We start from the raw sequence: 229,019 nt of genomic DNA, 5'->3' as shown, positions 1-229,019 counted from the left end.
CGGCGCGGGCCTCCCGCAGCGCCTCGCGGACCCGGCCGGCCTCCAGCGGCCGGACCACGTCGCCGTGCGCCCCGATCCGCTCCGGCACCTCGATCACCCGGTCGTAGAGCGCCTCGGGCAGCACGATCCGGCGGTCGAAGATCCGCGGGCGGTTCTGGTAGGCGATCCGCAGCGCGTCGCGGAAGCCCTCGGTGATGAGCAGCACGGTCGGTTCGCCCTTGCGCTCCAGGAGGGCGTTGGTGGCGACCGTGGTGCCCATCTTGACGACGGAGACCCGCTCGGCGGGCACCGGTTCGTCCGGGCCCAGGCCGAGCATCATCCGGATGCCGGCCACCGCGGCGTCCCGGTAGCGCTCGGGGTGGTGCGAGAGCAGTTTCCCGGTGACCAGCCGCCCGTCCGGGCGTCTGCCGACGACGTCCGTGAAGGTGCCACCGCGGTCGATCCAGAACTCCCAGCGTCCGGTCGTCATCCCGTCATTGTCGCAGCGCCCGGCGCGCACGCGGCGGCTTTCGGCCCGGGGAGGGCGGCGAGCGCGGCCCGCGTGGTCCGGTCGGCCGCGGCGTCCAGGAGGCGCCCGGTGCCCGCGAGGGAGTGCCGGTACTCCCGGGCCGCGAGGGCGAGGAGACCGGGCAGCAGGTCCGTGCAGCGGGCGACGACCCAGCGGGTGCCCTTGGTGGCCATCCACAGGGCGGAGCCGGTACGGGTCGGCGGCCGGCCGTCGAGGGTGAGCGCGGGCGGCGGGCCCACCGGCAGGCCGGCGGCGGCGAGCTGCGCGTGGAAGCCGCGGGCCAGCAGCCGGTGGCCGCGTTCGCTGGGGTGCAGCCGGTCCACGCTCCAGGAGGCGCGGTCGGTGACCCAGGGGTGCTCGGCCAGATGCAGGTGCACGCCCCCGTGGCGGGCGGCGAGCGCGTGGGTGACGGCGTTGACCGCGCGCATCCGCCGGGCCAGCGGCCTGGCCAGCGGCGCGGGCAACCCCAGCATCCGGCCCGGATCGGGCAGACAGGCCGTCAGGACCACGGTCCCGTCGCCGCTCAGCGCGCCGTACGCCCGGTCCAGAGCGGCCGCGACCCGCTCGATGGCGAAGGCGGCCCGCAGGGTGTCGTTGGCACCGACGACCAGCGACGCGAACCGCGGCCGGTGCGCCCGCGCGGCGGGCAGCTGCCGCTCGGCCACGTCCGCCGCCAGCGCCCCGCTGACCGCCAGGTTCACCAGCTCCACGCTCTCCGGCCGCTCCCCCAGCGCCGCGGCGAGCAGCACCGCCCAGCCGCGCCAGCCCCCGCCCGGCAGGGGATCGCCCAGCCCCTCGGTGAGCGAATCGCCGAGCGCGACGAAGCGGACGGGTTCCCCGCCCAGAGCCGCTCCCGGCTGTGCCGCGGGCGGCCTTCCGGTGGGCGGCTGGGTCGGTATCGGCCCCGTGGTGGACCGCACCGTCACCACCCGCCCCGGGGGCCCGCCGGATGCGGCGCGGCCGGTACGGCGGTGACGGGCCGGGGCAGTGGCACGTCGGCGTCGTGCGCCGCCAGGAAGGCGTCCACGGCCGGCTGCCAGCCGTAGCCCTCGGCCTGCCGGCGGGCCGCGGCGCGCCGGGCCGCCTCGGGCCGGGCCAGTACCCGCTGGACGGCGTCGGCGAAGGACGGCCCGTCGTCGAGGGCGGTGTCGCCCCCGGCGCCGACGAGCCCGGCCAGCGCCGAGGCCGCGCTGGCGACCACCGGGGTGCCGCAGGCCAGCGCCTCCAGGGCGGCCAGCCCGAACGTCTCGGCGGGCCCGGGCGCCAGCGCGACATCGGCACTGGCCTGCAGGGCGGCCAGCCGGTCGCGGTCGGCGAGGTGGCCCAGGAACGCCGCGGGCAGCCGTTCGGCCCGCGCGCGGGCGGCCAGCCGGGCCCGCAGCGGCCCGTCACCGACCACCACCAGCGCCGCGTCGATCCCGCGCCGGCGCAGCTCGGCGAGCGCGTCCAGGGCCCGCCCGGGCCGCTTCTCCTGGGAGAGCCGGGAGCACATCAGCAGCAGGACCCCGGCCCGGCCCGCGCACCGGAGGCGCAGCTCGGCGCTGCCGCAGTCCGGGTGCCAGGCGGCCAGATCGACCCCGAGCGGGGCGCGTACGACATTGCGCGCACCGGCCCGGGTGAACTCCGCGGCCGCCCACTCGGTGGTGCACACCACCCGGCTGTAGGCGTACGCGGTACGGCGGTTGAGCCGGTCCGCGGCGGCCCGGGCGAGCGGCCGCGGCACACCCCAGGTGTGCAGCACCCCGTCCACGCTCTCGTGCGAGACCATCACCGCGGGGACCCGGGCCCGGCGGGCCCACTCGCCCGTCCAGCGCAGCGTCGTACGGTCCGAGACCTCCAGCCGGTCGGGAGCCAGTTCCGCCAGCAGCCGCTGCACCCTCGGGCGGTCGGTCAGCATCCGGTAGCCGCCGCTGCCGGGCAGCGCGGTCCCGGGCAGGGTGAACACCCGCCCCTGCGCGGTGAGTTCCTCGTGCGTCCGGTCGTCGCCGGGCGGCCCGGGCACGATGAGCACCGGTTCGTGCCCGGCGGCCCGGTAGCCGGCACCGAGCGCGGCGAGCGCGGTGCGCAGGCCGCCGGAGGCCGGGGTGACGAAGTTGGCGATCCGTACGATCCGCAGGCCCGTCGTGCGGGCCGGCCGCCGGTTCACACCGCCACCGCCGTCCGGTCGGCGAGCACGTCCTCGTAGTGGCCCAGCAACTGGTCGCCGACCGCTTCCCAGGTGCGGTCCGCGACGGCCCGGCGGGCCGCGGCGCCGTACCGCACGCGCAGTTCGGCACCGCCCGCCAGCAAGCGCACCGCGTCCCGGAACGCGCCGCCGTCACCGGGGGTGACCAGGAGCCCGGTACGGCCGTGGTCGACCAGATCGACCGGGCCGCCGGCCCGCGGCGCGACGACGGGCACGCCCGAGGCCATCGCCTCCTGCACGGTCTGGCAGAAGGTCTCGTAGGGCCCGGTGTGCACGAAGACGTCCAGGGAGGCGTACAGCCGGGCGAGTTCGTCACCGGTGCGGCGGCCGAGGAAGCGGACCTCCGGGAGGGCGGAACGCAGTCCGGCGGCGCTGGGGCCCTCGCCGATGACGACGGTGCGGACGCCCGGCAGCCGGGAGGTCTCGGCCAGCAGCCGGACGTCCTTCTCCGGTGCGAGCCGCCCCACGTACCCCACCAGCAGCTCCCGTCCGGCGGTGAGCGAACTGCGCAGCACCGCGTCGCGCCGCCCGGGGTGGAAGCGGGTGGAGTCCACGCCGCGCGGCCAGAGGTGCACCCGGGGCACGCCGTGCTCGGTCAGGTCGAGCAGCGCGGCGCTGGAGGGCGCGAGGGTGCGGTCGGCGGCCCCGTGCACGGCACGCAGCCGCCGCCAGGCGGTGGCGGTGCCGCCACCGAGGTAGGTGCGGGCGTAGCGGCCCAGGTCCGTCTGGTAGACGGCGATCGCGGGCACCCGCAGGCGGGCCGCGGCGGCCATGCCGCGGGCGCCGAGGACGAAGGGGCTGGCGAGGTGCACCAGATCGGGCCGGTGACCGGCCAGCGCCGCGGACAGCCTTCGTCCGGGGAGCGCGATCCGCACCTGCGGGTAACCGGGCAGCGGCATCGACGGCACCCGTACGACGGGGCAGGGGCTGTCGTGCGTACCGGTTCCGGGCGCGGCGCCACCGAGCGGCGCGATGACCAGCGGATCGTGCCCGCGGCGGACGAGGTGGCGGGCGGTTTCCAGGGCGCAGTGAGAGACGCCGTTGACATCGGGCGGGAAGGATTCGGTGACGATGACGACACGCATACGGCTGTTCTCGGCGCACCGTGCGTGGAGCGAGCCACGTGGATCTTTCCAGCCGGCGAACATTCCGCTGCGCTTTGCGGTGCCTCCCACGTACCCGTCTCTCCCACGTACCCGTCTGTCCCGCCGCGGGGCTTGCTCGCCGTTGCGCTTTGCGGCGCCCCGCACATACCTGTCTGCGGCGCCGCGGTTGTTGTTCGCCGTTGCGCCTGCGGCGGGCTGGGTGATGGTCGGGTGCGGTGCCGGTCCTCCAGACTTCGTCCTCCGGCCCGTCCCCTCCTGTTGGGGGGAAAGTTAGGGCCGGTGGGGGTGCACGTCATGCCCACGCGCCCGCAGGCAACAGACCAGGCCCGCCCCCAACCAGCTCAGCAACTCCCACTCACGGGAGGGGCTGGACCGGAGGACGAAGTCTGGAGGGCCGGCACCGCACCCGACAACACCACGCCCGCCGCCAGGCGCAACGGCGAACAACACCCGCGGCGGGAAAGCCAGGTACGTGGGAGGCGCCGCAAAGCGCGCAACGGCGAGACGACCCGCGGCGGGACGGCCAACTACGTGCGGGGCGCCGCAAAGCGCAACGGCGAGCAAGCCCCGCGGCGCCGCAGACGGGTACGTGGGAGGTCAAACCGCCGACGCATCGGGACCGAATCTGCTGCGCACCGCCGTCTGGACCTCGGCCTCCTCGGCGGGGTCGGCGGCGAGTCGGCGGAGTTGTTCGACGACCCGGTCGTCGCCGGTGGCGGCATGCCGGGCGGCCAGTTCGCGGGTGGTCTCCTCGCAGTCCCAGAGGCACTCGACGGCGAAACCCGCCGCGAAGCCGGGGTCGGTCGCGGCGAGCGCGGCGGCGGCCCGGCCGCGCAGGTGGGAGGAGGACGTCTCGCGGTAGATGTGCCGCAGTACGGGCGCGGCGCAGGCGACGCCGAGGCGGCCGGTGCCGTCGACCAGCTCCCACAGGCCGGCGGCGTCCGGGCCCTCCTCGCGGACGGTGCGGCGCAGCGCGGCCAGCACCAGTTCGGCGTCGCGCTGCGTGCCACGGCGGGCGAGCACGGCGGCGGCCGACGCACCCAGCCGGTCCGTACGCGGCGCCCAGCCGCGGGCCCGCTCGACGGCAGCCACGCTCCGCATGCGTTCGAAGGCGGCGAGTCCGGCGGTGATCAGCGACTCGGAGGAGAACGGGCAGGTGACCGCGGCCTCGATCAGGTCGAGGACGTCCGGGTCGCCGCGCTCGGCGAGGTGGTGCAGCACCACGGCGCGCGCCGCGTCCGGGCCGCTGCGCGCCGCCCGGAGCAGCTCGGGGCGGTCGTCCGGGCCGACGACGGCGGCCAGGCAGCGGGCGGCGGCGAGGTACCGGTGCTCCGCGTCCTCCAGTTCCAACCCCTGCTCGGCCCACCGGAGGACCTCCGTGACGCCCCAGCCGGGGCGCGGTCCGCGCGGTCGCAGCTGACGCTGCCAGCGGTCGAAGGAGCCCTGTTCACCGGCGGCGGCCAGCCGCGGGCCGTACCGGGGGTCCTCGGCCCACAGCCGCCAGGGCCGGGGCTCGAAGGCGTCCCGGACCGCGGTGGCCAGGTCGGCCCGGCCCTGCTCGGTCTCCGGGAAGCGGGCGAGGACGGCGGGGGCGAGCGACATCAGCCCGGCGTCGTCGTCACGCAGCGCGAGCTCGTCCAGGGCCCAGCGCCAGTTGCTGCCGACCGCGGCGTAGCTGCGCAGCAGCAGCCGCGCGGCGTCCCTGCCGTACGCGGCGAGGTGGCCGAGGACGGCGAGGGCCAGGCCGGTGCGCTCCTCGCCGGTGTCGGTGCGGTCGTCGGGGTGGAAGAGGTGCCGTTCGATCTCCTCGAGCCCACCGTCGAGCTGCATGTAGAGGCGCGCGTAGTACAGCGAGCGGTTCTCCACCTGCCAGTCGCGCCGGGGGTCGCGCAGCACGCTGTCGTTGAGCGCGGCGAGCGCCTCGGCCCGCGGCGCCGCGAGGGCGTGCAGGGTCCCGTCGCCGCGGCCTCGCTGCAGGAGGCCGAGCAGGGTGCCACTGGGCGCTATGTCTGGATCGAACATGAGGTCAGCATCCGGTGCGGGGGACGGGCTGGCAACGGGATTTCCGCTGACCGGCATTCTTGCCGGTGACCACGGGCCGTATGCCTCGTTCCCACCATGGATCGGCAGCAACGCCTGCAGTACGGCGGCCGAAGCCTAGCCTGGAACCTGTGATTCCGCCGATTCCCCCGGCTTGCCAAGGGAGGCCGGAGGCATATGTCAGGTGCACCACCGTATCGGGTAGTGCCAAATCCCTTACGCACGGTCGCCGCCTGTGCAACAGTCGTTACCGGCCCTTCAGCCCGGCGCCGCCTGATCACGGAGTACGTCATGCCGTCCCCTCTCTTCGCGGACCACCCAGCCGACCGGCCCCCCGAGCGCGACACGGTCGAGGCCCTGATCACGCAGGCGCGCCGCTTGCGCGGCGGCCTCGACGCGGTGCGCCGGGAGTCCACGGTGGACACCGGCCTCACCCCCGACCCGCAGCTGCGCTGGCAGCGGGCGCTGTGCGATCTCGCCGTACACCACCTCGACGATCTCGGGGGCCATCTCGACCAGCTCAGAGAGGGCCTGCCCACAGAGAGTGACGACGCCCCGGAGCCGGCGGCCGAGGTACCGGAGGTCCCGGCCGAGCTCGGGCCCCCCGCGCGCGGTGCGCTGCTGCGCCGGGTGGGCAGCGCCGAGTGGAATCTGCTCACGGACGAGGCCAGCTGGTCCGACGAGCTGTTCGCGATCTTCGGCCGGTCCCCCGCCGAGGGCCCGCTGACCCTCGACGAACTGCCGTCCCTGGTGCACGCCGAGGACCAGGAGGGGCTGGCCACGATGGTCACCGACTGCCTGGTGGACGGCCGGCCGATCGACGGCGAGTTCCGCATCGTGCGCCCGGACGCGAGCCTGCGCACGGTGCACATGGTGGGCGAGCCGGTGCTGGAAGCCGACGGCAGTACGGCCTGCATGTGGGCCGTACTGCGGGACGTCAGCGAGCTGCGCCGGAGCCAGCAGGCGGTGCGCGAGACCCGTGAATCGCTGCACCGCGAGCGGCAGATCGCAGAGACCGAGCACCGGCTCGCGGTCGAGCTGCAGGAGGCCGTGCTGCCGCCGTGGCGGGGCTCCCTGCGGTTCCCGCAGGACGGCAGGGTCACCCTCGACCTCGCGGGGCGCTATCTGCCGTCCGGCACCCACACGCTGATCGGCGGGGACTGGTACGACGCGATGCAACTCCCGGACGGCCGGACGCTGTTGAGCGTCGGCGACCTCACCGGGCACGGCGTCGCGGCCACGTCGGGGATGGCGATGGTGCTCGGCGCGCTGCGCGGTATGGCGGTCGCCGGCCACCGGCCGGAGCAGTTGATGGGGCTGCTCAACCAACTGCTGGACACCGCCGCCCAGCCGGCGCTCGGCAGTGCGATGTGCGGCACGTTCGATCCGGCGACCCGGACGCTGGAATGGGCCCAGGCCGGGCACCCCGCACCGCTGCTCTTCCGCGGCGGCACGGGGCGCGCGCTGGACCCGCCCGAGGGCGTTCTGCTGGGGGCGACGTCGGGGGCGGCGTACACCCAGCGCACCGAGCAACTGGAGCCCGGTGACCTGCTCGTGCTGCACACCGACGGACTGGCGCCCTGCCGGGCGTACGGCACCGGCGCGGGCCTGGAGAGTGCCGAGCGGCTCCTGGCACTGGCACCGCGGTTCGCCGCGGCCCGCAGTGCGCAGGAAAGCGTCCGCATCGTCGTCGAGGAGTTCGGCAGTGCCGAGCGCGAGGACGACGCGTGCGTGCTGATCGCCAGGGTCGGCGACTGACACACACCGCGGTAGCCGAGGGCGGACCGGCGTCAGGTGAGCCGGCCGCCCCGCACGCATGAGGCGGGCAGCCGTCGGGGGACGGACCCGTGACGCATGAGGTCGTCGGACCCATGAGCCAGGGGGCCGTCCGACCCGACCCGCAAGGGGCCCTGGGTCGACGGAGCGGGGTCAGCGGCGGTCGGGGGAGGTCAGACCGAGAGGTTCGGCCCCAGGCCCGTGCCGATGCCCGGGCCCAGCCGTGATTCCTTGGACTTGGGCCTGGGCTTCGGCAGGACATGCTGGATCTCCTCGCGCAGGTCCTGGATCTTGGCGTAGTTCGCGTACTGGCCCGTGAGCCGGAACATTTCGCGGAGCCGGTCCCAGGTGCGGTGGGAGGAGTTCTCACCGATGGACACCAGGGCCAACCTGGCGTAACGGTCGGCCTGTTCGGGGTCGTCGCCGATGAAGCAGGCCGAGGCCATGGAGATGTAGTCGAAGATCTGCGACCGCTGGCGGCCGCCCTCCCGCAGGGCCAGTGCCTGCTTGGCGTGGTGCTGGGCGATCTTGGCGGCCGCGGGGTCGTGATCGGCGAGGGTGCGGAACGCCAGGGCCTGCATGCCGTGCAGGTCCGCCTCGTCGAACATCTGCATCCAGCACGGGGGCGGAACGTCGCCCTTGTCCGAGACGAACAACTCCTCGGCCTCGCCCAGGGTGCGGCGCATCGCCTGGCCCTGGCCCTTGGACGCCTGCGCCCAGGCCTCGATGGTGTGCAGCATGGCGCGGGTGCGGGGCAGGGTCTCCTCGCCGGAACCGGACTTGGCGAGTTTCATCAGGTCCAGCGCGTCGTCCGGGCGTCCCAGGTGGACCATCTGACGGGCGGCGCGGGAGAGGGCCTCACCGGCGCGCGGGCGGTCGCCGCCCTCGCGGGCCGCATGGGCGGCGATGATGAAGTACTTCTGCGCGGTGGGCTCCAGGCCGACGTCGTGCGACATCCAGCCGGCCAGCACGGCGAGGTTGGCGGCCACGCCCCACAACCGGCGCTGGAGGTGGTCGGGATGGCGGTAGGCGAGCATGCCGCCCACCTCGTTGAGCTGGCCCACCACCGCCTTGCGCTGCAGCCCGCCGCCGCGGGCCGCGTCCCAGGCGCGGAAGACCTCCACCGAGTGCTCCAGCGCGTCGATTTCCTGCGACCCCACAGGGGCCGCCTCATAGCGGTCGAGGCCGATCTGGTCGAAGTCGTCGAAGGAGTCGGAAGCGAACGGGTCGTCGTGGCGGGAGGCGCCGGTGGGGGCCGGGTCGGTGTGCAGCCAGTCGTGCATGGCGCCGGTGAGTGCGGAGCCCGCGGCGAGCGCCGCGCCCGCACCCACCAAGCCGCGTCGGTTGAGCATGAGGTCCATTCCCGTGAATTCCGTGAGGACCGCAGCGGTCCGTTCGGGAGCCCACGGCAGACCGTCCATGGCCTGCCGCTTCCCCGAGCGACCGGTTCTGGCGAACCCGAGGTCCTCGATGGTTACGACACGGCCGAGGCGCTCGGTGAACAGCGAAGCCAGGACCTTGGGCACGGGATCCCGGGGGGTCTCCCCCATGTCGATCCAGCGCCGCACTCGCGAGGTATCGGTCGCCAGCTGCGGATGGCCCATGGCCGCCGCCTGCCGGTTGACGAGCCTCGCCAGCTCTCCCTTGGACCAGCCGGCCAGGCCGAAAAGGTCCGCGAGACGGGTGTTCGGCTGCCTGTCCACGTCAAGCCCCCAGGTTCCTCGACTGAGTTGACAGTAACGGCCGGTGACATGCACCGGGTCCATTCGCCAGGGTTCGCCACCCTGCGCCAGATGGTCTGCCACCCGCAGCCGAGTGTTCTGTAGACGTGCCGCCCCCGGCCCGGTGGCGGGACCGCATTCCCCAGGGTGCGCGCCCTTCACAGGGACCCTGGATCGGCCTCCTGCACGGGGCCCGTTCACGGGTTCCCTCCACCGGGCCGGGGAGCGCACGCAACTCGTCGGCGCACGAAGGGATCTGTCTCACCCATGTATGCAGCATCGTCCGCCGTGACCGCCCCCGCCCGGCCGCACCGCCCGCACCCGACGGGGAGCGGGCCGTACCTCGCCCCCGCTCCTTCCGCGGGGGCGGTCCCCGGTATGTCCGGCGGCCGGACCCGGCGGGCACAGGGGACGGGCACCCAACCGCTCAGCGGGAGACTCGACTTGTCCGGGCCCCAGGGCGCACAGCTGCGCGCCGCGGTCGCCTCGGTGCACCGCATCTGTCCGGAGTTCAATCCGGTGCAGGTGCTGCGCCGGAGCGGGAAATCCGTCCTCCTCGTCGGCACGACCGGCCGTATGACCGCGGTCGCCAAGTGTTTACTGGACCAGTCCCCCGCGTGGGCGGAAAGGTTCCGGCAGGAAATAAGCGCATACCGCGCATTCGTCCGGCATCGTCCGCCGGTACGGGTGCCGCGGCTGGTGGCGGCGGATCCCGACAACTGCACGCTGATCATCGAGCGGATGCCCGGCCGGGTCGCGGCCATGACGCGCCACCCCGCCGAGGCGCCGCCCCGGGCCGACATCCGCGCCGCGATCGGCGCGGTCTGCCAGCTCAACCACTGGCGTCCGCCGGCCGGGCTGTTCGACGCCCCGCTGGACTACGCCGGCCGGATCGGCCGCTACCACGACCTGGGGCTGCTCACCGACCGCGACCTGGGTGACCTGCAGAAGCTGATGCACGGTCTGTCGCACGTCCAGGGCCAGTTCAACCACGGCGACGCGCTGCTGAACAACGTCCTGCTGTCGCCCGCCGGCCCGGTGCTGCTGGACTGGGACAACGCCGGCTGGTACCTCCCGGGCTACGACCTGGCGACCCTGTGGTCGGTGCTCGGCGACGCCCCGGTGGCGCGCCGTCAGATCAGCCAGCTCGCCCAGAACGCCGGCCCCGCCTCGCGGGACTCCTTCCTGGTGAATCTGATGCTGATCCTCACCCGGGAGATCCGGCGCTACGAAACCGCGGTCCAGCGGACCATGCGCGAACCCACGCCGGCGGTGACTCCGGGCCCGGGACAACCCGGCGTCCCTTCGGCGGGCGAGGAGCAGCGGCTGCTCCTGCGCCGGCTGCACGACGACTGCCAGATGGCCCGTCGTGCGGTACGGGCGGCGGTCGGCACCCGCTGACCGCCCGGGGGGAGTGCCTCGTCTGCGGGCACTTCCCCGAGGGGGATTGTGAGCGGCGCACCCGGTTTGCGGGAGGCGCCGCTCACCCATGTGCGCCGCGCGGTCATTGGTCCATTCCACTGACGCCCCGCAGGCCGGGCGGCGGTCCGGGAAGGCTCCTCTGGAGATGCTCTGACATGCGAAATCCCGAACCGACGCGGTAGGTGACGGGCCGTCGGCCCAGCTATGGCTCTGCGGCCCCACGGGGCTCTACTCTCGGGTCCATCCCGTACGGCCGTTGGTGCACTGCACCATCCGTCACACCGCCCGGCTCGGGCCGGCTCGAGGAGGCTGCTTTGCGAGGATCCGCCCCGGAAGACAAGAGAACCCATCGCCCCGCCCTGCGCAGGTCCACCACCGCGGTGGCGGCGGCGGTGCTGCTGCTGCCGCTCTCCGGAGCACCGTCCGCGAGCGCCGGGCAGCCCCGGACGGACGCCCTGCAGCGGGCCTTCAGCAAGGCCGCGGCCCGCTTCCATGTGCCGCGCAGCGTGCTGCTCGGCGTCTCGTACCTGGAGTCGCGGTGGGACGGCCACGGCGGCGCGCCGAGTGTCTCCGGGGGCTACGGCCCGATGCATCTGACCGACGCCCGGACCGCGCTGGCGCGGGCGCCGGAGTTCAGCGCGGGCGCGGAGGACGCCCGGGGCGACGCCTCGCGTGCCCGCAAGCGGGTCCCGGAGGGCGCGGCGCAGCAGGCCGCGCTGCCCGCCGAACTCCCGGCACGGCTGCGTACGTTGCCGGCCGCGGCCCGGCTGACCGGGCTGCCGGCCGAGCGGTTGCGTACCGACCCGGCGGCGAACGTGCTGGGCGGGGCGGCGCTGCTCGCCGCGGAGCAGCGCGGGCTCGGGCTGTCCGCCGGGGGCGGTCCGGCCCGCTGGTACGCGGCGGTGGCGCGTTACGGCGGTCAGGACGATGCGCGCGCCGGCAAGGCCTTCGCGGACGAGGTGTTCTCGGTGATCCGCCGGGGCGAGGCGCGGACGACCGACGCCGGGCAGCGGGTCAGGCTGTCCGCGGCCCCCGGGCTGGTCCCCGACGCCGGGCAGCAGAAACGTCTCGGCGGCGCTGCCACCAGGGCCTCGGCGCCCGGTGGCGACCACGGGCCGGAGTGCCCGGGGGACGTGGCCTGCGAGTCGGTCCCGGCGCCGTACGAGGAGTTCGGCGACCACGACTACGGCAACCACGACAAGGCGGACCGGCCGCGGGACCAGGAGGTCGACACCATCGTCATCCATGACACCGAGGGGTCGTGGGACGTCACGCTGAAGCTGATCAAGGACCCCACGTACGTGTCCTGGAACTACACCGTGCGTTCCTCGGACGGGCTGATCGCCCAGCACGTACCGGGCAAGGACGTCGCCTGGCACGCCGGCAACTGGTACGTGAACTCGCACTCCATCGGCGTCGAGCACGAGGGCTTCCTGGCCTCTCCGGACGCCTGGTACACGGAGGCGATGTACCGGTCCTCGGCCCGGCTGGTGAAGTACCTGAGCCGCAAGTACGACGTGCCGCTGGACCGGCAGCACATCCTGGGCCACGACAACGTGCCCGGTACGACGACGTCCACGATCCCGGGGATGCACACCGACCCCGGGCCGTACTGGGACTGGGCGCACTACTTCGAGCTGCTGGGCAAGCCGTTCCACGCCACGGCGGGCAAGCACGGCGGACTGGTCACCATCCTCCCGGACTACGACCGCAACCGGCCGCGCTACTCCGGCTGCGCGAAGCCGGGGGACGCCTGCGCGCCGCACGGTTCCGCCGCGGTGCGGCTGCACACCGCGCCGAGCGAGAGCGCTCCGCTGGTCAAGGACGTCGGGCTGCATCAGGACGGCAGCGACTCGACGGACGGGGTGAACGACACCGGCGCCCGGGCCACGACGGGGCAGCGGTTCGCGCTGGCGGGCCGGGACGGTGACTGGACCGCGATCTGGTACCTCGGGCAGGTCGCGTGGTTCCGCAATCCGCACGGTGCGCCGACGGCGGTGAACGCCAAGGGGCTGGTCGCCACGCCGAAGTCCGGCCGCGAGGAGATCCCGGTGTACGGCCGGGCGTACCCGGAGAAGGCCGCCTATCCGGCGGGGGTTCCGTACCAGTCGGTCTCCCCGCTGCCGTACACGATCGCGGCGGGGCAGCGGTACGCGGTCGGCGGCCGGGTCACCGGCGAGTACTTCTACGCGCCGACGTTCGACGTCTCGAAGCACACGATCGTCCAGGGCGAGGACGTCTACTACGAGATCCAGCTGGGGCACCGGGTGGGCTATGTGCGGGCGGCCGACGTGGACGTGCGGCGGTCGCATTCCTAGCCGGGTGACCGGGTGGCACGCCGCGCCCGGCGGACGGGCTTCCGTCCGCCGGGCGCGGTCCGTTCGTGCGCGGGGTGTCAGCCCTGCTGGAAGAGTTCCGCCGGCAGCGGCTTGAGCAGCGCGTAGAGGTCGTCGGTGATCGGCCGGTCCCAGCTGGCGATGGTGACCAGGACGCCGTCGCTGCGGTCGAACTGGGCGCAGGAGATGCGGCTCTCGGAGCACTTGATGCGCTTGACGATCAGCAGGTTGTCGTCGTGCATCACGGGGGTGTCCTCGCTCTCGACGACCGTGACCGGTTCGTCGTTGCCGAGCGCGGCGAGCAGCTGGGCGACCTCGAAGGGCACCTGGTCGTCCTCCAGCTCGCGGGCCGGGGAGCCCTCCGGGAGGTTGCCGATGATCATCGCGGGGCCGCGGCCGCCGAAGAGGTCGTAGCGGAGGAAGACGCCCTGGCAGCTCCCGTCGGGTGCGGGCAGCAGCCCGGCGCCCAGATTGCCCGGCCAGTCCCCCGGGTCCATGGCGAGAACGTCGAAGTCGGGACCGGCGGGCGTGGCTGCGCTGCGGCGGCGGAGGAAGGACATGCCGCCATCGTACGTGGCCCGGCCGGGCCCGCCGCGCCGGACGTCGGGGTGCTGGGCGGCTCGCGGACGGGCCGGGCGGGCGGGGTGCGGGGCGGGCGGGTTCAGGCCCGTCCGGCCAGTTCACCGAGGCGGCGCAGTGCCTCGTCGGCCGCCTCGTGGGGCACGAAGAGGTGATCGTGGTGGAAGCCGGCGACGACGTTGCAGCTGAGGCCGGCGTCGGCGAGCGCGGTGGCGACGGCGGCGGTGAGCCCGACCGCGTCCAGTGCGGAGTGCACCCGCAGGGTGATCCAGCCGGCGACGTAGTCGTACGGCAGGCCGGTGCGGTCGGCTTCCTCCTGGCGCAGGACGAGGGTCAGTCCCTCGGGTTCGGCGACGGTGACGACCGGGGCGAGTCCGGCGGGGATCGCGCCGCGCACGGTCGTGAAGACGTACCGGCCCTCGTTCAGCTCGGGGCGCATCCCGCTCAGCAGGGTCACAAGGTCGCGTTCACCGGTCATGCCGCCACCTTACGAGGGGTCGCGCCGTCCTTCCTTGTGCCGCTCGTGGTGGCGGGCGACCCGGGCGCGGTTGCCGCAGGAGGGGCTGCACCATTCCTGGCGGGCGTGGTCCTTGACGAAGTAGCGGACGCAGCGCGGGGCGGGGCAGGCGCGCAGCCGGTCGCGGTCGGGGCCGGCGAGGAAGGTGAGGGCGGCGCGGGCCAGTGCGGCCGCGATCCGGTCGGCGGCGGGCGGGGTGCCGTGCGGGTGCAGCCGCAGTGCGGGCGGGGCGCCGGGCTCCCAGCTGAGCTGCGGGGAGGTGGGGACGAGGGCGGCGGCGGTGTTGAGCCGGTGCAGCGCGGTGTCCTCGGGGAGGAGCCGGTGGGCGTCGGCGGAGCTGGGCGGTCCGGGGCGGACGGCGCGGGCGAAGAGCGCGCGGACCGCGGCGCGCAGTTCGCGTACGGCGGTGTGCAGTGCCGGGTCGGCGGTGACGGGTTCGGCGGCGCAGTCGAGCAGGGCGGCCCGCTCGGCGATCCAGGTGGTGAGTCCGTCCGGGTCGGCCAGGTCGTCGGTGACACCGCCGTGGCCGTCGTGGCGGATGGTGACGGCGAGATCCAGTGCGAGCCGTGTTGCGGTCATGAGGCTAATGGTAACCTCACCGGCAACCATTAGGTCCGGAGGGGGAACCCCTGGGGAAAAGCTGCCCGCTGTCCGTCAACTGCGGTGCGGAGTCCAGGTGTTGAGCACCCGGTCGGCCCGCCTGCCGGACCGGCGAGCACTGGACGAAGGAGCTGCTGTGGCAGTGACGAAGGAACCCACCTTGTCGGCCGAGACCGTCCGGGAGGCGATCGAGGCGGGCCAGGAGCGGTTGCGGGCGCTGCTGCCCGGTCTGACGGAGGCCGCGGTGCGCGCACCGAGCGCGCTGCCCGGCTGGTCCCGCGCCCATGTCCTCGCGCACATCGAGGGCATCGCCCGGGCCACGGCCCGGCAGGCCCGGTACGCGCTGCGCGGTGAGCTGGTGGAGCTGTACGACGGCGGGCGCCCCGAGCGGGCGGCCGGGATCGAGGCCGGTGCGGTGCGGGACGCCGCGGCCCTCCGGGACGCGGTGGGCGCCGCGCTGGACGAGTCCGCGGCGGCCTGGGCGGCGGTCGGCCCGGCCGACTGGTCGCGCCCGGTGCGCTACCGGGACGGCGATCTGCGCACGGTGCAGTGGGCCTGGTGGCGGGAGCTGGAGATCCACACCGCGGACGCCCGGCTCGGCCTCGGCCCGCAGGACTGGTCGCACGGGCTCTGCCACCACCTGCTGAGCCATCTGGCGCCGCGCGCCCCGAAGGACGTGCACCTGGTGCTGGCGGCAACGGACGAGGCGTTCCGGCGGGAGTACGGTGCCACCGGCGCGCCGGAGGTGACCGTACGCGGCCACCTCACCGACCTGGCGGCCTGGCTGGCCGGGCGCGACCCGCACCGGGCGCTGGAGTGCCGCCGGTCGGATCGCCCCGCCGCGCTGCCGGAGCTGCTCGACTGGCCGTAGGGGAACGGGCCTCCGCCCCTCCGGCGTGCCGGCCGCGCCGCACCCTCCCCCGTCTTCGTCCTCGTCCTCGTCCTCCTGGAGGGACTCCGCATGCTCGCCTCGCCCCGCACGCTCAACTTCTGGAAGGCCGGGCTGAGTTCGGTGCCGCCCGAGGTGTGGCGGCGGGACGACTGGGAGGTGCTGATCCTCGCCGACAACGCGCTGACCTCGGTTCCGGGCGCGCTGGGCGGGCTGCGGGCGCTGCACACCCTCGACCTCGGCCACAACGCGCTGGCCGGGGTCCCCGAGGAGATCGGCGAGCTGACCGGGCTGACCCGCTACCTCTATCTGCACGACAACCGCCTCACCGCCCTGCCGGACGCCCTCGGCGGGCTGGACCGGCTGGGCTACCTCAACGTCGGCGAGAACCCGCTCGGCCGGCTGCCGGACACGCTGGGCGGGATGGCCGCGCTGGTCGAACTCCGGGCCCGGAAGGCCGGATTGACCGAGCTCCCGGCGTCGCTGGGGCGGCTCGGGCGGCTGCGTGAGCTGTGGCTGGGCGGCAATGCGCTCACCGGGCTGCCGGCGGGCGTCGACGCGCTGCAGGAGCTGCGGGTGCTGGAACTGCGCGACAACGCCCTGCCCGGTGTGCCGGGGGCGCTGCGCGCGCTCCCCCGGCTGGCCCGGGTCGATCTGCGCGGCAACCGGATCGCGGAGCTGCCGCGGTGGATCACCCGGCTCCCGTCGCTGGAGAAGCTGGATCTGCGCTGGAACGCCGTGGACGACGGTGCGGAGCCGGTCCGGGCGCTGCGCGCGAACGGGTGCGTGGTGCTCACCTGACGGCGGCCGCCCCGCCCCCGGGGCTACGTGAGGTCGAACTCCCCGTCGCGGGCGTCGAGGACGAAGGCGCGCCACTCGGCGGGGCTGAAGATCAGCGCCGGGATCTCCGGGCTGCGGCGGTTGCGCATCGCGATGTAGCCCTCGACGAAGGCGATCTGGACGTCGCCCACGCCCTGGCTGCTGGACTGCCACTCGGCCTGGGTCAGGTCGAGGTCGGGCCTGGGCCCGCCCGCGAGCCGCTGCTCGGTGATGCTGTCGGCCACGTCGCCGCTCCTCCCGGTCCGGTCGTCCGCGGTCAGCCTAACCACTGTGCCCGGGGACGGACAGAGGACGTGGCGGGGCGGGTCGGTGGTGCCGTCAGGTGGCGGGCGGTTCGGCGCCGACCAGCCACATGGAGAAGAACTGCGAGCCGCCGCCGTAGGCGTGCCCGAGGGCCCGGCGGGCGCCGTCGATCTGGTGCTCGCCCGCCCGGCCGCGCACCTGCAGGGCCGCCTCCGCGAAGCGGATCATGCCGGAGGCGCCGATCGGATTGGTGGACAGGACGCCGCCGGAGGGGTTCACCGGGAGATCGCCGTCGAGCTCGGTGACGCCGGACTCGGTGAGCTTCCAGCCCTCGCCCTCGTCGGCGAAGCCGAGGTTCTCCAGCCACATGGGTTCGTACCAGCTGAAGGGGACGTACATCTCCACCGCGTCGACCTGCCGGCGCGGGTCGGTGATGCCGGCCTGGTGGTAGACGTCGGCGGCGCAGTCCTTGCCGGCCTGCGGGGAGACGAAGTCCTTGCCGGCGAAGAGGGTGGGCTCGCTGCGCATCGCCCCGCCGTGCATCCAGGCCGGCGGGTGCGGGGCGCGCGCGGCACCGGCCCGGTCGGTGAGGATCATCGCGCAGGCGCCGTCGGAGGACGGGCAGGTCTCGGAGTAGCGGATCGGGTCCCAGAGCATGGGCGAGGCCTGGACCTTCTCCAGGGTGATGTCGTGCTCGTGGAGGTGGGCGTAGGGGTTCTTGAGGGCGTTGCGGCGGTCCTTGTAGGCGACGAGCGAGCCGACGGTGTCCGGGGCGCCGGTGCGGCGCATGTACGCGCGGACGTGCGGGGCGAAGAAGCCGCCGGCGCCGGCGAGGAGCGGCTGCTGGAAGGGGACCGGGAGCGACAGGCCCCACATCGCGTTGGATTCCGACTGCTTCTCGAAGGCCAGCGTCAGCACGGTGCCGTGGACGCGGGCCGCGACCAGGTTGGCGGCGACCAGCGCGGTGGAGCCGCCGACCGAACCCGCCGTGTGCACGCGCAGCATGGGCTTGCCCACCGCGCCGAGCGCGTCGGCGAGGTACAGCTCGGGCATCATCACGCCCTCGAAGAAGTCCGGCGCCTTGCCGATGACCACGGCGTCGATGTCGGCCCAGGTCAACTCGGCGTCCGTGAGCGCCTGTTGGGCCGCCTCCCGGACGAGTCCGGCGATCGACACGTCCCGCCGCGCCGCCACGTGCTTGGTCTGGCCGACTCCGACGACGGCCACGGGTTCCTTGCTCATCGCGGATCCCCTTCGAGTACGGCGACCAGGTTCTGTTGCAGACACGGGCCGGAGGTGGCGTGGGCGAGCGCCCGGTCCGACGCACCGCGGTGGATCGCGGCGGCGGCCTCACCGAGGCGGATGAGCCCCGCGGCCATGATCGGGTTGGCGGCGAGGGCGCCGCCGGACGGGTTCACCCGTACCTCGTCACCGAGCCGCAGGGCCTTGCGCAGCACGACCTCCTGCGAGGTGAAGGGCGCGTGCAACTCGGCGGAGTCCACGGGGCGTTCGAAGGCGCCGGCCTTCTCGGCGGCCAGGCGCGTGGAGGGCGAGTCGGTCAGGTCGCGGACGCCCAGGCCGTGCGCCTCGATGCGGTGGTCGATGCCGCGGATCCAGGCGGGCCGCGCGCACAGCTGACGGGCCCGCTCCCCCGCCGCGAGGATCACCGCGGCGGCCCCGTCGCCGATGGGCGGGCAGTCGCCGGTACGCAGCGGATGTACGAGGTAGTCGCCCTGCGGCACCGAACCCCTCAGCTGGGCACGGGGGTTGGCCTCGGCGTCCGCACGGCTGCGGGCCCCGATCGCGGCGAGGGCGGGCTCGTCCGTCTCGCCCGCGTCGATGAGCGCCTGCGCCTGGAGCGCGGCGAGCGCGACGGAGTCCGGCCACAGGGGCGCGACGTAGTACGGGTCGAGCTGGCGGGTCAGGACGTCGCGTACGGAGCCGGGCGAGGACTTGCCGTACGCGTAGACGAGGGCGGTGTCGGCGTCGCCGGTGAGCAGCTTCGTCCAGGCCTCGTACAGGGCCCAGGCGCCGTCCATCTCGACGTGCGACTCGGAGATCGGCGGCCAGGCGCCCACCCCGTCGAGGGCCATGGTGAAGGAGAAGGCGCGACCGGCGAGGTAGTCGGAGGAGCCGGAGCAGGTGAAGCCGATGTCGCTGGTCCGCAGGCCGGTCCGGTCGAGGACCTCGTGCAGCACCGGGAGGAGCATCTCCACCTCGGAGAGCTCGTCGCTGGTGCGCCGGTGGTCGGTCTGGGCGAAGGCGACGACCGCGATCTCACGGGTCACAGCAGCTCCTTGTAGGTGTCGTACTCCGCGTCGGGTTCACCGGTCGGCCGGTAGTGGTCGGGGTAGCGGCCCCCTTCGGTCCACACCGGCTCGACGCGCAGGCCCATCCGCACCTGGTCGTAGGGGATGCCGCCGATCCGGCCGTGCAACGCGAGGCCGGCGCCGTCGAGGGCGATGTGGGCGTAGACGTAGGGGACCTCGATGTCGAGATTCGCCGTGTGCGCAGCCTTGATGTTGACGATGCAGTAGGTGGTGACGGTGCCGCGCGGGCCCACCTCGACCTGTTCGGAGGTGGCGACGCCGCAGGTGGGGCAGGCGCCCCTGGGCGGGACGTAGACCTTGCGGCAGGAGGGGCAGCGTTCGCCCACGGTCCGCCGGCCGGAGAGGGCGTCGATGTAGCCGGACTGGGCGCGGCCGGGCGAGTAGACGTAGTCGAGGCGGGCGGGGGCGATGATGCCGGTGACCGGGTCCTCGAAGGTACCGGTGTGTCCCGTGGGTGCGGCCGGGTCGCCGTCGTACGGCTCGAAGCAGGCGAGGTCGGTGATGGCGCCGGTGCGTTCCTCCGCCCAGCGGACGCGGACCCGCATGCCGGTGTGCACCGCCTCGGGGCCGGGGGCGTCGAGGGCGTGCAGCAGGGCGGTGTCGGCGCCGTCGAGGCGGACCAGGACCCAGGCGAACGGGGTGCCGAGGGGCTGGCCGCGGCGGGGCTCGGGGTTCCAGGCCCAGGTGGTGACGGTGCCGGTGGGGGCTACTTCGACCAGGCCGCCGAGGCCGCCGGGGTCGCCGAGCTCCTCGGCGGTGACCGGGTCGTACTCGACCGGCGGGACCAGGGTGCGGCCGTCGCCGGTCCGCACGCCGAGGACGACGCGTTCGCGCAGGCCGGTGAGGAAGGCGCTCTGGACGGGGCCGAGGGAGCGGGTGAAGGGGAATTCGACGACGAGCGGGGCTTTGAGGACTGCGGGCATCGGTGGCTCCTCGGGTCAGGCGCGCTTGTACACGGGCGGCCGCTTCTCCGCGAAGGCGCGGGCGCCCTCCTTGGCGTCGGCGGTGTCGAAGACCGGCCAGCCGCGGGTGAGTTCGGCGGCGAGGCCGTCGGTCTCGGTCAGCTCCGCGGTCTCGTACACCGACGCCTTCACGGCCTCGACGGCGAGCGGGCCGCAGGCGTTGATCCGCTCGGCGATCTCCAGGGCCTCGGCGAGCGCGGTGCCGTCGGGGACGACATGGCCGATCAGGCCGATGCCGGCGGCCTCGCGGGCGGTGTAGGGGCGGCCGGTGAGCAGCATCTCCAGGGCGTGGGTGCGCGGGATCTGGCGCTGCAGGCGGACCGTCGAGCCGCCGATGGGGAACAGGCCGCGCCTGACCTCGAAGAGCCCGAAGGTGGCGGACTCCCCGGCGACCCGGATGTCGGTGCCCTGGAGGATCTCCGTGCCGCCCGCCACGCACGCCCCCTCGACGGCGGCGATCACCGGCTTGCGTGGGCGGTGGTGCCGCAGCATCGCCTTCCAGTGCAGGTCGGGGTCGGCGGTGAGCCGGTCGCGGTACTGCTGTCCCGTCATGCCCTTCCCGGCCAGGGCCTTGAGGTCCATCCCGGCGCAGAACGCTCCGCCGGCGCCGGTGAGCACGATCGAGCGGATCGCGTCGTCCTCGTCGGCCGCCAGCCAGCCGTCGTAGAGGCCGACGAGCATGGGGAGCGAGAGTGCGTTCTTGGCGTCGGGCCTGTTGAGCGTGAGCACCAGTGTGGCGCCTTCGCGCTGCACGGTGAGGTGTTCCGTCCCACCCATTGCGGTCTCCCGTCTGCAGGAACGAGAACAGGTTGCAGTAGCCGCACGGTGAGTTCAAGGCTTTTCTGACAGGTAGTCAGATTACTTGCGCCGGGCCCCTTCCCTGCTCCCGCCCGCGGCGCTCTAATGACCGCCGGGGTCCGGACCCGCGGGCCTCCCCTGCGCCGACGCCGCCCGGTCTGGAGGAGACGTGGAGTACAACCTTGCCGACCTCTTCGAGTCGATCGTGGACACCGTTCCCGACCGCGAGGCCCTGGTGTACCTCGACCACCCGGGGACCGGCGCGGAGCGGCGGCTGACCTACGCGGAGCTGGACCGCGCCGCCAACCGGCTGGCCCACCACCTCGCCGGCCGGGGCATCGGCCCCGGGGACCACGTCGGACTGCACCTCTACAACGGCGTCCCCTACCTCCAGGCGGTGTACGCCTGCCTGAAGATCCGCGCCGTGCCGGTGAACGTCAACTACCGCTATGTCGAAGAGGAGTTGGTGTACCTCTACCGGGACGCGGACCTGGTGGGACTGGTCTTCGACGCGGAGTTCACCGAGCGGGTGGCCGCCGCCCTGCCGCGGTCGCCGCGCCTGCGGCACCTGGTCCGGGTCGGCACCCCGCCGGAGGGCGCCCCCGAACCGGCCCTCGCGCCGGTCGCGCTCGCGGACGCCGAGGCGTCCGGCTCACCGGCGCGCGGCTTCGGGCCGCGCTCCGCCGACGACCAGGTCGTCATCTACACCGGCGGCACCACCGGTATGCCCAAGGGCGTGATGTGGCGGCACGAGGACCTCTTCTTCTCCGGCATGGGCGGCGGGGCGCCGACCGGTGATCCGGTCACCCGGCCGCAGGAGCTGGCCGAACGGGTCGCGGCCGGCGGCGAGGGGATCGTCTTCTTCCCCACTCCCCCGCTGATGCACGGTACCTCGACCCTGACCGCGTTCATCGCCTTCCACTTCGGCCAGAAGGTCGTCCTGCACCGCAAGTACGTGCCCGAGGAGGTGCTGCGGACCGTCGAACGGGAGCGGGTCACCAGCGTCTCGCTGGTGGGCGACGCGATGCTGCGCCCGCTCGTCGACGCGCTCGCCGGGCCGCTCAAGGGCACCGACTGCTCCTCGCTGTTCAGCGTCAGCAGCTCCGGCGCGATCCTCTCCGAGACCGTACGCGCCCAGTTCACCGCGCTGGTGCCGAACGTGGTGCTGCTCAACAACTTCGGCTCCTCGGAGTCCGGCTTCAACGGCACCGCCACCGACGACTCGGGCCCCGCCAAGGGGTTCCGGCTGCGGGTCAACTCCCGTACGGCCGTGGTGGATCCGGCGACCCGCGAGCCGGTGCCGGCCGGCGAGGTGGGCCGGCTCGCGCAGTGCGGTCACGTACCGCTGGGCTACTACAACGACCCGGCGAAGACCGCGGAGACCTTCTTCGAGGCGCGGGGCGACCGGTGGGTGCTGCTGGGCGACATGGCCACCGTCGACGAGGAGGGCATCGTCACCGTCCTCGGCCGGGGCTCGCAGTGCATCAACTCCGGGGGCGAGAAGGTCTATCCGGAGGAGGTCGAGCAGGCCCTGAAGGCCCATCCGGACGTCTACGACGCGCTGGTGGCGGGCGTCCCGGACGACCGGTGGGGCAACCGGGTCGCGGCGGTGGTGCAACTCCGCGACGGCAGCGCCCCGTTGGACCTGGCCGCCCTCCAGGACCACTGCCGGACCCGGCTGGCCGGCTACAAGGTCCCGCGCGCGGTGGTCTTCACCGACCACATCCAGCGCTCCCCGAGCGGCAAGGCCGACTACCGCTGGGCGAAGGCGGTGGCGGCCGGCGAACGGGCGGTGTGAGGGCCGCGGGGCGTCCGCCCGGGCCGTCCTCCCGCCGGTGTGCGGGCCGCCGTTCAGCCGGCCGCCCCGCACACCGACGCCAGCGAGCGGGCCAGCGCCACGGTGTGCAGCGGGTCCAGGTGGCGTGCGTGGCGCACCCGGGCGCCGGCCACGGTCAGCAGCGGGCGGCAGGACGGTGCGGAGCGGGCCGGCGCGGAGGCGGCGATGGCGCGCACCAGTTCCGCGTTGATGCGGTTGATCTCCTTGCGGACCTCGTCGAGGTCGGGGCGCTCGGCCGGGGCCTGGGCGGGATCGGCGTCCCAGCGGTGGTGCAGTCCGCGCTGCACGATCTTGTTGGCCTCGATCTGGTCCCGGAAGATCCGCACCGTCGCGGCCGGGTCGGCGCCGAGCTGCCGGGCCTGCTCCGCCACCGCGTCCAGCACCTGCTGCTCGCGGGCCGGATCGTCGATCGGGCTGCCGGTGCCCCACTTCGCCGCGGCCACCAGGTCCCCGGTGGCCAGCCGCTCCGCGGACAGCGCGGCGAGCGGGCGGAGCCGGTCGTACGGGGAGTGCGCCCGGACGGCGGCCGGGGCCGCGGGGGCGGGGGCCGCGGGGGCGGGGGCGGCGGGTGCCGCGACGGCGCCGCCGGCCCCGGTGAACAGCAGGGTCGCGGCGGCGCCGGCGATCAGCGCACGGCGCATCGAACGGGTCGGCTGCACGGTCGGCCTTTCTCGAACCTCGGGCCGGCCGGCGGGAGTTCGCACGGCGGGCCGTACGCGGGGAGGCGTACGGCCGCGAGCCTAAGGGACGGGCGCGCCCGCCGTCCCGGGTCCGCGCGGCCGGCTACCGCGGGGCCGGCAGGAACGAGGTGACCGCGGCGAGGAATTCGCCCGGGCGCTCCTCGTGGACGAGATGGCCGGCGCCCTCGACGGTCACCAGGCTGGCGTCGGGGATCACGTCGGCCATCTCGGCGAGCTGTTCCTGCGGGATGTGGCTGGTGGGGCCGCCGGCGATGACGAGGGTGGGGGCGGTGATCCGCGGCAGGCACTCCCACCACTGCGGGTCGGGGGCGTTGCGTTCGGCCACCACCGCGGTCTTGGCCCGCCAGTCGAACGCCTGCGGGCCGGCCGGCTGCTCCGGTGCCTCCTGCGGTGGGGCGGCGGGGAGCGGTGGGGCGGCCTCCTCCAGGACCAGCCGGTCCACCAGCTCGGGCCGGTCGGCGGCCACCAGCAGGGCGGTCAGGGCGCCGGCCGAGTGACCGATGAGGGTCACCCGCTTCAGCCCGAGCGCCTGGAGGAAGCCGATCGCGTCGTCCCGCCAGCGGGCGAAGCCGTACTCCCCCGGCCAGTCGCTGCTCCCGTGGCCGCGCTGGTCGAGGGCGAAGACCCGGTGGGTGCCGGCGAGCCGGCCGACCACGCCGCGCCAGTCCTCGCCGTCCTCGCCGAGGCAGTGCAGCAGCACGACCGGGGGCGCGTCCTCCTCTCCCCACACCCGGTATGCCAGCCGAACGTCACCTACCTGCACTTTCCGGACGTCACTCATGCGCTGGACGCTACCCGGGGGCCGGCTGCGCCACGCCCCTTGACGTGTTCGCCGCGCGCTGATTACTTGGATCAGCATGCAGCTACCGAATGATCGGTAGGGAGATGAGGCGGTGACACTCCATGCCGGAAGCGGCCACGGGCGGGGCGACGGACAGCACGGCGTTCGACGACGCGGAACGGCTCTCGCCGGACGCCCTGCGGGACCTCCAGCTGACCCGGCTGCGCGCCTCGTTGCGCCACGCCTATGAGCACGTGCCCTACTACCGCGCGGCGTTCGACCGCGCCGGGGTGCGCCCCGAGGACTGCCGGACCCTCGGTGACCTGGCCCGCTTCCCGTTCACGGTCAAGGACGATCTGCGCGCGCAGTACCCCTTCGGGATGTTCGCGGTCCCCAAGGAGGAGGTGCGGCGCCTCCACGCCTCCAGCGGCACCACCGGCCGCCCGACCGTGGTCGGCTACACCGAACGCGACCTCGCCCACTGGGCGGACGTGGTCGCCCGCTCGATCCGCGCGGCCGGCGGCCGGCCCGGCCACACGATCCACATCGCCTACGGCTACGGGCTGTTCACCGGCGGGCTGGGCGCGCACTACGGCGCGGAGCGGCTGGGCTGCACGGTCGTCCCGGCGTCCGGCGGGATGACCGGCCGGCAGGTGCAGATCATCCAGGACTTCCGGCCCGAGATCATCATGGTCACGCCGTCGTACATGCTCACCCTGCTGGACGAGTTCGAGCGGCAGGGCATCGATCCGCGGTCGACCTCGCTGAAGGTCGGCATCTTCGGTGCCGAGCCCTGGACCGAGCAGATGCGCCGGGAGATCGAGGAGCGGTTCGCGATCGACGCCGTGGACATCTACGGGCTGTCGGAGGTGATGGGCCCGGGGGTCGCCCAGGAGTGCGTGGAGACCAAGGACGGGCTGCACATCTGGGAGGACCACTTCTATCCGGAGGTGGTCGACCCGCTCACCGGCGAGGTGCTGCCGGACGGTGAGCACGGCGAGCTGGTCTTCACCTCGCTCACCAAGGAGGCGATGCCGGTCGTCCGCTACCGCACCCGCGATCTGACCCGGCTGCTGCCGGGCACCGCCCGGCCGGCCTTCCGCCGGATGGAGAAGATCACCGGGCGCTGCGACGACATGATCATTCTGCGTGGGGTCAATCTCTTCCCGGCGCAGATCGAGGAGATCGTGCTGCGCACGCCCGGTGTCGCCCCGCACTTCCAGCTGAGGCTCACCCGCGAGGGCCGGATGGACCATCTGACCGTACGCGCCGAGGCCCGCCCCGGTGCCACCCCCGAGGCGCGCACGGCGGCCGTGGGGCTGATCGCACGCGGGGTCAAGGAGGGGATCGGGGTCTCGGTCGCCGTGGAGATCGTCGATCCGGAGACGCTGGAACGCTCGGTCGGCAAGATCAAGCGGATCGTGGACGCCCGGCCGCGGGACCCCGCCTGACCGCTCAGGTCATCTCCGGGTCCCCCTTGATCAGGGCGAACGGCGCGCCGGCCGGGTCCGTCACCATCGCGAGCCGGCCGATGCCGGGGGCGCTGACCGGCGGGATGAGGACCGTGGCGCCGTGGTCGAGGGCGGCGGCGAAGGTCGCGTCGCAGTCGGTCACGCCGAAGTACGGGTGCCACTCCGAGGCCGAGCCGGCCGCCAGGTTCTCCTCCGCCAGCTGCATCACGCCGCCCTGGCCGGTGTCCTCGCCCTCGCCGCCGCCCGGCGAGGAGACGATCGAGTAGAACCGGTCGCCGCCCATCGGCAGGTCCTGGAAGCTCCAGGAGAACACCGAGCGGTAGAAGCCCTTCGCCGCGGCCACGTCGGTGGTGTAGAGCTCCGTCCAGCACAGCGTGTTCGGCTCCATGACCAGCTCCAGGCCCGGGACGTCACCGGGCTGCCAGACCGCGAAATCGGCGCCGGTCGGATCGGTGTACGCGGCCAGCCGGCCGGCCGTGAAGACGTCCATCGGCGGGACCCGCACCGCGCCGCCGGCCTGCTCCACCGCCTTGGTCGTGGCGTCCGCGTCGCCGGTGTGGAAGTACGCCGTCCACGCCGGGCTCGCGCCCTCCTCGGTGAGCGGGCCGACGGCGCCGACGGTCTTCCCGTCGAGCTGGAAGAAGCCGTAGCCGCCGGACTCCGGGCCGGCGGACTGCACGCGCCAGCCGAAGACGGCGGAGTAGAAGGCGACGGCGGCGTCGACATCGGGCGTCCCCAGGTCGAGCCAGTTGGGGGTGCCGGGGACGTAACGGGTGGTCAGCATGGTGTCCTCCGTCGTGCGGAACGAGACGTGCCGTGCGGAACGAGACGTGCAGGGCCGTCGGCCGGCTGTTCTCCGGCCACGTTTTCAGGATGGCAGGGGGCACTGACAGTCGCCCTCCGCGCGCCGCCCGGCGCGTCCCGCCCCCGCTCGCCGCGTCCCGCCCCGCCCGGCTCAGGACGCCGCGAACCGTTCCCGGAGCTCCCGTTTGAGGACCTTGCCACTGGCGTTGCGCGGCAAGGCGTCCACGAACACCACCCGTTTGGGGGCCTTGAACGGCGCGAGCCGGGCCCGGGCCGCCTCGATCAGCTCCTGTTCGCCGACCATGTCCCCGCCCGGACACCGTACGACCACGGCGGTCACCGCCTCGATCCAGCGCTCGTCGGGCAGCCCGATGACCGCGACCTCGGCCACCTGGGGGTGGGCGTAGAGCGCGTCCTCCACCTGGCGCGAGGCGACCAGTACGCCACCGGAGTTGATGACGTCCTTGACCCGGTCCACGACGGTGAAATAGCCCTCCGCGTCCCGGACGGCCAGGTCCCCGGAGTGGAACCAGCCGTCGCGGAACGCCTCGGTGGTCTCCTCGGGCTTGTCCCAGTAGCCGGTGCACAGCTGCGGGGAGCGGTAGACGACCTCGCCGGGGGTGCCGTCGGGCACCTCGCGGCCCGACTCGTCGACCACCCGCGCCTCGACGAACAGCACCGGGCGCCCGCAGGAGTCCAACCGGCCCTCGTGCTCGTCCGGTCCCAGCACGGTGGCCAGCGGGCCGATCTCGCTCTGCCCGAAGCAGTTGTAGAAGGCCAGCCCGGGCAGCCGGGCGCGGAGCCGTTCGAGGACCGGCACCGGCATGATCGAGGCGCCGTAGTACGCCTTGCGCAGGGCGCTCAGGTCACGGTGGGCGAACCCGGGGTGCTGCGACAGGCCGATCCACACCGTGGGCGGTGCGAACAGGCTGTCCGCCCGGCCCGCCGCGACCAGGTCGAGGATCCGCTCGGGGTCGGGCGCGTCGAGGATCGTGTTCTCCGCGCCGACCGCCAGGTAGGGCAGCAGGAAGACGTGCAGCTGCGCGGAGTGGTAGAGCGGCAGGGAGTGGACCGGGCGGTCGCTCTCCTTCAGGTCCAGGGCGGTGATCGCGCTGACGTACTCGTGCACCAGGGCGCGGTGGGTCATCATCGCGCCCTTGGGCAGTGCGGTGGTGCCGGAGGTGTAGAGGAGCTGGACCAGGTCGTCTGCGTCCGGCGCCGCGGGTTCCGGGTCCGCGGGCGCGGTGCGCAGCCGGGCCAGCAGCGCGTCGTCGGTGTCGCGCAGCGGCAGGACCCGCGCGGAGTCCGGCAGCCGCCCGGCGAGCTGCGGATCGGCGAGGACGAGGGAGCTGCCGGACTGCTCGACGAGGTAGCGCAGTTCGTCGCCGGTGAGGTGGTGGTTCATGGGGACGTGGACGAGTCCGGCGCGGGCGCAGCCGAGGAAGCCGATGAGGTAGGCGTCGGAGTTGTGGCCGTAGGACCCGACCCGGTCGCCGGGGCGCAGTCCCGTCCCGCGGAGCACCGCGGCCGCGGCCGACACGGCCTCGTCGAGTTCCCGGTAGGTCCAGGTCCGGTCGCCGTACCGGACCGCGGTGCGGTGCGGCACCCGCCGGGCGCTCCGCCGCAGGATCCCGTCCACCGTGCTGCTGCGCACATCAGTCATGGCGGGATCCTGCGGGCGGCCCGGTGCGAGGTCAAGTACCGCTACACGGCGCGCTCCCGGCCCTCCCAGTAGGGGTCCCGGAGCCTGCGCTTGTAGAGCTTGCCGTTGGGGTCGCGGGGCATGACGGCGATGAAGTCGACCGACTTGGGCCGTTTGTAGCCGGCGAGTTGGCGCTCGCAGTGCGCCAGGATGTCGGCGGCGAGAGCGGGCCCGGGCTCATGGCCCTCGGCGGGTTCGACGACGGCCTTGACCTCCTCGCCCCAGTCGTCGTGCGGGATGCCGAAGGCCGCGGCGTCGGCGACGGCGGGGTGGCCGAGCAGGGCGGATTCGATCTCGGCCGGGTAGATGTTCACCCCGCCCGAGATGATCATGTCGATCTTGCGGTCACGGAGGAAGAGGTAGCCGTCCTCGTCGAGGTAGCCGAGGTCGCCGACGGTGAAGAAGTCCCCGATCCGGTTCTTCCGGGTCTTGCCCTCGTCCTTGTGGTAGCGAAAGCCGCCGGTGGTCATCTTCATGTAGACGGTGCCGAGTTCGCCGGGCGGCAGGCGGTTGCCGTCGTCGTCGAAGACGGCCAGTTCGCTGATCGGCCAGGCCCGGCCGACCGTTCCGGGTTTCTTCAGCCAGTCCTCGGCGGTCGCGAAGGCGCCGCCGCCCTCGCTCGCCGCGTAGTACTCCTCGACACAGCCGCCCCACCAGTCGATCATGGCGCGTTTGACGTGGTCGGGGCAGGGCGCGGCGCCGTGGATGGCGTGCCGCAGCGCGCTCACGTCGTAGGCCGCCCGGGTCGCCGCGGGGAGCGCGAGCAGCCGGTGGAACTGGGTGGGCACCATGTGGGTGTGGGTGCAGCGGTGCCGGTCGATCAGGGCCAGCATGCCCTCGGGGGTCCATTTGTCCATCAGGACGACGCGGTGGCCGAGGTGCAGCGAGGCGCCGGCGAACTGCAGGACGGCCGTGTGGTAGAGCGGCGAGCAGACCAGGTGGACGTTGCCGTCGAACGGCTTGATGCCGAAGATGCCGAGGAATCCGCCGAGATGGGCCTGCTCGGGCGGGGTGCCGGGCAGCGGGCGGCGGATGCCGCGCGGCCGGCCGGTGGTGCCGGAGGTGTAGTTCATCACCCAGCCCAGCGTCCGGCCGTCGGGCGCGGACTCCGGCTGTCCGTCGAGCAGTTCGCGGTACGGCCGGAACCCGTCCGCCGTGCCGACCAGATAGCGCCGGGCGGCCGGCAGTTCCGCCTCGTCCGCCGCCTGCCGGGCCGCGTCGGCGAACCGCTCGTGCGCGATCAGCACCTTCGCCCCGGAGTCGGCGACGATCCAGGCGATCTCCGGACCGACCAGGTGGTGGTTGACCGGGACGAGGTAGAAGCCGGCCTGGGACGCGGCGAGGTAGGCGGTGAAGAACTCCACGCCGTTGGGGAGGACCACGGCGAAGGCGTCGCCGCGCTCCAGGCCGGCCGCGCGCAGCCCGTGGACCAGCCGGTTGCTCGCGGCGTGCAGCCGGCCCGCGGTCCACTCCTCGCCGTCCGGAGCGATCAGCACCGTGCGGTCCGGGTCGGCGGCGGCCTGGGCCCAGAAACCTTTGGGCGGTGGGGAGTTGGTCATTCCGCTGTCCTCCTCGGGTTCATGCGCGTCCGGCGATGCGGTTGATGCGGTCGATGGCCCGCTCGAAGCCGCGGGTGAGGTCGTCGAAGACGGCCTGGACGCTGCGTTCGCTGTTCATCCGGCCGACGATCTGGCCGACCGGGGTGCCCAGCAGCGGCTCGACCTCGTGCCGCTGGATGCGGGAGTTCGCCTCGGCGACCAGCAGTCCCTGCAGCGGCATCGGCAGCGCGCCGGGTCCGGCCGGGTCGTCCCAGGCGTCGGTCCACTCGGTGCGCAGCTGACGGGCGGGTTTGCCGGTCAGGGCGCGGGAGCGGACGGTGTCGCCCGGGCCGGCGGCGAGCAGTTTGGCGGTCAGCCGCCGGGAGTGGAGTTCGGCCTCCCGGGTGGTCAGCCAGATCGAACCGAGCCAGACGCCCTGGGCGCCCAGGGCGAGTCCGGCGGCGATCTGCTCGCCGCTGCCGATGCCGCCGGCCGCGAGCACCGGCAGCGGGTCGACGGCGGCCACCACCTCGGGGGTGAGGACCATGGTGGCGATCTCGCCGGTGTGTCCGCCGGCCTCGTAGCCCTGGGCGACGACGATGTCGATCCCGGCGGCCTGGTGGTGCCGGGCGTGCCGGGGGCTGCCGGCCAGCGCGGCGACCGGGATGCCGTGGTCGTGGGCGCGTTGGACGACGTCCGGGGGCGGTGAGCCGAGGGCGTTGGCGAGCAGCTTGATGGGGTAGTCGAAGGCCACGTCGAGCTGGGTGCGGGCGACCTCTTCCATCCAGCCGGTGATCCGCCAGCCGGACGCCTCGCCCTCGGCGAGCGGCGGTACGCCGTGTTTGTCGAGGAGTCCGTCGACGAACCGGCGGTGCCCGTCCGGGATCATCGCCTCGACGTCGGCCTCGCTGACGCCCGCCACCTTCTTGGCGGGCATCACCACGTCGAGCCCGTACGGCAGCCCGTCGGTGTGCTCCTGCATCCAGTCGAGGTCGCGGGCGAGGGCGTCCGGCGCGGTGTAGCGGACCGCGCCGAGCACCCCGAACCCGCCGGCCCGGGTGATCGCCGCGGCGACCGCGGGGAAGGGGGTGAACCCGAAGACGGCGTGCTCCGCGCCCAGCCTGTTGCTCAGCTCCGTCTGCATGCGCGCAGGATGCCGCAGGGCGCCGTGCGAGGGAAGAGATTTTCTGATGCTGCGTCAGAAAACTGCCAGGGGACCGGGCCGGCCCGGGATCCCCGCGCCTTCTCGGGCCGTCACACCCTGCTTGAGCACCGTTCCTCCAGCACCGCCATCGCCGCGTTGTGGCCGGGGATGCCGCTCACGCCGCCGCCGCGCACCGCGCCCGCGCCGCACAGGAGGACGGCGTCGTGGCCGGTGGCCACCCCCCAGCGCGCCGCCGCGCCGGCCGGAACCTCCGGGTCCGCGTACGGGAACGCCAGCTCGCGGTGGAAGATGTTGCCGCCCGGCAGGCCGAGTTCACGGTCCAGGTCGAGCGGGGACTTGGCCTCGACGCAGGGGCGGCCGTCGGCGTCCAGGGCGAGGCAGTCGGCGAGGGGTTCGGCGAGGTGGGTCTCCAGTTCGGCGAGGGTGGCCGCCAGGAGGCGGTCGCGGGTGGCGGCCTTCTCGGCGGAGTCGTCGGCGAACAGCCGCGCGGGGTGTGCAGGCCGAAGAGGGTGAGCGTCTGGTAGCCGCGGCGGACCAGGTCGGCGCCGAGGATGGACGGGTCGGTCAGCGAGTGGCAGTAGATCTCGGAGGGCGGGGCGGCGGGCAGGCTGCCGGCGGCGGCCTGCTGATAGGCCCGTTCCAGCTGGTCGTAACCCTCGGCGACGTGGAAGGTGCCGGAGAAGGCCTCGCGCGGGTCCACTCCGGTGTCGCGGAGGCGGGGCAGCCGGGTGAGCAGCATGTTCACCTTGAGCTGGGCGCCCTCGGCGGGCGGCGGCGGGGCCTCGCCGAGGAGGCGGGCGAGTTCCCTGGGCGAGGCGCCCACCAGGACCCGGCGGGCGCCGATCGTGCCCCGCTCGCAGGTGACCTCGGCGGTGCGGCCGTCGGTGGCGAGGGCGGTCACCGGGCAGCCGGTGACGATCTCCGCGCCGGCCCGGCGGGCGGCGTCGGCCAGGGCGTCGGTGAGGGCACCCATGCCGCCGAGGGGGACGTCCCAGTCGCCGGTGCCGCCGCCGATGACGTGGTAGAGGAAGCAGCGGTTCTGGCGCAGGGACGGGTCGTGGGCGGTGGCGAAGGTGCCGATGAGGGCGTCGGTGAGGACCACCCCGCGCACCAGGTCGTCGCTGAAGGTCTCCTCGACCAGCTCGCCCAGGGGCCGCTCGAAGACGGCGTGCCAGGTGGCGTCGTCGTCGACCCGGGCGCGCAGCGCGGCGCGGGTGGGCAGCGGTTCGGTGAGGGTGGGGAAGACCCGCTCGGCGAGCCGGCGGGTGGTGCCGTAGAAGCGCTCCCAGGCAGCGAACTCCCGGTCGGATCCGGTGAGTTCGGCGAAGGAGCGGCGGGTGCGGGCCTCGCCGCCGCCGACCAGGAGGCCGGTGGGGCGGCCGTGGCGCACCACGGGGGTGTAGGAGGAGACGGTGCGCTTGCGGACCGCGAAGCGCAGCCCGAGGTCCCGCACGATCTTCGGCGGCAGCAGGCTGACGAGGTAGGAGTAGCGGGACAGCCGGGCGTCGACACCGGTGAAGGCCCGGGTCGACACGGCGGCACCACCGGTGTGGTCCAGCCGCTCCAGCACCAGCACGCTGAGTCCGGCGCGTGCGAGATAGGCGGCGGCCACCAGTCCGTTGTGCCCGCCACCGACGATGACCGCGTCGTACGAAGTCCGTTCCGGCATGCCCTTGGTAGCACGCGGTGATCGCGGAGGCCAGGTGCACGCGGCTGAAACCTCCACTCCTGGCGGTGCGGCTTCTTGACCGGGTCCGGGGCTGCTCCTAGCGTCCGGCCGTGCTCCACCTCGGCACCGCCCCGGCTGTCCCCCGTCAGGCCGTCCCGCACACCCGTGAGGTGACCCGTGTCCCGTCCTTCGGTACCCCGCATCGGCCGCACCGTCGCCGGACTCACCGCCGTCGCCGCCTGCTCGGCCGGGCTGCTGGCCGCCCCGGCGCCCGCCTCCGCCACCGCCGACCCGGGCCGCGCGTCCGGCGCGGCGCCCGCCGCCGGCCCGTACCCGAACCTGGCCCCCACGCCCCCGATGGGCTGGAACAACTGGTCGTACTACACCTGCCACGTCGACGAGAAAGTGGTGCTCGACAACGCCCGGGCACTGGTCCGTTCGGGGCTGGCGCACCAGGGCTACCGGACCGTCACGGTCGACGACTGCTGGATGGCCAGGCAGCGCGGCCCCAAGGGCGAGCTGCTCCCGGACCCGGTGAAGTTCCCGCACGGCATGGCCTACATCGGGCAGCAACTGCACGCCCTGGGGCTGAAGTTCGGCATCTACGAGGACGTCGGCACGCTCACCTGTGAGAAGTACCCGGGCAGTCTCGGCCACTTCGCCCAGGACGCGAAGCTGTTCGCGAGCTGGCAGGTGGACTACGTCAAGGCGGACGGCTGCAACGTGCCCACCACACCGGGACACAGCAAGGAGGAGACCTACCGGGACCTGTACGGCCAGATGAGCCGCGCGCTGCGGGCCAGCGGCCGGCCGATCACCTTCTCCCTCTCCGCGCCGGCCTACTTCCAGTTCGACGGCGACAGTCTCTGGCACCGGGTCATCGGCTGGTCGTCCGAGCTGGGGAACCTCTGGCGGGGCGGCAGGGACGTGGCGCTGCAGCAGAGCACCCCGGCCGCCAAGTGGTCCTCCATCGTCTACAACTTCCACTACAACGCGAACCTCGCCGATCTGCAGCGCCCCGGGCGGTGGAACGACCCGGACTTCCTGCTGGCCGGGGACTCCGGGCTCAGCCGGGACGAGATGCAGAGCCAGATGTCGCTGTGGGCGATGATGGCGGCGCCGCTGATCTCCAGCACGGACATCGGCAAGCTCTCCCCCGAGGCCCGCGCGGTACTGGGTAATGCGCACGTCATCGCGGTCGACCAGGATGCGCTGGGGATCCAGGGGCGCATCGTCGCGCAGGACGACCACTCGGCCGTCCTGGCCAGGCCGCTGAGGAACGGCGACCGGGCGGTGGCCCTGTTCAACTCCGGTGACGCGCCACGCACGCTGTCGGTCACCGCCGGCGCGGCCGGGCTGCCGGAGGCGTCCTCGTACCGGCTGCACGATCTGGTCACCGGTCACCGCAAGCACAGCGACGGGGACATCGTGGCGAGCGACGTGCCGGCGCACGGCACGGTGCTCTACCGGGTGACACCGGCGGACTGAGCGGCCCCCGGGGCGGTGCGACGGGTCAGCGGCGCGGAGCCGGCCATGACCCGTCGGACAGGCCCTGGCGGCGGTGCGTCGCGCGCTCGCGGCGGAGGGCGGCGATCCGGCGGTGCAGGGCGGCCGCCTCGTCCGGGCGGCCGAGTTGTTCCAGGCACTGGGCGAGGTCGCTCTGGCTGGCCAGGGTGCCGGGGTGGGCGGCGCCCAGGGCCCGGGTGCGGGCGTCGGCGACCCGGCGGTAGCGGTCCAGCGCGTCGTCCCAGCGGCCCAGCCAGCCCAGGGCCACGGCGGTCTCCCGGAGGCTGACCAGCGTGTCGGGGTGGTCCGGGCCGAGCACCCGCTCGCGGGCCGCGGCCACCTCCTTCGCCTCGGCGAGCGCCTCCGGCCAGCGGCCCAGCCGCCCGAGGTTGACGCCGAGGCCGTGCCGGGCGCGCAGGGTGTCCGGGTCGTCGTCGCCCTGGGTGCGGGTGCGGGCGGCGACCAGGTCGTGGTAGAGCGTCAGCGCCTCGGCGCTGCGGCCGAGCCGGCCGAGGCCGATGCCGACCTCGGAGCGGGCGTCGAGGGTGTCGGGGTGGTCGGGGCCGAGCTCGGCCGTACGGGCCGTCGCGACCTCCTGGTGGGTGCGCAGCGCCTCGGCCCACTTGCCCAGCCGGCCGAGGACGTGGCCGAGTTCGTAGCGGGTGGTGAGGGTGTCGGGGTGGTGGGCACCGAGGACCCGGGCGCGGGCGGCGGCCACGTCCCGGGTCATGGCCCGGCAGTCCTCCAGCCGGCCCAGCCGCCCGAGGTTGCGTGCGAGGTGGTGCCGGCAGTCGAGGGTGTCGGGGTGGTCGGGCCCCAGGGTGCGTTCCTGGGCGGCGAGCACCTCGGCGTAGATCTGGTGGGCCTCGAAGTACCGGCCGTCGTCGCCGAGGGTCCGGCCGGACGCCAGCCGGGCGGCGAGGGCGGTGCGGCGGTCGTCCGGTGGTGCGGGGCTGGCGATCCCGGCGGCCACGGCGGCGTCGCCGGTCCGGGGGTCGCCGCCGGTCCAGGCGTCGGTGAGGACCGTGAGGGCGCGGTCCGGTACGGAGCGGGGCGCGCGGCGGGCGGAGCCGGCCGGTGCGCCGGGGGTGATGCCCTCCGTCCAGGCCGGCGGGGCGGGGACGGAGGCGCCGGGGTCCTGGCGGGCGTCGGCGAGGCGTTTGGCCAGGTCGTCGGCGTCGCGGGGCCGCTCGTCGGGGTCCTTGGCGAGCAGCTGGAGCACGATCCGCTGGTAGGCCTCGGGCAGGTCGGGCGGAGGGAGCGCGGCGGGGCGGGGGCGGTGTCACGGTGTCCGACGAGCACCGCCCAGGCGTCACCGAGGTCGAACGGCGGGACACCGGTGGCGAGTTCGTACAGCACACAGCCGAGGGAGTACAGATCGCTGCGGTGGTCGACGGGGTGCGCGCCGATCTGCTCGGGCGACATGTAGTGCGGGCTGCCCATCGCGACGCCGGTGCCGGTGAGCCGGGCGGTGAAGCCGATGTCGTGGCCCAGCCGGGCGATGCCGAAGTCGCAGATCTTGACCGTGCCGTCGGCGGTGCGGACGATGTTCGCCGGTTTCAGGTCGCGGTGCACCACGGCTTGGCCGTGGGTGTAGGCGAGCGCGGCGGTGACCTGTTCGGCGATGTCGATGACGTCCGGGACGGGCAGCGGCTGGCGCCGGTTGTCATCGAGCAGCTGGCTGAGGTTGCGGCCGGTCAGCAGCTCCATGACGAGGAAGAGGGTGCCCTGGTCCTCGCCGAAGTCGTGGACGACGGTGATGCCGCGGTGCTGGAGCGCGGCCGCGACCCGGGCCTCGCGGCGGAAGCGCTCGCGCAGGACGTCCAGGAACGAGGGGTCGTGCCGGGGCCCCAGCGGTTTGAGGCACTTGACGGCGATCTGCCGGCCCAGCGACTCGTCGCGGGCCCGCCAGACCTCGCCCATGCCGCCGCGCCCGATGGTGCCGAGCAGCCGGTACCGCCCCTGGATCAGCCGGTTCTCCGCCATCGTCTGCCGTCGCCCCCGTCCCCGCGCTCGCGATCAGCCGCGCCGCTCCCCCTGCCCGTCCATTATTGCGGCGGCGCGGCGGAGCTTGTAGGCCGACGGGCGGGTGTCGGGCCCGAGTCGTTCGACGGCACGCAGGATGTGCCGGGGCGGCAGCTGCCAGCGGACGGTGGGCGGAATGGCGCGAAGCAGGCGGCCGGTGGCGCGCAGACGGCGGGTGACGGCGGCGGGCGGCGGCGCCGGGCGCCCGTAGAGCCGGTGGGCGTACGCCGGGAGGGCGCCGTAGGCGAGCCGGGCGATCCACGGCCAGAGCACCGCGCGGGCCGGGACGAACACGGCGGGCGTCGGCGGACGGCGGAGGAACGCATCGACCTCCCGGGCCTCCGGGGTCAGCGCGAGGTGGGGCCGTACCCGTGCGAAGTACGCGGCGAACGCGGCGCGGTCGCCGGGGACCCGCGCCGGATCCAGCCCGACGAGCCGGCCGCTCTCGCGCTGTTCGCGCAGGTAGGCGTCGGCCTGGTCGTCGGTGAGCGGACAGCCGGAGCGGCGCAGCACCTGGAGGTAGGAGTCGACCTCGGCGCAGTGCACCCACAGCAGCAGCTCCGGCTCGTCGATGCGGTACCGCTCGCCGGTGGCCGGGTCGGTGGCGGTCAGCCTCCGGTGCAGTCCGCGGACCGCGGCACCGGCCCGTTCGGCGGCGTCGGTGGTGCCGTACGTCGTCGTGCCGACGAAGTTCGCGGTGCGCATCAGCCGGCCCCAGGCGTCGCGCCGGAAGTCCGAGTTCTGCAGGACTCCGCGCACCGCCCGCGGGTACAGCGCCTGAAGGTAGAGCGCGCGGATCCCGGCGATCCACATCAGCGGGTCGCCGTGCACCTGCCAGGTCACCGACGAGGGGCCGAACAGTCCGGGGTCACCTGCGGGAGGGGTGTCCACGGCGTCAGGCTAACGCCGCACCCGTGGCATCCCCAGGCCGATCCAGGAGATGATCTCGCGCTGGATCTCGTTGTTGCCGCCGCCGAAGGTGAAGATCACCGCGGAGCGGTAGCCGCGTTCCAGTTCGCCGTGGAGGACGGCGCCCGCCGAGCCCTCCTTGAGGGCGCCCGCGGCCGCGACGACCTCCATGAGCCAGGCGTAGGCGTCCCGCCGCGCCTCGGAGCCGTACACCTTGACCGCGGAGGCGTCCTGCGGGGTGAGCGTGCCCTCCTGAAGGGCGTTCACCATGCGCCAGTTGAGGAGCTTCATCGCGTCCAGCTTGGTGTGCGTCTGCGCGAGGCGGCGGCGGACCCAGGGCAGGTCCACGACCCGGCGGCCGTCGGCGAGCTTGCTCTCCGTCGCCCAGCGCTGCACGTCGTGCAGGGCGCGGATGGCCATGGTGCCGTGGGCGGCGAGCGTGACGCGTTCGTGGTTGAGCTGGTTGGTGATCAGCCGCCAGCCCTTGTTCTCCTCGCCGACGCGGCGCGAGACGGGGACCCGGATGTTCTCGTAGTAGCTCGCCGTGGTGTCGTGCGAGGCGAGGGTGTTGATCAGGGTGCAGGAGTAGCCGGGGTCGGTGGTCGGCACCAGGAGCATGGTGATGCCCTTGTGCGGTGGCGCGTCGGGATCGGTACGGACGGCCAGCCACACCCAGTCGGCGGTGTCGCCGTTGGTGGTCCAGATCTTCTGGCCGTTGACGACGTAGTGGTCGCCGTCCCGCACGGCCCGCGTCTTCAGCGCGGCCAGGTCCGTACCCGCCTCCGGCTCGCTGTAGCCGATGGCGAAGTCGAGCTCGCCGGAGAGGATGCGCGGCAGGAAGTACGCCTTCTGTTCCTCCGTGCCGAACTGCATGAGCGTCGGGCCGACGGTGTTCAGCGCCATCAGCGGCAGCGGGACCCCGGCCTGGGCGGCCTCGTCGAAGAAGAGGAACTGTTCCATCGGGGTCATCCCCCGCCCGCCGTACTCCTTCGGCCAGCCCACGCCGAGCCAGCCGTCCGCGCCGAGCCGGCGGACGGTCTCGCGGTAGAACCGCTTCTGCGCGGCAGGATCGGCGTACCGGGCGTAGGCGTGGTCCGGCACCAGTTCGGCGAAGTAGGTGCGCAGCTCGGCGCGCAACTGCTGCTGCTCGGGGGTGTATTCGAGGTGCACGGCCCCTCCAGATCGTCCGGTCGTCCGGGTCGTCCGGCCGGCGGCCACGCGTTTCTGACGGGTCGTCGGTTCACGGATCGGGGGGCAGAGTAGAACTTGTTCCAGTAATACGGAAGAGCGCGACCCGCCGGACCGCGGCGCCCCGGGGATGCCCTCGCGCGCCGCCGGGGCCCCGGCCCGCCCCGCCGGGCGGGCGCACGAAGGCCCGGTGCGGCACCTTCGGGTACCGGACCGGGCCTGGGTGCCGGGCGCCATCAGCCCACGGCGTGCTTGGCCGCGTTGTTGTGGGGCATCATCCGGCCGCGCTGCACTTCCTTGCAGTACTTGACGTTGCCGGTGTTGGTCACGTACTTCGCCGCGATCCAGGTCCCGCGCCCCTCGCCGGTCAGGTACCAGACGCTGTTGCCGCCGACGGACTGGGTGCGCACCTTGCACACCAGGGTGACCTGGGTGCGGTGCCGGAGGAAGCCCTTCACCGAGGCGTCGGTGCTGGGGTACTGACGCTCACTCAGCCCCATCTTGGTGGTGACGACGCCGTACGGTTTGGCGGTCGGGGCGGGTGCCGCCTGAGCCGGGGCCATGGCGGACAGTGTCGCTCCGAGGGCGACAGCCGTGGTCAGTGCGCCCGCGCCGGCCGCGAGCTTTCTGCCGCGGACCGCGAGAAATTCGGTCGTGGACATGGGGGTCTCCTGTTCTTGACGCGCGATGCCACCCATTGGTGCGAAGTGGACATTACGCGCAAACCACCCCAGAAATGTGGTGAAACGACGAACAGGCCGCCGATCGTGTGACGGTCAGCCTTCGGTGCCCGCGCGGTGGATACCGAAGGAGGCTCCCTGCGGATCCCGGACCACCGCGATCCGCGGGCCCTCGGGGACGTCCGTGGGAGGCACCAGCAGCATGCCGCCGGACTCCGCGGCCCGGGCCGCGGTGTCGTCCACGTCGGCGACGGCGAAGTACGGCAGCCAGTGCGCCCGCACGTCGTCCGGGTAGAACTCGTCCAGCGCGCTCAGCCCGCCGAAGTCGGCGCCGTCGATCCCCCACTGCGGATAGTCCTCGTGGGTACCCACGGTCCAGCCGAAGACCCGGGTGTAGAAGTGCTTGGCGGCCTCCTCGTCGCGGGTGGCGAGCTCCACCCAGCCCAGCGAACCGGGCGCGTTGAGCAGCGCCGCGCCGGGGAAGTCCCGGGCCTGCCACACCGAGAACACCGCCCCCTCCGGGTCCGCCAGCACCGCGAAACGGCCTTGCTGGAAGACGTCCATCGGCGCCATCACCTGCCGCCCGCCGGCCTCGGTGACCGCCGCGGCCAGCGCATCGGCGTCCCGGGTCGCGAACGAGACGGTCCAGGCGGTCGGCTGGCCGGGGGCGTAGAGGGGGGTCACCGCGGCGACCGGTGCGGTGCCCAGGTGGAAGACGGTGTAACCGCCGGCCTCCGGGCGCGGGTCGGTCTCCGCGCGCCAGCCGAAGACCTCTCGGTAGTACACCGCGGCGGCGTCGACGTCCGAGGTGCCCAGCTCCACCCAGCAGGGCGCGCCGGGGGTGGGCTCGGTGATCTTCACGGTGGGTTCCGTCTCCGTGCGGTGCCGTCGCTGTCCGTACGCTGCCGATCGTCCGACGGGCGCGCGGGGGCCGCAACCGGAGCTCCGCGCACCGGGCATCGGGCCGCTACCCGTTCCCAGCCGTCCTCCGCAGGTGGCGCAGCGTGCCCTCCGGGGCGTCCGGGGCGAGGGCGTTGGCCAGGCCGCGGGCGGCCCCCTCGGCGGCGTCGGCGGAACGGGGCAGCAGCACGGCCTCGTAGGCGCGCAGCGCCGCGTCCCGGTCGGCGTGTTCGACGAGGGCCAGGGCGAGTTCGCTGCCGTCGAGCATGGCGAGGTTGGCGCCCATGCCGGAGAACGGCGTCATCAGGTGGGCCGCGTCGCCGAGCAGCGTCACGCCGGGGGTGTGCGTCCAGGTGTGCGGCACCGGCAGGGCGAACAGCGGCCGGTTGACGAATCCGCCGTCGTTGTCCGTCAGCAGCGCCAGCAGCCGGTCGTCCCAGCCGGCGAACCGGCCGAGCAGCGCGGCGCGTACCGCCTCGGTGTCCGTCATCGTCACCCCGGCCTCCAGGGCCCAGTCCTCCGAGCCGCGGAAGGCGGCGTAGCCGCGGAGGTGGGCGTGGCTGTTGCGCTGGACGATCAGCGCCCGGTCGGCGGCGGACGCCATCATGCTGCCGTCGCCGACCAGCCGGGCGAGCGCGGGGTGGCGGGCGTCGGCGTCGTCGAGCGAGAACTCGACGAAGGTGACGCCGGAGTAGTGCGGGGTGGCGTCGGAGAGCAGCGGGCGAACCCTCGACCAGGCGCCGTCGGCGCCGATGACCAGGTCGAACTCCTCGGTGTGACCGTCGTCGAACTCCGCCTTGTGCCGGCCGCCGCCCAGCGGGTGCAGGGCGCGCAGGTAGTGACCCCAGCGGACGGTGCCGGGCGTGAGGGAGTCCAGCAGCAGCCGGCGCAACTGCCCCCGGTCGATCTCGGGGCGCTCGGTCGTGTCCGCGGCCGGGGCGTGCCGGAAGAGCAGGGTCGCGTCGTGGCCGTAGAGCCGCATCTCCTGCCCTTCGGGGCGGGCCAGGGCGGCGAACTCCTCGGACAGGCCGGCCGCGCGCAGCGCCGCCTGGCCGGTGGCCGGGTGCAGGTCCAGGGTGCCGCCCTGCGGGCGGGCCCCGGCGGAGGCGTCCCGGTCGAGGACGGTGACCGGCAGGCCGTGCCGCTGGAGCACCCGGGCACAGGTCAGCCCGCCGGGGCCGGCTCCGATGATCGCGATGCGGGGAGAGGTGGTGGGAGGCATGCAACCCAGAAAAGCACATCCGATTCGAAAGTACAACGACTGCACTTTTCGTGTTGCTGCACCTTCGGTACGGGTCTCCCGGACGCGGCCTCACGCGGCCCCGGGTGCGGCTGTGTGGTCGCCGTAACGACGGATGATCGCCACGTGTGACACGTGGTTAACGGGCCCTTCGTAGGGTCGGTGCCCAGCTTCCGACCACGAAGGGGACCGTCCGTGACCGCAGCGGAAACACCGGCAGAGCGCCTCACGCAGGTGCGCACGGCGTGCCAGTACTGCGGTGTCGGCTGCGGGATCGTGCTGGAGGTCGCGACGGACGGGGACGGCCGGCGGACCGTGCGCCGGGCGAGCGGGGACAAGGCCCATCCGGCGAACCACGGCCGGCTCTGCACCAAGGGCGCGACCAGCGCCGAACTGCTCACCGCGCCCGGCCGGCTGACCGGCGCCGTGGTCCGCGGCAACCGGGGCGACGAACCGGTGCCCACCACCATGGACACCGCGATCAAGCAGACCGCCGCCCGGCTGCGCGAGATCGTCGACGCGCACGGCCCGGACGCCCTCGCCCTCTACGTCTCGGGGCAGATGACGCTGGAGGCCCAGTACCTGGCGAACAAGCTCGCCAAGGGGTTCGTCCGCACCACCCACATCGAGTCCAACTCCCGGCTGTGCATGGCCAGTGCGGGCAGCGGCTACAAGCTGTCGCTGGGCGCGGACGGCCCGCCCGGCTCCTACGAGGACCTCGACCGCGCCGACGTCTTCCTCGTCATCGGCTCCAACATGGCCGACTGCCATCCGGTCCTCTTCCTGCGGCTGCTGGAACGGGTCAAGGCCGGCGCCAAGCTGATCGTGGTCGATCCCCGGCGCACCGCCACCGCGGCCAAGGCGGACCTCTTCCTGCAGATCGCGCCGGGCACGGACCTGGCGCTGCTGAACGGGCTGCTGCACCTGCTGGTGGAGAACGGCGACCTCGACGAGGAGTTCATCGACGGGCACACCGAGGGCTGGGAGGCGATGCCCGCCTTCCTCCAGGACTACCCGCCCGCGAAGGTCGCCGAGATCACCGGGATCCCGGAGGCGGAGCTGCGCCGGGCCGCCGAGTGGATCGGCGCGGCGGGCGAGTGGACCAGCTGCTGGACGATGGGGCTGAACCAGAGCACCCACGGCACCTGGAACACCAACGCGCTGATCAACCTGCACCTGGCCACCGGCGCGATCTGCCGCCCGGGCAGCGGCCCGTTCTCGCTGACCGGCCAGCCCAACGCGATGGGCGGCCGGGAGATGGGCTACATGGGCCCGGGGCTGCCCGGCCAGCGGTCGGCGCTGGTCGCCGAGGACCGCGCGTTCACCGAGGAGCTGTGGGGGCTGGCACCGGGCACGGTGCGGGCGGACGACGGCGGCCAGGGCACCGTCGAGATGTTCCGGCGGATGGCGGACGGGGACATCAAGGCCTGCTGGATCATCTGCACCAACCCGGTCGCCTCGGTCGCCAACCGCCGCACCGTCATCGAGGGCCTGGAGGCCGCGGAGTTCGTCGTGGCGCAGGACGCCTTCGCGGAGACCGAGACCACCGCGTACGCCGATGTGGTGCTGCCGGCCGCCATGTGGTCCGAGTCCGAGGGCGTGATGGTCAATTCGGAGCGCAATCTGACGCTGGTGGGCCGGGCCGCCGACCCGCCCGGCGAGGCCTGGCCGGACTGGCGGATCATCGCGCGGATCGCCTGCGAGATGGGCTATGCGGACGCCTTCTCCTACGACAGCGCGGAGGAGATATTCGAGGAGCTCAAGCGGGCGGGCAACCCGCGGACCGGGTACGACCTGAGCGGGGTGAGCTATCCGCGGCTGCGCGAGACGCCCGTGCAGTGGCCGAGCGCGGCCGCCGACGGGCCGGACCGCAATCCGGTGCGCTATCTGAACGACGGGGCCGGCCGGGAGCCGGTCGTACGGCCGGACGGCAGCCGCCCCCGGCTGGTCTTCCCCACGGCCAGCGGGCGGGCCGTGTTCTTCGCCCGTCCGCATCTGCCGGCCGCCGAGCTGCCCGACGACGACTTCCCGTACCTGCTCAACACCGGCCGGCTGCCGCACCAGTGGCACACCCTGACCAAGACCGGCAAGGTCGCCAAGCTGGCCAAGCTGAACCCGGGGCCGTTCGTGGAACTCCATCCGCAGGACGCCGAGCGGCTCGGCGTCGAGGAGGGCGATGCGCTGGAGGTCGCCTCGCGGCGCGGACGGGCGGTGCTGCCGGCCGTGGTGACCGACCGGGTGCGGCCGGGGAACTGCTTCGCCCCGTTCCACTGGAACGACCTGTTCGGCGAGTACCTCAGCGTCAACGCCGTGACCCATGACGCGGTCGACCCGGTCTCCTTCCAGCCCGAGTTCAAGGCGTGTGCGGTCGCGCTGACCAGGGTGCCGGGAGGTGCCGGCCGCCCGGAGAGCGCGGCGCTCCCGGGCGCGGCGGAGCGGCCGGACGCGGAGACGGGCGGCCCGGCGGACCGGACGGGGGACGGTCCGGCGGGCGGCCCGGGAGGCGGCGGGGCGTCGGGTGCGGTGGCGGTCCTGACCGACCTCTTCCGGCTGACCGACCCCGCCCCGCCGGCCCTGGCCGAGCACGAGCGCCGCTATCTGTCCGGCTTCCTCACCGGGCTGGCGTCCCGCCCGTCCGGCGGTACGCCGGTGCTGCCCGCCCAGGCGCCGTTCGGCGCGGACACCGCGCTGTGGGTGAACGGCGTGCTGGCCGGGATGTTCTCGCGGGCGGAGGACGAACGGGCCGGGGCGGCGGCGCAGGGCGACCCGGCCGATGAGGCTGATGGTCCGTCAGACTCCGTTGCCCGTACGGTGATCGTGCTGTGGGCCTCGCAGACCGGCAACGCGGAGGAGGTCGCCGTGGACGCCGCCCGCCGGCTCCAGGGCAGCGGACGGGAGGCGACGCTGGTGAGCATGGCCGACAGCACCCCGGCCACCCTGCCGCGCACCGCGGACCTGCTCATCGTGACCAGCACCTTCGGCGACGGCGAGGCCCCCGACAACGGCTCCGGCTTCTGGGACACGCTCAACGCGCCGGACACCCCGCGGCTGGAGGGCCTGCGCTACTCGGTGCTGGCGCTGGGCGACTCGTCGTACGACGACTTCTGCGGCCACGGGCGGCGGCTGGACGCCCGGCTGGCGGAGCTGGGCGCGGTCCGGCTGGCGCCGCGCACGGACTGCGAGCCGGACTACGCGCAGCCGGCCGGGCAGTGGCTCGACCAGGTGCTGCGGGCGCTGGAGGAGGGCGGAACGGCGGAACCGGCGGCCGACGGGCACACCGGGACGCCACCGGCCCCCGCCGCCCCCTCCGCCCCCGCCAAGGACCCGACCGTCACCGCGCGGCTCGTCGGCAACGATCTGCTCAGCCGGGACGGCGCCACCAAGGAGGTGCGCCGGTTCACCTTCGACACCCGGGACGCCGACGGGGTGCCGCTGGCCTACGAGGCCGGTGACGCGCTCGGGGTGCAGCCGCTGAACTGCCCGGAGCTGGTCACCGAGTGGCTGGATCTGACCGGTCTGGACCCGGCGGCTCCGGTCGACCTCGACGGGGCGGGCACGGTGCCGTTCGGCGAGGCGCTGCACCGCCGTCTCGACATCACCCGGATCACCCCGGCGCTGCTCCGGCTGGCCGCCGAACAGACCGGGGACCGGACGCTCCGGAAGCTGCTGCGGCCCGGCAACAAGGGCGAGCTGGACCGGTGGGCCTGGAGCCGGCAGGCCGTCGACGTGGTGGCCGAGCACCGGGTGCGGGCGGACGCGCAGGAGTGGGCCGCGCTCCTCCCCCGCCTGCGGCCGCGGCTGTACTCCATATCGTCGAGCCCGCTGACCGATCCCGCGCTGCTCCGGCTGACGGTCTCCGTGGTGCGCTACGAGAACCGGCAGGGCCGCCCGCGCAAGGGCGTGGCCTCCGCGTTCCTGGCGGATGCCGAACCCGGCAGCCCGGTGGAGATCTTCGTGCGGCGCAGCGCGCACTTCCGGCCACCGGCCGACCCGGCCACGCCGATGGTGATGGTCGGGCCCGGCACCGGCGTCGCGCCCTTCCTCGGCTTCCTCGACGAGCGGCGGGCCCGCGGTCACCGCGCCCCCAACTGGCTGTTCTTCGGCGAGCAGCGCCGCGCCACGGACTTCTACTACGAGGAGGAGCTCGGCCGGCTGCACCATGAGGGGCTGCTCACCCGGCTGGACACCGCCTTCTCCCGCGATCAGCGCGCCAAGGTCTACGTCCAGGACCGGATGCGCGAACACGGCGCCCAGCTGTGGTCCTGGCTGCAGGACGGTGCGCACTTCTACGTGTGCGGCGACGCCTCGCGGATGGCCAAGGACGTCGACCGCGCGCTCCGCGAGATCGCGGTGGCCCACGGCGGTCTGACCGAGGAGGCCGCCACCGGGTACGTCAAACAGCTCGCGGCCGAGAAGCGGTACGTGCGGGACGTGTACTGACGGCCGGGCCGCTCCACCCGGAAGGCCGGGCCCCGCACGGCTCCGCACCCCTCTCCCCCTTCGCTCCCCTTCCCCCCCGCTCCCCCGCTCCCCCGCTCCCCCCGCGGACGAGGTTTCTTTCCCCCTGCGGACGAGGTTTCCGCCCCGAACGGGCCGAGTACCCGCATGGGACGCAGGATGGAGAGGAAGGAGAGCACTATGACCGTTTTGAGCACTGAGCCCGAGCCGAAGGGTCCGGGGCCCGTACCGAGCGAACCGGATCCGCTGCCGCGCGACCCGGTGCCGGCCGAGCCGGCACCCGAGCCGGAGGAGCCGGGCACCGCACCCGCCGAGCCGCCCGGGGCCGAGCCGGGAGAACACCCCGCACCCGAGCCGCCCGACTGAGGCGACCGCCCAGGTCACGCCCCGGTTGCCGGCCCCGTTTCGCCACAGCAAGGTGTGTTGAATGGTGCAGATCGGATACACAATGATGACCGAACAGGCGGGCCCGCGGGCCCTGGTCGGTCATGTCGTCGGCGCCGAACGCGCCGGCTTCGACTTCTCGGTGACCTCCGACCACTACTTCCCGTGGCTGGACTCGCAGGGCCACGCCCCGTACGCCTGGAGCGTGCTGGGCGCCGCGGCGCAGGCCACCAGCCGCATCCCGCTGATGACCTACGTGACCTGCCCGACGACCCGCTACCACCCCGCGGTCGTCGCCCAGAAGGCCGCGACCATGCAGCTGCTCTCCGGCGGCCGGTTCCGGCTGGGGCTGGGCTCCGGCGAGAACCTCAACGAGCACGTGGTGGGCGCCGGCTGGCCGGCCTCACCCGTACGGCTGGACAAGCTGGCCGAGGCGATCGAGATCATCCGCAGGCTCTTCGGCGGCGGTGAGGTCACCCACCACGGCACCCACTTCGACGTGGTGCACGCCCGGCTGTGGGACCTGCCCGACGAGCCGCCGCCGATCGGGGTGGCCGTCTCGGGCGAACGCTCCTGTGAGATCGCCGGCCGGCTGGGCGACCTGGTCATCGCCACCGAGCCCAAGGCCGAGCTGCTGACGTCCTTCGACCGGCACGGCGGCACCGGCAAACCCCGGGTCGGCCAGCTGCCGGTCTGCTACGACCCCGACCGCGACGCGGCCGTCGCCCGGGCGCACGACCAGTTCCGCTGGATGCTGGGCGGCTGGCAGGTCAACTCCGAACTGCCGGGGCCGAAGGGCTTCGCCGGGGCCACCCGGTACGTCACGCCCGAGGACGTCGCGGAGGCCATTCCGTGCGGCGACGACGTGGGCCGGTTCGTCGAGGCGGTGCGCCCGTACGTGGACGCGGGCTTCACCGAGGTCGCGCTGGTGCAGATCGGCGGCGGCCACCAGGAGCCGTTCCTGGACTGGGCGGAGACCAAGCTGCTGCCCGCGCTGCGGAACCTGTGACCCCACCGTCCGTTGCACGCCACCATCGTGAGGAGCTGAGCATGTCCGACGCGCACGCCCCGGCAGCGCCCGGAACGGGGCAGTCGGCGGCACCCGGGCCGCTGGACGCCGCGGAGCTGCGCGCGCTGGACGCGCACTGGCGGGCCGCCAACTACCTGTCCGTCGGGCAGATCTACCTGATGGCGAACCCGCTGCTGGAAGCGCCGCTGCGCCCCGAGCACATCAAGCCCCGGCTGCTGGGCCACTGGGGCACCTCCCCCGGACTGAACCTGGTGCACACCCATCTGAACCGGGTCATCAAGGCCCGTGATCTGGACGCACTGTGCGTCTGGGGGCCGGGCCACGGCGGCCCCGCCGTGGTGGCCAACTCCTGGCTGGACGGCACCTATGCGGAGACCTATCCCGACGTCACCCGGGACGGCGAGGGCATGTCCCGGCTGTTCCGGCAGTTCTCGTTCCCCGGCGGGATCCCCAGCCATGTCGCCCCGGAGACGCCGGGGTCGATCCACGAGGGCGGTGAGCTGGGCTACTGCCTCACCCATGCCTACGGCGCGGCCTTCGACAACCCCGGCCTGCTGGTCGCCTGCGTCGTCGGCGACGGCGAGGCGGAGACCGGCCCGCTCGCCGCGTCCTGGCACGCCACCAAGTTCCTCGACCCGGTGCACGACGGCGCCGTCCTGCCGGTCCTGCACCTCAACGGCTACAAGATCGCCAACCCCACGGTGCTGGCCCGGCTCCCCGAGGAGGAGCTGGACGCGCTGCTGCGCGGCTACGGACACGAGCCGGTGCACGTCACCGGTGACGACCCGACGGCGGTGCACCAGGCGCTGGCCGCCGCCCTGGACCGCTGCCTGGACCGGATCTCCGACATCCAGCGCCGGGCCCGCCACGACGGCATCACCGACCGCCCGCGCTGGCCGATGATCGTGCTGCGCACGCCCAAGGGCTGGACCGGCCCGCACGAGGTCGACGGGAAGCCGGTCGAGAACACCTGGCGCTCCCACCAGGTCCCGCTGGCCGGCGTGCGCGACAACCCCGGGCACCTGCGGCAGCTGGAGGACTGGCTGCGCTCGTACCGGCCCCAGGAGCTCTTCGACCCGCAGGGCCGGCCCACCGCGGAGGTGCTGGCCTGCGTCCCCGAGGGGCCGCGCCGGCTGGGCGCCACCCCGCACGCCAACGGCGGCCTGCTGCTGCGGGACCTGCCGGTGCCGCCGCTGGAGCGGTACGCCGTCGAGGTCGACAAGCGCGGCACCGTGCTGCACGAGCCGACCCGGATCCTGGGCGGACTGCTGTCCGGCATCATGGCGGCCACCGCCGAGCGCCGGGACTTCCGGGTGGTGGGCCCGGACGAGACCGCCTCCAACCGGCTGGAGGCGCTCTACGACACCACCGGCAAGGCCTGGCAAGCCGAGACGCTGGACACCGACGAGCACCTCGCCCGCGACGGCCGGGTCATGGAGGTGCTCTCCGAGCACCTGTGCCAGGGCTGGCTGGAGGGCTATCTGCTCACCGGGCGGCACGGCCTGTTCTCCAGCTACGAGGCGTTCGCGCACATCGTCGACTCGATGGTCAACCAGCACATCAAGTGGCTGCGGACGTCCCGCCGGCTGCCCTGGCGGCGCCCGATCGCCTCGCTGAACTACCTGCTCACCTCGCACGTCTGGCGCCAGGACCACAACGGCTTCTCGCACCAGGACCCCGGCTTCGTCGACCACATCCTCAACAAGAGCCCCGAGGTGGTCCGGGTCTACCTGCCGCCGGACGCCAACACCCTGCTGTCGGTGGCCGACCACGCGCTGCGCAGCCGGGACTACGTCAACGTGATCGTGGCCGGGAAGCAGCCCAGTTTCGACTGGCTCTCCCTCGACGAGGCCAACGCGCACTGCGCCCGCGGCGCCGGCGCCTGGGAGTGGGCGGGCACCGAGGACGGCAGCCGCGAGCCGGACGTGGTGCTGGCCTGCGCGGGCGACGTCCCCACCCAGGAGACGCTGGCCGCCGCCGACCTGCTGCGCCGTCATCTGCCCGAGCTGGCCGTGCGGGTGGTCAACGTCGTCGACATGGCCCGGCTGCTGCCGGCGGGGGAACATCCGCACGGCATGGCGGACGCCGAGTACGACGCGCTGTTCACCCGCGACAAGCCGGTGATCTTCGCGTACCACGGCTACCCGTGGCTGATCCACCGCCTCGGCTACCGCCGGGCCGGCCACCCCCACCTGCACGTCCGCGGCTACAAGGAGGAGGGCACCACCACCACGCCGTTCGACATGGTCGTCCGCAACGACCTCGACCGCTACCGGCTGGTGATGGACGTCATCGACCGGGTGCCCGGCCTCGGCGTCCGCGCGGTCGCGCTGCGCCAGGCGATGGCGGACGTCCGCACCCGCCACCACGCCTGGATCCGGGAGTACGGCACCGATCTGCCCGAGGTCGCCGACTGGACCTGGTCGGGCTGACCGGCCGCCCGCTCGCGCCGCGGGCCCCGACGGAGTAACGCGCGGCGCGGTGACGGGGCGGCCGGGTCGCCGCATGTGAGCCTGAGGCCCGGGTACCCGGTCGGCAGGGAGGTGGGTGGCGGATGGTGCGAGCGCTGACGGCCGGGGCTGAACTCCTCGGCTGGTGGGCGGCGTTGACCCTGCTGTGGATCATGCTGATCGGTCCCGTCGACACCCTGGAGTGGGCGGTCGGTGCGGGCGCCGGACTGGTCGCCGCGGCGGCGGCCCGCGGGGCCCGGCGTGCGGCCGGCGACCGGTGAACGGGTGGACCGCCGCGGGCACCGCGCTGCTGCTGTGCGGCTTCGCGCCGGCCGCCTGCGGCGTGGCCACCGGGCGGGCCCGCCGGCGGGTGCCCGCGCAGAACGTGGCGACCACGCTCCTCAGCCTGGTCTTCCTGCTGCTGGCGCAGGGCTTCGCCCGTCCGGCCTACGTCGACGCCGCGCTGATGCTCTCGGTGCTGGGCCCGGCCGGGACGCTGCTCTTCGTGCGGCTGCTCGCCGACCAGTTGGCGGACCATCCGCCCGGGGAGCGCCGGCTGCGGGTACTGACGGCGGTGAACTATGTCGCGGTGGCCGCCGTGGTGCTGCCGCTCTGCGCCGCCACCGGGCCCGGCCGGGCGATGGTGAAGCTCCTGATCATCGGGGTGCTGCTGGCGCTGGGGTCCTGGGTGGCGACCCGGGCCGTGCACGCCGCGGCGGCCATGGGGCACGGGCGCGGCGCCCCCGCGGAGGGGATGTCCGGTGACCGGTGAACTGCCGGTGCTGCTGGGCCTGCTCCTGGTGGCCGCCGCCGGGACCGGGGCCGTCCTGGTGCGCGATCCCGTCCGCCAGTCGTTCCTGCTGTCCCTGCTCGGGCTGTCGCTGGCCGCCCTCTTCCTGCTGCTGCAGGCGCCCGACGTGGCGCTCTCCCAGCTCGCGGTCGGCTCGGCGCTGACGCCGCTGATGGTGCTGCTGTCCGTGCGCAAGGTGCGCCGCAAGGCCCGCAGCGAGCGCCGGGAGGAGCGGGAATGACCATGCGGCTGCGGTTGTGGGTGCTGGCCCTGGGCGGGCTGGGCGCGGCGGTGCTGTACGTCCTGGCCTGCCTCGACCTGCCGTCGTTCGGCGGCCAGTGGCACCCCTACGGTGACCGGGCGGTGCGGGCCGCGCTCGCCCGGCACACCGCCAACACCATCTCCTCGGTCAACTTCGACCAGCGGGCCCTGGACACCCTCGGCGAGGAGTCCATCCTCTTCGGTGCGGTCCTGGGCACCGTCGTCCTGCTGCGGCAGACCCGGGACGAGGACCGGCAGCAGCCGGAACCGGCCCGGGTCGCGCCGCCGGTGCGCCGCTACGCGCTGTTCGCCCTGCCGGTCACCCTGCTGATCGGGCTGTACATCGTCGCGCACGGCCAGCTCAGTCCCGGCGGCGGTTTCCAGGGCGGGGTGGTGGTGGCGACCTCGCTGCACCTGCTCTACATCGCGGTGGACTACCGGGCGCTGGAACGGATCCGGCCGCTCGGGCTGTACGAGGTGGCGGACGCCGCGGGCGAGGCGGCGTACGTCCTGGTGGGCGCGGCGGCGCTGCTGGCGGGCTGGGCGTTCCTGGGCAACTTCCTGCCCTACGGCACCTTCAACACCCTCTCCTCGGGCGGCACCGTCCCGCTGCTCAACGCCGCCATCGGCGTGGAGGTCGCCGCCGGGGTGGTGGTGCTGCTGGCGCGGTTCCTGGACCAGGCGGTGGAGATCGCGAGTACCGACGAGGAGGCGGAGGACCGGGCATGAGCGCAGCGCCGTACGTGGTCGCGGGCTGGCTGTTCCTGATGGGGTGTTACGGGCTGGCGACCAGCCGCAACCTCATCCACGCGGTGGGCTGCCTGGCGGTCTGCCAGTCGTCGACCTACGTCCTGCTGCTGGCCGTCGGCTACCGCTCCGGCGGCACCGCGCCGGTGTTCTCCGACATCGCCCCGGGCTCGCGCCCGGTCGTCGATCCGGTCGTCCAGGCGCTCACCCTGACCGACATCGTGATCGGCGCGACCGTGACCGCGCTGCTGCTCTCCCTGGTCATCCAGGTCGCCAAGCGCCACGGCACGGTGGACCCGGACGAGCTGTCGGAGCTGCGGGGGTGAGCGTCGCACAGACCCTGCCGCTGATCGTGATCACCCCGATGTTCGGCGCGGCACTGCTGGTGGGGGCGGGCCGGCGGCTGCCCCGGTTCGCCGCGGAGACGCTGGGCTGCCTGTTCGCCGCCGGTACCGCGGTGCTCGCCCTGCTCGCGCTGGCGGCCACCGGGTCGTCGGCCGGGCAGCCCGCCGAGTGGGTGGGCGGCTGGCGGCCGCACAACGGAGTGAGCGTGGGCATCGTGCTGGTCGGCGACCGCACCGGCCTGGGGCTCGCCACCCTGGTCTCCCTGCTGGTGCTGGCGGCGCTCGCGTACGCCTGGCGGTACTTCGCCGAGCCGCCGCGGCGGCACGCCGGTTCGTTCCCCGCGCTGGTGCTGCTCTTCCAGGCGGGCATGTGCGGGTTCACGCTCACCGGCGACCTCTTCAACGCCTTCGTGTTCTTCGAGCTGATGGGCGTGGTCGCGTACGCGCTGACCGGCTACCGGGTGGAGGAGGCGCGGGCCGTCCAGGGCGCCCTGGTCTTCGGCGTCGTCAACTCCCTGGGCGGCTACACCACGTTGCTGGGCATCGGCCTGCTCTACGCGCACACGGGCGAGCTGGGCTTCGCGCAGATCGGCAACGCGCTCGCCGGGTCGCCCGGCACCCCGGACGCGCTGCTGATCGCCGCCTTCACCCTGGTCGTGACCGGGCTGCTGGTCAAGGCGGCGGCGGTGCCGTTCCACTTCTGGCTGGCCGACGCCCATGCGGTGGCCCCGACACCGGTGTGCATGCTGATGTCGGGCGTGATGGTCGAGCTGGGGCTGTACGGCGCGGCCCGGGTGTACTGGACGGTGTTCGCCGGTCCGGGCGGGGTGCCGGCGGCGGACGCCCACCGGGCGCTGCTGGCCCTGGGGGTGCTGACCGCCGTCCTGGGCACGCTGATGTGCTGGCAGCAGCGCCACCTGAAGCGGCTGCTGGCGTACTCCACGGTGGCGCATGCCGGGCTGTTCCTGGTCGGTCTCGCGGTGCTCAGCCCGGCGGGGGTCGGCGGGGTCGCGGTGTACGTCCTGGGGCACGCCGGGGTGAAGGCGGCGCTGTTCGCGTGCGTGGGCATCCTGCTGGACCGGTTCGCCAGCGTCGACGAGCACCAGCTGCACGGCCGGGGGCGCGAACTGCCGTGGGTGGGCGCGCTGTTCGGGGCCGGCGGCCTGGCGCTGGCCGGGCTGCCGCCGTTCGGCACCGCGCTGGGCAAGGCGGTCACCGAGGAGGCCGTGGGCGGCTGGGCGACCGCGCTGTTCGTGCTGGTGTCGGCGATCACCGGTGGCGCGGTGCTGCGGGCCGGGGCCCGGGTGTTCCTCGGTCTGGGCACCCGGCCGGCCGACGCCGGTGAGCACCCGGCCGACGAGACGACCGGTGAGGAGGAGCCGGAGACCCGGGGCGGTCTGCTCTCCCGGATCCCGGACACCATGCTCACCGTGCCGGCGGTGCTGCTCGCCGCGGCCCTTGCGGTGGGGCTGGTGCCCGGTCTGCGGACCGGGATCGGCCAGGCCGCGGACGCCTTCACCGACCACGCCGGCTACCTCGCGGCGGTGCTGCACGGCCGGGCGGCGGAGCCGGTGCCCACTCCTCCACCGCACTGGACCGCCTCCGGGGTGCTGTGGGGCCTGGTGGCCACCGCACTGGCCGCGGGGCTCGCGCTGTGGACCGTACGGCGGCCGGTGCGCGACGACGTGGCCCGATGGACCGTTCCGCTGCGGCGGGTGCACTCCGGTCACGTCGGCGACTACATCGCCTGGTTCCTCGCGGGCGTCACCCTGCTGGGAGCCCTGATCGCCTGACCGCTGCCGCCGGCCGCCGGGGGCTCCCGGCCGCCTCAGCCGTCCGCCGCCGCGCGCACGTCGTCCACCACGGACTTGTCCAGCGCGGCCCGTACCAGCGCCGAGGCGAACGCCGCCAGTTCGTCCTTCCCCACCAGCCGCGCCAGCTCGCGGCCGTCCCCCGGGAGGCCCAGCCGCTCGGCGCCCTGGACGGCCTTGCCGTCCACCCAGGGGGCGAGTTCGGGCCAGATGCCCTGCACCTCGCGCAGGAAGATGTCGCAGCCCGCGGGCCCGAGGCCGGGCACCTTGCGCAGCGCGGCGCGCAGCTCGCCCGCGTCGCCGTCCGCCGCGTCCCGCATCCGCCGCAGATCCCCGCCGTACTCGTCCAGCAGCACCTGGGCGGCGTCACCGAGCTGGGTGGCGGTCCGCTCGTCGTAGCGCCGGTAGCCGCCCTCCCCCAGCGCGTCGACCCGCTGCTGCCAGGTGGCGTCCGCCATCCGCCGCGGCGTGCGCAGACCCGCCTCGAACAGCGCACGCGCGGACGCCACCGCCACGGAGGCGCGGATCCGGGCGCTGAGCAGGTGGGCCAGCACCAGTACCTGGTAGAGCGGCTGCGGGGTGTTGCGCAGCCGGATGCCGCTCTCCTCGGCGTAGGTCGTGCCGTGCCGCTCCAGCAGCGTACGGGCAAGGGCCCGGTCGGATGGTCCGCCCATGGCCGGCTCCTCGGTCGTCGGGGTCGGGGGTCTCCGCCGCTTCCAGGCTGCCCCCTCCGCCGGGCCGGAACCAACCGGTGGGCCCGGGTGCGCGCCGGGCCGCGGGCGGCTACGCTTCGCGTCGGCCGGCCGACCGACCACCGGAGGCACGTGGTGTCGAACGGGACTCAGGACGAGACGCAGGACCAGAGGCACAACGGGTCGCAGGACGGGGCGGACGCCAGGACCGCGGTCACCGTGTTCGTGGCGCTCGGCGCGAACCTGGTGATCGCCGTGGCCAAGGTGGTCGGCGGGCTGATCGCCGGCTCGCCCGCGCTGCTCTCCGAGGCGGCGCACTCGGTCGCCGACAGCCTCAACGAGCTCTTCCTGCTCGCCTCCCTCAAGCGCAGCACCCGCGCGCCGGACTCCCGGCACCCGTTCGGCTACGGCAAGGAACGGTACTTCTGGTCCCTGCTCGCCGCGGTCGGCATCTTCGTCATGGGCGGCTGCTTCTCGTTCTTCCAGGGCGTCGAGGCGCTGCGCTCGGGCGGTGCGGAGAGCCGTACGGGCTACACGGTCGGGCTGGTCGTCCTGCTGGTCGCGCTGCTCGCCGAGGGCTCGTCGCTGCTGCGCGCGCTGGCGCAGGTCCGCGGCCAGGCGCGGCAGAGCGGCCGGACCATGCTGGGCGCCATCCGCGCGGGCGACGACCCGGCGTTGCGGACGGTGCTGGCCGAGGACGCCACCGCCTGCTTCGGCGTGGTAGTCGCGATGGCCGGGGTGGGGCTGCACCTGCTCACCGGCGAGGTGGCGTGGGAGGGCTGGGCGTCGCTGGTCATCGGGGCGCTGCTGATGTACGTCGCCTACCAGCTCGCCAAGGAGTCCCGCGGCCGGATCATCGGTGAGGCCGCCGACCCGGCGCTGCGCCAGGCGATCGCGCGGTTCCTGGACCGGCAGCCGGAGATCGACGCGGTGACGACGCTGCTGACCATGCGGCTGGGCACCCGGTCGACGCTGATCGCGGCCCGGATCGACCTCGTCGGCGGGCTGGACAGCGAGGAGGTCGAGGAGGTGCTGGTCCGGGTGAAGACGGAGATCCGGCGCCGCTGGCCGGTCGCCGACCAGATCTTCCTGGACGTCACGGAGGCCTCGGCCGGGGACCGGGAACGGGCCCGCCGGGAGCGCGAGTTGCTCGACGAGGCGGTGGTCGCCGACCGCGAACGGCACGGGGCGCGACGAGACGCCGAAGGAGGGCCCGCCGTGCCGCACGCGCCGGACGGCGGGCCGCCGGCGGACTGACCGGGCCGACGGCCCCTCAGCGCAGGGCGTCGAGCCGCTTGCGGGCGGTGCGCAGCGACCGCCCGCGGGCCGGCACCGCCGACCACGGCCGGGCCCGCGCCTGCTCCACGACCCCCGCCATGTCCTTCAACGACCAGCTGCGCGCGGTCAGTTCGGGGTCGTCGAGCTGCTCGTGGCGGATCGGCACGGCGGCCGGGGCGCCGGACCTGGCCCGTAGCGACCAGGGGGCGACGGCCGTCTGTGCGTAGGCGTTGCGCTGGACGTCCAGGTAGAGCCGGTCGCCGCGGGCCTTCTTGCGCACGGCCGTGGTGAGCCGGTCCGGATGGCGTCCGGCCAGCACCTCCGCCACGTCCTGGGCGAAGCCGCGCACGGTGTCGAAGTCGGCGCGGCCGTCCAGCGGGACGATGACGTGCAGTCCGCGCGAACCGGTGGTCATCAGCAGGGTCGGCAGCCCGAGTTCGTCCAGCAGCCCGACGAGTTGCCGCGCGGCCTCCCGTACGGGCTCGAAGCCGGAGCCCGGCGGGTCGAGGTCGAACACCAGCCGGTCCGGGTGGTGGGGCCGGCCGGTCCGGGACAGCCAGCGGTGCAGCGTGAGGCAGGCCTGGTCGGCGAGGTAGAGGAGGGTGGCCTTGTCGTCGCAGACGGGGTGGGTGACGGTGCCGCCCTCCTTGGCGACCTCCTCGCGGCGGATCCAGTCGGGGTAGTGGTCCGGGGTCTCCTTCTGCATGAAGTGCAGCCCCTCCAGCCCTTCCGGGAGCCGTTCCAGCATCAGCGGGCGGTCCCGGAGGTGCGGGACCATGGCCGCGGCCACCTGGCGGTAGTAGTCGACGACATCGGCCTTGGTCAGCCCGTCGTCCGGGAACAGCACCTTGTCGGGGCGGTGCACCTCCACGGTCCGGCCGCCCGCCCGCAGCGTGTGCGTACCGCCCTTGCGGGCCTTCCCGGCGGCGCCGCCCCGGCCGGTCCTGGTCGCGCCGGTATCCGTGTCCCTGTCGGTGGCCTCCATGCGGGCGGGGGTACCCGCTGCGGGCCGCCGTACGCTCCGGCGTCCGGGTGGTGACCGCCCGCCACGTCGCATGCCGGGCACGAAAACGGCAACAAGGGTGGTGTGCCCCAGGGGCCTCAATGGGGCACCGATCGCCCGTGGGGCCGAAGCGAAGGAGGTCTCGTGCCGGATCTCGTACCGGACGCACCATGCCGCCAGTGGGGGCGCGCAGCGCGCGACCCCGTACCACCGACGCCGGGCCCGGGGCCCGGACCACCCGGACCCACGCCAGGTCCGCGCCCCGGCCCGGTCCCCGCCCCCGGACCGGATCCGGTGCCACCACCGGTACCGGCACCCGAGCCGGATCCGATCCCGCCGCATCCGGCACCGCCCACGCCGGGACCGGAGCCGGGCCCCGCGCCCGATCCGCTGCCCGCGCCGGGCACCGCGGAGGCGGCCACGGCGCCGCGCCCCGGGGGCGGCCGGCGCTGATCCCCCCTCAATGCGGGCTCCTCACCCTTGACATGCGGCCGGCCGGTCCCTGTGGAAACGTGGAAACAGCGCATGACCACATGACCACCGTCGGGATCGCGCCGGCGGCCGGCCAGGTTTCTCATGTGAGGAGTGAGCCATGGCCACGCAGAAACCCACCATTGTCGGGGATGGACGGCCTTCGCGGGCGTCCTGATGATTTTCGGTGGCGCGATGACCCTCCTGGAGGGCATCTCCGCCATCGCGAAGGACACCGTCATTCTGACGACACGGAACTACGTGTTCTCGTTCAGCCTCGCGGGCTGGGGATGGATCCACCTCATCCTGGGCATCGTGATCCTGGCCGCGGGCGTCGCCCTGATCGCCAGCGGGGCGACCTGGGCACGCGTCCTCGGTGTCATCCTCGCCGGTCTCGGCGCACTCGCGAACTTCCTGTGGATCCCGTACTACCCGTTCTGGGCCCTGACGCTGGTCGCCATCGACATCTTCATCATCTGGGCGCTCTGCGCGGGAGACCACCGGCACCCCGTGACGTGACCTGACCCGACCCAGGGGCCGCCGGGATCCGGCGGCCCCCGGGACCGCCCTCCGACCCGATCGGGCCATGCCCGGTATGCACCGGGATGTACGGTTCGCCCGGCCCGCTTAGCATGGAGCCGAACGCACCGATGAAGGCGGCCCCCATGCGTCCCACGGCGAAGTTCGCCATCAGCTTCGGCCTGGTCACGATCCCGGTCGCCGCGTACAACGCCACGGAGAGCTCCGCGTCGGTCAGCTTCGTCCGCATCCACACCAAGGACGGCGGGCGAGTGCGCAACCAGCCGGTGTGCTCCCTGGAGGGCGCCGAGGTCTCCCCCGACGAGATCGGCCGCGGCTACCGGCCCGGTGGCGGCGAGACGGTCGTCCCGCTCAGCGACGAGGACCTGGAGGCCCTCCCGCTGCCGACCGCCAGGACACTGACCATCCTCGCCTTCGTCGCCGGCGGTGACATCGACCCACTGCAGCTGGGCAAGGGCTACTACCTGGGCATCGACGGCCCGGCCGCGGCCAAGCCGTACGTGCTGCTGCGCGAGGCGATGGAACGGCACCAGCGGGTCGGCCTGGGGAAGATCGCCCTGCACGGCCGGGAGACGCTGGCGATGATCCGGCCGATGGGCGACGTCCTCGTGATGCAGCAACTCCTCTGGCCGCACCAGATCCGCCCGTTGCAGGGGGTGCTGCCCGAGCGCGAGGCGCCGGTGCACTCCAATGAGGTGGCGGCCGCCGAGGCGCTGATGGACTCCTTCGGGGGACTGTCCGAGGAGGACGTGCACGACCACTACCGGGAGGCGCTCGAAGAGCTGGTGGCGGCGAAACTGGCCGACCGCGAGCCGGAGTTCGAGACCGGCGAGGAGCCCCCGGCCGGACAGGTGATGGACCTGATGGCGGCGCTGCAGGACAGTGTCCGGGCGGCGAAGCGGTCGCGCGGCGAGGACGAGGAGACCGGCCCGGCCGCGACCGCGAAGAAGACCGCGGGGCGGAAGACCGCCGCGAAGAAGACGGCCTCCAAGACGGCGGGCGCGAAGAAGACCGCCGGCACGACGGCGGGCACGAAGAAGACCGCCGCGAAGAAACCGGCCGCGGCGAAGAAGACCGCGGGCCGCGGCGGCCGGCGCGCCGGCTGACCACCCGGCCGGCTCCGGCCCCTCCCTGACGCGCCTCGCGCCGGACGTCAGCCGTGGCACGGACATAAGGCCCCCGCCGCCGGGTACCCGCATTCTCAACAGACCTGACCGTCACACCAGTTATGGAGGCACACACCATGGGTATCGGCGGGTGCATCGGTCTGCTGGCCGTGGGGGCGATCCTCACGTTCGCCACCGACTGGCACATGGCCGGGATCAATCTCGACCTCGTCGGCATCATCATGATGATCGTCGGCATCATCGGGCTCGCGACGTACGTGAGCATCCTCAAGCGGCGGCGCACCCAGCCGCCCTCCCCCGGCGCTCCCGTGGTCGACGTCGAGGACAACCGTTACTACCGGAGGTAGTCCACCGGACCGCCGTCCACCGGACCGCTCAGCCGCAGCTGGTGTCCGGCTCGGGCAGCACGCCGTCCATCAGGAACCGGTCGACGTGGTCCTGGACGCAGGTGTCGCCGGTGGCGTAGGCGGCGTGCCCTTCCCCGCGGAAGGTCAGCACGACGCTGGAATTGCCCAGCGCCCGGGCCATGTTGAAGGCGCCCTGGTAAGGGGTCGCCGGATCGTTGGTGGTGGCGACGAGCAGCATCGGCGGCGCGTCCGGCGCCGCGACGTCGCGGGAGGAGTCGTCGCCCGCGGTCGGCCACGCGTAGCAGTCCAGCAGGGTCGGGGCGATGTCCGGCCCGAACAGCGGTGAGGCCCGGGTGAGTTCGCGCTCCGCCCGGGGGTAGTCGGCGGCGCCGTAGCGCTCCGAGGTGTCCCGGCAGGAGATCGCGCGCAGGGCCAGCTGGTCCTGCGGCGGCAGTTCGTCGTCCTGCCCGGTCCGCCGCGGCGGGATTCCGGCCCGCGGCGGTACAGCAACAGCCGTGCCGCCGCGGGCCTGCTCGCCGTGGGGAGCCCTGCCGCTCTCGGGGGCCAGGCTGCCGCCGCTGTCACTGAGCCGGAGGATGCCCGCGCCGTCGCCGCGCCGCAGCTGGGCCAGGGCCTGCCGCAGGGCCGGCCAGTCGCTGCGGCTGTAGAGGGCCTCGCGCAGCGCGTAGACATAGGTGGTCTCGTCCACCGCACGCCCCGCACCGTCAGCGGCGTATCGGTCAACTGCCGGTACCAGCGGAGCAGTTGGTCCTGCGCCCGGCCGTCGTCCGTACCGAGCGGGCAGTCCGTGGCACGGACGCAGTCGGCGGTGAAGTCGTCCAGTGCCCGCTGGAAGCCGCGGGCCTGGGCGAGCGCGGTCTGCCAGGTGTTCTTGGTGGGGTCCTCGACGCCGTCCAGCACCATCCGGCCGACCTTGTCCGGGAATTCATGGGCGTAGACCGCGCCGAGCTTGGTGCCGTAGGAGAACCCCAGGTAGTTGAGCTTGTCGTCGTGGACCGCGGCGCGCAGCACGTCCATGTCCCGGGCGACCTCCGTGGTGCCGACCCAGGGCAGCAGCCCGCCGGAGTACCGCCCGCACGCCTCGTTGATGCGCTTCTCCTTCGCCGCGAGGGTGTCGTCGGCGGCGTTGCCGGGCGGCGGGGCGAGCCGGCTGCCGCAGGAGACGGGTTCGGTGCGGCCGGTGCCGCGCGGATCGAAGCCGACGAGGTCGTAGCGCTGGTTCGGGCGCGCGAAGGCGCTGCCGCTGCCGATCAGGTAGTCGACGCCGGAAGCACCCGGGCCGCCGGGGTTGAGCACGAGGGAGCCGAGCCGCTTGCCGGGCCCGGTGGCTCGCAGCCGGATCAGCTGGACCCGCAGTGCGGTCCGGTCGGGGTGGTCGTAGTCCCGCGGTACGGTCAGCCGCGCGCACTCCAGCCGGTCGGCGAAGCCCGGCGGCGCGGTGTCACCCTGGCTGCGGGCGCTCTTCTGGACGTCCGGGCCGCACCGCGCCCAGGAGAGCCGCTGCTGGTAGAAGCCCGCCGGCCCGGGCCGGGGGACGGGTCAGCGGCGGCCGCCGGCACGGGAGTTCCCGCCAGGGCGGCGGGCGTGCCGGCCGGCACGCCGAGCAGGGCCACCACCGCCGCCACGGCCGGCAGCCGGGCCGCGGCCGCCCACCGGCGGGCACGCCGCGCTCCCCCGGCTCCCACACGGTCTGCTCCCGCACGAGGCGGGGCACGGCGTGATCCCGGCATATTCCGAGCCTAGGACCGTCCTCTTCCGTCCGCATACGTGCCGGCCGGCGGCAGGACGGACACCCTGCGGCTTTTTGACCGCTTTTTGACCGCATCGACGCCACTTTGACCGCCCCGCGTGTTTTTCTTCCGGACCGCCGGTAACCCGTAGAACGGGCCGCCCGTAACGGCGAGCGAACCCGCCGTCCCGGCCTGCCCACGGGGCGCGACCGCGCCCCGCATCCGCGAGAGGCGCCCGAGATGCGCAGGTCACCACAGGGATCACTCTGGAGATATGGCGCCGATCGGCCGGCTGCCCAGGAAAAGGTGACACGTCCATGAACGAGAGAACGAAGATCATGCTCGCCGCCGCCATGGCCGGCGGCTATGTGCTGGGCCGTACCAAGAAGGGCCGGCTCGCCCTCACGGCGGCGTCCTATCTCGCCGGGCGCCAATCCGGTCTCGACCCACGTCAGCTGGTGTCGGACAGCGTCCGCAGGCTCGGGGAGATACCCCAGGTCGCGGAACTGGGCGACCAGCTCCGCGGTGAGGTGATGGGCGCCGGCCGCAAGGCCCTGGCGGCCGCCACCACCCGCCAGCTGACCTCGCTCGCCGAGACGCTGCAGGACCGGACCCGCCGCCTCCAGCTCGGTCCTGAGGAGTACGAGGACGAGGAAGAGGAGGAGTACGAGGAGGAGCCCTCCGACGAGGAAGAAGAGGAGGAGGAACCCGAGGAAGGGGAGGAAGAGGGCGAGTACGAGGACGAGGAAGAGGAGCCGGAGGAGGAAGAAGAGGAAGAGGAGGAGCGGCCCCGCGGCGGAGCGCGCGCGGAACGGGCCCCGGCGAAGAAGTCTCCGCCCAAGAGGGCCCCGGCGAAGAAGACCGCCGCCAAGAAAGCCGCCAAAAAGGCCCCGGCAAAGAAGGCTGCCGCCAAGAAGGCCCCGGCGGGAAAGAAGACCGCCAAGGCGGCCAAGAAGGCTCCGGCGAAGAAGAGCGCCGCCAAGAAGACCGCGTCGCGCGGCAGAGGCGGGAGGTGACCGGTCATGGTTCGAACGGGAACGGACGTGGACGCGGGGCTGGACCGGGTGCGTGACGAGCTCGGCAACCTCATGACGGCATGGGTGGGGAGCCTCGCCGAACGGGCCGGCGACAAGCTGACGGACATGACGGACCGGCTCACCGATGTCGCCGAGCACGGCGGATCCCTGGGCAAGGAGATCGGCCTGGGCCTGCTGGGCGGCAAGTCCCCCGCCAAGGCGGTGCTCTCCGGAACGGCGAAGAGCGTCAAGGACAGTCTGCTCGGCAAGGCCAAGGAGGCCTTCGGCGGCGGAAAGAAACGCGCCTCGGGCGACCGGAAGGTCACCAACATCATCGAGGTCCTCGACGTCGGTGTGCCGGTGCGTACCGCCTATGACCACTGGACGCAGTACGAGAAGTTCACCCGCTTCACCAAGGGCGTGCGGAACGTGTCGCCGCACGACGAGACGACCAGCGACTGGAAGGCCAAGGTCGGGCCGTCGACCCGGGGCTGGAAGGCGACCGTCCAGGAACAGATACCGGACGACCGGATCGTCTGGACCTCCGAGGGCGCCAAGGGATCGACCCGGGGCGCGGTGAGTTTCCACGAGCTGGCGCCGAATCTGACCCGCATCGTGCTGGTCGTCGAGTACTACGCCTCGGGCTTCTTCGAGAAGACCGGAAACATCTGGCGCGCGCAGGGACGACGGCTGCGGCTGGACTTCAAACACTTCCAGCGCTACGTGACCCTCACCAACGAGGAGCCGGAGGGCTGGCGCGGCGAGATCCGCGACGGCGAGGTCGTACGGACCCATGAGGAGGCCGTCGAGGAAGAGGAGAGCGAAGCCGCCGAGGAAGGCGAGGAAGAGGGCGAAGAAGGAGAAGAAGAGGCGGCGGAGGAAGAAGAGGGCGAAGAGGGGGAGGAAGGCGAGGAATCCGAAGCGGAGGAGGAGGACGAGGAAGAGCCCGCCGAAGAGGACGAGGAAGAGACCGAAGAGGAGTGAGGCTGATGCGGCTCTCCGCGCGGTACCCGAAATTCGCCGTCCTCGCCCCGGGTACGGGCGTCCTTCAAACCGCCACCGGTTCCGGTGGCGACACCGGCACGCGGAAAGGCGTCGCGGCCCGCACCGAGGCCACCTTCCTGCGCTCCCTCGACGAGCTGGGCCGCCTGGAGCAGCTGGACCGGGTGATCGGCCCGCTCCAGCGGGCGGTCCGCGGACTGCCCCTGGGGCGCTGGCGCGATGTGCTGCACGGACTGCCGATCGGCCATCCGCTGCACCCGGCGCTGGTACAGCTCCCGCTGGGCTCGTGGCTGTCCGCCGCGGTGCTGGACCTGGTGCCCGGCACCCGGCGCGGGGCCCGGGTGCTGGTGGGCGTGGGCGTGCTGTCCGCCGTACCGGCCGCGCTGGCCGGCTGGGTGGACTGGGCCGAGCAGCACGAGGACCAGATGCGCACCGGGCTGGTGCACGCCGGGTCGATCGCCGCGGCCATCGGCCTGTACGCGAACTCCTGGGTACAGCGCGGCCGCGGCCGTACGGCCCTGGGCAAGGCGCTCGGGCTCGCGGGGCTGTGCGCGGCCGGTACCGGCGGGCTGCTGGGCGGCCACCTCGCGTACCGGCAGGCCTCAGGCCCCAACAAGGCCCAGCCGGTGCCGCACCTGGTGGCGGCGGGCTGGCACACCGTGGGCCGGGTGACGGACTTCCCGGTCGGTGAGGCGGTGCGCCGCGAGCTGGGCGAGGTGCCCCTCGTGGTGGTGCGGCAGCCGGGCGGCCACATCCATGTGCTCGCCGACCGGTGCAGCCACATGTCGGGACCGCTGTCGGAGGGGAAGGTCGCGGACGGCTGTGTGGAGTGCCCCTGGCACGGCAGCGTCTTCCGGCTGGCGGACGGCGCCAACGTACGGGGGCCGGCCACCGCGCCGCAGCCCGCGTTCCAGGTGAGCGTGGAGTCCGACGGCACCGTCCGGGTACGGCTGCCCGACGCCGGCTGACCCCCGGCCGAGGCCGGGATCCTGGCGCACCGGTCCCCGCCGCCCGCACGGAGACACGGGCGGCGGGGACCGGTGTGGGCCGGGGTGGCCGGGCGGCAGGCTCAGTGCTTCAGGGTGTGCCGGCCCTTCTCCACGGCCTGCTTGACCTTCCCCATGGCCTTCTCGGCCTTGCCCCGGTGTTCGAGCCCGGTGTCACCGCGGGCTTTGCCGGCCGCTTCCTTGGTCCTGCCGATCGCTTCCCTGGCCTTTCCGGCGGCGGTGCCGCCGAGCTCCCGGGTCTTCTTCTTGATGTCCATCTCGCGCTCCTGTCGTGGTCCTTGTCGTGCTCCTTGGTGGTGCGGCCCGGTCCGGGCCGCAGGTTCGGGACGGCGTCCGGTTCGGGACGGCGCCGGTCAGGACGGTGGTGGCAGCAGGGTCCCGAGGGGGCCGAGGTCCAGATTGAGGTCTTCCAGTGACAGGTCGTACCGGGCGCAGAGGTCCACCATCCGGCTGTGCAGGATCATCAGCGTCTCGCCCAGCCGCTCCTCCTGCTCCTCGGAGAGGTCCCCGGCGTCGACCCGGTGCAGGGCCTGGCGCTCCATGAGTTGCCGCAGCAGCTCGACGAGGGTGAGGACGAGCTTCATGAGGTCGCGTTCCACCGTGTCGGGATCGGTGGCGATCCGGTGTGCGGGCCGGTGCGACGGACCGCCCGGCGTGCGCAGGAGGTCGTCCTCCGGTGCCGCGGGCAGCAGGCGGAAGGCGCGCGCCGCCGCGTCGGCGACCTCGTCGAAGCGGGCGCCGGCCGGCCACCGGGCGTCCTCCGTCATGGTCCGCCCTCCGGGAGCGTCCGGTCCTCCCGGTACGTCAACTCGTCGCGCTGCGCCAGTTCCTCGCGCGAGGGCCACGGGGAGGGGTTCGCGGCGCTGATGGAGACGACCAGCGCGCGCAGTGTGATGCGGACGAGGTCGATGTCGGCGATGGAGAGCACCACGTCGCCGGTGAGCACCACACCGCCGCTGAGCAGCCGGTCCAGCAGGTCGATCAGCGCGATCTGCTGGTTCGGCAGCGGCTCGTCCGCCCTGGCCGGCGGCCCGCCCACGGGCCTCACGGCGCGGCTCTCCGCACGGGTTCGGCCTCCGCGGGGACGGCGAAGGAGTAGGGCGCCCAGGGCCCGGTGACCTCCACCCGGACGCCGGGGAAGCCTTCGCCGGCCCGGAGGACGTCGGTGCGGAAGTCCTCGGCGTCCTGCTGCGGCACGAGATAGGCGTCGTTGACGACGTTCTCCCCCGGGCCCTGGGCCAGTTCGCCCTGTTGTGCCCGGTGCCTGACCTGGTCGACGGCGTACGTGCGGGCGGTGTCCTCGACCCGCCGGGCGGCCTCTTCGGCGTGCCGGTAGGCGTCCTGGCGGGCGTGGCGCTGTGCCCGGCGCCGGCTGAGGTAGGCCCGTCCGGGACTCACGTCCTCGGCGGACGGTTCCTCGGGGGCCTCGGGGGCCGCGGCCTCGACGTAGATCTTGACCCCCCACTCGGTCTGTGCGGCCAGTTCGGTGAGCCGGTCGGCGAACGCCCGCCGGCGGTCCGCCAGCATCAGCCGGACGCTCTCGTCGTCGACGTAGACGGTGGCCAGCCGCAGCGGCAGCACGGTGCTGCGGGCGGCCAGTGCCTCGATCACCCGGTGGTGGGCGCGGGCGACGACCTCCAGCCAGTCCAGGTCCTCCAGGTGGGCGCGCAGGGCCTGCTCGTCGAAGTCCGCCGCGGGCACCGCGCTGACGGCGACGACCACATCGGCGTCGTCGCCGGTGCGCACCAGGCGGACCGGTGCGTCGGCCACCCCCGGGAGCCCGGACAGCTCCGCTTCCAGCGATCCGTCGGCGTCCCGCGCGACCGCGTAGGCATAGCTGATGAGCTCGGTCATGGCTCGTCCCGCTTCTTGCCCCGGGGGCGCGGTTCGGCCCGCTTGCGTGCGGTGCCGGAGGTGCGGGCCCGGCCCGACGTGCCCGGGTTGCCGCTCACGCTGCGCCGGCCGCGGGCGGCCGGGCGGTCCGTGCGCCGGGCCGCCTCGGCCTGCCCGGTCGGCTCGGCCCGTTCGGTCGCCTCGGGTCGCTCGGCCGGCTCGGGTCGCTCGACCGGCTCGGCCCGCTCGACCGGCTCGGCCGCCTTGGCCCGCTTGGCCCGCCCGGCCTGCCCGGCCTGCCGGGTCACCGCGGCCCGCTCGTTCGCCCGGACGTTCTCGGCCTCGTCGGCCTCCTCGGCTTCCTCGGGCCGCTCCGCCGTGTCGCCCGGCGGCAGTTCGTCGCCCGCGGGCCGGCCGCGCGCGGCGGCGAGTTCGGCCCGCAGCCGCCGGTTCTCCTCGGCGAGCGAGCGGTAGCCGTCGGAGGCCCGGGAGGACAGTGCCGGGTCGTGCTCCCACCAGTCGATGCCCATCTCCTTCGCCTTGTCCACCGACGCGATCAGCAGCCGCAGCTTGATCGTGAGCAGCTCGATGTCCAGGAGGTTGATCTGGATGTCACCGGCGATGACGAGGCCCTTCTCCAGGACCCGTTCCAGGATGTCGGCGAGGTTGGCCGAAGTGCCCTGGCCGCCGGGCGGGGCGGCCCTGGACGGATGGTCACCCAGCCTCCTGGCGAGGGGTTCGCTCACGGCCCTGCACCTCGCTTCCCTGCCGTTGCGGCGGCCGGGCGGCCCGGCTCAGCCGCCGGCGCCCCGGATATGGGCGCGGATCTCCTCCAGCCGGTCCAGCAGTTCGTCCTCCCGCCGGTCGAAGGTCTCCTCATCGATCTCCCCGGCCAGCAACTGCCGCTCCAGAGCGGCGAGTTGCTGCTCCACCGGAGCGGGGTCGTAGTACTCGTTCTCGGCTGCCTCGACCACCCGCTCCATGACCCAGACGATGCCGCGCACCGGGGCGATCGGAAGGGTGGCGATCTGTCCCAGCAGACCCATGGGAACTCCCTGGACGAGGCCGCGGGCCGGACGCCCGGAAGCGCCGGACGACCGGCCGGGCCGGACGGATCAGACGAAACTGTAGACGGGGAGCGGACCGCGCAGCCGCAGGTCGAAGTCCTCGCCCAGTTCGTCCGCGATCTTCTGCACCGCGCTGCGCAGGCGCTCCTCCTGCTCCTTGTCGACGAGGAAGGACATGCTGAGGAAATCGTCCCCGGCCGGCTTGTAGGTGCTTTCCTCGCGGGCGAACCCGCCGAGCGCCTCGGAGACCGCGGCGGCCAGCCGGTCCTTGCGTGCGTCGACCTCCTTCGAGACCAGTTCGCCGAGCGCGAGCGGCAGGTCCGGGCCGGCCCGACCGCTCCTGACCTCTTCGTTCATCCGGCGGGCCTGGTCCGATTCCGTGAGGATCTGGCGCAGCATCGCCTCCTCGTCCTGGGCGACCTTGAGGTGGTACTCGACGCAGCCCTCCAGGGCCTGCAGCCGCTCGGCGAACTCCTCCGCGCGTTCCTCCAGCACGGTCCGTACCGCGTCCTCGTCGTCGGCCGTGAAGCCGAACTGCAGCGGCAGGGCCGTGCCGTCGGCCATCAGCCGTTCCTGCACGGCCTGATGGGCGGCGAGGTCGCGGCGCTTGGGCCGTAGCTCCTCGGGGGCGTCACTGACCACCGCGGTCAGCTTCTCGCCGACCACCGTGCGCAATTCTGACGGTGGGTCACCCACTCCGTGCAGACCGTCGAGCTTCTGCGGATGGCTGCGGGAGACGATCGAGTAGACGTAGACGGGCATGGCTCAGTCCTTTCGGTGCCTCACCGGTCGCTCGCGCTTGGCCGCGGGCTCCTTGTGCCGTTCCTCGGACTCCTGGACGCCGGCCTTCAGGGCGTCGGCCACGGACTCCGCGACGCCGCTCAGCGCGCCCTTGGTCTTGCCGCGCGCGCCGCCCTCGGTGACCTCGCCGACGACGTCCGTCAGCTTGGACGGGGCCTTGCGCCCGGACTCCAGGTCGAGGCGGTTGCAGGCTTCGGCGAAGCGCAGGTAGGTGTCCACGCTGGCGACGACGATGCGGGCGTCGACCTTGAGGATCTCCAGGCCCACCAGCGAGACCCGTGCGAAGACGTCGATGACCAGACCACGGTCCAGGAGCAGTTCCACGACGTCGTAGAGGTTGCCGGTGGCCTGTCCGCCACCCGTCGCCACGGCGCCTCCTCCTTGCGGCACTACACTCACGGTGCCTCCCTTTCACCGGCGCACCCCGGATTCCTCCGGAGTGGCCGTGTCGTTCACTTGGCGAACGGTGATGGCGGCGCCACCCGGCCTAGCTCTGGCCGATCTGCCCTTTGGTGTAGCGACGGGTGCGCTCGTAGGACATCAGCTCGCCCTCTTCGTCGAGCGTCACCCGGTAGCTCGCCATCACGCTGCTCGTTGTGGGGACGCGTTCGAGTTCCAGGACCTCCACGTCGGCCAGCCAGCCGTCCTCCGTCGGTTGGACCGCGGAGACGGACTCGGGGGCCCGGCCCAGGAGCTCCTGGAGCTGCTCGGCCGCGTAGCGCATGGCCCGCGGCGCGGAAACGCGGCGGGCGGCGCGCTCCGTTCCACTCTCCTCCGTTTTCCGGCTGCCGGAAGGTGAATCGCTGCCCTTCCCCGCCGTCTTCTCGCGGCTCGGGCGCCGGTCCGGTGCTTCGTCGTCCTCTTCGTCTGCGGCCATGTTTCCTCTCAGGATTCGGAGGTGACATGCGGCCCGCGCCATGTTCAAGAGGCGCCATTACATGATATACGGCGGTTTGTCCCATCTCGCGAGCCAGACGGCCCGCAGCCGCCCGGGCCCCTGCGAGCGCCCCGCCGCGGGCCGGGCCACGGCGGGGCGCTCGCATGCCGTGATCCGGTCGTCGGCGTAACGTCGGCACTGTTCCGGACGGACGGCGGGCCGGACCGGGTCATCCATGCCACGACGACAGCGGTGTGAAGGTGCGAGATGAGCGGCGGGACCGGAACCGACCCGCTGGACCGGGCACTGCTCCGGGTGATGCTGGACGCCGGGGCCTCCGTGGGCGGTGTGTACGTGCTCGCGGACGACGAGCCGGTGCTGCAGCTGACCGTCATGAGCGGGGTGCCCGCCCCGTTCCTGGAGCCGTGGAGCCGGGTGGCGCTGGCCGCCCCCATCCCGGTCGCGGTCGCCGTCCGCCGCCGGCACCTGGTGTGGGCGGGCAGCCATCAGCAGCTGGTCCGTGACTTCCCCCGTACGGCGGTGGCCGTGCCGTACGACTTCGCGCTGGCCGCGGCGCCGATCGGCGACCGGGACGAGGACGGAATACGGGGCGCGCTGCTGCTCCTGTGGCCGGCCGGGCATCCGCCGCACCTGTCGGAGGACGAGCGGGCGCGCGTCGAGCACGGCTGCCGGCAGCTCGCCGCGGTGCTGGCGCGGCACCCCCGGGGGTCCGACGGGCACCCGCCGCGGCCGGTCGAGCCGCGGGTGCTGACCCCGCCACCGGCCCGGACCGTCGGCCCCGAGGAGGCGCAGGCCGCGGTCGATTTCGCCGAACGACTGCCCGGCGGCGCGTGCGCGCTCGACCTGGACGGCTCCATCACCCTGGTCACGACCGGCGCGGCGGAACTGCTGGACGCGGAGCCGGACCGGCTCATCGGCGCGCGCCCCTGGGACGCGCTGCCCTGGCTGCGTGACCCGGTGTTCGAGGACCGGTACCGCGCCGCGGTGATCAGCCGTCAGCCGATGTCCTTCGTCGCCCTCCGCCCGCCCGACCGGTGGCTCACCTTCCGGCTGTTCCCGGACGGCCGCGGCCTGAGCGTGTGGATCGTGCCCTCGGAGGTCCCGGCCGGCAAGGAGTACGGCCCGCTGCCGGTGCCCGCCCCGGGAGAGGCGGTGCCGCCCCGGGCCGGGCAGATCTACCACGTGCTGCACCTGGCGGCCGCGCTCACCGAGGCGGTGGGCGTCCAGGACGTCGTCGACCTCGTCGCCGACCAGATCGTACCGGCCTTCGGCGCCCAGGGCATGCTCATGTACGCGACGGAAGGCGGCCGGCTGCGGACCATCGGCCACCGTGGTTACCCCGCCGAGGCCATCGCCGCCTTCGAGGGACTCGCGCTGGGCGCCGCGAAGAGCCCGGCGGTGCACGCCCTGTCGACCGGCGAGCCCAGCTTCTACACCACCCCCGAGCAGATGGAAGGCGAGTACCCGGGGCTGCCGCAGCTGACGGGCAAGGCGGCCCGGGCCGTGCTGCCGCTGATCGTCTCCGGCCGCCCGGTCGGCTGCTGCATCCTCTCGTACACCCGCCCCCGCACCTTCAGCATGGAGGAGCGCCAGGTCCTGACCTCGCTGGCCGGGCTGATCGCCCAGGCGCTGGACCGGGCCCGGCTGTACGACGCGAAACAGCAGCTGGCCCACGACCTGCAGGCCGGACTGCTGCCGCACGGTCTGCCGCCGGTGCCCGGCCTCGCGGTCGCCGCCCGCTATCTGCCGTCGACCCGCGGCATGGACATCGGCGGCGACTTCTACGACCTGATCCGCCTCGACGAGGACAGCGTGGCCGCGGTCATCGGTGACGTGCAGGGCCACAACGCGGCGGCGGCCGCCCTGATGGGGCAGGCCCGTACCGCCGTGCACGCCCACGCGACGGCGGGCGCCTCCCCGGGCGAGGTGCTGGCCCGGACGAACCGGCTGCTGACCGACCTGGACCCCGACCTGTTCACCAGCTGCCTGTACGTCCACATCAACCTGCGCTCCGGCCGGGCCTGTCTGGCCAGTGCCGGCCACCCGCCGCCGCTGCTCCGTCATCCCGACCGGCACACCCGGGTGCTGGACGTGCCGCACGGGCTGCTGCTGGGCATCGACCCCGACGCCCGGTACGAGGCCACCGAGATCGACCTGCCGCCGGACTCCGTGCTGGCGCTCTACACCGACGGGCTGGTGGAGCAGCCGGGGGTCGACCTGGACCGTGCGGTCGACGAGCTGGCCGGCCGGCTGAGCGCGGCACCGCCCCGGCACCCCGACGCCCTCGCCGACGTCCTGCTGGAGAACCGGTACTCCGGGGCGGACCGGCAGGACGACGTGGCGCTCATGCTGCTGGCCCCGGACACGATCGGACCGGACGGGCCCGCTTGACCGCTCCGCCGCGGGGTAGCCGCCCTTCCCCCGGGACCGCCCGGCCCCGGTATGTCCGACCCGAACAGGAGTGACCAGATGTCCGGTGTCTCACCGATCCGCCCGGTCCTGGCCGGAGTTGACGAAGGAAGCGACCAACGGACGGTGGTCCGGCACGCCGCGCGGCAGGCCGGGCTGCACCACACCCCGCTGCATCTGCTGCACGTCGTCACCGGCCACCCGGACGACCCTGCCGACACCGCCGCGGGCGAGGACGGGCACGGGCCGCCGGCACCGGAGGCCGCCGTCACCGAACGGCTCGCCGAGCTCGCCCGGTCGGAGTTCCCCGGCATCACGGTGACCACGGAGACGGTCCCCGGCCGGCCCGCGCCGGTCCTGCTGGAGCACTCCGCCGAGGCCGCCTTCCTCGTGCTCGGCCACCGCGGCAGCGGCGGCTTCCCGCGGCTGCCACTGGGGTCGGTCAGCCAGCAGGTGGCCACCCACGCCGACTGCCCGGTCGTCGTCGTACGGCCCGGGGAGACCCCCGCGGACCCGGACAACCGGGTGGTGGTCGGGGTGGACCTCGGCGACATCGGGGCGCGGGCCCTGGACGTGGCGTACGAGGAGGCGGCGGCGCGCGGGGCGAGCCTTGAGCTGCTGCACGCCACCTTTCACCCCGGCGAGGTGCCGACCGGCCCAGCCTGGTCGCGCCGGACTACGAGGCGCTCGACGCGGCCGCGCTGGAGATCCTCCGCACGGAGGCCGCCAAGCGCCTCGACCGCTTCCCCGAGGTCACGGTGCACGCCCGCGTCGAACGCGTCCGCCCGGCGGCGATGCTGACCGAGGCGTCCCGTGACGCGGCCCTGCTGGTCGTCGGCACCCACGGCCGCGGGGGTCTGCGCCGGCTGATGCTCGGTTCGGTGAGCGGCGAGGTGCTGCACCGGGCGGCCGCGCCCGTCCTGGTCGTGCCGGGACGGGACGGCGACCAGCAGGCGGCATAGGGCGGCGCACCGCGCGGGGCGTACCGCGTCGTCATGGACGGCGCCGGCGCGCCACGGCCCGGCCGGGGGTCACGGCCAGGTGCCGGCGTGGAGCGGGGCGCCCCGGCCCAGGGCGCGCCGGCGGCGGGCGAGCAGGCTGCCCGGTGCGCGGCGCAGGGCCGCCCGGGCCGCGTTGGCCCCCGGTGCGCCGTGCACCCCGCCGCCCGGATGCGCACCGGCCGAGGCCAGGTAGAGCCCTCGACGGGGGTTTCCGGACGTCCCAGGCCGGGCAGCGGCCGGAAGAACAACTGCTGGTGGACGGCGGTGGTGCCGCCGTTGATCGCGCCGCCGTGCAGGTTGGCGTCCATGGCCTCCAGGGTGGGCGGGGCGAGGATCCGCCGGGCCTTGATCCGCGCCCGGAAACCGGGGGCGAACCGCTCGACCTGCGCCTCCACCCGGTCCGCCATCGTCTCCTGCTCCCCGGGGTCCCAGGCGCCGGTGATCGTGCCCCGCTCCGCCGCGTCCCCGCGGACCCGGTGCGGTACGTGGGTGTAGGCCCAGGCCGACTCGGTGCCCGGCGGCGAGCGGGTGGGGTCCGCGGTGGTCATCTGCCCGAACAGCGCGAACGGCCGGTCCGGCACCTGCCCCATGGCGATCTGGGCGGCGAACCGGGTGAGTTCGTCCATCCCGCCGGCGAGGTGCACGGTGCCGGCGGTGGCGGCGGCCTCGGCCGCCCACGGCACCGGACCGCCCAGCGCCCAGTCCACCTTGAACGTGGCGAAGTCCCACTGGAAGCGCCGCAGATCCGCCAGCAGACGGCCGGGCAGCTCACGCGGGTCGATCAGCCGGCCGTAGAGCGCCGGGACGGACACATCGGCCAGCACCGCCCGGCGCGCCGGCACGGTCTCGCCGATCGCGGTGCGCACCGCCACCGCGCGCCCGGCCCGGACCACGATCCCGACCACCCGCTCCCCGCAGCGCAGCACCCCGCCGCGCCGCTGCAGCCGCCGGACCAGCGCCCAGGTCAGCTGCTGCGCCCCGCCGGCCGGCGCCGGGAAGCCGTAGGCCTGCGCCAGCATCGACATCAGCCAGCCGATCCCACCACTGCCCGCCGCTTCCGGGGCGAGGTCGGCGTGCAGCGCGTTGCCCGCCAGCAGCAGCCGCCCGGCCTCGCCGTGGAACTCCTCGTCGCCCAGGCGCCGTACGGGCAGCAGCAGCTGCCGGGCCAGTCGCAGCCCGCCCGCCGCGCGGAGCCGGGCGGCCAGCCGGGCCGTCGCCCGGACCGGGGGGAAGGGGGTGAACAGGGCCCGGATCAGGTCCGGGCCGATCCGGTCCCAGATGCCGCACAGCCCCTGCCAGGCGACCCCGTCGCCGGCGCCGAACGTCTCCAGGGCCGCCGCCGTGTCCCCGGGGGAGCGGTCCAGCACCGCGCAGCGGCCGTCCGTCAGCGGGTGGGCCAGCACCCGGGGCGCGTGGCTCCACACCAGCCCCTGCTCGTACAGGTCCAGGCGCGCGAGGACCGGGGAGGCGGCGGCCAGGGGGTAGAACGAGCTGCACAGGTCGCTGACGTAATCGGCGTGCACGCCGCGGTCACTGCGGACCGCGCCACCCGGCTCCTCCTGCTCCTCCAGCACCTCGACCGTCCACCCGGCGTCGGCCAGCAGGTTCGCCGCGACCAGCCCGTTGGGCCCGGCACCGATCACCACTGCGTCCGGCATCGCCGTCTCCCGTCAGGAAACCGCCCCTCCGCCTCAGGAAGCACCGGCGCGGCTCACCCGCCGTGCTCCACCAGCTCCTTGAACTGCTGCAGATCACTGCGCAGGCCCCGCTCGATGACGGCGGCCTGGGCGAAGCCCTTGGGCCCGCCGAAGGTCTCGGTGATGGTCCCCGGCTCGTACTCGAACCGGGCCTGCAGGCGGGTGTGGTCGTCGTCGAGGGACAGCAGCGAGAAGGCGCCTCCCAGGGTGGGCCCGCTCGTGGTCCGCCACGTCATCACGTTCTCCCCGCCCCGGTCGGTGATCCTGACCTCGAACTCCCGGGTGCGGCCGCCCGCCTCGACGTCCAGACGGGTCCGCTCCCCCTCCGAGCGGGCCGCGCGCACCCCTTCCAGGAACCGCGGATAGGTCTCCGCGCGATGCAGGCATTCCCACGCCGTATCAAGGGGAACGCTGATGTCGATGTGTTCTTCGAGAGTGCTCATCAGGCACCTCACAGCTCGGCTCATGGCACGCGATTACGCTTCCAGAGTGCCCCGCCCGGACCGGGGCGGCGACCCGGCCGAGGGGCGCCGCGCGCACCGGACTTCCTACGTCCGCGGGGCGGCGAAGGTCTGTTCGCGGACGAAGTCGCAGGAGCGGCGCAGCAGGCGGGAGATGTGCATCTGGGAGAGGCCGACCCGGTCGCCTATTTCCTTCTGCGTGAGGCCCATGAAGTAGCGCAGGTAGAGGATGCGCCGCTCACGCTCCGGGAGCATCCGCAGGCCCGCGGTGGCCGCCGCGCGGTCGTCGACCAGGGCCAGGGCCGGGTCCTCCTGCCCGACGAGTTCGCCGAGCGTGTCGGAGCCGTCGCCGCCCAGGGGCCGTTCCAGGGACAGCGTGGTGAAGGTGTTCTCGGCGTCGAGGCCGAGCAGGACCTCCTCCTGGGTCAGGCCGGTGTGGGCGGCCAGGTCGCCCACGGTGACCTCCTGCTGACCGGCGCGGGCGACCAGCTCCTCGCGGGCGCGGAAGACCTTGGTCCGCAGGTCCTTGACGCTGCGTGGGACGTGCACCGCCCACATCGCGTCGCGGAAGTGCCGCTTGAGCTCGCCGACGATGGTGGGCACCGCGAACGCGCCGAACGGGGTGTCCGCCCGCGGGTCGAACGCGTCGATCGCCTTGAGCAGGCCGAGCGCGGCCACCTGCCGCAGGTCCTCGTCGCTCTCCCCGCGGCCGGTGTAGCGCCGGGCCAGCCGGTGGGCCATCGGCAGCCAGGCCCGCAGGATCTCCTCGCGCAGCCTCTCCTTGCGGTCACCGTCGGCCAGTACGGCCAGTTCCTCGAAGGCCGGCCCGGTGTCCGGGTCCAGGTGCGCGTACCGGCCGGAACCGGCACCGCTGGTCATCGCCCCTCACGCCTCCCGATCAGCCATTTCTCCCTGCCCGCGGGCTGCCCGCCCGCCGCTCGTCCAGCTCATCGTTTCCACTGTGCGGCCAGGGGCCGATGCGCGCGAGACGACCGGGCCCGCCTTGCCGCGCCGCCCGTGCCGGGGCCCCTGGTGGGAGAATGGAAGGGAGGGCGAGCCGCACCCCGGGTCCGCAGGCGGTGGGTGAGGGAACCGCCGCGGTGCCCCCGGTGAGGAACGGCTCGGCTCAGCGGCCCCCGTGCCGGGGATTCCCCGGCACGGGGTCGGCCGATCGGCCCGCGCGCCGGACTCCCCCGGCCCGGCCGCGCCGCCGGTCTCACCGTGCCAGGGCCGGGATGACGCCGCCCGCCAGGACCGCCCGGCGACGTCCGGGCGAGAGCCGGTGATGGACCGGATACTCCTCGTCGCGGGTGGTGTTGCGGACGCGGAGGGCCGGCGGGCTCTGCTCCGCGAGCGCCTCGTGCAGCCCGGTGAGCCGGAGCCGGTCGCCGGGCCCGATGCGCCCGTAGTCGGCCGGATCGTCGAATTCCAGGGCCAGGACGCCGAAGTTGGCGAGGTTCTGCCAGTGGATCCGGGCGTACGACTTCGCGATGACGGCACGTAGGCCGAGATAGCGCGGAGTGATGGCGGCGTGTTCCCGCGAGGAGCCCTGGCCGTAATTCTCCCCGGCGACGATGAGGTGACCGCCGTCGTCCTGGGCCGCTTTCGCGCGCCGCGGATATTCCGGATCGAGCCGGGTCAGGGTGAATTCCGCGAGTTTCGGGATGTTGGACCGGTAGGGCAGTGCCTTGGCGCCCGCCGGGGAGATCTCGTCCGTGGAGACGTCGTCACCGGCCTTGAGGAGAACGGGGAGTTCCATCTCGTCCGGCAGCGGGTCGAGTTCGGGCAGTGCGGAAATGTTGGGGCCGCGTTCCAGCTCCACCCCGAGGGCCTGGTCCGGTGGCAACGGCGGTTCCAGCATGGCGTCGTTGACCGATACCGGGTCCGGGGCCTCGGGCGCCGGGCGGTCCACGGCGCAGCGGGCGGCCCATTCGCGGGGATCGGTGATGGTGCCGGTCAGCGCGGAGGCGGTGGCGGTTTCCGGCGAGCACAGCCAGACCGCGTCGTCGTCGGTGCCGGAGCGGCCGGGGAAGTTCCGCGGGAAGGTACGGAGCGAATTGCGCCCCGCGGCCGGCGCCTGCCCCATGCCGATACAGCCGAGACAGCCCGACTGGTGAATTCTGGCGCCGGCCGCGATCAGCGCGAAGGTGGCCCCGCACCGGGTCAGGTCCTGGAGGATCTCCCGGGAGGTGGGATTGATGTCGAAACTCACGCGGGGGGCGGTCTGCCGTCCCTGCACCATGGCGGCGGACACCGCGAAGTCGCGGAATCCGGGGTTCGCCGACGATCCGATGACGACCTGGCCGACCGGCTCGCCGGCCACCTCCCGTACGCGGACGACCTTTCCCGGCGAGGTCGGCCGGCGATCAGCGGTTCCAGTGACGTCAGGTCGATCTCCTCCGCCAGGTCGTAGGCGGCGTCCGGTGCCGCGACGATCTCGGTGAAGTCGGCACCCCGCCCGACCGCGTCGAGGAATGTCCGTACGGCGTCGTCGGCGGGGAAAACGGTGGTGGTGGCGCCGAGTTCCGCGCCCATATTGGCGATGACGTGCCGGTCCACGGCGGTGAGGGAGGCCAGTCCGGGGCCGTGGTATTCGAGGATGCGGTGGACGCCGCCCTGGACGCCGTGGCGGCGCAGCATTTCCAGGATGACGTCCTTGGCGCTGACCCACGGCGGGAGTTCGCCGGTCAGCCGGATTCCCCAGATCTCCGGCATGGTCAGGTGCAGCGGCCCTCCGGCCATGGCGAGGGCCACTTCCAGCCCGCCGGTGCCGATCGCCAGCATTCCCAGGGATCCGGCGGCACAGGTGTGGGAATCCGAACCGGCCAGGGTTTTTCCGGGAATTCCGAAGTGCTGCATATGCGTCGGATGGGAGACGCCGTTCCCGGGCTTGGAGAACCACAGGCCGAAACGGCGGGCCGCCGAGCGGAGGAAGAGGTGGTCCTCCGCGTTGCGCTCGTCGGCCTGCAGGATGTTGTGGTCGACGTACTGCACGCTGACCTCGGTCCGCACCCGTTCCAGCGCCAGCGCCTCCAGCTCCTGCATCACCAGTGTGCCGGTGGCGTCCTGAGTGAGCGTCTGGTCCACCCGCAGGGCGATCTCCTCGCCCGGTTCCATGCGGCCGGACACCAGGTGGTCGCCGATCAATCGCTGCGTCACGGTCCCATGCGAACGCCCCATTTGTTCATGTTAGCCCTCCCCCGCCGTGCCGGCCCCGCCCCGCCGTCGGCCGACACCGGCCACCGGCCACCGGCCACCGGCCACCGGCCACCGGCCACCGGCCCATGATCCTCCGCGCGTGGGGCAGACTTGTCGGACAGGGTGGGACGCCGTGGGAGAGGGAGATCGACATGGCCGGCAGGCAACCGCAGCGGCGACCGGTCGTCGCGCTCTACGAGCGCATGGTCGAGGCGGTCCGGGACGGCACGTACCCGCCGGGCTGCACCCTGCCGACCGAGCCCCGGCTCGCCGCCGAGCTGGGCGTGAGCCGGCCGGCGCTGCGCGAGGCGCTGATCCTGCTCCAGGAGGACGGCGTGATCAACGTGCGGCGCGGGGTGGGCCGCACGGTCAGCCACCACCTGCCGCCGCGCGGCTTCGAGTACCTCAAGCCGGTCGAGGAGCTGCTGGGCGAGGGCCGCCAGGTCGCCACCACCGCCCTGGCCCGTACGTACGAGGAGCCGACCGACTTCTCCACCCAGCACCTGCTGCTGCCGGGCACCTGCCGGGTGCGCTTCTGGGAGAGCCTGGTCGAGGTGGCCGGGCTGCCCTCGTGCCTGACGCAGGAGTGGGCGGCGCGGGACGAGCTGCTGGCGGAGCTGCTGCCGGCGGCGGTGGAGGCGTTCGACGGGCCGGCGGCGGGCTCGTCGTCGATGCTCCGGCTGCTGCTCGGGGCCGGGCGCGGGCTGCCGCTGACCGGCGGCAGCACGGTGGTGGCCACCACCCTGGGCCGGCAGCGCGGGGCGCAGCTGGGCCGCCCGGCGGACACCCCCGCGGTGCTGATCACCCAGGTCGTCCGGCTGGACCGCACGCCGCTGCTGGCGGCCAAGCACATGCTGCCGCCGGGCGCGCCCGCCCTGCCGGTCTGGCAGGCCCGGTAGCCGGCCGGCGCTCCTTCGGCCACCCTCGCCCGCCGGGACGCGTTCGCCGTCCCCGGGAAGTCGTGTCATACTCCCGCCCCATGACCTTGTCTGACAAGCTGCCGCTGGCGGCTCCCCATGTCCTCGATGAGCAGCAGATCCGGCGCGCCCCCAAGGTGCTGCTGCACGACCACCTCGACGGCGGCCTGCGCCCCGCCACGGTCATCGAGCTGGCCGAGCACATCGGGTACCGGAACCTGCCCACCAGCGACCCCGCCGCGCTGGGCCGCTGGTTCCGCGACGCCGCCGATTCGGGGTCGCTGGAGCGCTACCTGGAGACCTTCGCGCACACCTGCGCGGTCATGCAGACGCCGGAGGCGCTCTTCCGGATCGCCGCCGAGTGCGCCGAGGACCTCGCGGCCGACGGCGTGGTCTACGCCGAGGTGCGCTACGCCCCCGAGCAGCACCTGGCCGGCGGGCTGTCCCTGGACGAGGTCGTGGACGCGGTCAACGCCGGCTTCCGGGAGGGCGAGCGCCGGGCCGCGGCCGCCGGCCACCGCATCCGGGTCGGCACCCTGCTCTGCGCCATGCGCCACGCGGACCGTTCCCCGGAGATCGCCCGGCTCGCGGTCGCGCACCGCGACCGCGGGGTGGCCGGGTTCGACATCGCGGGCGGCGAGATCGGCAACCCGGCGAGCAACCACGCCGAGGCGTTCGACTACCTCCGCGCCCAGGGCGCCCGGGTCACCATCCACGCCGGTGAGGCGGTCGGCATGGACTCCATCCACGAGGCGGTGCTGCGCTGCGGTGCGCACCGCATCGGCCACGGCGTGCGGATCACCGACGACCTCTCGACCGGGCCCGACGGCCGGGTCACGCTGGGCCGGCTGGCCTCCTACGTCCGCGACATGCGGATCGCGCTGGAGGTCTGCCCCACCTCCAACCTCCAGACGGGCGCCGCCAGCAGCTACCCCGAGCACCCGATCGACCTGCTCCGCCGGCTCGGCTTCCGGGTCTGCCTCAACACGGACAACCGCCTGGTCAGCGGCACGACGATGACGCAGGAGTTCCAGCACCTGGCCACCACCTTCGGCTACGGCGCGGCCGAACTGGAGGAGTTCACGGTCAACGCGGTCAAGGCCGCCTTCCTCCCCTTCGACGAGCGCACCGCGCTGCTGAACGAGGTCGTGCTGCCCGGCTACGCACGGCTGCGCGCCGAGGAACTCGGCCGGGTCCCGGCCGGCGCGGGCAGCCTTGTCTGACAGCTAATCGGCGGTCAGCGGGGCCGCACTCCCCCACGGCCCGCGGCCCGGGCAGCCGCCCGGGCCGCCGCCTCGTCCGCCGGTACGCCGTTCCCGCCGCCTACCAGGACGACTTGGTGACCCCGGGGAGGAACCCGGCGTGCGCCTGCTGCCGCATCCGCACCCGGGACAGGCCGAACTTCCGCAGGTGCCCGCGCGGCCGGCCGTCCACGCCGTCCCGGTTCCGCACCCGGGTCGCGCTCGCGTCGCGCGGCTGCCGGCGCAACTCGGCCTGGGCGGCCGCGCGTTCGCCCTCAGTCGACGAGGGCCGCCGGATGACCTCCTTCAGCTCGGCGCGCCGGGCGGCGTACCGCGCGACGATCACCTTGCGCCGCTCGTTCTTCGCGATCTTGCTCTGCTTGGCCATCAGACCTTCCCCCTCGCGCGCGGATGCGCGCCACCGCGGCCTCGACCCCGATGACGTCGACCGTCCTGATCCCCTTGACGCCGAGGGTGAGCCGGACGTGGCGGCCTTCGCTCGCCAGCCAGTAGCGCTTGCGCTGGATGTTCGGGTCGAACCGGCGGGACGTCCGGCGGTGCGAATGGGAGATGCTCTTGCCGAAGCCCGGCCGGGCGCCGGTCAGTTGGCAGTGGGCGGACATGCGGGGACTACCTCTCGTCGATCTCGGTCTCTCGTCGGCACCACTTAACGGTAATGGAAACCATTATCAATACTAGGGCATGCGGGCGGGCGTCGCGAGAGCCGGTCGGGGGCAGTCGGGGGTAACCGGGAGTAGCCGGCGCGCCACGTCGACGGCGGGGTGCGCGTCAGCGGGGGGTGACCACCATCCGGAAGCGGGCCGTTCCGGCGAGCATCTTCCGGTAGGCCTCGTCGGTCCGGTCCAGCGGCGCGGTCTCGATCATCGGGTGGATGCCGTGCAGCGCACTGAAGGCCATGGTGTCCTGCACGTCCTGTGCGGTGCCGGACGGATGGCCGCGGACGGCCTTGCCGGGAATGAGCAACTGCAGCGGGCTGATCCCCAACGGGTCCGAGGAGACGCCGATGACCACCAACTCGCCACGGTGGGACAGCCCGTCCACGGTCGCCGCGATGGCCTCGGCGCTGGCCGCGGTGGCCAGGACGACCTTGGCGCCGCCCAGGGACCGCAGGGCGTCCGCGACGGGGGTGTCCGCCGTGCTGTCGACGTAGTGGTGCGCGCCGAGCTGGTTGGCGAAATCGGCCTTGGCCGGGCCACGGGCGATGGCCACCGTCTCGAAGCCCATCGCGGCCGCGTACTGCACGCCCAGGTGGCCGAGGCCGCCGATGCCGAGGACGGCGACCAGATCGCCCGGCCGGGCGGAACTGCGCCGCAGCCCGTTGAACGTGGTCACCCCCGCACAGGCCATCGGCGCCGCCTCGGCGGCCGGGAGCGCCTCCGGGATGCGGGCCAGCGCGTCGGTCGGCACGATCGCCGCCTCCGCGTAACCCCCGTCGTACGCCCAGCCCGGGACCTTGAGGTTCTCGCACACGATGAAGTCGCCCTGCCGGCACGGCCGGCAGTGGTGGCAGCTGCCGCCGAACCAGCCGACGGCCACCCGGTCGCCCACCTGCCAGCCGGCGTCCACGTCCTCGCCCAGCGCCTCGATGCGCCCGGCGATCTCGTGCCCGGGGACCAGCGGAAACCGTACGCCCGGGACCTGGGCGTCCACGAAGACGACATCGCTGTGACAGACCCCGCAGGCGTCCACGGCCACCCGCACATAGCCGGGGCCGGGCTCCGGCACCTCGCGCTCGACGATCTCGAACGACCCTCCGGCGCCGGCGACCTGGGCGACGCGATAGCTGCTCATACGGCTCTCCGGGGACGTGCGGCGGGACGTACGGACGGCCCCCGTTCCAGCAGACCACCTCCCGGCCGATCACGCGCGCCGAAGCGCCCGGCGCGTGCCGGTGCCGTCGGCGGCGCCGCGGGCCGATACTTGAACCGCCGGACCGGCCCGCCCACCAGGAGGTACCCGTGAAGATGCTGATCAACGTGCCGGAGACCGTCGTCGAGGATGCGCTGCGGGGGATGGCCGCCGCGCATCCGGAGCTGGTGGTGGACGCCGAGAACCGGGTGGTGGTGCGGCGGGACGCGCCGGTGGCGGAGAAGGTGGCGCTGCTGTCCGGGGGCGGCAGCGGGCACGAGCCGCTGCACGCGGGCTTCGTCGGGCCCGGGATGCTGGACGCGGCCTGCCCCGGGGAGGTGTTCACCTCGCCCGTGCCGGACCAGATGGTGCGGGCGGCGGCCGCGGTGGACAGCGGGCGCGGGGTGCTCTTCGTGGTGAAGAACTACACGGGCGACGTGCTCAACTTCCAGATGGCGGCGGAGCTGGCGGAGGACGAGGGGATCCAGGTCGCCAGCGTGCTGGTCGACGACGACGTGGCGGTGACGGACTCGACGTTCACGGCCGGGCGGCGCGGCACGGGCGCGACGCTGTTCGTGGAGAAGATCGCCGGAGCGGCGGCCGAGGAGGGCATGCCGCTGGAGCGGGTGGAGGCAGTGGCCCGGCAGGTGGTCCGGTCCTCGCGCAGCTTCGGGGTGGCGCTGAGCGCGTGCACGACGCCGGCCAAGGGCAGCCCGACGTTCGATCTGCCCGCCGGGGAGCTGGAGTTGGGGGTGGGCATCCACGGCGAGCCGGGGCGGGAGCGGCGGCCGATGATGACCTCGCGGGAGATCGCGGACTTCGCGCTGGACGCGGTCCTGGAGGACCTCGAACCGCGGCTGCCGGTGCTGGTGCTGGTCAACGGCATGGGCGCGACACCGCTGCTGGAGCTGTACGGGTTCTCCGCGGAGGTGCGCCGGGTGCTCGACGAGCGCAAGGTGGCGGTGGCCCGTACGCTCGTCGGCAACTACGTGACGTCGCTGGACATGGCGGGCTGTTCGGTGACGCTGTGTCAGGTGGACGGGGAGCTGCTGCGGTTGTGGGACGCGCCGGTGCAGACGGCCGGGCTCCGGTGGGCCGGTAGCGGATCCCCCGGGGCGGCGCCGGTCCGTTTACCCGTCCTGGTGCTCGTGTATGTAGCTGGGTACCCGTTGCCGCAGGTGAACCGAGAGCAACTCGATCTGAGGAGAGTGGTCCGTGTCCGGAACGGCCCTGGATGCCGCGTTCTTCGTACGCTGGATGACGGCGGCGGCCGCCGCCATCGACCGGGAGGCGGAGCGGCTCACCGAGCTGGATTCGGCCATCGGTGACGCCGACCACGGCACGAACATGCAGCGTGGTTTCGCGGCCGTGGTGAAGGTGGTGGAGGCGGAGCCGCCGGCGACACCCGGGGCGGTGCTGACCACGGCCGGGCGGCAGCTGATCTCAAGCGTGGGCGGGGCGTCCGGACCGCTGTACGGCACGCTGCTGCGGCGCACGGGCAAGACGCTCGGCGACGCGGCGCAGGTGTCCGCGGAGGAACTGCGGGCCGGGCTGCGGGCCGGCGTGGACGCGGTGGGGCAGCTCGGCGGGTCGGCGCCGGGCGACAAGACGATGCTGGACGCGCTGGTGCCCGCAGTGGAGGAGCTGGCCACGTCGTTCGCGGCGGCGGCCGAGGCGGCCGAGGAGGGCGCGCGGTCGACGGTGCCGATGCTGGCCAAGAAGGGCCGGGCGAGCTATCTCGGCGAGCGCAGCATCGGGCACCAGGACCCGGGGGCGACGTCCTCGGCGCTGCTGTTCGCGGCCCTCGCCGAGGTGGCGAAGTGAGCAGCGGTGGCGAGGTGAGCGGCCGGGGCCCGGCCGGCGGCGCGGAGGCGCTGGTCGGGGTGGTGCTGGTGTCGCACAGCGGGCCGGTCGCGGAGTCCGTGGCCACGCTGGCCGTCGGGCTGGCCGGGGGCGGGGCCAAGGCCCGGTGGCCGCCGCCGGCGGCACCCGGACGGCGGGCTGGGCACCAGCGCGGAGCTGATCACCGAGGCGGCCCACCGGGTGGACCGCGGGGCGGGGGTGGCGCTCCTGGTCGATCTGGGCAGCGCGGTGCTGACCGTCAAGGCGCTGATCGCCGAGGGGGACGAGCTCCCCGAGGGCGCGCGGCTGGTGGACGCCCCTTCGTGGAGGGCGCGGTGGCCGCGGTGGTCACCGCCTCGGCCGGGGCGGACCTGGACGCGGTCGCGGCGGCGGCCGGGGAGGCGTACGGGTACCGGAAGGAATGAGCGGGCGGGGCGGCCCCGTTCGGCCGCTTCCGGCCCCCGGTACTCCACGCGTCAGGGCTTGCGGGCGATGGCCGCGTAGCAGGCGGCCTCGGCGTCGGTGACGTGGGTGGCGTCGGCGGGGTCGTCCGGTCGCCACTGGTGGGAGAGGGTGACGCCCGGTTCCAGCAGGTCCCAGCCGTCGAAGAAGCGGAGGAACTCGGGGCGGGTGCGGAACTGCAGGCGGGTCCCGGCGTCGCCGTAGATCTTGATGATCTTCCGCATCGCCTCGGGGTCGAAATCGGCGGTGGCGTGGCTCATGGCGAGCATGGAGCCGCTGGGGAGCGCCGCCTTGAGGGTTTCGACGATGGTGTGGGCGCGGTCCCGGCCGTCGTCGGGGACGAAGTGCATCAGCGCGTTCAGGCTGAGGGCGACCGGCCGGGACAGGTCGAGGGTGTCGAGGAGTTGCGGCGCGGTGAGGATGCCCCCGGGGTCGGTGACGTCGGCCTGGACGTAGGCGGTGCGGCCCTCGGGGGTGCTGAGCAGCAGGGCCGCGGCGTGCGCGAGGACGATCGGGTCGTTGTCGGTGTAGACGACCGGGCGTCGGGGGCGCTGCCCTGGGCGATGTCGTGCAGGTTGGGCGGGGTGGGGATGCCGGTGCCGATGTCGAGGAACTGGCGCAGGCCGGACTCGGCGAGGAAGCGGGTCGCGCGGTGCATGAACTCGCGGTTGATGCGGGCCGCGACCAGCGCGGCGGGGAAGACCCCGAGCACGCTGCCGGCGGCCATCCGGTCGGCCAGGAAGTTGGTCTTGCCCCCAGGAAGTAGTCGTAGATCCGGGACGAGTGGGCCCGGTCCAGCTGCAGGTCCACCACGGGCTCGTGCTCGTTCATCGTCCGCTGCCTCCCCAGGTACGGCTCACCACTCGGGTACAGCGCCGCCGGGCGGGGCGGATCGGGGGCGCATGCGAAGGAAGCGTGCGCCCCCAGCGCGCGCTTTCGGCCGTTGTGCGCTGGACTGTGGGAGCTCTGCCCGGTAACGGCCGGATCATGCGGGGCGCACACCCGCGCAGACGGTGACAGCCCGCCAGGTGAGTGTCACGATTCGTCACATGCCATTGTCACGGGTAACCATATGAATACGCAGCGGAAGATTTTTGCGCCCCTCGTGCCACAAATGGGCCCTGTTTCCTGTTCATTGGAGGGTGAGGGCAAACCGTCCTCCCGCTGTCCTCGGGACCCCGCCACCCGGCCAGCGGCGCATGGCGAACGGAACGAGGACTGCTCGTGAGCGCAGACCGGGACCGACTTCTACCGGCGTGCGCCCCGGCGCACACCTTCATCACGGAGTTAGCCGCGCTCCCCCGGTGCACGCTTCCGTCCGTCACACCGGCCCGGTCCGACCACCAACTGTCCATAACCTTCGAGGCGTTCCTCGCCACCCATGCCCGCAAGTGGCTGACCTACGCCTATCTGCACACGGGCAGCGAGGCCGCGGCCCGCGAGGTCGCCCTGTCCGCCTACGAGCAGCTCGGCCGGCTGTGGCCGCACGCGCTGCGGCAGGCGTCGGTGGAGGCGTACGCCTGGTCGGTCCTCAAGGAGCGGGTGGTGGAGTGGCTCTACGACCACCAGCAGCCCACCGCCCTGACCGAGACCGCCGCCTTCGCCGTCGTCACCCATGCCCTGCTGCGCGAGTGCCAGCAGCAATTCGCCATGCTGGAGAGCCAGTTGGGGCTGTACGCGGCGATCGCCAGACTGCCGGAGCGGCAGTGCGACGTGATCGTGCTCCGGCACGTCATCGGCTACAGCGACGCCCAGATCGGCGCCCTGCTCGGCGTCGACGAAGTCACCGTCCGCTCCTACGCGAGCCCGCGGCAAGCGCAAGCTCGCTGCGGCGCTCGGTATCGATCAGGGAAATCCCAGGGGGAACTGACCATGTCGCACACCCATTCCGCCGGCCGACGGGAGACCGTCGAGACCCTGCTCAGCGCGGCGGCCGCGGTCGCCGGGATCGACGGGCCGGCGGGCCTCTACGGTCTCGGCGGGCCGACGCCGCCCGGCGGCCCCCACCGGATCGGGTCCCCGTACCGGCGGGCGCCCTCGCGGCGGACGGAGCGGGGCCGGCCGGGCTTCCGGGCCGGGCCGACCGGGCGGCGCCGAGCGGCTATCCGAGCGCCCGGGACGAGGCCACCCATGAACTCCAGCTGGCCTGCGCGCTGGTGGTGAACGCCGCGGCGGCCGCGGCCAGCCTGGAGCGGCTGGTCGACGACCACCGCATCGACCCCGAGGGCGCGCTGGTCTTCGCCTGTCTGCTGCACATCACGGGCCGTACCGACGCGGCGCACTTCTGGTGGCACTTCGGCGCCGGCGCCGGCAGCCGGACCGCCGCCTACTGCCTGTACCTCTCGCACCGCCGCAACGGCGAGTACCGCGACGCCGCGTACTGGCGGGAGCAGGCCGCGCACGGGCCGGACGAGGAGCGTCCGTCGGTGGCCGCGTTCGACGAGAAGCAGCTGCTCCCGGACGCGGCCCGGCACAACCTCCTGGTCCAGTGGCACAGCGGGCTCGCCCCGACCCTGCCGGCCGCCCTGGAGCACGTGATCAACCAGCTCGTCGTGGACAGCGACGACGAGGACTTCGGGGAGATCCCGCGCCCCTCCCCCACACTGGTCCGGGACCTCGGCCGGACCCCGTAGCCGGGCGGCCGGGGTCACAGGAAGCTGACGCCCTGGGCGAGCGGGAGGTCCGCCGAGTGGTTGACGGTGTTGGTGGACCGGCGCATGTAGGCGCGCCAGGCGTCGGAGCCGGACTCGCGTCCGCCGCCGGTCTCCTTCTCCCCGCCGAAGGCGCCGCCGATCTCCGCCCCCGACGTGCCGATGTTGACGTTGGCGATCCCGCAGTCTGACCCGTCGGCGGCGAGGAAGCGCTCGGCCTCGCGCTGGTCGCGGGTGAAGATGCTGGAGGACAGCCCCTGCGGCACGTCGTTGTGCAGCGCGAGCGCCTCGTCGAAGGTGCGGTAGGTCAGGACGTAGAGGATCGGGGCGAAGGTCTCGGTGCGGACGAGCTCGGTCTGTTCGGGCATCCGCACGATCGCCGGGCGCAGGTAGGCGGCGTCCGGGGCCTCGTCCGCCAGGCAGCGCTCGCCGCCGGTCAGCAGTGTGCCACCGGCCCGCCGCGCGGCGGCCAGCGCCTCGGTCATCGCCGTGCCGGCGGCCGGGCCGATCAGCGGGCCGACGAGGGTGGCCGGGTCGAACGGGTCGCCCAGCGGCAGCTGTTGGTACGCCCGCACGATCCGCGCGAGGAGGGGCTCGGCGATGTCCTCGTGGACGATCAGCCGGCGCAGCGTCGTACAGCGCTGGCCGGCGGTACCGGCGGCGGAGAAGACCACCCCGCGGACGGTCAGGTCCAGGTCGGCCGACGGGGTGACCACGGCGGCGTTGTTGCCGCCGAGTTCGAGCAGGCAGCGGCCGAACCGGGCGGCCACCCGCGGCGCGACCTCGCGCCCCATGCGGACCGAGCCGGTGGCGCTGACCAGGGCCACCCGCGGGTCGTCGACCAGGTGTTCCCCGCAGTCCCGGGCGCCGAGCAGCAGCCGGTGCACACCGGCGGGCGCGCCCGTGTCGGCGGCGGCCCGGGCGAGCAGCGCGTCGCAGGCCAGCGCGGTGAGCGGGGTCAGCTCGGACGGCTTCCAGACCACCGGGTCGCCGCAGACCAGGGCGATCGCGGTGTTCCAGGACCACACGGCGACGGGGAAGTTGAAGGCGGAGAGCACGCCGACCACGCCGAGCGGGTGCCAGCTCTCGGAGAGCCGGTGGCCGGGGCGTTCGCCGGCGATGGTGCGGCCGTAGAGCTGCCGGGACAGGCCGACCGCGAAGTCGCAGATGTCGATCATCTCCTGGACCTCGCCGAGCGCCTCGGAGCGGATCTTGCCGGCCTCGATGGTGACCAGGTCGGCGAGGTCCTCCTGATGGGCGGTCAGCAGCGCGCCCAGCCGCTTGACCAGCGCCCCGCGCCGCGGCGCGGGCACCGTGCGCCACTGCTGGAACGTGCGGTGCGCCTCGGCGACGGCCGCGTCGATCTGCTCCGGCGTGGTGGCGGCGAGCTCGGCGAGGGTGCCGCCGGTGAGGGGCGTACGGGCGGGGGAGGGTCTGGCCGGTGCCGGCGGTGACGGCGTCGAGGTCGGCGCCGCAGCGGCGCAGGGCGGTGGCCGCGCGGGCGCGCAGCTCGGCGGTGGCGGGGAGCCGGGGCCGGCGCGGGGTGGCGGCGGGCATGTCGCGCTCCTGGGGTGCGAAGGGGCCAAAAGGGTTCAGGGGGCGGGGACCGGTTCCGCGTCGATCAGTTCCCCGTGGTCCAGGGCGCGTAGCGCGGCGCCGCCCGGAGGGTGAACAGCGCCTTCCGCAGGGAGCGGTCCTGCTGCTCGGCGTAGCCGGCGTACGGGTCGGCCACCGGGCGGCCGATCGCCTCGGACAGCCGGTGGGCGTCGAAGGGCGCGCCGGCCAGGTCCGCGTCGTGGCGGCCCGCCCGGTCAGGTTGGAGCGAAAGATGCCGGCGGCGGAGCGCGCAGGAAGTCCTCGTAGACGATCGGGCGGGCGGTGAGCCAGCCGTGGGTGAGCAGGCCGGCCAGGTCGGCGGGCGGGCGCCGGCCGTCCCGGGGCGGGCCGGCACCGGACGGTAGGTGAAGAACGCCAGGTGGGAGACGGCGAGTTGGTGTTCGGTGCCGGGGAATCCCTGGAGCCAGAGGCAGCGGGCGGTGCGCTGCCGGTCGGCGCCCGGGCGCAGCACCGTCCGGCGGTCGGTCTCGGCCATGAGGTGGTCGTAGCGGGCCCGGCCGGCGCGGGTGAGGGCGATCCCGCGCGCCTCGACCTCGCCGAACCGGACGCGCAGCGCGCCGCGGGTGAGCCGGCCGTCGGGCTCGCGGAAGGTCCGGGTCTCGGCCAGGGCCCGGAAGGAGGTCTGGCGCAGCAGGACGTCCGGTCCCTCCCAGCGCGGGGGCCCCTGGATGCGGTCGATCATGGTGATACCGCGTTCGCCCATGCGGCGGTGGAGGACGTCGATGTCGAGGACGCGCGGGGTGAGGTGGTTGAGGTGGGTGGTCGTCACCCCGCCGATGTCGGCGGCGACCGCGGAGACCCGTTCCAGTTCGGCGTACCAGGCGCGGTCGACCGGCTCCGGTGAGAGGGCGAACGCGGCAGCGGCGAGGGTGAGGAAACGTTCGGCCTGGGGGTCGGGAGCCCGCCCTCCGCCTCGGCGCGGGCGGCCAGGGTGAGGAGTTCGGGCGGGAAGAGCTGCCGGCGGGCGAGGAAGGCGTCGAGCCGGGCGGCGAGGTCCGGGCCGAAGAAGCGGCGGTCGGAGGTGGTCAGGAGGGAGGTGAAGACCCGGAAGGGGTTGCGTTCCAGTTCCTCGGGGTCGGTCGGCCGGAAGGCGGTGGAGACGACGGGCACCGCGCCCTCGCCGCCGTCCCGCAGGTCGTAGAAGCCCACCGGGTGCATGCCGAGCGCCGCGAAGACCTGGGCGGCCTGCCGGAGTTCCTCCGGTGTGCCCACGCGGATGGCGCCGTGCCGCTCCACGCCGACCCGGCCGGGGCCGCCGAGCCGGGCGGCCTCCGGGTCCCGGCCGTGACCTCGTCGTTGATCTGCCCGGTCACCTCCAGCAGCGTGGTGTACGCGGGGACTTCGGTGCCGTACATGCCGGACAGCCGGCGGGCGAACGCGGCGCGCAGTTGCCAGGTGGGGACCATACGCAGCTCCGGGGGACGGGGCGGGACGGGTGCGGGCGGGTCAGATGATGTGGGCCTCCGGGCGGGCCGTGGGCGCCGCGCCGTCGTCGAAGCGGCTCGCGGCGAGCGGGCCGATGTCGAGGAACGGTTCGCGGCCCAGGTAGAGGTCGCGGACGAGTTCGCCGACGGCCGGGGCCTGGAGGAAACCGTGGCCGGAGAAGCCGGTGGCGTACAGGAACCGGCCCGGGCGGGTGGTCTCGCCGATGAGCGCGTTGCGGTCGGGGGTCATCTCGTAGAGGCCGGCCCAGCCGTCGACGACCGGGAGGCGGGCGAGGTCCGGGGCCCGGCGGGCCGCGGCGGTGCGCAGCGGCGCCAGCCATTCGCGGCTGAACTCCCGCCCGAATCCGGGTGGTTGGCGGGGATCGGAGAGGCCCATGAGCAGTCCGCCGGCGCCGTCGTTGTGGAAGTAGAGGGTGGAACCGAAGTCGAGGGTGAAGGGGATCCGGGGCGGGGCGGGGTGCAGCGGGCCGGTGAAGGCGATCTGCCGGCGCAACGGGGTGACCGGCAGGGCGACCCCGGCCAGCGCGCCGACGGCCCGGGACCAGGCGCCCGCGCAGCAGATGACGGTGGAGGTGCGGACCGTGCCGTGCGGGGTGCGCACGGCACGGATCACGCCGCCCTCGGTGTCGACGGCGGTCACCGGGCAGCGGGTGCGGACGGTCGCGCCGAGCCGGCGGGCGGCGCGCAGGTAGCCGGTCACCGCGGCGCGGGGCAGGGCGTGGCCGTCGGTGGGCGAGTAGGCGGCGGCGACGATGCCGCGGGGGTCGACGTAGGGGCACAGCTCCCGGGCGGCGCGCGGGTCGAGGAGGCGGCTGGGGACGCCGTGCCGGTTCTGGGTCTCGACCCCCTCGGTGAAGACGGCCAGTTCGCGGTCGTCGGCGAGGAGGAAGAGGTAGCCGACGGTGGTCAGGCCGATGTCGGCGCCGGGCCGGCGGGCGAAGTCCCGCCAGGCGGCCAGACTGCGCAGGCCCAGCCGGATGTTGAGCGGGTCGGAGAACTGGGCGCGGACGCCGCCGATCGGTTTGCCGGAGGACCCGGACGCGGGCCGGTCGCGCTCCAGCAGGAGCACCCGGGCGACGGCCGCCTCGGCCAGGTGGAAGGCGATGCTCGCGCCGATCACCCCGCCGCCGACGATCACCACGTCGGCGCGTCCGGGGAGGGGCTCTGCGGCCGTGGCCGGTGCCGCGGTGGAAGCCATCCGGTCCGCCTTCCCGTGTCGAGGTGCGGGAGCCGGTGCCGGTCGGGCACCGGTGGTGCAGGGGATGACGGGCGTGCCGTCGCGCGTCCATGGGGCGGGCCCGGACGCGGTGTTCCGGGTTCCGGAACCGCGCGGTTCCCCGGTCCCAGGGTTCTGGGCGGGGCGGGGTTGCGCAAGGTGGCCGTCTGCTCCGGGCGCGCGGTGCGGTCACCCCGACGGGGCCGGTCAGCGCGCCCGCCGGGACGCCCTCGCGCACGCTGGAGCGGCCCCCGTCGTGTCCGCCTGGAGGTACCGGTGCCCGCAGCCGCCCGCTCCCGCACCCTGGCCGTGCTGCTCGCCGCGGGCGTCGGCGCGGCCCTGCCGACCGCGCCGGGGGCGCCCGCCGCCGCACCGGTCCCGGAAGCCGGCCGGGTGCCGCCCGGCGGGCGCTGTTCGAGACCACGGATCTGGCGGTGTCCGGGCAGGGCGCGCACACATACCGCATCCCCGCGCTGGCCACGCTGCCGGACGGCACGCTGATCGCGGCGTACGACCGGCGGAACGACAGCGCGGCCGATCTGCCGGGCGACGTGGACGTGATGGTGCGGCGCAGCTCCGACAAGGGACGCACCTGGAGCGCGCCGCGGGCGGCGGTGGACTACGACGGCGGGGTGGGTGCCGGGGACCCGAGCCTGCTGGTGGACCGGACGACCGGGCGGGTCTTCCTCTTCCATGCGTACGCGCCCAAGGGGGTCGGCTTCGGCACCGCGGGCACCGGCAACGCGCACGACAGCACCAGCGTGCTGCACACCGATTGCAGCTACTCCGACGACGGCGGCCGCAGCTGGCGGCACCGTCGTCTCACCCGCGCCCTCAAGGACCCGTCCTGGCACGGCATCTTCGCCTCGTCCGGTTCCGGCAGCCAGCTCTCCGGGGGCGGCTGCTGCAGCAGTACGCGTTCCGCAAGGCGGACGGCAGCATGTGGGCGGCGAGCGCGTACAGCGACGACCACGGGGCGACCTGGCGCCTGGGGACGCCGGTGGGCCCGCGGATGGACGAGAACAAGACCGTCGAACTGGCCGACGGGCGGGTGCTGCTCAACAGCCGCACCGCGAGCACGCACCGGCGGCTGGTCGCGCACTCGCGGGACGGCGGGCTGACCTACAGCGCCCCGGCGGCCGACGACGAGCTGCCCGATCCGGCCAACAACGCCTCGATCCTGCGCTACGACCCGGCGGCGCCGGCCGGCCACCCGCGGGCGCACTGGCTGCTGTTCAGCAATACGGCGAGCGCCCGGGCCCGGGAGAACCTCACCGTGCGGGGGTCGTGCGACGACGGGGAGAGCTGGCCGGTGTCCCGGACCGTGGTGCCGGGGCCGGCCGCGTACTCGACGCTGACCCGGCTGCCGGACGGCACGTTCGGGCTGCTCTACGAGTCCGGCCCGTACCGGAAGATCACCTTCGCCCGGTTCGACGGGGCCTGGCTGGGGATGCGCTGCCCGGGGCCGTCACCCGGGTGAACGGCCGCTTCACACGGACGGGTCGTCGACGGCGGCGGCCAGGCCGGGCGGGCTCCGTCGGGGACGGCGGCCAGCGCATGGCCGACCGTCGGGTAGCAGGAGAAGACGCCGAGGGACTGGGTGCCGACCAGCAGCCGGAGCATCCGTACGCCGAGGGACGCCAGCAGCAGCCGGCCCTCCAGGCGGCGGCACAGCCACTCCAGGGCCAGCAGACAGCTGAGCCCCCGGGAGTCGCAGAAGCGCAGTGCGGTCAGGTCCAGCACGAGGAAGCGGTGCCCGGCCGAGACCACCGACCGCGCCTCGGCGAGGAACGCCTGCTCGGTGCGGAGGTCCAGTTCCCCGCTGACCCGCAGCACCGCGCACTCCTCCGCCTCCACGACCGAGGTGACCGCCAACGACCGCATCTCCGAGCTCATGCCGTCCAGACTATGCGGCGCCGCCGCCGGCACCACCGCTGCGGGCGGCCGGAAAGGATCGGGCGGTCCCGGTGGGCCACGGGCACCCCCGGGAGCGTTACGGGCAGCCGCCGGGGGGCCCGGCCGGTAAAGGAGCGGTCTGAAGCGGGCAGAAACGGGCAGTTTTTCTGTCACGACGGGCAGCACTCCGGTCAGCCCCGGTTGCTATAAACCTGATGCGGGCGGAAACGGGCAGGCCCGTGACCGAACGGAAGCCACCGGAAAATGCCGGACCACCGGGCAGGAGTGAGCCATGAGGGCCGAGGAACGCCAGCAACGCATCCTCGCGCTGGCCCGGCAGTCCGGCCGGGTCGAGGTCGCGGACGCCGCGTCCGAGTTCGGCGTGGCCCGCGAGACCGTCCGCCGCGACCTGAGCGAGCTGGAGCGCCGCGGCCTGGTCCGGCGGACGCACGGCGCGGCGTACCCGGTCGAGAGCGCCGGTTTCGAGACCACCCTGGCCCGGCGGGAGACCCAGCAGGTGGCCGAGAAGCGGCGGATCGCCGCGGCCGCCGCGGAACTGGTCGGCTCCGCCGAGACGGTGTTCGTCGACGAGGGCTACACCCCGGAGCTGGTCGCCATGCTGCTGCCCACCGACCGTCCGCTGACCGTGATCACCGCCTCGCTGCGGACCGCTTCCCTGGTCTCCGCCGCGGAGTCCGCCACCGTCCTGCTGGCCGGCGGCCGGGTGCGCTCCGGCACGCAGGCGACGGTGGGGTCCTGGGCCCGCGACATGCTCTCCGGGTTCGTGATCGACCTGGCGTTCCTCGGGGCGAACGGCATCTCCCGGGAGCACGGGCTGACCACCCCCGACCCGGCGGTCGCGGAGGTGAAGGAGCAAGGCCGTCCCGCTCCTCGCGGCGGCGGGTGCTGGTCGGGGTGCACAGCAAATTCGGCGCCAGCAGCTTCTGCCGGTTCGCCGACGTGAGCGACTTCGACACGATCGTCACCGACGCGGGACTGTCCGCGCCGGAGGCCCACCGCTACTCCCTCCTGGGGCCGCAGGTGCTCCGGGTCTGACCCAGGACCCGGCCGGAACCGGTCCGCACCACCACACCACCAGCCGCCGCCGAGGCCGCACCGCACCGCGGGCCCTCGTGCGGTTCCCCCACCGTGCCTCGGCACGACTCCGTATCCCCTATACGCCGACATGCAGTGAAAAAGAGAGGTATGAGCCGTGCGAGCACGATCCCCCGGGCCACACCGCGGCCCCCGCGCGGCGGGGCTCACCGCCCTGGCCCTGGCCCTGTCGCTGTCCACCACCGGCTGCTACCGCGGCGCCGGTGACGCGGGCAACGACGGCCACAACACCCTGAACGTCCTGATGGTCAACAACCCGCAGATGGTGGATCTCCAGAAGCTCACCGCGGAGCACTTCACCAAGGAGACCGGCATCAAGGTCAACTTCACCGTGCTGCCGGAGGACGACCTGCGCGACAAGATGAGCCAGGACTTCTCCAGCCAGGCCGGCCAGTACGACGTCGCCAGCGTCAGCAACTACGAGACCCCGATCTACGCCCGCAACGGCTGGCTCACGGAACTCGGCACCCGCGCCGCCAAGGACCGGACGTTCGACCAGAACGACGTCCTCCCGCCGCTCCGCAGCTCCCTCACCGCCGCCGACGGCAAGATCTACGCGGAACCGTTCTACGGCGAATCGTCCTTCCTGATGTACCGCAAGGACCTGCTCAAGGCCGCCGGCCTGACCATGCCCGCCCACCCCACCTGGCACCAGGTCGCCGCCCTCGCCGCCAAGTTGGACGGCTTCCGCACGGGCATGAAGGGCATCTGCCTGCGCGGCCAGCCCGGCTGGGGCCAGCTCGCCGCCCCGCTGACCACCGTCGTCAACACCTTCGGCGGGACGTGGTTCACCAAGGACTGGAAGGCGCGGGTCGACAGCCCGGAATTCACCCGGGCCACCCGGTTCTACGTCGATCTCCTCCGCAAGCACGGTGAGGCGGGCGCCCCGCAGGCCGGCTACACCGAGTGCCTCAACGACATGCAGCAGGGCAAGGTCGCCATGTGGTACGACGCCACCGCCGGCGCCGGCTCCCTGGAAACCGCCGGCTCCAAGGTCGCCGGCAAGATCGGCTACGCCCCGCCCCCGTCGAACGCACCCGCAACTCCGGCTGGCTCTACACCTGGGCCTGGGGCGTGCAGAAGGCCAGCACCCACCAGGACGCGGCCTGGAAGTTCATCCGCTGGGCGTCGAGCGCCTCGTACGAACGCCTGGTGGGCCACGAACTGGGCTGGTCGAGGGTGCCCGGCGGCAAGCGGGCCTCGCTCTACCGCAACCCCGAGTACACCCGGTCCGCCGGCGCCTTCGCCGCGGCCACGCAGCACGCCATCGGCTCGGCCCGGCCCGGCGACCCCGGCGTCCAGCAACGCCCCGCCCCGGGATCCAGTTCGTCGGCATCCCCGAATTCTCCGACCTCGGCACCAAGGTCTCGCACGAGATCAGCGCGGCCATCGCCGGCAAGCAGAGCGTGCCCGAGGCCCCTTACCGCGAGCCAGCGACTGGCGCAGGAGGTGTCCGATGCCTACGCAGACCACTGAGCCGGCCCGGGAGGCCGCGAGCCCGGGAGCACGGCCCGCCGGTGCGACGGCCGCCCGCGCCCGCCGCACCGAACGGGCCAAGGACTGGGCCCGCCGCGCCCCGCTCCTCCCCGCCCTGGTCTTCCTGATCGTCGTCACCCAACTCCCCTTCGTGGCGACGGTGGTGATCTCCTTCACCCGCTGGAACGCGCTGGCCCCCGACCACCGCGGCTTCGCCGCCTTCGCCAACTACCGGGCGGTCTTCACCGATCCGGCACTGCGGTCCTCGGTGGGCACCACGGTGCTGCTGACCGTGACCGTGGTCCTGGTCAGCCTGCTGCTCGGGCTGGGCCTGGCGCTGCTGCTGGACCGCAGCTTCCGCGGCCGCGGCATCGTCCGGACGCTGCTCATCACGCCGTTCCTGGTCGTGCCGGTGGCCTCCGCGCTGCTGTGGAAGCACGCCCTCTACAACGCCTCGTACGGGCTGATCAACGGCTCGCTGACCTGGATATGGGGGCTGTTCGGCAGTGACCACGCGCCGCAGCCGGACTGGATGACCGCGGTGCCGCTGGCCTCTGTCGAGGTGTCGCTGATCTGGCAGTGGACGCCGTTCATGATGCTGATCCTGCTCGCCGGGCTGCAGAGCCGGGCCGCCGACGCGGTCGAGGCGGCCCGGATGGACGGGGCCACCGCCTTCGACATCTTCCGCTACCTCACCCTGCCGCACCTGCGCCGCTACCTGGAACTGGCCGCGCTGCTGGGCACCGTCTACGTCGTCCAGAACTTCGACGCGGTGTTCACCATCACGTCCGGGGGGCTGGGCACCGCCAACCTCCCGTACACCATCTACCAGACCTTCTACCAGGCCCACGACTACGGACGGGCGTCCGCGCAGGGCGTCGTCGTGGTCGTGTGCTCCCTGCTCGTGGCGACCTTCGCGCTGCGTACCGTCTCGTCCCTGCTGCGCGAGGAGGTCACCCGATGAACCGCGCACCCCTGACCCGGCGCCAACGGCGGACCGGGAGCCTGCTCGGCCTGGCCGCCTGGCTGTGCGGCATCGCCTTCTTCCTGCCCGTCGCCTGGATGGTGCTGACGTCCTTCCACAGCGAGGCGGACGCGGCGACCAACCCGCCGAGCCTCGGCGCGGGACTGAGCCTGCACGGCTACCGGGAGTTCTTCGGCGCCGACAGCGGCGTCAGCCCCTGGCCGCCACTGATCAACTCCCTGACGGCCTCGGTGGTTTCCACCCTGCTCGTGCTCGCGCTCGCCGTCCCGGCCGCGTACGCCCTGGCCATCAAGCCGGTACGGAAGTGGAGCGACGTCCTCTTCTTCTTCCTCTCCACGAAGATGCTGCCGCTGGTGGCCGGGCTGCTGCCGGTGTACCTCGTCGCGCAGAACACCGGGCTGCTCGACAGCGTCTGGCTGCTGGTCATCCTCTACACCTCGATGAACCTGCCGATCGCGGTGTGGATGATGCGCTCGTTCCTCGCCGAGGTGCCGGTGGAGATGCTGGAGGCCGCCTCGATCGACGGGGCCGGGCTGACCACCACCCTGACCCGCATCGTGGCGCCGGTCGCCCTGCCCGGCATCGCGGCAACGGCGCTGATCTCGTTCATCTTCAGCTGGAACGAGCTGCTGTTCGCCCGGGTCCTGACCGGGATCGTCGCCGGTACCGCCCCGGTCTTCCTGACCGGACTGGTGACCAGCCAGGGCCTGTTCCTGGCCAAGGTGTGCGCCGCCGCCACCGTCATCTCGCTCCCGGTGCTCATCGCCGGGTTCGCCGCCCAGGACAAACTCGTCCAGGGCCTGTCGCTCGGAGCCGTGAAGTGAAGGGAAACGTGAAATGAAGGCCGCAGTGATCAGCGCGCCCGGCAAGGTCGAGGTCACCACCGTCGACGACCCCACCCCCGGGCCCCGCGAGGTCGTGGTCTCGGTCGCCGCCTGCGGGCTGTGCGGCACCGATCTGCACATCCTCCAGGGCGAGTTCGCCCCCACCCTGCCGGTCGTCCCGGGGCACGAGTTCGCCGGTACGGTCGTCGCCGTCGGCGGCGCGGTCACCGAGCTCGCCGAGGGCGACCGGGTGGCCGTCGACCCCTCCCTGTACTGCCACGAGTGCCACTACTGCCGGATCGGCCGCAGCAACCTCTGCGAGCGCTGGGCCGCGATCGGGGTGACCACGGCCGGCGGGGCCGCCGAGTTCGCCGTGGCCCCGGTCGCGAACTGCGTCAAGCTGCCCGACCACGTCCGCACCGAGGACGCGGCCCTGATCGAGCCGCTGTCCTGCGCGGTCCGCGGCTACGACATCCTGCGCTCCCAGCAACTGGGCACCCAGGTGCTGATCTACGGGTCGGGCACGATGGGCCTGATGATGCTGGAGCTGGCCAAGCGGACCGGTGCGGCCGGCGTGGACGTCGTCGACATCAACCCCGAGCGGCTGGCCACCGCCCGCACGCTGGGCTGCAGCAACGCCGCCGGCTCCGCCGACGAACTGGACCGGCCGCGCGGCTGGGACGTGGTCATCGACGCCACCGGCAACGAACGCGCCATCCAGGACGCGCTCGGCCGGGTCGGCAAGGGCGGCACGTTCCTCCAGTTCGGCGTGGCCGACTACGCCGCCCGCGCCGTCATCGAGCCGTACCGGATCTACAACCAGGAGATCACCATCACCGGCTCGATGGCCGTCCTGCACAGCTACGAACGCGCCGCGGAACTCTTCGCGGCGGGCGTCCTCGACCCGGAGGTCTTCATCAGCGACCGCCTCCCCCTGGGGGACTACGCCGAGGCGCTCGGCCGGTTCCGGGCCGGGCAGGGCCGCAAGATCCAGGTCTGCCCGTAAGAGGTGTGGGGCCCTCACTCCGGCAGGCGGGCCGGTGCGAGCTCGCCGCGCAGCAGCGCGCTGCCGAGCGGGGTGAGGGCATGGACGACGCAGCCGCCGTCGCGCCGGCTGCGGGCCAGGTTGGCCTCGCGCAGCGCGCTGACGTGCTCGCTGGCCGACGGCGCGGAGACCCGTAGCCGGCGGGCCAGTTCACCGGTGGTGGCGGGCGCGTCGAGGGCGGCGAGGATCCGGGCCCGGGTCCGGCCGAGCAGGGCGGACAGGGCCTCCGGGCGGCAGCTGCGGGTCGCGGCCGGCACCCAGGAGGTGGGGTGTTCCACCGGGTGGACGAGGACCGGCGGCAGCCCGGGGTCGGCGAGCGCGATGGGCCGGCGCCAGCAGAAGTGGGACGGGATCAGCCGCAGCCCGCGGCCGCGCAGATACAGCTCGCGCTCGTACGGATAGTCCACGGACAGCACCGGTGGGTCCCAACGCGCGGACGGGAGCAGGGAGTTGAGCATGCCCTCCACTCCGCCGCGGCAGAACGCGCCGGTCCGGGCGCCGCGGTCGCAGCCGACCGTGGCGGCCACCTGCGTCCAGTCGGGCGCGACCACCGCACGGTGCACCTCCTTCAGGGCGGTGGCCAGTTCGTCCAGCGGCTGCCGGCTGCCCGCGGCCAGCGCGCCGGTCCAGCGCGGCAGCCGGGCCGGCAGCGCGGCCCGGGCGGCCTCCGCGAGCAGCCGCTCGGCGGGGGTGTCGCGGAGCGCCGCCAGACCCGCCGCGAGCCCGTCGCGGGCCGCGTCGGGGGTGAGGAAGTCCGGGAAGTAGCGGGCGCCGGCCGGGGCCAGGGCGCTGATCAGCCGGGCGGCCCGGGCCAGCCCGCGTGCGTCCAGTTCGCGCCGGGCCCGGGCCCGCCAGGCCGCGTACACCGGCACCGTGGGACCGGCCGGCACCAGCTGGTGCATCGCCAGCACCGTCTCCCAGAGGGGATCGGGTTCCGCGGCGATCTGCACCCGCGCGACGTCCCGGTCCTCGAAGTGGATGCGCAACATGCGGCCCCCGCGGCATGCTCATGACCCCGTTGCCGGAGCCCGCCGTTCCGGGCCTCCCCCAGGCCCCGCCGTCAGACTGCCGGTCCGGGCACAGGGTGTCCAGGGCGACAGAGGGCCTGGCGTGTGCACAGGTGGTGAAGGCGGGGAGCGCGGGGCGCGGTCCACGGCGGCCCGGCGGCCGGTTCCGGCCAGGGGGCACCCGGCCGGTTCCGGCCGGGTGCCGGGCGCACTCCGCGGGCCCGGAGGTCAGTCGCCGGCCGTGAGCCGGTCGGCGAGGCGTTCCAGGAACACCCGCTGGCCCGTCACCAGCCGCCCGTGCGCCTCCTCCGGGGAGAACCACGCCACCCGGTCGATCTCCGGGAAGCTGCGGACCGTGCCGGAGCCACGCGGCCATTCCATGGTGAAGGTGCCGGGCACGATCCGTTCCGGGTCGAGATCGCCCTCGACGGCCCACACGGTCACCACCTTGCCGCCGGCCTGGCGGGTCTCCCCCAGCGGCACGCAGGGGCCGTCGGGCGGCGGCACCCCGAGCTCCTCCTCGAACTCCCGCCGGGCGGCGGCCCACGGCTCCTCGGGCGGCAGGTACTCCCCTTGGGCACGGTCCAGGCGCCCGCGTCCCGCCGGGCCCATAGCGGTCCGCCCATGTGCGCCAGCAGCACCTCGACCCCGGTCCCGCCGCCCCGGTACAGCAGCAGCCCGGCGCTGCGCCGCGCCGCCACGGCCTACGCCTGCCCGCCGGGACGCGCGGCGAGGACGGTGCCCACCGTGTCCGCCTCCGCGGCCGTCTTGTCCTCCCGGTAGCGCAGCACGCGCGCGAACCGCAGCGTCACCCCCGCCGGGTAGCGCGAGGACGTCTGCAACCCGTCGTAGGCGATCTCCACGACCAGTTCCGGCCGCACGGTCACCACGTATCCGTCGTCGGACACCGCGAGCTCCCGCAGCCGCTCGGTCTGCCAGCTCAGGACGGCGTCGGTGAGCCCCTTGAAGGTCTTGCCGAGCATCACGAACCCGCCGTCCGGGTCGCGGGCGCCCAGGTGGAGGTTGGACAGCTTCCCGGTGCGCCGGCCGTGCCCCCACTCGGCCGCGAGCACCACCAGGTCGAGGGTGTGCACCGGCTTCACCTTCAGCCAGGCGGCGCCCCGGCGGCCCGCGCTGTAGGGGGCGTCGAGCGCCTTGACCAGCACGCCCTCGTGGCCGCGGTCGAGCGTCCGGGTCCAGAACTCCTCGGCGGCCGCGCGGGCCGCGGGATCGGCCGGGTCCTCGACCACCCGGCGCCGCACCCGCATCGGCTCCGGCACCAGCCGCGCCAGCTCCGCATGCCGCCGGGCGCCCGGCAGTTCCAGCAGTTCCCGGCCGTCCACCGCCAGGACGTCGAAGAAGACCGCGGAGAGCGGCAGCGCGGCCCGCGCGGCGGCGACATCGACCCGCGACCCGAACCGGCCGGCGACCTGCTGGAACGGCACCGGACGGCCGTCCGGGCCGAGGGCGATCACCTCGCCGTCGAGGATGAAGCGACCGGCCGGCAGCTCCTTGGCGGCGGCGGTCACCTCGGGCAGCCGGCCGGTGACCTCGTCCAGCGTGCGGGTGTAGATCCGTACGTCCGGGCCGTCCCGGTGCACCTGCACGCGGATGCCGTCGAGCTTCTCCTCCACGGCGCAGGCCCCCAGTCGGTCGATGGCCTCGGCCACGGACTTCGCGCTGTGCGCCAGCATCGGCCCGACCGGCCGGCCGACGGTCAGCCGGAAGCGGGTCAGCGCCGCCGGCCCCTCCGCGAGCAGCGCCCGGGCCACGTCCGGCAGCGAGCCCGCGAGCATCACCGCCCGGCGGACGTCCCCGGCGGGCACCTCGGTCGCCGCCGCCAGCCCCTCGGCCGCGAGGGCGTCCAGCGCGCCCTGGCGCACCTCGCCGGTGAGCAGCCCGACCAGGAACCGCTGCTCCTCGGCGGTCGCCGCGCCCAGCAGCTCCCGCACCCGCCGGCGCCGTTCCGCCTGCGCCCCGGCCCCGGCGACCCCGGCCAGCCCGGTCAGCGCCGCGTCCGCCTCCCGTACGGTCAGCGTGGCGCGGTCCGCCGCCGGCACCGGCTCGCGCAGCACGCTCCAGCCGACCCCGATCCGCCCCTGGGGCAGCCTCCCGGCCAGATACGGGATGACCACCGGGACGTCCTCCGGCGCCGCGGCCCGGAACAGCCCGGCCAGCAGCGCGATCTTCCGCGACCGCGCCGAGGTCGCGGCCACCTCCCCTGACACCTGCGCGAGAGCGGCCAGCAACATAGGGCCATGGTGCCTCCGGACGGCCCGCGGCGCAGGTGGGCCGCCGTGAAGTGGCCGCACGCACAAGCAGTTTCCGACCCGCACCTCCCGCGGAGCCGGGCGCCGGCGCCCGGGACACCCGCGGCCCCGGGCGGACCGGCCCGGTACCTGGGTGCCCGTCCGGTTCGTGGACGGCCTCCTCACTCGTACATCACGTACTCCGGCTGCGGCCTGAGCGCCAGCACCTCCTTCGGCGTCATCAGGCGGCCGCCGCCCTGCGCGTCCTCCTCGTAGAAGAGCTTGAACCCGGTGTGCAGCCCGTCCGGCAGTTCGCGCACCAGCCGCCTCCAGGTACCGCGTTTGAGCCCCGGTGAGCCGATGCCGTCGGCGCTCTTGACCAGCGCCACGCCCGGCTGCGGCCGCAGCGCCGACTGCTCCCGTACGACGGAGGTGGCGACCTGATGGAAGACCAGCGGTTTCTCCGGCAGATCGTGCGCCTCGACCAGCCCCGACAGATAGCGGGCCACCGAGGTCAGCTCGTGGCCGTCGGTCCGGCCGAAGGAGTCACCCGGCACCTGGCCGGGGCCCATCTCCCACTCGGGGTCCAGCGCCACCCCCACGTCCGGGTGGACCAGCCACTCCCGCAGCGCCTTGACCTCGTCGAGCACCGCCGCCCGCCCGGGCTGGACGTTCAGCAGCAGCATCGCCCGCCGGCGGCGCGCCAGCCGGTGGAAGCGGGCGATCGTCGCGGCGGGCGTCCGGGAACGGTAGGTGCCGTCCGGGCCGGGGGTGGAGTTGGCGACCACGGCCAGCAGCTCCAGTACGGGCAGCGGTTCGCGCCCCGCCGCGAACCGGCGGGCCGTCTTCTCGATCTCGTCGGCGCGCTCCGCCGGGTCCCCGGTCCCGAGCCGGCCGAGCGCCGCCGCACCGGGCAGGCCGCAGAAGCCGACCATCCGGTACCGCGGGAACAACTCCCGTCCTCCTCGGGGGAGTTCTGGCCGGGGCCGGTGCGGGCGGTGGGGTGTCCGGGCCGGGGCGGGGGAACCGTGCGGGCCGGATGAGCCGGGTGTGCTGGAAGGGGTGGGCGAGGTGTGCGAGGGCCGGGGGGCGGGCTTGGCGTCCGAGCGGCCGGGGGACGGCTCCTCCCCGCAGCCGGTGAGCAGCGTGAGGCCGGCCGCCGCGGACGCCGCGAGCATCCCCCGGCGACCGACGCCCGCCGCCCTCCCCGGTACCTCCGTTGTCCTCCGTGCTGCCCCGTCCGTTCCGGTTCCTGCCGCGGTGTCCGGCACACTGCCTCCGTCCTTCGGGCGACCCTGTCCGTCCAGTGCGCTTCTCCAGCCGATACCGCGCAAAACCCGCGCCGCCGCCCTCCTTTCGCCGACCCGTCCGGGTCAGGCCATTTCCGGCCCCGGGCGCACGCACGACGGCGGCGCACGCACGACGCCACGTCCTGCGCGTAGCGTGAAGACGTGACCAGGCCCCGACGCCTCGACGACGCCACCGCCCGTCCGGACGGCGCATGCCATCCGTGCCGTCCGGACGGGGCGTGTCACCTGTGGTACGCCGCCTACGGCTCCAACATGCACCTCGACCGGCTGACGTACTACCTGGCCGGCGGCCGCCCGACCGGCGGGCTGCGCAGCTATCCCGGCTGCCGGGACCCGCGCCCGCCCGCCCGTACCGAGCCGGTCATGCTGCCCGGCCGGATGTACTTCGCCACCACCTCGCAGGTGTGGACCGGCGGCCGCGCCTTCTACGACCCCGACCACCGCGCCCCGCGGCCCCCGCACGGCGACGACGGCCGGGCCCCCGAACTCCCCGCGCGGCTCTACCTCCTGACCGCCGAGCAGTTCTCCGACATCGCCGCCCAGGAGATGTACCGCGAACCGGGCGGCGCGCTCGACCTCACCGAGGCGCTGCGGGCGGGAAGGGCGCGGATCGGCCCGGGCCGCTACGAAACCCTGGTGTGTGCCGGGCGGCTGGACGGGCTGCCGGTGCTGACCTTCACGGCCCCCTGGCGCAGTGACGACGGCACCGTCGACCTGAACCCGCCGTCCGCGGCCTATCTGCGCCACATCGCGGCCGGGATCATCGCCTCCCACGGGTGGAGCGCGCGCCGCGCCGCCGACTATCTGGCGGGCTGCCCGGGCGCGCGCGGCCACTGGACGGCGACGGACATCGCCGCGCTCCTCAGCGGCCCAGCAGCTCCGGCAGATCGGCGAACGCGTCGATGACCCGGTCCGGGGTCCCGTCGGCCGCCTCGACGGCCTCGGTCTGGTACTTGCCGGTCCTGACCAGCACACCGGTGATCCCGCAGCGCTGGGCCGCCAGTACGTCGGACTCGACGTCGTCGCCCACCATCAGCGTGTCGGAGGCGGACGTGCCCAGATGCGCCAGTGCGGCGCCGAAGAAGGCCGCGGACGGCTTTCCGGTGACCACGGCCTCGACCCGCGCGGCCCGTTCCAGCCCCAGGAGGAAGGCGCCGGTGTCCAGGTCCAGCCCCTGTGCCGTGCGCCAGTACAGATTGCGGTGCATGGCGATGAGCCGGGCACCGGACTGCAGATGCCGGAACGCCGTATTCAGCGCCGTATAGCCGAATTCCTCGCCCGCCCCACCGAAGACCACCACCTCCGGCGCCGCCCCGGTGTCCGTCTTCGGCCGGTCCCGCTCCGGCCGGTCCGACTCCGGCCCGTCCGGCTCCGGCCCGTCCGGCTCCGACACGAGGTCGACGCCCTCCAGATCGGCCCGGACGTCGCCGCTGTTGATCAGCAGACAGCGTGCGCCGGGATGGTGTTCTCGCAGGTAGGCGGCGGTGACCGCGGGTGCGGTGAGGATGTCGTCGGCGCTGACCGGGAACCCCTCCCCGGTCAGTCGCCGGGCGATCTCCGCGCGGGTGCGCGAGGTGGTGTTGGTGACCAGCGCCAGCGGAAGGTCCGCGGCGCGCAACCGTTCCATGGCCTCGACGGCGCCCGGCAGGGCCTTCCAGGACACCGTGAGCACCCCGTCGATATCGATCAGCACCGCCCGGATGTGTTCCATGTGCACGACGGTAACCACGGTCGGCGGTGTACTGCCGACGGCGGCCGGCCCGACTTGCGTCCGCCCCCCACTTGCGGTTACGTCGGAGACAGGTGTACGGGGTCCGAGACAGGTATGGACGTGACATCCGTCCCCTGGGCAGGGGGTGCGCATCGTGCTGTTCACCGACCGCGTCGACGCAGGTCAGCGCCTTGCCGAAGCGCTGACGCAGCTGGCGGAGGAAGAGCCCGTGGTGCTGGGTCTGCCGCGGGGCGGGGTTCCGGTGGCCTTCCAGGTGGCGCGGGCGCTGAACGCGCCGCTCGATGTGATCGTGGTCCGCAAGCTCGGCGTCCCGTACCAGCGGGAGCTGGGATTCGGTGCCATCGGTGAGGGCGGCGTGCGGGTGATCAGCGACGACATCGTCCGCCGCGGCCACCTCGGCCAGGCGGACCTGGCGTCCGTCGAGCGCACCGAGGAGGCGGAACTGGTGCGCCAGGCGGAGAAGTTCCGCGCCGGACGCCCCCGGCTGTCCCTTGAGGGGCGGACCGCGATCCTGGTGGACGACGGCATCGCCACCGGCTCCACGGCGGCCGCCGCCTGCGAGGTGGTACGGGCGCAGGGCGCGGCCCGGGTGGTGCTGGCCGTGCCGGTGGCGCCTCCGGACGCGGCCGATCGGCTCCGCGGCAGCGCCGATGAATTCGTCTGTCTCTCCACGCCGTTCGGGTTCTCCGCCGTGGGCGAGTGGTACCAGGACTTCTCCCAGACCCCCGACGACGAAGTGGTCTCGCTGCTGGCGCAGGCCGCCGCGCGGTCCGGTACGGGTGGCGGCACGACCGCCGACGGGAATCCGGGCGCGGGGGACGACCTGGGCCCGGAGGAGGGTGCGGCCCCCGTGGCGGACGTGGACGTCGAGGAGGAGGTGGCCATCGACGCCGCCGGGGTCCGGCTGGCCGGCGATCTGACCTTGCCGGCGGGCGCCAAGGCGGTCGTGATGTTCGCCCACGGCTCGGGCAGCAGCCGGCACAGCCCCCGTAACCGCCTGGTCGCCACCGCCCTCAACCGGGCGGGTCTGGGCACCCTGCTCTTCGATCTGCTCACACCGGCGGAGGAGGCCAACCGGGCGAACGTCTTCGCCATCGAGACGCTGGCCGAGCGGCTGACCGACGCCACCGAGTGGCTGCGCGGCCGCGTTCCCGTGCCCATCGGCTACTTCGGCGCGAGCACCGGGGCGGCCGCCGCGCTACGGGCCGCCGCCTCCCCGAGTGCGGACATCGGCGCCGTGGTCTCCCGCGGCGGCCGCCCGGACCTCGCCGGGCCGCTGCTGGCCGGCGTCCGCGCTCCGACCCTGCTCATCGTCGGCGGCAACGACCCGCTGGTCCTCGACCTCAACCGCGAGGCGGAATCCGCCCTGCGCTGCGAGACCCGCCTCGACGTCGTGCCCGGCGCCACCCACCTCTTCGAGGAGCACGGCGCCCTGGACCAGGTCTCGGAACTCGCCCGGGACTGGTTCCTCGACCATCTGGTCGGCTGACGGCCCGTCAGTCGATGGCGAGTTCGCCCATTGCGCTCCAGCCGTGGGCGCCTTCGATGGTGGTGCTCACGATCTCGGGGGTACGGCGCAGCAGCGGGCGCATGGTTTCCAGACCGGCCCGGAAGTGGTCGGAGTTGACGTGCGCCTCGCCGGCGTCGTCCTGGAACGCCTCGACGAGGACGTAGGTGTTGGGGTCCTCCAGGCTGCGCGACCACTCGAACCACAGGTTGCCGGGCTCGGCGCGGGTGGCACCGGTGAAGGCGTGGACGTGCTGCGGCCATTCTTCGGCGTGCTCGGGCTTGACGGGGAACTTGACGACAATGAAGATCATCCGTCGATTCTAGATCACATGCTGATGTTTCCTGTTAGCCGGGGGTTTCGGCGTGAGTGTCATGGTCTGTGACGCCCTTTCGAGCGGCGCCATGGAGCGTGATCACGGCCGGGCCGGGGCTGTCTCAGGGGCGGATCAGGGACAGATCAGGGACGGGTCGGGGAAAGCCCTGACGGAATCGCGGCGGACTTTCCTCATGCTGAGTCACATGAGTTCTTCTTCCTTGTCCCGCAGGGCAGTTGTGGGTGCGGCGCTGTCCGGTGCGGCGGTCCTGGCGGCGTCGGGCACCGCCCGGGCCGCCGGCCGCGTGCCCGGCCCGCGGCCGGCGCACCGGCCCGCGCCCGCCGCCTCGTCCGCCCCTCCCGCTCCCCCGGTGCCGCCGTTGAACGTCCCCGCGCTGCGGGCCGCCATCGGTGATCTGGAGCATCCGCAGCTGACCGCGGCGCAGGTGCGGGTGAGCGGCTCGGCGGGCCGGTGGTACGGCACCGCGGGCGTCGCCGACCGGGACACCGGCCGGGCGGTCCGGGCCCGCGACACCTTCCGCATCGGGAGCATCACCAAGGTCTTCGTCGCCACGGTGGTGCTCCAGCTGGCGGCCGAGGGACGGGTCGCGGTGGAGTCGCCGATCCAGCGCCAGCTGCCCGGACTGCTGCCCGCCGGGTTCCCGCCGATCACGGTGCTGCAGCTGCTGAACCACACCAGCGGACTCCCCGACGAGAAGGGCGCACCGGATCTGTCCACCCCCGAGGCCGTCGCCCGGCACCGCTACGACCGGTGGACGCCCCGGCAGATCGTCGCCCTCGTCCCGCCGGGCCCGATGAAGTTCACGCCCGGCAGGAAACAGGAGTACCGCGGCATCAACTACGTCCTGCTGGCGCTGCTCATCGAGCGGCTGACCGGACGGCCATACGGAGAGGTCGTGGCCGACCGCATACTGCGCCCGCTCGGCCTGTGCCACACCCGCGTGCCGGGCAACGACCCGCGGATCCACGGCCCGCATGTGCACGGCTATCTGAAGATGACGGACGGCACCCTGCTGGACATCACCGATTTCGACCAGTCGGACGCCTGGGGCGAGGGCGAGATGATCTCCACGACGGGCGATCTGGACCGCTTCCTCACCGCCCTGTTCTCCGGTGAGCTGCTGCCGCCCCGGGAACTGGACCGGATGTTCACGCTGCCGCCGGAGGAGGTGCGGATGCTGGACGGCACCCCGGCGCGCTACGCCGCTGGGCTGCAGACGGTCACGGTGAACGGGATCACCTTCTGGGGGAAGACCGGCGAACGCTTCGGCTACGCCTCGGCGATGGTCGCCACGCGGGACCAACAGCGGCGCGTGGTCCTGTCGTTCAACCCGGTCCGGCGCGACGCCACCCAGGTCCAGGCCACCCTCCGGATAGCCGACGCCGTGTCGAAGCCCTGACCGGGCGCCGACGCGGGCCGGCGAAGCCGCGAGGGAATGTCCGCCATGACCCGCCCCACGAAGGCGTAGCCGGCGCCCCGCGGGGTTGACGGGGTCGTCCCCAGGGGTGCGCCGGCTACGGACGAGGGCGGTCGTGCCCTCAGTTCAGCACTGCGGCCGCTTGCCGTGGTTGGCTCCGCTCTTGCGGCGTGCCTTCTTCTTGCGACGGCGCTTCGAGGACATGGCGTCTCCCTTCTCCCTGGCGGCTCATCGATGGTTTCGCCGAATTTCTACCACTTCGGCGCGGTATCCCGCCCGGCGATCATGAGGCCCGTACCCAGCGTTCCGGGGCATCACCCTCCGGCTCCCTGTGAGTCACACCACCGGAGCCGTCCCGCCCGGTCCGCCGGACGGCGCCTCACAGATCGGCCTCCTCGCCGAGGTACAGACCGGCGAACGCCTCGGCCGCCGCACGGGAACCCAGCAGCCGGCGCAGCCGGGCGGTGGCCGTGCCGGCCCGGAACCGGTCGCCGGACGAGGCGCCGTGCAGCACCTCGGAGAGCCACTGCGAGAACTCCAGGTACTGCCAGACCCGCCGCAGGCAGGCGTCCGAGTAGCCGGCCAGGCCGGAGTCGTCGCCGTGATGGCGCGCGATCAGCGCCTCGGCGAGCAGCAGGGCGTCGTTGAGGGCGAGGTTCATGCCCTTGGCGGCGATCGGCGCGACCAGATGTGCGGCGTCGCCCGCCAGGTAGAGCCGGCCGTACGCCATGGGTTCCACGACGTAGTTGTGCATGTCCAGGACGACCTTCTCCCGCAGCGGCCCTTCGGTCAGGGGCGGGGTCCCGGCGGCGGCGAGCCGGGTCTGCAGCTCGTCCCAGACCCGGGCGTGCGGCCAGTCGTCCGCGTCCGCACCGGGAGGGACCTGGAGGTAGTAGCGGGTGACCTCGGGACTGCGGGCCATGTGGGCGCCGAACCCGCGCTCATGGATGCCGAAGACCACGCCCTCGGCGGACGGCGGGGCCTCGGCGAGCAGGGCGAGCCAGGCGACGCCGTGGTCGTAGCGGGTCAGGACGGTCCGTCCGGCGGGTATCGCCGCGCGCGTCACGCCGCGCGCGCCGTCACAGCCGGCGATGACGTCGCAGGCGATGTGGTGCCGCGCGCCGGTCCGCGGATCGGTGTACGACACGGCGGGCCGGTCGCCGTCGATGTCGTGCAGCCGGACGTCGCGCACGCCGAAGCGGGCGTCACCGCCCGCCTCGTCGACGTATGCCGCGACCAGGTCGGTGACCAACAACGGCTGGGGGTAGACGAAGTGCCGGCGGCCGGAAAGTTCGCCCGTCCGGAAGGTGTGCCGCCGCCCGTCGAAGCGGAACTCGAACTGTGCCTGGGTCTCGGCCGTTTCGAGCAGCCGGCCGGCCAGACCGTGCCGGTCCAGGGCGTGTACCGCCCACTCCTCGATGAAGCCGGCGCGCGGCCGTTGTTCGATGAACTCCCTGCTCTCCGCCTCCAGTACCACGCAGTCGACGCCGGCCGCGCGGAGCAGATTCGCGACGGTGAGCCCGGCGGGCCCGGCGCCGACGACGGCGACCGAGGTGCGGGTGAAGGAGGCGGAGGCAGGCGGGTTCACGTCGTGCGATTCCCTTCGGGCGGGGAGAAAGATCGCACGCAGTATGACGGTTGGTCAGGTCGCCCCGCCCGGCGGGGCTCAGTGCTGCCAGACCCTCACGTAATCGACCTTCATGTCCGCCGGCAGGACGGTCGGTCCGCCGATCGACGACGACACGGTGTGGTCCATGATGAGGTACTGCGGGGACTTGGTGATGCCCGTCGCGATCCGGCCGACCTTCACGCCGTCGTAGTAGTAGGTGACGCTGCCCGGCTCCCAGTCGGCGCCGAAGGTGTGCCACCCGCTCAGGTTGCCGGGGGCGCAAGCGCCGGGGCCACCCGAGGGCGAATGGAAGTGGAAGCAGGCCTTTCCGCCGAGCCCCTCCATCGTGTCGTTCTCGCCGTCCGTCGGCCAGTTCTGGCCGTTGGACCACAGGGCGGGCCAGTTGGCTATCTGCGTCCCGGCGGAGGGGAGGTACGCACGCCACTCCACGGCCCCATAGGTATAAGAGAACCGGCCGTTGCTGCTGACCAGCGCCCCGGTGTTCGGCTTGGTCTGCCCGCCGCAGGTCGAACGGCCCGCCTTGACCTTCAGATGCAGGGCACCGTCGCCGGGCAGCGTGGCATTGCGGGAGTCGTAGCAGGCCTGTTCCTTGCCGTTGACCGGCTTGGTGACCCCGGTGCCGAACCAGCCGGGCGTCCAGGTGCGGGACAGCGTCGTCCCGTTGAATTCATCGGCGAATTTCGTCGTCCAGCTGCCGGGAATTCCGGCCGGCCCGGCCGATGCGGGCCGGGGCGCGGTGGCAGCCAAGGGGCTGGTGGTGGACGGCTGGGACGAGGACTTCGCGGCGCCCTCGGCGACCGCCGGGACGGAGACGAGTGCCCCGATGCCCAGTGCGGTCACGGCCACCTTCAGACGATGCACGATTCTGCTGCCCCTCTCGGAAAATCCCCCAATGAATACGGAATTTCGACAAAGAAATGCGGATACGGGATCTCGATGATTGCGCTGCGCTATCGGCACACCACGGCGTAATCCCGGTCACTCCACCCCGAAACCGGGTGAGAGCGAATACCAGGCATACACGGAAAGAGCGCGTACCGGCCAGATTCACCGACCCGATGTGCGGGGTCTCACATCGGGCCTCTCCCGCCTCGCCGGCTCACGCCTGGCGCGTGGGCAGCACGATGGCCTGGCGCAGGTTGACGTGGCGGGCACGGCTGGTCGTGTAGGCGATCAGATCCGCGATGTCGTCCGCGGACAGGCCGATCAGGGCGTCGAACATCCCGTCCAGCTGGCCGGACAGCTCCGCGTTGTCGATGTGGCCGCCCAGCTCGGTGTCCGTGAGGCCCGGCTCGATGTTGGTGACGCGGACGTCGCGCGGGCCCAGTTCCGTGCGCAGGGACTGCGAGAGGTACGTCAGCGCGGCCTTCGTCGCGCCGTACACCGCGTAATTCGGGAAGGGGACGTGCGCGCCTATCGAGGAAATGTTGACCAGGTCCGCGGTCCGGCCGGACTCCGCCACCGCGATCAGGTCGGGGGTGAAGGCGCCGATGACGCGGAGCGCACCGGTCACGTTGGTGTCGAGCATGCGCTGCCATTCGTCGGCGCGGCCCTCGGTGATCGGGTTCGGCAGCATCACCCCCGCCGCGTTGATGACCAGGTCGACCTGGCCGTACGCGGCGTGCACCCGCTCCGTCGCCGCCGCCACGGACGCCGGGTCGGTGACGTCGGTGGCGACCGCGAGGGCCTGCCCGCCCGCCGCCTCGATCTCCGCGGTCAGTTCCGTCAGCCGCTCGGCCCGGCGGGCGAGCAGGGCCACCCGCACGCCGTGCGCGGCGAGCAGCCGCGCGGTGGCCTCGCCCATCCCGCTGGCGGCTCCGGTGACGACGGCGGTACGGCCGGTGAGGGTGTCGTACGACATGGGGACTCCTGGTGAGAGGTGGTTGCCGCCGGGCGTCTCCCGGCGATGCCCCCACCTTGCTGCGGTCCGCCGCCCTTACCCAGGGTTGCCGTTTTCCTGGGTCTGGCAGTACCAGGAGCAGATCGGCTCCGGCGCCTAGGATCACGTCATGGACATATCCTCGGACCGGGAACTCGGTGACTTCCTGCGCTCGCGGCGCGCCCGTATCCAGCCCGAGGAGGTCGGACTGCCCGGTCACGGCAGGCGGCGGGTGCCGGGCCTGCGGCGGGAGGAGGTCGCCCAGCTCGCGGGCGTCAGCGTCGACTACTACATCCGCCTCGAACAGGGCCGAGGCCCTTCCGTCTCGGATGCCGTGCTCGACGCCGTCGGGCGCGTCCTGCGCCTGGACGACACCGAGCAGGAGTACCTGCGTACGGTGGCCAGGCCCGCCGCCCGCCGCAAGGCCGCCGCCGTCGCCGCGCCCCAGAAGGTCCGCCCGGGTCTGCGCCTCCTCCTGGACAGCATCGACAAGGTCCCCGCCTTCATCCTCGGCCGGCGCATGGACGTGCTCGCCTGGAACGCGCTGGGCGATGCCGTCGTCGGCTTCTCGCAGATGCCGCCCGGGGAGCGCAACATGCCGCGCCAGGTGTTCCTCAACCCGCAGGCGCGCGAGGTGTACCCGGACTGGCCGGCGGTGGCCGCGGAGACCGTGGCCTATCTGCGCCTGGACGCCGGCAGCCATCCGCACGACCGGCAACTGGCCACGCTGGTGGGTGAGTTGTCGCTGGGCAGCGAGGACTTCCGCCGGCTGTGGGCGGACCACCTGGTCAAGGAGAAGACCGCGGGGGCGAAGCGCATGCGGCATCCCGTGGTGGGTGAACTCACCATGCCGTACGAGACCTTGACGGTGTCCGGAGAACCGGACCAGATGCTGGTGGTCTACACGCCGGAGCCCGGTTCGCAGACCGAGGAACGCCTGCGGCTGCTGGCCAGCTGGGCGGCGACCCCGGCGGTCTGACCCCGGCGGCCGGAGCCGTGCGGGCGGGCCTCACCGGGGCCCGCCCCCACACCCGCGCTCAGGCGGCGATCGGCTGGCCGGTCACCACGGGCCGCACCTTGGTGAGCATCAGGTCCAGGAACTGGTCCGGGTGGCGGAACGACGCGAAGTGGCTGGCGTCGCGTATGAGCGCGAAGTCCTTGACCGGTGCGGTGACATCGTCGAAGAACCGCCGGGCGGGCTCGGGCGGGGTGAGCACGTCGCGGTCGCCCTGGAAGAGGAAGAACGGGATCTGGAACGCGGTCCCCTCGGCCCATTCGTCGATGCCCATGGCCTCGGGCCCGAGCTGCTCGGAGAAGCTCATGCCCTTGAAGTACGTGCGCAGCTCGCGGAGGGTGTGCAGCGGGGAGAACCAGAGCGAGCGGACCACCACGGTCTTCATGGTGTCGTAGGTGAGGGGGTCGGACGTGACGACCAACTTGGCGTACTGCGACCACTGTTCGGCGCTCCAGGCGGAGGCGTCGGGCCCCATGGCGGTGGCGGCGGCCAGCTCCTTGCGCTTGCCGGATTCCCGGAGCCGCTCGCACAGGGCGCGGTAGGAGGGCAGGTCGCGGCCGCCGGCGACGATGTTCTGGTCGGTGCCGACGTAGCCGGAGAACAGCTCCGGATTGCCGCGGGCCAGGCGGAGCCCGACGAACGTGCCGAAGGAGTTGGCGACCAGCAGGACCTTGCCGACGCCGAGCCGGGCACGGAGGTGCTCGGTCAGCTCCAGGGCGTCGCTCTGCAGCCGCCGCAGGCTCATCTCGCCCTGCCCGGCCGGGCCGCCGCGGCCGAAGGTCTTGGCGGCGCCGCGCATGTCCCACCGCACGATCGTGAAGTGCTTCTCCCAGGCGCGGGTGCGCGGGGCGAAGACCAGGTTGGAGGCGCCGGGGCCGCCGTGCAGCTCCAGGACGACCGGGTTGCGGCGGTCCTCGCCGCGGATGGAGACGTACTGGTCGAGGCCTCCGATGCGGACGAAGCCGGCCTCGTCGATCCCCCCGGGCGCGGTGATGTGCAGCCGCCGCGCCAGGGAGGCGCGCTTGACCTGGCGGTATCCCAGCAGCCCCGCGGCGGGCCCGGCGACGGCGGCGGCAGCAGAAACCCCGAGAACGGTTCCAAGCATGGTGAGTGTTCCCCCTAAACTGTTTATGCCATCAGCAGTGAGCTTTACGGTATATACAGTTGCTGCGGACGTCAACCGGCTTCCGTCGACTGCGAGGAGAAGGAGGACCGCCGTGGCCAGGACCACCAAGGCCAAGGAGGCGCGGGACGTGCGCGCGAGCCTCGCGCTGCTGTGGGGCGAGCAGGATCGGCCCACGCGGGGGCCCAAGCCCAGCCTCACCCCCCACCGCATAGCGGAGGCCGCCGTGGCGCTGGCCGACGCCGAGGGCCTGGAAGCCGTCTCCATGAACAAGGTCGCCGGCACGTTCGGCGTCTCGGCGATGGCGCTGTACCGCTACGTCCCGGGCAAGGCCGAGCTGGTCGAGCTGATGATCGAGGCCGTACTCGCGGAGCGGCCCGACCTCTCGGCGGCGGGAGACGGCTGGCGGCCGCGGCTGACCGAGTGGGCCCGCCGGTCCTGGGGTGTCTACCAGGCCCACCCCTGGCTGCTCACGGCCACCGCGATGCGCCGCCAGGCCATGGGACCCCGTCAACTGGACTGGCTGGACGCCGCGTTGGCGGCCCTGGAGCCGACCGGCCTGACCGCGGCGCAGCGGCACCAGGTCTTCCTGCTCGTCGTCGGGCTGATCCGCAACCTCGCGCAGCAGCTGCTCGACTTCGACGAGGAGCAGGACCAGGAGTGGAACCGCCTCACCGGCGAGCTCCTGGACCGGCACGCCGACCGATTCCCCGCCCTGACCAGGGCCGTCGCGGCCGGCGCCTTCGGCCCGGCCGCCGAGGACCCGCTCACCTTCGGCCTGGACCGCATCCTCGACGGGGTGCAGACCCTGATCGACCGCGAGGGCCCGGGCGCCGGCTAGGCATGCCTAGCCGGCGGCGAGCTTCGCGTGGTCGGTGTCGGGCAGCCAGTCGCGCCGGGGGGCGTAGTCCAGCCAGCGGTGGGCGCGGCCGGTTTCGGTGAAGCCGCGCAGCAGGGTGTCGAGCTGCGGGTGGCGGGCGGACTCGCGCCAGGCCAGCGACCAGGCGTACAGCGGGACCGGTTCGACGAGCGGGACGGCGCGCAGGCCCGCGTGGTCCGGGAGCGGGGCGTCGGCGGGGAAGAGGGTGAAGCACCCGGCATCGCCGCGGAGGTGCTGGACGAGGTGGTCCAGGCCGAGGTTGGGGCCGTCCTGCCGCCGGGCGATGCCGAAGGCGTCGGCGAAGCGGCGGAGGAAGTCCAGCCGGGTGAGTTCGGCCGGGCACCACAGGGTGTACTCGCGCAGGTCGGCCGGGCGCAGCGCGTCCGCGCCGGCCAGCGGATGGTCGGGGCCGACCACCGCGTCGACGGGTTCCAGCCGCACCAGCCGCTGGGTGAGCCCGCGTCGCGGCCGCCGGGCAGCGGGTGCACCCGGCCGAAGCCCAGGTCGGTCCCGCCGTGCAGCAGGGCCTGCGCGACGGAGGGCCAGTCGCGTCCCGGGCCGGGCTCCAGCCGCACCGGCCCGAGCGCCCGCGCGGCCTGGGCGACGGTGCGCATCGGCGCGTAGAGGTGGCCCCAGGTGTCGATCCGTACGGCCGGGCCGGCCCCGCTCACCGCCGCGACGGCGCGCTCGCCCGCCGCCAGCGCCTCGTGCGCGGCCGGCAGGAACCGCTCGCCCGCCCGGTCAGCCGGACGCCCCCGTCGCGCACGAAGAGCCGCACGGCCAGCAGTTCCTCCAGCCGTGCGATGCGCTTGGACAGCGCCTGCTGACTGGTTTTCAGCTCCTCGGCGGCCCGCCCGAAGTGCAGCGTCCCGGCGGTCGTGGTGAACGCGCGGACCAGGGCGAGGTCGAGATCCATGCCGCTGACCTTATGCGACAACCGTGCGTTGTCGGCCGGGCGGTCCGGTTGTTGGCCGGGCCGCGGCACCGCCCGGTCAGATGGTTCCCGACGCCGCACCAGGCGCCGCACCGGGGACGGCCCCCGAGGCCACCGAGGAGGAGCGACCACGATGAAAGCCCTGATACCGACCGGGGACCCCGCCGAGCCGGTCGTGCTCGCCGACGTCCCCGAGCCGAGCCCGCGTCCCCATGAGGCGCTGGTCAAGGTCGAGGCGTTCTCGGTCAATCGGGGCGAGACGTTCAAGCTGGAGCGGCCGGTGGCCGGCGAGCGCCCGGGAAGGACGTCGCGGGGCTGGTGGTGCAGCCGGCCGCCGACGGAAGCGGACCGTCCGGGATCACCCGGGTCGTCGGCCATCCCATGGCGGGCGGCTGGGCGGAGTACGTCGCGGTGCCGACCGACGCGCTCGCCGTGCTGCCGGACGGGGTCCCGGTGCTCCAGGCCGCGGCGCTGCCGCTGGCCGGGCTCACCGCACTGCGGCTGCTGCGCGCCGCCGGGCCCGTGGTGGGCCGGCGGGTCCTGCTGACCGGTGCGTCCGGCGGCGTGGGCCACTACGTGACCGAGCTCGCGGCCGCGGCGGGGGCGCAGGTCACCGCCGTGACGCGGGACGCCGAACGCGGTGCCCGGCTGGCCGGACTCGGCGCCGCCGAGATCGTCCACGACGTCGCCGACGCGAGCGGTCCCTACGACCTCGTGCTGGAGTCGACCGGCGGCCGGAACCTGCCGCTCGCCCTGGCGCGGCTCGCCCGGCGCGGCACGCTCATCTGGTTCGGCCAGGCCAGCCGCACCCCCGCCACGCTCGACTTCTTCGACTTCTTCCGCGGCCCCGAATCGGCCGTGCTCCGGCACTTCCACTACCTCGACGCGGACACCCGCCTCGACGACGACCTGGCGGCGCTGGTCCGGCTGACCGACGAGGGCCGGCTGCACCCGGAGATCGGCAGCGTCACGGACTGGGCCGGCACCGCGGCCACCCTGACCGACCTGCGCGAGCGCCGCATCCGCGGCAAGGCCGTCCTCACGCTGTCCTGAACGCTCTCCCCGGAATCCCTCTCCGCCGGCCGGACCCCGGCCGACGCACGCACACGAACGAAGGAGCACCACCATGAGCACCCTCACCGACCCCCGGTCCGTCGTCATCCGCTACGTCGAGGCGGTGCGCGACGGCGACGCGGACGTCATCCACGACAGCTTCGCGGAGGACGCCACCTGGCACTACCCGGGCAGCCTGCCGGTCTCCAAGGTCTGGCAGGGCCGCGACGCGATCATCCATGACTTCCTCGGCGGCATGGGGCCCGCCTTCGTCCCCGGCACCCTGGAGATAGCGCTGGTCGGCACCGTGGCCGAGGGCGACCGGGTGGTCGCCGAATGGACGTCGAAGGCCACGACCGCGCACGGCGACCGGTACGACAACCGCTGCCTCGGCGTCTTCACCGTCCGCGACGGCAGGATCACCTCGGTCGTCGAGTACGCCGACACCCACCATGTGGCCCGCACCCTCTTCCCGGACGACGCCAACTCCCGCCCCGCCGGCGGCGCGTGAGCCGCGCCCACCGACGCGGCGCCGCCTCGCTCAGTCGGCGCCGCCGTCGTCGGCCTGTGCGCCGATGAGGAGGAGCGCGACGTCGTCGTGGAGCGGCGAGGGGAGGCCGGCGCGGCGGAGGAGGTCCTCGGCGAGGGTCTCCATGGGCAGGGTCCCGGAGCGTGCGAGGTGGCCGGCGAGCTCGGCGATCTCCTCCTCGATGTCGCCGCCGGGCGATTCGACGAGTCCGTCCGTGTAGAGGGCGAGCACACTGCCGGGCCGGAGGGTGATCTCGGTCATCGGGTAGTCGGTGTCGGCGTCGATGCCGAGCAGCAGACCGGGCGGCAGGGTGAGGATCTCGGTTTGCCCGTCCGGGTGGCGCAGCAGCGGGGGCGGATGGCCGGCGCTGGCCAGCCGGGCGCGGTGCTCGGCGAGGTCGAGGTGGACGTAGAGGCAGCTGGTCAGCAGGCCGGCGTCCAGGTCGGTGAGCAGGCGGTTGGTGCGGGCGAGGACCTCTCCCGGGGGCGCGCCGGCGGTGGCGTGGACGGCGGTGCGGACCTGGCCCATGAGGGCGGCGGCATTGACGTTGTGGCCCTGGACGTCGCCGATGGCCGCGGCGGCGGTGCGGTTCCCGAGGCGGATGAGGTCGTAGAAGTCGCCGCCGATGTCGGTGACGCGGCCGGCCGGGAGGTAGCGGGCGGCGACGTCCAGGCCGGGGATCCGGGGCAGGGCGGTGGGCAGCAGACCGGCCTGCAGGCTGCGGGCGAGCCGGTGTTTGGTGTCGTAGAGCAGGGCGCGGTCCAGGGCCTGGGCGACCAGCCCGGCGAGCGAGGTCAGCATGGCGCGCTCCTGGGGGGACCAGGGGAAGGGCCGGTCGTGGGCGAGGACCAGGGAGCCGACGGGGGCGCCGGAGGCGATCAGCGGCAGGAAGGCCCAGGCGGCCATGTCGTCGTGCAGGACGGCGTCGGGGTAGGCCCGTCTGAGGTCCTCGAACGTGTCGAAGAAGCTGGGGACACCGCTGCTCAGGACGCGTACGACCGGGGTGTCGGCGGTCAGCGTCAGGCCCTCGAAGTGGTCCAGGACGCCGGCGGTGAAGCCGCGGTGGCCGACGATGCGCAGCCGGCCCTCCGCGGCGGTCGTCAGGGCGAGGGCCTGGATGCCGAAGGCGGGCATGATCTGGTTGGCGACCCGTTCGGTCACGTCCTGCACACCGACCGCTTCGGTCAGCGCGGCGGCCAGGTGCAGCAGGTGGTAGAGCACGTCCGTCCGGCTCGGTGCGGCGGGCCCGGCGGGCCGGCTCCGCCCGGGGCCGTCCGCGGGGCGGTCCGCGTCGGTGGGCCGGTCCGCGGGCCCGTCCGCCGGCAGGTCCGTCGGCTGGTCCGTGGGTGCCGGGGCGATCAGGACGCTGATGCCGCCGTCGTCCGGGTGCAGGTGGAAGGACAGCCACCGGTCCGGCGGGCGCAGCGCGGTGAAGGACACCGGTTGCCGGCTGATGACCGCGGCCCGGTAGTGGTCCTCGAAGACCGGGTCGTGCAGCCAGGGCAGCGCCTCCCACGGCAGCGCGCCGCGCAGCTCGCCGACGGTGGCGCCGACGAGCTCCGCGGCGGTGGCGGTGAGGAAGGTGATCCGGCCGTCGAGGTCCAGTGCGCAGCAGCCCTCGGGCAGCCGCTCGGCGAAGTCGAAGGCGGCCAGCGCCTCGGCGGTACCGGGCGCACGGGTCCGCAGTGCCGGGATGATCCGCGGCTCGGGGCCCGGGAGGACCGGGTGGCCGGTGTCGGCGGCGTGCTGCAGCAGCAGTCCCAGGTGGTGGCAGCAGGCGCGCAGGCTGTCCTGCTCGCGCGGGGAGAGTTCCGGCGGGTGCGAGCCGGGCCAGAGCAGCGCCAGGCCGCCCCATTCGGTCCCGTCGGCGGTGATCGGCGCGGTGGCCACCGCGAAGGCGTACGGCAGGGCGAGGGCGGCCCGGGGGTAGCGGCGGGCCATGTCCTCGTGTCCGGCGACCCACACCAGGCGCCGCTCGCGGACCGCGTCCGACACCGGGACCGCCCCGGCCAGCCGCATCCGTTCCCAGGGGGCCACGATCCGCTGGGAGATGCCCGTCATGACGGTCAGGTGCAGCCGGCTGTCGCCCGGGGGCAGCAGGAACACCATTCCGGCGGAGGCCCCGATTCCTGGACGGCCTGGATCAGGGGGGCGTCCAGCAGCATGTCGGAGCCCCCGGCGGCAGCGGACCCGAAGAGCTCCGTCACCGCGTCAGCCTCCCCGGCCGGTTGCCGCCACTGCGCCCCGCGCATGGACCATATCGGGACGATACGCCCGTGATCGGTCGTGCGCCTGCGTCCGGCCGGGCGGGCCGCCGGAGCCGTTCCGCGGCGCCGCTACAGGGTCTTCCCACGGCTGGTGATGAAGTCCCTGGCCCGGTCCACCAGCCCGAGCCCCGGCGCGAGCAGCTTGTTCGCCGGCGGGGTGGTGGGCGCGGAGGGGTGCGGGCGGGTGGGGGCCAGCTTCTTCGCGGTGCGGATCCGGTCGCCGAGGGTGTCCAGGGCGTCGGCGGAGCAGACCGCGCGCAGCTGGGGGAAGAGGGTGGCCTCCTCGTCCTGGACGTGGCGGGTGACCGAGTCCTTCAGGGTCATGAAGAGCCGGTCCAGCTGCGGATCGTCGGCGGAGCAGCCTTCGAGCTTCTTGAGGATCTTCTCGACCTCGGTGTGGTCCTTGATCTCCTTGTCGGCCAGCGCGCCGCCGTCGGCCACGTGCTCGCGGACCGCCGGATACAGGTACTGCTCCTCGGCGACGGAGTGCCGTACGAGCTCGATGGTGAGCTGGTCGATGAGGTTCTTGCGGTCCTTGTGGCCGCTGGGCACGGCCTCGATCCGCCGGAAGAGGTCCTCGACCTCGCGGTGGTCGCTGGTCAGTTCCTCGATGATGTTGCCGCCGTGCCCCATGAGTGCCTCCTGAAACGGTGGGTCGTGCTGCCCGCGCACCTGCGGCGGACCTCACCACGGGTTCCCGGGCACCTCGCTCCGTAACGGGCGGAGGGGCGTCTTGGCCCTGGTTGGCGCCGTGTTGTCACCCGGAGGCGGGGACGGGGAGGCGGGGACGGGGAGGCGGCCGGGCCGGGGACGCCGACGGCGAGGGTGACGGGCTGCCGTCATGGCGAGGGGCCGAATTTCGAGGCTTTCGCGTGAGCTGCGTCATTTCGCCCGATTGGCCGGGCCCCTAGGCTTCCGGAGGCCCGGTTCCGCGGGCCGCTTCCCCTCCCCGTTCCGCGCCCGAGGTGCCGGAGCCGCCCGAGACGCCGGCGCTGCCGGCGCCGCCAGAGAAGGGACCCCCTGCCGTTGTCCGCCGACATCTCGCCGGTCATAGCCGCCACCGCGCAGTGGCTGCTGCGCTCCTACCCCGTCACCGGCGGCGCCCTCGACACGGCCCTCGCGCAGGCCCAGGCGCGACAGGCCGTCACGGTCGCCGCCTGGCTGCGCTACCCCACGACGGCGGACGCCGCACTGGTCGCGCTGGTCGGCCCCGGCGGCGCGGCCCGGCTGGACTGGCTCACCGGTGCCGACGCGTCCGGTCCGGACGCCCCCGAGGAGGCCTGGCGGAGCTGGGTCGACGAGGTCGTGGCCAGCTGGGCGGCCTGCCTGCTCACCACCCCCGGGCTCGCCGGGGACGCGGTGGCCGCCCTCGCGGACGGTGAGCACGTCACGGGGGTGTCCCCCGACTTCCGCCGGCTGACCCACCCCGACGAACGCGACCGGCGCGCCGCGGCCCTGCTGCGCCACCCCGACCTGCTCGCCCCGGTCGCCGATCTGCACCGTGACGCGCTCGTACGGCACCTCGACGGCGACCGGCTCGACGCGGACCGCGCCTAGCCGACGGCCCCGGGCCTTACGGCCCGAGCGGTGGCGAGCGCCCGCGCGGCGCCTGACGGACCGGCGGGCGATAGTGGACGTGTGCCGGTGTCCGACTGCCGCCGGAGGTCCGGATGGACTTGATCCACTTGCGCATGGTCATGCCGCCCGCACTCACCCAGCCGGCCGTCGACCTGCTCAGCTCGGACGACCGCGTCCTCAACCTCATGGTCGTGAAGTCGGCACACCTGCCGGCGGGCGACGCGCTCGAATGCGACGTGATGAAGGGCGCCGCGAACGGCGTGCTGGGCGACCTGCGCCGGCTGGGCGTCGACCGCGCCGGCTCGATCGCCGTCGACGGCGTCGAGATGATGTTCTCGCACCGCGCCGAGCAGGTCGAGGCCGACCAGCCGAGGGCGCTGGTCCACGCGCCGCTGTGGGCCACGGTCGAGGCGCACATCCGGTCGGAGGGCACCTACCTGCCGTCGTTCTACCTGTTCCTGGTGATCGCCGGCCTGATCAGCGCGGTCGGCATCATGACGAACTCGCAGATCCTCATCGTGGCGGCCATGGTCGTCGGCCCCGAGTACAACGCGATCACCAGCATCGCCCTCGGCCTCGACCGGGGTAACCGGCGCCGGGTCCGGGACGGGGTCCGTGCGCTGACCGTCGGCTTCCTGCTGGCCATCGTGGTCACGCTGGGTTTCGCCGCGCTGGCACGGGCCGCACACCTGCAGTCCGAGGCCTTCGACCTGGGCCTGCGGCCGGTCTCCCACCTCATCGACACACCGGACTTCTTCTCGGTCGTCGTCGCCTTCCTCGCCGGCGTGGTCGGCATCGTCTCGCTCACCGAGGCGCGGGGCACTGCCCTGCTCGGCGTCTTCATCTCCGTGACGACGATCCCCGCCGCCTCGGACGTCGCCGTCTCGCTGGCCTTCGCCGAGTGGCACCAGGCCTGGGGCTCGCTGCTCCAGCTCCTGCTGAACGTCGTCGTGCTCGTCGTGGTCGGCGTCCTCACCCTCCGCATGCAGCGACGTCTGTGGCGCCGCGCGGCCCGGCGCGCGACGGCGAGACCCGGGCCGTAGGGGCGGTGGCTCCGCGGCCGGCGTTCCGTGGGCGGCCCGGGCTCGGCGCGCCTCGGCCGGGGCCCCGCCTTACGCTGGGCGAGGGGACGGCATCCGGGCGGATCGCCGGCCGAAAGGGGCGTCCCGATGGACGACTACCCACTGATCGAGAACCACGGTCTGCTGGGCGATCTGCAGACCGCGGCACTGGTGACGACGGACGGGACGGTCGACTGGCTCTGCCTCCCGCGGTTCGACTCGCCCAGCATCTTCGGGGCACTGCTGGACAAGGACAAGGGCGGGCACTGCACGGTCCGGCCGCTGCACGCGACGCACGCGACCAAGCAGTTGTACCTTCCCGACACCGCGATCCTGGTCACCCGGTTCATGACCGAGGCGGGCGCCGGTGAGGTGCTCGACTTCATGCCGGTGACCGGGACGACGGTCACAGCCCGCCACCAACTGGTGCGCATGATCCGCTGCGTGCGCGGCAGCATGTCCTTCGAGGTCGAGATCGCCCCGCGCTTCAACTACGGGCGCACGGCCCACCAGTTGCACATCACGGAGCACGGAGCGCTGTTCGCCGCGGACGACGGCACGGAACTCACCGTGCACCCCATCCGCGAACCTGACGACGAGCAGCTGGTCGACGTCCGGCCGGACCGGGAGAACGACCTGCACTTCACGCTGAACCTGCAGGCGGGCCAGCAGCGCGGGCTGGTACTGGCGTCGGCCGCGGACGGGCCGCCCAGGGAGATCCGGCTCGCCGCGTACCAGCAGCTCTTCGAGGACACCGTGGCGTTCTGGCGCAACTGGCTGGGACAGTCGCGCTACACCGGGCGCTGGCGGGAAGTGGTGGAGCGTTCCGCGATCACGCTGAAGCTCATGACCTACGCACCCAGCGGTGCCTTGGTGGCCGCCCCGACGGCGGCCCTCCCGGAGCAACTGGGCGGCGAACGCAACTGGGACTACCGCTTCACCTGGATCCGTGACGCCTCCTTCTCCGTGTACGCCCTGCTGGGACTGGGCTTCACGGAGGAGGCCCGGGCGTTCATCGTCTGGCTGAGCGACCGGGTCAAGGAGCGGGCCGGCGGCGGGGGGACCACGGGCCCGCTCAACATCATGTACAAGGTCGACGGCTCGGCCGACCTGGACGAGCAGATCCTCGACCACTGGGAGGGTTACGCGGGCTCCGCGCCGGTACGGATCGGCAACGGCGCCGCGACGCAGCTCCAACTGGACATCTACGGCGAGGCGCTGGACAGCATCTACTTCGCGCACCAACACGGTTTCCAGGTCGGGCACGGGGGATGGACCTCGATGCGGGAGGACCTGGACTGGCTGGCCGACCACTGGGACCAGGCGGAGGAGGGTATCTGGGAGACCCGCGGCGGGCGCCAGGACTTCACCTACGGCCGGGTCATGTCATGGGTGGCGTTCGACCGCGCGCTGCGCCTCGCCGAGTCGAAGGGGTGGCCGTCGGCGTCCGGGCGCTGGCACACCGAGCGGGACGCCGTGTACGAGCAGGTCATGGCCAAGGGGTGGAGCGAGGAACGGCAGGCCTTCGTCCAGCACTACGGCGGTGACGTACTGGACTCCTCGCTGCTGCGCATGGCGACGGTCGGGTTTCTCACCCCCGAGGATCCGATGTGGGCATCGACCCTGGACGCCATGGATCAGGAACTGGTCAGCGACAGCCTGGTCTACCGCTACAACCCCGAGGCCTCGCCCGACGGCCTGCGTGGCTCCGAGGGCACCTTCTCGCTGTGCACGTTCATGTACGTCGACGCCCTGGCGCGCGCGGGACGGACCGACAGGGCGCGGCTGGTGTTCGAGAAGATGATGGGGTACGCCAACCATCTGGGCCTGTACTCCGAGGAGATCGACCCGACGGGGCGTCAGCTCGGCAATTTCCCCCAGGCGTTCACCCATCTCGCCCTCATCGACTCCGCCATCACCCTGAACGAGGCTCTCGACCGGCGCTAGCCCGAACCAGCTCAGCCGGCCGGCTCCGTCCCCGTCGCGGTCGCCGGTCCGAGGAGGATCAGCGTGTCGCCCTCCCCCGCGGTGACCGGCAGGGCGGCGGTGACCGGTGCCAGCCGGCCGTCGCGCCGGACGACGAACAGCGTCGCGGAGCCCGGTGGGGGCGGGACGGAGGCGGGCTGTACGAGGAAGCGGGCGCCCTGCCCGTGCCGGGCCACCAGGGCGTGGCGGAGGAGTCCGGCGCCGAAGAGGGTGTCACCGGCCGCGTAGGGGGCGACGACGCCGCGGCCGTCGGGGGGCGGGCCGATGCGGTAGACGGGGCCGTCGACGCTGTCCCGCATGACGATCGAGGCGAGGGCGTTGAAGTCGTCGTCGTCGGTCAGCAGGAACGCCGCGGTGACCCCCTCCAGCCGGGCCTGCGGATCGGTGGCCGCGGCCATCAGCTCCCCGGCCGCCAGCTCGATGCCGGCTTCGGTGATCCGGTCCCGCTCGTGGGCGAGGCCGGCCCACATCAGCACGTCGAGGCCGGCGGTGCGCAGCGACCGGGCGAGGTCGACGACCCAGGGCTCGCCGCCCACCAGGAGCGGACGGGCCCGGGTGGGACGGGCGAGGCCCAGCCCGGCGGCCACCGGCCTGGCCGTCAGCGCGTAGACCAGGACCGTTCCGACGATCACCAGGAAGGTGACGGGGAGGATCGTGCCGGCGCCGCGCCGTCCCGCGGCGGTGAGCGAGGCCGAGAACGTCGTGGCGGTGGCCGCCGCGACGATGCCGCGCGGGGCCATCCAGCCGAGGAAGGCCCGTTCCGGGGCGGCGAGTTCCGTCCCCGCGGTGGACAGCACCGCGATCAGGGGTCTGACCAGCAGGACGAGCACGGCGACGAGGGCGAGGGTGGGCAGCAGCACGGGGACGACGGACTTCGGCGTCACGGTCGCCGAGATGGAGACGAACAGCAGGCCGATGATGAGCTGGACGAGCGTCTCGAAGAACGGCCGGCGGGCGGGCATGGCGAAGCCGGGCAGGTTCGCGACGATCAGCCCGGTGACGATCGCGGCGATCAGCCCGGTGTCGTCGAAGACCATGTCGCAGCCCGCGGCCACCACGACGACGGTCGCCAGTTGGGCGAGCGTGCCGAGCGTCTCGCCGAGCCGGAGCCGGCGGAGGGTGAACCACAGCAGCGCGGCGCCGGCGAGCCCGCCCGCGAGCCCCAGGGCGAGCCCGGCGAAGAAGTAGGCGGACCGGAAACCGTGGCCGGTCCGGAAGCCGCCGGAGATCAGCGAGTGGAAGACGACGGCACCGAGGATGCCGCCCACGGGATCCACCAGGGACCCCTCCCACATCAGCACCCGGCGCACCTTGTCCGACGGCCTGACGTGGTCGAGCAGCGGAGCGACGACGGTCGGCCCGGACACGACGAGGATCACGCCGATCATGCAGGCGATGGCGAACGGCACGCCGTACAGGGCCGGTCCCAGGGCCATGACGGTCCCCGCGGTGAGCAGGACGCCCAGCACGATGAGGCGCACGACGACGCTCCGCGTCGCGCCCTTGAGGTGGCGCAGATCCAGTCCGAGGCCGGCGTCGTAGAGGATGAGCGCCACCGACAGCGACACCAGGGGCGAGAAGGCCGGGCCCATGAGCTGGTCGGGACGGACGGCGTCGGTGACCGCCCCGGCCGCGAACCCGGCCGGCAGCAGCACGATCAGGGAGGGGATCCGCAGCCGGCTCGCGAGGATCTGGGAACCGACCGCGAGGGCCACGGTCAGCCCGACGCCCAGCAGGATCTCGTCCGCGCTCATCGCGCCCTCACCCCTGGGCGGGCGCCCTGCGGTACCCGGCCGCCACGGGGGTCAGCCCTCGTCAGCGGCGCCCGGCCGCCGCAGGTCGGCGTCGGTGAGGCCCTCCAGTTCGCCACGGGTGTCCAGCCAGTAGAGCAGGGCGACCGCGGGGACGATCAGCACGAGGGCCACCAGGGTGACGAGCCCGAGCCAGCGCAGCGTGGTGTGCGCGCCCGCGCCGTCGGCGACGGTCAGCGAGGTCGGGATGAGGTACGGGCGCTGGGCCATGCCCCAGCCGAGGACGGCGGACGCGACCACACCGGCCGCCGTCACCCGGGACCAGGCCCCGGAGGGGCGGATCAGCAGCCAGGCGGTGGCGAGGGTGGCCAGTGCCGACACGACGACGAAGACGAGCCCCACGCCGTGGGTGAGCCCGTGCCAGACGTGGGGCGCGTCCCCGTGGGTGACGAACAGGGTGATCACGGCGAGGACGGCGACGACCGCCAGGGCGGCCAGCGCCCGCCGCCGGAAGTAGCCGTCGAGATCGGGCGCGGCGAAGCGGCGGGCGTCCGCCGCGAGGAAGACCGCGCCGAGCAGCGCCGTGGTCGCGACGGCGAGCAGGCCGAAGAGGACCGAGGTGGGGTTGGCCCAGGCGTCCGTCGATGCCGTGGTCGCCGCGGTGACCCGCCCCGAGGCGACCCCGCCGACCGCGGCGCCGAGGAAGAACGGCGTCAGCAGCGAGGAGACGGCGAACATCGCGCCGTACAGGCGCCGTCCGGCCAGCCGTCTGGCGGGCTTGCGCAGGGCGAAGCCGGCGCCGCGCAGCACGATGCCGACGGCGGCCAGCGCCAGCGGCAGCCACATGGCCGTGAACGCGCGCTGGAAGAAGACCGGGAACCCCGTCCACATGATCACCAGCACGAAGATCAGCCAGACGTTGTTGACCTCCCACACGGGAGCCATCGCATGGTCGATCAGCCGGCGCGGGCGCTCGCCGCGTGCCGCGCCGCCCGCGGCCAGGTCCCAGAACCCGGCTCCGTAGTCGGTGCCGCCGGCGCAGGCGTAGGCGGCGACCGCGAGCAGCAGCACGACGGCGATCACCCCGGCGATCACGGCCGGCTCCCCGCGGAGCGCGGCCCGTACGGCGTGTCCGTCTCCGGGGTCTGCGTCTCCGGTCCGCGCTCCGGCGGCGGTCCCTCGCCCGTCGTCCCGTCGGCGAGCCGCCAGCGGGTGCGCATCTTCAGCAGCACCGCGAGGAACGAGCCGAAGACGACCAGGTACACCACGACGACCAGGCCGAACATGATCCACAGGCTGGTGGAACGGGTCGACGTCACGGCTTCGGCGACCCGCATGTTCTGGTAGACGATCCACGGCTGGCGGCCCACTTCGGTGGTGATCCAGCCGCATTCGACGGCGACGACGGAGGCGAGACCGGCCACGGCGGCGCAGCGGAAGAACCACGGGGAGGCCGGCAGCCTGCGGCGGCGCAACCGGATCAGGGCGTACCAGAGGGCGAGCAGCACCAGCAGGGAGCCGATGCCGACCATGATGTCGAAGGTCCAGTGGATGAGGGTGGCCTGAGTGGCCGTCGGCCGGTCGGCCGCCGGGACGGAGGTCAGACCGGTCACCTCGGTGTCCGGGCGGAAGCCGGCGAGGATGGAGTCCAACTGCGGGATGCGGATGCCGCCGGAGATGCTTCCGTCCGGGTGCATCCGCCCGAAGAGGTATTCCGGCACATGGGTGTCGGTCTTCCACACGATCTCCATCGCGGCGAACTTCACCGGCTGCTTGTGGAAGACCTGCCGGGCGATGGCGTCGCCGAGCACGAACTGCACCGGCGTGAAGACCGCGGCGAGCGTGAAGGGGATCGTGAACCCGAGCCGGTGGTAGCGGTCCCGGCGGCCGCGCAGCCAGCCGACGGCGTAGACGCCGGCGACGACGTAGCCCGCCGTCACGAGCATCGCCACGACGAAGTGCCAGTACTGCGGGCCGAACATGGGCGTGAAGATCGCCTTCCAGATCTTCACGTCGACGGGGTTGCCGGCCGGGTCGAGGGAGAAGCCCCGCGGGGTGTTCATCCAGGAGTTGGCGGCCAGGATCCCGAAGGCGCCGAGCAGGGCGACGGCGGGCAGCGGCAGGCCGAGCAGGAAGTGGGTCCGGGAGGGCAGTCTGCGCCAGCCGTAGAGATAGATGGCGATCAGCACGGCTTCCAGGAAGAAGGCCCAGGCCTCGACGCCGAAGCCGATGCCGAAGACATCGCCCCACCGGCCCATCATGCCCGGCCACAGCAGCCCGAACTCGAAGGACAGCACGGTGCCGGTGACCACGCCGATCGCGAACTGGACCGCCATGACCGCGGACCAGCGCCGGGCCAGCAGCAGGGCGGTCGGGTCGTTCCGGCGCAGTCCGTAGCCGTGCATGATGAGCGTGATCAGCGGCAGCGCCACGCCCAGGGGCACCAGGATGATGTGCGAGGCGAGCGTGAAGGCCATCAGCGATCTGGCCGGGAGCAGCTGCGCCGGCGCGTCCGCCAGCAACGAAACCGCTGTGTGCATGGGGTTCTCCTCGGGACCGACGTGCGCGAGGGCCGGCGTGCGCGGGGTCGGTCAGCCGCCGGTGGCGAAACCGGGGAAGAGGGTCATCCCGCCGTCCACGTAGAGGGTGGCGCCCACGACGTAGTCCAGGAGGTCGGAGGCGAGCGCGACGGCCGCGTGGGCGATGTCCTCGGGGACGCCGACGCGGTCGTAGGGGATCAGCCGCAGGAGGTCCCGCTGAGCCTCGGGGGTGTCCCAGGCGTCGCGGTTGATGGGGGTCTTGATGGCGCCGGGGGCGATCGCGTTGACGCGGATCTTCTTCGGGGCGAGTTCCTGCGCCAGCGTCTCCATCATCATCTGCACACCGCCCTTGGACGACGCGTAGTTGACGTGCCCGGCCCACGGGATGATCTGGTGCACCGAGCTCATGCAGATGATCTTGCCCGCCGCCCGCGACACCTCCGGGACCACCCCGCGCCGCAGGAACTCCTTGGTCGCCTCGCGGGCACAGAGGAACTGCCCGGTGAGGTTGACGTCCAGGACCTTCTGCCACTGGGCGAGGGTCATGTCGGTGAACGCCGCGTCCCGTTGCAGTCCGGCGTTGGCCACGAGGATGTCGACGGTGCCGAACTCCTTGACCATCCGGTCCGTCATGGCGACGACCTGCTCCTCGTCGGAGACGTCCGCCTCGTACGCGGCGGCCCGCACCCCGAAGGACGCGATCTCCCCGGCCACCTTCTCGGCTTCCTCACGGCCGGCCACGTAGTTCACGACCACATCGGCGCCGGCCCGCCCGAGGGCGATGGCCGTGGCCCGGCCGATCCCCGAATTCGCGCCGGTGACCAGCGCCTTCTGGCCCTTCAGCAGATTGCCGGGGATCACGTCCTGGGGTGCGCCCTCGGGGGAACTCACGATGACTCTCTCCTCCACTGCCTGACCCGGAATCAGCCGGGCCGTGGCCCGGAGGTGCAGGCGTCACACAATCACCGGGGAGGGGCGACGGCGCGGCGGAGGGGGCCGCTTTGCGCTGCCCGACTGACGATCTTCGCCCGGTCGGAGGCGCGTCGCCGTGGGCCGGTCAGCCGAGCCGCGCGAGGAGGTGGTCGCCCACCCGCAGGGCGTTCGCGATGGCCGTCAGGGACGGATTGACCGCGCCGATGCTCGGGAAGAAGCTCGTGTCGACGACGTAGAGATTGTCCAGGTCGTGGGCCTTGCAGTGAATGTCCAGGGCCGAGGAGGCCGGGTCGTCGCCGAACCGCACGGTGCCCGCCTGGTGGGCGGTGGCGCCGATCGGCATGCCCTTGTGCAGGTAGATGCTGTGGGACAGCAGCTGGTGCTCGTGCATGCCCAGGTGGCCGAGCAAATGCTGGAGCTTGTGCCGCAGGCGGGTCAGGCCGGCGATGTTGTTGGTCTCGTCGAGGGCGAGGTGGATGCGGCCGTCGGCGTCCAGGGTGACCCGGTTGTCCGGCCGCGGCAGGTCCTCCCCGCACAGCCAGAAGTCGACGGCGTGGTGGGCCAGGACCTCGAAGGGCATGTCCGGTACCACCGCGCCGGCCCAGCGCGGGGCCTCGCCGTGGATCTGCTCGGCGTCCGACTTGCCGAGCATCTGGATGCCGCCGAGGGGGTAGTCCCAGTCGTCCGCGCCCAGGTACCAGTCGTGCAGGGCGAGGGTCTTCTGGAACTGGGTGTCGTTGGGCTCCTTGGAAATCGCCATCAGGGCGAGGTTGTTGTGCCGCATGTAGTGGCGGCCGACCACGTCGGAGCTGTTGGCCAGCCCGTGCGGGTGCTGGTCGTTGGCCGAAGCGAGCAGCAGGGCCGCGGAGTTGACCGCCCCGCAGGCCACGACCACGATGTCGGCCGAGAAGCGGGCCTGCTCCCCGTCCGGGAGCTCGGCGACGACCGCGGTGACGCTGCACCCCGTCGGATCGGTCTCCAGCCGCGTCACCCGGGCATGGGTGAGCAGCTCGACACCGGGGTGCCGCAGTGCCGGTTCGACGCAGATGACCTGGGCGTCGGACTTGCCCCGGACCAGGCAGGGGAAGCCGTCCACCCGGTTGCAGCGGATGCAGACACTGGAGGGCGCCGCCCGCCCGTTCTCGTCCTGGGTGAGGTCGACCCCGATGGGCAGGTGGAAGGGGTGCAGTCCGCGCTTCTCCAGGTCGTCGCTCAACTGCTGGATGCGCGGCTCGTGTGCGACCGGCGGGTAGGCGTACGGTGCGCTGCACGGCCCTTCCCAGGGGTCCTCGCCGTGCCGGCCGTGCACCAGGTAGAGGTGTTCCGCCTGGGTGTAGTACGGCTCCAGGTCCTCGTAGCGGAGCGGCCAGGCGGGCGAGACGCCGTCGTGGTGGCGCAGCTCGCCGAAGTCCTCGGGGCGCAGCCGGAACAGCGCCGCGCCGTAGAACTTGGTGTTGCCGCCGACGTAGTAGTTGACCTCGGGCGGGAACGTGTTGCCGTGCCGGTCCAGCCAGAACTCCGGGGCCCGGTACTTCGCCTTGACGAACACGGCGGTGGAGTCCCAGTTGTCGCGTTCGCGCGGCAGGTACCCGCCGCGTTCGAGGAGCAGCACCCGCTTGCCTGAGGGGGCGAGCCGGTGGGCGAGCGTGCCGCCGCCGGCGCCGGTGCCGATGATGATGACGTCGTAGTGGGAGGAGCCGCTCACGCGACCACCGTCCTTGCCGTCGCGGTCCCCGGCCGCCGCCGGGACCTGCCGGTAGCCTTCTCCGCTTCTTCGAACGTATACGCCCGGGGGCGGCGCGGCACCCGGAGCGGGTCGCTCGAAGGGCCGCGTCCCGGCCCGGTCACCGGACGGCGATCGGGTTCACAGGACGGCGATCGGGTTCACCGGGGACCCGGTGGCCGCCGGGAACCGCAGCGGGGCGACCACGCACAGGAAGTGCCAGCGGTGCAGCTGCTCGCACACCGGTAGCAGTTCCTCGAAGTTCAGGTAGTCCATCAGGTGCAGCCCCAGGGCGTTCATGGCCAGTACGTGCACCGGGAACGGGACCTCGGCGACCGCGCCGGGAGCCGTGTCGTTGTTGCCGTCCGACCCGAGGGCGGCCACCTGCCGCTCGGCGAGGAAGCGCATCGCCGCCGGGTGCAGGCCGGCCCGCCGCCGCGCCGCGTCCCAGGCGCCGAGGCTCCGGCGCCGGCGGCGGTGCCCGACGCGTACGAAGAGCAGGTCGCCCGGTCCGACCGTGACGCCCTGAGCCTCCTCGGCCGCCATGAGGTCGTCGGCGGTCACGTGGTCGCCGGGCTCCAGCCACGGCACCCCGCGCAGGCGCGGGACGTCCAGCAGCACACCGCGGCCGACGATGCCGTCGCGCACCAGCTCCGACGTGAGCGCGCCGGCCCCGTCCGGCGTCACGCTGCTCGCCGGGACACCGCCGTAGAGCTCGCCGTCGTACATCACATGGCACAGCGCGTCGAGGTGGCTGTCGGCGTCCCCGTGGACGTTCATGGCGAACCGGTCGAGGGCGAAGTGCAGTCCCGGGGCGCCGGCTTCGCCGGGGGCGGATGCGGTCATCCGGTGCGCGGCGGGCTGCGGGTTGTCCGGCCCCGGTGTGGTCTCGATGGGGGCGGCCAGTGACACGGTCCGGCCGGCGCGCACCTCGGTGGCGGCGGCCACCACCCGCTCGGGGGTGAGGTGGCCCAGCGCGCCGCGCCCGGGATCCGTGCCGTCCCGCGCCTGTGCGCGCAGCCGGCGGTAGAGGGCGCGGAAGGCCTCCTCGGACATGCGGGTCCGAGCCCCGGGCGGCGACGTCGCGCCGTGCTGCGCACGATCCGCCACGTGAGCTCCTCCTCGCTCCGCTCGCCGCTCCTCGTCGGCTCCGGGCCCTGGTCCCAGGGTCGGCCTCCCCCGCTCGCCCCGCATCCCGGAAGCGGTGCCGCGGTGTCGTCAGCCGTGCCGCGGCTTCGTCGGCCCGGCGTCCCAGCCCGGAATCGTCGGCAGCACCTTCTCGGCGACGCGGAGCAGCGCCGCGTCATCGGGCATCCCCTCGTCCTGCCGCCAGACGACGACCTCGAACGAGCCGCCGCCGTCCTTCGCGTTCCTGGCGACCTGCAGGCGGCGGGCGATGCCGCCGGGCGCGGTGTCGGCCTTGCCGGGCTTGCCGCCGTCGAACCGGAACCGGATGGCGATGGTCCGGTCCGAGGAGAGCACCGCGGGACGCCCCAGAACCGTTCGCTTCTCCGCCGCGCTGCCCAGGAGTCCGGCCATCCCGGCCACCGTGAAGTCGTCGTAGGACGCCGAGAGCTGCACGGTGTAGGTCTTCAGCGTGACCTTGGCCTCGGGGGTGACGAACGTCGTGCCCCCGGCGAGCTTGGTCGAGCTCTCGCTGCCGTCAGCGGACTCCGCACGCTCCGCCGGTGTACCGAGGAGCTCCGGCAGGTCCGAACGGTTCAGCGCCGTGCACAGCTGCGCGCCCGAAACACGCTTCGACGGCCGGGCGGCCTCGTGGTCGGCCGAGCAGGCGGCCGGCTTGACCTCCTCGACCTCCTGCCCCGAGTCCTTCGCCATGACCCACATGCCCCCCGCGAGTCCCCCGACCAGCACCACCGCCGCGAGCGCCTGGGCTCCCGCGTTGATCCCCTTCTCGGGTCCGGTCCTGGGTACGGTCATCGATCCGGTCTCGGATCTGTCGAATTCGCCGTCCATGTCCCCCACTTCCCCCACCTGCTGATTCGCGCCCCTTGTGCGCCGGGGGAGCCTAACCGGTGATCGTTCCGCGGTACAGCGCCCTCCGGCGGGGCGGCCGGCGCGGACCACGGCGCTGCCGGGTCGCGGGTGCCGCTCCTGGCAGCATCGTCCCTTCCGCCAGACTGCTCGGGTGATGGACGCGGCCGGGCCCTCATGGTGCGCACGCGCACCCCCGCGCCCGGAACTATGGCGTCCCACCACATGTGCCACTGACCTGCGCGTTCCTACGGTGTGGCGACACATCGACGTCCCCGTAGCCTTTCGGAAGTGGTGCACATGGCCCGCGCAGCAACCGCTCCCCCACCACCGGCCGACCTCAAGCGCATCGTCGCCGCCAGCCTGATCGGGACCACCATCGAGTGGTACGACTTCTTCCTCTACGGATCCGCCGCCGCGCTGGTCTTCAACAAGCTGTTCTTCCCCGGTTCCGATCCGCTCGTCGGGACCCTGCTGGCGTTCCTGACCTACGCGGTGGGGTTCGCCGCGCGGCCCGTCGGAGCGCTGGTCTTCGGGCACTTCGGCGACCGGCTGGGCCGGAAGAAGCTGCTGGTGCTGAGCCTGGTGCTGATGGGCGGCGCCACGTTCGCGATCGGGCTGCTGCCGACACACGCCACGATCGGTACGGCGGCGCCGGTGCTGCTGACCGTGCTGCGGCTGGTCCAGGGGTTCGCGCTGGGCGGTGAGTGGGGCGGCGCGGTGCTGCTGGTGTCGGAGCACGGTGATGCACGGCGGCGCGGGTTCTGGGCCTCGTGGCCGCAAACCGGGGCGCCCGCGGGGCAGTTGCTGGCCACCGGCGTGCTCTCGCTGATGACGGCGCTGCTGCCGGCCGCGGCGTTCGCCGCCTGGGGGTGGCGGGTGCCGTTCCTGCTCTCCGGCGTGCTGGTCCTGGTCGGGCTGTGGATGCGGCTGTCGGTGGACGAATCGCCCGTGTTCCGGGCGGCGTTGGAGCGTGCCGAGGCCCGCCGGGCGCAGGGGGCGGCCACCCGCGCGGAGAAGCCGCCGCTGCTCGCGGTGCTCCGGCACCACTGGCGCGAGGTGCTGATCGCGATGGGCGCACGGATGGCCGAGAACATCTCGTACTACGTCCTCACGGCGTTCGTGCTGGTCTACGCGACCTCGCACGCCGGAGTGGCGCAGCAGACCGCGCTGAACGCGGTGCTGATCGCCTCGGCGCTGCACTTCGCGGTGATCCCCGCCTGGGGCGCGCTCTCGGACCGGATCGGGCGCCGGCCGGTCTATCTGCTGGGCGCGGCCGGCGTCGGCGCCTGGGCGTTCCCGTTCTTCGCGCTGGTGGACTCCGGCCGGTTCGGTCCGCTGCTGCTCGCGGTGGGCGTCGGGCTGTTCTTCCACGGCGCGATGTACGCCCCCCAGGCGGCCTTCTTCGCGGAGATGTTCGCGACCCGGATGCGGTATTCGGGCGCCTCGATCGGGGCCCAGTTCGCGTCGGTCGCCGCCGGTGCGCCGGCCCCGCTGATCGCGACCGCGCTGCTCGCCGACTTCGGCGGCCCGGCGCCGATCGCGCTGTACGTCATCGCGGCCGCCCTGTTGACCCTGGTCGCGGTGGGTGTGGCCCGGGAGACCCGCAGCCGGGACCTGGCGGCGGTGGCGGAGGACGGGCCGCGGCCCGCCTCCGGCAGGGCCGGCGACGGGCAGCAGGTGGGGGTCTGATGTGCGGCGGGGGCGCGGCGGGCCGTGGGACGCTCCGGGAGACGGGGCAAGCTCGCCCGCCGCGCCCCCGCCGGACGTCAGGACCGCTCGGTCCTGCGCTTCAGGGACTCCTTGGTGCCGCGGATGTTCTCCCCGGCGTCGTCCATGGTGTCCTTGGCCTTGCCCTTGGCCTCTTCCATCCGGCCTTCGGCCTTCAGCCGGTCGTCACCGGTGATCTTGCCGGTGACCTGCTTGGCCTTGCCCTTCATCTTGTCCTTGGCGCCCTTGCCGGCCATGTCCAACTCCTTCGTGCGTGATCTGTGACCCGTGGTCCGCGGACGGGCGGAGAAGCCACGGGACGTACGGAGCACTCGCGGAATGGAGGGCTCCGGATCCAGGCTGCCGCACGCCATACGGGGGCGCACCCGGAGCGACGGGCCCGTTACTCCTCCGTTTCGCCCGCGCCACCGGCCCGTCCACCGCCTCCGGCCCGTTCGCCGTGCCGCCCCCGCTTCGCCGCGCCGCTACCGCTCGCTGCCGTGCTCCACCGCGGACGAGAGCTGGTGCAGCCGCAGCGCCAGTTGGAGCTCCAGGGCGCGCGCCGGGCTCTGCCAGTCGGGTCCCAGCAGCCGGCCCACCCGTTCCAGGCGCTGCGCGACGGTGTTCACGTGGACGTGCAGCTCGTCCTTGGTGCGGCCCGGGCTCATCCCGCAGGCGAAGTACGCCTGGAGTGTGCGCAGCAGCTCCGTCCCGCGGCGGGCGTCGTAGTCGGCGACCACGCCGAGCGTACGGCGCACGAACCCGTCGACGTCGCGGGTGTCGGCGAGCAGCAGTCCCAGGAAACCGAAGTCGGCGGCGGCCGCGCCCTGACCGGCCCGGCCCAGCACCCGCAGCGCCTCCCGGCAGCGCCGGGCCTCCGCGTACGCGTCGGCGACCGCCGCGGGCCGTCCGGCGGGAGCCGGGACCGGGGCCGAGGCACCGACGGTGACCGGTACGTGGAGCGCGGCGCCCAGCCGGGCGGCGATCTCCCGGGCGTGCCGCGCCGGATCGCCGTCGGGCCCGAGCGGCAGCAGCAGGACGGCCCCGCCCTCGCGGACCGCGGCCAGGCCGTGCCCGGTGGCGGCGAGGTGGGAGGCCGCCGACCACAGGCGCCGCCGGTCGCCGGCGACGTCCTGGGCGGCGGGGGCGTCGACCCGGGCGGCCAGGACGACCTGCGGTGCGTCGAGGTCGGCGCCGACCCGGGCGGCGCGTTCCCGCAGCAGCCGGGGGTCGCGCCCGGAGGCGTCCAGGAGGTCGTCCAACAGCTCGCCGCGGACCCGCTGTTCGGCCTCGCCCGCGGTCCGGCGGGCGAGCAGCAGCAGCGAGGTGACCACGGCGGCCCGCTCCAGGGTCCGCTGGTCGACCGGGTCCAGGGCCGGGTGGCCGCGCAGGACCAGCGCGCCGAGGACCTCCCCGCCCGCCGATACCGCCGCGACCCAGTCGGCACCGTCCCGTACGGCGTGCCCGTCGGCGCGGGAGCGGTCCAGGGCGGCGGCCGGGGCGTCCGCGGGCTCGGTGAACTCCACCTCGCCGTGCAGCACTTCGGCCACCGCGGCCGCGACGTCCTGCACGCCACCGCCGCGCAGCACCAGTTCCGTCAGCCGGTCGTGGATGTCCGAGGCGCGCTCGATGACCGCACTGCGGTCGCGGATGATCTCGTTGGCCGCCTCCAGTTCGGTGAGCGCCTTACGGGTCTCGGCGAGCAGGCGGGCGGTGTCCAGGGCGACCGCGGCGTGCGCCGCGTGGGCGGCGAGCAGGGCGATCTGGCCGGGTTCGAAGACCCGCTCGCGGCGGTCGGCGGCGAACAGCACCCCGATGACCCCGCTGCCCAGCATCAGTGGCACGCCCAGGATCGCCACCAGGCCCTCGTCGCGGACCCCGGCGTCGATGGTGCCGGTGTGCCGGAACCGCCCGTCGTGGAAGTAGCTGTCGGTCACGTACGGCCGGGCGGTCTGCGCGACCAGGCCGCCCAGTCCCTCGCCCATGCCGAGCCGCAGTTGCTGGAAGCGCGCGGAGACCGAACCGTCGGTGACCCGCATGTAGGTGTCGCCGGCGGCCGGGTCGTTGAGGGTGAGGTAGGCGACCTCGGTGCCCAGCAGGGAGCGGGCCCGGCGCACGATGGCCCGCAGGACGGCGTCCAGGTCGCGCAGTCCGGCCAGGTCGTGCGCGGTGGCGTAGAGCGCGGACAGTTCGGCCTCGCGCCGCCGGCGGCCCTCCAGTTCGGTGCGTATCCGGAGCGCCTGGCGCTTGGCCCGCTCCAGGGCGGCGAGCCGGCCGGGCGCGGCACCCTCGGCACGGGCGCGCAGCACCGGCCGCTCGTAGTCCTCCGCGGGGGCGTCGGCGGCGAGCAGGGCGAGGAAGGGGGCCTCGGCCGGTTCGGTGGCGGACGGGGACGGGGCCGGTTCGGTGGCTGGCGCGGACGGGGACGGATCGGTGGGCATGGTCACAGGGATACCTTCGGGTCGTCGCCGTGCGCCAGGGGCGCGGGGTGTCTCCCCTGGCGCCGCTGCCGCCCCTGGACCGTCAGTGCGCGGTCCAGCCGCCGTCCAGGGTGAGCGAGACCCCCGTCACGAAGGACGCCTGCGGGGTGCACAGGTACGCGACCGCCTCGGCGACCTCCTCCGGTTCGAGCAGCCGCTTGACGGCCGCGTCGGCGAGCAGGACGTCGGCCAGCACCCGCTCCCCGGGGATGCCGTGCGCGGCGGCCTGGTCGGCTATCTGCCGTTCGACGAGCGGGGTGCGGACGTAGCCGGGGTTGACGCAGTTGCTGGTGACGCCGTGCGGGGCGCCCTCCAGGGCGGCGGTCTTCGACAGGCCCTCCAGACCGTGTTTGGCCGCCACATAGGCGGACTTGAACGGTGAGGCCCGCAGCCCGTGCACGGACGAGATGTTGACGATCCGGCCCCACCCCCGCTCGTACATGTGCGGCAGGGCGCCGCGCAGCAGCCGGAAGGGTGCCTCCAGCATCACGGTCAGCACCTGGTGGAAGACCTCGGGCGGGAACTCCTCGATGGGGCGCACGAGTTGCAGGCCGGCGTTGTTGACCAGCAGGTCGGTGCCGGCCGCGGCCCGCTCGGCGGCGTCGAGGTCGGTCAGGTCGAGGGCCCGCGGCTCGATGCTGCCGCCGGTGCCGTCCGGGAGGTCCGCGGCCAGCGCTTCCAGGCCGGCGGCGTCCCGGTCGACCGCCCGCACCGTGGCGCCGGCCGCCGCCAGCCGCAGGGCGCAGGCGCGTCCGATGCCGCCGGCCGCGCCGGTGACGAGCGCGGTGCGGCCGCCGAGGTCGAGGGATACCGGGCCCGGGGTGCCGATCGTGGTCATGCCCGCACCCTAGGCAGGGGCGGGCGGGGCACCGATGTGCCGCGGCACCACAGTTCGCGGGCGGGACATGGGGCCCGGCCACCCGGGTGGCCGGCGCAGGACGGCGGGCCGGGAAGCGGGCGGGCGCGACGCGCCGGATCACCTGATCGGCCGCTCCGGTTCGCCGCGCCCCCGCCGGGCTCCTAGCGTCGTACGACGCAGCGCGCCGCCTGCACCGCCGCCACGAGGGAGTCCCACATGCGGAGGCTGATCACCGTGCCGACCGTGCTGCTCGCGCTGACCGCGGCGGGCTGCGCGGACGAGGACGGCGACGGGACCCGCTCGTCGTCCACCGGGCCCGGTCCGCAGCGCACCGGCGAGGGCTCCCCGGCTGTGCCCGGTCAGCCGGTGAGCTGCGGGCGGCTGCACGACGCGCTGGGCCAGGAGGGGGACGTGGCGCTGTACGCGGATCCGACGGCCGCGGGCACGGTGCCGTGCGCCGAGGCCCGGGGCGTGATGACCGAGTTCTTCCTGCGGGCGCCGCGGGAGGCCGGTGACGACCGCGGCACGCTGTCCGTACGGGGCTGGTTCTGCCACTACGAGAGCGGGCCGACCGGCACCTGGATCTCGGCCTGCAGCAAGAACGAGCGGGAGATGCACACGGAGGAGGCGGACGACCAGGACACCGGACCGGACGCCCCCGGCGGGCCGGACGAGCCCGACGCCCCGGACGGCTCCCAGCTGCCCCCGCTGCCCGGTGATCCCTCCGCCCCGATGGACGACCCCTCGACGGAGGAGCTGTAGGGGCCGGTCTTCCGGGCAGGCCGCCCTTCTGGTCCTCCCTGGTCCTCTCTAGTCCTCTTCCGCCATGCCGTGGAACCACGTCGGGCCGGCCGCGACGGCCCGGTGGATGCGGGTCAGCGCGTACGTGTCCAGCTCGGGAAGGGCGTCCATGGCGAACCAGCCGACCTCCAGCGACTCGTCGTCGTTGACCCGGGCCCGGCCGCCGACCGCGCGGCAGCGCAGCGTCACGTCCATGAACTGGCAGACGTCGCCGTTGGGGTACCGCGTGGGCGGCATGGCCTCGACGAGGACCACCCCCTCGGGGACCACCCGTACCGCGGTCTCCTCATAGACCTCGCGCACCGCGGTCTCGGCGGGCTGCTCACCGGGCTCGGGAATGCCGCCGATCACCGACCAGCCGCCGGTGTCGGCCCGCTTGCCCAGCAGGACCCGTCCCTCGTCGTCGAAGACGACCGCGGTCACCCCGGGCAGCCACAGCAGCTGCCGGCCGATGGAGCTCCGGAGGTCACGGATGAATTCGGGGGTTGCCATGCTCCGACCCTACGGGACGTCCCGGAGAGCTCCCCGATCCCGCGGCACGGTCCGCTCCGCACGCCCCAGGGCAGGCTCAGGCGCCCGCCGGGCTCCCCTTCCGCGGCCGCAATCGGCCGCGGACGGCCCGGACCGCGCCCTCGGCGTCGTCGACCGTGATGGTGAAGGTGCGCCCGTCGCCGAGCCGGAGGACCACGGCCTCCCCGCGGCGGACGACCACCGCCGTGCCCTGGTCCGGGCGCCAGCGGTAGCCCCAGCCGCCCCAGTGGCGGGGCGTGACCTGGGGCGCGAACTCGGCCCCCACGACGGTGTCGAGGGGGATCCGGCGGCGCGGCACACCGATGTGGCCGCAGCGCACTTCCAGGCATTCCTTGTCGACCCGGACCGCGACGTGGACGAAGGCGAGCGTGCCGAACAGCACCAGGAGGCCGGCCGCGACACAGCCGACCACCGCCATCACCAGCGGCGCCAGACCGGAGGTCCAGCTGCTGTCGACGGCCAGCTCGATGCCGAGTGCCAGACAGGCCGCCCCGATAGCGGCCAGCAGCCACTGGATGCGGTTGGTGGCGCTGCCGTGCCAGACCTCGGGGATCTCCGCGTGCGCGCCACTGGGCACGCGTCCCGGCCCCGCCGGCCGGCCGGTGCCGTCGCTACCGCCGTCCGTGCTGCCGTCTGCGCCGGGGGCTGCTGCCCCCTCGTGGGGGTGGTCCCTCATGAGACGCAGCGTACGCGTCTTCACACGCTGCGGCAGGGTGTCGAACGCCCGGTTCAGCCGCTCAGCGCCCCGGCGGTGTCCGTACGGGACCGCGCCAGCAGCCGGCCCTCGGCGTAGGCGAGCGTGGCGGCCGGGAGGTCCGCCGTACGGCCGCTGAGGAGGACGGTGAGTCCGCCGGCCGGGGTGGCCGCGGGCGCCGGCTCGGCACCGATACGGCGCAGCGCCTGGGCGGCGACCGCCTCGGCCGAGCCGTGCAGGACGAGCGCCGGGGCGCCGGGCTGCTGGAGGGCGGCGCGGATGCGTTCGGCGACCAGCTCGTAATGGGTGCAGCCCAGGACGACGGCCCGCACGTCGCGCGGGGTACGGCCCGCGGCGACGGCGATGGCCGCGTCGATGGCGGCCTCGTCGGCCTGCTCGACCGCGTCGGCGAGCCCCGGGCAGGCGACGCCGGTGACGTCCACGCCGCGCGCGAAGCGTTCGATCAGGTCCCGCTGGTAGGGGCTGCCCGTGGTGGCGGGGGTGGCCCAGATGGCGACCGGGCCGCCGCCGGTCGCGGCGGGCTTGATGGCCGGGACGGTGCCGATGACCGGGACGGCCGGTTCCAGTTCGGCGCGCAACGCGGGCAGGGCGTGGACGGACGCGGTGTTGCAGGCGACGATCAGCGCGTCGGGGCGGTGCGCGGCGGCCGCCCGGGCCACCGCGAGGGCGTGTGCCGTGACGTCCTCGGGCGTGCGCGGGCCCCAGGGCATGCCGTCGGGATCGGAGGAGAGGACCAGATCGGCGTCCGGCCGCAGTCGCCGTACGGCCGCGGCCGCCGCGAGCAGGCCGGTTCCGGAGTCCATCAGCGCGATCTTCACCCGGACACTTTACCGGGCGGCGGGTCCGACTTGTCATACCGGCCCGGCGAGCGAGTGGCCCGCACGGCGGGCCCGTCCGGGGCGGGACACGTCCGGGCGGGGCGGCGTCGGGGACGTCCGGCACGGGGGCCGGTGGGGCAGACTGCGGCCGTGGGAGCGATGGAGTGGATCGGTGCCGGGTCGCTGCTGGCCTGGGTGTGGCTGCTGCTGGGCCAGGGCTTCTTCTGGCGGACCGACGTCCGGCTGCCGGAGCGCCGGGACCCGGACCGCTGGCCGTCGGTCGCGGTGGTGGTGCCGGCGCGGGACGAGGCCGCGGTGCTGCCCACGAGCCTGCCCTCGCTGCTGGGCCAGAAGTACCCGGGCCGGGCGGAGGTGTTCCTGGTCGACGACGGCAGCAGCGACGGGACCGGCGCGCTGGCGCGGGAGCTGGCGGCCGCGCGCGGCGGGCTGCCGCTGACGGTCACCTCGCCCGGGGAGCCCGGGCCGGGGTGGACGGGGAAGCTGTGGGCCCTGCGGCACGGGATCGCGCTCGCGCGGGAGCGGACCGGGCCGGACTACCTCCTGCTGACCGACGCGGACATCGCCCACGCCCCGGACAGCCTGCGGGAGTTGGTGGCGGCGGCCCGGTCGGCGGACCTGGACCTGGTGTCCCAGATGGCGCGGCTGCGGGTGGTGACGTGGTGGGAGCGGCTGATCGTGCCGGCGTTCGTGTACTTCTTCGGGCAGCTGTACCCGTTCCGCCGGGTCAACCGGCCGGGGGCGCGGACCGCCGCGGCGGCCGGCGGCTGTGTGCTGCTGCGGCGGGAGGCGGCGGAGCGGGCGGGCGTCCCGGAGGCGATCCGGCACGCGGTGATCGACGACGTGACGCTGGCGCGGGCGGTGCAGCGGTCGGGCGGCGCCATCTGGCTGGGGCTGGCGGACCGGGTGGACAGCGTGCGGCCGTATCCGCGGCTGGCCGAGCTGTGGCGGATGGTCTCGCGCAGCGCGTACGCCCAGCTGCTGCACCAGCCGCTGCTGCTGCTCGGCACGGTCCTGGGGCTGGCCCTGGTCTATCTCGCGCCGCCGGTCGCGCTGGTGGCGGGGCTGGCCGGCGGTGGGGCGGTGCTCGCGGCACTGGGCGGGGCGGCCTGGGCGGTGATGTGCGGGACGTACCTGCCGATGCTGCGCTACTACGGTCAGCCGCTGTGGACCGCGCCCCTGCTCCCGTTCACGGCGCTGCTCTACCTCCTGATGACCGTGGACTCGGCGGTGCAGCACTACCGGGGGCGCGGCGCGGCCTGGAAGGGCCGGACGTACGGGGCGCCGTGAGCCGCGCCCGCCGGTGTGCGGTCACTTGCTGGCCGGCGACCAGTTGAGCCCCCAGCCGTAGGCGTGGTCGACGGTGCGCTGCGGGCTGACGCCGGGCTGGGGGACGAGGTAGCGGGCCTCGCGCTGGACGACGAGTTCGCCGCCGGAGTGGGTGATCAGGGCCAGTGCGCAGACGTTGGACGGGACCGTGCAGGCGTCGAGCGTGAAGTCGACGGGGGCGCCGTGCTGCGGCTGGAGGGTGACCGTCGCGTCGAGGCCCTCGAAGGTGCGGGCGCCGGCATAGACGGTGACGAAGATCAGGATGCGTTTGATGCGCGCCTGGTGGTCGAGGTTGATGGTCATGTTCTCGCCGGCCGCGACCGCGCCGGTGCGGTCGTCGCCGTCGAGCTGGATGTACGGCGGGGCGTGCAGGGCGCCGAAGTTGTTGCCCAGCGGGTGGATCACCCCGGCCGCGCCGTCGGTGAGTTCGTACAGCGCGCACAGGTCGAGGTCCAGCTCGCCGGACGGGGGCAGCAGGGCGCCGCGGGCGCCCATGGCCTGCATCGCCTTGCGGCCGAGCTTCTGGGTCAGCCGCTTGCCGGCGCTGCCGGCGCTCCAGTTGAGGTTCACCCGCATCACCCCGGAGGTGCCGCCCTGCTTCGTCAACGAGACGGCGGGGGCCTCCTTCGTGAGGGTGACCTTTGTCAGACGAACGGCAGGGGGCACGGGGACCGGCGCGGGCTGCCCCGGCGGGTACGCCCTTGACGCCGCCGGTTGACCGTCCGGCAACGGGGGCGCGAAGGCCGCGGGGGGCGGCGCGACCGGGGGCGCGGGCGCCGCGGCCGGGGGCGCGGCGGGCGGCGGAACGGGCGCCGCGGGGGCGGCGGCCGGAGCCGCGGGCGGCTCCTCGACGCTGATGCCGAAGTCGGTGGCCAGACCGGCGAGTCCGCTGTCGTAACCCTGCCCGACCGCGCGGAACTTCCACGCCCCTTGGCGCCGGTAGAGCTCCCCGAGCACGAACGCGGTCTCCGTGGTCGCGTCCTGGCTGTCGAACCGCGCGAGCTCGGTGCCGTCGGCCGCGTCCCGTACGCGGATGTGCAGCCCGGGGACGCTCCCGAAGGTGCCGCCGTCGGCGGAGGCGGCCAGCACCACCCTGTCGACGGCCGGCTCCACGGCGCCGAGGGTCACGGTCAGGCCGTCCGTCAGGGCGCCGTCCGCGGCGCGCTTGCCCTCGTGGCGCACCGCGCCGGAGGCGTGCACGGGCTGGTTGTAGAACACGAAGTCGCCATCGTCACGGACCTTTCCGGACGAAAGGAGGAGCGCGGAGGCATCGACGTCCGGTGTGCCGGGGCCGGCCCGCCAGCCCAGTTCCACCCGGACCGCCGGGGCCGGGACCGGAACGTTGCCGCCTTTGGGCATCGACATGCTGCGCCTTCCTCTCGTCCGCCGTGCCGCGTGCGTGGGGGCACACCCACCGATCGGCGCGGCATTCCTCAACCTAACGTGCCCCGAACCGCGCCGAACGTCCGTTGTTCACCCGCGAGAAGCGAGGTCTTTACACGAATCCAACGGGCGATCGCGACCGATTTTCCCAAGTTCGCTCGCATTGGGGATCCATGGCCACTCCGCACACGTAAAACAACCTTCTTTTCAGGCTCCCCAATCGACACATCGTGGGCTTAACTTATGACGCATGACCTCCCCCCGCTCTACCTACGGCGGCGGCTACTACGCTTCGCCTTCCTTCCCCGACACCCCGATCTACGACAGCCTCGTGGCCGAGCGCGGCACGCCGCAGATCGCGCCGATCAGGGTGAACCCCTCGCCCTACGACACGGGCTCGTCGTATCTGCCGGCGCTGCCCTCGGCGCTGCCGGCACTCCCGGCCGCTCCGTCCCACTCCTCGCCCGCCCAGGGCTACCCGGCTGCCGCCTCGCATCCGGTCGCCCCGCTGCAGCAGGCGCCGGCGCCCTACATCCCCCAGCAGGCGGGTGCCCGCGGCGGCTACCAGCCGCAGCAGGCGCCGCAACCCCAGCGCCCGGCCCCGGGCATGGGCACGGGCTACGAGGCGATGCGGCCGGCCGCGCCGGTCGCGCCCCGGCCGGCCCCGGCGTACGACGATCCGTACGGCCGGCAGTATCCGCGCGGGTACTGACCCGGTCACCGGATCCGCTGTCAGAGGTGCCTGGCAGGATGGAACGCATGCTCAAGCCTGCGCTCCAGTCGATCCATCTCTATCCGGTCAAATCCATTGCGGGGTCCGGTCCCGGCGAGGCGGTCGTGGAGCCGTGGGGGCTCGCCGGGGACCGACGGTGGCTGCTGGTGGACGCCGAGCGCCGGCAGATCACCCAGCGGCAGCAGCCGACGCTGGCGTTGGCGCATGCCGAGGGGCTGCCGGGCGGCGGCCTCCGCCTCACCGCGCCCGGCAGGGAGCCGCTGACGGTCGAGGTGCCCGAGTACACCGGGACCCTCCCGGTGGAGGTCTGGCGGGACGTGGTCGAGGCGGTGCCCGCGGGTGCCGCCGCCGCGGAGTGGTTCAGCGCGTATCTGGGCGTCGAGTGCCGGCTGATGTACCTGGACCTGCCCGAGAAGCGCCGGCCGGTCGATCCGAAGTACTCCGAGCCCGGTGACACGGTCAGCTTCGCGGACGGCTTCCCGCTGCTGCTGACCACGACGTCCTCGCTCGACGCCCTCAACTCCCTCATCGCGCAGGGCGACCACGCCGACGAGGGTCCCCTGCCCATGAACCGTTTCCGGCCCAATGTGGTGGTGGACGGCACGGCGCCCTGGGCGGAGGACGACTGGCGCCGGGTCCGGATCGGCGAAGTGGACTTCCAGGTCGTCAAGCCCTGCTCCCGCTGTGTCGTCACCACCACCGACCAGCTCACCGCGGAGCGCGGCAAGGAACCGCTGCGCACCCTCGCCCGGCACCGCCGCTTCGGTGACCGCCTGGTCTTCGGCCAGAACCTGGTACCCCGCGGCGTCGGCACGATCCGGATCGGCGACCCGTTCGAGATACTCGACTGACGGGCCGGCGCGGCCCTCACCCGGTCGCGCCCGCCGCCGGCGGAGGGCGACGGGAGACGAAGAGCTGCGTGTCGATGCCTGCATACGACCCCTGGAGCGACCATCTCCTTCCCGTCCAGCAGCTGCGCCCCGGGGACCACGCCTTTGTGAGTTACGGCAATGACGAGGTGCGCTGGGACGTGGTCACGGCGTTCGTACGGCTCGGGCTGGCCCGCGGCGAGAAGGTCCTGGTGCTGCCCTCCCCCGACGTGCCCGAGGAAGAGGTGCTGGCCCGCATCGACTTCCCCAGCCGCAGCACGGTACGCGCCCGCCGCCGCGGGCAGTTGGTGGTGAGCTGCATGCGCGAAGTGATCCACCCCGACGCGGAGTTCACCGCCGCCCGCCAGATGGGCCGGCTGCACGCCGAGACGGACCGCGCGACGGCCGAGGGGTACGCCGGGCTGCGGGCGTTCATCGACATGGGCTGGGTGCGCGCGCTCGGCGCCGGCGTCGAGACGATGATGCACCGCGAGACCGGCGCCGAGGCGCTCTTCGCCGGCCGCCCGTACACCGAGATCTGCGCCTACGACCGCCGCCGGTTCGCCCCCGCGGTGCTCACCGCCATGGAACGGGCGCATCCGCGCGCGCTGCTGGAGCGGCTGGGCAGCCTGCGCTGGGGGCGCGAGCCGGACGGCGCGCTGCGCTTCGTCGGTGAGGCGGACGCCGCCCGGCAGGACGCCTTCACCCGGGCGCTGCAGCTCGCGCTGGCGCACACCGCACCGGCCCGGCGGCTGACGGTGGATCTGACCGGGCTGCACTTCCTGTCGGTGGGCTGCGCCGTCGGCCTGCTGATGCTGGCCCGCGGTGCCGTGAGCCACGATGTGGTCGAGGTGCGCTGCGACCGCGGGCAGCGCCGGATGCTGCGCCGGCTGGGCGGCGACGAACTGCCGCGGCTGGCCTGGGAGGAGGTGGTACGGCCGTGGTGAACGCGGATCCGGCGGACCCGGTCGAGGGGGCCGGGCGCCGGCTGCTCCAGCGGCGGTTCACCGCCCGGCTGCTGCCGCAGTTGCGGCTGCTGGTCGAGGAGTGCGCCGCCCGGGAGGGCCTGGGCGAGCCCCGGCGGGGCGAATTCGTGCTCGCCGTCGACGAGATCGCGGGCAACGCCGTGGAGCACGCGGGCGGCTCGGGGCGGCTGGTGCTGCGCCGGATCGGCGACGAACTGGAGTGCCGGATCAGCGATACCGGCCCCGGGTTCAGCGAGGCGGTGATCCCCGAGCTGCTGCCCGGTCTGGACGGCGCGCCGAAGGGGCGCGGGCTGTGGCTGGCGCGCCTGGTGGCGGACCGCTTCTCGGTCGCCTCGGGGCCGGCCGGGACGGGCATGCCGGGGGCCGAGGTGACCCTGGCCGTCCGGCTGCGCTGACCCCGCCGGCGCCGTACGGCGGGCCCGTGCCGCACGGCCGCACCCCCCTTCCGGCCGCGGCCGGACGTTGCTTTCCATTGGGCGTGATGTTGCTCTCTCTTCGCACAACCCTCGCGTGGACCGCCCCGGATGCGGTATTCAACGGACACGAGAGGGGCGACGATGCGCGCGATGACAGGAGTCTGGCGCTGGCGGCGGAATCCGCTGCGGCGCCGTACGGACCGGATCGAGGCCTGGGCGGCCCTGACGACCGCGCTCCTGATCGTCCTCGCGGCGCCCCTGGCGGGCTGGTTCACCGGTCGGGCCGCGCACGGCGCCCTGCTGGAGACCGTACGGCTGCAGCACCAGCAGCGGCATCTGGTCCGGGTCACGGTCGACCGGCTGGTCTCCGGCGCCCCGCTCGACCCCGATCCCGAGACGTCGTCGCAGCGCGATGCGCACCTCCGGGTCATCGCCCGCTGGACCGCCGTCGACGGCGGTCCACACATCGGGCAGATCGCGGCGCCGCATCCGGTGGAGCCCGGCGACGGGTTCCGGATCTGGACGGACGGCCGGGGCCGGGTGATGCCGCGCCCGATGGACGTCAGCACGGCCGGTACGCATGCGGTGCTGGCCGGTCTGGGCACCACCGCCGCGGCCGGCGGACTGATCGAGGCCGCCCGCCGGCTGCTCGTCGGGCAGCTGATGGCGCGTCGCTTCCGCCGGTGGGACGAGGAGTGGGAGCGCGCGGGCCAGACCTGGGGCCGGGCGGACGCCGGGAGTTGAGGCTGCCGGCCGCGGCGGCTGACCAGCATCTGACCGTGTCAACTGCCGCCCTCCGGGCGCGCTACGGTGGTGGCGCCAGCCTCCCGGCTGGGGCCCGGCGGACCCGAATGCGGACATCCGCGGACGGAGGGTGCCGGGCCGACATCAGCCGCACGAAGTGGGGACACGACAGCGCCATGGCACAGGGCTCGGTCCAGGTGACGCACTCCGGCACGTCGCGGTGGCGGCGCCGTACAGGGGAGTACAGCTCGCTCGCCGCAGCCCTGGAGGCCGCCGGGGACGGTGATGTGCTCACCGTCCCGGCCGGAACGTACCGCGAGAACCTGGTCCTGGCGCGCGCGGTGACGCTGCGCGGTGCGGACGGGTCGCGCGGCTCGGTGCGGATCGCGCCGCCCGACGGGGTGGCGCTGACGATACGGGCGTCGGCGAGCGTGCACGACCTCCATCTGGAGGCCACCGATTCGGCCGCGCCCGCGCTGCTGGTGGAGGACGGCGCCCCCGAGCTGTCCGGGCTGCGGGTGGTGACCCGGTCCGCGTCCGGCATCGAGGTGCGCGGCGGGGCCCGCCCGACGGTCCGCCGCTGCACCGTCGACAACGCGGGCGGCGTGGGCATCAGCGTCCTGGACGGCGCCGGCGGGCTCTTCGAGGACTGCGAGGTGATGGCCGCCGGCCAGGCGGGCGTCACGGTCCGCGACGGGGCCCACCCCCGCCTGGAGAACTGCAAGGTCCACCACGCCTCGGGCGCGGGCCTGGCGGTGAACGGCGAGGGCAGCGCGGTCGAGGCGGTGGGCTGCGAGCTCTACGAGATCAAGGGCACCGGGATCCAGGTGGCGGCGCGGGCCACCGGCCACCTCACGGACTGCACGGTCCACCGCACCTCGGCCGACGGCGTCACCCTGGACACCGACGCGGTGCTCACCCTCGCCGACTGCGACATCCACGACATCCCGGAGAACGCGGTCGATCTGCGGTCCCGTTCGGTGCTGACGCTGACCCGCAGCACGGTGCGCCACTTCGGGCGGAACGGCCTGTCCGTATGGGACCCGGGCACACGGGTGGACGCCAACCAGTGCGAGATCCACGACAGCACGGGCGACTACCCGGCGGTGTGGGTCAGCGACGGCGCCACCGCCGTACTGGACGCGACCCGGGTCCACGACGTACCGGACGCGCTGTTCGTCCTGGACCGCGGCTCCCGGGCCGACGTGGTGGACTGCGACCTCGCCCAGGTGCGGAACACCGCGGTGTCGGTGAGCGACGGGGCCACCGTCCAGCTGGACGACTGCCGGATCCGGGAGGCCGCGACCGGCGCCTGGTTCCGCGACCACGGCAGCGGCGGCACGCTCGCCAACTGCACCATCGACGGCGCCCAGACCGGCGTGATCGTCACCAAGGGCGCGGACCCCACCATCGAGGGCTGCACGGTCAGTTCGCCGGCCGAGGCCGGGTTCTACGTCTCCGCCGAGGGGCGCGGCACGTTCCACGGCTGCCGGGTCACCGGCAGCTCCGGCTTCGGCTTCCACGTGATCGACGGCTGCCGTACGACGCTGACCCGGTGCCGTACGGAGCGGTGCGCGCGCGGCGGCTACGAGTTCGCCGAGGGCGGCGCCGGGCAGGGCGACGGGCCGACGGTCCAGGACTGCACCAGCGACGAGAGCCGGGCCGTCCCCGCGCCCGGAACCGGCACCCCGCCCACCGTGCAGCATGCGACGCAGACCGCCGGACTGCTGGGCAACGTCCCGGCGCAGAGCCCCCCGCCGGCCGCCACCCCGGCCCCGGAGCCGGCCGTGCACAGCCGGCCGTCCGACGAGGTACTGGGCGAGCTGGACACCCTCGTGGGGCTGGACAGCGTCAAACGGGAGGTGCGCAGCCTGATCAACATGATCGAGGTGGGCCGCCGCCGCCAGGAGGCCGGCCTGAAGGCCGCGTCGGTGCGCCGCCACCTCGTCTTCACCGGCTCCCCGGCACCGGCAAGACCACGGTGGCCCGGCTCTACGGCGAGATCCTGGCCGCCCTCGGGGTGCTGGAGCGCGGCCATCTGGTCGAGGTGTCCCGGGTGGACCTGGTCGGCGAGCACATCGGGTCGACGGCGATCCGTACCCAGGAGGCGTTCGACCGGGCGCGCGGCGGGGTGCTGTTCATCGACGAGGCGTACGCCCTCTCCCCCGAGGACTCCGGGCGGGACTTCGGCAAGGAGGCCATCGACACCCTGGTGAAGCTGATGGAGGACCACCGGGACGCCGTGGTGGTGATCGTGGCCGGCTACACCGCCGAGATGGAGCGCTTCCTGGCGGTCAACCCCGGTGTGGCATCGCGTTTCTCACGCACCATCAGGTTCGGCGACTACGCCCCGGAGGAACTGCTGCGGATCGTCGAGCAGCAGGGCGAGGAGCACGAGTACCACCTCGCCGAGGGGGCCGGCGAGGCGCTGCTGAAGTACTTCACCGTGCTGCCGAAGGGCCCGTCGTTCGGCAACGGCCGCACCGCGCGGCAGACGTTCGAGGCGATGGTCGAGCGGCACGCGGGCCGGGTGGCGCAGCTGACCGACCCGAGCACCGACGACCTCACCCTGCTCTACGCCGAGGACCTGCCCGAACTGCCCTGAGCGGGGCGGCCGTCGGGGTGGCCGCCGGCCGGCCGCTGCTCCGGCATCCCCGGCAGCCCCGGCCCGAGCCGGGCGATCAGCTCGGCCCGGACGGTCTCGAAGACCGGGTCCGCCTGGTAGTCGCCGTGGCCCAGTATCTGGGCCGGCAGCGGGTTCTGCAGCGTACGGCCGAAGGCGAGCGGGTCGCGCAGCGGACCCTCGTCGACCCGGCGGCCGTCCTCACAGGTGAGCCGGATCGGCCCGCCGATCGGGTCGGTGAACCGCCACAGATTGCGCCAGTCGTCCATCTCGCGGTGGAGTCCGGTGAGCGCGGGCGGCCCGAAGAAGGCCGGGAACCAGCGTCCGTAGAGCCGCTCCAGCGGGCTGCCGTACGTCAGCAGCGCGACCCGGCTGCGGGTGACCAGGTCCAGCTGCCAGACGGCGGCGGCCGCGAGCACGCTGCCCTGGGAGTGCCCGGAGATCACCAGCCGGCCGTCGAACCGCTCGGTCCAGGTGGCCATCCGCCAGGTGAGGTCCGGTACGGCGCGCTCGGCGTAACAGGGCGGCGCGAAGGGGTGGGCGGCACGCGGCCAGAACGTGCCGACGTCCCAGAGGATGCCGATGGTGCGGCGCGCGGAGTGGTCCCGGTAGGCGCGCCGCCCCATGGCGAGCAGCAGTATGACGCCGGCGCTCATCAGCCAGGAGCCGAGGGACTCGGCGGTCTCGGCGGCGGCGTGCAGGACGGGCGGTGCGCCCTCGGTGGCGCGGCCGGGCGCGCGGTCGGTCAGCCAGGCGCCGGCCACCGCGCCCGCGCCGAGGACGAGGGTGACCGCGGAGGTGGCGGCGACCAGGACGGGCGCGGCGTCGGTCAGCCCGGCCCGGGCGATGGTGCCGGCGATCGCCCGGGTACGGCGGTGGTCGGGGTGTTCACGCGGGTCGTAGAGGCCGGGCACGTCCTCGGCGACCCGGCGGCGGACGATCAGCACGCGGACGGCGGCGAGCACCGCGACGACCGCGCACACGACCAGCAGGGCCGGGATGGCCGAGGCCTGCCAGGACAGCAGCACCGGCGGCCCCGGGATGGGCGCGTGCGCCTGGCCCGGCGTCGCCCCGCCGTCCATCCAGTCGGCGAAGCGCTGGGCCACTCCCCCGGAGAGCACCCCGCCGACCGCGCAGGCCAGCAGGGCGACGGCCGGGCCGCCCATGCCGCGTAAGGCAGTGCGCGCGTCGTCCCGGGCGGCGCGCTGCAGCACCCAGGCGGTCAGCGCGAGGGCGAGGACCAGCACGCCTGGAAGACGGCGATGCCGCCGAAGGCCGCGGCGCCCGGCAGCGGCCCGTAACTGTGCGATCCGGGCCGCGCCCAGGCGGAGTGCACGGCGATCAGCCCGAGCACCACGAGGGCGGCGTAGGGCAGCGCGCGGACGACGAGCCGGTCGGACTCCTCGTCCGGCGCGGCCTCACTGCGCGCGGTGCGCCAGACGACCACCAGGGTGGCCGCGGCGAGCAGGACGACCAGGGCGGTCAGCACCCGCCCGGTGACGGCGAGAACGGAATAGTGGCCTCCGGCCCCGTCCGCCTTCGCCCCGGCGGCGAGCAGCACCGCCGCGATGGTGAGCACCCCGCGGTGGTGTGCGCGGCACGCAGCCGGGCGACCAGCCGGCGGCCGTACCAGAAGCCCTCCAGGCTCAGCGCGGTGCGTTCGGCGTCCGGGGTGTAGCGCGAGCTGCCCGGCACCCGTGGGGGCGGCGAGGCGGATTCGTAGGCGCTCCAGGTGCAGTGCGAGAGCCACCACAGGAAGCCGATGACCAGCAGCGGCACCACGGAGGCGAGCGCCAGCCGCCGGCCGGGGGCGCTCCACCAGCCGCCGTTGTCCGGGCTGAGGAACCCCAGCCAGGACTTCCCGGCCACGCAGACGGGGGTTCCGGCGCACTGCCAGGCCGTGAGGTCCAGGGCGACCTCACAGGCCGCGGCGGCGAGCAGGACGGTCAGGGTGAGGGCGAGCATCCGCACCAGCAGGTCGTAGATCCGCTGCGCCCGGTGGTCGGGTGGTGCGGCCGGGCGCATCCAGTGCGCGAGGTTGGCGACCATGAACGGCACCAGGATCAGCCACAGGGCGCGGGCCCCGTTGCCCGAGGTGAGGTTGGACCAGCAGTACGCCTCCCGCACCGGCTCGCCCCGGTAGTCACCGGGCCGCTCCTCGGCGTCGGCATCCTCCGTACGCCGGTAGCAGGCGGCGGTGTCGTCCCCGGTGATCAACTGCACCCGCGGATCACCGAGCATGTCCTGGGCGGTGGTACCGCCCACGCCGTGCACCAGCAGCTCCAGGGAGAGCTGAGGCGCGCCTGCCGGTGGATCAACCGGCTTGGCTGCGCGGGTGGTTGACGGATCGCGTTCGAGCGGGTCGGTCGGTGTGGGTTCCGCGGTCTCCACTGGTGTCCCCCGATGTCCGTGTGGCGCGGCCGGCCGCGATGTGGCGGGCGCGGTGCACGTGCGGTGTGGTCTGGTGTGTGGTGTGTGACGCGTCGCGTGTGGTGGCTGTTGTGCGTGGTGGTCGTTGTACGTGGTGGCCGTTGTGCGTGGTGGTCGTTGGCCGGCGCTCGCGGTGCGGCGCACCAAGGATTGTCCCTTTCCGGCGAGGGCACATCCACCCGAACCGCGCCACGGACCGGCGTGGCGGCCCGCTGACGGCACATCCGCGCATGGCGCGTGGGGCAGGTGTGCCTTGAGCGGCAGGCGGTAGGGAGGCGTCCAGTGGCGTCACCGGCCGCCTCGGCCCGGAAGGTGTTCGGCGGGGCAGGGGTGATGTCAGTGGCTCGTGCGAGGATGAGGGCATCAGTGATCGCAGGCGGGAGCCGGCGCGTACGACCCGACATGGCGAGCCGGGCGGAAGGGACGGGCGGGGTGAGCGACAACCAGAACCTCCTCGCGGAGCAGCGGCGGGCCCTGATTCTCGACGAGGTCAGGCGACGCGGCGGGGTGCGGGTCAATGAGCTCACCCGCAAGTTGAGCGTGTCCGACATGACGGTCCGTCGCGACCTGGACGCGCTGGCCCGCCAGGGCATGGTGGAGAAGGTGCACGGCGGCGCGGTGCCGGTCAGTGAGCCGAGCGCCCATGAGCCCGGGTTCGAGGCGAAGTCCGGGCTGGAGCTGAGCGCCAAGGAGGACATCGCCAAGGCGGCGGCCCAGATGGCGGCGCCGGGCAGCGCGATCGCGCTCGCGGGCGGCACGACCGCCTTCGCCCTGGCGCAGCAGCTGCTGGACGTGCCCGATCTGACCGTGGTCACGAATTCGGTCCGGGTGGCCGATGTGTTCTACACCGCCCAGCGGGCAGCGGCCAGCGGCGGCGCGGCGCCCCGGGCGGGGGCCGCGACGGTCGTGCTGACGGGCGGGGTGCGGACGCCGTCGGACACGCTCGTGGGGCCGATCGCCGATGCCGCGATCCGCTCGCTCCATTTCGACGTGCTGTTCCTCGGAGTACACGGCATATCGGTGGAAGCCGGGCTGTCGACCCCGAATCTGGCGGAAGCGGAGACCAACCGGCATTTCGTGCGGTCCGCGCGGCGGGTCGTGGTGGTCGCCGACCACACCAAGTGGGCCACGGTCGGGCTGAGTTCGTTCGCGACGCTGGACGAGGTCGATGTGCTGGTGACGGACGCGGGGCTGCCCGCGGAAGCCCGCGCCGAGTTCGCGGAGCTGCCGCCGGAGCTGGTCGTGGCGGGCGAGCTCCCGGAGGACGGAGACCTCTGACGGCCGGCGGCGGAGAGGGACGGACGCGCGCACGGAGGCACGGACGGAGACCTCTGACGACTGCGGTGCGGTCCGGGGCGGCGAAAGACTGTTCACCTGACGGGGCGTCAAGTACCGTGTACGTCCCCGTCACCTCGCCCACCATCACCCGCACCGTGCCGCCCCGTCACGCCCGTCACGCCCGTTTCATCCCACCCGACCCGCCCGTCCGCCCGGCCCATCTCCCAGGGGGTGCTCGTCCATGGCACGCCGACTCCGCGCCGTCGAGCTGGACTTCGTCGAGTCCGCACCGCTGCGGCTGGTGTTCACCGGAGAGGTCGCCGCGCCGCCCCAGGCGGTCTATGCGGCGCTCGCGGACGATGTGGCCGGGTGGTCCTCCTGGTTCACGGGGGTGGCATGGGCGACGTCGACGCACGACGGCCGGGGCCGCGAGGTGCGGCTCACGGGAGGTACCCGTTTCACCGAGACGGTACTGGCCGCCGAACCGGACGAGCACTACGCCTACCGCGTCGACACCACCAACGCCCCTGGTTTGGGAGCCCTGTTGGAGGACTGGCGGCTGACACCGGCGGGCGGCGGCACCCGTGTGCGGTGGACGTTCGCGACGGACGGCCCGGCTCCGTTCCGCTGGGTGATGGCGCTGGCCAGGCCCGGACTGGGCCGGGCCTTCCGGGAGTCGGCGCGGGCACTGGACCGCCGCCTGGCCCGCCCGTAGCCGACGTCGGCGCCGTGGCGGACGTCAGCGGCGTGGCGGACGTCAGCGGGGCGTGGCGGACTTCATTCCCATAGCCGACGTCGGCACCGTGCCCTCACCGTCGACCTCGTGCCGCCCCTCGCCCCTAGCCCCTCGTCACCCCGCCCCCTCACCCCGAAGTGGACTCAGGAGGCGCGCCCCGCGCTGGCCTCAGTCAGGCCAGCGCCCCGTGGCCAGGAACGCGTCGAGGGTGCGCGCGTAGGGCGTGATGTCCAGGCCCTGGGCGGCCAGCCAGTCGTCGGAGTAGTACTTGTCGAGGTAGCGGTCGCCGGGGTCACAGAGGAGGGTGACGACGGATCCCGTACGGCCCTCGGCGACCATCTCGGCGACGATCCTCAGGGCGCTCCACAGCCCCGTTCCGGTCGAGCCGCCCGCCTTGCGGCCGATCGCCGCCTCCAGGGCACGTACGGCGGCGATGCTGGCCGCGTCCGGGACCTTCATCATCCGGTCTATCGCACCGGGTACGAAGCTCGGTTCCATCCGCGGCCGGCCGATGCCCTCGATGCGGGAGGCGGTGGCGCAGTCGGTTCCGGCGTCGCCGGTGAGCCAGCCGTCGAAGAAACAGGAGTTCTCCGGGTCGGGGACGCAGATCCGGGTGTCGTACTGCATGTAGTGGACGTAGCGGGCGATGGTCGCGGAGGTGCCGCCGGTGCCCGCGGTGGCCACGATCCAGGCCGGTTCGGGATACCGCTCCAGCCGCAGCTGCTGGTAGATCGACTCGGCGATGTTGTTGTTGCCGCGCCAGTCCGTGGCCCGTTCGGCGTAGGTGAACTGGTCCATGTAGTGGCCGCCGGACTCCGCCGCGAGGCGTGCGGAGACCTCGTAGACCGTCCGCGGGTCCTGGACGAGGTGGCAGCGGCCACCGTGGAACTCGATCAGCCGGGTCTTCTCGCGGCTGGTCGTGGCCGGCATGACCGCGATGAAGGGGACGCCGATCAGCTTGGCGAAGTACGCCTCGGAGACCGCCGTGGAGCCGCTGGACGCCTCGATGACGGGCTTGCCCGGGCGGATCCAGCCATTGCACAGCCCGTAGAGGAACAGTGAACGGGCCAGTCGGTGCTTGAGGCTGCCGGTGGGGTGCGTCGACTCGTCCTTGAGGTAGAGGTCGATGCCCCACTTCTCGGGCAGCGGGAAGCGCAGGAGGTGGGTGTCGGCGGTGCGGTTGGCGTCCGCCTGGACCTTGCGTACGGCTTCTTTCAGCCAGGCACGGTAGTCCGGATCCGAGCGGTCGACATCGACGGTCGGCATCGGAGCCTCGGCCGCGACCGCGTCGCCGGGCCGGCTCGTGGGCTGCTGTGCGGTACTCACCGGCGCACTCCTCAGACGGTTGCGAGCCCGCGCACGACGTCGGGCCTGATTCCGACTATAGCCATCGGTCGCACCCTTCTCACCTGCATAAACATCACTTTGAGAGACCCCAAGGCAGCCCTGGGGCGGGTCCTTGGCGGTGGGGTTGACGGTGGAGTCGGCGGTGGGGTTGACGGTGGAGATTCCGATGGATCGTCCGGCGACAGGGGACGGGACACCGGCATCCGGTGAGCGTCGGACCGCCGCGGCCGGCGTCCCCGATCGAGCGCGCTCCTGCCCGGTGACCAGTGGCACTGGTGCGCCGGGCGCCCTCCCGGCAAACTGCCCACTAGGGGCGGTGGAGGGGAACCGCCCGTCTCACCGAGGAGGTGCCGGCCATGGCGGAGCCGGAGTTCACCGCGAGCGGCGTACGGATCGAGCGCTCGCTGCGGTCGCTGACCCGTGCCGGGCAGGTGGTCATCAGCGACGGCCGGCTGGTGCTGCTGACCAGCTACGGCACGGAGATCGACAGCGCCCCGCTGCAGTCGGTCGAGGCTCACAAACCGCTGTTCGCGGCGCGGGACCGGGCGCTGGCCACCCTCAACGGCCACCGCTATTCGCTCACCCTCGACACACCGGAACTCTTCCTCAAGGCCCTGGAAACGGCCCGGCCGCCGCGTTCCTGACCCGCCGCCGCGACCGGTGAGGTGCGGTTGCGGGAGCGCACCGTCTGACTGACCCTGGACTCGTATCACTGAGGGTTCACCAGCGGTGACGCTGTGGTGCAGTGGGCATCGCTGGATCCGATCTTCGCCCTGCCAGGAACGGGGGGCGCCCGGCCTCATCAGGGAGTCGCGGTCGTGATCACGCAGCCCAGCAGGCACTGCACGGTGGAGCTCCACGCCGTTCCGGCACGCATCGGACATGTGCGAAGAATCGTTTCCGCCCAGCTGCGGCGCTGGCATCTCGACGCCCTGATAGACCCCGTGGCGCTCGGCGTGACCGAACTCCTCGCCAACGTCCACCGGCACGCGAGCCCCAGCAAGCGCTGCACCGTCGAACTGTGCCTCCTCCTCGGCCAGTTGACGGTCTCGGTGCACGACGACGATCCCCGGCTGCCACGGATCCGGACCGCCGGCAACTGGGAGACCTGCGGTCGCGGCCTGGCGCTGATCGCGGCGCTCAGCGAGAGCTGGGGGATGCGGGCGGAGGGCGGCGGGAAGGTCGTGTGGTTCACCCTTCCGGCCCTGACCGCCGCACCCGGGGAGGTCCGTGCGGTCCGCTCCCGTTGGGACTCGTTGCCGCTGGACGGCGACCCCGCCCGCACGCCCGCCGAGGCCGCGCCCCGAAGCGGCGTACGGGGCGCACGGGGCGCGCGGGTCGGCTGACCTACGGGGCAGGCCCGCGGGGCAGGCCCGCGGAGGCCGAGTGGCCCGAGCGGGCTCCGAACCGGGGCGACCGGCGCTGCCGTTCCGGCCGGTGCCGCCGTTCCGGTCGTTCCTGCCGCTCTGCCCGATCCAGCCCGTCCTGCCGCTCCGCCCTATCCGGCCGCTCCAGCCCGTCCGGCCGATCCGGCCAAGGCGACAACCGTCAACTGCCCAGAAGGAAAGGCGGAAACGGCGCTCAACTCGCTGCCGCCCGGCGGCCCATACTGGCCCGGCGCCCGGCCGAGACGGCCGCCGAGCGCCGGACCCCCCGGCCGTCCGGGGTGGGAGCGGAGACGCCGGGGCGTGTTACGCCGCGCCGCCCTTGGGGCCGCCGGTGGCGAAGTGCTCCTCCAGGACGGACAGCCGGCGCCAGTACTCCTCCTCGTCGATCTCGCCCGCCGCAAATCGGCGCCCCAGTACGGCGATCGGGGACGGGACGTCCGCGTCGGAGGGGCCGGCGGTGCTGCCCGTACGGGCGGCGGACCGCGGGCCGCCGCCGAAGCGCGGACCGGGTCCGCCGTGGCGCCAGATCGTGCGGCGCAGCACGGTGACCACGCCGAAGACCGCCAGCGCCCAGAGGAACGGGACGAAGAGGATCCAGGGGCCTGGGCCGCCACCGGACCAGGGGTGGGCCAGCTCGAACATCGCAATCAGCTCCTCGGGAGGACGGGACGACGGGACCGCCCCCGTGCGGGACGGGTGTCGTTGCCCTTCCGAGCCTGGTCTCCCGGCGGTCGCCCGTCGTCGTACGGCCAGCGGCTTCGCCGGTACCACGGGGGGAGTACGCGGGGGCGACGGGGCTGCTCCGCCGGTCGCAGTGCGACTCCCAGGCGCCCTTCCCGACCCAAGCCCCCCTCCTTGATTTCTGTAACTACTGGTATGTACAGTCCTGATCATGGAGACTCAGGAGCACCCGACCGCCGCTCCGGCGGGGCAGCAGCGGCTCGGCGCGCAGGAGCGGCTGGTGCGCAGCACCCAGGAGCTCCTCTGGGAGCGCGGCTATGTCGGCACCAGCCCGAAGGCGATCCTGGAGCGGGCCGGCGTCGGACAGGGCAGCATGTACCACCACTTCTCCGGCAAGTCCGACCTCGCCCTGGCGGCCATCCGGCGGACCGTCGAGGACATGAAGGCGGCCGCCGAGGAGTGCCTGGCCGCTCCCGGTGCGGCGTACGACCGGGTGGCGGCCTATCTGCTGCGCGAGCGGCGGGTGCTGCGCGGCTGCCCGATCGGGCGGATGACACAGGACCGCGACGTGGTGCGTAGCGCCGAACTGCGGGCCCCGTTGGACGAGATGTTCGGCTGGCTCCAGGAACGGATCGCCGAGGTCCTCACCGAGGGGGTGCGCCGCGGCGAGCTGGCCGCGGGACTCGACCCGGAAGCCGTCGCCGCCACCGTCGCGGCCGTCGTTCAGGGCGGATACGTCCTGGCCAGGGCGGCCGACGACACGGCGCCGTTCGACGCGGCGGTACGCGGCGTCCTGGCCCTGCTCGCGGCCCAGGCCACCGGGAGCGCCCCCGGTCCCGCTCCGGCCGCCCCCGGCCCCACCCAGGCCACCGACGGCCGGTGACCTCCCGCCGTCCGCCGCTCCCCGCCCGTACAGAGACCTTGGAGACCCCGATGCACGCCATGCAATACGCCGTCACCCTGCCCGCGGACTACGACATGGGGATCATCCGGGAGCGAGTGAGGTCCAAGGGCCACCTTCTGGACGGCTACGAGGGGCTCGGCCTCAAGGCGTACGGGATGCGGGAGCGCGGGGTCGACGGCTCGCCGGTCAACCAGTACGCGCCGTTCTACCTCTGGGCGGCCCCGGAGGCGATGAACCGCTTCCTGCTGGGCGACGGGTTCCGCGGTGTGGTCCGGGACTTCGGACGGCCGGTCGTCCAGCACTGGCGGGGGCTCCTCCACCGGCCCGGCCCGGCGGCCGGTGCCGTCCCCCGGGCGTACACACGGCGGACCGAAATCCTCCCCGAGGACGCCGACCTGGCCACCGTGGTGGCGAAGGCGGCCGCCGAGCAGGAGGAGTTGGCCTCGTCGGACGGGGTGCACAGCGCCGTGGTGGCGCTCGATCCGCGGCACTGGGAGCTGATCCGCTTCACCCTCTGGGCGGACGCCGCGACGGACGTTCCGCCGTCCGCGGGCGATCGCTTTCAGGTGCTGCATCTGTCCGCCCCCGGCATCGCCGGGCTCGGCGCGGGGCGGCAGTGGTGAGCGGGCCGGCGATCCGTACGGTCCTGGGTGACCTCTCCCCGCCGATCTCGGCGTCTGCAACGCACACGACCACCTGTTCCTGCGCAGCCCCCAACTGCCGGGGCAGGAGCTGGCCGACGCCGGTGCCGCGGCCGCGGAACTGGCCGCGTTCCGGGCGGCCGGCGGCGCCGCGGTGATCCAGTGGACGCCGTACGGCATGGGCCGGGGAGCCGCCGAACTGCCGCGGCTGGCACGGGAGTCGGGGGTCACGGTGGTCGCCGCCACCGGGCTGCACCAGGCGGCGCACTACGCACCGGAGATCGTGGAACGCGTCCGTCCGGGGCTGGCCGAGTTGTTCGTCACGGAGCTGACCGAGGGGATCGGCGGCACCGGGACGCGGGCCGGGATGATCAAGGTTGCCGGCGGGTTCCACGGGCTGGACCCACACGCCCGGTACACCATGGCCGCGGCCGCCGAGGCCCAGCGGGTGACGGGTGCGGCGATCGGGGTCCATCTGGAGCTGGGCACCGGGGCACTGGACGTACTGGAGCTCCTCTGCGGCCAGTTGGCGGTGCCGCCGGAGCGGGTGATCCTCGGGCACCTCAACCGCTCGCCCGATCTCGTGGTCCACCGGGCGGCCGCCGAGGCGGGCGCGTATCTGGCGTTCGACGGGCCGTCGCGGGCGCACCACGCGACGGACTGGCGGCTGCCCGAGGCGCTGGCCGCGCTGGCGGAGGCGGGCTTCGGTGACCGGATCCTGCTCGGCGGGGACACCACGACGGCCGCCGCCCGCTCGGTCGACGGCGGCCCCGGCATGCCGCATCTGCTGCGCCGCCACCGGGCCCGGCTCGAACTCGCCCTGGGCGCCGACCTGGTGACCCGCTTCCTGACGGACAACCCGGCGCGGGCGTTCGCGGCGGAGTGGGGGGCGGGGGCGGCTGCGGCCTCGGCTTAGGTTTCCGGCGCGGGGGGCGACATTGTGGCCGCGGTGATTCTTTCCGCTTGCCCGCTGCGCTTCTTGCCGGTTGCTCGCTTGCCCGTTTGCTTGCTTGCCCGTTTGCCCGTTTGCCTGCTTGCCCGCTGTGTTTCTTCCCGCTTACCCGCCGCGATTCTTTCCGCCCCGATTTTTCCCCGCCGCCCACCCCCCTTCGGGGGGTGGGCGGGTCTGGTGGTCCACTTCCGTGCCTCGGGGGCGGGATGTGGTGCTCCGCTTCCGCGCCGCGGCGGGACGGTCTGCTGTGGTCCATCTCCGCGCCTCGGGTGGGCGGGTCTGGTGGTCCACTTCCGTGCCTCGGGGGCGGGATGTGGTGGTCCGCTTCCGCGCCGCGGCGGGACGGTCTGCGGTGGTCCACCTCCGCGCCTCGGGGGACGGTGTGCGGTGGTCCACCTCCGCACCACGGGTGGGCGGGTCTGGTGGTCCACCTCCGCGCAGCGGCCCCCCGCGACCGCTGCGGGGGGAAACCGCCGATGCCCCGATCGCTACCGGTATCGCGATCGCTACCGGTAGCGGTAGTGGTAGCGGTAGCGCGATCGCTCCGATACCGCGATCGCTACCGCTCCAGCACCACCAGCGGATCGTCCAGCACCGGTTGCCAGGCCAGTTCCGCCGCGCCCACCAGGCTGTTGTAGTCGAGGGTGCACGGCAGGATCGGTACGCCGCCGCTGCGGCCCCACAGGCTGCGGTCGGCGACCACCGCGCGCAGCCGCTCCGGGTCGGCCTCCAGCAGAGAACGGTGCAGCCCGCCGAGGATGATGCGGTCGGGGTTGAGGATGTTGACGAGACCGGCGATTCCGAGGCCGAGCCGGTCGACGAGGAGGTCGGCGGCGGCGCGTACACCCGGGTCGGCGTACTCGTCCCGGATCAGGTCGGCGGCCTGCCGGAGCAGCGAGACCTCGGGGCCCGGTTCGCGGCCGGCCGCGACGAGGAAGGCGAGCGGGTCGGCCTCGACGTCCAGGCAGCCGCGGCTGCCGCAGTGGCACGGCGCGCCCTCGGGGTTGACGGTCAGATGACCGACCTCCAGCGCCAGCCCCGAACTGCCGCTGTGCAGCCGCCCGTCGAGCACCAGCGCCCCGCCGACGCCCCGGTGGCCGGAGGCCACGCAGAGCAGATCACGGGCGCCCCGGCCGGCGCCGTGCCGGTGTTCGGCGAGCGCCATGAGGTTGACATCGTTGCCGGTGAAACCGATCGCCTCGGTGACGCCGGGGATGCCGGCATCGGCGAGCGCCTGGAGGAAGAGTGCGCGTACCGGCGCGCCCGAAGGCCACGCGAGGTGCAGCGGGTTGAGGGCCTCGCCGTCCGGTTCCGCGACGGCGGACGGCACCGCCAACCCGGCGCCCAGGCAGCGCCGCCCGGTCTCACGCAACAGGTCCGAGCCGGCCGCGACGGCCTCGGCGAGCACCACGGCCGGATCGGCGGGGATGGTGCCGCAGCCGCTCGTCGTCGCCACGATGCGCCCGCCGAGGCCGACCAGGGCGACCCGGTACCCGTCGGCGTGGATCTGTGCGGCGAGCACCACCGGGCCGTTCTCGTTGACGAACAGCCGGTGGGACGGGCGCCCTTGAGAGCCGGCCGAGGCGGTCGGCCGGGAGTCGACGGTGATCAGGCCGAGCGCTTCGAGCTCGGCGGCCACCGCGCCCGCGGTCGCCCGGGTCACGGCGAGTTCCGAGGTCAGGACGGCACGGGTGGGCGCGCGTCCGGTGTGTACGAGCTCCAGTGCGGGTCCGAGGGCGCCACGGCCCCGCTCCAACCTGGTTGTCCGATTCTGGGTCACCCCCCTATTCTGACTTTGTGCCGACGCTAAACAAAATACGGTGGGCCTGGAGGAAGCAACACGGCCCCGCCACCGCCGATCGTCACCCGACCCCGTCCCCCTCCGATCCGTCCCACACCGCCCTGACCCGACTCCGCCTCGCCCTCACCGCGTTCTTCGCCATGGACGGCTTCCTGTTCGCCGGCTGGGTCGTCCGGATCCCCGCGATCAAGCAGCAGACCGGCGCCGGCGCCGGTGCGCTCGGGCTCGCCCTGCTCGGCGTGTCGGCGGGCGCGGTCGCGTTCATGATGCTGACCGGGCGGCTGTGCCGCCGGTTCGGCAGCCACGCCGTGACGACCGCCTCCGGGGCCGCCATGGCGCTGAGCATCGTGCTCCCGCCCCTCACCCACTCCGCCACCGCCCTGGGCCTCGTCCTGCTGGTCTTCGGCGCCGCCTACGGCTCGCTCAACGTCGCCATGAACAGTGCCGCCGTCGACCTGATCGAGGCACTGCGCCGCCCCGTGATGTCGAGCTTCCATGCGGCCTTCAGCCTCGGCGGCATGCTCGGTGCGGGCCTGGGAGGCCTGATCGCGGGTTCTCTCTCCCCCACCGTGCACCTGCTGCTGCTCGCGGTGATCGGCCTGCTGGTGACGGCCGTTGCGGGCCGCGTCCTGCACACCCACCCGGCCCCGTCGTCCCCGAACGGCTGCCGGCGTCCACGGACCGCCCGCCGAGCGCCGGCCCGTCCCGGGGGCGCCGTCTCGTCGTCGTCTTCGGGCTGATCGCGCTCTGCACCGCCTACGGGGAGGGCGCGATGGCCGACTGGGGTGCGCTGCACCTCTCCCAAGACCTCTCCGCCGGGCCGGGGCTCGCGGCCGCCGGCTACGCGGTGTTCGCGCTGGCGATGACCGCGGGGCGGCTGTCGGGGACCGCGGTGGTGCAGCGGTTCGGGGCCGCCCGGTCGCTGATCGCGGGCGGGACGACGGCGGCCGCCGGCATGCTGCTCGGCGCGCTGGCCCCCACCGCCTGGGCCGCGTGCCTCGGCTTCGCCGTCGCCGGGATCGGGCTCGCCAACATCTTCCCGATCGCCATCGCCCGGGCCGGTGAGGCCGGCGGGTCCGACGGGGTCGCGGTGGCCTCCACGGTCGGCTACGGCGGCATGCTGCTCGGCCCGCCCGCCATCGGGTTCCTCGCCGAGACCAGCACGCTGCCGGTCGCCCTCACGACGGTCGCCCTGCTCGCCGCGGTCGCCGCGGGAATCGCGTATGCGACGCGGCGGGCGCACCGCCCGGGGCGCTAGGAGCTCCCCCGGCCCGCGCGGCTCCGGCCGGCGGGCGCACCGGTCGGCCGGCGGACATCCCGGTCGGCGGGTGGGCACACCGGTCGGCCGGTGGGCGCCTCGGTCGGCCGGGTGGAGCGCGTGCGTGGACCGCGCCCGCCATGCCCTCCTCCCTGCTCGGGGCGGTGGACCCGCGCCGGTCCGTTGTCAGTGGCGGCTGGCACACTCGTGGGCATGGAGATCACTGAGTTCGTCGAAACGCTGCGTCTGGACGGCGGCCTGCTCGCCGACGCCGCCCAGGAAGCCGGCCCGGACGCGGCCATTCCGGCCTGTCCCGAGTGGCGGATGCGGGACCTGGTCGTCCATGTGGGGCGGGTCCACCGCTGGGCGACGGAGATCGTGACGCAGGGCCTGCAGCAGCCCATACGGCCCGCGGAGGCACCGGAGCTGACCGACGACGAACTCGTGCCCTGGCTCCGCGAGGGCCACCACCAGCTCGTCCTGGCGCTGCACGGCGCCCCGCGGGATCTGGCGGCCTGGACGCTCCTGCCGGCGGACTCCCCGCTGGCGTTCTGGGCCCGCCGGCAGGCCCACGAGACGTCGGTGCACCGCGTCGACGCCCAGCAGGCGGCAGCCGCCTCCCTCACGCCCCTGCCGTCCGCCTTCGCCGCTGACGGAGTAGACGAACTCCTGACGGGCATTCACTCCCTGGAGCGCAGCAAGCTGCGTACGGACGTCCCACGGACGGTTCGGGTGCGCGCGACGAACGTGCCCGGCGCCGACTGGACCGTCCAGCTCTCCGACGCCCCGCCGCGCGCGATCCGTACGACCCCGGCCCCGGGTGCCCCGGTGAACGAGCCGCCCGCCGACGTCAAGCCCGCCGACTGCACGATCGAGGCCCCCGCCGAAGAGCTGTACCTCGCCCTGTGGAACCGCCTGCCGTGGGACGCCCTCACGGTCACCGGCGAGCAGGCCCTGGCCGAGCTGTGGCGCGAGAAGGGGGGCATCTGAGAGGGGAGGGGAGGGTATGTCGCCCACCCGTAGCCGCGCCGAGTGTGACGCGATGACGTGAGTGTTGCGCGCCGACCGTACGTCGCGACCGGCGGGCGGCCGAGTGCGCGGGACGTCGTGTGACCGTCCGGTCAGCCCAGCCAGCCGGGCCGTACCAGCCCCGACTCGTAGGCCAGCACGACGAGTTGGGCACGGTCGCGGGCGCCCAGTTTGACCATGGTGCGGCTGACGTGGGTCTTGGCGGTCAGTGGGCTGACGACCAGGCGTCGCGCGATCTCCTCGTTGGAGAGGCCGATGCCGACCAGCGCCATCACCTCGCGCTCCCGCTCGGTCAGCGCGGACAGGGCGTCGGCGGCGGCCGGTTCCTTGGAGCGGGCCGCGAACTCCGCGATCAGCCGGCGGGTGACGCCGGGCGAGAGCAGCGCGTCACCGGCCACGACCGCCCGCACGGCCCGCAGCAGTTCGTCCGGTTCGGTGTCCTTGACCAGAAAACCGGAGGCGCCCGAGCGGATGGCCTCGAAGACGTACTCGTCCAGCTCGAAGGTGGTCAGCATGACGACCTTGACGTCGGCCAGTTGCCGGTCCTCGGTGATCCGCCGGGTGGCGGCCAGCCCGTCGAGCACCGGCATCCGGATGTCCATCAGGACGACGTCCGGGCGGTGTTCACGGACCGCGGCCAGCGCCTGCTGCCCGTCGTCGGCCTCGGCGACCACCTCGATACCGGGCTGGGCGTCCAGCAGCACCTTGAAGCCGGCCCGGACCAGCAACTGATCGTCGGCGAGCAGTACGCGGATCACGACTCCTCCTCGGTGGCGCGGGTCGGCTTCCGGTCCGGAGTCGGCTCCGGGGCGGGGGCCGGTTCCGGGGCGGGGGCCGGGGACGCGGTGGGGGCCGGTTCCTCGGTGGGGGCCGGTTCCGGGGCGGGGGCCGAGGACCCGGTGGTGGCCGAGGACCCGATGGTGGCCGAGGACCCGGTGGTGGGTGCGCCCTCCGCCGCAGCGTCGGGCAGCGGGATGCGGGACCGGACGCGGAAGCCGCCGTCCGGGCGGGGGCCGGCCTCGACGGTGCCGCCGAGTGCCGCGGCCCGCTCCCGCATTCCGACCAGCCCGTCGCCGCCGCCGCTCGGCTCGCCCGCGGTGGAGGTCGCCGGACCGTCGTCGTCGACCCGGATCTCCAGTTCCCCGGGCGCGTAGCGGAGCCGTAGCCGGGCGGTGCGCGCACCGGAATGCCGGACGATGTTGGTGAGCGCCTCCTGGACGATGCGGAAGGCGGCGAGGTCGGTGCCGGGCGGCAGCGGGCGCGGGGTGCCCTCGGTGGTGACGTCCACGGCGAGGCCGGCGTGCCGGGCCTGCTCGGTGAGTTCGGGCAGCCGGTCCAGCCCGGGGGCCGGGGAGCGCGGCGCGGCACCCCGGGTGCGCAGGGTGTCGAGCACCTGGCGGACCTCGCCGAGCGCTTCCTTGCTCGCCGCCTTGATGGTGGTCAGCGCGGTGCGCGCCTGCTCCGGATCCTGGTCCAGCAGCGCCAGGCCGACGCCCGCCTGGACGTTGATGACGGAGATGCTGTGGGCGAGGACGTCGTGCAGCTCGCGGGCGATCCGCAGCCGCTCCTCGTCGGCCCGGCGGCGTTCCGCGGCGGCCCGCTCGGCCCGGGCCCTGGCGAGCTGCTCACGGCGTACCCGGACCAGTTCGGAGAGGGCCACGACGGCCACCACCCAGGCGGTGACGAAGAGTTCGTCGCCCCAGGGGGCGGGGCCGTCGTGCGGGGGCGGCAGCCAGCGGTAGAGCCAGTGGGTGACGAGGAGGTGGGTGGCCCACACCCCGCCCAGCGCACACCAGGCGACCGCGCGGCGCCCGGCGACGAGCGCGGCGAAGGCGCCGAGGGCGAGCGTGAGGAAGACCGGCCCGTACGGGTAACCGGCGGCGAGGTAGGCCGCGGTGGCCGCGGCCGTGCCGAGGGCGACGGTGCGGGGGGCGCGGTGCCGGAACAGCAACAGGACCGCGCCGACGACCAGGAGTGCGCGCCCGAACGCGTCCAGCGGGGCTCGGTCCGGCTGCTGGTGCGCGGCGAAGCCGGAGCCGACGGTCACGAAGACGGCCACGACCAGCGTCGACAGCCAGGGCAGCCGGGCGGCCGGACGACCGTGCGGGGGGCCGGGCGGGGTTGCCAGCCACCGCTCCCACGCCGGGCCGAGGCGGCGCCGCGCCCATGGCGCCCGTGCGTTCTCCATGCCGCAACGCTAGACCGCTGCGGGGCGCGACGGCGCCAGCCGGACGCAGTGGCCGGCCGTACTCCCGCGGGAGTACGACGCAACAGCGAGCGGTCCGACGGCGACCGGCGCGACGGCGAGCGGTGTGACGGCGTACGACGCCATGGCGTGCGGCGCGACGGCCAACGGCGTGCCGGAACGGCCCACGCTCCGGCGACACGACCGCAGCGGGGAAACGGCCGACGGGCCGGCGGCACCGCCGCAGCGCCGGAAGGGCCCATGCCGCGGCACGACCGCGGCGGTACGACGACCCTGGGACGCGCAGCCGTACGACAGCCCCGGGACGCGCGCAGCCGTACGACGGCCCCGGGACCAGCGCAACCGTAAGACGGCCCGCCACGGTGTCCCAGGCACCCCATCCGCCCCCCGGAACGCTCCCTGAGGATCCCACCGGGGCCCCGCACACTCCCCGGAGATCCCACCCGGGCCCCGCACACTCCCCCGGCAATCCCACCCGGGCTCCCGCACACTCCCCCGGCAATCCCACCCGGGCTCCCGCACACTCCCCCGGAGATCCCACCCGACCCCGGGGCACCCGCCCAGGACGGGCTCAGCCGGCCCGCGTCATCCCCGGTCCAGTGCCTCCAGCGCGCGGCGGGCCACACCGTTCGTGCGGACGATCTCAGCGAGGGTGGTCGTCCCCCGGGTGATCTTCGCGAAGGCGTGCCAGGCCGGCCGGAAGCCGGTGACCGCGGCGTGCATCAGGCCGGGGCGGCGGGAGAAGACCTGGAGCATGCGCCGGCCCACGCCCATCTCCACCCCGAGGCCCGCCTTGATCGCGAAGGCGTAATTGAGCGCCTGGCGCCGGGCGTCGACCGCGTCGTGCGCCTCCGCGACCCGGACCGCCCACTCCCCGCGAGCCGCCCGGACCGCAGGGCGAACGAGATGCCCTCCCGGGTCCACGGCTCCAGCAGGCCGGCCGCGTCGCCGCACACCAGCACCCGGCCGCGGGAGAGCGGCGAGTCATCGGCGCGGCAGCGGGTCAGATGGCCCGAGGAGATGCTCGGTTCGAAGCCCGCCAGGCCCAGCCGGCCGATGAAGTCCTCCAGGTAGCGCTTGGTCGCCGCGCCCTCGCCGCGCGCCGAGATGACGCCGACGGTGAGCGTGTCGCCCTTGGGGAAGACCCAGCCGTAGCTGCCGGGGAGCGGGCCCCAGTCGAGGAGCACTCGGCCCGACCAGTCCTCGGCGACCGGCTCGGGCACCGGAATCTCCGCCTCCAGCCCGAGGTCGACCTGGTCGAGCTTGACCCCGACGTGCGCTCCTATCCGCCCGGCGCTGCCGTCCGCGCCCACGACGGCGCGCGCCAGCACCACCTCGCCGTCGCCCAGCACCACCGCGACCGTACGGCGGTCCGGGACCTCGGCGCCGTGCTGCTCGACCCGGGACACCGTGACGCCGGTACGGACCACGGCGCCGGCGTCCTTGGCCGACTCGACCAGCCGGGCGTCGAACTCAGAGCGGTTGATCAGCCCGAAGAGCATGTGCTTGGAGCGGCGGGTGCGGCTCAGCCGGCCGTTCAGCGAGAACGTCACGGCGTGCACGCGATCGCGCAGCGGCAGGTCGAAGCCGGGCGGGAGGGAGTCGCGCGAGGGGCCGATGATGCCGCCGCCGCAGGTTTTGTAGCGCGGCAGATCGGCCTTCTCCAGGAGGAGCACGCGGCGCCCCGTACACGCCGCGGCGTGTGCGGCCGAGGCGCCCGCCGGCCCCGCGCCCACCACCACGACGTCCCACACCTGCTGGTTGCCCTCGGCTGCCCGCTCGCTGCTCACCTGTGCTTCTGCTCCCATTCGATGCCTGGCTGCGTTCGCCCTCGCATCCTACGGGCCGCTGTTGCGCACGAGGCCTGTGGGAAGATCGGTGGAATGCACACCCGCAGGGCCCCTACGGGACACCGGGCCCTGCGTCCGGCCCGGCCGGCTCACGAGGCCGGGCGGCCGGTCCCCACACACCGCGCCCACAAGGAGCGTTCCATGTCCGACAGCCCGCTCGCGCAGACCGTCGCCGCGCTGCAGCCCCGCGCCAGGACCGAACTGGCCGAGCTGGTGGCCTTCAAGTCGGTCGCCGATCCGGCCCAGTTCCCCCCGAGCGAGTGCGAAGCGGCCGCCGAGTGGATCGCCGCGGCGCTGCGGGCGGACGGCTTCCAGGACGTGGCACTGCTCGACACCCCGGACGGCACCCGATCCGTCTACGGCTACCTGCCCGGCCCCGAGGGCGCGAAGACCGTCCTGCTCTACGCCCACTACGACGTGCAGCCGCCGCTGGACGAGGCCGCCTGGATCTCCCCGCCGTTCGAGCTGACCGAACGGGACGGCCGCTGGTACGGCCGCGGCGCCGCGGACTGCAAGGGCGGCCTGATCATGCATCTGACGGCGCTGCGCGCGCTGAAGGAGCACGGCGGGGTCCCGGTCAACGTCAAGGTGATCGTGGAGGGTTCCGAGGAGCAGGGCACCGGCGGGCTGGAGCGGTACGCCGAGGCGCACCCGGAGCTGCTGGCCGCGGACGCCATCGTCATCGGCGACGCCGGGAACTTCCGGGTCGGTCTGCCGACGGTGACCGCGACGCTGCGCGGGATGACCCTGGTGCAGGTCCAGGTCGACACCCTGGAGGGCAATCTGCACTCCGGCCAGTTCGGCGGCGCGGCCCCGGACGCGCTGGCGGCACTGATCCGGATCCTGGACTCGCTGCGCGCCGAGGACGGCTCGACGACGGTGAACGGGCTGACCGGGGACGCGGCCTGGGAGGGCCTGCAGTATCCGGAGGAGGAGTTCCGCCGGGACGCCAAGGTCCTGGACGGCGTCGAGCTGATCGGCAACGGGTCGGTCGCGGACCGGCTCTGGGCCCGCCCGGCCGTCACGGTGCTGGGCATCGACTGCCCGCCGGTGGTCGGCGCCACCCCGTCCGTGCATGCCGGGGCGCGGGCCCTGGTGAGCCTGCGGGTCCCGCCGGGCACGGACGCGGCGGCGGCCACGAAGCTGCTGGCGGCGCATCTGGAGAACGCCGCTCCGTGGGGCGCGCGGGTGGCGGTGGAGCAGGTCGGCCAGGGCCAGCCGTTCCGCGCGGACACCAGCAGCCCGGCGTACGCCTCGATGGCGGCGGCGCTGCGGGAGGCCTATGACGGCACGGAGATGCAGATCTCGGGCATGGGTGGCTCCATCCCGCTGTGCAACACCCTCGCCGGGCTCTACCCCGACGCGGAGATCCTCCTCATCGGACTGAGCGAGCCGGAGGCGCAGATCCACGCGGTGAACGAGAGCGTGTCGCCGGAGGAGCTGCGGCGCCTCACCTTGGCTGAGGCGCTGTTCCTTCAGCGGTACGTGTAGCTGCGCTTGGCTGGCTTCCCACGTACCTGGCTGTCCCGCCACGGGGCTCGCTCGCCGTTGCGCTTTGCGGCGCCCCGCACGTAGTTGGCCGTCCCGCCGCGGGGCTCGTTCGCCGTTGCGCCTGGCGGCGGGCGTTTGTGTTTTGGGTGCGGTGCCGGCCCTCCAGACTTCGTCCTCCGGTCCAGCCCCTCCCGTGAGTGGGAGGTAAGAGCTGGTTGGGGGCGGGCCCTATCCGTTGCCTGCGGGCACGTGGGCATTACGTGCACCCCCACCGACCTTCACTTCCCCTCTCACGGGAGGGGACGGGCCGGAGGGGCCGGTTGTGTGGACGTAAAGCGTCAGCAGTCCACACAACCGGCCCCGCAGGCCCGTCACCGCACCCACCACAACCCAGCCCGCCGCAGGCGCAACGGCGAACAACACCCGCGGCGGAACAGACGGGTACGTGGGAGGCGCCGCAAAGCGCACAACGGCGAGACGACCCGCGGCGCCGCAGACAAGTACGTGGGAGGGACAGACAGACACGTGGGGTCAGACAGGAACACCCGCCTCAAGGTGAATCGGGCATCCCCGTTCCCGCGCGCGTAGCGCCCAGTGGAGGCGGTTCCAGCGGACCGGGGCAGCAGTGTCTCCGCCTCGGCTTCGGTGACGAAGCGCCATGCGCGCAGTTCCGCGCCGGGCAGCAGCAGCTTGCTGATCCGGTCGTCGCTCAGCGTGCCGCCGTCGTAGAGCAGCCGCAGGCCGCCGTAGCCGGGCGGGCGGGGGGCCTCCCAGTCGAGCACCAACAGGCGTGGCGCGCACGGGAGTTCGATGCCGAGTTCCTCGGCGACCTCGCGGACGCCGGCGTGGGTGGGGGCCTCGCCGCGTTCCACGATGCCGCCGGGGAATTCCCAGCCCGCCTTGTAGGTGGGGTCGACCAGCAGTACGCGATCCTGGTCGTCGAAGAGCAGGACGCCGGCGGCGAGGGTCTCGGCGGTCGGTTCGGGGGTCTGCACGATGTCGCAGGCGCCGGCGCCGGTGCGGAGCGCCTCGGCGACGCGTTCGGCGGTCTGCCGGGGCGTCAGGTGGGTGGTGTCGACGACGTGGGCGTCGGACGTCAGCCAGGGCAGCGCGTCGGCGTACGGGCCGAGGTGCGCCAGGCACCAGCGGCGGACGGACGCAGTGGCCGCGTCGTCTTCCGGTGTTTCCTCCCGGTGCGCTATCCGCGCACGCAGGATCGTTTCCTCCGCATGGAGGAGAACGTGCCGTACGGGTATCCGGCGGGCGGCGAGGGCGCCGAAGATCTCATCGCGGTATTCCTGCCGCAGCAGCGTCATGGGGGTGACCAGCGGGCCGGGGACCTCGGTGAGCAGCGCCGCCGCGGTGTCGACGACCATACGCCGCCAGGACGGCAGGTCCTGGTAGTCGTCGACCTCCTCGAACCGCTTGGCCGGCAACATCAACCGCAGCCCGCTGCCCAGGAGTTCGGGGTCGTAGAGCGTGCTTCCGGGAAGCAGGTCGAGCAGTTCTTGAGCCGCAGTGGTCTTGCCCGCACCGAACGTGCCGTTCAGCCAGACGATCACGGTTTCCCCTCTTCCCCTAGACCCAGGTGAGTTGCCCGCAACACCCTGCCACGGAAACGCTCGGGGTCACGGGCCGCGCGCACGGCCGGGAGCGCGGCCTGTTCGACCGCCGGTCCGGCCGGGGAGGCCCCGGCAAACAAGCGCTCCCCAGCCCCTCCAGCACCGAAACCCTCACCCGCACACCCGGTGCGCGTACCTGCGCGGAACCACCGGAATCCGCATATGACGGGGGCGCATCGTGCCGGGTGCCGGGTGCGTACGGCGTCAGCCCTTGCTCGCGCCGAGGGTCAGGCCGGCGATGAAATGCCGTTGCAGGAGGAGGAAGACCAGGACGGTGGGGAGGGCGACGAGGACGGAGCCCGCGGCGAGCAGGTTGTAGTCGGTGAAGAACTGGCCGCGCAGGTTATTGAGGGCGGAGGTGACCGGGAGTTTGTCGCCGTCCGAGAGGAAGACCAGGCCCCACAGGAAGTCGTTGTACATCCAGGTGAATTGCAGGGTGCCGAGCGCGGCGAGTGCGGGCCGGCACAGCGGGAGGGTGACCTGCCGGTACTGCGTCCAGACGCCGGCGCCGTCGACGATCGCGGCTTCGAGGATTTCCTGCGGCAGGGTGCGCATGAAGTTCGCCAGGACGAAGACGCAGAATCCGAGCTGAAAGGCGATCTGCACGGCGATGACGGCCCAGAGGGAGTCGTAGAGCGTCATCGAGTCGGACATCCAGTACGGCAGCGGGACCTTGTTGAACAGCACGTAGAGCGGGGTGACGAGCACTTGCTGGGGCAGCAGATTCCCGGCGGTGAAAACCATCAGCAGGGCAGTACCACCACGGATCCGGAGCCGGGACACCGCGAACGCCACGAACGACGCGAGGAAGAGGGTGAGCAGGACTCCGGGGACGGCGATGACGAGCGAGTTCAGGAAGTACTTGCTCATTCCGGAGTCGACGAATGCCTGGCGGTAATAGGCGAAGGAGAGGTGGCGCGGGAGGGAGAAATAGCCGTAGCGCGCGGTCTCTTCGTAGGGGCGCAGGGAGGCGTAGACGGCCAGCAGCAGCGGGGCGAGGAAGGCCAGCGAAACGGCGGTGAGGAAGAGGTGCACGCCGAACCGGCCGCGGCGGGCCGGGCCGGTATGCGCCGGCGCCGGAGGCGGGGCGGTCGATACGGTCATCGCTGCTGCTCCCCTCGGAGTTCCTGGACGAGATAGGTCACGATGAATCCGAGCGAAACGAGGAGCAGGACGACGGCGATGGCCGAGCCGAAGCCGATCCGGCCGGCCTCCCCGATGATGTTGTCGGTGACGAGCACGGACAGCAGTTCCAGGCCGTTGCGGCCCTTGTTGACGGCGTAGACGATGTCGAAGGCGCGCAGCGATTCGATGACGGTGATGACGCCGACGATGACGTTCACCGGCCGCAGGGTCGGCAGCACGACCCGGAAAAACGCCTGCCGTTCGCTCGCGCCGTCGAGTGCGGCGGCCTCTTTGAGGCCGGGGTCGACGGATTTCAGGCCAGCGAGATAGAGAATCATGACGTATCCGGTGTGCCGCCAGCAGGCCGCCAGCAACACCATCCAGATGTTGAGTCCGGGATCTCCCAGCCAGTCGGTGGGGTCCTTTCCGCCGATTACGGCGTTGAGCGCGCCCTGGTCCCGGGAGAGGATCAGTTGGGCGATGAAGCCGACGACGGCGAGCGACAGCACGACCGGCAGGTAGAGGGTGGACTGGTAAAAACGGCTGAAGCGGACGCCGCGGTCGATGAGGACGGCGAGCAGCAGTCCGAAGGGGGCGGCGAGCAGGCCGAGGAATGCCAGCCACAGCAGGTTGTGGCGGACCGCCGGCCAGAACGGCGGATAGTCGGTGAACAGATTCCGGTAGTTGTCCAGCCCGGCCCCTTTGATGTCGCCGACACCGTCCCAGGTGGTGAAGGACAGTCCGACGGAGGCCAGCGTCGGGCCCCAGATCAGGGTGAGGTCGAGCAGGATCGGCAGGCCCAGCAGCGCGCCGAGGACGGCGAGGTCGCGGCGGGTGTGCCGCCGCGGCCCCGGTCTTCCGGCGCGCCGGGTACGGGTTTTCACCACGGCGGTTCGCTCCCCGTCATGTCTCGCGGTGGATCGCTCGGTCGGTGACCGGGGTTCACCCGGCAGCGAAGATCTGCTTCTTCTGGCGTTCGATGTCGTTGACCAGGCCGTCGATGTCATCCGGATTGTTGAGGAACTGCTGGATCGCCTGGATCATCACGGTCGAGGCGAAATCAGGCCGGGTGTCGCGGTCCATGAACTGCGAGATCTGCCGGGCGCCGGCGACGAGGTGCACGGCTTTCTTCTGGAGTGCGGTGTAGGCGGCGGTGTCGGCGCCGCTGTTGACCGCGATGTTGTTGGGGTCGTACCTGAGGTAGGTGTTCTCCGCCTCCGGGGTGGCGAGGAATTTCAGCAGGTCTCTGGCGCCGTCCTTGTCCTTGGCCTTGCGCGACATCAGGAATCCGTCGATCGGTGCCTCGACCGCGTCCTGGCCGTGCGCCGGGTCGATTTCCGGGAAGGGGAAGAAGTCGAGGTCCGGGCGGTCGGCGGCGCTGAACTGCTGGCCGGGGTGGGGAAGTCCGAGGACGGTCATGCCGGCCTTCTTCTGCGCGAGCGTCTGTGCGGCCTCCTGCCAGGTGCGGCCGTTGGCGCCTTTCTGGTGGTACGGCAGCAGCCCGCGCCACAGGTCGAAGACCTGCTTGACCTGCGGGCTGTTCCAGGATTTCTGGCCGCTCATCAGCGCGATGTGGAAGTCGTAACCGTTGGCGCGCATGTCGAGGTAGTCGAAGGTGCCCATCGCCGGCCAGCCGTCCTTGTCGCCGAAGGCGAACGGCACCAGCCCGTCCTTCTGCATCTTCTTCGCGAGTGCCCGGTACTCGTCGAAGGTCCGGGGTATCTCGTAACCCCTTTCCCGGAACACGCTCTTACGGTGGAAGACGGCCCAGGGATAGTAGTAGTACGGCACGAGGTACTGCTTGCCGTCCCGTCCCGTCGACTGCTTCTTCAGCGCCTCGGTGAATCCATCGAAATCCCGCCACAGATCGCTGATGTCGGTCAGCAGGCCCTTCTGGGCGAAGTACTGCATGCGGTTCCCGGCGAACCACATGAAGACGTCGTCGGGAGTGCCCTGGAGATAGCGGTTGATGTTCTCCTGGAAGTTCTCGTGATTGACGGTGTTGACCTTCACGGTCTTCTTGGACTTCTTCTCGTACGCCGTGAAGGCCGCGGCGAAGGCCTTCTTCGGTACGGCGTCCGAGGCGTTGGAGCCCATCGTGATACCGCCGGGGCCGCTGTCGCAGGCGGTGAGCAGGGCCGGCAGGGCCACCGCCCCCGCGCCGAGCGCGGCGCCCCGGAGCAGCGTCCGGCGGGACATCCGACGTCCCGCCACTTCCCCGTACGCATCCGAACCGCTGAACGGTGACTGGGCCATGTCCCCCTCCTCAGGGGTGGAACCAAACAGAAACGAACGCGAGTGGTGGGATCTCACTCCGAACTGCTGGGTGCGTCAAGGGCTTTGGCAGGCGGAGCACCAACCGTTACCGCTCCTCTTCCAACAGAGTCCAACAAGCCCTACCGTAAACACTCGCCAGTGGCAGGTACTCGACCTCACCCCACCTCTCGCGAAGACGGAGGACGCGAACCATGCGCGTTCGTATCCGCTCCATCCGCCGGACAGGCCACCGAAGAATCGTCGGAGCGCTGTCCCTCGCCCTGCTCTGCGCGGCGGGGGCGACCGCGCCGCCCGCCGCGGCCCGTACCGCGGACACCCCCGCCGCGGCCCCGGCCGCCGCCCCGCGCCCCGCGCCGCGGCTCCCCGGCGGGCTCGCCCTGACGCCCCCGATGGGGTTCAACAACTGGAACTCCACGCACTGCCGCGCCGAGTTCACCGAGGACATGGTCAAGGGCATCGCCGACCTCTTCCTCGCCAAGGGACTCAAGGACGCCGGATATCGGTACGTCAATCTCGACGATTGCTGGGCGCTGCCCGCACGCGACGCGAACGGCAAGCTCGTACCGGATCCCCGGCGATTCCCGCACGGCATCAAGGCGGTCGCGGACTATGTCCACGCCAAGGGCCTGAAGTTCGGCATCTATACCAGTGCCGGCACCAAGACCTGCAATTCCGCCGGATTCCCCGGCGGGCTCGGACACGAGAAGTCCGACGCCCAGCAGTTCGCCGACTGGGGCGTGGACTACCTCAAGTACGACAACTGCAATAACCAGGGCGTGGACGCCCGGCAGCGGTACCGCGCGATGCGGGACGCGCTGCGGGCCACCGGACGCCCCATCGTCTACAGCATCTGCGAATGGGGCGAGAACAAGCCCTGGGAGTGGGCGTCGGACGTAGGACATCTGTGGCGCACGACCGGCGACATCAGTGACTCCTGGTCGAGCATGCTGGCGATCGCCCGGCAGAACCTGCCGCTGGCGCCGTACGCCGGCCCGGGACACTGGAACGACCCGGACATGCTGGAGGTCGGCAACGGCGGGATGACGGACACCGAGTACCGCAGCCACTTCTCCCTCTGGTCGATGATGGCCGCACCGCTGCTGATCGGCTCCGATCTGCGCAAGGCCGGCCCGGAGACGTTCGAGATCCTGGCCAACAAGGACGTCATCGCCCTCGACCAGGACGCCCTGGGCAAGCAGGCCACCGTGCTGGCGTCGGAGTCCGGCCGCTGGACGCTGGTCAAGCAACTCGCGAACGGCGACCGGGCGGTGGCGCTCTTCAACGAGAGCGACCGGCCGCAGCGGATCGCCACCACCGCCCGGGCCGCCGGCCTCCCCAGGCCGCCGGCTACCGGCTGCGCGACCTGTGGCAGCACCGCGACACCCACACCACGGGCACCATCGCCGCCACCGTCCCCGCACACGGCACCACCGTCTACCGGGTCGCCGCCGACACGAACTGGTCGGCCTACCCGCCGGCCGTCGAAACCGGCACCGACCGCGCGCCCCTGGTCGAGGCCGGAGCGTCCACGGACCTCCGCTCCACCGTCCGCAACCTGGGCGGCACCCCCGCCCGCAACCTGACGGTGACGCTCAAGACCCCGCGGGGCTGGCACGCCACGGCCACCACCCCCGCCACCGCCCGCGCCCTGCCCGGCGGCCGGACCCTCACCACCACCTGGCGGATCACCGCACCGGCCGGCGCCGCCCCCGGTGCGTACGACCTGCCGCTGACCGCCGACTACCGCTCACCGCGCGGCGAACGGGTCACCACCACCCTGCCCGGCACCGGCCACGTCGTGGTGCCGCCGCCAGCGGGGACCACCTACGCCGCCGAACTGCCCTGGCTGACCGCCACCAACGGCTGGGGCCCGGTCGAGAAGAACACCAGCGTCGGGGAGGAAGCGGCCGGCGACGGCGGCCCGCTCCGGATCGGCGGCACCGGCTTCGCCAAGGGCCTGGGCGTGCATGCGCCCAGCGAGATCACCTTCTACACCGGCGGACGGTGCTCCGCGTTCAGCGCGCGGGTCGGGATCGACGACGAGGTCGGTGACCGGGGTTCGGCCGGCTTCGAGGTCTGGGCGGACGGCACACGGGTCGCCGGGAGCGGGACCGTGACCGGCACCGACGCCGCCCGGGAGCTGACCGCCGCGGTCGCCGGCGCCGAGACCGTGCGCCTCGTCGTCACCGACGGCGGCGACGGGATCGACTACGACCACGCCGACTGGGCGGACGCCAAGTTCAGCTGCTGAAGCGGAAGTTGAGCGCCCGACCGGCGCTCACGGGCGGGCGGGTTCCCGGACTCTGCCACCGGGCCCCGCCCGCCCTCCGCGCTCCGCGAACGGCCGTCAGCAGACCGGCAACCCGGGGACGGGCTGGTCGTTCGCCCCGCCCTTGAGGTAGACGACGCTGATGTAGACCCCCGTGTTGCCACTGTCGTCGTCCGTCTTGGCCCACCAGACGTTCGTCCACTTCCCGTAGGTCTCGCGGCGGCCCAGCTTCGCCTGGCAGTGGAAGTAGTTGGTGCCCATGTTCAACGTGCCGACCTGCTGGAACGACGCGGTGTAGGAATTCGCGGTGCGCCAGACGTCGCAGTTGGTCTTGCCGCCACCGGCGGACACGCAGGACGTCGGCGCCGGGGTCGGGTCTCCGCTGCCACCACCGCCGGAGGCCCCGCCGTGCGTCCCGCCCGCACCGCTTCCGCCACCGCTGCCGTCGTGGCCGCCGTCCGCGGCTCCGCTCCCGTCATCGCCCGAACTCCCGCCCGTTCCACCGGGTTTGGAGTCCTTGCCCTTCGACGTAGGACCGTCCGAGGGCCGGCCGGACGCGGACGCGCCCGCCCCGCCGTCCGCCCCCGCGTCCTGTGCCTTCCCCTTGTCCTTGCCCTTGGCGTCGTCCTTGCCGGTGGCCGTACTCGGCGCACCCGGTTCGCCGGGCGTCGACGCCGGATCCGGCGACTGCCGGCCGCGGTCCGCGACCGCATCGCTCGGACCGCCGCCGACCAGTGCGTACGTCACCCCGCCACCGGTGGCGAGCACCGCCAGCACCGCCGCCACGGCCAGCGCCACCCGACGGCGGCGCCGCGCGGGCAGCCGCTCGGTCTCCCGCTCACCGGAGTTCGCCGGGTAGGGGTGGGTGCCCGTACTGCCCACCGACGGGCCGGCCGTCACACCGGGCGGGTCGAAGGCCACACCCGGGGTCGCGTAGGAGAAGCCGGGCTGCTGGGCGGCGGCCGGGGGCGGGGTGTGGGGGTGGTGCGCCTGGGCGGGGCCCGGGGCCTGGGACGGGGGGTTCTGTGGTCCTTGCCCCTGGGGCCGCGGCGGTGGTGGGAGTTCCTGCGGCGGGGCCGGCGGGGTGAGCGGCCGCAGATCGGTCGCGGTGGGCAGATGCGGTGCGCCGGGCGCCGGGGCGGGCGCGGGGTCCCGTCCCTCGGCCACCGCCCGCAGCATGCTCCGGGCCTCCGCGGCGGACGGCCGGTCCGCCGGGTTCTTGGCCATCAGGGCGTGCAGCACGGGCGTCAGCGGGCCGGCCCGGCGCGGCTCGGGCAGCGCCTCGGTCACGATCGCGGTGAGCGTGGACCACACCGACGTACGGCGGAACGGCGCGCCGCCGCCCTCGACCGCCGCGTACAGCGTCATGCCCAGCGACCAGATGTCGGAGGCCGGGGTGGGGCCCTGGCCCTGTGCTCGCTCCGGGGGCAAGTAGTCGAGCGAGCCGACGAGTTCGCCGCTGCGGGTGATGTTCGTGGACGCGCCGTCGCCCGGGGCCTCGATGCTGGCGATGCCGAAGTCGGTGAGCACCACCCGGCCGGTGCGGTCGAGCAGCACATTGCCCGGCTTCACATCGCGGTGCAGCACGCCGACCTGGTGGGCGGCGTCCAGCGCGTCCATCACCTGGGCACCGATCCGGGCGATCTCCCGCGGGTCGAGCGGACCGCGCTCCGCCAGGGCGTCGTCCAGCGACGGCCCGTCCACCAGCTCCATGACGATGACCGGCCGGCCGTCCTCGTCGATGACGTCGTGGACCGTGATCACGCCGGAATGCCGGATCCGGGCCGCGGCGCGCGCCTCGCGCTGCATACGGGTGCGCAGATCGGCGAGCTCCGGCGCGGAGGCGTCCGTGTAGGCGCGCAGCACCTTGACCGCGACCTCGCGGCCCAGCACCTCGTCCACGGCCCGGCAGACCACGCCCATGCCGCCGCGGCCGATCCGGTCGGTGACGCGGTAGCGGCCGCCGAGCAGCCGTCCGGTCAGATCGGCGTCGGTGCCGCGCCGGGGACCGCTCGCCTCGGCGGCGCGGGGCGCGCCCGGGGCACCGCCGGCCGGGCTGCCCGGTGCCGCGCCGGCCGCGTCACCCGCGTCCTGGGACGGGGCTCCGCCGGGCTCCCCTGGGACGTTCGCACCCTCCGCCCCCTGCGCCCCGCCCACCCCTGGTGCCTCGTCCGGCCCGCGCTGCTCACGCTCCCCCGATGTCACCGTCGCCAATCCCCTCGGTACCCGTGTCCGTTCCGTACGCCGGGCACCTCACGTGTGCCGGCGCACGGCCGCCGGCACGTCGTCGTCCGGCGCGGTCGGCACCAGACTAAGGGGCGCGCGGGGGCCCGTGGTGAGGTCAGGGTGCGGCGGCGAAGGCATCGAGACGGGACTGTTGCGCGGCGGCCGCGGCGGCGCCCACCACCCCGGCGTCCGTGCCCATTTGGGCAGGTACGACGGTCAGGTCCGCGACGAACGACAGCGTCGCGTACTCCCGCAGGGCCGAGCGCAACGGGGCGAACAGGATGTCTCCGGCGCCCGCGACTCCCCCGCCGATGACCGCGATGTCGATCTCGACGAGCGTGGCGGTGGCGGCGATCCCGGCGGCCAGTGCCTGCGCGGCTCGCTCGAAGGAGCGCAGGGCGACCTCGTCACCCGTCCGTGCGGACGCGGCGACAGCGGCGGCGCTGGTGTCCCCGTCGGGGCCCGGACGCCAGCCGTTGGCCAGGGCGCGGCGGGCGATGTGGGGGCCGCTGGCGATCCGCTCGACGCAGCCCCGGCCGCCGCAGGGGCAGGGGTCGCCGTCGAGGTCGACGCTGATGTGGCCGATGTGGCCGGCGTTGCCCGTGGGACCGGGGTGCAGCTGCCCGTTGAGGACCAGCCCGCCGCCCACTCCCGTGGAGACCACCATGCAGAGCGCGTTGGCGTGGCCGCGCGCGGCGCCCTGCCAGTGTTCGGCCGCGGTCATCGCGACGCCGTCGCCGACGAGTACGACGGGGCGCCCGCCGACGAGTGCCCGTACGCCGGCGACGAGCGGGAAGTCGCGCCAGCCGGGGATGTTGACCGGGCTGACCGTGCCGGCCCGGGCGTTCACCGGGCCCGCGCTGCCGATGCCGACCGCCGCCACCCGGCCCCAGTCAGGGGCCGCGGCCAGCTCGCCGACCACCTCGGCCACCGCGCGCATCACCGTCGCCCCGTCCTGGTCGGCCGGGGTGGGCCGGGCGGCCCGTACGAGCAGTCTGCCGCGGGCGTCCACCAGAGCGCCGGCGATCTTCGTGCCGCCAATGTCCAGCGCTGCGCTGAGGTCCGTCTGCATCGGTGTGGAATCTCCTGGTGGGCCCGGGGGCCGGGGCTGCCGGCCCGGCGTGAGAACGCCAGTCTTCCCTCGTTTGACAACGTTGTCTAGAGGCTATGCTCGACGCCACACCCAGGCGCCGAGAGAAACAGGACCGCGAACCGTGACCGACACCGCGCGGGGCACGTCCCGCCGCTATGGCACCCGTCCCACGATGAAGGATGTCGCGGCGCGCGCCGGGGTCGGCCTCAAGACGGTCTCCCGCGTGGTCAACGGCGAGGCGGGGGTCACCCCGGACACCGAACGCCGCGTCCAGGAAGCCATCACGGCCCTGGGCTTCCGGCGCAACGACTCGGCGCGGATCCTGCGCAAGGGCCGCACGGCCAGCATCGGTCTCGTCCTGGAGGACCTCGCCGACCCCTTCTACGGCCCGCTCAGCCGCGCCGTGGAAGAGGTCGCCCGCAGTCACGGAGCGCTGCTGATCAACGGCTCCAGCGCCGAAGACCCGGCCCGCGAACAGGAGTTGGTGCTGGCGCTGTGCGCACGACGGGTGGACGGACTGGTCATCATCCCGGCCGGGGACGACCACCGCTATCTGGAGCCGGAGATCACGGCCGGGATAGCGACCGTGTTCGTCGACCGCCCGGCGGGCCGGATCGACGCGGACGCGGTGCTCTGCGACAACTTCGGCGGCGCGCGGGACGCGGTGGCCCACCTCATCGCGCACGGCCACCGCCGGATCGGCTTCATCGGCGACCAGCCGCGGATCCACACCGCGCGGGAGCGGCTGCGCGGCTATCGCAGCGCAATGGCCGCCGCGGGGCTGACCGTTGACGACTCCTGGGTGTCGCTCGGCTCCACCGCCCCCGAGCGCGTACGCTCCGCCGCCACGGCCATGCTCGACGCGCCGGAGCCGGTCACCGCGCTCTTCGCGGGCAACAACCGCGTCACCGTCACGGCCGTGCGGGTCCTCGGCGCATCGCCGCGACCGGTCGCGCTCGTCGGCTTCGACGACTTCGAACTCGCCGATCTCGTACGGCCGGCGGTCACGGTCGTCGCCCAGGACCCGGCCCTGATGGGCCGTACGGCTGCCGCGCTGCTCTTCCGCCGCCTCGACGGCATCACCGAGCCGCCGCACCACACGGAGATCCCGACCCGCCTGGTCCCCCGCGGCTCCGGCGAAATCCCCCCGACGGAAGGCTGATCGCCCGCCTCCGCCGGGGCATGACGGCAGGCGTGCCGGCCCCCTGGGGCCGGCACCCGACCAACACGCCCTCACAGCCGCCGTCCCGCGCCCTCGCCTCATCAGCTCCCCCCGCTGCACTCGTTCCCTGCCCCCGGCCCGAAAGACCCTCCTCCGCCCACGGCCCGCTCCGCCGCGGTCGTTCCCCTGCGGCGCGCCGCTGTGGTCGCTCCCACTGTGGCCGCTCCTACTGTGACTGCTCCCGCTGTGGTCGCTTCCGGCTGCGGTCGTTCCCGCCGTGTCGTCCCGGTCGTTCCGCAACGCACCGTCATGCTCGCACGAGCCACTGACAACGCCGGGGCGGAGGAGGGCCTTTCGGGCTGCGAGCGGGAGCGGTGACGGGCGGGGGCGCAGCCGCAGCGCAGGAGCGGTGACGGGCGGGGCGCGGCCGCGGCACAGAGGCCGCACAAGCGGCGCTCCGCGCTCTCCCCCGCCCCCTCCCCCTCTCCCCCTTCGGGGGAGGGGGCGGGGGGTGGGTTCGGGGGTGGGGGGATGCGCACGGGCGACTTCGGGCCCCTGGCGGGATGCCCGCAGGCGACGTCAGGGCTTCGGGGCCGGGGTGATGCCCACGGGCGAAGTCAGGGCCTGGGAATGCGCACGCGCGGCTTCGAGGCCGGGGTGATGCCCACGAGCCAAGTCGGGGCCGGGGTGATGCCCACAGGCGACTTCGGGGGCGAGGGGATCCACACAGGCGACTTCGGGCACGGGTAATGCCCACGAGCGAAGTCGAGGCCGGGGGGATCCACCCAGGCAACTTCGGGCGCGGGTGACACCCACGAGCAAAGCCGGGGCCGGAAGGATCCGCACAAGCGACTTCGGAGGCGAGGGACTCACGCGCGGATTCGGGAGCGCGCGCCATACCCACCGGCAAGTTCGCGCCCTCCGACGGCGCGCCCCGCGCCCCGCCCCCGAACCCCCTCAGACCCTCTCAGCCCCCTCAGGCCGCCTTCGCCACCCGGCCCGCCAGCGAGTCCAGGTCCGTGCGCGTCAGGCCCGTGAGGCGGGCGACCTCGGCCGTGTCGACGGCGCCGCAGTCGAGGCCACGGAGGAGGTAGCCGCTGAGGGCCTTGGCGGTGGCGGGCTCGTCCATGACGTCGCCGCCGGCCTTGGCCACGTACGCCGCGAGCCGGGCCGCGGCCTGTTCGAGGCCCTCGCGGTAGAAGGCGTAGACGGCCGCGTAGCGGGTCGGGAGGTGGGCCGGGTGCATGTCCCAGCCCTGGTAGTACGCGCGGGCCAGCGAGCGGCGTACGAGGCCGTGGTGGAGCCGCCAGGCGTCGTGCACCCGGGCCGTCGGGCCGACCGGCAGGACGTTCGTCGAGCCGTCGGACAGCCGCACCCCGGTGCCCGCCGCGGCGACCTGCATCACGGCCTTGGCGTGGTCGGCCACCGGGTGGTCGAGGGACTGGTGGGCGGCGCTGACACCACAGGAGGCGCTGTAGTCGAAGGTGCCGTAGTGGAGGGAGGTGGCGCGGCCCTCGGCGGCCTCGATCATCCGGGAGACGGTGGCCCGGCCGTCGGCGCCCAGGATCGCCTGCGTGGTCTCGATCTGGATCTCGAAGCCGATCCGGCCGCTGTCCAGGCCGTGCGCCTTCTCGAACGCCTCCAGCAGCCGCACCATGGCGGTGACCTGCTCGACGTAGGTCACCTTGGGGAGCGTCAGCACCAGGCCGTCGGGCAGCCCGCCGGCCGCCATCAGGCCGGTGAGGAAGATGTCGAGGGTGCGGATGCCGCGGTCGCGGACGGCGGCCTCCATGCACTTCATCCGGATGCCCATGTACGGGGCGGCGGTGCCCCCGCGGTAGGCGGCCGCGACCAGGGCCGCGGCGCGGGCCGCGGCCTCGTCCTCCTCGGCGTCCGGGCGCGGGCCGTAGCCGTCCTCGAAGTCGATCCGCAGGTCCTCGACGGGCTCGCGGGTCAGCTTGGCGCGGACCCGGTCGTGCACGTCGGTGGCGAGCTCGTCCGGGATGTCCAGTACGGCGGCGAGGGCGGCGGCGTCGGGGGCGTGCTCGTCGAGGGCGGCGAGTGCCTGGTCGCCCCAGGAGCGCAGGGTGTCGGCGGCGAAGACGTCGCCGGGGACATAGACCGTGTGCACCGGCTGGCGGGTGCCGGGGTCACCGGGGTAGCGCCGGGCCAGATCCGCGTCCACCTGGGCGAGCGCGGCGCCGATCCCCTCGCGTACGGTGTCCGCGAGGCTCGTCGCCACGGTCTCCTGCTGCCCCATTCGTTACCCTCCCGGTGCTTTCGCCCGATGCTGCCACCGGGCGTTTTCCGCTGAACGGAATCAACAATCCGTAGAGCGAAGTTAACCGGGGAGATTGCCGAGGTCAACACCCCACCGCGGGAGGCGGCGCAGGTCACCGCCGCCGGCACCGGCCCGCGAAACCCCGTGGCGCCCGCCGCGCATCGCCGCCAGACTCCCGGCATGACGTGGACCGCACCCTCCATCCAGCGCAGAGACTTCCCGACCGTGGCCGGCGAGCGGGAGATGCTGCAGGGCTGGCTCGACTTCCATCGCGACACCCTCCTCGCCAAGTGCACCGGGCTCACGGGCGAGCAGCTCGCCGAGGCGGCCAACCCGCCGTCCACCCTCACCCTGCTCGGCCTGGTGCGCCACCTGACCGACGTCGAACGCTCCTGGTTCCGCCAGCGCTTCCTCGGCGAGCAGATCCCCGACGTGCACATCACCGAGGAGAATCCGGACGCCGACTTCGACGACGCCGACCCGGCCGCCGCGGAGGCCGACGTCGCCGCCTTCCGCGCCGAGACCGCGGCCTGCGACAAGGCGGTGGCGGACCGCGGGCTGGACGAGACCTTCACGTCCCCGCGCGGCGTCCGGCTCAACCTCCGCTGGGTCTACGTCCACATGATCGAGGAGTACGCGCGCCACAACGGCCACGCGGACCTGCTGCGCGAGCGGATCGACGGGGTGACCGGCGACTGAACCGGACTATTCTCGGCAAGATCACTCACCGGTGATCACATCCGTCCGTGACACCCCAGGAGGCCCCGTGCCCGTCGTCGTCGCCACCATCCGGACCGAGCCCGGCCGCCGCGAGGACGTCCTCGCGGCGTTCCGGCGGCACACCCCGGCCGTGCACGCCGAGCCGGGCTGTCTGCTCTACGCGGTGCACGCCGGCGAGGACCGGGTCACCGTCATCGAGAACTGGGCCGACCAGGCGTCCCTCGACGCCCACTCGGCCGGCCCGGCCCTCGCGGCCCTGGGCGCGGAGATCGCCGAGGCGCTCGCCGCGCCGCTGGACGTCGCCGTCGTCGAGCCGGTGCCGTTCGGGGAAACAGGCAAGGACCGGCTGCCGAACACCTGAGAGCCCGGCCCCGGTTGGGCCCCGGCACGCACGAGGCCCCGTACGCACCACGCGTACGGGGCCTCGTGCGGTTCTGCCGGATCCGGCGGCGCCCGGAAGGCGCCCGAGAGGCTCAGCCCTTGCGGGACTTGACCTCGTCGGTGAGGGCCGGGACGACGTCGAAGAGGTCGCCGACCACGCCGTAGTCGACCAGGTCGAAGATCGGCGCCTCGGCGTCCTTGTTGATGGCGACGATGGTCTTCGAGGTCTGCATACCGGCACGGTGCTGGATCGCGCCGGAGATGCCCGCCGCGATGTACAGCTGCGGCGAGACGGACTTGCCGGTCTGGCCGACCTGGTTGGTGTGCGGGTACCAGCCGGCGTCCACCGCGGCGCGCGAGGCACCGACGGCCGCACCGAGCGAGTCGGCGAGCGCCTCGATGACCGGGAAGTTCTCGGCGCCGTTGACGCCGCGGCCACCGGAGACCACGATCGCGGCCTCGGTCAGCTCCGGGCGGCCGGTCGACTCGCGCGGGGTGCGCGAGACGATCTTGGTGCCCTTGGAGGAGTCGGCGACGGTCACCGCGAGCGGCTCGACCGTACCGGCGGCCGGCGCGGCCTCCGGAGCGGCGGAGTTGGGCTTGACGGTGATGACCGGGGTGCCCTTGGAGACACGGGACTTGGTGGTGTACGAGGCCGCGAAGACGGACTGCGTGGCCACCGGGCCCTCGTCGCCGGCCTCCAGGTCGACGGCGTCGGTGATGATGCCGGAGCCGATGCGCACCGCGAGGCGGGCACCGATCTCCTTGCCCTCCGCGGAGGACGGCAGCAGCACGGCGGCCGGGGAGACCGCGTCGTAGGCGGCCTGCAGCGCGTCGACCTTGGGGGCGACGAGGTACTCGGTGAACTCGGGCGCGTCGGCGGCGAGCACCTTCACGGCGCCGTGCTCGGCGAGGACCTTCGCGGCCTCGTCGGCGTTCGGGCCGAGGTGGACGGCCACCGGCTCGCCGATGCGGCGCGCCAGGGTGAGCAGTTCGAGGGTGGGCTTGCGGACGGCGCCGTCCACGTGGTCGACGTAGACAAGGACTTCAGCCATGGGATTGCTCTCCTGCGGGAAGAATGAGGGCGGTGGGAAGGGCTGCGGCTCAGATGAACTTCTGGCCCGCGAGGAACTCGGCGAGCTGCTTGCCGCCCTCGCCCTCGTCCTTGACGATCGTGCCCGCCGTACGGGCGGGACGCTCGGTCGCGTCCTCGACCTTGGTCCAGGCGCCTTCGAGGCCGACCTCGTCCGCGTCGATGTCCAGGTCGTCCAGGTCCAGGGACTCCACCGGCTTCTTCTTGGCGGCCATGATGCCCTTGAAGGAGGGGTAGCGCGCCTCACCGGACTGGTCGGTGACGGACACGACGGCCGGCAGCGCGGCCTCCAGCTGCTCGCTGGCGGTGTCGCCGTCCCGGCGGCCGGTGACCTTGCCGTCGGCGACGGACACCTCGGAGAGCAGGGTGACCTGAGGGACGTTCAGCCGCTCGGCGAGCAGGGCGGGCAGCACGCCCATCGTGCCGTCGGTGGAGGCCATACCGCAGACGACCAGGTCGTAGCCGGTCTTCTCGATGGCCTTGGCGAGCACGAGCGAGGTGCCGAGCGCGTCGGTGCCGTGCAGGTCGTCGTCCTCGACGTGGACGGCCTTGTCGGCACCCATGGAAAGGGCCTTGCGCAGCGCGTCGTTGGCGTCCTCGGGGCCGACGGTCAGGACCGTGATCTCCGCGTCGTCGGCAGCTTCCTTGATCTGCAGGGCCTGCTCGACGGCGTACTCGTCGAGCTCCGAGAGCAGACCGTCCACGTCGTCACGGTCGACGGTCAGGTCCTCGGCGAAGTGCCGGTCGCCGGTGGCGTCGGGCACGTACTTCACACAGACAACGATCCTCAAGCTCACGCCGGCTCTCCTACCTGCTTGGTCTCTTCAGAACTGCCTCGTGCTGGCAGCATAGGCGCCTCTCGGGGCGGCTCCCGGTCGGATGCGGTTCCCCACGCCGACCGCCATATTACTCGCCAGTACATCCACTCTGGTGCCCCGAATCAAGGCCGTCGAAATGTGACCTTCCCAACGGCCCTGATCGGGTGAGGAGCGCGGGTGAGCAGCAGGCCGCGGCGGGCGCGTCAGTCGCGCAGCGCGTTGAAGCGGCCCTGGTGGTAGAGGAGGGGGCGACCGGGCCCCGCGGGGTCGCCGACGACGGGCTGGGCGAGCACGATGCGGTGGTCGCCGGCCGGCACCCGGGCGACGACCTTGCAGACCATCCAGGCCAGGACGCCGTCCAGGAGGGGCACGCCCTCAGGGCCGGTGCGCCAGGAGGTGCCGGGCCCGAAGCGGTCCGCGCCGCTGCGCGCGAAGGTGGCGGCCAGGTCCGCCTGGTGCTCGCCGAGCACATGGATGCCTATGTGGTCGGCCACGGAGACGGCCGGCCAGCTGGAGGCGCCGGTGCCGATGCCGAACGAGAGCAGCGGCGGCTCGGCGGCGACGGAGGTGAGGGAGGTGGCGGTGAAGCCCACCGGGCCGGAGCCCTGGGCGGTGATCACGGCGACGCCGGCGGCGTGCCGGCGGAAGACGGAGCGCAGGAGGTCGGGCGAGGCGGTGCGGGGCGTGCCGAGGTCGGGCGAGACCGTCATGGAGTTGTCCTTCTGCTGAGGCGGACGAGCCGGGGCGGGGCCGCCGGCGCCCGTACGGCGCCCTGCGGCGGTTACGTCGTCGTTGCTCACACGCCCGGACAGCGGGCGCTGGAGGTCCGCAGAAGGTCGACATGGGCGCGTCCGTAGAGAAGGGTTCCTGGCCGCATCACGTCAGACTGACGATGCGCGCCCCGCAGCGTCAAGGGCGGCCCGGTATCTGGGAGATCAATCACGGACCGCCGCCCCGAGCGCCGCGATGACGTCGGACTTGCGGGGCTGCCCGGAGGCGCGGCGGACGATCGCGCCGTCCGCGTCGAGCACCAGCACCGTCGGGGTGCGCAGCACGTTCAGCTCCCGTACGAGGTCGAGGTGGGCCTCGGCGTCGATCTCCACATGGGCCACCCCCTCGACCATGCCGGCGACCTCGGCGAGGGTGCGCCGGGTGGCCCGGCAGGGCTGGCAGAAGGCGCTGGAGAACTGCAGCAGGGTGGCCCGCTCCCCCAGCGCCGTGCCGATCTCCGCGGCACCGAGCCGCGCCGTTTCGTCCCGCTTGCGCACCGACAGTCTCCCGTTGCGGCGTTGGTGCCACACGCCGAAGAGGCTCGCTGCCGCGAGCACCGCGAGGCACACCATGAGTCCGGTCATCGAGGGGTGCAGCGTTCACAGGACCGCAAAGATTCCCGGCACTCCGTACGGGCCTTTCCGGGGGAAGGTAGGGGGCATGACGAGCGACAGGATCGACGACCGGATCGACGTACGCGGCCCCCGGTTCGGGGCGGCGCTGACGGCCGTGGTGCTGGCGGCGGTACTGATCAGCGGGAGCGGGTGGCTGCTGGCCTGCCAGGCGCTGGTCTTCGCCGTCGGGGCGGGGGCCGGGGTCCAGCGGTCGCCCTACGCCTGGCTGTTCAGGGTGGCGGTGCGGCCGCGGCTGTCCGCGCCGGCGGCGTTCGAGGACCCGGCCCCGCCGCGCTTCGCCCAGAGCGTCGGGCTCGTCTTCGCGCTGGTGGGTCTGGCCGGCTTCGCCGCGGGGGCGCAGTGGCTGGGGCTCGCGGCCACGGCGGCGGCCCTCGCGGCGGCCTTCCTCAATGCCGCTTTCGGGTACTGCCTGGGGTGCGAAATGTACCTTCTGCTGCGGCGGGCGGCCGGCTGAGCCGGTCCGGTACGTGACGAGGATCTCCCGCCCGGGGTGGTCGGCGCGCTGGCCGCGGCGGCCGCAATCGGGCACGATCTCCCGAAAGCCGCAGTGACGACGGCGTAGGTTTCCGCCGGGAGAACCCTCCCCAGGCATGGAAAAAGGGGTCCTCCGGACAATGGCAGAGCTCGTCTACCCGCCCGTGATCGGTGCCGCGCGCACGCTCTTCAAGGCGCTCGACCTGAAATTCGACATCGCCGGGACGGAGAACGTTCCGCGCCGCGGCGGAGCGGTGCTGGTCAGCAACCACATCGGGTACCTGGACTTCGTCTTCGCGGGGCTCGCCGCGCGTCCGGCTAAGCGGCTGGTGCGGTTCATGGCGAAGGAGTCGGTGTTCCGGCACAAGGTGTCCGGGCCGCTGATGCGGGCCATGAAGCACATCCCGGTGGACCGCGCGCAGGGCATGCACGCCTACAAGCACGCGCTGACGGCGCTGCGTTCGGGCGAGATCATCGGGGTCTTCCCGGAGGCGACCATCTCCGAGTCGTTCACGCTGAAGTCCTTCAAGTCGGGCGCGGCGCGGCTGGCGCAGGAGGCCGGCGTGCCGCTGCTGCCGGTGGCGCTGTGGGGCACCCAGCGGCTGTGGACCAAGGGCCACAAGCGGGACCTGGGGCGGAACCACATCCCGATCACGATCCGGGTGGGCGAGCCGGTGGCGGCCGATCCGGCCGAGCAGGCCGAGAAGATCACCGACCGGCTGCGGGCCCGCGTCCAGGACCTGCTGGAGGCCGCCCAGCGCGCCTACCCCGTACGGCCCAAGGGCCCGGACGACACCTGGTGGGTCCCGGCCCACCTCGGCGGCACGGCACCGGCGGCGCCCGGCGCGTGACGCCGGCCCGCGGCCCGGCCGGGCTCCGTCGGCCGGCCGCTATGCGGTCCGGATCCCGCCGAGCTCGACCCGGGCGCCGGGGCAGCTCTTCTGCAGCGCCTCGGCCAGTTCCTCACCCGCGGCCGCGAGGTCGTCGAGGGACATCGGAGCCATCCGTTCCAGCAGGAACAGGGCGCTGACGGAGTCCTCGGTCAGCCGGGTGCGGACGCCCTGGCGCCAGTTCCAGCGACGGCAGGTGACGCCCTCGTCGTCGCACCACACCACCTCGCCGGCGTCGGGGTGCTCGATCACCTCGGCGCCGCCGGCCGCGGTCGCGAACGGCTCGTCGCCGGCTGCCCGGACGAGTCGCATACCGCCCCGGATGCGGTCCAGGTCCTCACCGCCGACGGGGACGAGGTGGGCGACGCTGATCGCGTTGTAGAGGTCGACGAGGCGGTTGATCCGCGGCAGCCCGCCGTCCGCGAGGGCGCGCCGGGCCAGCGCCTCGGCGGAGTTGCGGGTGCGCGAGGGCTTGGCGCCGAAGGCGGTGTACGCGGCGCGCCAGGCGGCGAGGTGCGGGTCGTCCTGCGGTGCGCGCCCGTCGAGGCGCCGGACCAGCCGGCGGGTGGCCTCGTCCAGCAGTGCGGCGCTCGACGCGTCACTGGGCCCGTTGGTCAGGCCGTGGGCTTCGACGGCGAGGTGGGCGAAGCCCGGCGCCAGGGCGCGTACCTCGTCGGAGACGTACAGGGATGTGGGCATCGGGCCGTTCCTCGCGGGTCGTGGCGGTGGCTGCCGGTGGCGCGGCCGGTCGGGGCCGTCCGGCGGCATTGCAGCACGACACGGCGCAGTAAAGCAAACCGTACTGCGAAGTTCATTGTGATGTACTGGCGGTGCCGTCGTGACCGGGCCGGAAAAGAGCCGCGCCCGGCCGGCGGTCACGTCATGACCTCCGGCCGGGCGCGGGCCCGTCGGGTCCGGCGTCAGCGGGCGATTTCCTCCCGGAGCGCGGCGAGGAAGCCGTCCACGTCCTCCTCGGTGGTGTCGAACGCGCACATCCAGCGCACATCGCCGGCCTGCTCGTCCCAGAAGTAGAAGCGGTAGCGCTTCTGGAGGCGTTCGCTCACGTCGTGCGGCAGCCGGGCGAAGACCGCGTTGGACTGCACCGGGTAGAGGATCTCCACCCCGTCGATCTGCCGGACGCCGGCCGCCAGCCGCTGCGCCATGGTGTTGGCGTGCCGGGCGTTGCGCAGCCACAGGTCCTTGGCGAGCAGCGCCTCCAACTGGACGGAGACGAAGCGCATCTTGGAGGCCAGCTGCATGGACAGCTTGCGCAGGTGCTTCATCGCGCGCACCCGGTCGGGGTTGAGCACGACCACGGCCTCACCGAAGACCGCGCCGTTCTTCGTGCCCCCGTAGGAGAGGATGTCGACGCCCACGGCGTTGGTGAAGGCCCGCATGGGGACGTCCAGCGTCGCCGCGGCGTTGGCTATCCGCGAACCGTCCAGATGGACCACCATGCCGCGCTCATGGGCGTGTTCGCAGATGGCCCGGATCTCGTCGGGGGTGTAGACCGTGCCGAGCTCCGTGCTCTGGGTGATCGAGACGACCTGCGGCATGGCCCGGTGCTCGTCGTCCCAGCCCCAGGCCTGGCGGTCGATCAGCTCGGGGGTGAGCTTGCCGTCCTCGGTCGGCACGGTGAGCAGCTTCAGCCCGCCGACCCGCTCGGGCGCACCGCACTCGTCGACGTTGATGTGTGCCGTCTCGGCGGCGATCACCGCGCCCCAGCGGTCGGTCACGGCCTGGAGGGCGACGACATTGGCGCCGGTGCCGTTGAACACCGGGAACGCCTCCGCCCGCTGCCCGAAGTGGCTGCGGAACACCCGCTGGAGGTGTTCGGTGTAGTCGTCCTCGCCGTAGGCGATCTGGTGACCGCCGTTGGCGAGGGCGAGCGCGGCCAGCACCTCGGGGTGGGCGCCGGCGTAGTTGTCGCTGGCGAAGCCGCGGATCTGCGGATCGTGGTGCTGCCGGGCGTCGGTCTTCGCTCCGGTCACGGCTCGGGGGTCAGCCACAGACGCTGTCCATTCACTTCCTGGGCGGGCCGGTCCCAGACCCCGGCGATGGCCTCGGCCAGCTCCGAGACGTCCGTGAAGCCCGCGAACTTGGCGTTCGGTCGCTCGGCGCGCATCTGGTCGTTGACGAGCGCCTTGACGACCAGGATGGCAGCCGCGGCGCGCGGTCCCTGCTCGCCCCCCGACTTGCGGAAGCCGTCCGCCATGGCGAGCGTCCAGGCCTCGGCGGCGGCCTTGGAGGCGGCGTAGGCGGCGTTGCCCGCGGTGGGCTTGCTGGCGCCGGCCGCGCTGATCAGGAGGAAGCGGCCGTTGCCGCTGCGCTCCAGGGCGTCGTGGAAGGCGAGCGAGGTGTGCTGGACGGTGCGGATCAGGAGCCGGTGCAGGGCGTCCCAGTCCGCCAGGTCCGTCTCGGCGAACGTGGACGAGCCGCGCCAGCCGCCGACGAGGTGCACCAGACCGTCGATCCGGCCGAATTCCTTCTCCGTGCGGTCCGCCCATTCGCGGGTCTGCTCAAGGTCCAGGAGGTCGACGGTGTCCCCGATCACCGTGGCGCCGCCGTGGGCGTAGCGGGCCGCGTCCACGGCCTCGGCGAGCCGCTCGGGGTTGGCGTCCGAGCCGACCACCACGGCGCCCGCCTCGGCCAGCCGCAGCAGCGTGGCCCGGCCGGCCGGACCGGCCGCCCCCGCCACCGCGATGACCGCACCCTCCAGCGGCCCGTGACCGCCCGTCGAAGTCACCATCTCCGTCGCCTCCTCGTCCTGCTCCTGGACGGCCGTGGGCCGGTTGTCACGGTCGGTGCTCATGCCGCCGCCAGCGTGTCGCTGTGGGCGGTGATGCCCTTGGTCGAGGCGATCACGGAACGCAGCTTCTTGGCGAGCGCCTCGTAGAACATGCTCAGCGGGAATTCGTCGGCGAGCACGTCGTCCACGAGCTTGCGCGGCGGCTGGTCCAGGTCGAGGGCGTCCGGTCCCTTGGCCCAGACCGAGCCCGGGTGCGGGGCGAGGTAGGTCGAGACGAGGTCGTACGCGGCGAACCAGTGGACCAGCTTGGGGCGGTCGATGCCGTCGCGGTAGAGCTTTTCGATCTCGCCGCACAGCTCGTTGGTGACCTTGGGTGCCCGCTCCCAGTCGATGTGCAGTGTGTTGTCCGTCCAGCGTACGACGTCGTGCTTGTGCAGGTAGGCGAAGAGCAGCTGGCCGCCCAGACCGTCGTAGTTGCGGACCCGGTCGCCGGTGACCGGGAAGCGGAACATCCGGTCGAAGATCACCGCGAACTGCACGTCGCGGGCCTGGGAGTAGCCCTCGGCCTCCAGCTTCACGGCCTCCTTGAAGGCGGTGAGGTCACAGCGCAGCTCCTCCAGGCCGTACATCCAGAACGGCTGGCGCTGCTTGATCATGAAGGGGTCGAACGGCAGGTCGCCGTGGCTGTGGGTGCGGTCGTGGACCATGTCCCACAGGACGAACGCCTCCTGGCAGCGCTCCTGGTCGGTGAGCATCTCGCGGATGTCCTCGGGCACTTCGAGGCCGAGCGTCTCGACGGCGGCCTCGGTGACCCGGCGGAAGCGGGCGGCCTCGCGGTCGCAGAAGATGCCGCCCCAGGTGAACCGCGCGGGGGCCTCGCGGACCGCGATGGTCTCCGGGAAGAGGACCGCGGAGTTGGTGTCGTAGCCGGCGGTGAAGTCCTCGAAGGCGATGCCGCAGAAGAGGGGGTTGTCGTAGCGGGTGCGCTCCAGCTCGGCGAGCCAGTCCGGCCAGACCATGCGCAGCACCACGGCCTCGAAGTTGCGGTCCGGGTTGCCGTTCTGGGTGTACATGGGGAACAGCACCAGGTGCTGGAGGCCGTCGGCGCGCTGCCGGGCGGGCTGGAAGGCGAGCAGCGAGTCCAGGAAGTCCGGCACGCCGAAGCCGTCGTCGGCCCAGCGGCGCAGGTCGGCGACGAGCGCCTCGTGGTAGGCGGCGTCGTGCGGGAGCAGCGGGGCGAGCTCCCGGACGGCCGCTATCACCCGCTCGACCTCGGCGCGCACGGCGTCCGCGGTGGGCGCGCCGTCGGCCGCGAGGTCGATCGCACCGTCCTTGGACTGCCAGGGCCGGATGGTCTCGACGGCGTCCTTGAGCACGGGCCACGCCGCGTGGTCCACCACGCGCTCCACGGTCCCAGTGCCTCCCGGGACACCCACAGGCGAAAGAATTTCCGTCATGACTGCCCTCCGGCGGTAGATCGTGTTGTCAGCACACGGTAACCAGCCAAGGATCGTCCGCTCAAGTGGGGGATCCGAAAATTATTCGGCCGGCACCCCGTCCCTACCCTCATTTTTCCTGTCGGAGCGCGATCCCGCGACACTTACTGCCCGTAGCGGCAAGGGATTTGGCACTTTCTCCGGTTGCGGCAGGTGTGGCATATGCCACACTCCCCCGCCCTCGCCGGTGAACGGAGTGAGGGCCTCCGGGGGTCGCCCGGTGGCTGTCGCGTCAGCGGTGTGGGGGCGCGCCCACGTGTGGGTGACAACGGGTGGAGGCGGATATGGCGGGTACGGGTACTGGACACACCGCGGGGTCGTTCGGCAACCGGTTTCGGGACGTACGGGCCGTTAGGCTGAGCGCCGTTTCGCACGCCGTTGCCGACGGTCGACGGTCGACACCGGCAGTGAGCCGACAGCACTACCGAGCCGACAGAAGCGAGGCAGCCTTGTCCTTTCTCACCATCGGGCACCGCGGGATCATGGGCGTCGAGCCGGAGAACACCCTGCGCTCCTTCGTACGTGCCGAGCACGAGGGCGTCGACGTCATCGAGCTGGATCTGCATCTGAGCAAGGACGGCGCGCTGGTCGTCATGCACGACGCGGACGTGGACCGGACCACCGACGGGGCCGGGCCGATCGCCGAGCGCACCCTCGCCGAGCTGCGCGAGCTGGACGCCGGCCAGGGCGAGCGCATCCCGGTGTTCGAGGAGGTCGTGGACGCGGTCAAGGCGCCGCTGCAGGCCGAGATCAAGGACGTGGCGGCCGCGCAGGCGCTGGCCGAGGTGATGCGGGCGCGCGATCTGACCGGCCGGGTCGAGGTGATCTCCTTCCACGACGAGGCGCTCGCGGCGATCCGCACGCTGCTGCCCGGGGTGCGCACCGCCCTGGTCGGCAGCCGCTACGGCGCCGACGTCGTCGACCGCGCCCAGGCCGTCGGCGCGTACATGCTGTCGCTGAACATCCGCCGGCTCACCCTGGAGCTGGTCGAGCGGGCGCACGCCGCGCAGCTGAAGGTCGTCGCCTGGACGGTCAACACCCACGACCAGCTCCGGCTGGCCCGCGGCCTCGGCCTGGACGGGGTGGTGACCGACCTCCCGGAGATCCGGCGAGCGGTGCGCTTCACCGCCTGACGGACCGCCGGACGGGAAATCCGCAGTTCACAGCCGCGCAACAGGCTTCCAGCATGCGGACGTTTTCCCGATGATCTCGACAGACGGCCCCGCGCACTGCCACTCTCCCGCCATGCGCCTCGTCAACCGCCCTCTTCGCCTGGCCACTTGCGCCGCCGTCGTGCTGCTCACCGCGGCCGTCGGCTGCGCCCCGCAGGACGAGTCCCCCGGTGGCCCGCCGGCCACCGGGCAGGGCAAACAGAGCTGCGACCGCGGCAAACTCGCCACGGTGCAGGCCGGGAAGCTCACCGTCGGCACCGACAAGCCGGCCTACGCGCCGTGGTTCCAGGACGACGACCCGGCCAGCGGCAAGGGCTTCGAATCGGCCGTCGCCTACGCCGTCGCCCGGCAGCTGGGCTACGACAAGGCCGCGGTGGACTGGCAGACCGTGCCGTTCACCAACGCCTTCGCGCCCGGCGCGAAGAAGTTCGACTTCGACATCAACCAGATCTCCATCAGCGCACAGCGCAAGCACGCGGTGGCGTTCTCCTCCGGCTACTACGACGTGCGCCAGGCGGTCATCGCGCTCAAGGGCTCCAAGGCCGCCCGTGCCAAGAGCATCGCCGACCTCCGGCACGTCAAGCTCGGTGCCCAGGTCGGCAGCACCAGCCTGGACGTCGTCAACGACACCATCCACCCGGACCGGACCGCCGCGGTCTTCCAGAAGAACGACTACGCGAAGACAGCCCTGAAGAACGGCCAGGTCGACGCGATCGTCACCGACCTGCCGACGGCGTTCTACATCACCTCGGCCGAGGTCAAGGAGGCCGAGGTGGTGGGCCAGTTCGCGGACACCGGCAGCGCGAAGGAGCAGTTCGGGCTGGTGCTGGACAAGGAGAGCCGGATCACCGGGTGCGTGACGGCCGCGGTCGACGCGCTCCGGAAGGACGGCACGCTCGCCGCGCTGGAGAAGAAGTGGCTGACCGACGCCGTCGACGTTCCGGTGCTCAAGTGACGTACGAAAAGGGGCCGTTGAAGACCCCGGAGCGAGCCGAGGAGCCGGACGGGGACGGCTATGTGCCGTCCGCGCGGCGGATCGAGCGGGAGCGGTTCAAGCGGGCCAGGGCCCGCCGGGCGGCGGCGGTCGCCGCGCTGAGCACCGTGGTCACCGCCGTCGTGCTGTTCGTCGTGATCACCGGCTCCCCGGGCTGGCCGCGCACCCGGGACACGTTCTTCAGCGCCGCGTACGCCCGCAAGGCGCTGCCCCAGGTGCTGGACGGGCTGCTGCTGAACCTGCGGCTGTTGGTGGTGTGCGGGGCGGCGGTGCTGGTGCTCGGGCTGCTGCTGGCGGTGGCCCGCACGCTGCGCGGCCCGGTGTTCTTCCCGCTGCGCGCGCTGGCCACCGCGTACACCGACTTCTTCCGCGGGCTGCCGCTGATCATCTGTCTGCTGATGGTGGTGTTCGGGGTGCCGGCGCTGCGGCTGCAGGGCGTCACCACCGATCCGGTGGTGCTCGGCGGGGCCGCGCTGGTGCTGACGTACTCGGCGTACGTGGCCGAGGTCTTCCGCGCCGGGATCGAATCGGTGCATCCCTCGCAGCGGGCCGCGGCCCGGTCGCTGGGGCTCTCCAGCGGGCAGGCGCTGCGGTTCGTGGTGCTGCCGCAGGCCGTGCGGCGGGTGGTGCCGCCGCTGCTCAACGACCTGGTCTCGCTGCAGAAGGACACCGGTCTGGTGTCCATCGCCGGCGCGGTGGACGCGGTGTACGCCGCGCAGATCATCGCCGGCAAGGACTTCAACTTCACGCCCTACGTCGTGGCCGGGCTGGTCTTCGTCGCGCTGACGATCCCGATGACCCGGTTCACGGACTGGGTCACGGCCCGGATGGACCGCCGGCGCGCCCAGGGAGGGCTGGTATGAGCACGACCGACCGCACACCGCGGCCCGCCGCCGAGAAGGCCGCGGCGGCTTCCGGGGACGGCCCCGTACTGCGGCTGGAATCGGTGCGCAAGACGTACGGGCGGGGCACGGTCGTGCTGCGGGACGTGGACCTGGAGGTGCCCCCGCACACCGTGACCGCGCTGATCGGGGCCTCCGGGTCGGGCAAGTCGACGCTGCTGCGCTGCGCCAACCTGCTGGAGGAGATCGACGACGGGGCGATCTTCCTGGACGGCGCGGAGATCACCGATCCGCGGACCGACGCGGACGCGGTGCGGCGCCGGATCGGGGTGGTCTTCCAGGCGTACAACCTCTTCCCGCACATGACCGTGCTGGACAACATCACGCTGGCGCCGCGCCGGGTGCACGGGGTATCGCGCGCCGAGGCGGAGGAGCGGGCCCGGGAGCTGCTGGACCGGCTGGGGCTCGGCGGACGGGCCGGGGAGTATCCCGACCGGCTCAGCGGCGGCCAGCAGCAGCGGGTCGCGATCGTCCGGGCACTGGCCGGGCGGCCCCGGCTGCTGCTGCTCGACGAGATCACCGCGGCGCTCGACCCGGAGCTGGTCGGCGAGGTCCTCGGCGTGGTCCGCGACCTCAAGGAGGAGGGCATGACCATGGTCATCGCCACCCATGAGATGGGCTTCGCGCGGGACGTCGCCGACCAGGTGTGCTTCCTGGACGGCGGGGTGGTACTGGAACGCGGCACACCCGGGCAGGTCTTCGGGGAGCCGCGGCACGACCGCACCCGGCAGTTCCTGCAGCGGATCATCCAGGCGGGGCGGCTGTAGCACGCCCCGCCGGGGACGGGTCAGCCCAGCGGCTTGACCAGCACCTCGAACTCCAGGTCGGCGCGCTGCGGGATCCCGAACCGCTCGTCGCCGTACGGGAACGGGCTGAACTCGCCGGTGCGGCGGTAGCCGCGGCGCTCGTACCAGGCGATCAGTTCGGTGCGCTGCCGGATGACGGTCATCCGCATCTCCCGGGCGTCCCAGGTCTCCCGGGCGGTCCGCTCGGCCTCGGCGAGCATGGTCCGGCCGAAGCCGCCGCCCTGGAGCGCGGGGCGCACCGCGAACATCCCGAAGTACGCGTGGTCGCCGCGGTGTTCGAGCTGGCAGCAGGCGGTCAGCGCGCCGTCCCGCTCGGCGACCAGCAGCAGCCCGGTCTCGTGCCGCACCACGGCGGCGACGCCCTCCGGGTCGGTGCGCTGGCCCTCCAGCAGATCGGCCTCCGTGGTCCAGCCGGCCCGGCTCGCGTCGCCGCGGTACGCCGACTCGATGAGGTCGACGAGGCCGGGGACGTCGGAGTCGACGGCGGTGCGGAAGGTCAGCTCGGTGGTGGGCATGGCGGGCGGGGTCCTCTCGGGCCGGGCGGGGCGGAGCCGGGCGGCTGGCGGATCCGAGGCTAACAAGAGGTGCGCGCGCCGTGTCGGGGCCGCTGCGCGGGCGGCGTAGGGTCGCCGGCATGGTGCATGTACTGAGCAGCAGGGTGCTGTTGCGGCCGTCCGATCCGGAACGGTCGCGGGCGTTCTACGGCGAGGCGCTGGGGCTGGAGATCTACCGGGAGTTCGGCACCGGTCCCGAGCGCGGCACGGTCTACTTCCTCGGCGGCGGCTACCTGGAGGTCTCCGGCCGCGCCACGGAGCCGGCCACGGACACCCTCCGGCTGTGGCTCCAGGTGGCGGACGCGCAGGCCGCGCACCGGAAGCTGGTGTCGCGCGGGGTGGAGGTGCTGCGGCCGCCGGTGCAGGAGCCCTGGGGGCTGATCGAGATGTGGATCGCCGATCCGGACGGGCACCGCATCGTGCTCACCGAGGTCCCGGCGGACCATCCGCTGCGCTACCGGCCTTAACACCTGGCCGGCCCTGACCCCTCGGACAGGCCCTGAGAGCGTCTCGGGCCCGCTTCCGCGCTCCCGGTTTGCGCCCGTGCGCTCCCGTGTGCGGCCTGTCCCGCGGGCATCCTGCAGCCGACGCGTACGGGTGGCGACGGCCGCAGGGAGGCGCTTCGTGCACGCACCACCGTTGGTCGGCTGGCTGCTGGTCCTGTTGTGCGCGGGCGCCGGGGCGTACTGCCTGGCCCGGGCCGGCGGCGTACCGGCCGCGCAGCGGGCGGCGGCCCGCGGGGAGGGTGTGATGGCGCTGGGGATGGCGGCGATGGCCGTGCCGGCGTCCGTGGTGGCGCCGCCGTGGTCGCCGTGGCTGTTCACCGCGGGCTTCGGGGCGGCGGCCGTGGTGGCGCTGGTGCGCCGGCATCTGCACCACGCGGTGGGCGCGCTGGCGATGGTGTACATGGCGCTGGCGATGGTGTGGCCGGGCGGCCCCGGGGGCCGGCCGGGCGCGGGACACGGCATGGCCGGGATGGATCACCTGGGCACGATGACGCACTCCGCGCCGGGCGGGGTGCCGTGGGTGACGGGTCTGCTGCTCGTCTACTACACGGTCTACGTGATCGGCGCGGGCGTCCGGCTGGTGCCGGCGGCGGACGGGCCGGCGGTGGCCGGGGTGCCCGCCGTGGCGGGCGGTGCCGGGACGGCGGACGTGCTGCGCGCCTGCCGGGTGGCGATGGGCATCGGCATGCTGGCGATGCTGCTCATGATGTGAGCCCGACGCGCCCACGGGCCGTACAGCCGCCTCCGTTCCACACCTTCGGCCGGGGTGGCGTACGTCACTTCCGATGTATGCCTGTACCAACGAGTAGTCGCGCGCTCATAGGCTGACGCCATGATGGTCCCTCTCGCGCTGATGATTCTCGGCGCGCTGGCCGCGTCGATGGCGCCGCGGCTGATGGCCCGTTCGGACTGGCCCGACCGCGAACCGGTGCTCGCCCTGTGGGTGTGGCAGTGCGTGGTGGCCGGTGTTCTGCTGTGCTGCATCCTCGCGATGTCGCTGAGCGCGGCCGCCGCCTGGGAATCCGTCCGCAGCCCGGTGTTCGGCCCGGCGCCCCGGGTGGTCGTCGAGGCGTACGCCCTGCAGGGCTACGGGCCTTGGGCCGGTGTGCTGGCCCTGCTGCTCGCCGGCGGCGGTGCCTGGACGGGCCTCGCGCTGACCCGGGAGGTGCGCGATGCGCGGGCCCGCCGACGCCGGAGCCGGGACGAGTTGCGGCGGCGGGTCCCGCTGCTGCCCGGCGAGGAGCCGGCCGGTGAACGGCTGGTCGTCCTGGAGGGCGACCGCCCGGAGGCGTGGTGGCTGCATCATTCCTCGCCCCAACTGGTCCTCACCACGGCGGCGTTGCGGCGGCTGAAGGGTCGTCAGCTCGATGCGCTGATCGCCCATGAGCAGGGCCATGTGCGGGCCCGGCACGATCTGCTGCTCTACTGCGCGTCGGCGCTGGCCGCCGGCTTCCCGCAGATCCCGGTGTTCGCGGCGTTCCGCGACCAGGTGCACCGGCTGGTCGAACTGGCCGCCGACGACGTGGCCTCGCGCCGCTTCGGCCGGCTGACGGTCGCCCTGGCCCTGGTCGAACTCAACGAGGACCGCGGGGTGTTCGGGCCCTGTCCGACGCAGCTTGCCGAGGTCCCGCAGCGGGTGGACCGGCTGCTCGCCCCCGCTCCACGCTTCACGCCGGGCCGCCGGCTGCGGATGACGGCCTGCGCGGTCCTGCTCCCGGCGGTACCGCTGCTGGTGACGTTCATTCCCGGGCTGTCCGCGCTGACCTGAGGGCGGGGCCGGGTGCCCGGGGGCCGGGGCACGATGGCCGGAAAGGCCCTGGCCCGGGCCGCATGCTCCGTGCCCGCCCGTCGCCCCGCGCGCCGTTCCGGGCCAGGATGGGGCCATGACCACGATCAAGGGTGTGCTCTTCGACTTCTCCGGGACGCTGTTGCGGATCGAGCCCGCGGAGTCCTGGCTGCGTGCCGCGCTGGCCGCGACCGGGGTCGCCATGGACGAGACGGAGCTGGCCCGCCGGGCGGCCGAGCTGGAGCGGGCGGGGGCGCTGCCCGGCGGCTCCTCCCCCGTCGCGCTGCCCGACGGACTGGCCGGGCTGTGGGAGGTCCGGGACCGGGACGCCGCCCGTCACCGTGCGCTGTACACCGGGCTGGCCCGTCAAGTCCCGTTGCCGGCCGAGGAGTTGTACGACGCGCTCTACGAACGTCACAGGACGGCGGCGGCCTGGCGGCCCTACCCGGACGCCGCCGAGGTGCTGGCGGAGCTGCGCCGGCGGGGCGTCCGGACCGGCGTGCTGAGCAACATCGGCTGGGACCTGCGGCCGGTGCTGCGCGCGCACGGCCTGGCCCGTTACCTGGACAGCTGTGTGCTCTCGTTCGAGCACGGCCTGCAGAAGCCGGATCCGCGGCTGTTCGCGGTGGCCTGCCAGGAGCTGGGCCTGGACCCGTCGGCCGTGCTGATGGTGGGCGACGACCGTACGGCGGACGGCGGGGCGACCGCGCTCGGCTGCGCCTACCTGCCGGTGGACCATCTGCCGGTGGAGCGCCGGCCGGACGGGCTGCGGCCGGTGCTGGACCTGGTCGGGTGAGCGGCGCCGGGCCCGGACCGGGTCAGCCGGCGGTGCGCGGGGCCAGCCACTGCTGGAGTTCGAGGAGGTTGCCCTCGGGGTCCCTGAGGTGGGCCACGCGCATCCGGTCGGTCATCGGGGCCGGGCCGTGGTCCAGGACCGCACCGCGCCCGGTGAGCTCGGCGCAGTAGCCGTCGAGGTCGTCGACGCGCAGGGCGATGAGGGCGCGGTGTCCGGCCGGGGGTGCCGCCAGGTCGGCGAGGACCTCGGCCAGCTGCGCGCGGTCCTGGAGGGCGATGCCCGCGGAGCCCCGGTCGCAGGTGAACTTGGCGTACGGGCCGTCCTCGGCCTCGAACTGCGGGGTGAGGCCCAGCACGTCCCGGTAGAAGCGGTAGCAGCCGCGGAAGTCCGTGACGAGCAGGCGGACCTGGGCGAGTTCCATCGGTGTGTCCCCCGTGAGAAGTGCTGACCGGGCCGCCGTGACCGGTGTGCGCGGTCATGGGCGGCGGTGACGACGGGGTGACGCTACCGCGCCGGGGGCCGCCGTGCGGTCGGGTCGCGTCCCCTGGCCACCGCCGGTTCCGGGCGCGTGGTCGGCGGCCCGTTTCCGGAGCGTGGCGACGTCGTCCGGGAGGAGCCCCTCGGCCGGATCGACGCGGTGCAGGGAGGGCGGGGCCCGGGTGGTGGCGGGCGATCCGGGTGAGGTCGGGTGATGATGCCGCGAACGGCGCCGGCCCCATCGGTTCCGGTACGGCGCCGCCCCGGCCGGGCGCGATGCCGGCCGGGGCGGAACGGGCCGTGGGGCCCGGAGCGGCTGGGTCAGCCGAGCGAGGCGATGGCCTGGTTGAAGGTCTGCGACGGGCGCATGACCGCCGCGGCCTTCGCCGGGTCGGGCTGGTAGTAGCCGCCGATGTCGGCCGGCGAGCCCTGCACCGCGATCAGCTCGTCGACGATGGTCTTCTCCTGCTCGGCGAGGGTCGCCGCCAGGCCCTGGAACGCCTGGGCGAGCTGGGCGTCCTCGGTCTGCTTGGCCAGCTCCTGGGCCCAGTAGAACGCCAGGTAGAAGTGGCTGCCGCGGTTGTCGATGCCGCCGAGCCGGCGGCTGGGCGACTTGTTCTCGTTGAGGAAGGAGCCGGTCGCCCGGTCGAGGGTGTCGGCGAGCACCTGGGCGCGCGCGTTGCCCGTCTTCTGGGCGAGGTGCTCGAAGCTGACCGCGAGCGCCAGGAACTCACCCAGGCTGTCCCAGCGCAGGTAGTTCTCCTTGACCAGCTGCTGGACGTGCTTGGGCGCGGAGCCGCCGGCGCCGGTCTCGAACAGGCCGCCGCCGTTCATCAGCGGGACGACCGAGAGCATCTTGGCGCTGGTGCCCAGCTCCAGGATCGGAAACAGGTCGGTCAGGTAGTCGCGCAGGACGTTGCCGGTGACCGAGATGGTGTCCTCGCCGCGGCGGATGCGGTCGAGGGAGAACTTGATCGCGTGGACCGGCGCCATGATCTCGATCTGCAGGCCCTCGGTGTCGTGCTCCGGGAGGTACTGCTTGATCTTCTGGATCAGCTGGGCGTCGTGGGCGCGCTCGGCGTCGAGCCAGAAGACGGCCGGGTCGCCGGTCGCGCGGGCACGGGTGACGGCGAGCTTGACCCAGTCGCGGATCGGGTCGTCCTTGGTCTGGCACATCCGGAAGATGTCGCCGGCGCTGACGACCTGCTCCAGGACGGCGTTGCCGGACGCGTCGAGGACCCGCACGGTGCCCGTGGTGGGGATCTCGAAGGTCTTGTCGTGGCTGCCGTACTCCTCGGCCTTCTGCGCCATCAGGCCGACGTTGGGCACCGAGCCCATGGTCGACGGGTCGAAGGCGCCGTGCGCGCGGCAGTCGTCGATGACGACCTGGTAGATGCCGGCGTAGCTGCTGTCCGGGAGGACCGCGAGGGTGTCGTGCTCCTGGCCGTCCGGGCCCCACATGTGGCCGGAGGTGCGGATCATGGCCGGCATGGAGGCGTCGACGATGACGTCGCTGGGGACGTGCAGGTTGGTGATGCCGCGGTCGGAGTCGACCATGGCGAGCTCGGGGCCCTCGGCGAGCTCCGCGTCGAAGGACGCCTTGATCTCGGCGCCCTCGGGCAGCGACTCCAGGCCCTTGTAGATGCCGCCGAGGCCGTCGTTCGGGGTCAGGCCGGCGGTGGCGAGGACCTCGCCGTACTTGGCGAAGGTCTTCGGGAAGAAGGCCCGGACCACGTGGCCGAAGACGATCGGGTCGGAGACCTTCATCATCGTGGCCTTGAGGTGCACGGAGAACAGCACGCCCTCGGCCTTGGCGCGGGCGACCTGGGCGGTGAGGAACTCGCGCAGGGCGGCGACCCGCATGACGGAGGCGTCGACGACCTCGCCGGCGAGGACCGGTACCGACTCGCGCAGGACGGTGGTGGAGCCGTCGTCGCCGGAGAGCTCGATGCGCAGCGCACCGGCCTCGCCGACCACCGCGGACTTCTCGGTGGAGCGGAAGTCGTCGTTGGTCATGTGGGCGACGTTGGTCTTCGAGCCCGCCGTCCACTCACCCATGCGGTGCGGGTGGGCCTTGGCGTAGTTCTTCACCGAGGCGGGGGCGCGGCGGTCGGAGTTGCCCTCGCGCAGGACCGGGTTGACGGCGCTGCCCTTGACCTTGTCGTAGCGGGCGCGGATGTCGCGCTCCTCGTCGGTCTTCGGGTCGTCCGGGTAGGCCGGAAGCGCGTAGCCCTGCTCCTGCAGCTCGGCGATCGCGGCCTTCAGCTGCGGGATCGAGGCCGAGATGTTGGGCAGCTTGATGATGTTGGCCTCGGGCGTCTTGGCCAGCCGGCCGAGCTCGGCGAGGGCGTCCTCGATGCGCTGCCCCTCCTGGAGACGCTCGGGGAAGCTCGCGATGATGCGACCGGCCAGGGAGATGTCACGGGTCTCCACGTTGACGCCGGCCTGCGACGCGTAGGCCTGGATCACAGGCAGGAAGGAATACGTCGCGAGGGCGGGGGCCTCGTCAGTGTGGGTGTAAATGATGGTCGAGTCAGTCACCGGGTGCTCCGCTCCACGTCTGCAACATTGCTCGACATCAAGATATCTCGTGATCCCCTCCCCCTCGACAGGGGGCGCTTTGCTGTGCCTCCCACGTACCCGTCTGCGGCGCCGCGGGGCGCTGCGCTTTGCGGCGCCCCCGCACGTACCTGTCTGTCCCGCCGCGGGGCGCTGCGCTTTGCGGCGCCCCCGCACGTAGCCGTCTGCGGCGCCGCGGGGCTCGCTCGCCGTTGCGCGCTTTGCGGCGCCTCGCACGTAGCCGTCTGCGGCGCCGCGGGGCTTCTCGCCGTTGCTCCCCCAGCTAACGCTGGGAGGTGCCCCCAGCGGCGGGCGTTGTTTGTCGGGTGCGGTGCCGGCCCTCCAGACTTCGTCCTCCGGTCCAGCCCCTCCCGTGAGGGGGAGTTTGTGAGCTGGTTGGGGGCGGACCTGGTCTGTTGCCTGCGGACGCGTGGGCGTTATGTGCCCCCCACCGTCCTTCACTTTCCCCCTCACGGGAGGGGACGCCCCGGAGGTCCGTCACCGCACCCAACAACCCCCTAGCTGTGCTGACCGGACAGGTTGGTGACGCGGCTGGCTGGGGTGTGGCCGCTGATGCCGGTGTGGGGTCGGTGGTAGTTGTACCAGTCCAGCCAGTCGGGGAACGCGGCCTGTCGTTCGGCGTCTGAGCTGTAGGGGCGGTGGTAGGCCCATTCGTCGAGCAGGGTGCGGTGGAAGCGTTCGACTTTGCCGTTGGTCTGGGGGCGCCAGGGTCGTGTCCAGCGCGGTTGGATGCCCAGGTCGCGGCAGGTCTGGCGCCAGGTGTTCTTGCTGTAGGACCAGGCGTTGTCGGTCAGGACACGTTCGACGGTGACCCCGCATTGCGCGAACCAGGCGGTGGCGCGGGTGAGGAAGTCCGCGCAGGTGGCGGCCTTCTCGTCGGGGAGGTTTTCGGTGTAGGTGAGTCGGGTGTGGTCGTCCAGAGCGGTGTGCAGGTAGGCATATCCGGTGCTGTTGCGGTTCTTGCGGCCGGCTGCCCGGCCGAGAGCTTTGTGGCCGCCGCCGTCGGGGATGCGGCCGAGTTTTTTGACGTCGATGTGGACCAATTCGCCGGGCCGGGCGCGTTCGTAGCGGCGGACGGGTTCGCCGGTGGCCCGGTCGGTGGCGGCCAGCGGTGGCAGGCCGTGGCGGGTGAGGATGCGGTGGGCGGTGGATGCTGCGAGATCCGCACGGGCGGCCAGCCGCAGCGGGCCGATCCGGTGCTCGCGTCGCATGCGGACGACCTCGTCCTCCACCGCGGCGGACGTGCGGTGAGGCTGGTGGTGAGGCCTGCTGGAGCGGTCTTCCATTCCCGCCTGCCCGTGCAGTTGGTAGCGGCCAGCCCAGCGTGCGGCTGTTGTGTGGCTGACCTGGAAACGTTCCGCGGCACGGCGCAGCGGCCAGCCGTCGTCGACGATGCACCGGGCCAGACGCAGCCTGCCGGTCGGCGTCAGCGGGGCGTTACGGTGGATCACGAGGGCCTCCTGCACTCGGCGGTAGATGTCGCAATCCACACCGAGCCAGAAGGCCCTCACTTCGTTCAAGCACCCTGAAAGGCATGTCGCCTGTCACCAACGTCCCGGGACAGCACACCTAGCCCGCCGCTGGGGGCACCTCCCAGCGTTAGCTGGGGGAGCAACGGCGAGACGCCCCGCGGCGGGACAGACAGGTACGTGGGGGGCCGGAGGACGGGGCGGCCACGGTGATCGTCCGGGTGCTGGCCGCGTACGGCCGCTGCCGCTCAGAAGTAGGACTGCAGGGTTCCGCGGCGGCGGACGTCCGCGGTGGCGCAGTGGAACGATCCGCCGAAGCTGTTGAAATTGCGGAAATTGCACGGAATCGGCGTGAAACCGAACTTCTTCATCGCCGAGATCATCGGCTCGTCCTGCCGCTCGACGATGACCCGCTGTTCGTCCAGCATGAGGATGTTCATGTTGATCCACTTGCTGGTCATGTAGAGCGGATGCCCGTCCGGAATGACCGGTTGGGGTGCGGCCATCACGTCCCAGCCCTTGAACAGTTCCGGCACCTCCGGCACCCGTTCGGGGTGGATGAGCAACTTGCCCGGCGCCATCGGAACGAGCGTGGCGTCGATGTGCATCGGGTGCGAGTCGTTGAACTCGAAGACGTGGATGCGGTATTCGTCGCCGAGGTGGCGGCGCAGCCACTCGATTCCGAAGTCATTGGTCACATTGCTCTTCTGCGCGATGATGTCGCGACCGCAGCGGGTGAAGTCGGCCGCGTCGAAGGTCGGCTCGAACTCCGTCACCACCAGTCGCTGCGGCCCGTCCTCGCCCGGATCGGTCCAGTCCTGGTCGAACTGGGCGTCGGTCAGCTCGGGCTTGGGTGCGGCGGTCCATTTCGCGCCGCCGTGGAAGTACTCCTTGAGCAGCGGACGGTAGGCGAGGTTCTCGTAGTAGCGGGAGCGCCAGGCCATCGGGCATTCGATGATGTCGTCACCGACGACGAGGATCGCGTCCCTGGGCATCGCCGCGTACATTCCGGTGCTGGTCCAGTCGAGCGTGGTGTAGGGCGTGCGCTGCGGAATGGGCTCCGGCCGGCGCACCGTGACCCCTTCGCCCTCCAATATTCGGACGAATTCCTCCAGTTCGGCGCGGGCCGCGGCGACCTGTTCGGGCGGGAACGGCTTCCCGGCGTTCCGCCGGAAGGTCTCGTGCTGATTTCCGGGGAGCACCGGAGGTAAGGCCATGTGCCAGGTCGGGAAACTGGCGTCGTCGACGATGCCGACGATCACTTCCTCCAGCGGGTCCCACTCCGTGTAGGAACACACCGGGCTCTTGGGCCGGTCCGCGGAAAGGGCGGACGGGTGCGGCCTCACGGACCGGTCGTTCTCGGACATCACGCAATCGCTCCTCGATCTCATGGCGCACGGCAGCCAGGTACCTGACTGCCGTGATCAAGATCGATTGAACGTGCCGACCGACGGCCGGGGCAAGGCTCGTTCACATCTTGGCCAAAACTCCTGCCTTGCCACCCCTTACGGGCTCTGGTATTCATCCGGGAGCCGAAGCGGAGCACGACCAACGCCCAGGAAACGGGAGTTGGCCGTGCTCTTGCGCTTTCGGGGCCTTTCCGTCGGACGACCCGTCGGACGCCTCCCCCGGGTCACCTCACCTGCGTTCTCTTCGGTTCCTATCCGTTCCCCTCGGAACGCGCCCTGGGGGTTACGAGCGTCAGGACCACCCGGTGATCGGGAAGGGCTCTGTCCCGCGCCGACGCCGTGGAGGGAATCCGACCGATCGCCTCACCCACCGCTGTCCGGCTCACGCCGGTTCGATCTCGCCCGGCCGCCAGCTTCGGTCGAACCAGCTTTCGAGGGGGCCGTAGAGCCGCAGGATGACGAACCATCCCTTGCCGGGGAGCGTCTGGATCCAGTTCGCCTCCCTGCCCTGCGGCGCGGTCGGGCCGAAGTGGATGACCGTGGCGCCGCTGTCCTCGGCCTGCACGGCGTCCGAAAGGCTGTGCACGCTCGGGTAGGGGTTGTCGGTGCGTAGCAGCGACCGGGTCTGGGGGTCGTAGACGTCGACGGCCCAGAAGTCCTTCGCCGGGATGTCCCTGGGAAGGGTGAGCGTGTAGCTCCGTGCACCGTCGAGCCAGGAGCCGGTGGAGTCCTCTGCCGTGTAGGCGTACTGCGAACCGGCCCCGACCGCCGCCGTCGCCATCGCCGGCGTGATCACGATCGCCCCGTGATGGAACACAGCGCGCGCGTCCAGCAGACGCGCGCCCTGCGGCGAGAGGAACTCGTGGCTTCCGGAGGGGAACATGTTCTTCCACGAGCTGCCCGGGTAGTAGTAGGAACCCGGATCGCGCGGTTTGAAGGTCAGCGTCCGCACCAGGCCCGACCCGACCCGCGCGGCGGTGTCGAGGATCGAGCGCATACGGTCGTCCGGCCGGAAGGGCTCGCCCGGCACGATGCCGATCGAGGCCAGCTGGCCCGCGCGCTCGGGGTCGAGCGCCTCGGGCGGCTCCTCCTGAACGATCTCGTCGACCTCCCCGAAGAACGAGAAGTCGTTCGCGGGGATCATGTGGAAGTCCGTGTCGGCGAAGTTGACGAAACGCTGGTCCGGCGGGTCGGCCGCGGCCGAGAGCGGGTACACCCGCGTCCTGAGCAGGCTCTCGACGCCCCCCAGCACGCGGAGCGCCGCCCAGCAGGAGAAGGTCGGCGACCGCGAGACGAAGTAGCCGTCCGGGACGTCGCCGCCGTAGCCGGGCGGCAGGAAGAGGTACTTGCCTCCCTTGCCCCCGTCGGGCCCGGCGATCCCCATGTCGGTGATGTAGCGCTGCCAGAGGTCGTCGACGACGCTCAGCGACCCCTCGGGCACCTCCATCACGGTCGGGCCGTCCCGATCGAGCGCCAGGAAGGTCATTCCGTACGTCGTTTCCGTGTTCGCCGTGAGCACCTTCGGTGCCGAGCTGCACCGCGGGGCCGTGTAGCCGATCGTGTGGGAGTCGACACCGATGCTCCGCAGCCCGCGCCGCATCGCCACCATCGTGGCGCCGGGCAGACAATTGAGGAAGACCTCGATCCCCCGTAGCAGATCGAGCGCGTCATATCCGCGGGTGACCGTGTCGGGCAGCGGCATGCCGTCGAAGAAGTCCATCGGGCCGAAGGCCGTCTCCAGCCGGTCCGGGACGCTGATCGACGCGAGGGTCTCGGCTGATGTGCCCGGGCTGGGCGCATCGCTCACGTGAGGCACCGCGTTCCTCCTCATGGGGTCGTTCCTTCCGTACTGCATGCCGGTCGTTCTTCATGCTGACCGTTGTCGAACACCGCGCCCCGGTGCCTCGGCGGAACGAAGCCCGGCGTCCCCTCCACCGCCGCGGAGGTGACGAAGTCGACGATCGCCCGCTTCGCGGCACCGTCGTTCCAACTCCTCAGCGGGCCCGTGCTCATGGCCACCTCACGTCCGGACCTCGTGCCCGCGGCTCATCGCCGCGCGACGTCAGTCCACCGCCTCGATCTCGCCCGGTCGCCAGGTCTTGTCGAAGAACGGCCGCAGGGGGCTGTAGAGCCGCAGGACCACGAACCACCCCCGGGCCGGCGTGGTGCGGATCCAGTTGCCCTCCGGCACGCCGTCGGGCCGGCCGGGCCCGAAATGCACCGTGGTCGTGCCGTCCGCGTCGGCGACCGCGGCCGGGCCCGGGTAGGCCTGGCTGCCGGCCCGTGGGAACCGTTGCGGGGTGTCGATCATCGACCGCGTCTGGTTGTCGTAGACGGTGACCGACCAGAACCGGGCGGCGGGAACGTCCGGCGGGAGCGACAGACGGTAGTGCCTGCCGCCGTCGAGGGGCCGTCCGTCCTGGTCCGCGAACGAGAACACGTACTGCGAGCCGACTCCGATCAGCCGCGTGGCGAACGTCGGACTGATGCCCACGGCCAGGTACCACCACCAGGACCGCAAGTTCAGCTTCCGGGCACCGCTGCTCGGACGAGGTTCGAGGCCGCTGTCGGTGACGTCCGCGGGCGGGGTCATGAAGTCGTAGCCGGACGCGAGCAGGCCGTTGACCCACTGGGAGGACGTGCCGTAGAAGTGCGCCCCCTCGGCCGGGCGCGGACGGCATGCGAGGGTGCGTGCCGTGGCGTTCCCGACCGCGGCCGCCTCGGTGAGGATCTTCCGCATCCGCGCATCCGGCTGGAAGGGCCGGTCCTTGACGATCCCGACCGCGGCCAGCGGACCGGCGATCTCGGGATCGAGCGCCTCGGCCGGCTGATCCTGGACCAGCTCGTTCGCGAAGTCGAAGTACGTCTCGTCCGCGGGCGGCACGGTGTTCACGGGCAGCCCGGAGCCCTCAACGAAGCGCGGCGGGTCCGCCCTTCGGAGTGCGGCGGTCCAGGTCTCCGCGGTCCACGGCAGCGGCGGGGCCGTACCCCCGGTGACGATCTCCGCGACACTCGTTCCGTACAGGCCGGGGACGTAGCGGTGGATGCGCAGCCGCTCCTTGACGCGCTCGACCGCCGGCTTCGGGTCGTCGCCCTCCAGGAACGCCCGCCCGCCCAGGATGAGCCGCGTGGTGCGCACTCGGTACGTGAAGAACCCGCCTTCGGGAAGCGGGCCTCGATATCCGGGCGGTACGAAGAGGTAGGCGCCGCCGGTCCCGCGATCGGGTCCGGGCATGCCCGGGTCGGTGACCCAGCGGAACCACATGTCATTGACGAAGCTGAGGGCGAGGGGCGGCATCTCCACCACCACGGGCCCCTCCGTCAGGTCGAGGAACGCCGCGAAGTAGACGGTGTCCGCGTTCCCGGTCAGCAGCAGCGTCTTGGCGTCCATGAACTCCGGGAATAGCAGGACGTCGTGGTCCCTGACCCCCGCCGCCAGGAAGCCCTTGCGGGCCGCCCACGCACTGACACCGGCGTACGCGTCGAGGAACCCCCGGACGCCGTGCAGACGGTCCAGGTGGTCGTAGAGGCGGTCGGCGGTCTCGTCGGTGGGCACGCCCAGGGGGAATTCCAGCGTGCCCAAGTACGTCTCGACCTGCTCGGGCGTCGAGAGCGACTCCATGACCTGTGGTGAGATCGGTGCGGCTCTCTGCAAGGACTCGCTCCGTTCTGGGGAGAGGGCGTCCTTACGACCATGGGCCTCACCCACCGCGGACCACCACCGCACCTAGTCCGTCGGAGGGCCTTCCAAGTCGAGCGGTGGCCGGTTCGGCTCGCGGCGGAGGGCACGGCGAAACGACACGGCATCCTCCAGGACCGGCGCCCGGAGGGATGCGGACCGGGGGCGGGCGTCCGCCCGTCGCCATACGGTCGACGTATGCGGTCGATCCAGCGCACGTTCGCCGAACGCCACGTAGCCGGCCAGGGGGCGCCGGGGCCGTCGCCCTCGTGACCACGGGCCCCGATCGTGCTCCCGGCGTACCCAGCGGCGTCAGGGCTCCGGGCCCCGAGGAGAGGGGGAATTACGCTGGCACGGAAGCACTGCGCGGTCGCCGGAGAGCAGTGGCGGTCTCCGGCTCTCCGCCCGCTCCGCGGGGAGCCGCGTGGTCTGTTGTCGCAGGGAGCTCCGCTTCGGGCATGCCGTGCAGGTGGCAGGGCGTGCTCGCGGCGGGCGAGAGGGGGAATGGGTTCATGCTCGACGAGATGGAGTTCCGGAGTGACGACGTGGCTCCGGCGGACCGGTTCGACTTCTGGCGTGAGCAGGTCGCCGGGAGTTTCATGCCCATGGAAGTTCTCACTGACCATCTGACCGACTTCGCTGTCTCACAGCGCATTCTGGAGCTCGGCGCCGTGCGCTTGCGTACGACTGAGCACACGCCGATGACGGTGCGGCGCACCGCGCAGCTGGTCCGGCGGTCCGACCCGGAGTACTACCACCTGTCCCTCGCTACCAGCGGGATCACGAAGGTCATCCATCCCGGCGGCGACGCATCGTACGGCGTGGGTGACCTCATCCTCATGGACACCTCACGCCCCCATCACGTGGAGATGGGCAGCGGTGAGAGCCAGGATCAGGTACGGGGGACGGGAGTCTTCGTCCCCCGGGGGCTACTGCCCCTGCCGGCGAAGGGCGTCGAGAAGCTCGTCAACCGGCGGATGTCGGGGCGGGAGGGCGTCGGTGCCCTGCTGGCCCAGTTTCTCACTCAGGTGTGCAGGGACAGCGGCTCCTACCAGCCCTCCGACGGGCTCCGGCTGGGGACGGTGGCCCTCGACCTGGTCTCCGCGCTGCTCGCCCACGCCCTCGACGCCGAGGACGCACTCGCGCCGGAAACCCGTCGGCGTGCCCTGCTCCTGCGCGTCCAGGGGTTCATCCAACAGCGCTTGTCCGAACCCGACCTGACACCCAGTACGGTCGCAGCTGCCCACCACATATCCCTCAGCTACCTGTACCGCGTCTTCGAGGACGAAGAGGTCACCGTCGCCGCCTGGATCCGCCGCCAGCGCCTCGAACGCGCCCGCCACGACCTCGCCGACACCGCCCTCCGTCACACCCCCATCCACACGATCGCTGCGCGCTGGGGTTTCCCCCGGGCGGCCGACTTCACCCGCGCCTTCCGCACCGCCTACGGCATGCCGCCCACCAACTACCGGAGTGAGACTTGCCAGGCGGATGAGTAGACGGGATCCCGGACGTCCGCCGGATAGGAGCGGCGGCTCGGGAGTTCGCTTGCTCACCGGCCGCGGCAGTGTCAGTCTTCCGCCGGCTGCCCTCGCCGAGCTGCGCGGATGGCACTCCGTCCGCCCTGGACGCCGAGCGTCGCGGCCATCAGGGCGCCGCCGCACAGTGCGGCGGCGAGTACCCACCAGGAGTACGTCCCGTCCCCCAGCACGGCGGCCAGGAACCCGCGTGCCAGGCGGTGACGGCGACCGCGATCACCGTCGATACCAGCAGCGGGACGGCCAGGTGCCAACCGGCCGCCGCCCGGAGGGCGGTGGGACTGCCGGTCAGGGCGGCGAGCGGCGCAAGGGTGTGCCGGACCCGCGCGAACTCCGCGGCTGCGCTGAAGCCGCCGGCCAGCAGCAGGAAAGCGAGCCCCGGCGATCCGAACAGTAGGACCCAGTTGTTCAGCCGGGTCTTGGTGCCGGCGCCGACCAGCCAGGTCTCTCCCAGGGCCTCGACGTTCACCGCCGGAATCAGCGCGTACGCCGCTCGCTCCACCTCGGCACGTGGGGCCGGACCGTCGCTGATCACCAGCAGTGAGCCGCGCAGCCGGTCGAGACGCAGCTCGGCGGGCGCGGCCTGGACGCGCAGCCCCGGCCCGTACCAGTCGCGGATTTCCGTCACGCGCGGGTCGCGGCCGGTGGCCGCCTTCGGCGTGGCGGGGCACCCGAGGCCGAGCAACCGCAACGTACGGCAGGAACCTTGGAGAAGCGCCCCCTGCTCGTCGAGGTCCATGGTCAGGCCGAGCACGTGGGACCCCGCCGGCAGGGAGCGGGACAGGGTCTCGATCAGCGGTGGGCGGAGGTCACGGCTCTGGACGTTGAGCACGCCCTCTCCGGTCCGGGCCTCGGTAGCGCGTGCCGCGGCCGCTTGCTCGCCGACATCACTGTTCGCTATTTGGAGTTGGCAGACGAGACCGAGCCCGATGATCAGGGCGACGAACGGCCGGACCGCGACGCCGGGGTGCGCGACCGTCCACCGCCCTCCGATCATTCGACCGGGGCGGCCGGTGCGGTGCCCGTATGCGGCGAGCTTCGCCCCGAGCGCGCGGCTCGCCACTGTGGCCACGGAGGGCAGCAGTGCCCACATGACGACCGTGCCGCCGATGAAGGCGCAGAGGCCGGGCGCCCGGACGAGGTACTGACTGAACGCGACGGCGGCGAGGCCCAGACCGCACCCGGCCACCCGCCACCGAGGAACCGTGCCGGCCGGTGACCGGCGTCCGTTTACGGCGCCCCGGCGTTCGGGGCGGGGGACAACGGCCACTGCGACCAGGGTGACGGTGAAGGACAGGGCCGGTGTGGCGAGCATCCAGGGCCATGCCGACCGCAGATCGCCGCCGTTCAACAGATAGCCGGTGCCGGGAAGCCGGAGGTCGGTGGCCATCGCGGCGAGCATCAGGGGCACCGCCAGGGCCGTTCCGACGGCGGTGGGCCGCACGGCCTCGCCGATGCGGACCGCCACACGGTGCGGCCGGGCCCCTCCCGGCACCGGCGACGGGCCGCCGCGGCGGCCGGGGACCGGGGAGCCGGCCCGCGCGGCGACGACCAGCAGCGCCAGTGTCGGCACGCCGGTCAGCGCCCCCAGGGCGAGCAGCGCATGGGCGAGCGGGCGGGTGTAGAGAGAATCGCCCATCGGGTAGCTCTGCCCGAACCCTCGCACGTACGACCAGGATTCCCGTTCGTGGGGGTCCGGTGCGTGGGACGGCCCGACGTACGCGAGGCGCTCCGAGGGGGACACGAGACCGGACCTGCCGATCAGACCCGCGTAGTGGCCGTACCGGCTGGTGATCCCCTCGTGCCGGCCCGCCCGGACCAGCTCCGGCGAGAGCATCACCTCACCGGGAGCCGGCCAGCGGGTCAGGCCCGGTGGGGGCTGGGCCCCGTGCTTCAGCGGGCGGAGGTAGACCACGCTGTGCGGGACCTTGTCGACGGTGTCGAAGCCCTCCCGCCACAGCCCGACTGCGTCCCGCTGCCGTTCGGTGATCACGGGGCCGCGCGCCTGGTTCCGTGCCGCCCGCCCGTCGTAGGTGGCGATCGTGGCGACAGCCGCCAGGGCGACGACGGCGACCGCCGCCGAGGCGACGCACAGTGCCCAGAAGCGCAGCCACCCACCGCTGCCACCGCGCCCGACGGCGCAACCGGTACGGACCCACTGCCGGCACAGCCGTACGCCGCGCCGCTCCGGCGTGGCGGCGTCCGCGCGGGATGCCCGGCCGGCGACCGTGCTCATATGCGCACCCCGTTCGGCCCGTTCATCGGGTCCGCCCGCTCGGTGTCCGCCGCCGGTGAGCCCGGACCGACGTCCAGGTCGACTCCCTCCCACAGCGCCCGCCCCGCCGCCGGCGGAGACCGGCCGCCTCAAGGACGGCCGGTTCTCCCGCTCTCACCATGGTTGGCTCCCTCATCGTCACCCGGGTTCGTAAAAACAATCGCCGGGCCGGCCGTCGCGCGGCCGGCCCGGCACAGGAGAACCAGGTCAGTTCTCAGGGGGCCTTCCATCCGGAGCAGTCGTCAGGGGCCCAGTCGTTCTCGTCGCACGCCTGGAACTTGATGATGCGGGACCCGCTCCCGGAATACGCGGTCGTGTTGGGACCGTTCTTGTTCCACAGGGTCCGCTTGGTGCTGGGGCTGGCCTTGCGTTCGTACTCCGCCTTCACCGGGTCGCCGTCATGACTGGAGTCCTTGACGGCGATCCGCCCCGCGTCGCCCGCCGCCGGGGTCCACGCGGTGGCACCGCCCCCCTTGGCGGAGGTCGCGACCGCGCTGGTGGTGGGTACCACGAGCGTGGCGGCGAGCAGCGCTCCGGCGACAAACTGGAGTTTCTTCATTCCTCTTCCCCCTTCTTCATGAAAAGGCTCGGGAAAGCCTCGACTTGGTCGCAGGCGATTCCCTTTCTGAGCGGGCAACCTGCAAGGCAGCGCCGCATTCTTCGACAACCGACCCGTTACGTCGCCGACCCCCGTTTACCCGGAGGAGCAGTGCACCTCGGACGCGGCAACGGATCCGTCCGGCCGTCTCCATCAGAGTGCCGGGAAGCCAACCAGGTGTCGTTAGCGCTGGTTCCACAGCCCGTTGGCACTGCTTCCACTGCATCAGGGGCGGTCCAGCCTCGCTCGGACCACCGTCGCAGCCTTCGTCATCCGCAGAGCCGAGTCCTACGGCCGCGGGCCCCGTCCTTGCGCTCCTTCTCGGAGTTCGGCGCCTGCGGGTTGACCCAGGGCAGTGTCATTTCACGCGGGGGAACTCTGCGAGGTGCCTGCGCCACCGGCTTGCCAGCGGCGGCCGAAGTCATCGCGTGAGGCACACTCCGCCTCGGTGCACCTGAACGCTGGGGAGAGTGTCGTGGCAGTCCCGAACTGGCTGGGTCACGCCGATCCCGACGCGTTCTCCCGGATTCTCCCCAGGTTGTCGAAGCGGCCTAAGGACAGGACCCGGACCGCGCGTGCAGTCCGGGCCCTGCCACCTCTTTCAGCGCACTCCCACAGAGGCAAGTGCACGCCTCTGAACTGCGGAAACACGGGCCGGGAAGTAGAGGTAACAGACCCCTCCCGAACCGCTCTTGACCTTGCCGTTTGCGTCGTACCGCTTCGTCCGCAGCCAGATGTTCTCGAACTGCCGGCGGCGGTAGATGTGGCGGACGGCCTGGTCGTCGGGGGAGGCCGGGTCGTTGGCGATGACGTCGCCGTCCTTGGTGAAGCCGATGACGGTCATCAGATGGCCGGCGGTGCCGTAGCCCGCGCCGTCGAGTTCGGTCTTCAGGAAGGACTGGGAGGTGATGACCGGGATGCCGGCGTGCACCAGGCGTTCGGCGTCGTTGAGGGAGGAGAGGCGGGTGACGACGGCCTGGAGGTCGTGGTACGTGGCGGCGTAGGCGGCGTTGAAGGGCCAGTTGCCGCAGCCGTCGTACTGGTAGTCGAAGGTGTAGCGGGCGGCGTGGCAGACCTGGGGGTCGGCGTAGTCGGGGTTGACCCAGGAGAGCTGCTGCTGGGTGGGCCGGCGGCCCCAGTACTCGATGATCATCTGGGACGAGGTGGGGCTGCACCAGGCCTCGCCGCCGTTGTCGTACTGCGGGTACTGACCCTTGTGGATCTCCTGCGAGTAGCGCGGGACGACCAGCTCGCGGCCGGCCTGGGTGGGCGTGGACGCCGGCACCTCGAAGCGGTCGGGGAGGTCCGAGCCCATCGCGCCGAGCCGCCAGACCGTGGGGGTGAGCGGGGTTCCGGGCTTGCGGTGGAGGGTGAGGCGGAGGCGGTACGAGGCGAGGCGGAGGCCGCCGGCGGGGTCGTCGACGGCGAAGGTGTCGGTGGAGATGCTGCTTCTGCCGTCCTTCTGGCCGTCGACGGAGGTCCGCCGGATGTCCGCGTCGCCGTCCCCGGCCGTCCAGTGGCCCATGACGTACCAGGGCGTCGCGGTGCCGTCGCTGTAGGCGCCCCGCAGTTCGACGGTGATCCAGGTGCCCGGCGGGGTGTGCGCGTTCCAGGAGGCGACGACCTCGGTGGCCGGGACGTCGAGAGCGTGCACCGGGGAGGTCCAGGTGGCGTACTCCCAGGCGGCGGTCCGGCCGGTGTGGGGGTCCTTGTAGTCGGCGGTGCCGGCCGGGCGGGCGATGCGGACGCCGGGGCGGGGGCCGTGCGCGACGGCGGTGCCGTCGGCGTGGCCCCGGCTCCAGTCGGCGGCGGTGGTCCAGGCGTGATAGTCCACGAGGCTCTTCGATCGGCGCGCGGTGGTGTCGGCGGTGGCGTCCCGGGCCGCCGTCCCGGCGGTGCCCGCACGGCTGCGGGGTTCGTCGGCGGCGTGCGCCAGGGCCAAGGGGGTGGCGGCGCCGGCCGCCGCGGCGAGCGCGGCGGCCAGGACGGTGCGCCGGGGCGCGGAGCTGGTCATATGGAGGTCCCCCAGTCGGATGCGTGCGATCGGGTGGGCGGGCCGGGCCGGGGCGGCGGGCGGGCCCCGACGGACGGCAGTGGCTCAACTATTGCTGTTCCGGACCCGCTTCGGAAGGCGCTGCGGCGCGCGTCGCCCGGGGAATATTGGTCCACACCAGTGGCATGCGGGAGGGCGCCGGACCGGGGCGTACGCTGGCGCGATGGTTCACGATCTGGCCCCGCTCGCCGCCCGGCTGCGTACGTTGCCGCCCGCCTGCGGACCGGTGCGGCTGATCGCGGTGGACGGCCACGCCGGCTCGGGGAAGACGACCTTCGCCGAGCGGCTCGCCGGGGCGCTGGGAGATGCCCCGGTGGTGCACACCGATGACCTCGCCACCCATGAGGAGCTGTTCGCGTGGGACGAGCGGTTCCGGAGCCAGGTGGTGGAGCCGCTGTCCCGGGGCGGGACGGCGCGGTACGGGGTCTACGACTGGGTGCGCGGGGAGTTCACCGAGGAGCGTGCGCTGGCGCCCGCGCCGGTCGTCCTGGTCGAGGGCGTCGGCACCGGACGGCGGACGCTGCGGCCGTATCTGAGCTGCCTGTTGTGGATGGAACTGACGCGCGAACATTCCTGGGAAAGGGGGCAACTCCGGGACGGGCCGGGCCTATCGGCGTTCTGGAGTGGCTGGATTCCGGCGGAGCGCGCGCACTTCGCAGCTGATCCTTCGCGCCCCTATGCCGATTTTCTGGTGCACCAGGGGAAGTTGGGGTACGAGGTACGGATGGGGCCCACATCGGCACCTTGATCGGCCCCGTGTTTCACTCTGCGTAGCAGACCGCGGCCGGCAGGGGGCGCACCGACGACGGGGTCTTGCCGAGTGCCCCAACTCGGCTTGACCTGGGGGGCGTACAGGACTTACGTTCTCAATGTGCGGTTCAACGGACCGCCCGCAGATGCGAAGCCCCCGGTTGTTCCCCCGTGATCGGGGGCTTCGTTCTGCGTAAAACCACCTCGCGCCACCGGCGTGCGCCGCCTTCCCGGTTACCCTGGGTCATCGCATTCTTCGCGCCGCCGCGCCGTACCGTCGTCCGCTCTTGCCCCGTACCGCCCTCTACGGCCCATGCCGTTCCCGCAGGTACCATGCGGGTCTGTGCCACCGCAGGCCACGCACCGGAAGCCGCCGCGGCGAGGGTCAACTCCCGTACGCCGCACGCCGGTTCGGACGGGCTCCCGCGGCGGGCACCGGCCCGGCGGCACACACGGGGGACGCTTTGTGGGGGACGGATGGATTTCGGAACTCAGGGTTCGCCCGCCCCGGCCGAGCTCGCCTGGCTGCGCGCGGTCGACGCCTACACCGTGGGCGCTTATCCGCAGGCGGAGGAGGAGTTCCGGGCGGCGGTACGGCTCGATCCGTCGATGGCCGATGCCTGGCTGGGACTGCACGCGCTGCGCGCCGACACCTCCATCGCCCTGCTGCGGATGCACCGCCACCGCGACCGCTTCGGCGAGATGCGCAGCCGGCACCGACGCACCCTCAACTCCTGGTACTGGCTGGGCTGGTGGGTGCAGCCGGTGCTGGAGACCGGCCGCGACCTGCTGCTGGCGCACGCCTCCCACTGGCTCGACGGCCGGCACGTCGCCGAGCTCGACCAGGCGCTGGCCGGCTGCCCACCGGTCGACACCGACCCGCAGGTGCGTTTCCTGCACGCCTGCCGGTCCTATCTCGTCAAGGACTGGGACCAGCTCGTCCGGCACACCGACCCGCTGCTGGGCGATCCGGTACTGGGCATCGAGGCCGGGCTGTTCGGCGGGATGGCGCGGGTGCGGCTGGAGATGTACGGGCAGGCCGAGCCGCTGCTGTCGGCCGCGCTGATGCGGTGCCGCAGCGAGCAGCCGCAGCGCAAGGAGCTGCGCTACTGGCTCGCCCGCGCCCACGAAGGCACCGGCCGCAGTGCCGCGGCGCTCCCCCTCTACCGTGCGGTGCACCGGGTGGACCCGGCGTTCATGGACACCGCGGCCCGGCTCGCCGCGATCGCCGAGGTGGACGGGCTGGACGAGGGCTCCGACCTGGCGGCGGTCTCCGCGTCCGGGTTCGGCCAGGAGGCCGGCGGCGACCTGGACCCGCTGGCACCGCTCGATCCCGTCGACGGCCGGGAGCTGCTGGCGACCGGCGAGGCGGACGGGCCGGACGGTGATCCGCTCGGAGATCCGCTGGGCGCCGCCCCGGCCGGTGGCGAACCGGCCGCGGCCCGGGCCAAGGCCGCGGTGCCGGGACCGCGCGGCACCGAGCGGCTGCCCGCCGGGCCGGCCGATCCGGTGCTGCTGGAGAAGGCGCTGGCGGAGCTGGAGCGGATGGTCGGCATGGAGCCGGTCAAGCGGCAGGTGCGGGCGCTGTCGGCCCAGCTGCGGATGGCGCGGCTGCGGGCGGGCCAGGGCCTGCCGGTGCAGCCGCCGAAGCGGCACTTCGTCTTCTCCGGGCCCTCGGGCACCGGCAAGACCACCGTCGCCCGGATACTCGGGCGGGTCTTCTACGCGCTGGGGCTGCTCGGCGGCGACCATCTCGTCGAGGCCCAACGCGCCGATCTGGTGGGCGAGTTCCTCGGACAGACCGCCGTCAAGGCCAATGAACTGATCGACTCCGCGCTGGGCGGTGTGCTCTTCGTCGACGAGGCGTACAGCCTGTCCAACTCCGGTTACAGCAAGGGCGACGCCTACGGCGACGAGGCGCTGCAGGTGCTGCTCAAGCGGGCCGAGGACAACCGGGACCGGCTGGTGGTCATCCTCGCCGGCTACCCGGAGGGCATGGACCGGCTGCTGGCCGCCAACCCGGGGCTGTCCTCGCGGTTCACCACCCGGGTCGACTTCCCCAGTTACCGGCCGCTGGAGCTGACCGCCATCGGTGAGGTCCTGGCCGCGGAGAACGGCGACCACTGGGATGCGGAGGCCCGCGACGAGCTGTGCAGCATCAGCGGCCATGTCGTCGACCAGGGCTGGATCGACGAGCTCGGCAACGGCCGCTTCCTGCGCACCCTCTACGAGAAGAGCTGCGCCTACCGCGACCTGCGGCTGTCCACCTGGCAGGGCACCCCCACCCGCGACGACCTCGCGACCCTGCGGCTGCCGGACCTGATGCAGGCGTACGGCGAGGTGCTGTCGGGGCGGGGGCCGGAGTCACCGGGCTTCTGACGCGGGCGGGGGTGTCCTTCGCTAGCGCGCCATGGCCCGGTCCTCCGTGGGCCGGGACGTCTCGTCGCGGGGTTCCGCGAGCCGGTCGTGCGGGGTGCGGGAGGCCGGGGTCCGGCGGTGGGCCGGGTCGCGGACCTCGCCGACCAGCATTTCCAGCACGTCCTCCAGGGCGACCAGGCCGAGCACCCGGCCGCTGGGGTCGGCGACCGCCGCCAGGTGGGAGGCGGCCCGCCGCATCGCCGTCAGGGCGTCGTCCAGGGGCAGCTCGGCGCGCAGCGTGGTCATCGCGTGCCAGATCCGCTGCGGCACCGCACGGTCCCGTTCCTCCAGGTCGAGGACGTCCTTGACGTGCAGATAGCCCATGTAGGCGCCGCCGGGGGCGCACACCGGGAAGCGGGAGTAGCCGGTGCGTACGGTCAGCTCCTCGACCTGGCGGGGCGTCACCGTCGGCTCGACGGTGATCAGCGCCGCCCGGTCCAGCAGGACGTCCGTGACGGGGCGGCTGCCCAGCTCCAGGGCGTCGGAGAGGCGCTCCTGCTCGGCCGGTTCCAGCAGGCCGGCCTGGCCGGAGTCCTCGACCAGATGGGTCAGCTGCTCGCTGGTGAAGACCGCCTCGACCTCGTCCTTCGGCTCGACCCGGAAGAGCCGCAGCACCCCGTGGGCGCAGGCGCCGAGCAGGGCGGTCACCGGACGGCACAGCCGGGCGAAGGCCACCAGGCCGGGGCTGAACCACAGGGCGGTCTTCTCGGGCGCCGCCATGGCCAGGTTCTTCGGGACCATCTCGCCGATGACGAGGTGCAGGAAGACCACCAGCGCCAGGGCGATGACGTAGCCGAGCGGATGGATCAGGGCGGCGGGCATCCGGACCGCCTCGAACAGGGGTTCCAGGAGCCGGGCGACGGTCGGTTCGGCGACCGCGCCGAGCGTCAGGGAGCAGACGGTGATGCCGAACTGCGCGGCGGCCATCATCTGCGGGAGGTTCTCCAGACCGTGCAGCACCCGGCGGGCCTGCTTGGAGCCCTCGTTGGCCAGCGGTTCGATCTGGGAGCGCCGCACCGAGACCAGGGCGAACTCGGCGCCGACGAAGAAGCCGTTGGCGAGCACGAGCAGCACCGCGAACAGCAGCTGGGCCAGGGTCATCGGGCCACCTCCGCACCGGCCGCGACGGGCTCACGGGTGACCGGCGCCGCGGGCGCGGTCCGGACGATCCTTATCCGCTCGGCGCGGTGGTGCGCGACCAGCCGCACCCGGAGCCGCCAGCCCTCCAGTTCGGCGGTGTCGCCGGGGGCCGGGATCCGCCCGAGTATGTGTGCCACCAGTCCCGCCACCGTTTCGTACGGCCCGTCGGGGGCGTCCAGGCCGATCCGCCGCAGGGTGTCCACCCGGCATCCGCCGTCGGCGTCCCAGGCGGGGCGGCCCTCCTCGGCCGGCGCCTGCCCGAGTTCGGGCAGGTCCACCCGGTCGTGCTCGTCGCGGACCTCACCGACCAGTTCCTCGATGATGTCCTCGAGGGTGACCACGCCGGCGGTGCCGCCGTACTCGTCCACGACGACGGCTATCGGCTGTTCGCTGCGCAGCCGCTCCAGCAGCGGCTGCACCGGCAGCGTCTCGGGCACCAGCAGCGGCGGCACCGCGATCCGGACCGCCGGGGTGCGCAGCCGCTCGTCGGCCGGGACGGCCAGCGCGTCCTTGAGGTGCACCATGCCGACGACCTCGTCGAGCCGGGTGCGGTAGACGGGGAAGCGGGACAGGCCGGTGGCGCGGGTGAGGTTCACCACGTCCTCGGCGGTCGCGGACGCCTGCAGGGCGCTGACCCTCACCCGCGGGGTCATCACGTTCTCCGCGGTCAGGTCGGCCAGCGAGAGGGTGCGGACGAAGAGGTCAGCGGTGTCCTGCTCGATGGCGCCGGCCCGGGCGGAGTGCCGGGCCAGCGAGACCAGTTCGCCGGGGGTGCGGGCGGAGGCCAGTTCGTCGGTCGGCTCCACGCCCAGGGCGCGGACGAGCCGGTTGGCGACGGTGTTCAGCAGGGTGATCACCGGCCGGAAGAACCGGGAGAAGCGCCGCTGCGGACCGGCCACGAAGCGGGCCACCGGCAGCGGCTTGGAGACCGCCCAGTTCTTGGGGACGAGCTCGCCGACGACCATCTGGACGGCGGAGGCCAGCAGCATGCCGAGGACGACGGCGATGCCGGGGACCGCGCCCTTGGGCAGCCCGGTCGCGAGCAGCGGGCCGGACAGGACGTCGGCCAGCGCGGGCTCGGCGAGCATACCGACCACCAAGGAGGTGATGGTGATGCCCAGTTGGGTGCCGGAGAGCTGGAAGGAGAGTTCGCGCAGTGCGGAGACGACGGTGCCGGCGCGGCGGTCGCCGTCGGCCGCGGCCCGTTCGGCGTCCGCCTTCTCGACGGTGACGAGGCCGAACTCGGCGGCGACGAAGAATCCGTTGGCGAGGATCAGGACGAGGGCCGCGGCGAGCAGCAGCAGGGGGCCGGTCATGCCGCCGCCCCCGTGGTATGCGGAGGGGCGGCGCAGGTACTACAGGACGATCCGTCCATTGCCGGAGGGAGTCACTCCTCGGGTCGGGTTGAGCCCACGAAGGGGCGGGACGCGGGGTGCGTCCCGGAGAACAGAGTAAACAGCGGGGCCCGTGTTAGGGCAGGCTCACCCGGCCGTGTGGTCGAGCGCACCGTGCTTCTCGGTGAGGTCACGCAGCGCACGGGCGTCACGAATTGCCTGATTTCGGGCGATACCGGGCTGGATGCCCATGGCGGGCAGGCTGGTGCCGTCGGCCAGGTCGAGATGGACCCAGGGATCACCCTGCCGGAGGTTGACCCGGACGATCTGGGCCCAGGCCAGTTCGCGGCGGGTGGTGAGGTTGACGACCGTGACGCCCTCCTGCCGCGCGACCACCTTGGGGCGGCCGAGCAGCAGGAGGACGGCACCCACCAGCAGTCCGGTGACGACGAAGCTGATCCGCTCGCCGCCGGTCAGCTTCGGCAGCGCCAGCGCGATCGCCGTGAGAGCGGCGAGCTGGGCGGTGCCGACCGCGTACAGCACGACCCGGGTGCGGGTCGGGCGGAACGTCACCGGGAGGCTGGGCAGGGGCGCGGACACGTCGTCGGTCTTTTCGTCGGTGGGGTGGGGCGATACGGGGCCGGTCAGAGCCGGCAGGCGTGGATGCCGGTGGTCAGGATCGCCCGGGCGCCGAGGTCGTAGAGCTCGTCCATGATGCGCTGGGCGTCCTTGGACGGGACCATGGAGCGGACCGCGACCCAGCCCTCGTGGTGCAGCGGGGAGACGGTCGGCGACTCCAGGCCGGGGGTCAGGGCGACGGCCTTCTCGACGTGCTCGACCCGGATGTCGTAGTCCATCATCACGTACCGGCGGGCCACCAGGACGCCCTGCATGCGGCGGAGGAACTGGCGCACCTTCGGGTCGTCGTCCGGGGCTCCGGTGCCGCGGATGACCACGGCCTCGGACTTCAGGATCGGCTCGCCGATGATCTCCAGGCCGGCGTTGCGCAGGGTGGTGCCGGTCTCCACCACGTCCGCGATGATCTCCGCCACACCGAGCTGGATGGCGGTCTCCACCGCGCCGTCGAGACGGACGACCGAGGCGTCCACGTTGTTCTCGGCGAGGTGCTGCTGGACCAGGCCCGCGAAGGAGGTCGCGACCGTCATGCCGCCGAACTCGCTGACGTCCTTGGCGGTGCCGGGGCGGGTGGCGTAGCGGAAGGTCGAGCCGGCGAAGCCGAGCTGGAGAATCTCCTCGGCCGGCGAGCCGGAGTCCAGCAGCAGGTCGCGGCCGGTGATGCCGATGTCGAGCTTGCCGGAGCCGACGTACACCGCGATGTCGCGGGGACGCAGGAAGAAGAACTCGACCTCGTTCTCGGCGTCGACCAGGACCAGTTCCCTGCGGTCCTTGCGCTGGCGGTAGCCGGCCTCATGCAGCATCGCCGACGCAGGCTCGGACAGTGAACCCTTGTTGGGGACAGCGATGCGCAGCATGAGAGCGATTTCCTTTGCAGCTGAGGGAGTTGGGGTGGGTACCTGGGGTGGTTCAGAGGTGGGCGTAGACGTCGTCGAGGGAGATGCCCTTGGCGACCATCATGACCTGGAGGTGGTAGAGGAGCTGGGAGATCTCCTCGGCGGCGGCCTCGTGGGATTCGTACTCGGCGGCCATCCAGACCTCGGCGGCCTCCTCGACGACCTTCTTGCCGATCGTGTGGACACCGGCCTGCACCAGCTCGGCGGTACGGGAGGTGGCGGGGTCGCCGGTGGCGGCCTTCTGCTGGAGCTCTGCGAACAGCTCCTCGAACGTCTTCTTGGACATGATGGTGACTACCCTACGCGGTGATGTCACAGCGGCGCGCAGCGCCTCGGCCGAAGGGTGGTGGCGGGAGACGGGCGGGCCCCTCAGCGCCAGGGCTCCGACACGGTGCGCAGGGTGGCGGCGGTGGCGACCGCGGCGGTGACCGCTTCGTGCCCCTTGTCCTCGGCGGAGCCCTCCAGGCCCGCGCGGTCCAGCGCCTGCTCCTCGGTGTCGCAGGTCAGCACGCCGAAGCCGACCGGCACACCGGTGTCCACCGAGACCTGGGTCAGGCCCTGGGTGACGCCCTGGCAGACGTAGTCGAAGTGCGGGGTGCCGCCCCGGATGACCACGCCGAGCGCGACCACCGCGTCGTAGCCGCGGCCGGCCAGGACCTTGGCGACGACCGGCAGCTCGAAGGTGCCGGGGACCCGCAGCAGGGTGGGCTCGTCGATGCCGAGTTCGGTCAGCGCCCGCAGCGCGCCGTCGACCAGGCCGTCCATCACCTTTTCGTGCCACTGCGCGGCGATGACGGCCACCCGCAGGTCGCCACAGTTCTTCACGGTCAGTTCGGGTGCGCCCTTGCCGCTCATGGTTCTCCTCGTACGGGTGGTGGTGCCGGTTGGTGGTGACGTAACAGGTGGGGGAATTACTGGTTGTGGCAGGTGCCGGCGTCGGCAGGGGGCGCGGCGTCAGCCGCTCCGGTGGAGCCGGTGCTTGCACCAGGGAGCCAGGGCAGGTCGTGGCCCATGCGGTCGCGCTTGGTGCGCAGATAGCGCAGGTTGTGCTCGCCGGCCTGGACGGGCATCGGCTCCCGGCCGGTGACCTCCAGGCCGTGCCGCACCAGGGCGGCGGTCTTGTCGGGGTTGTTGGTCATCAGGCGCAGCGAGCGCACGCCCAGGTCCTTGAGCATCTGCGCGCCGGCCGCGTAGTCGCGGGAGTCGGCGGGCAGGCCCAGTTCGAGGTTGGCGTCGAGGGTGTCCCGGCCGCGCTCCTGGAGTTCGTAGGCGCGCAGCTTGGACATCAGCCCGATGCCGCGTCCCTCGTGGCCGCGGAGGTAGATCACCACGCCGCGGCCGGCGTCGCTGACCCGCTGCAGCGAGGCCTCCAGCTGGGGGCCGCAGTCGCAGCGCAGGGAGTGGAAGATGTCGCCGGTCAGGCACTCGGAGTGGACCCGGACCAGGACGTCCTCGCCGTCCCCGAGGTCGCCGGCGACCAGCGCGACGTGCTCGACGCCGTCGACGGTGGAGCGGTAGCCGTACGCGGTGAACTCGCCGTGCGCGGTGGGCAGCCGGGTGGCGGCCTCGCGGCGGACGGTCGGCTCGGACGAGCGGCGGTAGGCGATCAGGTCCTCGATGGAGATGATCGCCAGGCCGTGCTTGCGGGCGAACGGGACGAGCTCGGGCAGCCGCAGCATCGCGCCGTCCTCACCGGCGATCTCGACGATCGCGGCGGCCGGGCGCAGTCCGGCCAGCCGGGCGAGGTCGACGCCGGCCTCGGTGTGGCCGTTGCGGACGAGGACGCCGCCGGGCCGGGCGCGCAGCGGGAAGACGTGGCCGGGCCGGACGAAGTCGCCGGGGGTGGAGTCGCCGGAGGCCAGCAGGCGCAGGGTGGTGGCGCGGTCCGCGGCGGAGATCCCGGTGGAGACGCCGTGCGCGGCGGTGGCGTCGACGGAGACGGTGAAGGCGGTCCGCATCGACTCGGTGTTGTGGTCGACCATCTGCGGGAGTTCCAGCCGGTCCAGCTCCGGGCCCTCCATGGGCGCGCAGATCAGTCCGCGGCATTCGCTCATCATGAAGGCGACGACCTCGGGGGTGGCCTTCTCGGCGGCGATGACGAGGTCGCCCTCGTTCTCGCGGTCCTCGTCGTCCACGACGACGACCGGGCGGCCGGCGGCGATGTCGGCGATGGCCCGCTCGACGGGATCCAGGACGAGGGCGTCGTCCGCGTCGTACCAGCTCTTGAGGGCGGTCATGCTCGTGCTCCCTTGTTCGCTTCTCCGCCTGCGCGGCGCAGAGGTGCCGCCTTCGTTGTTGTCTGCGACCCGGCGGCCGCGCACACGTCGCTCACGAAAGTGCTCCTTCCAGGACGGGGCGATCTGCGGTAGCGCGCGAGCGCAGCCACCAGTCGCGCATGCCCCACACGACGAGGGCGAGGTAGACGACGTAGACGAGGCCGGAGAAGGCGAGGCCGCTGCTGAAGGCGAGCGGGACGCCGACCACGTCGACCAGCAGCCAGGCGAACCAGAACTCGACCAGGCCGCGGGCCTGGGCGACCATCGCGGCGAGCGTGCCGACGAAGATGTAGGCGTCCGGCCAGGGGTTCCAGGACAGTTGCGGGAGGAGGGTGAACAGGCCGCCGACGGCGGCGGTGCCCAGGGCGGTGCCGGCGAGCAGCAGTCCGCGCTCGCGCCAGCCGGCGAAGCGTACGGCGATGGAGCCGTCCTGCGCCTGCCGGCGGCCGCGCTGCCACTGCCGCCAGCCCCACAACGCCACGCCGATGACGAGGAGTTGCTTGCCGACGCCGCCGCTGAGGTGGGCCGAGGCGTAGGCGGCGACGAGGATGAGGCCGGAGAGGAACTGGGCCGGCCAGGTCCATATGGAGCGCCGCCAGCCCAGCGCCAGGGCGACCAGGCCGATGGTGTTGCCGATCATGTCCGACCAGATGACGTGCTGGCCGAAGGCCGTGAACGCCACACCGTTCAGCGGGTCGAGGACGCTCACCGGTCCATCTCCTTGATCTCTTCGATGTCGTGGAGGTCCGCGGCGTCCGCGGAGCCCCGGCCGAGCAGCCGCTCGACGTACTTGGCGAGGACGTCGACCTCGAGGTTCACCGGGTCGCCGGCCTGCTTGATGCCCAGGGTGGTCAGCGCGAGGGTGGTCGGGATGAGGCTGATGGTGAAGTAGTCGTCGGCGGCCTCGACGACGGTGAGGCTGACGCCGTCGACGGTGATGGAGCCCTTCTCGACGACATAGCGGGACAGCGCGGCCGGCAGCGCGATCTTGACGATCTCCCAGTGTTCGGCGGGGGTGCGCCCGACGATGGTGCCGGTGCCGTCGACGTGGCCCTGGACGAGGTGTCCGCCGAGCCGTCCGCCGAGCGCCATGGGGCGCTCCAGGTTGACCCGGGAGCCGGGGGCCAGCGCGCCGAGGCTGGAGCGGTTCAGGGTCTCGGCCATCACGTCGGCGGTGAACGCACCGTCGGCGGTGTCCACGACCGTCAGACAGACGCCGTTGACCGCGATCGAGTCGCCGTGCTTGGCGTCTTCGGTGACGACGGGGCCGCGCAGTCGAAAGCGGGACGCGTCGCCGAGGTCCTCGATGGCGACGACCTCTCCCAGTTCTTCGACGATTCCGGTGAACACTTCAGTTCTCCTCGGGGAGGGCGGGGCGGAGGGGCGTGGCGGTGATGCGCAGATCGGGGCCGAGCCGTCGGGTGTCGGTCACGTCGAGCCGCAACGCCTGGGCGAGGGTGGTGATTCCGGCGTCGCCGACGGCGGCCGGGCCGGCGCCGAGCAGCACCGGTGCGAGGTAGCCGACGACCTTGTCGACGGCCCGGGCGGCGAGGAAGGCCCCGGCGAGCGTGGGCCCGCCTTCGAGAAGGACGGAGCGGACGTCCCGCTCGTACAGGGCTTTCAGCAGGGCGGGGATGGACAGGCCGGGCCCGCCGGCGGCGCGCGGCAGCCGGACGAGCGGGGCGAGTCCTTCGAGGTGGGTGGCGTCGGCGTCCTCGGCGACCGCGATCAGGGTGGGTGCGGTGCCGTCCAGGACGCGGGCGCCGGGCCTGACGGCGGTGGCGCCGGAGTCGACGACGACCCGCAGCGGCTGACTGATCTCGTCGTCGGTGAGACCGCTGATCCGGGCGCCGAGCTGCGGGTCGTCGGCGCGGGCGGTGCCGGAGCCGACGATCACCGCGTCCGCGGCGGCCCGCAGCCGGTGCACGTCGGCGCGCGATTCGGGCGAGGAGATCCAGCGGCTGGTGCCGTCGGCGGCGGCGATCCGGCCGTCGAGGGTGGCGGCGTACTTCCAGAGCACGAAGGGGCGGCCGCGCAGGACGGCGGTCAGCCACGCCTCGTTGCCGGCCGCGGCCTCGTCGGCGAGCAGTCCGCCCTCGACGTCGATGCCGGCCTCGGCCAGGGTGACGGCGCCGCCGGTGGCGGTCGGGGTGGGGTCGGAGACCGCGTAGACGACCCGGGCGATCCCGGCGTCGATCAGTGCCTGGGCGCAGGGGCCGGTGCGGCCGGTGTGGTTGCAGGGTTCGAGGGTGACCAGGGCGGTGCCGCCGCGGGCCCGTTCGCCCGCGGCGCGCAGTGCGTGGATCTCGGCGTGCGCGCCCCCGGCGCGCTGGTGCCAGCCCTCGCCGACGGTGCGGCCGTGGGAGTCCAGGACGACACAGCCGACCACGGGGTTGGGGCTGGTGTGCCCGAGGCCGCGGGCGGCGAGCTCGATGGCTCGGCGCATCGCCGCGGTCTCGACGGGGGCTGCGGTGGCCACCGGGTCCTCCTGCCTCTTCGGGCACGGACTCCGGGGCTGTCTGGAACGACAGGAAGCGGAACGACGCAACGGGGACACCGCGCCGGAAAAGGAAGCGCCCGTCCGGATACGACCGGACGCGCCGCCGACGGCGGTGTACCGAAGCTCGCCCGCCGCGCACTGCCTCCCATCCGGACTTTCACCGTCGGTGCAGGAATTTCACCTGCTCAACCGGCCGCTGGATGCGGACGGGTCGCGGACTGTTACCGCCGGTTCGGAATTACACCGACCCCGGAGTGCGCTGCTGCTCTTATGTCAGTACGGATTCAGTCTGCCACGGCCGATCCTCGCCCATGCGGGCGAACCGCTGTGGGCTGTCTCACAGCGTCCGGCGCGCCGCGGTGTCACGAACGCAGGCGGCTGCTCCGTCATGAGGGGACGGTACGCACCCGGGGACGCGGTTGTCCCCCCGCACGCAAGGACTGAACGACGATGGCGAGAATTCTGGTGACCGGCGGCACCGGCACGCTCGGCCGGCCGCTGGTCG

At 73.3% G+C, this 229,019-nt stretch carries 189 protein-coding genes, 22 pseudogenes and 1 riboswitch (2 of these 212 running past the window's edge); of the genes and pseudogenes, 88 read left to right on the top strand and 123 right to left on the bottom strand.

Annotated elements, in window-relative coordinates; translation table 11 throughout:
* The 5 genes from OJ254_RS22385 to OJ254_RS22365 all read right to left on the bottom strand — a co-directional run.
* On the bottom strand, positions 1-469 hold the beginning of the coding sequence (locus tag OJ254_RS22385) for a hydantoinase B/oxoprolinase family protein (RefSeq protein ID WP_265363766.1). The gene continues 3,275 nt to the left of window position 1, outside the view; the window shows 469 of its 3,744 coding nt (coding positions 1-469); its start codon is at positions 467-469; its stop codon lies beyond the left edge, outside the window.
* A complete protein-coding gene (locus OJ254_RS22380) occupies positions 466-1,434 on the bottom strand; it encodes an SGNH/GDSL hydrolase family protein (protein ID WP_423835935.1) in 969 nt (322 codons plus the stop codon). Before OJ254_RS22380 ends, OJ254_RS22385 begins: the two co-directional genes overlap by 4 nt.
* Positions 1,431-2,654: a glycosyltransferase gene (locus OJ254_RS22375; RefSeq protein WP_265363765.1), complete on the bottom strand. Its 1,224-nt coding sequence runs from the start codon at positions 2,652-2,654 to the stop codon at positions 1,431-1,433. Before OJ254_RS22375 ends, OJ254_RS22380 begins: the two co-directional genes overlap by 4 nt.
* A complete protein-coding gene (locus OJ254_RS22370) occupies positions 2,651-3,778 on the bottom strand; it encodes a glycosyltransferase family 4 protein (RefSeq protein ID WP_265363764.1) in 1,128 nt (375 codons plus the stop codon). Before OJ254_RS22370 ends, OJ254_RS22375 begins: the two co-directional genes overlap by 4 nt.
* A 618-nt stretch (positions 3,779-4,396) precedes the next feature.
* Entirely contained in the window at positions 4,397-5,821 is a 1,425-nt protein-coding gene (locus tag OJ254_RS22365; RefSeq protein ID WP_265363763.1) for a HEAT repeat domain-containing protein, read from the bottom strand.
* A 309-nt stretch (positions 5,822-6,130) separates the two neighbouring features.
* Between OJ254_RS22365 and OJ254_RS22360 the strand changes: the two genes are divergently transcribed.
* Positions 6,131-7,597, top strand: a complete 1,467-nt coding sequence (locus tag OJ254_RS22360) for a PP2C family protein-serine/threonine phosphatase (RefSeq protein WP_265363762.1) — start codon at positions 6,131-6,133, stop codon at positions 7,595-7,597.
* Between the two features lie 191 nt (positions 7,598-7,788).
* Here the strand turns inward: OJ254_RS22360 and OJ254_RS22355 are convergent, their stop codons facing one another.
* Positions 7,789-9,318, bottom strand: coding sequence for a DNA-binding protein NsdB (locus tag OJ254_RS22355; protein WP_265363761.1), 1,530 nt, complete (start codon positions 9,316-9,318; stop codon positions 7,789-7,791).
* Positions 9,319-9,603: 285 nt separating this feature from the next.
* Between OJ254_RS22355 and OJ254_RS22350 the strand changes: the two genes are divergently transcribed.
* Both OJ254_RS22350 and OJ254_RS22345 read left to right on the top strand, forming a co-directional pair.
* Positions 9,604-10,737, top strand: coding sequence for an aminoglycoside phosphotransferase family protein (locus OJ254_RS22350; RefSeq protein ID WP_265363760.1), 1,134 nt, complete (start codon positions 9,604-9,606; stop codon positions 10,735-10,737).
* A 335-nt stretch (positions 10,738-11,072) separates the two neighbouring features.
* Positions 11,073-13,076, top strand: a complete 2,004-nt coding sequence (locus OJ254_RS22345; RefSeq protein ID WP_265363759.1) for an N-acetylmuramoyl-L-alanine amidase — start codon at positions 11,073-11,075, stop codon at positions 13,074-13,076.
* 77 nt (positions 13,077-13,153) lie between these two features.
* Here OJ254_RS22345 and OJ254_RS22340 read toward each other — a convergent pair whose 3' ends face one another.
* The 3 genes from OJ254_RS22340 to OJ254_RS22330 form a co-directional block, all read right to left on the bottom strand.
* Positions 13,154-13,654 carry a hypothetical protein gene (locus OJ254_RS22340; protein WP_042160224.1) on the bottom strand — a complete coding sequence of 167 codons (501 nt, stop codon included), beginning with the start codon at positions 13,652-13,654 and terminating at the stop codon, positions 13,154-13,156.
* Positions 13,655-13,755: 101 nt separating this feature from the next.
* Positions 13,756-14,151, bottom strand: coding sequence for an ACT domain-containing protein (locus tag OJ254_RS22335; protein ID WP_030411305.1), 396 nt, complete (start codon positions 14,149-14,151; stop codon positions 13,756-13,758).
* A 9-nt stretch (positions 14,152-14,160) separates the two neighbouring features.
* The gene (locus OJ254_RS22330; protein WP_265363758.1) at positions 14,161-14,769 is read right to left on the bottom strand and encodes a CGNR zinc finger domain-containing protein; all 609 of its coding nucleotides are present in this window, start codon (positions 14,767-14,769) and stop codon (positions 14,161-14,163) included.
* A gap of 157 nt (positions 14,770-14,926) precedes the next feature.
* Between OJ254_RS22330 and OJ254_RS22325 the strand changes: the two genes are divergently transcribed.
* Together OJ254_RS22325 and OJ254_RS22320 are read left to right on the top strand one after the other, a co-directional pair.
* Positions 14,927-15,661, top strand: coding sequence for a maleylpyruvate isomerase family mycothiol-dependent enzyme (locus OJ254_RS22325; protein ID WP_265363757.1), 735 nt, complete (start codon positions 14,927-14,929; stop codon positions 15,659-15,661).
* A gap of 90 nt (positions 15,662-15,751) precedes the next feature.
* Positions 15,752-16,480 carry a leucine-rich repeat domain-containing protein gene (locus OJ254_RS22320; protein ID WP_265363756.1) on the top strand — a complete coding sequence of 243 codons (729 nt, stop codon included), beginning with the start codon at positions 15,752-15,754 and terminating at the stop codon, positions 16,478-16,480.
* 23 nt (positions 16,481-16,503) lie between these two features.
* Here the strand turns inward: OJ254_RS22320 and OJ254_RS22315 are convergent, their stop codons facing one another.
* The 5 genes from OJ254_RS22315 to OJ254_RS22295 form a co-directional block, all read right to left on the bottom strand.
* On the bottom strand, positions 16,504-16,743 hold the full coding sequence (locus OJ254_RS22315; RefSeq protein WP_030798778.1) for a DUF397 domain-containing protein: 240 nt from the start codon (positions 16,741-16,743) through the stop codon (positions 16,504-16,506).
* A 94-nt stretch (positions 16,744-16,837) separates the two neighbouring features.
* Complete coding sequence (locus OJ254_RS22310; RefSeq protein WP_265363755.1) at positions 16,838-18,004, bottom strand: thiolase domain-containing protein; 1,167 nt, start codon at positions 18,002-18,004, stop codon at positions 16,838-16,840.
* Positions 18,001-19,050 (bottom strand): thiolase domain-containing protein, encoded by a 1,050-nt coding sequence (locus OJ254_RS22305; RefSeq protein WP_265363754.1) that lies wholly within the window; start codon positions 19,048-19,050, stop codon positions 18,001-18,003. Before OJ254_RS22305 ends, OJ254_RS22310 begins: the two co-directional genes overlap by 4 nt.
* The gene (locus OJ254_RS22300) at positions 19,047-20,015 is read right to left on the bottom strand and encodes a Zn-ribbon domain-containing OB-fold protein (protein ID WP_265363753.1); all 969 of its coding nucleotides are present in this window, start codon (positions 20,013-20,015) and stop codon (positions 19,047-19,049) included. The genes OJ254_RS22305 and OJ254_RS22300 overlap by 4 nt, the downstream gene beginning before the upstream one ends.
* A gap of 15 nt (positions 20,016-20,030) precedes the next feature.
* On the bottom strand, positions 20,031-20,831 hold the full coding sequence (locus OJ254_RS22295) for a crotonase/enoyl-CoA hydratase family protein (RefSeq protein WP_265363752.1): 801 nt from the start codon (positions 20,829-20,831) through the stop codon (positions 20,031-20,033).
* Between the two features lie 190 nt (positions 20,832-21,021).
* Here OJ254_RS22295 and OJ254_RS22290 point away from each other — a divergent pair, with 190 nt between their 5' ends.
* Positions 21,022-22,650, top strand: a complete 1,629-nt coding sequence (locus tag OJ254_RS22290) for an acyl-CoA synthetase (RefSeq protein ID WP_265363751.1) — start codon at positions 21,022-21,024, stop codon at positions 22,648-22,650.
* A gap of 53 nt (positions 22,651-22,703) precedes the next feature.
* Here the strand turns inward: OJ254_RS22290 and OJ254_RS22285 are convergent, their stop codons facing one another.
* Together OJ254_RS22285 and OJ254_RS22280 are read right to left on the bottom strand one after the other, a co-directional pair.
* Positions 22,704-23,348 carry a chorismate mutase gene (locus OJ254_RS22285; protein ID WP_265363750.1) on the bottom strand — a complete coding sequence of 215 codons (645 nt, stop codon included), beginning with the start codon at positions 23,346-23,348 and terminating at the stop codon, positions 22,704-22,706.
* A 124-nt stretch (positions 23,349-23,472) separates the two neighbouring features.
* Entirely contained in the window at positions 23,473-24,171 is a 699-nt protein-coding gene (locus OJ254_RS22280; RefSeq protein ID WP_265363749.1) for an alpha/beta fold hydrolase, read from the bottom strand.
* Between the two features lie 122 nt (positions 24,172-24,293).
* Between OJ254_RS22280 and paaK the strand changes: the two genes are divergently transcribed.
* Positions 24,294-25,622, top strand: a complete 1,329-nt coding sequence (gene paaK / locus OJ254_RS22275) for a phenylacetate--CoA ligase PaaK (protein ID WP_265363748.1) — start codon at positions 24,294-24,296, stop codon at positions 25,620-25,622.
* A 4-nt stretch (positions 25,623-25,626) separates the two neighbouring features.
* Here paaK and OJ254_RS22270 read toward each other — a convergent pair whose 3' ends face one another.
* The 5 genes and pseudogenes from OJ254_RS22270 to OJ254_RS22250 all read right to left on the bottom strand — a co-directional run bounded on the left by OJ254_RS22270 (position 25,627) and on the right by OJ254_RS22250 (position 32,521).
* Positions 25,627-26,427 (bottom strand): VOC family protein, encoded by an 801-nt coding sequence (locus OJ254_RS22270; protein WP_265363747.1) that lies wholly within the window; start codon positions 26,425-26,427, stop codon positions 25,627-25,629.
* Between the two features lie 171 nt (positions 26,428-26,598).
* Positions 26,599-28,110 carry an acyl-CoA synthetase gene (locus OJ254_RS22265; RefSeq protein WP_265363746.1) on the bottom strand — a complete coding sequence of 504 codons (1,512 nt, stop codon included), beginning with the start codon at positions 28,108-28,110 and terminating at the stop codon, positions 26,599-26,601.
* A 41-nt stretch (positions 28,111-28,151) separates the two neighbouring features.
* Positions 28,152-29,708, bottom strand: coding sequence for an acyl-CoA synthetase (locus tag OJ254_RS22260; protein ID WP_265363745.1), 1,557 nt, complete (start codon positions 29,706-29,708; stop codon positions 28,152-28,154).
* A 19-nt stretch (positions 29,709-29,727) separates the two neighbouring features.
* Positions 29,728-30,831 (bottom strand): NAD(P)H-dependent flavin oxidoreductase, encoded by a 1,104-nt coding sequence (locus OJ254_RS22255; RefSeq protein WP_265363744.1) that lies wholly within the window; start codon positions 30,829-30,831, stop codon positions 29,728-29,730.
* 110 nt (positions 30,832-30,941) lie between these two features.
* Positions 30,942-32,521: pseudogene (locus OJ254_RS22250) on the bottom strand (phytoene desaturase family protein).
* A 177-nt stretch (positions 32,522-32,698) separates the two neighbouring features.
* Here OJ254_RS22250 and OJ254_RS22245 point away from each other — a divergent pair.
* Positions 32,699-34,009, top strand: a complete 1,311-nt coding sequence (locus OJ254_RS22245) for a glycoside hydrolase family 27 protein (RefSeq protein ID WP_265363743.1) — start codon at positions 32,699-32,701, stop codon at positions 34,007-34,009.
* Positions 34,010-34,034: 25 nt separating this feature from the next.
* On the opposite strand, the pseudogene OJ254_RS22240 reads toward OJ254_RS22245, so the two are convergent.
* The 6 genes and pseudogenes from OJ254_RS22240 to OJ254_RS22215 form a co-directional block, all read right to left on the bottom strand.
* A pseudogene (locus OJ254_RS22240) lies at positions 34,035-36,013 on the bottom strand (serine/threonine-protein kinase).
* 33 nt (positions 36,014-36,046) lie between these two features.
* Entirely contained in the window at positions 36,047-36,943 is an 897-nt protein-coding gene (locus OJ254_RS22235; protein WP_265363742.1) for an oxygenase MpaB family protein, read from the bottom strand.
* 9 nt (positions 36,944-36,952) lie between these two features.
* On the bottom strand, positions 36,953-38,131 hold the full coding sequence (locus OJ254_RS22230; RefSeq protein ID WP_265363741.1) for an acyl-CoA dehydrogenase family protein: 1,179 nt from the start codon (positions 38,129-38,131) through the stop codon (positions 36,953-36,955).
* A gap of 254 nt (positions 38,132-38,385) precedes the next feature.
* Positions 38,386-38,811, bottom strand: a complete 426-nt coding sequence (locus tag OJ254_RS22225; RefSeq protein ID WP_265363740.1) for an SH3 domain-containing protein — start codon at positions 38,809-38,811, stop codon at positions 38,386-38,388.
* Positions 38,812-38,925: 114 nt separating this feature from the next.
* Positions 38,926-39,690, bottom strand: a complete 765-nt coding sequence (locus OJ254_RS22220) for a VOC family protein (RefSeq protein ID WP_265363739.1) — start codon at positions 39,688-39,690, stop codon at positions 38,926-38,928.
* 106 nt (positions 39,691-39,796) lie between these two features.
* Positions 39,797-40,951, bottom strand: a complete 1,155-nt coding sequence (locus tag OJ254_RS22215; protein ID WP_265363738.1) for an FAD-dependent oxidoreductase — start codon at positions 40,949-40,951, stop codon at positions 39,797-39,799.
* Between the two features lie 213 nt (positions 40,952-41,164).
* On the opposite strand from OJ254_RS22215, the gene OJ254_RS22210 reads away from it, so the two are divergent.
* The 10 genes from OJ254_RS22210 to OJ254_RS22165 all read left to right on the top strand — a co-directional run bounded on the left by OJ254_RS22210 (position 41,165) and on the right by OJ254_RS22165 (position 53,226).
* The gene (locus tag OJ254_RS22210) at positions 41,165-45,409 is read left to right on the top strand and encodes a bifunctional nitrate reductase/sulfite reductase flavoprotein subunit alpha (protein WP_265363737.1); all 4,245 of its coding nucleotides are present in this window, start codon (positions 41,165-41,167) and stop codon (positions 45,407-45,409) included.
* 198 nt (positions 45,410-45,607) lie between these two features.
* Positions 45,608-45,793: a hypothetical protein gene (locus tag OJ254_RS22205; protein WP_265363736.1), complete on the top strand. Its 186-nt coding sequence runs from the start codon at positions 45,608-45,610 to the stop codon at positions 45,791-45,793.
* 61 nt (positions 45,794-45,854) lie between these two features.
* Positions 45,855-46,820 (top strand): LLM class F420-dependent oxidoreductase, encoded by a 966-nt coding sequence (locus OJ254_RS22200; RefSeq protein ID WP_265363735.1) that lies wholly within the window; start codon positions 45,855-45,857, stop codon positions 46,818-46,820.
* Between the two features lie 41 nt (positions 46,821-46,861).
* Positions 46,862-49,273 carry a phosphoketolase family protein gene (locus OJ254_RS22195; protein WP_265363734.1) on the top strand — a complete coding sequence of 804 codons (2,412 nt, stop codon included), beginning with the start codon at positions 46,862-46,864 and terminating at the stop codon, positions 49,271-49,273.
* 122 nt (positions 49,274-49,395) lie between these two features.
* Positions 49,396-49,572, top strand: coding sequence for a hypothetical protein (locus tag OJ254_RS22190; protein WP_265363733.1), 177 nt, complete (start codon positions 49,396-49,398; stop codon positions 49,570-49,572).
* Positions 49,569-50,063: a monovalent cation/H+ antiporter complex subunit F gene (locus OJ254_RS22185; protein WP_265363732.1), complete on the top strand. Its 495-nt coding sequence runs from the start codon at positions 49,569-49,571 to the stop codon at positions 50,061-50,063. The genes OJ254_RS22190 and OJ254_RS22185 overlap by 4 nt, the downstream gene beginning before the upstream one ends.
* Positions 50,053-50,322, top strand: coding sequence for a hydrogenase subunit MbhD domain-containing protein (locus tag OJ254_RS22180; protein WP_265363731.1), 270 nt, complete (start codon positions 50,053-50,055; stop codon positions 50,320-50,322). The genes OJ254_RS22185 and OJ254_RS22180 overlap by 11 nt, the downstream gene beginning before the upstream one ends.
* Positions 50,319-51,071, top strand: coding sequence for an MnhB domain-containing protein (locus tag OJ254_RS22175; protein WP_265363730.1), 753 nt, complete (start codon positions 50,319-50,321; stop codon positions 51,069-51,071). The genes OJ254_RS22180 and OJ254_RS22175 overlap by 4 nt, the downstream gene beginning before the upstream one ends.
* Positions 51,068-51,415, top strand: a complete 348-nt coding sequence (locus OJ254_RS22170) for a sodium:proton antiporter (protein WP_265363729.1) — start codon at positions 51,068-51,070, stop codon at positions 51,413-51,415. Before OJ254_RS22175 ends, OJ254_RS22170 begins: the two co-directional genes overlap by 4 nt.
* Positions 51,412-53,226: a complex I subunit 5 family protein gene (locus OJ254_RS22165; RefSeq protein ID WP_265363728.1), complete on the top strand. Its 1,815-nt coding sequence runs from the start codon at positions 51,412-51,414 to the stop codon at positions 53,224-53,226. The genes OJ254_RS22170 and OJ254_RS22165 overlap by 4 nt, the downstream gene beginning before the upstream one ends.
* Positions 53,227-53,261: 35 nt before the next feature.
* On the opposite strand, the gene OJ254_RS22160 is transcribed toward OJ254_RS22165, so the two are convergent.
* The gene (locus OJ254_RS22160; protein ID WP_265363727.1) at positions 53,262-53,918 is read right to left on the bottom strand and encodes an HhH-GDP family DNA glycosylase; all 657 of its coding nucleotides are present in this window, start codon (positions 53,916-53,918) and stop codon (positions 53,262-53,264) included.
* Between the two features lie 150 nt (positions 53,919-54,068).
* Here OJ254_RS22160 and OJ254_RS22155 point away from each other — a divergent pair, with 150 nt between their 5' ends.
* Complete coding sequence (locus tag OJ254_RS22155) at positions 54,069-55,193, top strand: cation diffusion facilitator family transporter (RefSeq protein WP_423835934.1); 1,125 nt, start codon at positions 54,069-54,071, stop codon at positions 55,191-55,193.
* A 16-nt stretch (positions 55,194-55,209) separates the two neighbouring features.
* Here the strand turns inward: OJ254_RS22155 and ligD are convergent, their stop codons facing one another.
* Positions 55,210-56,199 carry a non-homologous end-joining DNA ligase gene (ligD, locus tag OJ254_RS22150; RefSeq protein WP_265363725.1) on the bottom strand — a complete coding sequence of 330 codons (990 nt, stop codon included), beginning with the start codon at positions 56,197-56,199 and terminating at the stop codon, positions 55,210-55,212.
* 666 nt (positions 56,200-56,865) lie between these two features.
* Between ligD and OJ254_RS22145 the strand changes: the two genes are divergently transcribed.
* From OJ254_RS22145 to OJ254_RS22135, 3 genes are all read left to right on the top strand, one after another.
* Positions 56,866-57,207, top strand: a complete 342-nt coding sequence (locus tag OJ254_RS22145; RefSeq protein WP_265363724.1) for a DUF7144 family membrane protein — start codon at positions 56,866-56,868, stop codon at positions 57,205-57,207.
* Positions 57,208-57,353: 146 nt separating this feature from the next.
* The gene (gene ku / locus OJ254_RS22140) at positions 57,354-58,334 is read left to right on the top strand and encodes a non-homologous end joining protein Ku (protein WP_265363723.1); all 981 of its coding nucleotides are present in this window, start codon (positions 57,354-57,356) and stop codon (positions 58,332-58,334) included.
* 137 nt (positions 58,335-58,471) lie between these two features.
* The gene (locus OJ254_RS22135; RefSeq protein ID WP_261952763.1) at positions 58,472-58,702 is read left to right on the top strand and encodes a DUF6458 family protein; all 231 of its coding nucleotides are present in this window, start codon (positions 58,472-58,474) and stop codon (positions 58,700-58,702) included.
* Between the two features lie 28 nt (positions 58,703-58,730).
* On the opposite strand, the gene OJ254_RS22130 is transcribed toward OJ254_RS22135, so the two are convergent.
* Together OJ254_RS22130 and OJ254_RS22125 are read right to left on the bottom strand one after the other, a co-directional pair.
* Entirely contained in the window at positions 58,731-59,411 is a 681-nt protein-coding gene (locus OJ254_RS22130) for an alpha/beta hydrolase (protein ID WP_265363722.1), read from the bottom strand.
* Between the two features lie 83 nt (positions 59,412-59,494).
* Positions 59,495-60,019, bottom strand: a pseudogene (locus OJ254_RS22125) (alpha/beta fold hydrolase); the annotation flags it as partial.
* Positions 60,020-60,770: 751 nt separating this feature from the next.
* Here OJ254_RS22125 and OJ254_RS22120 point away from each other — a divergent pair.
* From OJ254_RS22120 to OJ254_RS22110, 3 genes are read left to right on the top strand one after another with little or no spacing between them, the layout of a single operon-like run.
* On the top strand, positions 60,771-61,469 hold the full coding sequence (locus tag OJ254_RS22120; protein ID WP_265363721.1) for a histone protein: 699 nt from the start codon (positions 60,771-60,773) through the stop codon (positions 61,467-61,469).
* A 6-nt stretch (positions 61,470-61,475) separates the two neighbouring features.
* Positions 61,476-62,453 carry an SRPBCC family protein gene (locus tag OJ254_RS22115; RefSeq protein WP_265363720.1) on the top strand — a complete coding sequence of 326 codons (978 nt, stop codon included), beginning with the start codon at positions 61,476-61,478 and terminating at the stop codon, positions 62,451-62,453.
* Between the two features lie 5 nt (positions 62,454-62,458).
* Positions 62,459-63,439 (top strand): Rieske (2Fe-2S) protein, encoded by a 981-nt coding sequence (locus OJ254_RS22110; RefSeq protein ID WP_265363719.1) that lies wholly within the window; start codon positions 62,459-62,461, stop codon positions 63,437-63,439.
* 101 nt (positions 63,440-63,540) lie between these two features.
* Here OJ254_RS22110 and OJ254_RS22105 read toward each other — a convergent pair whose 3' ends face one another.
* The 9 genes from OJ254_RS22105 to OJ254_RS22065 form a co-directional block, all read right to left on the bottom strand.
* The gene (locus tag OJ254_RS22105; RefSeq protein WP_265363718.1) at positions 63,541-63,735 is read right to left on the bottom strand and encodes a CsbD family protein; all 195 of its coding nucleotides are present in this window, start codon (positions 63,733-63,735) and stop codon (positions 63,541-63,543) included.
* Positions 63,736-63,831: 96 nt separating this feature from the next.
* A complete protein-coding gene (locus OJ254_RS22100) occupies positions 63,832-64,245 on the bottom strand; it encodes a gas vesicle protein K (RefSeq protein WP_265363717.1) in 414 nt (137 codons plus the stop codon).
* Entirely contained in the window at positions 64,242-64,526 is a 285-nt protein-coding gene (locus tag OJ254_RS22095) for a gas vesicle protein (protein WP_265363716.1), read from the bottom strand. Before OJ254_RS22095 ends, OJ254_RS22100 begins: the two co-directional genes overlap by 4 nt.
* Positions 64,523-65,332 carry a GvpL/GvpF family gas vesicle protein gene (locus OJ254_RS22090; protein ID WP_265363715.1) on the bottom strand — a complete coding sequence of 270 codons (810 nt, stop codon included), beginning with the start codon at positions 65,330-65,332 and terminating at the stop codon, positions 64,523-64,525. Before OJ254_RS22090 ends, OJ254_RS22095 begins: the two co-directional genes overlap by 4 nt.
* A complete protein-coding gene (locus tag OJ254_RS31710) occupies positions 65,329-66,057 on the bottom strand; it encodes a gas vesicle protein GvpJ (protein WP_265363714.1) in 729 nt (242 codons plus the stop codon). Before OJ254_RS31710 ends, OJ254_RS22090 begins: the two co-directional genes overlap by 4 nt.
* Positions 66,058-66,105: 48 nt before the next feature.
* Positions 66,106-66,357, bottom strand: a complete 252-nt coding sequence (locus OJ254_RS22080; protein WP_265363713.1) for a gas vesicle protein GvpG — start codon at positions 66,355-66,357, stop codon at positions 66,106-66,108.
* A gap of 69 nt (positions 66,358-66,426) precedes the next feature.
* Entirely contained in the window at positions 66,427-67,140 is a 714-nt protein-coding gene (locus OJ254_RS22075; protein ID WP_265363712.1) for a GvpL/GvpF family gas vesicle protein, read from the bottom strand.
* 3 nt (positions 67,141-67,143) lie between these two features.
* Positions 67,144-67,578: a gas vesicle structural protein GvpA gene (locus OJ254_RS22070; protein WP_030411251.1), complete on the bottom strand. Its 435-nt coding sequence runs from the start codon at positions 67,576-67,578 to the stop codon at positions 67,144-67,146.
* Between the two features lie 88 nt (positions 67,579-67,666).
* A complete protein-coding gene (locus OJ254_RS22065) occupies positions 67,667-68,056 on the bottom strand; it encodes a gas vesicle protein GvpO (RefSeq protein WP_265363711.1) in 390 nt (129 codons plus the stop codon).
* Between the two features lie 267 nt (positions 68,057-68,323).
* Between OJ254_RS22065 and OJ254_RS22060 the strand changes: the two genes are divergently transcribed.
* The 3 genes from OJ254_RS22060 to OJ254_RS22050 all read left to right on the top strand — a co-directional run bounded on the left by OJ254_RS22060 (position 68,324) and on the right by OJ254_RS22050 (position 71,448).
* On the top strand, positions 68,324-70,468 hold the full coding sequence (locus OJ254_RS22060) for a SpoIIE family protein phosphatase (protein WP_265363710.1): 2,145 nt from the start codon (positions 68,324-68,326) through the stop codon (positions 70,466-70,468).
* A 78-nt stretch (positions 70,469-70,546) separates the two neighbouring features.
* The gene (locus OJ254_RS22055; protein ID WP_265363709.1) at positions 70,547-71,287 is read left to right on the top strand and encodes a universal stress protein; all 741 of its coding nucleotides are present in this window, start codon (positions 70,547-70,549) and stop codon (positions 71,285-71,287) included.
* Positions 71,188-71,448, top strand: coding sequence for a universal stress protein (locus OJ254_RS22050; protein ID WP_341483783.1), 261 nt, complete (start codon positions 71,188-71,190; stop codon positions 71,446-71,448). The genes OJ254_RS22055 and OJ254_RS22050 overlap by 100 nt, the downstream gene beginning before the upstream one ends.
* Positions 71,449-71,517: 69 nt before the next feature.
* Here the strand turns inward: OJ254_RS22050 and OJ254_RS22045 are convergent.
* The 5 genes and pseudogenes from OJ254_RS22045 to OJ254_RS31910 form a co-directional block, all read right to left on the bottom strand.
* Positions 71,518-73,145, bottom strand: a pseudogene (locus tag OJ254_RS22045) (phytoene desaturase family protein).
* Between the two features lie 53 nt (positions 73,146-73,198).
* Complete coding sequence (locus tag OJ254_RS22040; RefSeq protein ID WP_265363708.1) at positions 73,199-73,627, bottom strand: SRPBCC family protein; 429 nt, start codon at positions 73,625-73,627, stop codon at positions 73,199-73,201.
* Positions 73,628-73,732: 105 nt separating this feature from the next.
* On the bottom strand, positions 73,733-74,524 hold the full coding sequence (locus tag OJ254_RS22035) for a SigB/SigF/SigG family RNA polymerase sigma factor (protein ID WP_265363707.1): 792 nt from the start codon (positions 74,522-74,524) through the stop codon (positions 73,733-73,735).
* A 337-nt stretch (positions 74,525-74,861) separates the two neighbouring features.
* Positions 74,862-75,968 carry an aconitase family protein gene (locus OJ254_RS31915; RefSeq protein WP_481005123.1) on the bottom strand — a complete coding sequence of 369 codons (1,107 nt, stop codon included), beginning with the start codon at positions 75,966-75,968 and terminating at the stop codon, positions 74,862-74,864.
* Positions 75,854-76,804, bottom strand: coding sequence for an aconitase family protein (locus OJ254_RS31910; RefSeq protein WP_481005121.1), 951 nt, complete (start codon positions 76,802-76,804; stop codon positions 75,854-75,856). The genes OJ254_RS31915 and OJ254_RS31910 overlap by 115 nt, the downstream gene beginning before the upstream one ends.
* Positions 76,805-76,995: 191 nt before the next feature.
* Here OJ254_RS31910 and OJ254_RS22025 point away from each other — a divergent pair, with 191 nt between their 5' ends.
* Both OJ254_RS22025 and OJ254_RS22020 read left to right on the top strand, forming a co-directional pair.
* Positions 76,996-77,742 carry a GntR family transcriptional regulator gene (locus tag OJ254_RS22025; protein WP_265363706.1) on the top strand — a complete coding sequence of 249 codons (747 nt, stop codon included), beginning with the start codon at positions 76,996-76,998 and terminating at the stop codon, positions 77,740-77,742.
* 80 nt (positions 77,743-77,822) lie between these two features.
* The gene (locus OJ254_RS22020) at positions 77,823-78,983 is read left to right on the top strand and encodes an adenosine deaminase (protein WP_265363705.1); all 1,161 of its coding nucleotides are present in this window, start codon (positions 77,823-77,825) and stop codon (positions 78,981-78,983) included.
* A 100-nt stretch (positions 78,984-79,083) separates the two neighbouring features.
* On the opposite strand, the gene rpsN is transcribed toward OJ254_RS22020, so the two are convergent.
* From rpsN to OJ254_RS22005, 3 genes and pseudogenes are all read right to left on the bottom strand, one after another.
* Positions 79,084-79,389 carry a 30S ribosomal protein S14 gene (gene rpsN, locus OJ254_RS22015; protein WP_265363704.1) on the bottom strand — a complete coding sequence of 102 codons (306 nt, stop codon included), beginning with the start codon at positions 79,387-79,389 and terminating at the stop codon, positions 79,084-79,086.
* A 4-nt stretch (positions 79,390-79,393) separates the two neighbouring features.
* A pseudogene (rpmB, locus tag OJ254_RS22010) lies at positions 79,394-79,624 on the bottom strand (50S ribosomal protein L28); the annotation flags it as partial.
* A gap of 166 nt (positions 79,625-79,790) precedes the next feature.
* Positions 79,791-80,813 carry an alcohol dehydrogenase catalytic domain-containing protein gene (locus tag OJ254_RS22005; protein WP_265363703.1) on the bottom strand — a complete coding sequence of 341 codons (1,023 nt, stop codon included), beginning with the start codon at positions 80,811-80,813 and terminating at the stop codon, positions 79,791-79,793.
* Between the two features lie 167 nt (positions 80,814-80,980).
* Here OJ254_RS22005 and dhaK point away from each other — a divergent pair.
* The 3 genes and pseudogenes from dhaK to OJ254_RS21990 all read left to right on the top strand — a co-directional run.
* Positions 80,981-81,964 (top strand): annotated as a pseudogene (gene dhaK, locus OJ254_RS22000) (dihydroxyacetone kinase subunit DhaK); the annotation flags it as partial.
* Between the two features lie 163 nt (positions 81,965-82,127).
* Positions 82,128-82,694 carry a dihydroxyacetone kinase subunit DhaL gene (gene dhaL / locus OJ254_RS21995; RefSeq protein WP_265363702.1) on the top strand — a complete coding sequence of 189 codons (567 nt, stop codon included), beginning with the start codon at positions 82,128-82,130 and terminating at the stop codon, positions 82,692-82,694.
* Between the two features lie 14 nt (positions 82,695-82,708).
* Positions 82,709-83,137: pseudogene (locus tag OJ254_RS21990) on the top strand (PTS sugar transporter subunit IIA domain-containing protein).
* A gap of 51 nt (positions 83,138-83,188) precedes the next feature.
* Here the strand turns inward: OJ254_RS21990 and OJ254_RS21985 are convergent.
* Positions 83,189-84,005: pseudogene (locus tag OJ254_RS21985) on the bottom strand (SAM-dependent methyltransferase).
* Between the two features lie 393 nt (positions 84,006-84,398).
* Between OJ254_RS21985 and OJ254_RS21980 the strand changes: the two are divergent.
* Together OJ254_RS21980 and OJ254_RS21975 are read left to right on the top strand one after the other, a co-directional pair.
* Positions 84,399-85,337, top strand: a complete 939-nt coding sequence (locus OJ254_RS21980; RefSeq protein WP_265363701.1) for an RNA polymerase sigma factor — start codon at positions 84,399-84,401, stop codon at positions 85,335-85,337.
* Positions 85,331-85,807: a hypothetical protein gene (locus OJ254_RS21975; protein WP_265363700.1), complete on the top strand. Its 477-nt coding sequence runs from the start codon at positions 85,331-85,333 to the stop codon at positions 85,805-85,807. The genes OJ254_RS21980 and OJ254_RS21975 overlap by 7 nt, the downstream gene beginning before the upstream one ends.
* A 14-nt stretch (positions 85,808-85,821) precedes the next feature.
* On the opposite strand, the pseudogene amaB reads toward OJ254_RS21975, so the two are convergent.
* The 3 genes and pseudogenes from amaB to OJ254_RS21960 form a co-directional block, all read right to left on the bottom strand.
* A pseudogene (amaB, locus tag OJ254_RS21970) lies at positions 85,822-87,382 on the bottom strand (L-piperidine-6-carboxylate dehydrogenase).
* A 64-nt stretch (positions 87,383-87,446) separates the two neighbouring features.
* A pseudogene (gene hglS, locus OJ254_RS21965) lies at positions 87,447-88,848 on the bottom strand (2-oxoadipate dioxygenase/decarboxylase).
* A gap of 40 nt (positions 88,849-88,888) precedes the next feature.
* Positions 88,889-90,085 carry an NAD(P)/FAD-dependent oxidoreductase gene (locus OJ254_RS21960; RefSeq protein ID WP_265363699.1) on the bottom strand — a complete coding sequence of 399 codons (1,197 nt, stop codon included), beginning with the start codon at positions 90,083-90,085 and terminating at the stop codon, positions 88,889-88,891.
* Here OJ254_RS21960 and OJ254_RS31140 point away from each other — a divergent pair.
* The gene (locus OJ254_RS31140) at positions 89,991-91,583 is read left to right on the top strand and encodes a sialidase family protein (protein WP_341483640.1); all 1,593 of its coding nucleotides are present in this window, start codon (positions 89,991-89,993) and stop codon (positions 91,581-91,583) included. The two genes, OJ254_RS21960 and OJ254_RS31140, sit on opposite strands and share 95 nt — an antisense overlap.
* Here OJ254_RS31140 and OJ254_RS21950 read toward each other — a convergent pair.
* On the bottom strand, positions 91,493-91,999 hold the full coding sequence (locus OJ254_RS21950) for an STAS domain-containing protein (RefSeq protein ID WP_265363697.1): 507 nt from the start codon (positions 91,997-91,999) through the stop codon (positions 91,493-91,495). The two genes, OJ254_RS31140 and OJ254_RS21950, sit on opposite strands and share 91 nt — an antisense overlap.
* A 292-nt stretch (positions 92,000-92,291) precedes the next feature.
* Here OJ254_RS21950 and OJ254_RS21945 point away from each other — a divergent pair.
* The 5 genes and pseudogenes from OJ254_RS21945 (at position 92,292) to OJ254_RS21925 (ending at position 97,406) form a co-directional block, all read left to right on the top strand.
* Positions 92,292-93,055, top strand: a pseudogene (locus tag OJ254_RS21945) (DeoR/GlpR family DNA-binding transcription regulator).
* A gap of 214 nt (positions 93,056-93,269) precedes the next feature.
* Positions 93,270-94,591, top strand: a pseudogene (locus tag OJ254_RS21940) (ABC transporter substrate-binding protein).
* Complete coding sequence (locus tag OJ254_RS21935; protein WP_265363696.1) at positions 94,572-95,555, top strand: carbohydrate ABC transporter permease; 984 nt, start codon at positions 94,572-94,574, stop codon at positions 95,553-95,555. The pseudogene OJ254_RS21940 and the gene OJ254_RS21935 overlap by 20 nt, the downstream one beginning before the upstream one ends.
* Positions 95,552-96,400: a carbohydrate ABC transporter permease gene (locus OJ254_RS21930; protein ID WP_265363695.1), complete on the top strand. Its 849-nt coding sequence runs from the start codon at positions 95,552-95,554 to the stop codon at positions 96,398-96,400. The genes OJ254_RS21935 and OJ254_RS21930 overlap by 4 nt, the downstream gene beginning before the upstream one ends.
* A 13-nt stretch (positions 96,401-96,413) precedes the next feature.
* Positions 96,414-97,406, top strand: coding sequence for a zinc-dependent alcohol dehydrogenase family protein (locus OJ254_RS21925; RefSeq protein WP_265363694.1), 993 nt, complete (start codon positions 96,414-96,416; stop codon positions 97,404-97,406).
* A 14-nt stretch (positions 97,407-97,420) separates the two neighbouring features.
* Here the strand turns inward: OJ254_RS21925 and OJ254_RS21920 are convergent, their stop codons facing one another.
* From OJ254_RS21920 to OJ254_RS21905, 4 genes and pseudogenes are all read right to left on the bottom strand, one after another.
* The gene (locus tag OJ254_RS21920) at positions 97,421-98,434 is read right to left on the bottom strand and encodes a winged helix-turn-helix domain-containing protein (protein WP_265363693.1); all 1,014 of its coding nucleotides are present in this window, start codon (positions 98,432-98,434) and stop codon (positions 97,421-97,423) included.
* Positions 98,435-98,680: 246 nt separating this feature from the next.
* Positions 98,681-99,153, bottom strand: a pseudogene (locus OJ254_RS21915) (NUDIX hydrolase).
* A 3-nt stretch (positions 99,154-99,156) separates the two neighbouring features.
* Positions 99,157-100,704: an ATP-dependent DNA ligase gene (locus OJ254_RS21910; protein WP_265363692.1), complete on the bottom strand. Its 1,548-nt coding sequence runs from the start codon at positions 100,702-100,704 to the stop codon at positions 99,157-99,159.
* Between the two features lie 179 nt (positions 100,705-100,883).
* The gene (locus OJ254_RS21905) at positions 100,884-101,654 is read right to left on the bottom strand and encodes a hypothetical protein (RefSeq protein WP_265363691.1); all 771 of its coding nucleotides are present in this window, start codon (positions 101,652-101,654) and stop codon (positions 100,884-100,886) included.
* A gap of 498 nt (positions 101,655-102,152) precedes the next feature.
* Between OJ254_RS21905 and OJ254_RS21900 the strand changes: the two genes are divergently transcribed.
* Positions 102,153-102,917: a histone deacetylase gene (locus tag OJ254_RS21900; protein WP_423835933.1), complete on the top strand. Its 765-nt coding sequence runs from the start codon at positions 102,153-102,155 to the stop codon at positions 102,915-102,917.
* On the opposite strand, the gene OJ254_RS21895 is transcribed toward OJ254_RS21900, so the two are convergent.
* Positions 102,874-103,722 carry an HAD-IIA family hydrolase gene (locus tag OJ254_RS21895; RefSeq protein ID WP_265363690.1) on the bottom strand — a complete coding sequence of 283 codons (849 nt, stop codon included), beginning with the start codon at positions 103,720-103,722 and terminating at the stop codon, positions 102,874-102,876. The genes OJ254_RS21900 and OJ254_RS21895 overlap by 44 nt on opposite strands.
* Positions 103,723-103,876: 154 nt before the next feature.
* On the opposite strand from OJ254_RS21895, the gene OJ254_RS21890 reads away from it, so the two are divergent.
* Positions 103,877-105,232, top strand: a complete 1,356-nt coding sequence (locus tag OJ254_RS21890) for a phosphoribosyltransferase family protein (RefSeq protein WP_265363689.1) — start codon at positions 103,877-103,879, stop codon at positions 105,230-105,232.
* Between the two features lie 7 nt (positions 105,233-105,239).
* Here the strand turns inward: OJ254_RS21890 and OJ254_RS21885 are convergent, their stop codons facing one another.
* On the bottom strand, positions 105,240-105,563 hold the full coding sequence (locus tag OJ254_RS21885) for a putative quinol monooxygenase (RefSeq protein WP_265363688.1): 324 nt from the start codon (positions 105,561-105,563) through the stop codon (positions 105,240-105,242).
* A 208-nt stretch (positions 105,564-105,771) separates the two neighbouring features.
* Here OJ254_RS21885 and OJ254_RS21880 point away from each other — a divergent pair, with 208 nt between their 5' ends.
* Positions 105,772-106,986, top strand: coding sequence for a serine hydrolase domain-containing protein (locus tag OJ254_RS21880; protein ID WP_265363687.1), 1,215 nt, complete (start codon positions 105,772-105,774; stop codon positions 106,984-106,986).
* Positions 106,987-107,130: 144 nt separating this feature from the next.
* Here OJ254_RS21880 and OJ254_RS31705 read toward each other — a convergent pair whose 3' ends face one another.
* From OJ254_RS31705 to OJ254_RS21865, 4 genes are all read right to left on the bottom strand, one after another.
* Positions 107,131-107,208, bottom strand: a complete 78-nt coding sequence (locus OJ254_RS31705) for a 50S ribosomal protein bL37 (protein WP_410011335.1) — start codon at positions 107,206-107,208, stop codon at positions 107,131-107,133.
* Between the two features lie 175 nt (positions 107,209-107,383).
* Positions 107,384-108,592, bottom strand: coding sequence for a 4-hydroxybenzoate 3-monooxygenase (locus OJ254_RS21875; RefSeq protein ID WP_265363686.1), 1,209 nt, complete (start codon positions 108,590-108,592; stop codon positions 107,384-107,386).
* Between the two features lie 78 nt (positions 108,593-108,670).
* Positions 108,671-109,495 carry a glycoside hydrolase family 16 protein gene (locus OJ254_RS21870; RefSeq protein WP_265363685.1) on the bottom strand — a complete coding sequence of 275 codons (825 nt, stop codon included), beginning with the start codon at positions 109,493-109,495 and terminating at the stop codon, positions 108,671-108,673.
* A gap of 238 nt (positions 109,496-109,733) precedes the next feature.
* Complete coding sequence (locus tag OJ254_RS21865) at positions 109,734-110,495, bottom strand: SDR family oxidoreductase (protein WP_265363684.1); 762 nt, start codon at positions 110,493-110,495, stop codon at positions 109,734-109,736.
* Positions 110,496-110,643: 148 nt separating this feature from the next.
* Between OJ254_RS21865 and OJ254_RS21860 the strand changes: the two genes are divergently transcribed.
* On the top strand, positions 110,644-111,492 hold the full coding sequence (locus OJ254_RS21860; protein ID WP_265363683.1) for a helix-turn-helix transcriptional regulator: 849 nt from the start codon (positions 110,644-110,646) through the stop codon (positions 111,490-111,492).
* Between the two features lie 58 nt (positions 111,493-111,550).
* Here the strand turns inward: OJ254_RS21860 and OJ254_RS21855 are convergent, their stop codons facing one another.
* Entirely contained in the window at positions 111,551-112,633 is a 1,083-nt protein-coding gene (locus OJ254_RS21855; protein WP_265363682.1) for an alpha/beta fold hydrolase, read from the bottom strand.
* Between the two features lie 112 nt (positions 112,634-112,745).
* Between OJ254_RS21855 and OJ254_RS21850 the strand changes: the two genes are divergently transcribed.
* A complete protein-coding gene (locus OJ254_RS21850; protein ID WP_265363681.1) occupies positions 112,746-113,492 on the top strand; it encodes a TetR/AcrR family transcriptional regulator C-terminal domain-containing protein in 747 nt (248 codons plus the stop codon).
* 6 nt (positions 113,493-113,498) lie between these two features.
* Here OJ254_RS21850 and OJ254_RS21845 read toward each other — a convergent pair.
* A pseudogene (locus OJ254_RS21845) lies at positions 113,499-114,447 on the bottom strand (LysR family transcriptional regulator).
* A gap of 151 nt (positions 114,448-114,598) precedes the next feature.
* On the opposite strand from OJ254_RS21845, the pseudogene OJ254_RS21840 reads away from it, so the two are divergent.
* Positions 114,599-115,518: pseudogene (locus OJ254_RS21840) on the top strand (zinc-binding dehydrogenase).
* 73 nt (positions 115,519-115,591) lie between these two features.
* Positions 115,592-116,029 (top strand): nuclear transport factor 2 family protein, encoded by a 438-nt coding sequence (locus tag OJ254_RS21835; RefSeq protein WP_265363680.1) that lies wholly within the window; start codon positions 115,592-115,594, stop codon positions 116,027-116,029.
* 30 nt (positions 116,030-116,059) lie between these two features.
* Here the strand turns inward: OJ254_RS21835 and OJ254_RS21830 are convergent, their stop codons facing one another.
* Both OJ254_RS21830 and OJ254_RS21825 read right to left on the bottom strand, forming a co-directional pair.
* The gene (locus OJ254_RS21830) at positions 116,060-118,156 is read right to left on the bottom strand and encodes a SpoIIE family protein phosphatase (RefSeq protein ID WP_341483639.1); all 2,097 of its coding nucleotides are present in this window, start codon (positions 118,154-118,156) and stop codon (positions 116,060-116,062) included.
* 227 nt (positions 118,157-118,383) lie between these two features.
* A complete protein-coding gene (locus OJ254_RS21825) occupies positions 118,384-118,947 on the bottom strand; it encodes a hemerythrin domain-containing protein (protein ID WP_265363679.1) in 564 nt (187 codons plus the stop codon).
* A gap of 393 nt (positions 118,948-119,340) precedes the next feature.
* Here OJ254_RS21825 and OJ254_RS21820 point away from each other — a divergent pair, with 393 nt between their 5' ends.
* The 3 genes from OJ254_RS21820 (at position 119,341) to OJ254_RS21810 (ending at position 122,900) form a co-directional block, all read left to right on the top strand.
* Entirely contained in the window at positions 119,341-119,871 is a 531-nt protein-coding gene (locus tag OJ254_RS21820; RefSeq protein ID WP_265363678.1) for a hypothetical protein, read from the top strand.
* Between the two features lie 113 nt (positions 119,872-119,984).
* Positions 119,985-120,935: a DUF389 domain-containing protein gene (locus tag OJ254_RS21815; RefSeq protein ID WP_265363677.1), complete on the top strand. Its 951-nt coding sequence runs from the start codon at positions 119,985-119,987 to the stop codon at positions 120,933-120,935.
* A 126-nt stretch (positions 120,936-121,061) separates the two neighbouring features.
* The gene (locus OJ254_RS21810) at positions 121,062-122,900 is read left to right on the top strand and encodes a glycoside hydrolase family 15 protein (protein ID WP_265363676.1); all 1,839 of its coding nucleotides are present in this window, start codon (positions 121,062-121,064) and stop codon (positions 122,898-122,900) included.
* Positions 122,901-122,911: 11 nt separating this feature from the next.
* On the opposite strand, the gene OJ254_RS21805 is transcribed toward OJ254_RS21810, so the two are convergent.
* The 7 genes from OJ254_RS21805 to OJ254_RS21775 form a co-directional block, all read right to left on the bottom strand.
* On the bottom strand, positions 122,912-124,693 hold the full coding sequence (locus OJ254_RS21805) for a cation:proton antiporter (RefSeq protein WP_265363675.1): 1,782 nt from the start codon (positions 124,691-124,693) through the stop codon (positions 122,912-122,914).
* A 51-nt stretch (positions 124,694-124,744) separates the two neighbouring features.
* Positions 124,745-125,785, bottom strand: coding sequence for a cytochrome d ubiquinol oxidase subunit II (locus OJ254_RS21800; protein WP_265363674.1), 1,041 nt, complete (start codon positions 125,783-125,785; stop codon positions 124,745-124,747).
* The gene (locus tag OJ254_RS21795; RefSeq protein WP_265363673.1) at positions 125,782-127,230 is read right to left on the bottom strand and encodes a cytochrome ubiquinol oxidase subunit I; all 1,449 of its coding nucleotides are present in this window, start codon (positions 127,228-127,230) and stop codon (positions 125,782-125,784) included. Before OJ254_RS21795 ends, OJ254_RS21800 begins: the two co-directional genes overlap by 4 nt.
* 51 nt (positions 127,231-127,281) lie before the next feature.
* Entirely contained in the window at positions 127,282-128,121 is an 840-nt protein-coding gene (locus OJ254_RS21790) for an SDR family oxidoreductase (protein WP_265363672.1), read from the bottom strand.
* 166 nt (positions 128,122-128,287) lie between these two features.
* On the bottom strand, positions 128,288-129,868 hold the full coding sequence (locus OJ254_RS21785; RefSeq protein ID WP_265363671.1) for a GMC oxidoreductase: 1,581 nt from the start codon (positions 129,866-129,868) through the stop codon (positions 128,288-128,290).
* Positions 129,869-130,027: 159 nt separating this feature from the next.
* The gene (locus tag OJ254_RS21780; protein ID WP_265365260.1) at positions 130,028-130,942 is read right to left on the bottom strand and encodes a cyclase family protein; all 915 of its coding nucleotides are present in this window, start codon (positions 130,940-130,942) and stop codon (positions 130,028-130,030) included.
* Between the two features lie 162 nt (positions 130,943-131,104).
* Positions 131,105-131,827, bottom strand: a complete 723-nt coding sequence (locus tag OJ254_RS21775) for a DUF6215 domain-containing protein (RefSeq protein ID WP_265363670.1) — start codon at positions 131,825-131,827, stop codon at positions 131,105-131,107.
* Positions 131,828-132,181: 354 nt separating this feature from the next.
* Between OJ254_RS21775 and OJ254_RS21770 the strand changes: the two genes are divergently transcribed.
* Positions 132,182-133,573 carry an MFS transporter gene (locus OJ254_RS21770; protein WP_265363669.1) on the top strand — a complete coding sequence of 464 codons (1,392 nt, stop codon included), beginning with the start codon at positions 132,182-132,184 and terminating at the stop codon, positions 133,571-133,573.
* Between the two features lie 77 nt (positions 133,574-133,650).
* Here OJ254_RS21770 and OJ254_RS21765 read toward each other — a convergent pair whose 3' ends face one another.
* The 3 genes from OJ254_RS21765 to OJ254_RS21755 form a co-directional block, all read right to left on the bottom strand.
* Entirely contained in the window at positions 133,651-133,848 is a 198-nt protein-coding gene (locus OJ254_RS21765; RefSeq protein WP_265363668.1) for a CsbD family protein, read from the bottom strand.
* A 228-nt stretch (positions 133,849-134,076) separates the two neighbouring features.
* Entirely contained in the window at positions 134,077-136,032 is a 1,956-nt protein-coding gene (locus OJ254_RS21760) for a helix-turn-helix domain-containing protein (protein ID WP_265363667.1), read from the bottom strand.
* 82 nt (positions 136,033-136,114) lie between these two features.
* Entirely contained in the window at positions 136,115-136,909 is a 795-nt protein-coding gene (locus tag OJ254_RS21755) for a 3-hydroxybutyrate dehydrogenase (protein ID WP_265363666.1), read from the bottom strand.
* A gap of 237 nt (positions 136,910-137,146) precedes the next feature.
* On the opposite strand from OJ254_RS21755, the gene OJ254_RS21750 reads away from it, so the two are divergent.
* A complete protein-coding gene (locus OJ254_RS21750) occupies positions 137,147-137,692 on the top strand; it encodes a hypothetical protein (RefSeq protein WP_265363665.1) in 546 nt (181 codons plus the stop codon).
* 48 nt (positions 137,693-137,740) lie between these two features.
* On the opposite strand, the gene OJ254_RS21745 is transcribed toward OJ254_RS21750, so the two are convergent.
* The 3 genes from OJ254_RS21745 to OJ254_RS21735 form a co-directional block, all read right to left on the bottom strand.
* Positions 137,741-138,223 carry an NUDIX hydrolase gene (locus tag OJ254_RS21745; protein WP_265363664.1) on the bottom strand — a complete coding sequence of 161 codons (483 nt, stop codon included), beginning with the start codon at positions 138,221-138,223 and terminating at the stop codon, positions 137,741-137,743.
* A gap of 76 nt (positions 138,224-138,299) precedes the next feature.
* A complete protein-coding gene (locus OJ254_RS21740) occupies positions 138,300-138,938 on the bottom strand; it encodes a hypothetical protein (protein ID WP_265363663.1) in 639 nt (212 codons plus the stop codon).
* 53 nt (positions 138,939-138,991) lie between these two features.
* The gene (locus tag OJ254_RS21735) at positions 138,992-139,795 is read right to left on the bottom strand and encodes a glutamate racemase (RefSeq protein WP_265363662.1); all 804 of its coding nucleotides are present in this window, start codon (positions 139,793-139,795) and stop codon (positions 138,992-138,994) included.
* A gap of 159 nt (positions 139,796-139,954) precedes the next feature.
* Between OJ254_RS21735 and OJ254_RS21730 the strand changes: the two genes are divergently transcribed.
* A complete protein-coding gene (locus tag OJ254_RS21730; protein WP_265365259.1) occupies positions 139,955-141,103 on the top strand; it encodes a glycosyltransferase in 1,149 nt (382 codons plus the stop codon).
* Positions 141,104-141,124: 21 nt separating this feature from the next.
* Here OJ254_RS21730 and OJ254_RS21725 read toward each other — a convergent pair whose 3' ends face one another.
* Positions 141,125-142,507 (bottom strand): TerD family protein, encoded by a 1,383-nt coding sequence (locus tag OJ254_RS21725; RefSeq protein WP_265363661.1) that lies wholly within the window; start codon positions 142,505-142,507, stop codon positions 141,125-141,127.
* Positions 142,508-142,775: 268 nt separating this feature from the next.
* On the opposite strand from OJ254_RS21725, the gene OJ254_RS21720 reads away from it, so the two are divergent.
* From OJ254_RS21720 to OJ254_RS21695, 6 genes and pseudogenes are all read left to right on the top strand, one after another.
* Entirely contained in the window at positions 142,776-143,237 is a 462-nt protein-coding gene (locus OJ254_RS21720; RefSeq protein ID WP_261952687.1) for a DUF6643 family protein, read from the top strand.
* A 47-nt stretch (positions 143,238-143,284) separates the two neighbouring features.
* Positions 143,285-144,109 (top strand): MOSC domain-containing protein, encoded by an 825-nt coding sequence (locus OJ254_RS21715; protein ID WP_265363660.1) that lies wholly within the window; start codon positions 143,285-143,287, stop codon positions 144,107-144,109.
* A 74-nt stretch (positions 144,110-144,183) separates the two neighbouring features.
* Positions 144,184-145,074, top strand: a complete 891-nt coding sequence (locus OJ254_RS21710; protein ID WP_265365258.1) for an MEDS domain-containing protein — start codon at positions 144,184-144,186, stop codon at positions 145,072-145,074.
* Positions 145,068-145,508, top strand: a complete 441-nt coding sequence (locus OJ254_RS21705; protein ID WP_423835932.1) for an ATP-binding protein — start codon at positions 145,068-145,070, stop codon at positions 145,506-145,508. The genes OJ254_RS21710 and OJ254_RS21705 overlap by 7 nt, the downstream gene beginning before the upstream one ends.
* A gap of 171 nt (positions 145,509-145,679) precedes the next feature.
* Positions 145,680-146,273 (top strand): Rv1733c family protein, encoded by a 594-nt coding sequence (locus OJ254_RS21700; protein WP_265363659.1) that lies wholly within the window; start codon positions 145,680-145,682, stop codon positions 146,271-146,273.
* A gap of 176 nt (positions 146,274-146,449) precedes the next feature.
* Positions 146,450-148,878 (top strand): annotated as a pseudogene (locus OJ254_RS21695) (right-handed parallel beta-helix repeat-containing protein).
* Here OJ254_RS21695 and OJ254_RS21690 read toward each other — a convergent pair.
* Positions 148,848-151,287 (bottom strand): annotated as a pseudogene (locus OJ254_RS21690) (COX15/CtaA family protein). The pseudogenes OJ254_RS21695 and OJ254_RS21690 sit on opposite strands and share 31 nt — an antisense overlap.
* 471 nt (positions 151,288-151,758) lie before the next feature.
* Here OJ254_RS21690 and OJ254_RS21685 point away from each other — a divergent pair.
* Positions 151,759-152,604, top strand: a complete 846-nt coding sequence (locus OJ254_RS21685) for a DeoR/GlpR family DNA-binding transcription regulator (RefSeq protein WP_265363658.1) — start codon at positions 151,759-151,761, stop codon at positions 152,602-152,604.
* A 241-nt stretch (positions 152,605-152,845) separates the two neighbouring features.
* Positions 152,846-153,319, top strand: a complete 474-nt coding sequence (locus OJ254_RS21680; RefSeq protein ID WP_265363657.1) for an SRPBCC family protein — start codon at positions 152,846-152,848, stop codon at positions 153,317-153,319.
* Between the two features lie 189 nt (positions 153,320-153,508).
* Here the strand turns inward: OJ254_RS21680 and cds1 are convergent, their stop codons facing one another.
* Positions 153,509-154,606, bottom strand: a complete 1,098-nt coding sequence (gene cds1, locus OJ254_RS21675) for an L-cysteine desulfhydrase Cds1 (RefSeq protein WP_265365256.1) — start codon at positions 154,604-154,606, stop codon at positions 153,509-153,511.
* A 437-nt stretch (positions 154,607-155,043) separates the two neighbouring features.
* Between cds1 and OJ254_RS21670 the strand changes: the two genes are divergently transcribed.
* Together OJ254_RS21670 and OJ254_RS21665 are read left to right on the top strand one after the other, a co-directional pair.
* A complete protein-coding gene (locus tag OJ254_RS21670; RefSeq protein ID WP_265363656.1) occupies positions 155,044-155,331 on the top strand; it encodes a hypothetical protein in 288 nt (95 codons plus the stop codon).
* A 174-nt stretch (positions 155,332-155,505) separates the two neighbouring features.
* Complete coding sequence (locus tag OJ254_RS21665; RefSeq protein WP_265363655.1) at positions 155,506-156,033, top strand: ATP-binding protein; 528 nt, start codon at positions 155,506-155,508, stop codon at positions 156,031-156,033.
* Between the two features lie 345 nt (positions 156,034-156,378).
* Here OJ254_RS21665 and OJ254_RS21660 read toward each other — a convergent pair whose 3' ends face one another.
* Positions 156,379-156,717 carry an SHOCT domain-containing protein gene (locus OJ254_RS21660; RefSeq protein ID WP_265363654.1) on the bottom strand — a complete coding sequence of 113 codons (339 nt, stop codon included), beginning with the start codon at positions 156,715-156,717 and terminating at the stop codon, positions 156,379-156,381.
* 250 nt (positions 156,718-156,967) lie between these two features.
* Between OJ254_RS21660 and OJ254_RS21655 the strand changes: the two genes are divergently transcribed.
* The 3 genes and pseudogenes from OJ254_RS21655 (at position 156,968) to OJ254_RS21645 (ending at position 159,217) form a co-directional block, all read left to right on the top strand.
* A complete protein-coding gene (locus OJ254_RS21655) occupies positions 156,968-157,639 on the top strand; it encodes a TetR/AcrR family transcriptional regulator (RefSeq protein WP_265363653.1) in 672 nt (223 codons plus the stop codon).
* A 50-nt stretch (positions 157,640-157,689) separates the two neighbouring features.
* Positions 157,690-158,283: a DUF4865 family protein gene (locus tag OJ254_RS21650; protein ID WP_265363652.1), complete on the top strand. Its 594-nt coding sequence runs from the start codon at positions 157,690-157,692 to the stop codon at positions 158,281-158,283.
* Positions 158,277-159,217, top strand: a pseudogene (locus tag OJ254_RS21645) (phosphotriesterase family protein). The gene OJ254_RS21650 and the pseudogene OJ254_RS21645 overlap by 7 nt, the downstream one beginning before the upstream one ends.
* Positions 159,218-159,812: 595 nt before the next feature.
* On the opposite strand, the gene OJ254_RS21640 reads toward OJ254_RS21645, so the two are convergent.
* Positions 159,813-161,033: an ROK family protein gene (locus OJ254_RS21640; protein ID WP_265363651.1), complete on the bottom strand. Its 1,221-nt coding sequence runs from the start codon at positions 161,031-161,033 to the stop codon at positions 159,813-159,815.
* 17 nt (positions 161,034-161,050) lie between these two features.
* Here OJ254_RS21640 and OJ254_RS21635 point away from each other — a divergent pair.
* Positions 161,051-162,312: pseudogene (locus tag OJ254_RS21635) on the top strand (MFS transporter).
* Positions 162,313-162,525: 213 nt separating this feature from the next.
* Positions 162,526-163,302, top strand: a complete 777-nt coding sequence (locus OJ254_RS21630; protein ID WP_265363650.1) for a maleylpyruvate isomerase family mycothiol-dependent enzyme — start codon at positions 162,526-162,528, stop codon at positions 163,300-163,302.
* Positions 163,303-163,433: 131 nt separating this feature from the next.
* Here OJ254_RS21630 and OJ254_RS21625 read toward each other — a convergent pair whose 3' ends face one another.
* The 3 genes and pseudogenes from OJ254_RS21625 to OJ254_RS21615 form a co-directional block, all read right to left on the bottom strand.
* Complete coding sequence (locus tag OJ254_RS21625; RefSeq protein WP_265363649.1) at positions 163,434-164,099, bottom strand: response regulator transcription factor; 666 nt, start codon at positions 164,097-164,099, stop codon at positions 163,434-163,436.
* A complete protein-coding gene (locus OJ254_RS21620; RefSeq protein ID WP_265363648.1) occupies positions 164,096-165,529 on the bottom strand; it encodes a sensor histidine kinase in 1,434 nt (477 codons plus the stop codon). Before OJ254_RS21620 ends, OJ254_RS21625 begins: the two co-directional genes overlap by 4 nt.
* Positions 165,530-166,132: 603 nt before the next feature.
* Positions 166,133-167,355: pseudogene (locus tag OJ254_RS21615) on the bottom strand (geranylgeranyl reductase family protein).
* A 183-nt stretch (positions 167,356-167,538) separates the two neighbouring features.
* Here OJ254_RS21615 and OJ254_RS21610 point away from each other — a divergent pair.
* Positions 167,539-168,888 carry a dipeptidase gene (locus OJ254_RS21610; protein WP_265363647.1) on the top strand — a complete coding sequence of 450 codons (1,350 nt, stop codon included), beginning with the start codon at positions 167,539-167,541 and terminating at the stop codon, positions 168,886-168,888.
* Between the two features lie 531 nt (positions 168,889-169,419).
* On the opposite strand, the pseudogene OJ254_RS21605 reads toward OJ254_RS21610, so the two are convergent.
* From OJ254_RS21605 to OJ254_RS21590, 4 genes and pseudogenes are all read right to left on the bottom strand, one after another.
* Positions 169,420-170,450: pseudogene (locus OJ254_RS21605) on the bottom strand (NUDIX hydrolase).
* 264 nt (positions 170,451-170,714) lie between these two features.
* Positions 170,715-171,614 (bottom strand): carbohydrate ABC transporter permease, encoded by a 900-nt coding sequence (locus OJ254_RS21600; RefSeq protein WP_265363646.1) that lies wholly within the window; start codon positions 171,612-171,614, stop codon positions 170,715-170,717.
* Positions 171,611-172,522 (bottom strand): carbohydrate ABC transporter permease, encoded by a 912-nt coding sequence (locus tag OJ254_RS21595; protein WP_265363645.1) that lies wholly within the window; start codon positions 172,520-172,522, stop codon positions 171,611-171,613. The genes OJ254_RS21600 and OJ254_RS21595 overlap by 4 nt, the downstream gene beginning before the upstream one ends.
* 55 nt (positions 172,523-172,577) lie before the next feature.
* Positions 172,578-173,834 carry an ABC transporter substrate-binding protein gene (locus OJ254_RS21590; protein WP_265365255.1) on the bottom strand — a complete coding sequence of 419 codons (1,257 nt, stop codon included), beginning with the start codon at positions 173,832-173,834 and terminating at the stop codon, positions 172,578-172,580.
* Between the two features lie 269 nt (positions 173,835-174,103).
* Between OJ254_RS21590 and OJ254_RS21585 the strand changes: the two are divergent.
* A pseudogene (locus OJ254_RS21585) lies at positions 174,104-176,163 on the top strand (NPCBM/NEW2 domain-containing protein).
* A 96-nt stretch (positions 176,164-176,259) separates the two neighbouring features.
* On the opposite strand, the gene OJ254_RS21580 reads toward OJ254_RS21585, so the two are convergent.
* On the bottom strand, positions 176,260-178,386 hold the full coding sequence (locus OJ254_RS21580; protein WP_341483638.1) for a serine/threonine-protein kinase: 2,127 nt from the start codon (positions 178,384-178,386) through the stop codon (positions 176,260-176,262).
* A gap of 136 nt (positions 178,387-178,522) precedes the next feature.
* The gene (locus OJ254_RS21575) at positions 178,523-179,479 is read right to left on the bottom strand and encodes an ROK family protein (RefSeq protein ID WP_265363644.1); all 957 of its coding nucleotides are present in this window, start codon (positions 179,477-179,479) and stop codon (positions 178,523-178,525) included.
* 142 nt (positions 179,480-179,621) lie between these two features.
* Here OJ254_RS21575 and OJ254_RS21570 point away from each other — a divergent pair, with 142 nt between their 5' ends.
* Positions 179,622-180,662 carry a LacI family DNA-binding transcriptional regulator gene (locus tag OJ254_RS21570; RefSeq protein WP_265363643.1) on the top strand — a complete coding sequence of 347 codons (1,041 nt, stop codon included), beginning with the start codon at positions 179,622-179,624 and terminating at the stop codon, positions 180,660-180,662.
* A 976-nt stretch (positions 180,663-181,638) separates the two neighbouring features.
* Here OJ254_RS21570 and OJ254_RS21565 read toward each other — a convergent pair.
* A complete protein-coding gene (locus OJ254_RS21565) occupies positions 181,639-182,922 on the bottom strand; it encodes a DUF6986 family protein (protein ID WP_265363642.1) in 1,284 nt (427 codons plus the stop codon).
* A gap of 201 nt (positions 182,923-183,123) precedes the next feature.
* Between OJ254_RS21565 and OJ254_RS21560 the strand changes: the two genes are divergently transcribed.
* Together OJ254_RS21560 and OJ254_RS21555 are read left to right on the top strand one after the other, a co-directional pair.
* Positions 183,124-183,642, top strand: coding sequence for a DinB family protein (locus tag OJ254_RS21560; RefSeq protein WP_265363641.1), 519 nt, complete (start codon positions 183,124-183,126; stop codon positions 183,640-183,642).
* A gap of 67 nt (positions 183,643-183,709) precedes the next feature.
* Entirely contained in the window at positions 183,710-184,024 is a 315-nt protein-coding gene (locus OJ254_RS21555) for a putative quinol monooxygenase (protein ID WP_265363640.1), read from the top strand.
* 112 nt (positions 184,025-184,136) lie between these two features.
* Here OJ254_RS21555 and OJ254_RS21550 read toward each other — a convergent pair whose 3' ends face one another.
* From OJ254_RS21550 to OJ254_RS21535, 4 genes are all read right to left on the bottom strand, one after another.
* Complete coding sequence (locus tag OJ254_RS21550) at positions 184,137-185,099, bottom strand: electron transfer flavoprotein subunit alpha/FixB family protein (RefSeq protein WP_265363639.1); 963 nt, start codon at positions 185,097-185,099, stop codon at positions 184,137-184,139.
* Between the two features lie 49 nt (positions 185,100-185,148).
* The gene (locus tag OJ254_RS21545) at positions 185,149-185,934 is read right to left on the bottom strand and encodes an electron transfer flavoprotein subunit beta/FixA family protein (RefSeq protein WP_265363638.1); all 786 of its coding nucleotides are present in this window, start codon (positions 185,932-185,934) and stop codon (positions 185,149-185,151) included.
* 224 nt (positions 185,935-186,158) lie between these two features.
* Positions 186,159-186,665, bottom strand: coding sequence for a flavin reductase family protein (locus tag OJ254_RS21540; RefSeq protein WP_265363637.1), 507 nt, complete (start codon positions 186,663-186,665; stop codon positions 186,159-186,161).
* 225 nt (positions 186,666-186,890) lie between these two features.
* A complete protein-coding gene (locus OJ254_RS21535) occupies positions 186,891-187,310 on the bottom strand; it encodes a thioredoxin family protein (RefSeq protein ID WP_265363636.1) in 420 nt (139 codons plus the stop codon).
* Positions 187,311-187,386: 76 nt separating this feature from the next.
* On the opposite strand from OJ254_RS21535, the gene OJ254_RS21530 reads away from it, so the two are divergent.
* Entirely contained in the window at positions 187,387-187,815 is a 429-nt protein-coding gene (locus tag OJ254_RS21530) for a DUF4395 domain-containing protein (protein ID WP_265363635.1), read from the top strand.
* Positions 187,816-187,975: 160 nt separating this feature from the next.
* On the top strand, positions 187,976-188,686 hold the full coding sequence (locus OJ254_RS21525; RefSeq protein ID WP_265363634.1) for a lysophospholipid acyltransferase family protein: 711 nt from the start codon (positions 187,976-187,978) through the stop codon (positions 188,684-188,686).
* 39 nt (positions 188,687-188,725) lie between these two features.
* Here OJ254_RS21525 and OJ254_RS21520 read toward each other — a convergent pair whose 3' ends face one another.
* From OJ254_RS21520 to OJ254_RS21505, 4 genes are all read right to left on the bottom strand, one after another.
* Entirely contained in the window at positions 188,726-189,424 is a 699-nt protein-coding gene (locus OJ254_RS21520) for a B3/B4 domain-containing protein (RefSeq protein WP_265363633.1), read from the bottom strand.
* 221 nt (positions 189,425-189,645) lie between these two features.
* A complete protein-coding gene (locus OJ254_RS21515; RefSeq protein WP_423835931.1) occupies positions 189,646-190,716 on the bottom strand; it encodes a threonine aldolase family protein in 1,071 nt (356 codons plus the stop codon).
* Positions 190,713-191,474 carry an SDR family NAD(P)-dependent oxidoreductase gene (locus OJ254_RS21510; protein ID WP_265365253.1) on the bottom strand — a complete coding sequence of 254 codons (762 nt, stop codon included), beginning with the start codon at positions 191,472-191,474 and terminating at the stop codon, positions 190,713-190,715. Before OJ254_RS21510 ends, OJ254_RS21515 begins: the two co-directional genes overlap by 4 nt.
* Before the next feature lie 59 nt (positions 191,475-191,533).
* A complete protein-coding gene (locus tag OJ254_RS21505) occupies positions 191,534-192,931 on the bottom strand; it encodes a DUF6421 family protein (protein WP_265363631.1) in 1,398 nt (465 codons plus the stop codon).
* Positions 192,932-193,419: 488 nt separating this feature from the next.
* Here OJ254_RS21505 and OJ254_RS21500 point away from each other — a divergent pair, with 488 nt between their 5' ends.
* The 4 genes from OJ254_RS21500 to OJ254_RS21485 all read left to right on the top strand — a co-directional run bounded on the left by OJ254_RS21500 (position 193,420) and on the right by OJ254_RS21485 (position 196,805).
* Positions 193,420-194,103, top strand: a complete 684-nt coding sequence (locus OJ254_RS21500) for a glycerophosphodiester phosphodiesterase (protein WP_030413225.1) — start codon at positions 193,420-193,422, stop codon at positions 194,101-194,103.
* A 112-nt stretch (positions 194,104-194,215) separates the two neighbouring features.
* Complete coding sequence (locus OJ254_RS21495) at positions 194,216-195,097, top strand: ABC transporter substrate-binding protein (protein WP_265365252.1); 882 nt, start codon at positions 194,216-194,218, stop codon at positions 195,095-195,097.
* Complete coding sequence (locus OJ254_RS21490; protein WP_265363630.1) at positions 195,094-195,999, top strand: amino acid ABC transporter permease; 906 nt, start codon at positions 195,094-195,096, stop codon at positions 195,997-195,999. Before OJ254_RS21495 ends, OJ254_RS21490 begins: the two co-directional genes overlap by 4 nt.
* Positions 195,996-196,805: an amino acid ABC transporter ATP-binding protein gene (locus OJ254_RS21485; protein ID WP_265363629.1), complete on the top strand. Its 810-nt coding sequence runs from the start codon at positions 195,996-195,998 to the stop codon at positions 196,803-196,805. Before OJ254_RS21490 ends, OJ254_RS21485 begins: the two co-directional genes overlap by 4 nt.
* 20 nt (positions 196,806-196,825) lie before the next feature.
* Here OJ254_RS21485 and OJ254_RS21480 read toward each other — a convergent pair whose 3' ends face one another.
* Complete coding sequence (locus OJ254_RS21480) at positions 196,826-197,359, bottom strand: GNAT family N-acetyltransferase (protein WP_265363628.1); 534 nt, start codon at positions 197,357-197,359, stop codon at positions 196,826-196,828.
* Between the two features lie 119 nt (positions 197,360-197,478).
* Here OJ254_RS21480 and OJ254_RS21475 point away from each other — a divergent pair, with 119 nt between their 5' ends.
* The 4 genes from OJ254_RS21475 to OJ254_RS21460 all read left to right on the top strand — a co-directional run bounded on the left by OJ254_RS21475 (position 197,479) and on the right by OJ254_RS21460 (position 200,486).
* Positions 197,479-197,865 carry a VOC family protein gene (locus tag OJ254_RS21475; RefSeq protein ID WP_265363627.1) on the top strand — a complete coding sequence of 129 codons (387 nt, stop codon included), beginning with the start codon at positions 197,479-197,481 and terminating at the stop codon, positions 197,863-197,865.
* Between the two features lie 157 nt (positions 197,866-198,022).
* On the top strand, positions 198,023-198,616 hold the full coding sequence (locus OJ254_RS21470) for a DUF5134 domain-containing protein (protein WP_265363626.1): 594 nt from the start codon (positions 198,023-198,025) through the stop codon (positions 198,614-198,616).
* A gap of 120 nt (positions 198,617-198,736) precedes the next feature.
* Positions 198,737-199,672 carry a M56 family metallopeptidase gene (locus OJ254_RS21465; RefSeq protein WP_265363625.1) on the top strand — a complete coding sequence of 312 codons (936 nt, stop codon included), beginning with the start codon at positions 198,737-198,739 and terminating at the stop codon, positions 199,670-199,672.
* A gap of 115 nt (positions 199,673-199,787) precedes the next feature.
* A complete protein-coding gene (locus OJ254_RS21460; protein ID WP_265363624.1) occupies positions 199,788-200,486 on the top strand; it encodes an HAD family hydrolase in 699 nt (232 codons plus the stop codon).
* A 22-nt stretch (positions 200,487-200,508) separates the two neighbouring features.
* Here OJ254_RS21460 and OJ254_RS21455 read toward each other — a convergent pair whose 3' ends face one another.
* The 6 genes from OJ254_RS21455 to OJ254_RS21430 all read right to left on the bottom strand — a co-directional run bounded on the left by OJ254_RS21455 (position 200,509) and on the right by OJ254_RS21430 (position 210,076).
* Positions 200,509-200,907, bottom strand: a complete 399-nt coding sequence (locus OJ254_RS21455) for a VOC family protein (RefSeq protein WP_265363623.1) — start codon at positions 200,905-200,907, stop codon at positions 200,509-200,511.
* A 377-nt stretch (positions 200,908-201,284) separates the two neighbouring features.
* Entirely contained in the window at positions 201,285-203,504 is a 2,220-nt protein-coding gene (locus OJ254_RS21450) for an NADP-dependent isocitrate dehydrogenase (protein ID WP_265363622.1), read from the bottom strand.
* A 536-nt stretch (positions 203,505-204,040) separates the two neighbouring features.
* Positions 204,041-204,994, bottom strand: coding sequence for an IS481 family transposase (locus tag OJ254_RS21445; RefSeq protein ID WP_265363621.1), 954 nt, complete (start codon positions 204,992-204,994; stop codon positions 204,041-204,043).
* A gap of 266 nt (positions 204,995-205,260) precedes the next feature.
* The gene (locus tag OJ254_RS21440) at positions 205,261-206,379 is read right to left on the bottom strand and encodes an amidinotransferase (protein WP_265363620.1); all 1,119 of its coding nucleotides are present in this window, start codon (positions 206,377-206,379) and stop codon (positions 205,261-205,263) included.
* 424 nt (positions 206,380-206,803) lie between these two features.
* The gene (locus tag OJ254_RS21435; protein ID WP_265363619.1) at positions 206,804-208,228 is read right to left on the bottom strand and encodes a DUF1254 domain-containing protein; all 1,425 of its coding nucleotides are present in this window, start codon (positions 208,226-208,228) and stop codon (positions 206,804-206,806) included.
* A gap of 255 nt (positions 208,229-208,483) precedes the next feature.
* Positions 208,484-210,076 carry a DUF1254 domain-containing protein gene (locus OJ254_RS21430; RefSeq protein ID WP_265363618.1) on the bottom strand — a complete coding sequence of 531 codons (1,593 nt, stop codon included), beginning with the start codon at positions 210,074-210,076 and terminating at the stop codon, positions 208,484-208,486.
* A gap of 536 nt (positions 210,077-210,612) precedes the next feature.
* Between OJ254_RS21430 and OJ254_RS21425 the strand changes: the two genes are divergently transcribed.
* Positions 210,613-211,599: a helix-turn-helix domain-containing protein gene (locus OJ254_RS21425; RefSeq protein WP_423836031.1), complete on the top strand. Its 987-nt coding sequence runs from the start codon at positions 210,613-210,615 to the stop codon at positions 211,597-211,599.
* 148 nt (positions 211,600-211,747) lie between these two features.
* On the opposite strand, the gene OJ254_RS21420 is transcribed toward OJ254_RS21425, so the two are convergent.
* The 3 genes from OJ254_RS21420 to OJ254_RS21410 form a co-directional block, all read right to left on the bottom strand.
* Positions 211,748-213,874 carry a permease gene (locus OJ254_RS21420; RefSeq protein WP_265363616.1) on the bottom strand — a complete coding sequence of 709 codons (2,127 nt, stop codon included), beginning with the start codon at positions 213,872-213,874 and terminating at the stop codon, positions 211,748-211,750.
* A gap of 253 nt (positions 213,875-214,127) precedes the next feature.
* Positions 214,128-214,472, bottom strand: a complete 345-nt coding sequence (locus OJ254_RS21415) for a hypothetical protein (RefSeq protein ID WP_265363615.1) — start codon at positions 214,470-214,472, stop codon at positions 214,128-214,130.
* 640 nt (positions 214,473-215,112) lie between these two features.
* Positions 215,113-216,525 (bottom strand): peptidase C39 family protein, encoded by a 1,413-nt coding sequence (locus OJ254_RS21410; protein ID WP_265363614.1) that lies wholly within the window; start codon positions 216,523-216,525, stop codon positions 215,113-215,115.
* 202 nt (positions 216,526-216,727) lie between these two features.
* Here OJ254_RS21410 and OJ254_RS21405 point away from each other — a divergent pair, with 202 nt between their 5' ends.
* Entirely contained in the window at positions 216,728-217,312 is a 585-nt protein-coding gene (locus OJ254_RS21405; protein WP_265363613.1) for a uridine kinase family protein, read from the top strand.
* A gap of 479 nt (positions 217,313-217,791) precedes the next feature.
* Positions 217,792-219,693 (top strand): AAA family ATPase, encoded by a 1,902-nt coding sequence (locus OJ254_RS21400; protein WP_265363612.1) that lies wholly within the window; start codon positions 217,792-217,794, stop codon positions 219,691-219,693.
* 21 nt (positions 219,694-219,714) lie between these two features.
* Here the strand turns inward: OJ254_RS21400 and OJ254_RS21395 are convergent, their stop codons facing one another.
* The 10 genes from OJ254_RS21395 to ribD form a co-directional block, all read right to left on the bottom strand.
* A complete protein-coding gene (locus OJ254_RS21395) occupies positions 219,715-220,833 on the bottom strand; it encodes a hemolysin family protein (protein ID WP_265363611.1) in 1,119 nt (372 codons plus the stop codon).
* Positions 220,830-222,188 (bottom strand): hemolysin family protein, encoded by a 1,359-nt coding sequence (locus tag OJ254_RS21390; protein ID WP_265363610.1) that lies wholly within the window; start codon positions 222,186-222,188, stop codon positions 220,830-220,832. The genes OJ254_RS21395 and OJ254_RS21390 overlap by 4 nt, the downstream gene beginning before the upstream one ends.
* A gap of 165 nt (positions 222,189-222,353) precedes the next feature.
* The gene (locus OJ254_RS21385) at positions 222,354-222,806 is read right to left on the bottom strand and encodes a PH domain-containing protein (RefSeq protein ID WP_261952632.1); all 453 of its coding nucleotides are present in this window, start codon (positions 222,804-222,806) and stop codon (positions 222,354-222,356) included.
* A 44-nt stretch (positions 222,807-222,850) separates the two neighbouring features.
* Positions 222,851-223,699 carry an ATP phosphoribosyltransferase gene (gene hisG, locus OJ254_RS21380; RefSeq protein ID WP_265363609.1) on the bottom strand — a complete coding sequence of 283 codons (849 nt, stop codon included), beginning with the start codon at positions 223,697-223,699 and terminating at the stop codon, positions 222,851-222,853.
* A gap of 52 nt (positions 223,700-223,751) precedes the next feature.
* On the bottom strand, positions 223,752-224,024 hold the full coding sequence (locus OJ254_RS21375) for a phosphoribosyl-ATP diphosphatase (RefSeq protein ID WP_030412067.1): 273 nt from the start codon (positions 224,022-224,024) through the stop codon (positions 223,752-223,754).
* An 83-nt stretch (positions 224,025-224,107) separates the two neighbouring features.
* A complete protein-coding gene (ribH, locus tag OJ254_RS21370) occupies positions 224,108-224,593 on the bottom strand; it encodes a 6,7-dimethyl-8-ribityllumazine synthase (RefSeq protein WP_261952630.1) in 486 nt (161 codons plus the stop codon).
* Between the two features lie 56 nt (positions 224,594-224,649).
* A complete protein-coding gene (locus OJ254_RS21365; protein ID WP_265363608.1) occupies positions 224,650-225,975 on the bottom strand; it encodes a bifunctional 3,4-dihydroxy-2-butanone-4-phosphate synthase/GTP cyclohydrolase II in 1,326 nt (441 codons plus the stop codon).
* A 91-nt stretch (positions 225,976-226,066) separates the two neighbouring features.
* Positions 226,067-226,723, bottom strand: a complete 657-nt coding sequence (locus OJ254_RS21360) for a nicotinamide mononucleotide transporter family protein (RefSeq protein ID WP_265363607.1) — start codon at positions 226,721-226,723, stop codon at positions 226,067-226,069.
* On the bottom strand, positions 226,720-227,364 hold the full coding sequence (locus tag OJ254_RS21355) for a riboflavin synthase (protein ID WP_265363606.1): 645 nt from the start codon (positions 227,362-227,364) through the stop codon (positions 226,720-226,722). The genes OJ254_RS21360 and OJ254_RS21355 overlap by 4 nt, the downstream gene beginning before the upstream one ends.
* Before the next feature lies 1 nt (position 227,365).
* A complete protein-coding gene (gene ribD, locus OJ254_RS21350) occupies positions 227,366-228,493 on the bottom strand; it encodes a bifunctional diaminohydroxyphosphoribosylaminopyrimidine deaminase/5-amino-6-(5-phosphoribosylamino)uracil reductase RibD (RefSeq protein WP_265363605.1) in 1,128 nt (375 codons plus the stop codon).
* Positions 228,494-228,645: 152 nt separating this feature from the next.
* A riboswitch (FMN riboswitch) is annotated at positions 228,646-228,776 on the bottom strand.
* A 188-nt stretch (positions 228,777-228,964) separates the two neighbouring features.
* On the opposite strand from ribD, the gene OJ254_RS21345 reads away from it, so the two are divergent.
* Positions 228,965-229,019, top strand: the 5' portion of a protein-coding gene (locus tag OJ254_RS21345; protein ID WP_265363604.1) for an SDR family oxidoreductase. 725 nt of this gene lie beyond the right edge of the window; 55 of the gene's 780 nt are visible here — the first part of the coding sequence; the start codon lies at positions 228,965-228,967; its stop codon lies beyond the right edge, outside the window.

It is taken from the genome of Streptomyces endophytica (genome assembly GCF_026153355.1).
Lineage (GTDB): Bacteria > Actinomycetota > Actinomycetes > Streptomycetales > Streptomycetaceae > Streptomyces > Streptomyces endophytica.
Note: the sequence above shows the minus strand (reverse complement) of the source record. Positions and strands in the feature narration are given on the sequence as shown.

Coding starts and splice junctions, on each gene's coding strand:
- OJ254_RS21565 (WP_265363642.1), bottom strand. CDS start 182,922: ATGGGGCAGCAGGAGACCGTGGCGACGAGCCTCGCGGACACCGTACGC.
- OJ254_RS21455 (WP_265363623.1), bottom strand. CDS start 200,907: ATGGAACTCGCCCAGGTCCGCCTGCTCGTCACGGACTTCCGCGGCTGC.
- OJ254_RS22135 (WP_261952763.1), top strand. CDS start 58,472: ATGGGTATCGGCGGGTGCATCGGTCTGCTGGCCGTGGGGGCGATCCTC.
- dhaL (WP_265363702.1), top strand. CDS start 82,128: ATGACGGCGGCGGCCGCCGCCATCGACCGGGAGGCGGAGCGGCTCACC.
- OJ254_RS21460 (WP_265363624.1), top strand. CDS start 199,788: ATGACCACGATCAAGGGTGTGCTCTTCGACTTCTCCGGGACGCTGTTG.
- OJ254_RS21960 (WP_265363699.1), bottom strand. CDS start 90,085: ATGGCTTCCACCGCGGCACCGGCCACGGCCGCAGAGCCCCTCCCCGGA.
- OJ254_RS21805 (WP_265363675.1), bottom strand. CDS start 124,693: ATGAGCGCGGACGAGATCCTGCTGGGCGTCGGGCTGACCGTGGCCCTC.
- OJ254_RS22075 (WP_265363712.1), bottom strand. CDS start 67,140: ATGCCCGTCTACGTCTACTCGATCGTCTCCCGCAGCCATCCGCAGAAG.
- OJ254_RS21925 (WP_265363694.1), top strand. CDS start 96,414: ATGAAGGCCGCAGTGATCAGCGCGCCCGGCAAGGTCGAGGTCACCACC.
- OJ254_RS22335 (WP_030411305.1), bottom strand. CDS start 14,151: ATGACCGGTGAACGCGACCTTGTGACCCTGCTGAGCGGGATGCGCCCC.
- OJ254_RS22105 (WP_265363718.1), bottom strand. CDS start 63,735: ATGGACATCAAGAAGAAGACCCGGGAGCTCGGCGGCACCGCCGCCGGA.
- ku (WP_265363723.1), top strand. CDS start 57,354: ATGCGTCCCACGGCGAAGTTCGCCATCAGCTTCGGCCTGGTCACGATC.
- OJ254_RS22195 (WP_265363734.1), top strand. CDS start 46,862: ATGTCCGACGCGCACGCCCCGGCAGCGCCCGGAACGGGGCAGTCGGCG.
- OJ254_RS31705 (WP_410011335.1), bottom strand. CDS start 107,208: ATGTCCTCGAAGCGCCGTCGCAAGAAGAAGGCACGCCGCAAGAGCGGA.
- OJ254_RS22340 (WP_042160224.1), bottom strand. CDS start 13,654: ATGTCCTTCCTCCGCCGCCGCAGCGCAGCCACGCCCGCCGGTCCCGAC.
- OJ254_RS22035 (WP_265363707.1), bottom strand. CDS start 74,524: ATGACCAGCGGTGCCGGTTCCGGCCGGTACGCGCACCTGGACCCGGAC.
- OJ254_RS21760 (WP_265363667.1), bottom strand. CDS start 136,032: ATGCCCACCGATCCGTCCCCGTCCGCGCCAGCCACCGAACCGGCCCCG.
- OJ254_RS22080 (WP_265363713.1), bottom strand. CDS start 66,357: ATGGGTCTGCTGGGACAGATCGCCACCCTTCCGATCGCCCCGGTGCGC.
- rpsN (WP_265363704.1), bottom strand. CDS start 79,389: ATGGCCAAGCAGAGCAAGATCGCGAAGAACGAGCGGCGCAAGGTGATC.
- OJ254_RS22025 (WP_265363706.1), top strand. CDS start 76,996: ATGGCCGGCAGGCAACCGCAGCGGCGACCGGTCGTCGCGCTCTACGAG.
- OJ254_RS21405 (WP_265363613.1), top strand. CDS start 216,728: ATGGTTCACGATCTGGCCCCGCTCGCCGCCCGGCTGCGTACGTTGCCG.
- OJ254_RS22205 (WP_265363736.1), top strand. CDS start 45,608: ATGACCGTTTTGAGCACTGAGCCCGAGCCGAAGGGTCCGGGGCCCGTA.
- OJ254_RS21575 (WP_265363644.1), bottom strand. CDS start 179,479: ATGCAGACGGACCTCAGCGCAGCGCTGGACATTGGCGGCACGAAGATC.
- OJ254_RS22120 (WP_265363721.1), top strand. CDS start 60,771: ATGAACGAGAGAACGAAGATCATGCTCGCCGCCGCCATGGCCGGCGGC.
- OJ254_RS21400 (WP_265363612.1), top strand. CDS start 217,792: ATGGATTTCGGAACTCAGGGTTCGCCCGCCCCGGCCGAGCTCGCCTGG.
- OJ254_RS22005 (WP_265363703.1), bottom strand. CDS start 80,813: ATGAGCAGCTATCGCGTCGCCCAGGTCGCCGGCGCCGGAGGGTCGTTC.
- OJ254_RS22300 (WP_265363753.1), bottom strand. CDS start 20,015: ATGCCCGCAGTCCTCAAAGCCCCGCTCGTCGTCGAATTCCCCTTCACC.
- OJ254_RS21765 (WP_265363668.1), bottom strand. CDS start 133,848: ATGGCCGGCAAGGGCGCCAAGGACAAGATGAAGGGCAAGGCCAAGCAG.
- OJ254_RS21465 (WP_265363625.1), top strand. CDS start 198,737: ATGATGGTCCCTCTCGCGCTGATGATTCTCGGCGCGCTGGCCGCGTCG.
- OJ254_RS21420 (WP_265363616.1), bottom strand. CDS start 213,874: ATGAGCACGGTCGCCGGCCGGGCATCCCGCGCGGACGCCGCCACGCCG.
- OJ254_RS21525 (WP_265363634.1), top strand. CDS start 187,976: ATGGCAGAGCTCGTCTACCCGCCCGTGATCGGTGCCGCGCGCACGCTC.
- OJ254_RS22055 (WP_265363709.1), top strand. CDS start 70,547: ATGTCCGGTGTCTCACCGATCCGCCCGGTCCTGGCCGGAGTTGACGAA.
- OJ254_RS22090 (WP_265363715.1), bottom strand. CDS start 65,332: ATGACCGAGCTCATCAGCTATGCCTACGCGGTCGCGCGGGACGCCGAC.
- OJ254_RS22190 (WP_265363733.1), top strand. CDS start 49,396: ATGGTGCGAGCGCTGACGGCCGGGGCTGAACTCCTCGGCTGGTGGGCG.
- OJ254_RS22295 (WP_265363752.1), bottom strand. CDS start 20,831: ATGGGTGGGACGGAACACCTCACCGTGCAGCGCGAAGGCGCCACACTG.
- OJ254_RS22060 (WP_265363710.1), top strand. CDS start 68,324: ATGAGCGGCGGGACCGGAACCGACCCGCTGGACCGGGCACTGCTCCGG.
- OJ254_RS21410 (WP_265363614.1), bottom strand. CDS start 216,525: ATGACCAGCTCCGCGCCCCGGCGCACCGTCCTGGCCGCCGCGCTCGCC.
- OJ254_RS21860 (WP_265363683.1), top strand. CDS start 110,644: ATGGACATATCCTCGGACCGGGAACTCGGTGACTTCCTGCGCTCGCGG.
- cds1 (WP_265365256.1), bottom strand. CDS start 154,606: ATGCCGACCGTCGATGTCGACCGCTCGGATCCGGACTACCGTGCCTGG.
- OJ254_RS22260 (WP_265363745.1), bottom strand. CDS start 29,708: ATGACCAACTCCCCACCGCCCAAAGGTTTCTGGGCCCAGGCCGCCGCC.
- OJ254_RS22350 (WP_265363760.1), top strand. CDS start 9,604: ATGTATGCAGCATCGTCCGCCGTGACCGCCCCCGCCCGGCCGCACCGC.
- OJ254_RS21745 (WP_265363664.1), bottom strand. CDS start 138,223: ATGGCAACCCCCGAATTCATCCGTGACCTCCGGAGCTCCATCGGCCGG.
- OJ254_RS21885 (WP_265363688.1), bottom strand. CDS start 105,563: ATGATCTTCATTGTCGTCAAGTTCCCCGTCAAGCCCGAGCACGCCGAA.
- OJ254_RS22225 (WP_265363740.1), bottom strand. CDS start 38,811: ATGTCCACGACCGAATTTCTCGCGGTCCGCGGCAGAAAGCTCGCGGCC.
- OJ254_RS21365 (WP_265363608.1), bottom strand. CDS start 225,975: ATGACCGCCCTCAAGAGCTGGTACGACGCGGACGACGCCCTCGTCCTG.
- OJ254_RS21740 (WP_265363663.1), bottom strand. CDS start 138,938: ATGAGGGACCACCCCCACGAGGGGGCAGCAGCCCCCGGCGCAGACGGC.
- OJ254_RS21770 (WP_265363669.1), top strand. CDS start 132,182: ATGGCCCGCGCAGCAACCGCTCCCCCACCACCGGCCGACCTCAAGCGC.
- OJ254_RS22330 (WP_265363758.1), bottom strand. CDS start 14,769: ATGACCGCAACACGGCTCGCACTGGATCTCGCCGTCACCATCCGCCAC.
- OJ254_RS21390 (WP_265363610.1), bottom strand. CDS start 222,188: ATGACCGGCCCCCTGCTGCTGCTCGCCGCGGCCCTCGTCCTGATCCTC.
- OJ254_RS22110 (WP_265363719.1), top strand. CDS start 62,459: ATGCGGCTCTCCGCGCGGTACCCGAAATTCGCCGTCCTCGCCCCGGGT.
- OJ254_RS22065 (WP_265363711.1), bottom strand. CDS start 68,056: ATGGCCGCAGACGAAGAGGACGACGAAGCACCGGACCGGCGCCCGAGC.
- OJ254_RS21910 (WP_265363692.1), bottom strand. CDS start 100,704: ATGTTGCTGGCCGCTCTCGCGCAGGTGTCAGGGGAGGTGGCCGCGACC.
- OJ254_RS21425 (WP_423836031.1), top strand. CDS start 210,613: ATGCTCGACGAGATGGAGTTCCGGAGTGACGACGTGGCTCCGGCGGAC.
- OJ254_RS22365 (WP_265363763.1), bottom strand. CDS start 5,821: ATGTTCGATCCAGACATAGCGCCCAGTGGCACCCTGCTCGGCCTCCTG.
- OJ254_RS22360 (WP_265363762.1), top strand. CDS start 6,131: ATGCCGTCCCCTCTCTTCGCGGACCACCCAGCCGACCGGCCCCCCGAG.
- OJ254_RS21590 (WP_265365255.1), bottom strand. CDS start 173,834: ATGTCCCGCCGGACGCTGCTCCGGGGCGCCGCGCTCGGCGCGGGGGCG.
- OJ254_RS21935 (WP_265363696.1), top strand. CDS start 94,572: ATGCCTACGCAGACCACTGAGCCGGCCCGGGAGGCCGCGAGCCCGGGA.
- OJ254_RS22020 (WP_265363705.1), top strand. CDS start 77,823: ATGACCTTGTCTGACAAGCTGCCGCTGGCGGCTCCCCATGTCCTCGAT.
- OJ254_RS21395 (WP_265363611.1), bottom strand. CDS start 220,833: ATGACCCTGGCCCAGCTGCTGTTCGCGGTGCTGCTCGTGCTCGCCAAC.
- OJ254_RS22215 (WP_265363738.1), bottom strand. CDS start 40,951: ATGCCTCCCACCACCTCTCCCCGCATCGCGATCATCGGAGCCGGCCCC.
- OJ254_RS21670 (WP_265363656.1), top strand. CDS start 155,044: ATGGCGGAGCCGGAGTTCACCGCGAGCGGCGTACGGATCGAGCGCTCG.
- OJ254_RS21505 (WP_265363631.1), bottom strand. CDS start 192,931: ATGACGGAAATTCTTTCGCCTGTGGGTGTCCCGGGAGGCACTGGGACC.
- OJ254_RS21895 (WP_265363690.1), bottom strand. CDS start 103,722: ATGGAACACATCCGGGCGGTGCTGATCGATATCGACGGGGTGCTCACG.
- OJ254_RS21540 (WP_265363637.1), bottom strand. CDS start 186,665: ATGACGGTCTCGCCCGACCTCGGCACGCCCCGCACCGCCTCGCCCGAC.
- OJ254_RS21560 (WP_265363641.1), top strand. CDS start 183,124: ATGACGTGGACCGCACCCTCCATCCAGCGCAGAGACTTCCCGACCGTG.
- OJ254_RS22320 (WP_265363756.1), top strand. CDS start 15,752: ATGCTCGCCTCGCCCCGCACGCTCAACTTCTGGAAGGCCGGGCTGAGT.
- OJ254_RS21485 (WP_265363629.1), top strand. CDS start 195,996: ATGAGCACGACCGACCGCACACCGCGGCCCGCCGCCGAGAAGGCCGCG.
- ligD (WP_265363725.1), bottom strand. CDS start 56,199: ATGGAGGCCACCGACAGGGACACGGATACCGGCGCGACCAGGACCGGC.
- OJ254_RS21680 (WP_265363657.1), top strand. CDS start 152,846: ATGGCACGCCGACTCCGCGCCGTCGAGCTGGACTTCGTCGAGTCCGCA.
- OJ254_RS21755 (WP_265363666.1), bottom strand. CDS start 136,909: ATGACCACGATCGGCACCCCGGGCCCGGTATCCCTCGACCTCGGCGGC.
- OJ254_RS21550 (WP_265363639.1), bottom strand. CDS start 185,099: ATGGCTGAAGTCCTTGTCTACGTCGACCACGTGGACGGCGCCGTCCGC.
- OJ254_RS22265 (WP_265363746.1), bottom strand. CDS start 28,110: ATGACTGATGTGCGCAGCAGCACGGTGGACGGGATCCTGCGGCGGAGC.
- OJ254_RS21495 (WP_265365252.1), top strand. CDS start 194,216: ATGCGCCTCGTCAACCGCCCTCTTCGCCTGGCCACTTGCGCCGCCGTC.
- OJ254_RS22175 (WP_265363730.1), top strand. CDS start 50,319: ATGACCATGCGGCTGCGGTTGTGGGTGCTGGCCCTGGGCGGGCTGGGC.
- OJ254_RS22040 (WP_265363708.1), bottom strand. CDS start 73,627: ATGAGCACTCTCGAAGAACACATCGACATCAGCGTTCCCCTTGATACG.
- OJ254_RS21815 (WP_265363677.1), top strand. CDS start 119,985: ATGGACTTGATCCACTTGCGCATGGTCATGCCGCCCGCACTCACCCAG.
- OJ254_RS21865 (WP_265363684.1), bottom strand. CDS start 110,495: ATGTCGTACGACACCCTCACCGGCCGTACCGCCGTCGTCACCGGAGCC.
- OJ254_RS21655 (WP_265363653.1), top strand. CDS start 156,968: ATGGAGACTCAGGAGCACCCGACCGCCGCTCCGGCGGGGCAGCAGCGG.
- OJ254_RS22160 (WP_265363727.1), bottom strand. CDS start 53,918: ATGGGCGGACCATCCGACCGGGCCCTTGCCCGTACGCTGCTGGAGCGG.
- OJ254_RS21660 (WP_265363654.1), bottom strand. CDS start 156,717: ATGTTCGAGCTGGCCCACCCCTGGTCCGGTGGCGGCCCAGGCCCCTGG.
- OJ254_RS21480 (WP_265363628.1), bottom strand. CDS start 197,359: ATGCCCACCACCGAGCTGACCTTCCGCACCGCCGTCGACTCCGACGTC.
- OJ254_RS21610 (WP_265363647.1), top strand. CDS start 167,539: ATGTCCGACAGCCCGCTCGCGCAGACCGTCGCCGCGCTGCAGCCCCGC.
- OJ254_RS21415 (WP_265363615.1), bottom strand. CDS start 214,472: ATGAAGAAACTCCAGTTTGTCGCCGGAGCGCTGCTCGCCGCCACGCTC.
- OJ254_RS21620 (WP_265363648.1), bottom strand. CDS start 165,529: ATGGAGAACGCACGGGCGCCATGGGCGCGGCGCCGCCTCGGCCCGGCG.
- OJ254_RS21710 (WP_265365258.1), top strand. CDS start 144,184: ATGCCTGCATACGACCCCTGGAGCGACCATCTCCTTCCCGTCCAGCAG.
- OJ254_RS21825 (WP_265363679.1), bottom strand. CDS start 118,947: ATGGGGCACGGCGGCAACATCATCGAGGAACTGACCAGCGACCACCGC.
- OJ254_RS22255 (WP_265363744.1), bottom strand. CDS start 30,831: ATGCAGACGGAGCTGAGCAACAGGCTGGGCGCGGAGCACGCCGTCTTC.
- OJ254_RS21650 (WP_265363652.1), top strand. CDS start 157,690: ATGCACGCCATGCAATACGCCGTCACCCTGCCCGCGGACTACGACATG.
- paaK (WP_265363748.1), top strand. CDS start 24,294: ATGCCGGAAGCGGCCACGGGCGGGGCGACGGACAGCACGGCGTTCGAC.
- OJ254_RS21795 (WP_265363673.1), bottom strand. CDS start 127,230: ATGCACACAGCGGTTTCGTTGCTGGCGGACGCGCCGGCGCAGCTGCTC.
- OJ254_RS21630 (WP_265363650.1), top strand. CDS start 162,526: ATGGAGATCACTGAGTTCGTCGAAACGCTGCGTCTGGACGGCGGCCTG.
- OJ254_RS21775 (WP_265363670.1), bottom strand. CDS start 131,827: ATGACCGTACCCAGGACCGGACCCGAGAAGGGGATCAACGCGGGAGCC.
- OJ254_RS21700 (WP_265363659.1), top strand. CDS start 145,680: ATGACAGGAGTCTGGCGCTGGCGGCGGAATCCGCTGCGGCGCCGTACG.
- OJ254_RS21810 (WP_265363676.1), top strand. CDS start 121,062: ATGGACGACTACCCACTGATCGAGAACCACGGTCTGCTGGGCGATCTG.
- OJ254_RS21950 (WP_265363697.1), bottom strand. CDS start 91,999: ATGAGCTCGGAGATGCGGTCGTTGGCGGTCACCTCGGTCGTGGAGGCG.
- OJ254_RS22170 (WP_265363729.1), top strand. CDS start 51,068: ATGAGCGCAGCGCCGTACGTGGTCGCGGGCTGGCTGTTCCTGATGGGG.
- OJ254_RS31140 (WP_341483640.1), top strand. CDS start 89,991: ATGCTCGCGCCGATCACCCCGCCGCCGACGATCACCACGTCGGCGCGT.
- OJ254_RS21530 (WP_265363635.1), top strand. CDS start 187,387: ATGACGAGCGACAGGATCGACGACCGGATCGACGTACGCGGCCCCCGG.
- OJ254_RS21835 (WP_265363680.1), top strand. CDS start 115,592: ATGAGCACCCTCACCGACCCCCGGTCCGTCGTCATCCGCTACGTCGAG.
- OJ254_RS22115 (WP_265363720.1), top strand. CDS start 61,476: ATGGTTCGAACGGGAACGGACGTGGACGCGGGGCTGGACCGGGTGCGT.
- hisG (WP_265363609.1), bottom strand. CDS start 223,699: ATGCTGCGCATCGCTGTCCCCAACAAGGGTTCACTGTCCGAGCCTGCG.
- OJ254_RS21520 (WP_265363633.1), bottom strand. CDS start 189,424: ATGCCCACATCCCTGTACGTCTCCGACGAGGTACGCGCCCTGGCGCCG.
- OJ254_RS21475 (WP_265363627.1), top strand. CDS start 197,479: ATGGTGCATGTACTGAGCAGCAGGGTGCTGTTGCGGCCGTCCGATCCG.
- OJ254_RS21780 (WP_265365260.1), bottom strand. CDS start 130,942: ATGTCCGAGGAGGCCTTCCGCGCCCTCTACCGCCGGCTGCGCGCACAG.
- OJ254_RS21750 (WP_265363665.1), top strand. CDS start 137,147: ATGCGGAGGCTGATCACCGTGCCGACCGTGCTGCTCGCGCTGACCGCG.
- ribH (WP_261952630.1), bottom strand. CDS start 224,593: ATGAGCGGCAAGGGCGCACCCGAACTGACCGTGAAGAACTGTGGCGAC.
- OJ254_RS22370 (WP_265363764.1), bottom strand. CDS start 3,778: ATGCGTGTCGTCATCGTCACCGAATCCTTCCCGCCCGATGTCAACGGC.
- OJ254_RS21600 (WP_265363646.1), bottom strand. CDS start 171,614: ATGACCGTATCGACCGCCCCGCCTCCGGCGCCGGCGCATACCGGCCCG.
- OJ254_RS21440 (WP_265363620.1), bottom strand. CDS start 206,379: ATGTCCGAGAACGACCGGTCCGTGAGGCCGCACCCGTCCGCCCTTTCC.
- OJ254_RS21715 (WP_265363660.1), top strand. CDS start 143,285: ATGCTCAAGCCTGCGCTCCAGTCGATCCATCTCTATCCGGTCAAATCC.
- OJ254_RS21535 (WP_265363636.1), bottom strand. CDS start 187,310: ATGACCGGACTCATGGTGTGCCTCGCGGTGCTCGCGGCAGCGAGCCTC.
- OJ254_RS22100 (WP_265363717.1), bottom strand. CDS start 64,245: ATGACGGAGGACGCCCGGTGGCCGGCCGGCGCCCGCTTCGACGAGGTC.
- OJ254_RS21730 (WP_265365259.1), top strand. CDS start 139,955: ATGGAGTGGATCGGTGCCGGGTCGCTGCTGGCCTGGGTGTGGCTGCTG.
- OJ254_RS21510 (WP_265365253.1), bottom strand. CDS start 191,474: ATGGTGACTTCGACGGGCGGTCACGGGCCGCTGGAGGGTGCGGTCATC.
- OJ254_RS22270 (WP_265363747.1), bottom strand. CDS start 26,427: ATGCTGACCACCCGTTACGTCCCCGGCACCCCCAACTGGCTCGACCTG.
- OJ254_RS21375 (WP_030412067.1), bottom strand. CDS start 224,024: ATGTCCAAGAAGACGTTCGAGGAGCTGTTCGCAGAGCTCCAGCAGAAG.
- OJ254_RS22200 (WP_265363735.1), top strand. CDS start 45,855: ATGGTGCAGATCGGATACACAATGATGACCGAACAGGCGGGCCCGCGG.
- OJ254_RS22280 (WP_265363749.1), bottom strand. CDS start 24,171: ATGAGTGACGTCCGGAAAGTGCAGGTAGGTGACGTTCGGCTGGCATAC.
- OJ254_RS21920 (WP_265363693.1), bottom strand. CDS start 98,434: ATGTTGCGCATCCACTTCGAGGACCGGGACGTCGCGCGGGTGCAGATC.
- OJ254_RS21830 (WP_341483639.1), bottom strand. CDS start 118,156: ATGGTGTTCCTGCTGCCCCCGGGCGACAGCCGGCTGCACCTGACCGTC.
- OJ254_RS21880 (WP_265363687.1), top strand. CDS start 105,772: ATGAGTTCTTCTTCCTTGTCCCGCAGGGCAGTTGTGGGTGCGGCGCTG.
- OJ254_RS22145 (WP_265363724.1), top strand. CDS start 56,866: ATGATTTTCGGTGGCGCGATGACCCTCCTGGAGGGCATCTCCGCCATC.
- OJ254_RS21720 (WP_261952687.1), top strand. CDS start 142,776: ATGACCTCCCCCCGCTCTACCTACGGCGGCGGCTACTACGCTTCGCCT.
- OJ254_RS21855 (WP_265363682.1), bottom strand. CDS start 112,633: ATGCTTGGAACCGTTCTCGGGGTTTCTGCTGCCGCCGCCGTCGCCGGG.
- OJ254_RS21725 (WP_265363661.1), bottom strand. CDS start 142,507: ATGTCGATGCCCAAAGGCGGCAACGTTCCGGTCCCGGCCCCGGCGGTC.
- OJ254_RS21930 (WP_265363695.1), top strand. CDS start 95,552: ATGAACCGCGCACCCCTGACCCGGCGCCAACGGCGGACCGGGAGCCTG.
- OJ254_RS22310 (WP_265363755.1), bottom strand. CDS start 18,004: ATGAGCAAGGAACCCGTGGCCGTCGTCGGAGTCGGCCAGACCAAGCAC.